202 protein-coding genes, 3 tRNA genes and 1 riboswitch (2 of these 206 cut by a window edge) are annotated in these 229,768 nt (G+C 65.5%); of the genes, 83 read left to right on the top strand and 122 right to left on the bottom strand.

Annotated features, from left to right (window positions below; genetic code table 11):
* A protein-coding gene (locus BLU29_RS03450; protein ID WP_172830198.1) for a PLP-dependent aminotransferase family protein crosses the window boundary here: on the top strand, positions 1-293 show its end. Its footprint begins 1,207 nt before the window's first position; only the last 293 of its 1,500 coding nucleotides appear in the window; its start codon lies beyond the left edge, outside the window; it ends in the stop codon at positions 291-293.
* A 109-nt stretch (positions 294-402) separates the two neighbouring features.
* Here BLU29_RS03450 and BLU29_RS03445 read toward each other — a convergent pair whose 3' ends face one another.
* From BLU29_RS03445 to BLU29_RS03435, 4 genes are all read right to left on the bottom strand, one after another.
* Positions 403-1,143: a thioredoxin family protein gene (locus tag BLU29_RS03445; protein WP_091055178.1), complete on the bottom strand. Its 741-nt coding sequence runs from the start codon at positions 1,141-1,143 to the stop codon at positions 403-405.
* A gap of 322 nt (positions 1,144-1,465) precedes the next feature.
* Positions 1,466-1,642: a hypothetical protein gene (locus BLU29_RS17830; RefSeq protein ID WP_157693592.1), complete on the bottom strand. Its 177-nt coding sequence runs from the start codon at positions 1,640-1,642 to the stop codon at positions 1,466-1,468.
* 327 nt (positions 1,643-1,969) lie between these two features.
* Entirely contained in the window at positions 1,970-4,183 is a 2,214-nt protein-coding gene (locus BLU29_RS03440) for a DNA gyrase/topoisomerase IV subunit A (protein WP_091055177.1), read from the bottom strand.
* 231 nt (positions 4,184-4,414) lie between these two features.
* The gene (locus tag BLU29_RS03435) at positions 4,415-6,256 is read right to left on the bottom strand and encodes a toprim domain-containing protein (protein WP_091055176.1); all 1,842 of its coding nucleotides are present in this window, start codon (positions 6,254-6,256) and stop codon (positions 4,415-4,417) included.
* A 464-nt stretch (positions 6,257-6,720) separates the two neighbouring features.
* On the opposite strand from BLU29_RS03435, the gene BLU29_RS03430 reads away from it, so the two are divergent.
* Positions 6,721-7,461, top strand: a complete 741-nt coding sequence (locus BLU29_RS03430; RefSeq protein ID WP_091055175.1) for a hypothetical protein — start codon at positions 6,721-6,723, stop codon at positions 7,459-7,461.
* Positions 7,462-7,858: 397 nt separating this feature from the next.
* Positions 7,859-8,545 carry a disulfide bond formation protein DsbA gene (locus BLU29_RS03425; protein ID WP_091055174.1) on the top strand — a complete coding sequence of 229 codons (687 nt, stop codon included), beginning with the start codon at positions 7,859-7,861 and terminating at the stop codon, positions 8,543-8,545.
* A 388-nt stretch (positions 8,546-8,933) separates the two neighbouring features.
* Here the strand turns inward: BLU29_RS03425 and BLU29_RS03420 are convergent, their stop codons facing one another.
* The 8 genes from BLU29_RS03420 to BLU29_RS03385 all read right to left on the bottom strand — a co-directional run bounded on the left by BLU29_RS03420 (position 8,934) and on the right by BLU29_RS03385 (position 21,299).
* Positions 8,934-9,455 (bottom strand): hypothetical protein, encoded by a 522-nt coding sequence (locus BLU29_RS03420; protein WP_091055173.1) that lies wholly within the window; start codon positions 9,453-9,455, stop codon positions 8,934-8,936.
* Between the two features lie 669 nt (positions 9,456-10,124).
* On the bottom strand, positions 10,125-13,052 hold the full coding sequence (locus BLU29_RS03415) for a TonB-dependent receptor (protein ID WP_091055172.1): 2,928 nt from the start codon (positions 13,050-13,052) through the stop codon (positions 10,125-10,127).
* Positions 13,053-13,704: 652 nt separating this feature from the next.
* Entirely contained in the window at positions 13,705-14,949 is a 1,245-nt protein-coding gene (locus BLU29_RS03410) for a TCR/Tet family MFS transporter (RefSeq protein WP_157693591.1), read from the bottom strand.
* A 153-nt stretch (positions 14,950-15,102) separates the two neighbouring features.
* Positions 15,103-16,710 (bottom strand): hypothetical protein, encoded by a 1,608-nt coding sequence (locus tag BLU29_RS03405; RefSeq protein WP_091055170.1) that lies wholly within the window; start codon positions 16,708-16,710, stop codon positions 15,103-15,105.
* Positions 16,711-17,565: 855 nt separating this feature from the next.
* The gene (locus tag BLU29_RS03400; RefSeq protein WP_091055169.1) at positions 17,566-18,663 is read right to left on the bottom strand and encodes a glycosyl hydrolase 53 family protein; all 1,098 of its coding nucleotides are present in this window, start codon (positions 18,661-18,663) and stop codon (positions 17,566-17,568) included.
* A gap of 102 nt (positions 18,664-18,765) precedes the next feature.
* Positions 18,766-19,644 (bottom strand): DUF1684 domain-containing protein, encoded by an 879-nt coding sequence (locus tag BLU29_RS03395; RefSeq protein ID WP_091055168.1) that lies wholly within the window; start codon positions 19,642-19,644, stop codon positions 18,766-18,768.
* Between the two features lie 120 nt (positions 19,645-19,764).
* Positions 19,765-20,058 (bottom strand): DUF1059 domain-containing protein, encoded by a 294-nt coding sequence (locus BLU29_RS03390; RefSeq protein WP_091055167.1) that lies wholly within the window; start codon positions 20,056-20,058, stop codon positions 19,765-19,767.
* 245 nt (positions 20,059-20,303) lie between these two features.
* Positions 20,304-21,299, bottom strand: coding sequence for a L,D-transpeptidase (locus BLU29_RS03385; protein WP_091055166.1), 996 nt, complete (start codon positions 21,297-21,299; stop codon positions 20,304-20,306).
* 154 nt (positions 21,300-21,453) lie between these two features.
* Between BLU29_RS03385 and BLU29_RS03380 the strand changes: the two genes are divergently transcribed.
* The gene (locus BLU29_RS03380) at positions 21,454-21,981 is read left to right on the top strand and encodes a YMGG-like glycine zipper-containing protein (RefSeq protein WP_157693590.1); all 528 of its coding nucleotides are present in this window, start codon (positions 21,454-21,456) and stop codon (positions 21,979-21,981) included.
* Between the two features lie 17 nt (positions 21,982-21,998).
* On the opposite strand, the gene BLU29_RS03375 is transcribed toward BLU29_RS03380, so the two are convergent.
* The 3 genes from BLU29_RS03375 to BLU29_RS17825 form a co-directional block, all read right to left on the bottom strand.
* Positions 21,999-22,463, bottom strand: coding sequence for a thioredoxin family protein (locus tag BLU29_RS03375; protein ID WP_091055165.1), 465 nt, complete (start codon positions 22,461-22,463; stop codon positions 21,999-22,001).
* Between the two features lie 132 nt (positions 22,464-22,595).
* Positions 22,596-25,148, bottom strand: a complete 2,553-nt coding sequence (locus BLU29_RS03370; RefSeq protein WP_091055164.1) for a DEAD/DEAH box helicase — start codon at positions 25,146-25,148, stop codon at positions 22,596-22,598.
* A gap of 4 nt (positions 25,149-25,152) precedes the next feature.
* A complete protein-coding gene (locus tag BLU29_RS17825; RefSeq protein WP_157693589.1) occupies positions 25,153-25,317 on the bottom strand; it encodes a hypothetical protein in 165 nt (54 codons plus the stop codon).
* 125 nt (positions 25,318-25,442) lie between these two features.
* Here BLU29_RS17825 and BLU29_RS03365 point away from each other — a divergent pair, with 125 nt between their 5' ends.
* The 4 genes from BLU29_RS03365 to BLU29_RS03355 are packed head-to-tail and all read left to right on the top strand — an operon-like array spanning position 25,443 to position 27,138.
* Positions 25,443-25,898, top strand: a complete 456-nt coding sequence (locus BLU29_RS03365; protein ID WP_091055163.1) for a ferritin-like domain-containing protein — start codon at positions 25,443-25,445, stop codon at positions 25,896-25,898.
* Between the two features lie 21 nt (positions 25,899-25,919).
* A complete protein-coding gene (locus BLU29_RS17820) occupies positions 25,920-26,072 on the top strand; it encodes a hypothetical protein (protein WP_157693588.1) in 153 nt (50 codons plus the stop codon).
* A gap of 55 nt (positions 26,073-26,127) precedes the next feature.
* A complete protein-coding gene (locus BLU29_RS03360; RefSeq protein WP_091055162.1) occupies positions 26,128-26,652 on the top strand; it encodes a YchJ family metal-binding protein in 525 nt (174 codons plus the stop codon).
* Positions 26,653-26,712: 60 nt separating this feature from the next.
* Complete coding sequence (locus BLU29_RS03355) at positions 26,713-27,138, top strand: OsmC family protein (protein ID WP_091055161.1); 426 nt, start codon at positions 26,713-26,715, stop codon at positions 27,136-27,138.
* A gap of 619 nt (positions 27,139-27,757) precedes the next feature.
* Here BLU29_RS03355 and BLU29_RS03350 read toward each other — a convergent pair.
* From BLU29_RS03350 to BLU29_RS03325, 6 genes are all read right to left on the bottom strand, one after another.
* Positions 27,758-28,024, bottom strand: a complete 267-nt coding sequence (locus BLU29_RS03350; RefSeq protein ID WP_091055160.1) for a YkgJ family cysteine cluster protein — start codon at positions 28,022-28,024, stop codon at positions 27,758-27,760.
* A gap of 32 nt (positions 28,025-28,056) precedes the next feature.
* Positions 28,057-28,803: a ribosome biogenesis GTP-binding protein YihA/YsxC gene (yihA, locus tag BLU29_RS03345; RefSeq protein WP_255401288.1), complete on the bottom strand. Its 747-nt coding sequence runs from the start codon at positions 28,801-28,803 to the stop codon at positions 28,057-28,059.
* 50 nt (positions 28,804-28,853) lie between these two features.
* Positions 28,854-29,843, bottom strand: coding sequence for an LLM class flavin-dependent oxidoreductase (locus tag BLU29_RS03340; protein WP_091055158.1), 990 nt, complete (start codon positions 29,841-29,843; stop codon positions 28,854-28,856).
* 55 nt (positions 29,844-29,898) lie between these two features.
* On the bottom strand, positions 29,899-30,480 hold the full coding sequence (locus BLU29_RS03335; protein WP_157693587.1) for a DUF4339 domain-containing protein: 582 nt from the start codon (positions 30,478-30,480) through the stop codon (positions 29,899-29,901).
* Between the two features lie 362 nt (positions 30,481-30,842).
* The gene (locus BLU29_RS03330) at positions 30,843-31,616 is read right to left on the bottom strand and encodes a DUF2182 domain-containing protein (RefSeq protein WP_091055156.1); all 774 of its coding nucleotides are present in this window, start codon (positions 31,614-31,616) and stop codon (positions 30,843-30,845) included.
* A 3-nt stretch (positions 31,617-31,619) separates the two neighbouring features.
* Entirely contained in the window at positions 31,620-32,255 is a 636-nt protein-coding gene (locus BLU29_RS03325; protein ID WP_091055155.1) for a DUF1326 domain-containing protein, read from the bottom strand.
* Positions 32,256-32,439: 184 nt separating this feature from the next.
* Here BLU29_RS03325 and BLU29_RS03320 point away from each other — a divergent pair, with 184 nt between their 5' ends.
* Complete coding sequence (locus tag BLU29_RS03320; RefSeq protein WP_091055154.1) at positions 32,440-33,318, top strand: alpha/beta hydrolase-fold protein; 879 nt, start codon at positions 32,440-32,442, stop codon at positions 33,316-33,318.
* Here BLU29_RS03320 and BLU29_RS03315 read toward each other — a convergent pair.
* The gene (locus BLU29_RS03315; RefSeq protein ID WP_091055153.1) at positions 33,288-33,893 is read right to left on the bottom strand and encodes a DUF4337 domain-containing protein; all 606 of its coding nucleotides are present in this window, start codon (positions 33,891-33,893) and stop codon (positions 33,288-33,290) included. The genes BLU29_RS03320 and BLU29_RS03315 overlap by 31 nt on opposite strands.
* A gap of 93 nt (positions 33,894-33,986) precedes the next feature.
* Positions 33,987-34,919: a GNAT family N-acetyltransferase gene (locus BLU29_RS03310; protein WP_091055152.1), complete on the bottom strand. Its 933-nt coding sequence runs from the start codon at positions 34,917-34,919 to the stop codon at positions 33,987-33,989.
* A gap of 111 nt (positions 34,920-35,030) precedes the next feature.
* Here BLU29_RS03310 and gpt point away from each other — a divergent pair, with 111 nt between their 5' ends.
* Both gpt and BLU29_RS03300 read left to right on the top strand, forming a co-directional pair.
* A complete protein-coding gene (gene gpt / locus BLU29_RS03305) occupies positions 35,031-35,546 on the top strand; it encodes a xanthine phosphoribosyltransferase (protein ID WP_091055151.1) in 516 nt (171 codons plus the stop codon).
* A gap of 45 nt (positions 35,547-35,591) precedes the next feature.
* The gene (locus tag BLU29_RS03300) at positions 35,592-35,930 is read left to right on the top strand and encodes a hypothetical protein (RefSeq protein ID WP_091055150.1); all 339 of its coding nucleotides are present in this window, start codon (positions 35,592-35,594) and stop codon (positions 35,928-35,930) included.
* Positions 35,931-35,943: 13 nt separating this feature from the next.
* Here BLU29_RS03300 and BLU29_RS03295 read toward each other — a convergent pair whose 3' ends face one another.
* Positions 35,944-37,146 (bottom strand): metallophosphoesterase, encoded by a 1,203-nt coding sequence (locus BLU29_RS03295; protein WP_157693586.1) that lies wholly within the window; start codon positions 37,144-37,146, stop codon positions 35,944-35,946.
* Between the two features lie 190 nt (positions 37,147-37,336).
* Positions 37,337-37,858 (bottom strand): hypothetical protein, encoded by a 522-nt coding sequence (locus BLU29_RS03290; protein ID WP_091055148.1) that lies wholly within the window; start codon positions 37,856-37,858, stop codon positions 37,337-37,339.
* A gap of 183 nt (positions 37,859-38,041) precedes the next feature.
* Between BLU29_RS03290 and BLU29_RS03285 the strand changes: the two genes are divergently transcribed.
* Positions 38,042-39,064 (top strand): hypothetical protein, encoded by a 1,023-nt coding sequence (locus tag BLU29_RS03285; protein WP_157693585.1) that lies wholly within the window; start codon positions 38,042-38,044, stop codon positions 39,062-39,064.
* Between the two features lie 11 nt (positions 39,065-39,075).
* Here the strand turns inward: BLU29_RS03285 and BLU29_RS03280 are convergent, their stop codons facing one another.
* From BLU29_RS03280 to BLU29_RS03255, 6 genes are all read right to left on the bottom strand, one after another.
* Entirely contained in the window at positions 39,076-39,951 is an 876-nt protein-coding gene (locus BLU29_RS03280) for a hypothetical protein (RefSeq protein WP_197677756.1), read from the bottom strand.
* A 115-nt stretch (positions 39,952-40,066) separates the two neighbouring features.
* Positions 40,067-40,711 carry a hypothetical protein gene (locus BLU29_RS03275; RefSeq protein WP_091055146.1) on the bottom strand — a complete coding sequence of 215 codons (645 nt, stop codon included), beginning with the start codon at positions 40,709-40,711 and terminating at the stop codon, positions 40,067-40,069.
* A gap of 243 nt (positions 40,712-40,954) precedes the next feature.
* Positions 40,955-41,542 (bottom strand): hypothetical protein, encoded by a 588-nt coding sequence (locus BLU29_RS03270; protein ID WP_091055145.1) that lies wholly within the window; start codon positions 41,540-41,542, stop codon positions 40,955-40,957.
* A 184-nt stretch (positions 41,543-41,726) separates the two neighbouring features.
* Positions 41,727-42,104 (bottom strand): cupin domain-containing protein, encoded by a 378-nt coding sequence (locus BLU29_RS03265; RefSeq protein WP_091055144.1) that lies wholly within the window; start codon positions 42,102-42,104, stop codon positions 41,727-41,729.
* 140 nt (positions 42,105-42,244) lie between these two features.
* Positions 42,245-42,958 (bottom strand): YkgJ family cysteine cluster protein, encoded by a 714-nt coding sequence (locus BLU29_RS03260; RefSeq protein WP_091055143.1) that lies wholly within the window; start codon positions 42,956-42,958, stop codon positions 42,245-42,247.
* Between the two features lie 190 nt (positions 42,959-43,148).
* Positions 43,149-43,613: a nuclear transport factor 2 family protein gene (locus tag BLU29_RS03255; protein WP_091055142.1), complete on the bottom strand. Its 465-nt coding sequence runs from the start codon at positions 43,611-43,613 to the stop codon at positions 43,149-43,151.
* 339 nt (positions 43,614-43,952) lie between these two features.
* Between BLU29_RS03255 and BLU29_RS03250 the strand changes: the two genes are divergently transcribed.
* From BLU29_RS03250 to BLU29_RS03240, 3 genes are all read left to right on the top strand, one after another.
* Positions 43,953-44,744, top strand: coding sequence for a PEP-CTERM sorting domain-containing protein (locus BLU29_RS03250; protein ID WP_091055141.1), 792 nt, complete (start codon positions 43,953-43,955; stop codon positions 44,742-44,744).
* 104 nt (positions 44,745-44,848) lie between these two features.
* Positions 44,849-45,028 carry a CsbD family protein gene (locus tag BLU29_RS03245; RefSeq protein ID WP_091055140.1) on the top strand — a complete coding sequence of 60 codons (180 nt, stop codon included), beginning with the start codon at positions 44,849-44,851 and terminating at the stop codon, positions 45,026-45,028.
* Between the two features lie 77 nt (positions 45,029-45,105).
* Positions 45,106-45,486, top strand: coding sequence for a hypothetical protein (locus BLU29_RS03240; RefSeq protein ID WP_157693584.1), 381 nt, complete (start codon positions 45,106-45,108; stop codon positions 45,484-45,486).
* Between the two features lie 99 nt (positions 45,487-45,585).
* Here the strand turns inward: BLU29_RS03240 and BLU29_RS03235 are convergent, their stop codons facing one another.
* Complete coding sequence (locus tag BLU29_RS03235) at positions 45,586-46,065, bottom strand: hypothetical protein (protein WP_091055138.1); 480 nt, start codon at positions 46,063-46,065, stop codon at positions 45,586-45,588.
* 230 nt (positions 46,066-46,295) lie between these two features.
* Positions 46,296-46,832 (bottom strand): YdeI/OmpD-associated family protein, encoded by a 537-nt coding sequence (locus BLU29_RS03230; protein WP_091055137.1) that lies wholly within the window; start codon positions 46,830-46,832, stop codon positions 46,296-46,298.
* 252 nt (positions 46,833-47,084) lie between these two features.
* Here BLU29_RS03230 and BLU29_RS03225 point away from each other — a divergent pair, with 252 nt between their 5' ends.
* The 3 genes from BLU29_RS03225 (at position 47,085) to BLU29_RS03215 (ending at position 50,435) form a co-directional block, all read left to right on the top strand.
* On the top strand, positions 47,085-47,813 hold the full coding sequence (locus BLU29_RS03225; protein ID WP_091055136.1) for a PilZ domain-containing protein: 729 nt from the start codon (positions 47,085-47,087) through the stop codon (positions 47,811-47,813).
* Between the two features lie 271 nt (positions 47,814-48,084).
* Positions 48,085-49,395 (top strand): alkaline phosphatase family protein, encoded by a 1,311-nt coding sequence (locus BLU29_RS03220; RefSeq protein ID WP_172830197.1) that lies wholly within the window; start codon positions 48,085-48,087, stop codon positions 49,393-49,395.
* Between the two features lie 428 nt (positions 49,396-49,823).
* Positions 49,824-50,435 carry a hypothetical protein gene (locus BLU29_RS03215; RefSeq protein WP_091055134.1) on the top strand — a complete coding sequence of 204 codons (612 nt, stop codon included), beginning with the start codon at positions 49,824-49,826 and terminating at the stop codon, positions 50,433-50,435.
* A gap of 482 nt (positions 50,436-50,917) precedes the next feature.
* On the opposite strand, the gene BLU29_RS03210 is transcribed toward BLU29_RS03215, so the two are convergent.
* The 5 genes from BLU29_RS03210 to BLU29_RS03190 form a co-directional block, all read right to left on the bottom strand.
* Entirely contained in the window at positions 50,918-51,784 is an 867-nt protein-coding gene (locus BLU29_RS03210; protein ID WP_091055133.1) for a DUF262 domain-containing protein, read from the bottom strand.
* A gap of 104 nt (positions 51,785-51,888) precedes the next feature.
* Positions 51,889-52,086 carry a hypothetical protein gene (locus BLU29_RS03205; RefSeq protein WP_091055132.1) on the bottom strand — a complete coding sequence of 66 codons (198 nt, stop codon included), beginning with the start codon at positions 52,084-52,086 and terminating at the stop codon, positions 51,889-51,891.
* 133 nt (positions 52,087-52,219) lie between these two features.
* Positions 52,220-55,606, bottom strand: coding sequence for a ribonucleoside-diphosphate reductase subunit alpha (locus tag BLU29_RS03200; protein WP_091055131.1), 3,387 nt, complete (start codon positions 55,604-55,606; stop codon positions 52,220-52,222).
* Positions 55,607-55,690: 84 nt separating this feature from the next.
* On the bottom strand, positions 55,691-56,776 hold the full coding sequence (locus tag BLU29_RS03195; RefSeq protein WP_091055130.1) for a ribonucleotide-diphosphate reductase subunit beta: 1,086 nt from the start codon (positions 56,774-56,776) through the stop codon (positions 55,691-55,693).
* 768 nt (positions 56,777-57,544) lie between these two features.
* Positions 57,545-60,841, bottom strand: a complete 3,297-nt coding sequence (locus BLU29_RS03190) for a TonB-dependent receptor (RefSeq protein ID WP_091055129.1) — start codon at positions 60,839-60,841, stop codon at positions 57,545-57,547.
* Positions 60,842-61,104: 263 nt separating this feature from the next.
* Here BLU29_RS03190 and BLU29_RS03185 point away from each other — a divergent pair, with 263 nt between their 5' ends.
* From BLU29_RS03185 to BLU29_RS03170, 4 genes are all read left to right on the top strand, one after another.
* The gene (locus BLU29_RS03185; RefSeq protein WP_091055128.1) at positions 61,105-63,246 is read left to right on the top strand and encodes a tetratricopeptide repeat protein; all 2,142 of its coding nucleotides are present in this window, start codon (positions 61,105-61,107) and stop codon (positions 63,244-63,246) included.
* A complete protein-coding gene (locus BLU29_RS03180; protein ID WP_091055127.1) occupies positions 63,246-63,896 on the top strand; it encodes a hemolysin III family protein in 651 nt (216 codons plus the stop codon). Before BLU29_RS03185 ends, BLU29_RS03180 begins: the two co-directional genes overlap by 1 nt.
* 117 nt (positions 63,897-64,013) lie before the next feature.
* Complete coding sequence (locus BLU29_RS03175) at positions 64,014-64,694, top strand: NADPH-dependent F420 reductase (protein WP_255401155.1); 681 nt, start codon at positions 64,014-64,016, stop codon at positions 64,692-64,694.
* Between the two features lie 72 nt (positions 64,695-64,766).
* On the top strand, positions 64,767-65,333 hold the full coding sequence (locus BLU29_RS03170; RefSeq protein WP_091055125.1) for a pseudouridine synthase: 567 nt from the start codon (positions 64,767-64,769) through the stop codon (positions 65,331-65,333).
* A gap of 124 nt (positions 65,334-65,457) precedes the next feature.
* On the opposite strand, the gene BLU29_RS03165 is transcribed toward BLU29_RS03170, so the two are convergent.
* Together BLU29_RS03165 and pepT are read right to left on the bottom strand one after the other, a co-directional pair.
* Positions 65,458-65,886, bottom strand: coding sequence for a hypothetical protein (locus tag BLU29_RS03165; protein ID WP_091055124.1), 429 nt, complete (start codon positions 65,884-65,886; stop codon positions 65,458-65,460).
* Positions 65,883-67,130 (bottom strand): peptidase T, encoded by a 1,248-nt coding sequence (gene pepT, locus BLU29_RS03160; protein ID WP_091055123.1) that lies wholly within the window; start codon positions 67,128-67,130, stop codon positions 65,883-65,885. The genes BLU29_RS03165 and pepT overlap by 4 nt, the downstream gene beginning before the upstream one ends.
* 229 nt (positions 67,131-67,359) lie before the next feature.
* On the opposite strand from pepT, the gene BLU29_RS18665 reads away from it, so the two are divergent.
* Complete coding sequence (locus BLU29_RS18665) at positions 67,360-67,485, top strand: hypothetical protein (protein ID WP_255401154.1); 126 nt, start codon at positions 67,360-67,362, stop codon at positions 67,483-67,485.
* Positions 67,486-67,497: 12 nt separating this feature from the next.
* Here the strand turns inward: BLU29_RS18665 and BLU29_RS03155 are convergent, their stop codons facing one another.
* From BLU29_RS03155 to BLU29_RS03145, 3 genes are all read right to left on the bottom strand, one after another.
* On the bottom strand, positions 67,498-68,253 hold the full coding sequence (locus BLU29_RS03155; RefSeq protein WP_091055122.1) for a hypothetical protein: 756 nt from the start codon (positions 68,251-68,253) through the stop codon (positions 67,498-67,500).
* 174 nt (positions 68,254-68,427) lie between these two features.
* Positions 68,428-68,832 carry a response regulator gene (locus BLU29_RS03150; RefSeq protein ID WP_091055121.1) on the bottom strand — a complete coding sequence of 135 codons (405 nt, stop codon included), beginning with the start codon at positions 68,830-68,832 and terminating at the stop codon, positions 68,428-68,430.
* Positions 68,833-68,918: 86 nt separating this feature from the next.
* Positions 68,919-71,000 (bottom strand): M3 family metallopeptidase, encoded by a 2,082-nt coding sequence (locus BLU29_RS03145; RefSeq protein ID WP_343125155.1) that lies wholly within the window; start codon positions 70,998-71,000, stop codon positions 68,919-68,921.
* Positions 71,001-71,353: 353 nt separating this feature from the next.
* On the opposite strand from BLU29_RS03145, the gene BLU29_RS03140 reads away from it, so the two are divergent.
* Positions 71,354-71,800, top strand: a complete 447-nt coding sequence (locus BLU29_RS03140; protein WP_091055120.1) for a hypothetical protein — start codon at positions 71,354-71,356, stop codon at positions 71,798-71,800.
* Between the two features lie 54 nt (positions 71,801-71,854).
* Here BLU29_RS03140 and BLU29_RS03135 read toward each other — a convergent pair whose 3' ends face one another.
* The 8 genes from BLU29_RS03135 to BLU29_RS03100 all read right to left on the bottom strand — a co-directional run bounded on the left by BLU29_RS03135 (position 71,855) and on the right by BLU29_RS03100 (position 77,265).
* Entirely contained in the window at positions 71,855-72,295 is a 441-nt protein-coding gene (locus BLU29_RS03135) for a response regulator (RefSeq protein ID WP_091055119.1), read from the bottom strand.
* 254 nt (positions 72,296-72,549) lie between these two features.
* Entirely contained in the window at positions 72,550-73,287 is a 738-nt protein-coding gene (locus BLU29_RS03130) for a DUF899 domain-containing protein (protein WP_091055118.1), read from the bottom strand.
* A gap of 92 nt (positions 73,288-73,379) precedes the next feature.
* Complete coding sequence (locus BLU29_RS18365; protein WP_197677755.1) at positions 73,380-74,342, bottom strand: SRPBCC domain-containing protein; 963 nt, start codon at positions 74,340-74,342, stop codon at positions 73,380-73,382.
* Positions 74,343-74,435: 93 nt separating this feature from the next.
* Positions 74,436-75,176, bottom strand: coding sequence for an SDR family oxidoreductase (locus BLU29_RS03120; RefSeq protein ID WP_091055117.1), 741 nt, complete (start codon positions 75,174-75,176; stop codon positions 74,436-74,438).
* 145 nt (positions 75,177-75,321) lie between these two features.
* The gene (locus BLU29_RS03115; protein WP_091055116.1) at positions 75,322-75,870 is read right to left on the bottom strand and encodes an SRPBCC family protein; all 549 of its coding nucleotides are present in this window, start codon (positions 75,868-75,870) and stop codon (positions 75,322-75,324) included.
* Positions 75,871-75,894: 24 nt separating this feature from the next.
* Positions 75,895-76,440: an SRPBCC family protein gene (locus BLU29_RS03110; RefSeq protein WP_091055115.1), complete on the bottom strand. Its 546-nt coding sequence runs from the start codon at positions 76,438-76,440 to the stop codon at positions 75,895-75,897.
* A complete protein-coding gene (locus BLU29_RS03105; RefSeq protein ID WP_091055114.1) occupies positions 76,437-76,769 on the bottom strand; it encodes a metalloregulator ArsR/SmtB family transcription factor in 333 nt (110 codons plus the stop codon). The genes BLU29_RS03110 and BLU29_RS03105 overlap by 4 nt, the downstream gene beginning before the upstream one ends.
* A 43-nt stretch (positions 76,770-76,812) precedes the next feature.
* Complete coding sequence (locus BLU29_RS03100; protein WP_157693583.1) at positions 76,813-77,265, bottom strand: response regulator; 453 nt, start codon at positions 77,263-77,265, stop codon at positions 76,813-76,815.
* A 150-nt stretch (positions 77,266-77,415) separates the two neighbouring features.
* Between BLU29_RS03100 and BLU29_RS03095 the strand changes: the two genes are divergently transcribed.
* The 5 genes from BLU29_RS03095 to BLU29_RS03075 all read left to right on the top strand — a co-directional run bounded on the left by BLU29_RS03095 (position 77,416) and on the right by BLU29_RS03075 (position 81,583).
* A complete protein-coding gene (locus BLU29_RS03095) occupies positions 77,416-77,922 on the top strand; it encodes an FKBP-type peptidyl-prolyl cis-trans isomerase (protein WP_091055112.1) in 507 nt (168 codons plus the stop codon).
* A gap of 2 nt (positions 77,923-77,924) precedes the next feature.
* Positions 77,925-78,593: a DTW domain-containing protein gene (locus BLU29_RS03090; protein WP_091055111.1), complete on the top strand. Its 669-nt coding sequence runs from the start codon at positions 77,925-77,927 to the stop codon at positions 78,591-78,593.
* Between the two features lie 54 nt (positions 78,594-78,647).
* Entirely contained in the window at positions 78,648-79,655 is a 1,008-nt protein-coding gene (locus BLU29_RS03085) for an NAD-dependent epimerase/dehydratase family protein (protein ID WP_157693582.1), read from the top strand.
* A 143-nt stretch (positions 79,656-79,798) separates the two neighbouring features.
* Positions 79,799-81,025 (top strand): endonuclease Q family protein, encoded by a 1,227-nt coding sequence (locus BLU29_RS03080; RefSeq protein WP_091055109.1) that lies wholly within the window; start codon positions 79,799-79,801, stop codon positions 81,023-81,025.
* 84 nt (positions 81,026-81,109) lie between these two features.
* On the top strand, positions 81,110-81,583 hold the full coding sequence (locus BLU29_RS03075; RefSeq protein WP_091055108.1) for an SRPBCC family protein: 474 nt from the start codon (positions 81,110-81,112) through the stop codon (positions 81,581-81,583).
* 154 nt (positions 81,584-81,737) lie between these two features.
* On the opposite strand, the gene BLU29_RS03070 is transcribed toward BLU29_RS03075, so the two are convergent.
* Together BLU29_RS03070 and metH are read right to left on the bottom strand one after the other, a co-directional pair.
* Positions 81,738-82,448 carry a hypothetical protein gene (locus BLU29_RS03070; RefSeq protein WP_091055107.1) on the bottom strand — a complete coding sequence of 237 codons (711 nt, stop codon included), beginning with the start codon at positions 82,446-82,448 and terminating at the stop codon, positions 81,738-81,740.
* A 32-nt stretch (positions 82,449-82,480) separates the two neighbouring features.
* Positions 82,481-86,437 (bottom strand): methionine synthase, encoded by a 3,957-nt coding sequence (metH, locus tag BLU29_RS03065; RefSeq protein WP_091055106.1) that lies wholly within the window; start codon positions 86,435-86,437, stop codon positions 82,481-82,483.
* Between the two features lie 127 nt (positions 86,438-86,564).
* Positions 86,565-86,897: riboswitch (cobalamin riboswitch) on the top strand.
* 155 nt (positions 86,898-87,052) lie between these two features.
* Here metH and BLU29_RS03060 point away from each other — a divergent pair.
* Positions 87,053-88,909, top strand: a complete 1,857-nt coding sequence (locus tag BLU29_RS03060) for a TonB-dependent receptor (protein WP_157693581.1) — start codon at positions 87,053-87,055, stop codon at positions 88,907-88,909.
* 111 nt (positions 88,910-89,020) lie between these two features.
* The gene (locus tag BLU29_RS03055; RefSeq protein ID WP_091055104.1) at positions 89,021-90,808 is read left to right on the top strand and encodes a DUF885 family protein; all 1,788 of its coding nucleotides are present in this window, start codon (positions 89,021-89,023) and stop codon (positions 90,806-90,808) included.
* A 142-nt stretch (positions 90,809-90,950) separates the two neighbouring features.
* Here BLU29_RS03055 and BLU29_RS03050 read toward each other — a convergent pair whose 3' ends face one another.
* On the bottom strand, positions 90,951-91,712 hold the full coding sequence (locus BLU29_RS03050) for a hypothetical protein (protein ID WP_091055103.1): 762 nt from the start codon (positions 91,710-91,712) through the stop codon (positions 90,951-90,953).
* A 57-nt stretch (positions 91,713-91,769) separates the two neighbouring features.
* Here BLU29_RS03050 and BLU29_RS03045 point away from each other — a divergent pair, with 57 nt between their 5' ends.
* Positions 91,770-93,308 (top strand): M20/M25/M40 family metallo-hydrolase, encoded by a 1,539-nt coding sequence (locus tag BLU29_RS03045; RefSeq protein ID WP_197677754.1) that lies wholly within the window; start codon positions 91,770-91,772, stop codon positions 93,306-93,308.
* Between the two features lie 82 nt (positions 93,309-93,390).
* On the opposite strand, the gene recQ is transcribed toward BLU29_RS03045, so the two are convergent.
* The 3 genes from recQ to BLU29_RS03030 all read right to left on the bottom strand — a co-directional run bounded on the left by recQ (position 93,391) and on the right by BLU29_RS03030 (position 97,433).
* A complete protein-coding gene (gene recQ / locus BLU29_RS03040; RefSeq protein ID WP_091060861.1) occupies positions 93,391-95,220 on the bottom strand; it encodes a DNA helicase RecQ in 1,830 nt (609 codons plus the stop codon).
* Between the two features lie 65 nt (positions 95,221-95,285).
* Positions 95,286-96,467, bottom strand: a complete 1,182-nt coding sequence (locus tag BLU29_RS03035; RefSeq protein ID WP_091055102.1) for a crosslink repair DNA glycosylase YcaQ family protein — start codon at positions 96,465-96,467, stop codon at positions 95,286-95,288.
* Between the two features lie 147 nt (positions 96,468-96,614).
* On the bottom strand, positions 96,615-97,433 hold the full coding sequence (locus BLU29_RS03030; protein WP_157693580.1) for a hypothetical protein: 819 nt from the start codon (positions 97,431-97,433) through the stop codon (positions 96,615-96,617).
* Between the two features lie 90 nt (positions 97,434-97,523).
* Between BLU29_RS03030 and BLU29_RS03025 the strand changes: the two genes are divergently transcribed.
* From BLU29_RS03025 to BLU29_RS03010, 4 genes are all read left to right on the top strand, one after another.
* A complete protein-coding gene (locus BLU29_RS03025) occupies positions 97,524-97,829 on the top strand; it encodes a hypothetical protein (protein ID WP_091055100.1) in 306 nt (101 codons plus the stop codon).
* Positions 97,830-97,998: 169 nt separating this feature from the next.
* A complete protein-coding gene (locus tag BLU29_RS03020; protein WP_231962297.1) occupies positions 97,999-99,462 on the top strand; it encodes a PhoH family protein in 1,464 nt (487 codons plus the stop codon).
* A gap of 126 nt (positions 99,463-99,588) precedes the next feature.
* Entirely contained in the window at positions 99,589-100,056 is a 468-nt protein-coding gene (locus BLU29_RS03015; protein WP_091055098.1) for a hypothetical protein, read from the top strand.
* Positions 100,046-102,364, top strand: a complete 2,319-nt coding sequence (locus BLU29_RS03010) for a GAF domain-containing protein (RefSeq protein ID WP_091055097.1) — start codon at positions 100,046-100,048, stop codon at positions 102,362-102,364. Before BLU29_RS03015 ends, BLU29_RS03010 begins: the two co-directional genes overlap by 11 nt.
* 72 nt (positions 102,365-102,436) lie before the next feature.
* On the opposite strand, the gene BLU29_RS03005 is transcribed toward BLU29_RS03010, so the two are convergent.
* The 3 genes from BLU29_RS03005 to def all read right to left on the bottom strand — a co-directional run bounded on the left by BLU29_RS03005 (position 102,437) and on the right by def (position 104,683).
* Entirely contained in the window at positions 102,437-103,066 is a 630-nt protein-coding gene (locus BLU29_RS03005) for a DUF6580 family putative transport protein (protein ID WP_091055096.1), read from the bottom strand.
* Positions 103,067-103,236: 170 nt separating this feature from the next.
* Positions 103,237-103,770: a cob(I)yrinic acid a,c-diamide adenosyltransferase gene (locus BLU29_RS03000; RefSeq protein WP_091055095.1), complete on the bottom strand. Its 534-nt coding sequence runs from the start codon at positions 103,768-103,770 to the stop codon at positions 103,237-103,239.
* Between the two features lie 346 nt (positions 103,771-104,116).
* Positions 104,117-104,683 (bottom strand): peptide deformylase, encoded by a 567-nt coding sequence (gene def / locus BLU29_RS02995; RefSeq protein WP_091055094.1) that lies wholly within the window; start codon positions 104,681-104,683, stop codon positions 104,117-104,119.
* Positions 104,684-104,845: 162 nt separating this feature from the next.
* Between def and BLU29_RS02990 the strand changes: the two genes are divergently transcribed.
* Both BLU29_RS02990 and BLU29_RS02985 read left to right on the top strand, forming a co-directional pair.
* The gene (locus BLU29_RS02990) at positions 104,846-106,432 is read left to right on the top strand and encodes a hypothetical protein (protein WP_091055093.1); all 1,587 of its coding nucleotides are present in this window, start codon (positions 104,846-104,848) and stop codon (positions 106,430-106,432) included.
* 12 nt (positions 106,433-106,444) lie between these two features.
* Positions 106,445-107,833 (top strand): hypothetical protein, encoded by a 1,389-nt coding sequence (locus tag BLU29_RS02985; RefSeq protein ID WP_091055092.1) that lies wholly within the window; start codon positions 106,445-106,447, stop codon positions 107,831-107,833.
* 158 nt (positions 107,834-107,991) lie between these two features.
* Here BLU29_RS02985 and BLU29_RS02980 read toward each other — a convergent pair whose 3' ends face one another.
* Positions 107,992-109,500: a glycosyltransferase family 39 protein gene (locus BLU29_RS02980; RefSeq protein ID WP_091055091.1), complete on the bottom strand. Its 1,509-nt coding sequence runs from the start codon at positions 109,498-109,500 to the stop codon at positions 107,992-107,994.
* Between the two features lie 74 nt (positions 109,501-109,574).
* Between BLU29_RS02980 and BLU29_RS02975 the strand changes: the two genes are divergently transcribed.
* Positions 109,575-110,624 carry a sodium:calcium symporter gene (locus BLU29_RS02975; protein WP_231962296.1) on the top strand — a complete coding sequence of 350 codons (1,050 nt, stop codon included), beginning with the start codon at positions 109,575-109,577 and terminating at the stop codon, positions 110,622-110,624.
* A gap of 94 nt (positions 110,625-110,718) precedes the next feature.
* On the opposite strand, the gene BLU29_RS02970 is transcribed toward BLU29_RS02975, so the two are convergent.
* The 5 genes from BLU29_RS02970 to BLU29_RS02950 form a co-directional block, all read right to left on the bottom strand.
* Positions 110,719-111,135, bottom strand: a complete 417-nt coding sequence (locus tag BLU29_RS02970) for a hypothetical protein (RefSeq protein ID WP_091055090.1) — start codon at positions 111,133-111,135, stop codon at positions 110,719-110,721.
* A gap of 147 nt (positions 111,136-111,282) precedes the next feature.
* Positions 111,283-112,044 carry a DUF1080 domain-containing protein gene (locus tag BLU29_RS02965; protein ID WP_091055089.1) on the bottom strand — a complete coding sequence of 254 codons (762 nt, stop codon included), beginning with the start codon at positions 112,042-112,044 and terminating at the stop codon, positions 111,283-111,285.
* 356 nt (positions 112,045-112,400) lie between these two features.
* The gene (locus BLU29_RS02960; protein ID WP_091055088.1) at positions 112,401-112,886 is read right to left on the bottom strand and encodes an asparaginase domain-containing protein; all 486 of its coding nucleotides are present in this window, start codon (positions 112,884-112,886) and stop codon (positions 112,401-112,403) included.
* Between the two features lie 278 nt (positions 112,887-113,164).
* Complete coding sequence (locus tag BLU29_RS02955) at positions 113,165-113,383, bottom strand: type II toxin-antitoxin system HicA family toxin (RefSeq protein WP_091055087.1); 219 nt, start codon at positions 113,381-113,383, stop codon at positions 113,165-113,167.
* Positions 113,376-113,594, bottom strand: coding sequence for a type II toxin-antitoxin system HicB family antitoxin (locus BLU29_RS02950; protein WP_091055086.1), 219 nt, complete (start codon positions 113,592-113,594; stop codon positions 113,376-113,378). The genes BLU29_RS02955 and BLU29_RS02950 overlap by 8 nt, the downstream gene beginning before the upstream one ends.
* 209 nt (positions 113,595-113,803) lie before the next feature.
* Between BLU29_RS02950 and BLU29_RS02945 the strand changes: the two genes are divergently transcribed.
* Positions 113,804-115,078: a sulfatase-like hydrolase/transferase gene (locus BLU29_RS02945; RefSeq protein WP_091055085.1), complete on the top strand. Its 1,275-nt coding sequence runs from the start codon at positions 113,804-113,806 to the stop codon at positions 115,076-115,078.
* A gap of 129 nt (positions 115,079-115,207) precedes the next feature.
* Here BLU29_RS02945 and BLU29_RS02940 read toward each other — a convergent pair whose 3' ends face one another.
* From BLU29_RS02940 to BLU29_RS02905, 8 genes are all read right to left on the bottom strand, one after another.
* On the bottom strand, positions 115,208-119,149 hold the full coding sequence (locus BLU29_RS02940) for a response regulator (protein WP_091055084.1): 3,942 nt from the start codon (positions 119,147-119,149) through the stop codon (positions 115,208-115,210).
* A gap of 106 nt (positions 119,150-119,255) precedes the next feature.
* Positions 119,256-122,045, bottom strand: a complete 2,790-nt coding sequence (locus BLU29_RS02935; RefSeq protein WP_091055083.1) for an AsmA-like C-terminal region-containing protein — start codon at positions 122,043-122,045, stop codon at positions 119,256-119,258.
* Positions 122,046-122,119: 74 nt separating this feature from the next.
* Positions 122,120-122,599, bottom strand: coding sequence for a transposase (locus BLU29_RS02930; protein ID WP_091055082.1), 480 nt, complete (start codon positions 122,597-122,599; stop codon positions 122,120-122,122).
* Positions 122,600-122,614: 15 nt separating this feature from the next.
* Positions 122,615-124,615 (bottom strand): DUF4340 domain-containing protein, encoded by a 2,001-nt coding sequence (locus BLU29_RS02925; RefSeq protein ID WP_091055081.1) that lies wholly within the window; start codon positions 124,613-124,615, stop codon positions 122,615-122,617.
* A gap of 115 nt (positions 124,616-124,730) precedes the next feature.
* Positions 124,731-126,206, bottom strand: coding sequence for a GldG family protein (locus BLU29_RS02920; RefSeq protein ID WP_091055080.1), 1,476 nt, complete (start codon positions 126,204-126,206; stop codon positions 124,731-124,733).
* 120 nt (positions 126,207-126,326) lie between these two features.
* Complete coding sequence (locus BLU29_RS02915; RefSeq protein ID WP_091055079.1) at positions 126,327-127,088, bottom strand: ABC transporter permease; 762 nt, start codon at positions 127,086-127,088, stop codon at positions 126,327-126,329.
* A gap of 118 nt (positions 127,089-127,206) precedes the next feature.
* The gene (locus BLU29_RS02910; protein ID WP_091055078.1) at positions 127,207-128,229 is read right to left on the bottom strand and encodes an ABC transporter ATP-binding protein; all 1,023 of its coding nucleotides are present in this window, start codon (positions 128,227-128,229) and stop codon (positions 127,207-127,209) included.
* Positions 128,230-128,277: 48 nt separating this feature from the next.
* On the bottom strand, positions 128,278-129,282 hold the full coding sequence (locus tag BLU29_RS02905; protein WP_091055077.1) for a biotin--[acetyl-CoA-carboxylase] ligase: 1,005 nt from the start codon (positions 129,280-129,282) through the stop codon (positions 128,278-128,280).
* A 63-nt stretch (positions 129,283-129,345) separates the two neighbouring features.
* On the opposite strand from BLU29_RS02905, the gene BLU29_RS02900 reads away from it, so the two are divergent.
* On the top strand, positions 129,346-129,639 hold the full coding sequence (locus BLU29_RS02900) for a hypothetical protein (RefSeq protein ID WP_091060857.1): 294 nt from the start codon (positions 129,346-129,348) through the stop codon (positions 129,637-129,639).
* Between the two features lie 57 nt (positions 129,640-129,696).
* On the opposite strand, the gene BLU29_RS02895 is transcribed toward BLU29_RS02900, so the two are convergent.
* From BLU29_RS02895 to BLU29_RS02880, 4 genes are all read right to left on the bottom strand, one after another.
* Positions 129,697-130,278, bottom strand: a complete 582-nt coding sequence (locus tag BLU29_RS02895; RefSeq protein ID WP_091055076.1) for a hypothetical protein — start codon at positions 130,276-130,278, stop codon at positions 129,697-129,699.
* A 49-nt stretch (positions 130,279-130,327) separates the two neighbouring features.
* Positions 130,328-130,891, bottom strand: a complete 564-nt coding sequence (locus BLU29_RS02890; RefSeq protein WP_157693578.1) for a hypothetical protein — start codon at positions 130,889-130,891, stop codon at positions 130,328-130,330.
* Positions 130,892-130,968: 77 nt separating this feature from the next.
* On the bottom strand, positions 130,969-131,967 hold the full coding sequence (locus BLU29_RS02885; RefSeq protein ID WP_091055074.1) for an adenosine kinase: 999 nt from the start codon (positions 131,965-131,967) through the stop codon (positions 130,969-130,971).
* A gap of 107 nt (positions 131,968-132,074) precedes the next feature.
* Positions 132,075-132,455: a hypothetical protein gene (locus tag BLU29_RS02880; RefSeq protein ID WP_091055073.1), complete on the bottom strand. Its 381-nt coding sequence runs from the start codon at positions 132,453-132,455 to the stop codon at positions 132,075-132,077.
* Between the two features lie 122 nt (positions 132,456-132,577).
* On the opposite strand from BLU29_RS02880, the gene BLU29_RS02875 reads away from it, so the two are divergent.
* The 3 genes from BLU29_RS02875 (at position 132,578) to BLU29_RS02865 (ending at position 135,755) form a co-directional block, all read left to right on the top strand.
* Positions 132,578-134,185, top strand: coding sequence for a CTP synthase (locus BLU29_RS02875; RefSeq protein ID WP_091055072.1), 1,608 nt, complete (start codon positions 132,578-132,580; stop codon positions 134,183-134,185).
* 106 nt (positions 134,186-134,291) lie between these two features.
* Positions 134,292-135,086 carry a 3-deoxy-8-phosphooctulonate synthase gene (gene kdsA, locus BLU29_RS02870; RefSeq protein ID WP_091055071.1) on the top strand — a complete coding sequence of 265 codons (795 nt, stop codon included), beginning with the start codon at positions 134,292-134,294 and terminating at the stop codon, positions 135,084-135,086.
* A gap of 159 nt (positions 135,087-135,245) precedes the next feature.
* On the top strand, positions 135,246-135,755 hold the full coding sequence (locus BLU29_RS02865) for a biotin/lipoyl-containing protein (protein ID WP_091055070.1): 510 nt from the start codon (positions 135,246-135,248) through the stop codon (positions 135,753-135,755).
* 80 nt (positions 135,756-135,835) lie between these two features.
* On the opposite strand, the gene BLU29_RS02860 is transcribed toward BLU29_RS02865, so the two are convergent.
* Both BLU29_RS02860 and BLU29_RS02855 read right to left on the bottom strand, forming a co-directional pair.
* Positions 135,836-138,631, bottom strand: coding sequence for a M14 family metallopeptidase (locus BLU29_RS02860; protein WP_091055069.1), 2,796 nt, complete (start codon positions 138,629-138,631; stop codon positions 135,836-135,838).
* 102 nt (positions 138,632-138,733) lie between these two features.
* Positions 138,734-139,489 (bottom strand): RsmE family RNA methyltransferase, encoded by a 756-nt coding sequence (locus tag BLU29_RS02855; protein ID WP_091055068.1) that lies wholly within the window; start codon positions 139,487-139,489, stop codon positions 138,734-138,736.
* Between the two features lie 106 nt (positions 139,490-139,595).
* On the opposite strand from BLU29_RS02855, the gene BLU29_RS02850 reads away from it, so the two are divergent.
* The gene (locus BLU29_RS02850) at positions 139,596-140,915 is read left to right on the top strand and encodes an amidohydrolase family protein (protein ID WP_197677753.1); all 1,320 of its coding nucleotides are present in this window, start codon (positions 139,596-139,598) and stop codon (positions 140,913-140,915) included.
* An 80-nt stretch (positions 140,916-140,995) separates the two neighbouring features.
* On the opposite strand, the gene BLU29_RS02845 is transcribed toward BLU29_RS02850, so the two are convergent.
* Positions 140,996-142,009 (bottom strand): zinc-binding alcohol dehydrogenase family protein, encoded by a 1,014-nt coding sequence (locus BLU29_RS02845; RefSeq protein WP_091055066.1) that lies wholly within the window; start codon positions 142,007-142,009, stop codon positions 140,996-140,998.
* 192 nt (positions 142,010-142,201) lie between these two features.
* On the opposite strand from BLU29_RS02845, the gene BLU29_RS02840 reads away from it, so the two are divergent.
* Positions 142,202-142,289 (top strand) — tRNA-Leu (locus tag BLU29_RS02840).
* Here BLU29_RS02840 and BLU29_RS02835 read toward each other — a convergent pair.
* Positions 142,252-143,595: a family 16 glycosylhydrolase gene (locus BLU29_RS02835; protein ID WP_157693577.1), complete on the bottom strand. Its 1,344-nt coding sequence runs from the start codon at positions 143,593-143,595 to the stop codon at positions 142,252-142,254. The two genes, BLU29_RS02840 and BLU29_RS02835, sit on opposite strands and share 38 nt — an antisense overlap.
* Positions 143,596-143,882: 287 nt before the next feature.
* Here BLU29_RS02835 and BLU29_RS02830 point away from each other — a divergent pair, with 287 nt between their 5' ends.
* From BLU29_RS02830 to BLU29_RS02820, 3 genes are read left to right on the top strand one after another with little or no spacing between them, the layout of a single operon-like run.
* Positions 143,883-145,130 carry a phosphoribosylamine--glycine ligase gene (locus tag BLU29_RS02830; RefSeq protein ID WP_091055064.1) on the top strand — a complete coding sequence of 416 codons (1,248 nt, stop codon included), beginning with the start codon at positions 143,883-143,885 and terminating at the stop codon, positions 145,128-145,130.
* On the top strand, positions 145,123-146,274 hold the full coding sequence (gene alr / locus BLU29_RS02825) for an alanine racemase (protein ID WP_091055063.1): 1,152 nt from the start codon (positions 145,123-145,125) through the stop codon (positions 146,272-146,274). The genes BLU29_RS02830 and alr overlap by 8 nt, the downstream gene beginning before the upstream one ends.
* Positions 146,275-146,315: 41 nt before the next feature.
* Positions 146,316-147,104: a hypothetical protein gene (locus BLU29_RS02820; protein ID WP_157693575.1), complete on the top strand. Its 789-nt coding sequence runs from the start codon at positions 146,316-146,318 to the stop codon at positions 147,102-147,104.
* 109 nt (positions 147,105-147,213) lie between these two features.
* Here the strand turns inward: BLU29_RS02820 and BLU29_RS02815 are convergent.
* The 9 genes from BLU29_RS02815 to queA form a co-directional block, all read right to left on the bottom strand.
* A tRNA-Leu gene (locus tag BLU29_RS02815) sits at positions 147,214-147,301 on the bottom strand.
* A 68-nt stretch (positions 147,302-147,369) separates the two neighbouring features.
* Entirely contained in the window at positions 147,370-148,617 is a 1,248-nt protein-coding gene (locus BLU29_RS02810; protein WP_091055061.1) for a hypothetical protein, read from the bottom strand.
* Positions 148,614-150,389 (bottom strand): HAMP domain-containing sensor histidine kinase, encoded by a 1,776-nt coding sequence (locus BLU29_RS02805; protein WP_091055060.1) that lies wholly within the window; start codon positions 150,387-150,389, stop codon positions 148,614-148,616. The genes BLU29_RS02810 and BLU29_RS02805 overlap by 4 nt, the downstream gene beginning before the upstream one ends.
* The gene (locus tag BLU29_RS02800) at positions 150,386-151,030 is read right to left on the bottom strand and encodes a carboxypeptidase regulatory-like domain-containing protein (RefSeq protein ID WP_091055059.1); all 645 of its coding nucleotides are present in this window, start codon (positions 151,028-151,030) and stop codon (positions 150,386-150,388) included. Before BLU29_RS02800 ends, BLU29_RS02805 begins: the two co-directional genes overlap by 4 nt.
* A gap of 76 nt (positions 151,031-151,106) precedes the next feature.
* A complete protein-coding gene (locus tag BLU29_RS02795; protein ID WP_091055058.1) occupies positions 151,107-151,784 on the bottom strand; it encodes a response regulator transcription factor in 678 nt (225 codons plus the stop codon).
* Between the two features lie 94 nt (positions 151,785-151,878).
* The gene (locus BLU29_RS02790; protein WP_091055057.1) at positions 151,879-152,853 is read right to left on the bottom strand and encodes an acetyl-CoA carboxylase carboxyltransferase subunit alpha; all 975 of its coding nucleotides are present in this window, start codon (positions 152,851-152,853) and stop codon (positions 151,879-151,881) included.
* 181 nt (positions 152,854-153,034) lie between these two features.
* Entirely contained in the window at positions 153,035-153,394 is a 360-nt protein-coding gene (locus BLU29_RS02785) for a tetratricopeptide repeat protein (protein ID WP_091060855.1), read from the bottom strand.
* A 78-nt stretch (positions 153,395-153,472) separates the two neighbouring features.
* Positions 153,473-154,054, bottom strand: coding sequence for a YceI family protein (locus BLU29_RS02780; protein WP_091055056.1), 582 nt, complete (start codon positions 154,052-154,054; stop codon positions 153,473-153,475).
* Between the two features lie 91 nt (positions 154,055-154,145).
* Positions 154,146-155,336, bottom strand: coding sequence for a tRNA preQ1(34) S-adenosylmethionine ribosyltransferase-isomerase QueA (queA, locus tag BLU29_RS02775; protein WP_091055055.1), 1,191 nt, complete (start codon positions 155,334-155,336; stop codon positions 154,146-154,148).
* 124 nt (positions 155,337-155,460) lie between these two features.
* Between queA and BLU29_RS02770 the strand changes: the two genes are divergently transcribed.
* A tRNA-Thr gene (locus BLU29_RS02770) sits at positions 155,461-155,536 on the top strand.
* A gap of 180 nt (positions 155,537-155,716) precedes the next feature.
* Here the strand turns inward: BLU29_RS02770 and BLU29_RS02765 are convergent.
* Positions 155,717-156,397, bottom strand: a complete 681-nt coding sequence (locus BLU29_RS02765; RefSeq protein WP_157693574.1) for an LON peptidase substrate-binding domain-containing protein — start codon at positions 156,395-156,397, stop codon at positions 155,717-155,719.
* Positions 156,398-156,604: 207 nt separating this feature from the next.
* Here BLU29_RS02765 and dnaK point away from each other — a divergent pair, with 207 nt between their 5' ends.
* From dnaK to BLU29_RS02740, 5 genes are all read left to right on the top strand, one after another.
* Positions 156,605-158,545: a molecular chaperone DnaK gene (gene dnaK, locus BLU29_RS02760; protein ID WP_091055053.1), complete on the top strand. Its 1,941-nt coding sequence runs from the start codon at positions 156,605-156,607 to the stop codon at positions 158,543-158,545.
* A gap of 85 nt (positions 158,546-158,630) precedes the next feature.
* A complete protein-coding gene (locus BLU29_RS02755; RefSeq protein WP_091055052.1) occupies positions 158,631-158,927 on the top strand; it encodes a co-chaperone GroES in 297 nt (98 codons plus the stop codon).
* Between the two features lie 52 nt (positions 158,928-158,979).
* Positions 158,980-160,623 carry a chaperonin GroEL gene (gene groL / locus BLU29_RS02750; protein ID WP_091055051.1) on the top strand — a complete coding sequence of 548 codons (1,644 nt, stop codon included), beginning with the start codon at positions 158,980-158,982 and terminating at the stop codon, positions 160,621-160,623.
* A 115-nt stretch (positions 160,624-160,738) separates the two neighbouring features.
* Complete coding sequence (locus BLU29_RS02745; protein WP_157693573.1) at positions 160,739-161,518, top strand: DUF2971 domain-containing protein; 780 nt, start codon at positions 160,739-160,741, stop codon at positions 161,516-161,518.
* 159 nt (positions 161,519-161,677) lie between these two features.
* Complete coding sequence (locus tag BLU29_RS02740; RefSeq protein ID WP_091055049.1) at positions 161,678-161,962, top strand: hypothetical protein; 285 nt, start codon at positions 161,678-161,680, stop codon at positions 161,960-161,962.
* 438 nt (positions 161,963-162,400) lie between these two features.
* On the opposite strand, the gene BLU29_RS02735 is transcribed toward BLU29_RS02740, so the two are convergent.
* On the bottom strand, positions 162,401-165,649 hold the full coding sequence (locus BLU29_RS02735; protein WP_172830196.1) for a TonB-dependent receptor: 3,249 nt from the start codon (positions 165,647-165,649) through the stop codon (positions 162,401-162,403).
* Between the two features lie 268 nt (positions 165,650-165,917).
* Here BLU29_RS02735 and BLU29_RS02730 point away from each other — a divergent pair, with 268 nt between their 5' ends.
* Positions 165,918-166,970 (top strand): Ldh family oxidoreductase, encoded by a 1,053-nt coding sequence (locus BLU29_RS02730; RefSeq protein ID WP_091055047.1) that lies wholly within the window; start codon positions 165,918-165,920, stop codon positions 166,968-166,970.
* Positions 166,971-166,977: 7 nt separating this feature from the next.
* Here BLU29_RS02730 and BLU29_RS02725 read toward each other — a convergent pair whose 3' ends face one another.
* The 3 genes from BLU29_RS02725 to BLU29_RS02715 form a co-directional block, all read right to left on the bottom strand.
* The gene (locus BLU29_RS02725) at positions 166,978-167,922 is read right to left on the bottom strand and encodes a glycosyl hydrolase family 43 (RefSeq protein ID WP_091055046.1); all 945 of its coding nucleotides are present in this window, start codon (positions 167,920-167,922) and stop codon (positions 166,978-166,980) included.
* Complete coding sequence (locus BLU29_RS02720; protein WP_172830195.1) at positions 167,919-169,022, bottom strand: glycosyltransferase; 1,104 nt, start codon at positions 169,020-169,022, stop codon at positions 167,919-167,921. The genes BLU29_RS02725 and BLU29_RS02720 overlap by 4 nt, the downstream gene beginning before the upstream one ends.
* Positions 169,023-169,191: 169 nt before the next feature.
* Positions 169,192-169,848 carry a response regulator transcription factor gene (locus tag BLU29_RS02715; protein WP_091055044.1) on the bottom strand — a complete coding sequence of 219 codons (657 nt, stop codon included), beginning with the start codon at positions 169,846-169,848 and terminating at the stop codon, positions 169,192-169,194.
* A 175-nt stretch (positions 169,849-170,023) separates the two neighbouring features.
* On the opposite strand from BLU29_RS02715, the gene BLU29_RS02710 reads away from it, so the two are divergent.
* The 11 genes from BLU29_RS02710 (at position 170,024) to cysK (ending at position 180,773) form a co-directional block, all read left to right on the top strand.
* Complete coding sequence (locus tag BLU29_RS02710; RefSeq protein WP_157693571.1) at positions 170,024-171,991, top strand: TonB-dependent receptor; 1,968 nt, start codon at positions 170,024-170,026, stop codon at positions 171,989-171,991.
* Positions 171,979-172,575, top strand: a complete 597-nt coding sequence (locus BLU29_RS02705) for a YfiR family protein (RefSeq protein ID WP_091055042.1) — start codon at positions 171,979-171,981, stop codon at positions 172,573-172,575. Before BLU29_RS02710 ends, BLU29_RS02705 begins: the two co-directional genes overlap by 13 nt.
* A gap of 1 nt (position 172,576) precedes the next feature.
* Positions 172,577-174,022: an ATP-binding protein gene (locus BLU29_RS02700; protein ID WP_172830194.1), complete on the top strand. Its 1,446-nt coding sequence runs from the start codon at positions 172,577-172,579 to the stop codon at positions 174,020-174,022.
* Between the two features lie 78 nt (positions 174,023-174,100).
* Positions 174,101-174,880, top strand: coding sequence for an MBL fold metallo-hydrolase (locus BLU29_RS02695; protein ID WP_091055040.1), 780 nt, complete (start codon positions 174,101-174,103; stop codon positions 174,878-174,880).
* Positions 174,881-174,965: 85 nt separating this feature from the next.
* The gene (locus BLU29_RS02690) at positions 174,966-175,547 is read left to right on the top strand and encodes an Rrf2 family transcriptional regulator (RefSeq protein WP_091055039.1); all 582 of its coding nucleotides are present in this window, start codon (positions 174,966-174,968) and stop codon (positions 175,545-175,547) included.
* Positions 175,544-175,732 carry a YezD family protein gene (locus BLU29_RS02685; RefSeq protein ID WP_091055038.1) on the top strand — a complete coding sequence of 63 codons (189 nt, stop codon included), beginning with the start codon at positions 175,544-175,546 and terminating at the stop codon, positions 175,730-175,732. The genes BLU29_RS02690 and BLU29_RS02685 overlap by 4 nt, the downstream gene beginning before the upstream one ends.
* Positions 175,733-175,838: 106 nt before the next feature.
* On the top strand, positions 175,839-177,179 hold the full coding sequence (locus tag BLU29_RS02680) for a porin (protein WP_091055037.1): 1,341 nt from the start codon (positions 175,839-175,841) through the stop codon (positions 177,177-177,179).
* A gap of 7 nt (positions 177,180-177,186) precedes the next feature.
* Positions 177,187-178,146 carry an ABC transporter substrate-binding protein gene (locus BLU29_RS02675; protein WP_091055036.1) on the top strand — a complete coding sequence of 320 codons (960 nt, stop codon included), beginning with the start codon at positions 177,187-177,189 and terminating at the stop codon, positions 178,144-178,146.
* Positions 178,143-178,946, top strand: a complete 804-nt coding sequence (locus BLU29_RS02670; RefSeq protein ID WP_091055035.1) for an ABC transporter ATP-binding protein — start codon at positions 178,143-178,145, stop codon at positions 178,944-178,946. The genes BLU29_RS02675 and BLU29_RS02670 overlap by 4 nt, the downstream gene beginning before the upstream one ends.
* Complete coding sequence (locus BLU29_RS02665; protein WP_091055034.1) at positions 178,946-179,710, top strand: ABC transporter permease; 765 nt, start codon at positions 178,946-178,948, stop codon at positions 179,708-179,710. Before BLU29_RS02670 ends, BLU29_RS02665 begins: the two co-directional genes overlap by 1 nt.
* A 79-nt stretch (positions 179,711-179,789) precedes the next feature.
* Entirely contained in the window at positions 179,790-180,773 is a 984-nt protein-coding gene (gene cysK, locus BLU29_RS02660; protein ID WP_091055033.1) for a cysteine synthase A, read from the top strand.
* Positions 180,774-181,120: 347 nt separating this feature from the next.
* Here cysK and rsmH read toward each other — a convergent pair whose 3' ends face one another.
* From rsmH to BLU29_RS02635, 6 genes are all read right to left on the bottom strand, one after another.
* The gene (gene rsmH, locus BLU29_RS02655) at positions 181,121-182,185 is read right to left on the bottom strand and encodes a 16S rRNA (cytosine(1402)-N(4))-methyltransferase RsmH (RefSeq protein ID WP_091055032.1); all 1,065 of its coding nucleotides are present in this window, start codon (positions 182,183-182,185) and stop codon (positions 181,121-181,123) included.
* Positions 182,186-182,448: 263 nt separating this feature from the next.
* A complete protein-coding gene (locus BLU29_RS02650) occupies positions 182,449-183,351 on the bottom strand; it encodes a cytochrome c oxidase assembly protein (protein ID WP_091055031.1) in 903 nt (300 codons plus the stop codon).
* A gap of 447 nt (positions 183,352-183,798) precedes the next feature.
* Complete coding sequence (locus BLU29_RS02645) at positions 183,799-184,209, bottom strand: hypothetical protein (RefSeq protein ID WP_091055030.1); 411 nt, start codon at positions 184,207-184,209, stop codon at positions 183,799-183,801.
* A gap of 8 nt (positions 184,210-184,217) precedes the next feature.
* Complete coding sequence (locus BLU29_RS17810; RefSeq protein ID WP_157693570.1) at positions 184,218-184,433, bottom strand: hypothetical protein; 216 nt, start codon at positions 184,431-184,433, stop codon at positions 184,218-184,220.
* A gap of 29 nt (positions 184,434-184,462) precedes the next feature.
* Positions 184,463-184,807, bottom strand: coding sequence for a DUF6614 family protein (locus BLU29_RS02640; RefSeq protein ID WP_091055029.1), 345 nt, complete (start codon positions 184,805-184,807; stop codon positions 184,463-184,465).
* Positions 184,808-184,916: 109 nt separating this feature from the next.
* Positions 184,917-185,696: a type II CAAX endopeptidase family protein gene (locus BLU29_RS02635; RefSeq protein WP_157693569.1), complete on the bottom strand. Its 780-nt coding sequence runs from the start codon at positions 185,694-185,696 to the stop codon at positions 184,917-184,919.
* 510 nt (positions 185,697-186,206) lie between these two features.
* On the opposite strand from BLU29_RS02635, the gene BLU29_RS02625 reads away from it, so the two are divergent.
* A complete protein-coding gene (locus BLU29_RS02625; protein ID WP_197677752.1) occupies positions 186,207-187,931 on the top strand; it encodes a restriction endonuclease in 1,725 nt (574 codons plus the stop codon).
* A gap of 216 nt (positions 187,932-188,147) precedes the next feature.
* Here the strand turns inward: BLU29_RS02625 and BLU29_RS02620 are convergent, their stop codons facing one another.
* Positions 188,148-188,387: a helix-turn-helix transcriptional regulator gene (locus BLU29_RS02620; RefSeq protein WP_091055025.1), complete on the bottom strand. Its 240-nt coding sequence runs from the start codon at positions 188,385-188,387 to the stop codon at positions 188,148-188,150.
* Between the two features lie 111 nt (positions 188,388-188,498).
* Here BLU29_RS02620 and BLU29_RS02615 point away from each other — a divergent pair, with 111 nt between their 5' ends.
* The 3 genes from BLU29_RS02615 (at position 188,499) to BLU29_RS02605 (ending at position 193,114) form a co-directional block, all read left to right on the top strand.
* Positions 188,499-188,741 (top strand): hypothetical protein, encoded by a 243-nt coding sequence (locus BLU29_RS02615; protein ID WP_091055024.1) that lies wholly within the window; start codon positions 188,499-188,501, stop codon positions 188,739-188,741.
* Between the two features lie 731 nt (positions 188,742-189,472).
* On the top strand, positions 189,473-189,829 hold the full coding sequence (locus BLU29_RS02610; protein WP_091055023.1) for a hypothetical protein: 357 nt from the start codon (positions 189,473-189,475) through the stop codon (positions 189,827-189,829).
* A gap of 870 nt (positions 189,830-190,699) precedes the next feature.
* Positions 190,700-193,114 carry an ADOP family duplicated permease gene (locus tag BLU29_RS02605; protein WP_091055022.1) on the top strand — a complete coding sequence of 805 codons (2,415 nt, stop codon included), beginning with the start codon at positions 190,700-190,702 and terminating at the stop codon, positions 193,112-193,114.
* A 397-nt stretch (positions 193,115-193,511) separates the two neighbouring features.
* On the opposite strand, the gene BLU29_RS02600 is transcribed toward BLU29_RS02605, so the two are convergent.
* From BLU29_RS02600 to coxB, 4 genes are all read right to left on the bottom strand, one after another.
* Positions 193,512-193,874, bottom strand: a complete 363-nt coding sequence (locus BLU29_RS02600) for a cytochrome C oxidase subunit IV family protein (RefSeq protein WP_091055021.1) — start codon at positions 193,872-193,874, stop codon at positions 193,512-193,514.
* Between the two features lie 114 nt (positions 193,875-193,988).
* Positions 193,989-194,822: a heme-copper oxidase subunit III gene (locus BLU29_RS02595; protein WP_091055020.1), complete on the bottom strand. Its 834-nt coding sequence runs from the start codon at positions 194,820-194,822 to the stop codon at positions 193,989-193,991.
* 54 nt (positions 194,823-194,876) lie between these two features.
* Positions 194,877-196,886: a cytochrome c oxidase subunit I gene (ctaD, locus tag BLU29_RS02590; protein ID WP_091055019.1), complete on the bottom strand. Its 2,010-nt coding sequence runs from the start codon at positions 196,884-196,886 to the stop codon at positions 194,877-194,879.
* A gap of 149 nt (positions 196,887-197,035) precedes the next feature.
* Positions 197,036-198,343 carry a cytochrome c oxidase subunit II gene (gene coxB / locus BLU29_RS02585; RefSeq protein WP_172830193.1) on the bottom strand — a complete coding sequence of 436 codons (1,308 nt, stop codon included), beginning with the start codon at positions 198,341-198,343 and terminating at the stop codon, positions 197,036-197,038.
* 206 nt (positions 198,344-198,549) lie between these two features.
* Between coxB and BLU29_RS02580 the strand changes: the two genes are divergently transcribed.
* The gene (locus BLU29_RS02580) at positions 198,550-199,038 is read left to right on the top strand and encodes a plastocyanin/azurin family copper-binding protein (protein ID WP_091055017.1); all 489 of its coding nucleotides are present in this window, start codon (positions 198,550-198,552) and stop codon (positions 199,036-199,038) included.
* A 119-nt stretch (positions 199,039-199,157) separates the two neighbouring features.
* Here BLU29_RS02580 and BLU29_RS02575 read toward each other — a convergent pair whose 3' ends face one another.
* The 4 genes from BLU29_RS02575 to BLU29_RS02560 form a co-directional block, all read right to left on the bottom strand.
* Positions 199,158-200,087 (bottom strand): tetratricopeptide repeat protein, encoded by a 930-nt coding sequence (locus tag BLU29_RS02575; protein ID WP_091055016.1) that lies wholly within the window; start codon positions 200,085-200,087, stop codon positions 199,158-199,160.
* Between the two features lie 50 nt (positions 200,088-200,137).
* Positions 200,138-200,581, bottom strand: a complete 444-nt coding sequence (locus tag BLU29_RS02570; protein WP_091055015.1) for a DUF420 domain-containing protein — start codon at positions 200,579-200,581, stop codon at positions 200,138-200,140.
* An 86-nt stretch (positions 200,582-200,667) separates the two neighbouring features.
* Complete coding sequence (gene cyoE / locus BLU29_RS02565) at positions 200,668-201,585, bottom strand: heme o synthase (protein WP_091055014.1); 918 nt, start codon at positions 201,583-201,585, stop codon at positions 200,668-200,670.
* Positions 201,582-202,544 carry a COX15/CtaA family protein gene (locus BLU29_RS02560; protein ID WP_091055013.1) on the bottom strand — a complete coding sequence of 321 codons (963 nt, stop codon included), beginning with the start codon at positions 202,542-202,544 and terminating at the stop codon, positions 201,582-201,584. The genes cyoE and BLU29_RS02560 overlap by 4 nt, the downstream gene beginning before the upstream one ends.
* A 182-nt stretch (positions 202,545-202,726) precedes the next feature.
* Between BLU29_RS02560 and BLU29_RS02555 the strand changes: the two genes are divergently transcribed.
* Positions 202,727-203,638: an SCO family protein gene (locus BLU29_RS02555; protein ID WP_172830192.1), complete on the top strand. Its 912-nt coding sequence runs from the start codon at positions 202,727-202,729 to the stop codon at positions 203,636-203,638.
* A gap of 144 nt (positions 203,639-203,782) precedes the next feature.
* Entirely contained in the window at positions 203,783-204,676 is an 894-nt protein-coding gene (locus BLU29_RS02550) for a hypothetical protein (RefSeq protein WP_091055011.1), read from the top strand.
* 77 nt (positions 204,677-204,753) lie between these two features.
* Here the strand turns inward: BLU29_RS02550 and BLU29_RS02545 are convergent, their stop codons facing one another.
* The 6 genes from BLU29_RS02545 to lipB form a co-directional block, all read right to left on the bottom strand.
* Entirely contained in the window at positions 204,754-205,446 is a 693-nt protein-coding gene (locus BLU29_RS02545; RefSeq protein ID WP_091055010.1) for an MBL fold metallo-hydrolase, read from the bottom strand.
* 195 nt (positions 205,447-205,641) lie between these two features.
* On the bottom strand, positions 205,642-206,412 hold the full coding sequence (locus BLU29_RS02540) for an AMP nucleosidase (protein ID WP_091055009.1): 771 nt from the start codon (positions 206,410-206,412) through the stop codon (positions 205,642-205,644).
* Between the two features lie 72 nt (positions 206,413-206,484).
* Positions 206,485-208,500 (bottom strand): TonB-dependent receptor plug domain-containing protein, encoded by a 2,016-nt coding sequence (locus BLU29_RS02535; protein WP_172830191.1) that lies wholly within the window; start codon positions 208,498-208,500, stop codon positions 206,485-206,487.
* A 40-nt stretch (positions 208,501-208,540) separates the two neighbouring features.
* Positions 208,541-208,768, bottom strand: a complete 228-nt coding sequence (locus tag BLU29_RS17805; RefSeq protein WP_157693566.1) for a hypothetical protein — start codon at positions 208,766-208,768, stop codon at positions 208,541-208,543.
* Between the two features lie 63 nt (positions 208,769-208,831).
* On the bottom strand, positions 208,832-209,731 hold the full coding sequence (gene lipA, locus BLU29_RS02530; RefSeq protein ID WP_091055007.1) for a lipoyl synthase: 900 nt from the start codon (positions 209,729-209,731) through the stop codon (positions 208,832-208,834).
* The gene (gene lipB / locus BLU29_RS02525) at positions 209,728-210,399 is read right to left on the bottom strand and encodes a lipoyl(octanoyl) transferase LipB (RefSeq protein WP_091060852.1); all 672 of its coding nucleotides are present in this window, start codon (positions 210,397-210,399) and stop codon (positions 209,728-209,730) included. Before lipB ends, lipA begins: the two co-directional genes overlap by 4 nt.
* A gap of 201 nt (positions 210,400-210,600) precedes the next feature.
* On the opposite strand from lipB, the gene lysS reads away from it, so the two are divergent.
* The 8 genes from lysS to BLU29_RS02485 all read left to right on the top strand — a co-directional run bounded on the left by lysS (position 210,601) and on the right by BLU29_RS02485 (position 224,935).
* Complete coding sequence (gene lysS, locus BLU29_RS02520; RefSeq protein WP_091055006.1) at positions 210,601-212,091, top strand: lysine--tRNA ligase; 1,491 nt, start codon at positions 210,601-210,603, stop codon at positions 212,089-212,091.
* Positions 212,092-212,171: 80 nt separating this feature from the next.
* A complete protein-coding gene (locus BLU29_RS02515) occupies positions 212,172-213,407 on the top strand; it encodes an ABC transporter permease (protein WP_091055005.1) in 1,236 nt (411 codons plus the stop codon).
* 73 nt (positions 213,408-213,480) lie between these two features.
* Entirely contained in the window at positions 213,481-214,173 is a 693-nt protein-coding gene (locus BLU29_RS02510; RefSeq protein WP_091055004.1) for an ABC transporter ATP-binding protein, read from the top strand.
* A gap of 60 nt (positions 214,174-214,233) precedes the next feature.
* Positions 214,234-215,244: an ABC transporter substrate-binding protein gene (locus BLU29_RS02505; protein ID WP_091055003.1), complete on the top strand. Its 1,011-nt coding sequence runs from the start codon at positions 214,234-214,236 to the stop codon at positions 215,242-215,244.
* 70 nt (positions 215,245-215,314) lie between these two features.
* Positions 215,315-216,307 carry a Gfo/Idh/MocA family oxidoreductase gene (locus BLU29_RS02500; protein WP_091055002.1) on the top strand — a complete coding sequence of 331 codons (993 nt, stop codon included), beginning with the start codon at positions 215,315-215,317 and terminating at the stop codon, positions 216,305-216,307.
* Positions 216,308-216,450: 143 nt separating this feature from the next.
* Positions 216,451-217,611 carry a lipid-A-disaccharide synthase gene (locus tag BLU29_RS02495; protein WP_091055001.1) on the top strand — a complete coding sequence of 387 codons (1,161 nt, stop codon included), beginning with the start codon at positions 216,451-216,453 and terminating at the stop codon, positions 217,609-217,611.
* 54 nt (positions 217,612-217,665) lie between these two features.
* A complete protein-coding gene (locus BLU29_RS02490; RefSeq protein ID WP_091055000.1) occupies positions 217,666-222,234 on the top strand; it encodes a PAS domain S-box protein in 4,569 nt (1,522 codons plus the stop codon).
* A gap of 79 nt (positions 222,235-222,313) precedes the next feature.
* Positions 222,314-224,935, top strand: a complete 2,622-nt coding sequence (locus tag BLU29_RS02485) for a CHASE domain-containing protein (RefSeq protein WP_157693565.1) — start codon at positions 222,314-222,316, stop codon at positions 224,933-224,935.
* Positions 224,936-225,038: 103 nt separating this feature from the next.
* Here the strand turns inward: BLU29_RS02485 and hemA are convergent, their stop codons facing one another.
* On the bottom strand, positions 225,039-226,082 hold the full coding sequence (gene hemA / locus BLU29_RS02480) for a glutamyl-tRNA reductase (protein WP_091054998.1): 1,044 nt from the start codon (positions 226,080-226,082) through the stop codon (positions 225,039-225,041).
* A gap of 3 nt (positions 226,083-226,085) precedes the next feature.
* The gene (gene ccsA / locus BLU29_RS02475) at positions 226,086-226,931 is read right to left on the bottom strand and encodes a cytochrome c biogenesis protein CcsA (protein WP_091054997.1); all 846 of its coding nucleotides are present in this window, start codon (positions 226,929-226,931) and stop codon (positions 226,086-226,088) included.
* A 199-nt stretch (positions 226,932-227,130) separates the two neighbouring features.
* On the opposite strand from ccsA, the gene BLU29_RS02470 reads away from it, so the two are divergent.
* On the top strand, positions 227,131-227,730 hold the full coding sequence (locus tag BLU29_RS02470) for a GNAT family protein (protein WP_091054996.1): 600 nt from the start codon (positions 227,131-227,133) through the stop codon (positions 227,728-227,730).
* A gap of 44 nt (positions 227,731-227,774) precedes the next feature.
* Here BLU29_RS02470 and BLU29_RS02465 read toward each other — a convergent pair whose 3' ends face one another.
* From BLU29_RS02465 to BLU29_RS02455, 3 genes are all read right to left on the bottom strand, one after another.
* On the bottom strand, positions 227,775-228,263 hold the full coding sequence (locus tag BLU29_RS02465) for a thioredoxin family protein (protein WP_091054995.1): 489 nt from the start codon (positions 228,261-228,263) through the stop codon (positions 227,775-227,777).
* Between the two features lie 132 nt (positions 228,264-228,395).
* Entirely contained in the window at positions 228,396-229,169 is a 774-nt protein-coding gene (locus BLU29_RS02460; RefSeq protein ID WP_091054994.1) for a class I SAM-dependent methyltransferase, read from the bottom strand.
* A gap of 65 nt (positions 229,170-229,234) precedes the next feature.
* A protein-coding gene (locus BLU29_RS02455; protein ID WP_091054993.1) for an RsmB/NOP family class I SAM-dependent RNA methyltransferase crosses the window boundary here: on the bottom strand, positions 229,235-229,768 show its 3' end. It continues 648 nt past the right edge of the window; 534 of the gene's 1,182 nt are visible here — the last part of the coding sequence; its start codon lies off the right edge, out of view — the gene reads right to left on this strand; its stop codon occupies positions 229,235-229,237.

Raw genomic sequence — 229,768 nt, 5'->3', positions numbered from 1 at the left:
CCCGCCTGACCCAGCCGGATGGCGGCTACGTCCTGTGGGTGCAGTTTCCCGCGGCGGTGGACACGGTGCGGCTCTACCATGAGGCGTTGCAAAAAAAGGTCAGCATTGCACCGGGCATCCTGTTCTCGGCGCAACCGCGCTTCAACCATTGCATCCGACTCAACACCTCCTCCCCGTGGTCGGATCGCATCCAGTCCGCGCTGCGGCTGATCGGCCGGCTCGCCGCGGCCCAGCTGGATGGGGCGGGGGAAAAATCCGCCGCCCCGGATCTTCAGCGTCAGCCGGTCAGCTGAGCCCGGGACCGACGGGGTGTTTCAAGAGCTTTTGAGAGAAGATGATGGACTGAATGGCCCCGCCTTCGCTTCAAGCTGCCGCGCTGCAGCATGGACGGGCTTCGGCCTATCATGGCAGCGTGGAGCGGTATTTGTCGTGATAGTCCACCCATGATTGGGCCATGTCCGGATCCTCGTCGCGGCCCTTGGGCACGAGGTCGAGGTATTGGTAGGCGGTGTTCATCATGTCGATGCCTCGCGCGAAACAGGAATAGGTGTGAAAGATCTCCCCCCGGCTGTTCTTGTAAAAGGCGCTCACGCCCTCGCGGTCGGCGCAAAAGGCCGGCCCCAGGCGGTAATTGTAGAATTGCTTCCCGCTCCGGACTGCGGCCTCCGGGAACGAGACATGGAAATCGTAGTTGAAATCCGATCCGTGCGACGAGACCCACTTGAAGCTCCAGCCCATGCGGGCTTTGAACCGCGCCAGCTTTTTCAGCGGCGCGCGCGACACCGCGAGCATCGTCACGTCGCGTTGGTTGAGATGCCGGATGATGGGATCGAAGCTGTCCGCCCAGAAGGAGCAGTGGGCGCAGCCGGCTTTTTCGCGGGGGCCGAACATGAAGTGATAGATGACCAGCTGGCTTCTCCCCGCGAACAGGTCGGCCAGCGTCTCGCGGCCCTTCGGACCCTCGAACACATACTCCTTGTCGATCTTGACCCAGGGCAGGGCGCGGCGTTCCGCGGCGAGCCGTTCGCGGGCGTGGGTGAATGCCTTTTCCTTCGTCAGCAGGCGGGTGCGTGCGGCGAGCCATTTTTTGCGGGATACGACCGGGTGGCGGTCGAGGGTGGGGGTGGAGGTTTTTTTAGCCATGGGATCCTGCCTTTTTGTTGGGCGGTTAAGGGGTGGGACAATACCAATCGCCTCAAGCGACTACACTCTACACCAAGGTCGCCAAGGCCGCGAAGCAGATCCTGCGATGCGAAATATCTCTGCGTTCTTTGCGGCCTTCGTGTAAGAGCTTTGGGTGTTTGGGATAATATGCAGTTTACACCTCACGGCGGCTTCGCGCAAGGCTTCCGCCGTCGCTGAAGCTCTGGCGCGACAAAGCGGTTCACCGATGGCGAAAAACACTTCCGTCGCCCATTTGTGCCAGCGGTCGCGTCGGGCAAAGAGCGCGATCAGCGGGCCGGCATCAACCAAGTAGCCTGGGGCCAAAGCCTTCACGGCTGGAGAGGTTGGGGGCGCCTTCCATCATGCCAGCCACACGCTTGGCCGCATCGGCAAAGCTGGGCAGACGCGAGACGGAAACACGCCGGCCGTTCCTGGCCTTGGCCCGGGGAGAAACAGTGCGGCGTGACTTGAGTTTCATGCCCGCAAGGAGTCATCGGGCGGCGGCAAAGTCAAGGCGGGGAGTGGAGAGAGTCCGGCCTGCTGCCGGACCCGCTGGATTCGGCGGTGCTGATCCGGAGCTAGCCAAGGCAGGGCCCATCAGGAGATGGGCCCTCCAAGGGAGGCGTCAGGGAAAGCGCGGAGCGGAGTCCGCGCCCTACCTTACTTCAGGGCGAGGTCGTTGATCTTCACTTCCTTCACTGACCACTTGGTGACGGTCAGGCTAGGCAGAGAAACCTGAAACCCGAGACCTGACGGAGCGCCTGGCGCGGAGATGGCGGAGCAAACCTGAGGATGTTCAGATGGATCACTTCAGAGCCAGATCGTTAATCTTTACCTCTTTAACAGCCCACTTTGTTACTGTGAGCCCCTTGGAGGTCCGGGTTGAGACAGGCACCGGGGTGAGATCGAAATCGAACTCGCGCACCCGGGCACCCGAGCGGCCGTCCAAGGAGATGTGCACGCTTTTCGGCATGTCCTTTTCTTTCTCCTGAATGTCCAGCCACACGATCCGCGAGCCTTCGGTCTTGGCCAGGGGGTAGAGCTTGTCGCGGCTGAGGCCGCCGATTTGGAATTTCTTGGCGTAGCTCTTTCCCTCGGGGCCGTCCCGGTAGATCATCGTGTAGAACTTCGTGTCGCCTTCCTTGGGCCACACCGCGACGTGTTTGATATCGCGGCCCATGAAGGTCTTGTCGGCGACCTTCGTGACCTTGAGGCTGGCGTCGCCCATGATCGTGAGGACAGAGTCGAGGATCGTGCACTCGGTGACGAACTCGTGTTGGCGCCAGTTGAGGCCGATGAAGCCGTCCTCGCGGTTGACGTAGAGGCGCTGGTTGGCCGAGACCACCTCCGAGGCGTCGATCTGCTCGATCTCGTCGTAGCTGGTCTTCCGCCTGATACCCTTGCCGTATTTCTCGGCGAGAGACTCGAACCAGGCGACGGCATACTCGGTGAGCTTCTTGAGGTTGGCCTTCGTCTCCTTGATGCCTTCCTCGATCTTCTTCATGGCCTCGTCGGCCTGGAAGCGGTTGTAGGCGGAGATGCGCTTGATGCGGATCTCGGTGAGGCGGACGATGTCGTCGTCGGTCACCTCGCGGCGGAGCTGCTTGAGGAAGGGCTTCAGGCCGCCGCGGATCTCGGCGAGGACGCTCTCCCAGGTCTTGGACTTCTCGATGAGGCGGTAGATGCGCTCCTCGATGAAGATGCGCTCGAGGGAATCCCAGTGCCACTGCTGCTCGAGCTCGCCGAGCCTGATCTCAAGCTCGCGCTTGAGGAGCTCGCGCGTGGCCTCGGCGCTGGCCTTGAGGATGTCGCGGACGCCGAGGAAGTGGGGCTTGTCATCGCCGGTCTTGGGGTCGCGGACGATGACGCAGGCGGCGGGGTTGAGCTGCACCTGGCAGCTGGTGAAGACGTAAAGCTGCTGGATGACCTTGTCGGGCTCGGAGCCCTGCGGGAGGTGGATGAGGATCTCGACCTTGTCGGCGGTGTTGTCGTCGACGTGCTTGACCTTGATCTTGCCCTTGGCGTTGGCGGCGAGGATGGACTCGATGAGGCTCTCGGTGGTGACGCCGTAGGGGAGCTCGGTGACGGCGAGGAGGTATTTGGAGCGCTCCTCGATCTTGGCGCGGACCTTCACCTTGCCGCCGCGCTCGCCGTCGTTGTATTCCGCGAAGTCGGCGGTGCCGCCGGTCGGGAAGTCAGGGAGGATGCGGAAGGTTTTTCCCTGGAGGTGGTTGATGGCCGCGCGGCAGAGGTCGTTGAAGTTGTGCGGGAGAATCTTGGTCGAGAGGCCGACCGCGATGCCGTCGGCGCCCTCGAGGAGGACGATGGGGAACTTGGCGGGGAGGGTGATCGGCTCCTTGTTGCGGCCGTCGTAGCTGAGCTGCCAGGTGGTGGTCTTCGGGTTGAAGAGGACGTCCTTGGCGAAGGCGGTCAGGCGGGCCTCGATGTAGCGGGGGGCGGCGGCATCGTCGCCAGTGAGGGTGTTGCCGTAGTTGCCCTGGGGCTCGATGAGCCAGGCGCGCTGGCCGATGGACACGAGCGCGGCGCCGATGGAGGCGTCGCCGTGCGGGTGGAGCTTCATCGTGGCGCCGACGACGTTGGCGACCTTGTGGAAGCGGCCGTCGTCCATGTCCCAGAGGGTGTGGAGGACGCGGCGCTGGACGGGCTTCAGGCCGTCGTCGATGTGCGGGACGGCGCGGTCGAGAATGACGTAGGACGCGTAATCCAAAAACCAATTGCGATAGCTCTGAGCCAACGGCGCTTGTTCGTCCTGAACTTTTTCGCCCTTCTTCCGCTTGGGGGGCGGAGCCTCCTCAACGGAAGCAGCGGTAAGCGGTAAGCTTGAAGCTTTAAGCTCGGAAGGCTTCGGAACGGAGGTATCTACCGGGGAATCCGGTTGGTTTTCTTCGGAAGGCTTAGCGCTTACTGCTTTACGCTTATCGCTTGGCAACGGCGCGTCTGCGCCGTCGAGCGCGAGCTCGGCTTGGTCGGATTTCTTGGAGGGTTTCTTCTTGGCCATTTCTTGGGAGAGTGAAAGTGAGAGAGAGTGAAGAGAGCGATTTTTTTAACCACTAATCCACACTAAGAAGACACTAATTTCGGAAAGGGTTTGGATTGTCATCCTGAGCGAAGTGAAGGATCCAGCAGCACAACCGTTGGCGCACATCATACTGGATTCTTCGCTTCGCTCAGAATGACAGAGATGAAGAATAGATTAGTGAGGGATTAGTGGAGATTAGGGTGCCAAAACTCACACTTCGACCAAATCTTTTTCGACTCTCAGGTTGTCGATGATGAAGTCCTGGCGCTCGGGGGTGTTCTTGCCCATGAAGAAGCTCAGGAGCTCGTCGGAGCTGTAGAGGTGGTGCAGGTTCACCGGGTCGAGGCGGATGTTCTCGCCGATGAAGTCCTTGAACTCGCCGGCGCTGATCTCGCCGAGGCCCTTGAAGCGCGTGATCTCGTGCGTGGCGCCGCACTCGGCGACGGCGGCCTGCTTCTCCGACTCGGAGTAACAGTAGCGCGTGATCTTCTTGTTGCGGACGCGGAAGAGGGGCGTCTGCAGGATGAAGAGGTGGCCCTGGCGGATGACGTCGGGGAAGAACTGCAGGAAGAACGAGAGCAGCAGCAGGCGGATGTGCATGCCGTCCACGTCGGCGTCGGTGGCGATGACGATGCGGTTGTAGCGCAGGCCGTCCATGCCGTCCTCGATGTTGAGGGCGGCCTGGAGGAGGTGGAACTCCTCGTTCTCGTAGATGACCTTCTTGGTCAGGCCGTAGGTGTTGAGCGGCTTGCCCTTGAGGGCGAAGACGGCCTGGGTCTGGACGTCGCGCGTGGCGGTGAGGGAGCCGGCGGCGGAGTCGCCCTCGACGATGAAGAGGGTGGATTCCTCGGCGCGCTCGTTGCGGTCGCCGAGGTGGAGGCGGCAGTCGCGGAGCTTGCGGTTGTGGAGGGAGGCCTTCTTGGCGCGCTCGCGGGCGATGTTGCGGATGCCGGCGAGCTCCTTGCGCTCGTGCTCGTTCTCCTCGATCTTCGCCTTGATGATCTCGGCCGTCTCGCGGTTCTTGTGGAGATACGTGTCGAGCGACTGCTGCATGAACTTGCCGACGAATTCCTTGATCGAGGGGCCCTTGGGGCCGAGGTCGGCGGAACCGAGCTTGGTCTTGGTCTGCGACTCGAAGACGGGCTCCTGCACGCGGACGACGATGGCGGCGTCGATCGACTGGCGGACGTCGGCGGCGTCGAAGTCCTTCTTGAAGTGGTTGCGGAGGGTCTCGACGAGGGCCTCGCGGAAGGCGGCGAGGTGGGTGCCGCCCATGGTGGTGTGCTGGCCGTTGACGAAGGACCAGTATTCCTCGCCGTAGTGCTTGCCGTGGGTGAGGGCGATCTCGATGTCCTCGCCCTCGAGGTGGATGATCGGGTAGAGCGGCTCGCCGGAGAGCTCCTTGGTGAGGAGGTCCTTCAGGCCGTTCTCCGACTTGAAGGGCTTGCCGTTGAGCGTGAGGGTGAGGCCGCGGTTGAGGAAGGCGTAGTTCCACAGCATGTCCTCGATGAACTCGGTGCGGAACTTGAAGTCGGAGCCGAAGAGTTTCTCGTCGGGCGTGAACTCGATGATGGTGCCGGTGCGCTCCTCGGTCTTGGTGACGCGCGACTGGGTCTTGAGCTTGCCCTTCTCGAACTCGACGACCTTGGTCTCACCGTCGCGGACGGCCTGGGCGCGGTAGGTGAGGGAGAGGGCGTTGACGGCCTTCTGGCCGACGCCGTTGAGGCCGACGGCCTTCTGGAAGGTTTCGGAGTCGTATTTGGCGCCGGTGTTGATGATGGAGACGCAGTCCACGAGCTTGCCCAGCGGGATGCCGCGGCCGTAGTCGCGGACCTTGACGGAGCGGTCGGTGAGCTCGACCTCGATCTTGCGGCCGCCGCCCATCATGAATTCGTCGATGGAGTTATCGATGGTCTCCTTGAGCAGGACGTAGATGCCGTCCTCGGCGTGGGCGCCGTTGCCGAGCCGGCCGATATACATGCCGGGGCGGAGCCGGATGTGCTCGAGGGAGCTGAGGGTCTTGATGCTGGCTTCGGTGTAGGCTTGGGCCATGGGTTTGAATTAAGAAGGAAGAAGGAGGAAGGAAGAGACCTGAAACTTGAAACCTGAGACCTGAAAAGTCGGCGCCGGGTTGAAGTTGAAAGGTGAAAGACCGGGCTCTGGAGAACTTGTCCCCGGCAAGCCGGGGCAAAGGGCTTGTTGGCGGAATAGAGAGGGGCGGCAACGCGGTGTGACAAGTGTAAATACAGGGGCCGGGCGACCGATTGAGAGACTTGAAACCTGAGACCCGAGGATTTTAGCCACGGAACACACAGAACACACGGAAGCAGGACCTGACCTTGCACAGGAGCCAGTGGAGGACGGATTGTTCATTTTTCAATGTTCGTCGTTCGTTGTTCATTGGGTCGGGAAATGAAAATTGAACGCTGAGCGATGAACATTGAACAATTTCTTCACGGACTGGGGCTTGCCGACCGGCGGGGAACCGGGCACTATTCCGTCAATCCAATCCTGCCATGCTCAAAAAAATCCTCCTCATCGGTCTGCTCGCCGCCGTCGGCCTCTATGTCGTCCTGGCTTTTTTCCTGGGCTCCATCGTCAAGGCCGGCGTGAACAACTTCGGACCGCAACTGACCCAGACGAAGGTGGAGCTGGCCGGGGCGAGCATCTCGCCGCTGACCGGCTCGGGCACGCTCAGCGGCCTGGCGGTCGACAACCCCAAGGGCTGGACCGAGGGCCGGGCCTTCTACCTCGGCACGGTCCACGTGGCCGTGCAGCCATGGTCGATCTTCGGCGACCACGTGGTCATCGACGAGATCACCATCGACCAGCCGGAGTTCACCTACGAGACGAAGTTTGTCACCAGCAACATCAAGGACCTGCTGAAGAACATCGACCAGTTCACGGGCGGCGGGGGCAAGGCGCCGGCGACCAAGAGCGGCCAGCCGATCAAGTTTGTCGTGAAGAAATTCCGTGTGACCAACGGCAAGGCCACGCTCGGCGTGGGCGCCGCCGCGCTGCCGGTGCCGCTGCCGCCCATCAGCGTCGACGACCTCGGCGTGGCGGAGGGCGGCATCACGGCCGACCAGCTCGCCAGCGCGCTGATGAAGCACGTGCTGACGAGCATCGTCAGCGGCACGGCCAACGCGCTCAGCAAGGTCGGCGGCACGGCCGGCGCCGCCTCGCTCGAAAAGACCAAGGAGGCCGCGCAGAAAGCCGGCCAGGCGCTGCAGGATCTCTTCAAGAAGAAGCCGTGAGCGGCGGAGACCGCCGCTCAGGAAACCTGAAACCTGAAACCTGAAACCTGAGACCTGAGACCTCGCCGTTGTTGGCTGCTGCCAACCCGGTGTTTGTCCGGGCCAGTCGCCCGGCAAAGAGGGCTGAGGATTCACCACGGAATACACAGAACACACGGAAACAGGACCAACCCTTGCACAGGAGTTAACGGAGATAACAGAGAACACTCAAACCAACCTCGGTTACCTCCGTTTCCTCCTGTAAGAATTCCTTCGGTGTATGGCTTCGCCATCTACGCAAAGCCGCCGTCGGTGTTTTCCGTGGTTTAAACTGTCTTGGCCCGGGTTGCGTGGTGCTGTGTGCGGAGTGCCGCGCTGAGCAATTGACGCACCGCCGGGATGCCGCGAGCCTCGCGGCATGAAAGTCACCTACTATCTCGAGGTCATTTCATCGTGGTGCTACTGGGTCGAGCCGACCTGGGCCGAGCTGCAGCGCCGCTACGCCGGCCGCGTGGACTTCGAGTGGAAGATCGCGCTGATGCGCCGGGAGGACTACCCGGTCTCGCGCGAGCAGTGCGACTGGTTCTACCGCCGCAGCGGCCTGATGATGAAGTCGCCCTTCATGCTGAACTCGGGCTGGCTGGAGCCGTGGCGCGAGGGGCTGTTCCCCGCCGCCAGCTACGTGGCGGAGGCGGGCAAGGATTTCGGGCTCACCGGCGACGAGCTGCGGCTGGCGCTGGCCCACGCGGCGGACCGCGACGGCCTCAAGGTCGCCTCGATGGACGCGGCGATCAAGGTGGCGGTGAAGGCGACCACCCGCCTTCGCCAGGCTTCGGCGCGGCAAGAGCTCGACGGCAAAAAATTGCGCGCCCGGGCCGAGTCGGCCGAGGTGGCCGCGCGGATCCAGGCCAGCACGGCGGAGTTCTTCGCGCACCAGATCGACCAGCGCCCGGCGTTCATCCTCACGAGCGAGATCGGCGACAAGGCGGTGTTCTCCGGCATGGTGAAGATCGAGCCGCTGGCGGCCACGATCGAGTCGATGCTTTCGGATCTGGCGGGTTATGCCGCCCATAAAGCCCATTTTGGCGGCCCGCCGAAGGCCTGAGCCAGGGTGGTTTCAATACAGAGGTCCAGCCTTCGCCGGGCCTATGGCTGGCAGGCGCGGAGAGCGCAGAGTGTTTGCTGTAGACTGTAGGGCCGGTGCTTGTCGCCGGGCCGGGGCTCATGGCGAAATCAGGTCCGACGATCCTCCGTCACCAAGGCTATGAAGGACAGGCCAAGCGCCGACCCTGCACCGGATTCACGGGCCGCCGTTGCCCGCTTCCTGTTGCGCCCTGCTGGGCGCCCGGGATCAGTCGCGCGACCTTCGTCGCGGCTGAGCTACGGGCCCGGTGTGCCCTGTTGATGCCTGCTGGCATCACGGGGTTCGTCCACCGGCCTGCGCCGGGGCGAATGTCCCGAGCACTCCGCGCTACGCCGGATTCACGGGCAAATCAGCGCACGCGCTTCACCGTGATCCAGCGGCCGTCCGACAGATACAGGCGGTGGTAGCCGCTGGAGGCCTTGCGCACCTCGACGATCGCGTCGTCGACCGGCGGGGTGTAATAGACCTCGCTGCCCGTCTGCTGCCAGACCTGCCCGTTGTCCATGGTGAAGAGCGTGCCGCCCGACCAGCCGTTAAAGGAGCCGCGGATGTGGCAGGCGACCCGTTCCTGATTCTCCTCCGCCTGCCTTTGCCGGGCGACATTCACGGCGTGAGCCACCACGACCGGTTCCTGCTTCGCCTTGTAGTCGGCGACGGCGGTGGCGGCGGCCTGCTGCGTGAGCGCGGCGACGTTGCCGGCCTGGTAGTGCGCCACCGCGTCGTTGACGGCGGCCGCCTGGGCGGCGGTGAGCCCGTCCAGTCCCATCTGCTTCTTCTGCTCCGGGCTCAGGCTTTCGAGAAATCCGGCCGACCAGGCCGGGCCGGCGACGGCGGCGAGAAGCAGACCCAGGCAGAAAAGACGCAGGCGCATGGGGAAATCTTCCGCCGCCCAAGCGGCCTGACAAGCGTTTATCACTCCTCCGTCAGGTAGAGGACGCCCCGGGCGACACACCCCGCCCTGGCGGGCACCCCTCTCCAGAGGGGACCCAAACCAACGCCGGCCGATACTCCCTTCTGGAGAGGGGCCTGTCGGCCATGGGCCCGGCGACGGCCGATGGCGCGGAGCGACGGGGTGGGTCAGTTTGATGTAGGTCGGGCTTTAGGCCAATCGCCTCAAGCTACTACACTCTACACCAAGGTCGCCAAGACCGCGAAGCAGATCCTGCGATGGGAAATATCTCTGCGTTCTTTGCGGCCTTCGTGTAAAAGCTTTGGGTGTTTACACCGTTGCTGGCTTCCTGTTGCGCCCTGCTGGGCGCCCGGGATCAGTCGCGCAGCCCTTCGCTGCGGCTAATCTGCCAGCATGGGGCTACACCGTTGTGGCCTGCTGGCCACCCGGTGCATGTCCTGAGTTCTTCGCCAGCCGCCTTGCCGCGCTTCGCGCTGGCGGCGCTGATGGCGAGGGTTACACCGTTGCTGGCTTCTGCCAGCCCGGTGTTTGTCCCGAGAACTCCGTGCTCCGCCGGATTCACGGGCAAAAAAAGCGCCCGCCGGTGAGGGCGGGCGCTGAAGAGCGAAACGGGATTCCGCCTGGGCGGGATCAGAACTTCCGGCTCAGCTGCACGTAGAGGAAGCGTCCCGTGGAGTCGTAGAGGAACCCGGGATAGCCCGAGGCGTTGCTGCCGCTGCCGGACGAGAACGGGGGGTTCTTATCCAGCACGTTGAGTCCGCCGATCGTGAGCTTCGTGTTGTCCATATACTTGGTGAGCATGCCGTCGTGGAAGGTATAGCTGAACTGGAGATCCAGGGTGATCATGGCCTTCACGTTGAACGGATTGCCGTCGGCATCGTAGTCGAGGAAGCCACCGGTGTAATTGAGCACCGCGAAGGTGTCGAAGTTCTTGTAGTTCCAGTCGATGTTGGCCTTGGTCTTCCACTTGATGTAGCCGTCCAGACCCTGACCGCCGCTGGCATCGGTGCCGATCTGCTCCGTCACCGGCTGGCCGAGGATGAAGGACTGCTTGAACGAATAGAAGTAGGTGCCGCCGACACCGTAGTCGAACCGGCCCAGGGAGGCGGTGTTCTGCACATAGCTGGCCTCGAAATCGAAGCCTTGGGCAATCGTCTGGCCCGCATTGATGTAGGGAGCGGTGACACCGAGAATGGTGCCGGCACCGTCCAGGGTGACGGATTCACCCGGCTGCAGTCCGCCCGGCGAGGCGCCAAAGCGGCGATCCAGCACGTTCTGCGGGTTCGAGATGACCGTGCCCACGCGTTCCACGCGCCACCAGTCGACGTTGGCCGTGAAACCCTTCAGACCGTATGCCTTGGGGGACCAGACAATGCCGGCGGTGTAGGTCTTGGTCTCCTCAGACCGGAGGGCGGTGTTGGAACCCTGCTGCGTGGGGGTTTCCGGGAGGCCGGTGCCGGTGCGCGGATCCACCAGCGCCGTGAGGCCGTTGACCGTGCCGCCATACAACTCGAACAGGGAGGGCTGGCGGATACCCTTGCCGAAGCTGGCGCGGAGGGTGAGGGTGTCGTCAATCGGCTGATAACGGAAGGCCACCTCAGGCACCAGCTTGCTCTGTTTGCTGGTGAGGAAGCGCTCATCGCGCGCCGCCGCCTGGACCGACAGGTCATAGGCGCCGGGGATGTGCTGGCTCGGGCTGATCAGCGGCACCTTGATCTCACCGAAGAAGGCGAGGACGCTGCGGCTCTTGTTGACGAAGTTTTCCGCACCACTGCCATCGTCACCGAGCAGGCTGATCGCGTCGGGATTCTGCTCGAGGGTCTCGATGCGGTAGTCGACGCCCAGGGCGGCGCCGATGTCACCGGCCGGGAGCTTGGCGACTTCACCGGAGCTCACGGTGAAGAAGGGATTGCGGAGATAGCTCGTGAACTGGTCCTTCACGTGGACCGTCGCGTAGTTGACGGTGAGGGCGTTCGACGGGATCGGGTTGTCGGGGGAATAGCCGAACGGATTGTAGGGCGTGGTCGTGCCGATGTAGGTCGAGCTGGCCGGGTTGAAGATCGGGTCGTTGGCGTTTACGATCTGGTTGAAGCGCGAGGTCGAAACCAGCTTGAAGTCCTGGTGCACGCCGATGGTGCTGTAACGGGCACCCATGTCCACGTTCCAAGTGTCCAGGATATGGTCCATCTTCACGCCCGCGGTGGCCATGAAGGCGTCGCTGTCGGACTTGAGGATGCGGTTGCCGAACTCAAACAGGCGGAATTTGGTGCCGCCGGTGATGTCGACGTTGAACGGATTGAACGGATTGTAGGCTCCCGGGGCGGCCGCACGGGCGCGACCATCGGGCGTGGGCAACGGGTTGGGGGTGTTGGCCGGAATGACATACTCCACGCTGCCCGGAGTGGTGAACGTGCCGGTCGCCAGGGGAGCGAGCTGCGACTCCGAGAAGTTGTGCTGGTAGGACATGTCGACGTAGGCCTTGACGTTATCCATGCCGAACAGCTTGCGCTCGCCGTTGACGAAGGCGCCGTAGTGCGAGAAGGCGGGATAAGCGCCGGAGGTCTGGTTGAAGTTCCAGACCGACTGGCGGCCGTTCGAGTAGATATACTGGCTGGCGGGGGTGTTACCCTTGTTGGTGCTGCCGGGCACGATATTGCCGTCCGCGGGGACGGAGTTGCCGCCCGAAGCGCCGGGGAACACGCCGGGGTCGGCGTAGAACACGTCCTTGGTCACGCCCGGGGGCCGGGTGCCGGCGGGCAGGCCGAGGGCCTGGTCATAGGCCGCCGTGGTGATCTGGGCGTTGATCGGAATGGCGTTGGTGCTCACATACGGCGGGATCGTCGAGTAGGAGCGGTCATGGTTGAAGATCGCCGCCCGGCTGAAATAATCCAGGCCGGCGGTGAGGCTGCCGGTTTCATTCGAGACGCCCTGGACAAAGCTCGCGACGAGCTCATGGGAGTCCTTGTTGGTCGTATTGCCATACTTGAAGGTAGCCTGGGCGCCATCGAAGTTTTTCCGGAAGATGATGTTCACCACGCCGGCGACGGCATCGGCGCCGTAAATGGCCGAAGCGCCGCTGGTGAGCACCTCGATGCGCTCGACCGCCGAAAGCGGAATGCTGTTGAGGTCGACGAAGGCGGTCTGGCCGCCATTGCCGATCGGATAATCAGCCACGCGGTGGCCGTTGATCAGCACCAGCGTGGCTTCCGGCCCGAGGCCGTGCAGCGAGATGGACGCGGCGGCCGGGGTGAACCCGGTGGCGTTGTTGGAGATCGGGACCGCGCCACCGTTGGAGGCCGTGATCTTCTGCAGCAGATCGGCGGCGGTCGAGTAGCCCGTGGCATCGATCGCCTTGCGGTCGATCGAGACGACCGGGAGCGCATCGGCTTCGCCGGCCGTGAGCGTGGAAGGAATGTTCGATCCCGTGACGACGAACTTTTCCAGTTTCACGGGCGTTTCAGCAGCAGATTGCTGGGCGTAGCCAGCAACCACGTTGAGGGAGGCGCACGCGATTAACGCGCAGGCCTGCCGTAATCCACTTACGGAGCGTTTGCTCATGACTTGATTTGGTTAGGTGTTTAAGTCGCTTCACCGGCGGTCTTTGCCGGTAAGCCAATCGATCTGTTCGGGGCGGAAGCATGGCCCCGCTGGACCGACAATCAAGCAGAGAGCAGGCCTAAATGCTCAATTTTTGAGTCTAAATGCTATATATATGCGATGTTTACGGGGAAAACACCCTAATGTCCCACCAGATAAGTTCACTGCATAATCCCAAGAGACCAGTTTCCGAATGTAGGAGCCTGCTGGCAGGCGATTTGACCCGCGGAGCCAATCCCCAACGCCTGAATCGCCTGCAAGCAGGCTCCTACAATATGAACCGAACTTGTCTGATCCGGACTCATGCAGTTGAACTAAAATCCCCCGAAGAGAGATGGACTGAAAGGTGGAACCCGGCCTCCGGACGGGTTGCTTCGGCGCACGGTATAGAAAACCGGTCCGGAGGCCCGGTTCCACCTGCTCTGACTGCATGAGTCCGGCTGATACCACCCCAGTCCGGGGCGTTTGCGGTAATTTACCAGACAACTGGTCCACGCAGGGAGCCCGCTTCCGGATGGATCAATTCCGCAGGCGGTCGAGGGATCGGGGAAGTGCGCTCAACCGGCGGTGGCGGCGGTTTGGTTGGCCGCGCACGCGGAAATTTTTCGGACCGTCAGGCCGCCGCCTTCGCGGCGGCCGCGGCCACATCCTTGCGGAAGCTGCGCTGCACGAGCACCAGGGCGATGAAGACGAGCAACGACGCCTCGAAGAAGGCGAGGCCGGGCACGTGATACGACCGGTCCGGCGAGATCGCCCAGCCGAAGCTCCAGGTCGCCATGAGCCCGCCGGGGATCATGCCGAGACTCTGCAGGCCGCTCAACACGCCCTGCACCGCGCCCTGTTGGTTCGCGGGCACGTGCCGGCTGATATACGACTGCAACGCCGGCCCGGCGACGCCGGCCATGCAGACGAACACGACGATCACGAAGATCATCCAGCCCTGCGTGGCGGAGCCATAGGCCAGGTAGCCGAGGCAGGAGATGCACAGGCCGGTCAGCACGGCGCGGGTTTCACCCAGCTTGGGCACGATGCGCCGCACGAGCACGGCCTGGAACACGCCGGACATCACGCCGGCGAACATCAGCGAGAAGCCGACCATGCGCGGAGACCAATGATACCGGTAGTCCGTGTAGAGCGCCCAGGTGGAGAAGGTCACGGCCTGCGCCATCATCAGGAGGAAGTAGGACTCGACCAGCCCGAGCACCGCGGGGAAATTCTTGAGCGCGGCCAGTGCGCCGAAGGGGTTGGCGCGGGCCCAGGAAAAGTCGCGGCGGTTCCCGGGCTGGAGGGATTCGGGCAGCACGAAGAACCCCCACAGCCAGTTGGTGGCCGAGCAGCCGGCCGCGACCCAGAAGGGCAGCCGCAGGTCATACTCCGCCAGGAAGCCGCCGAGCAGCGGACCGAGAACGAAACCAATGCCGAACGCGCCGCCCAGCAGACCGAAGGCACCGGCGCGCTTCTCCGGTGGCGTGACGTCCACGATGTAGGCGTTGGCCGTGGCGAAGACGCCGGCCGTGAACCCGGCGATCGTCCGCGCCACGAAGAGCCACCAGAGCGACGGGGCGCAGGCCATGATCACGTAGTCGATGGCCGAGCCGGCCGTGGCGATCAGGATGATGCGGCGGCGGCCGAACCGGTCGGACAACGAACCGAGGATCGGCGAGCCGATGAACTGCATCAGCGCGTAGATGGTGAAGATGATGCCGTAGGTGTGCGAGCCGCTCGTGAGGTCGCCGCCGCGGAACTGCACGATGAGCTTCGGCAGGACCGGGATGAGCAGGCCGAAGCCCATGATGGCAAGCGTCAGCGTGACAAAGATGAACTTGACGGCAGGCGGACGGGGCGCGGTGGTCTCCATGGGCCGCATCATTCAACGGCCCGGCCCGGCTTGGCGAGTCCGCAGATGCCGGCGGCTTTTCCGCGGGATGGGCGGTGGATTTGTAGGAGCTTGTTTACAAGCGATGGCGTATGCCCCGAATCGCCTGCAAGCAGGCTCCTACAGGAAACGACGTCAGTCGTGCCCCAACCGGTCGCGGCGTTGCGCGAGGAACAGGCTGCCCGGCTCGACGCGGGTACCGGTGCTCTCCCACCAGCCGTCCGGCCGCTCGAAGGCGCCCTTGGTGCGCTGGCCCGTGAAACCGATGGCGAAGTTCTGCGCGGTGGGCGGCTGCTGGCAGACCAGTTCGCCCTGCGAGTTCCAGACGACGTAATTGGCGCCGGCCCAGCCATGGCCCGAGCCCATCCACTGCCGGTCCTGGATGGCCAGGTGGGCGTCGACGTTGTCGTAAAGCCCGCCGACGGACCAGCGGTGGTGCGGCTCGCTGGTGGCGTAGTCGTGCTCGGAGCGGCAGTCGAAAAACACGTTCGGGCCGGCCACCCGCGCGCCGAACACAAAGGCGTGCCGCGCCTCCGACGAGAAGCAGCGCTGCACCAGCACCAGCTGGCCGAGCACGCAGTAGGGATAACGCCGGCCGCCCGTGATGACCGACACGGGCGCCAACGCGCGGCAGTCCTGCACGGTGATCCACTTGGCCGTGTCGTTGACGTAGGCCGGGCCGTGGTAGAAATGCAGCGTGGTGAGGTTGCGCGCCCAGGCATTCTTCACGTGGTTGAACTGCACGAGGTAGGTGGCGTGGTCCTCATCGACGAAGACGGTCTCGCCCTGGTATCGGGCGGTCTTCTTCGCGTCGTAGATGGAGATGCCGCGCAGCGACTCGACGCCGCAGTGCTCGATCCGGTCCGGGCCCATGCAACGCCCCAGCGCGCCGCCGCCCCATTGTTGATCGATCGCGCAGGCGATCGGTGCGTCGACCGTGACGCGGTGGCCGTCGATCGCAGTGATGACCCGGTCGAACTTCAGGTCGAAGGGCGTCCATTGCTTGGTGGAATGCGGATCGCTGGCGCGCGGTTGGATGCGGTCCATGCCGATGGTGTGGATCCACGCGGCGTTGCCCCGGCGCGTGACGAACACCGTCTGGCCGACCGCGTAGCCGGCGGCATCGGCGACGTTCAGGTTCGTGGCGCCGACCGGCACGTAGTCGTCCGTGATCTCCACGCGGCTCCTGGCGTCCTCCTTCGGGCTTTCCGCGCCGCCGACGAGCACGAGCGGCCCGGCCTTCCGGAAGGCGGCCGTGAGGACCGTGCCAGCCTCGCCGTCGCCTTCGCCGCGCAGCACGACGCCACTGGCGCGAAGGTGCAGCGGGGCATTGCAGGTGTAGGTGCCGCGCTGGAGCAGCACGGCGCCCCGCAGGCCGTCCGCACCGGGGGGCAGGGCGGCCACGCGGTCGAGCGCGTCCTGGATCCGCGGGCTGTCGTCGCCTTCGCCGGCCTTCGGCGAGAGGGTTTCCCGAACGACCGCGTCGGGAATCGCCCGGTCACCGCCGGCGTAGCCGCAATGGGAGAAATCCGGGAGCGTGTCGCCGCGCGAGGTGTAGGGCTGGTAGCGCAGCCGTCCGTCCGTCCCGACGCCGACCAGCCCGGTGCGGCCCGGGGTTTTGCCGGGCGCGGGTTCGCCCTCCTTCGCCAAGACCTTGGAGGGTGAGCCGGGCTCAGCGGCGCGCAGCACCGGGACAAGGACGGCCAAGGCAAACAGCCAGCGGGGGGTGGGGGTGAGGGGCATGCCGGCAAACTGTCGGCTCCCCGCTGCGCGGCAAGAGGGGTTGATGCTTTATTTGATAACCAGCTTGGTCAGCACGACGCCCGCCCCGGCGCCGTAGAGCCAGCAGCGCGGGGAAGCAGAACAGAAGGCAGCGGAGGGGTTACATGGGGTGAAGGGAAGCGGCCCAACCAGGCGGTAGTGGGTCAGTTTGATGTAGGTCGGGCTTTATACCAAACACCCAAAGCTCTTGCACGAAGGCCGCAAAGAACGCAGAGATATTTCCCCTCGCAGGATCTGCTTCGCGGTCTTGGCGACCTTGGTGTAGAGTGTAATAGGGAGTGTTTTCAAAGCCCGGAAGGGGGGACCACTAAAAGGATTCCGCCAACGGCGGAATCTCCTTTCACTGCTCCGGCTGATCGCCTCCGCCGCCAGGTTCAGGGGGCGGCTGATCGCCGCCCTCTCTGCCCGCGATTAGCGGGCCCCCCGAAACCCACCGCGCAGGCGATCAGCCGGAGCGGTTTCGGTGGATTTCAGCATGGGTGAAATCCTATTATTGAGCATTACCTAAAGATGAGACGCGAGGCCAGGTAGGGCGAATCCTCCGGATGAGCCGTGGCACGGAGCGGCTCGTCGGGACGACTCGCCCTACCCGCTAGCTGATCGATGTAACTTCAATAGGTAATCCTCATTAGTGGTCCTTTTCGGAGGTTTGAAGACACCCCCGAGCTTGAGGCGATTGGTAATAGGCCCGACATGCCACGCAACCTGTCGGGGATAAACCCCGACCTACCACAGCGAAGAAACCAAACCGACCCACTACCAACCGGGCAGAAACGAGGACCGGGGCAAGGTCGGGCGGCCCGGACCGTCAAAATCTCAGGGCGCGGACTTCTTGGGTGGATGGCCGCGGGCGAATCTGTCGAAGACGGAGATCACCGGCAGCGCGTTGCCTTCCGCGTCGAACATGCCGCGGCTGTGGATCGGCGAGAGCGACACGGCCGGCTCCCACCAGAAGACCCCCTTGCCGAGGCCGTGCGGGGTGGCGAGGACGGCGCGGTTCACCTCATCGAGGAAGCCGCGCTGGCCCTCCGGGGTCTCGGGGAACGGGGCGCCGCCCGACTTGTATTCGGCCGGGCGCCAATTGTAGGCGGTCTCCACCACGATGATGTCTTTGCGGTAGGTCTCCGCCATGAAGGCGAGGTTCTCCCGCAGGTCGAGAATCGAGCCGTGCCACCACGGATAATAACTCTGGCCGATGACATCGAAGTCGACCCCCCGCGCGAGGCATTGGTCGAAAAACGCCTGCGTGCCGGCCCGGTCGCCGCCGCGATCGATGTGAATCATGATGCGCGGCCGCGGGGCATCGCCGCGCCCGGCGTCGACACCGGCGATGGCGGATTTCAGGAGCGCGGCGAGGTGGTCCCACTGCGCGGGCAGGCGGCCGTCGGGCCACAGCATGCCGTTGATGATCTCGTTGCCCGGCTGGACCATGTCGGGCATGACGCCCGCCTCGCGGAAGGCCCGGATCGTATCGCGGGTGTAGTCGTGGATCAGGTTCACCAGTTCCGCATGCGACTTGCCCGTCCAGGCGGCGGGCAGGAACTGCTTGGCGGGGTCCGCCCACGTGTCCGAGTAGTGGAAATCGAGCAGGAATTTGAAACCGAGCTGTTTCGCCTCGCGCGCGAGGGCCAGGGTGTAGGCGAGGTCGTTCGGCAGCTCGTCAGGCGTGGGGAAGATCCGCAGCCGGATCCAGTTGTAACCGTGGTCGCGGAAGATTTGCAGACCGGGCCGGGCCGCGCCCTGGTCCTTGAACACTGTGCCGCGGGCCTCGGCCTGACGAAGGAACGACAGGTCGGCGCCGATGGCGTAGGCCAGCACCGGCCGCGGGGCGGGCGGCACGGCGCGGTCCGTTGCGCAGCCGGCCAGGCCGAGCAGGATCGGCAGGACCAGCGCGGCTGCGGGGAAGGATTTCATCAGGGAAGGGGCTTGAGGCCCCCGGCGCGCACGGCCCGCTGGCCGTTGTCCGGCAGGCCGGGGTGCGCGCGCGGGGCACCGTTCCGGCCGGCGATCAGCGTATCAGTGGTTTCCACGGTATTTCTTTTCCCCGGCGGTGACGCGGAACGGCAGGCGGTTTTCCTTCGGCGGGAGCGGGCAGGTGGCGAAGGCGGTGAAGGCGCACGGCGGATTCTGCATCCGGTTGAAATCAAGGACGACCTTCGTCTCGCCGGCCTTTGGCTTGGGCGCGTAGAGGAAACGCGAAGCCTCGTAGGTGTCCTCGCCGGCGGTGAGGTCGGTGAGCACGAAGAACAGGTCGTCGCCGCCCTCGTCGATCGGCAGCAGCTCGACGGTGTGGCCCTGGTGGGTGAACACGGCCCGGCCCGGCACGGGCGCGGGCTCGGTCACGCCGATCAGGTTGGTGATGTTGACCTGCCTGACCGGGTTGAACGGCACCCATGCGGCCTCGATGCGCCACGCCGGATCGATGGGGAAATAATCGAGGCCGGCGAAGTGCGCGCGGCCGGCGGCCGCGCTGTCGCGCACGCGCAGGTAGAGGCCCTCGCCGCGGCGCATGACATAGAAGCTCGCCGTGCCGAACGTGACCTTGGTGGGCTTCTCGCTTTCGACCACCAGTTCGGCCGGGTGGTGCGTGGGCACGCCGTCCACCTCCAGCAACGCGCTCGGGTTGGGTTGGAGGGTGATCTTGCGGTCGGCGGCGAGCGTGACGGTGGCGAGGTAGGGAGGGCCGGACGCGAGCTTGATGGAATTGTCCGGCGCGGTGCCCACGGTGTTCGTCCCCGGGGCGAGCAGATGCCGGCCGATGAGAGTCAGCCAGCCGTCCGGCGTGGTCAGGCGGGCGACGCGCGCGGCGCGCCAATCCTCGATGGACCTGGTGTAATCGTCCGCGAAGGCGCGGACCGTGAGCAGGGCGGCGAGGAGCAGGAAGCGCGGCGACATGGCGGCAACAAGACACAAAAATTCCCAAAAGAAAACCCCCGTTCGCGGGTCGCCGGCCCCGGCCATAAAAAACCCCGCCGGGAGGGCGGGGTTCGCAAAACAAGGGCGGAGGAAGGAGGCTCAGCTCTTTTTGGCTTCCTTCACCTTGATCATGCCTTCGACGTCCTTGTCGGACATGTCCATCTTGTGATGGCTCTTGGCATGCGCCTTGATGGCCGCGATGAGCTCGGCCTTGTCGTGGCTCTTGACGGTGAACTCGCACGGCGACGGGCAGGAAACGGAATACATGGGCTCGGTCGAGGCGGCGGGCTTGTCGTCACTCTTGGCCTTTTCGTCGGCACGACCGGTGAGGGGGGCGGACAGGGCCAGCGCCAGCGTGCACGCCAGCGCGATCAGGGACTGATGCTTTTTCATACTGATCTCCTTTGGGTTGTGGGGAAGCGGCGCAAACGGGCCGCACGGGGTGAACTTCGATTGATACCCCGTGGCGCCGGGCGTGTCAATGGGGTCGCGCCAAGGGTAGTGTCCTGATTTGACATTGTAGGGCGGGATCACCGCATCCCGCCTTCTGCGCTCCACCGGAGGCGGGATGCGGTGATCCCGCCCTACAACAAAACGCAATCCGTATTCCGAATCAGGACACCACCGCGCCGGGCGGTTCAGGGCTCGACCACAACGGGCAGCCCGATGTGCACGAGGGCCAGCAGGGCGACGGCGTCCCAGTTGGCCAGGCGGAAGCAGCCATGCGACTCGGTCCGGCCGACCTTTTCGGGCTCGGGCGTGCCGTGCATGCCGTAACCGGTGCGGTCCAGGCCGATCCAGGCGAGGCCCACGGGATTGTTCGGGCCGGGCGGGATGATGAGCTTGCGGCCCAGTTCCTTCGCCTCGGGCGACTCGCTGAACACCTCGGGATCCCACGTGTAATCGGGGTTGGGCGCCACGACGATCACATGCAGCTCGCCGACGGGGCGCTTGTCGACGTTGCGCGCGATGCTCACCGGGCAGTGCAGAACAATCTGCCCTTCCTCCGTGGTGGCCTCGAGCACATGATCGGCGAGGCGGATATGGATACGTGCCACCTTGAGCGGGCTGGTGAACGGCGCGACCGCCGGCACCTTGACCGTGGCGCCGGGCAGGATGTCATCCCAGTTGAAATCCGGGTTCAGCGCGCGGAGGAACTTCGGGTTGGCGTGGTATTGTTCGCCGATCAATTCCAAGGCCGTGGCGTAGTAGAGCTCCGGGCGCTGCGATTTGCCGAGCCAGGTGTCGGGCACGGGCTCGAGGCGGGCGAGCTCCTCCGCGGTGAAGGTGTGGGTGGTATAGACGGGGGCGGTGAGGAGCAGGAGGGTCAGGGTCGCCTTGTCGAGCTCGCCGGTCTCGCTCAGACCCTCGTTGCGTTGGAAGGCCTTCAGCGCCTCGGCGGTCTGCGCCCCGCGCAGGCCGTCGATCGAGCCGCAGGAGAATCCCCGGCGGTGCAGCTCCACCTGGGCCTCGATCCAGTTGGCGACGGGCGGGCCGGCCGGGGCCGCTTCCGCCGGCGCGGCGGCGGGCTGCGCGGGAGTGTCCTCGGGCCGGACAGGGCCGGCCGGGGTGGTCTGCGCGGCCAGCGTCAGGCCGAGGCAGAAACCGGCGGGGAGCAGCAGACGGCGCATCATGGCCCCCAAGATGCGGCCCTGCGGAGAAATGAAAACGCGGAAATGCGGCCCGGGGCAGGAGGGGGATGGGCGGGGACCCTGCTTTTCCGGAAAAAAGCATTCCAGGGGTGGGGTTGACGGAACCTGAGGCGGTCGGTTAGCGTCATAGCCATTGATGAATACCAAGACACCCATTCTTCTGGCCGCCCTGGCGGCTTCCACCCTGTTCAGCGGTTGCGTCGACACGGGACCGAACACGCAGCGCGGCGCCGTCGGCGGCGCGGCCTTGGGCGCGGTCCTCGGCGCGATCATCGGCAATAATTCCGGGCACGGCAACGGTGCCCAAGGCGCGGCCATCGGTGCGGTGGCGGGCGCCATCGCCGGCGGCACGCTGGGCAATGCCAACGACCACGAGCAGGGCACCATTTACCGCTCCGAGCGGGAGGCCACCACCAACGTCGTGGTCTCGGAACCGCCGCCCCCGCCGCCGCCCCCGACCGTGCGCGAGGAGGTTGTCTATGAGCGGCCGTATGAGGAGGCGGTGTGGATCAGGGGCTACTGGAGCTATGCCGGCGGTGGACGCTATGTCTGGGTCGAGGGCCATTGGGTGCGTCCGCCGGAGCGGGCCCGCACCTACGTCGCCCCGCATTGGCGGCGCGATCGCGGCAGTTACGTCTACGTGGAAGGTTACTGGCGCGGCTGACACGGCGCGCCGGCCGCTCACTTCAGCTGCTCGATCATCCGGTTCACCATGTCGCGGCCCTTGGCGTCGCGACTGGTCGGCCGGCCGTCGGGCCCGATGACCAGCTTGTCCTCGGCGATGAGCGTGCCGTCCGGGCCGTAGACCTTGAAGTGGGGGATGCTATGCAGGCCGAACTCCTGCGCGACCGGTGACTGCCAGTCAATCCGGGTGGCCTCGGGCCGGTTGATGTCCACCTTCACGACCGCGACGTCCTCGCGCTGCCGGTGCAGCTGGGCCAGGGGCTCGTTGTAAGCCTGGCAGGGGCCGCAATACTTGCTGGTGAAGTCGAAGATGGTCGTCTTGCCGGGCACGACATAGTCGGCGAGGTTGACCGTCTGGCCCTGCGAGATGTGGGCGGGCTCGGCCCCCTTGGCGTGGGTGTCGGCGGCGACAGCGGCGGAGGCAAAAGCCAGGGAGCAGAGGGTGGCGAGGAGGGATTTCATGGCGGGGAGAGGTAAGAACCAAACGCAGCCCAGGATATTCCATTAGGCAAATCCCGTTTTTGTAGGAGGGGCTTTATGCCCCGATGGATGGCGGTCCCGTGGCCATCGGGGCATAAAGCCCCTCCTCCAGCTTTATTTCAGCAGGGCGCGGAGGTCGGCGAGGCTGAGCTTCGCGGCGGCCGCGTCGCTGGCGTCGAACACGCCGGCCAGCAGCGCGCGCTTCCCGTCCTGCAGCGCCATGACCTTCTCCTCGACCGTGCCGGCGCAAATGAGCCGGTAGCTGGTGACGACCTTGGTCTGGCCGATGCGGTGCGTGCGGTCGGTGGCCTGCGCCTCGACGGCGGGATTCCACCACGGATCGTAGTGCACGACGGTGTCCGCCCCGGTGAGGTTGAGGCCGGTGCCGCCGGCCTTGAGCGAGATGAGGAAGACCGGGACGGTCTCGTCGTCCTGGAACTTGTCCACCGCGGTCTGGCGGGCCCGGGTGGTCATCGAGCCGTCGAGGTAGCAATAGGCGACGCCCTCGGCCTCGAGTTCCTCGCGCAGCAGCGCCAGCAGCGAGGTGAACTGCGAGAAGACGAGCATGCGGTGGCCCTCGTCGACGGACTCGGCCAGCAATTCCCGGAAGGCCTCGAGCTTGGCGGAATTCCGGTAGGGCGCGGACTCCGTCTTGTCCGTCGTAGCCTTGGCGAAGTCGGATCCGCGCCTCGGCGGGGCAGGGACTCCCCGCCCGACCTGTTCCACCAGCCGCGGGTCGCAGCAGATCTGGCGCAGGCGCAGCAGCTGGGTGAGCGTGGCGAGATGGAGCCGGCCCTCCGAGGCACCCTGGGCGGCGAGGTCGAAGAGTTCGCGCTCGGTGGCCTCCTGCATGTGCTGGTAGAGGGCGGCCTGGGCGGCGGTCGGCTCGCACCAGATGACCTGCTCGATCTTGGGCGGCAGCTCGGGGGCGACGATGGCCTTGGTGCGGCGGAGGATGTAGGGCGCGGTCTGGACGCGCAGCCGCTCGTCGTGGAAGGCGCGCTCCTCGCGCTTCATGCCGGGCGGGAGTTTGGGCAGGAAGCCGGGCATCAGGAACTCGAAGAGCGAACGCAGGTCGTCGAGCGAGTTCTCCAGCGGCGTGCCGGTAAGCAGGAAGCGGCTGCGGCCGTGCAGCACGCGCAGCGCCTGCGCGGCCTGGGTGCGGCGGTTCTTCAGGTGCTGCGCCTCGTCGGCGAGAATGACGTCGAAGGGCACGCCCGCGAAGAGCTCCGTGTCGCGCGCCAGCGTGCCGTAGGAGGTGAGCACGAGGTCGTAACCGGCGAACTCTCCGGCCGCCAGCCGGGCGCCGCCGTGATGGACGAAGACGCGCAGCGCCGGCGCGAAGCGCGCGGCCTCGCGCCGCCAGTTCTCCACGAGCGAGGCCGGCACGACGACGAGGTGCGGGGGGTAGGGCGCGGACTCCGCTCCGCGCTTCGGCGGCGAAGGGACTCGCCGCCCTACCACGGCGGCGAGGAGCGCGAGGGCCTGCGGCGTTTTGCCGAGGCCCATCTCGTCGGCGAGGATGCCGCCGAGTTCCTGGCCGTGCAGGTGCCAGAGCCACGCGACGCCGAGCTGCTGGTAGGGACGCAGCACGGCGGTGAAGCTGGCCGGCACCGGGGCGGGCGGCAGCACGGAAAGATTCTTCAACGCGGCGCTGCGCCGGTGCCAGGTTTCGGGCGCCGAGAAATGCGGCGCGATGCTCTCCAGCAGGTCGGTCACCTCGGCGGCGCGGGCCTTGGCGATGCGGTGCCGGCCCTGGGCACTGGCGGCGGACACCTCGCCGGCGAGCGCGCGCTGCGCGGCCTCCAACCCGGTGAGCTTGGCGGCGTCGATCAGGTAGATGGCGCCGTCGGCCTCGATATAGCCGCGGCCGGTCGCGACGGCCGAACGGATTTGCGCATCGGGGGCGCTGCCGGCCTTGAGGCCGAGCGTGACGTCGTAGCCGTCGGCCTCCTCGCCGATCTGCGCGGCGATCTCGGCGGCCTTGAGATGCGCCGTGTTTTTTTCGAAATTGGCGGTGAATTCGGCGTGCAGGTTGTCGCGCAGCAGCGCGCCGTGCGTGGCGAGGAGGTTGAGAACCTTGTGGCGGTCGCGCAGCCACCACTTGCGGGTGAGCGGGTCGAGGACGAAGCGGTGGGTGCGGAGGAACTCGAGGGCGGCATCGTAGACCATCGACTCGCGCGAGGGCAGGGTGATGGCGAGGAAATGCTCCGAGCCGTCCACGGTGAGCGGCGTGAGATCGTCGTCCTCGGGCTCGGGTTTCTTCTTCGGCTTCGGCTTGGCCACCGGGGCCGGCGGGGGCGCGACCGGTTCGGTCAAGTGCTCGCTCACGCCGGGCAGCGCGAGGCCGTTCCAGGCCAGCGGCAGGGTGGGCCGGTCGGCGCGGAAGAAGACGCGCTCGCCGGTGAGGGCGTGGACGAGCTCGCGCAGCTGGGCGCGCTTGAGCTGGATCAGCGACACCGGCTGCGCGGACACGCCGAGGCGCTGCAGGATGGCGAGGGCGGGGGCGAGGTTTTCAGGCAGCACCGTTCCGGCCGGCGGGCCGGCCGGGGTCTGTCCGGGCCGGTCGCCCGGCCAAGCGGCCGACAGGTCCAGCTCCACGCGCACGGCGATGGCGTCGCGCGGAGCGGCGGTGGCGAGGTTGGGTGGCAGCAGGAGACGGAGCATCGGATCAACGGGAGGTGAGATGCCAGAATCCGCAGAGCGGGCACTGGTAGGCGGTGCGCGAGCCGGCCACGCCGGCGACCAAGGCGGCGTCGAGGGCGTCGCCCTGCGTGCGGTAGCGCCGCTTGCGGGTGCAGCGGTGTTTGCGCTCATCGGCCGTGGGTTTCTTCATGGGGAGGTGTCATTTACCACCGGGCGCGGGCCGGGAGTCAATCACCCGGCCGGTGGAAATGTCGCAACCACCCGGAGCGTTCCGCTGTCAGGCATGGTGGCGCCGATCACGGCCGCCGCCCCCGCATGAAAAAAACCGCCAAAATCACCCGCAAGGAGATGGTCAAGCTGCTCAACGAGGATCTCGCCCGGGAATTCCAGGCGGTCATCGCCTATGTCGTCTACAGCCAGACGATGAAGGGCGCCAAGTTCCAGGCCATCGCCGGCGAGCTCAAGAAACACGCCGGCGAAGAACTGAACCACGCGTTGCTGATCGCCAAGCAGATTGATTATTTCAACGGCACACCCGTCACCGTGCCGAAGCCGGTGAAGATGTCCGCCAAGGCCGGGGCCATGTTGCGCTTCGACCTGCAGAACGAGGCCGATACGATCAAGGCCTACCGCACGCGGGTCCGGCAGGCGGAGGCGATGGGTGAATACGGCCTGAGCGAGGTCCTGCGGCAGATCATCGCGCAGGAGCAGGAGCACCTGACGGACCTGGCGGACGCCCTCGGCATCGACAACCCGAAGATCGGCGAGTAACCGGCGCGCGCCAACCACCCCATGGGCTTCGATCAAAACCAACCGGGGCCGGTCGTCGATGTGCACAAACGTACGACCAAGGTGAACCTCTGGATGGTCGGCGCGGTGCTACTGTTTCTGGTCGCCGGGGTCATCCTGATCTGGGTGGTCAAGACGCAGGCGCCCGGCCCGTAGCCTGAGCCGAGCTTTGCCCTCGCCATCGCGCGCGGCCTCCCTGTAGGTCTGGAGGATGTCTTCCGAGCCGACCAAGGACCACAAACCGCCACGCGGGCAGCCCTGCCCCTGCGGCAGCGGGCAGCCGTTCGAGCTGTGCTGCGAGCCGTTCCATGCCGGCCGGAAGCAACCGGCGACGGCGGAGCAGCTGATGCGGGCGCGTTTCACGGCCCACGTGGCGCACAACTTCAAGTTCCTCCACGACACGCACGGGCCGACCGCGGGCAAGCCGTATGTCGCCGAGGAAGGCGAGCCGGCGGTGACGTGGACGCGGCTCGAGGTGCACGGCCATGAGGTGGCGGCCGACAATCCCGACAAGGCCCATGTGGATTTCTCCGCCTACGGCCTGGAGGACGGCGTCGAGAAGGTCTTGCACGAGAAGGCGGAGTTTTTGCGTCGCAACGGCACGTGGCTCTACACCCGCGAGGCGCGGATCGGGCCGGCGCCCTACAAGTCCGCGGCGCCGAAGGTCGGTCGCAACGAGCCTTGCCCGTGCGGCAGCGGGAAGAAATACAAGCAGTGCTGCCTGCTGAAGGCGTGACGCCGTTTTGACGACGGGGCAGTTGCGTTGCGGATGGGAATGGTTTCCCTGTCTGCACTTATGAAACGCACCGCATCCGCTGTCTGGCAGGGTTCACTCAAGTCCGGCAAGGGCGCGCTCACCGCTCCCGGTGGCGCTTTGAAGAATACGGAATACTCGTTCGGCTCGCGCTTCGAGTCGGGCGCCGGCACCAATCCCGAGGAGCTGATCGCCGCGGCGCACGCGGGCTGCTTCGCGATGGCGCTCTCCGCCATGCTCGGCGAGGCGGGCCTCACGCCCGACCGGCTTGATGTCACCGCCGAGGTCAGCCTGGACAATGTCCCGCCCGCCGGCTGGACCGTCACGGCCTCGCACCTCGTGCTGAAGGCGAAGATCCCCGGGATCGACGCGGGCAAGTTCGAGGAGATCACCGCGAAGGCCAAGGCCGGCTGCCCCATCTCGCGGCTGCTCAACGCGAAGGTCACGCTCACGGCGACGCTGGCCTGAGTCGGCCGGCTAACACTAATCCGTCAGGTTCCGACCCACCCGGCGCTCCGCGCCATCAGCCGTCGCCGGGCCCATGGCCGACAGGCCTCTCTCCGGAGGGGATGATCGCCGGCGTCGGTTTGGGTCCCCTTGGAGAGGGGTGCCCGTCAGGGCGGGGTGTGTCGCTCGCGGCAGCGCACTCCACCTTGCCCTGGGTCGCTGGCGGATGGAGTGAACTTCAACTGCCTGAGTCCTCCTGGGCCATTCCGGTGCGTGGAGAGCTTTTTTGTAAAAAATAATTCGTTAACCCTTATTAATCAACGGCAAGAAATTTACCAATCTGCCGCTTGTCAGACGGCGAAATCGACTCATCCTCTGGGGTGACGGTAGGCGCTGGGTGCCTTCCCGTCGTTCAGTGAAAACGCCCTGACCTGCTGGGTGGGAAAGGGCCCAGACCGCCGCTGCAAGCGGCAAGGAGGACGATAAAGTCATGATGACCGCAATCGCCATCTCGGTCTCCTGGCTGTCGGTCGCGATGATTTACATCATCGCGGGCAACGACCGCCGTGAGCGCCGATTCTAAAGAAAACCATGCCGCCCCGGGAAATTTTCCCGGGGCGGCTTTTCTTTTGGTCGGATTTCAGGCCGCACCGAGGATCTGCCGGCAGAGATTGCTGCCGCGCTGGAAGTCGCGGCAGGTCTGCGGGCGGTCTGCATAGATGGTGCAGAGGCGCGTGGCTGGATCGAGGGCCACGCAGGCGCCGTCGCCATGCTGGTCCATGCAGCGCACGCCGGCATGTTCGACTACAAATTCCTCCGGCACCACATCGCCGGCGCGCAATTCCACCACGAGGTGGCAGCAACGGCCGCAGCCGGCGCACGGCGGGAGGTCTGGGTGGTCGTGCAACGGAGGACGGAGGACGGAAGACAGAGGACCGATTACTCGTCCAAGTCGTCGCCGAGCATGTCGTCACCGACCGGCGTCGAGCGCCGTTGCTGGCTGCTGCCAGCCCGGTGTTTGTCCTGGCCGTCGCCAGGCAAAGGCGCCGCGTGCGGGTGGTTCATCATCGGCGCGACGGCGAACGCCTTGGGGGCGTTGTGCGCCGGCAGGGCCTGCGCGATGAAGGCCAGGATCTCGGCGCGGCCGCTCTTCGTCGTCGACGAACTGGCGAAGACCGGCGGCTGGGCGTCGGTGGACTTCGCCATGGCGGTGCGGAACTGCGCGATGGTGTTGCGGGAGTGCTGGGCGGCCTGCTTGTCGATCTTGGTAAAGATGAGCGCGAAGGGCAGGGCGTGGGTGCCCATCCAGTGGACAAACTTGAGGTCCATCTCCTGCGGCTCGTGGCGCGAGTCGATGAGCACGAAGGTGCGGCGCAGGGTCGGCCGGTGACCGAGGTAGTCGCGCACGGCGGTGTTGAACAGCTGGCGGTCGGTCTTCGCCACGTGGGCGTAGCCGTAGCCGGGCAGGTCGACGAGGCTCCACGTGCCGTTGATCGTGAAGAAATTGATCAGCTTCGTCTTGCCCGGCAGGTCGGAGACCTTCGCGAGGTCCTTTTTCTCCGTCAGCAGGTTGATGAGGGAGGACTTGCCGACGTTGGAGCGGCCGATGAAGGCAAACTCCGGCAGCACGGGATGCGGGCACGTGGCCAGGTCGGGCGAGCTGACGGCAAAGAGGGCGGACTTGATTTTCAGGCAACCAGCAGGGACCCACTTCGCCGCACTAGCGAACCTTAGTTTCAGAGGCTGTCCCGCACCTGCGCGACCAGCTCGAAGGAACGCAGGCGGGCGGTGTGGTCGTGGATCGCCGCCGTCACCATGAGTTCGTCCACTCCCGTCCGTTGCAGGAACGATTCCAGGCCGCGTTTCACCGTGGCGGGAGAGCCGACCACGGCCTCGCGGAAGGCGTGTTCGACGCCAGCCCGCTCCGTTGGCGTCCAGCGGCCGTCCATGCGGTCCACCGGCGGCGGCAGCAGGCCGGGCGTGCCGCGCCGGAGGAGCACGAAGCTCTGCTGCAGCGAGGTGAAAAGGCGCGTCGCGGCGGCGTCTGTGTCGGCTGCGACGACGCCGATCGCGGCCATGGCGTAGGGCTGGGCCAGCGTGGCGGAGGGCTGGAAGCCCTGGCGGTAGAGGGTGAGCGCCTGCTCGAGGTAATCCGGGGCGAAGTGCGACGCGAAGGCGAAGGGCAGACCGAGCACCGCGGCGAGTTGCGCGCCGAACAGGCTGGAGCCGAGCAGCCAGATGGGCACGTCCAGCCCGGCGCCGGGCACGGCCTGCACGACCTGGCCGGGCACCGCCGGCTGAAAGTAGGACTGCAACTCCGTCACGTCGCGCGGGAAACTGTCGGACACGTCGCTGCCGCCGCGGCGCAGGGCGCGGGCCGTGGGCTGGTCGGTGCCGGGCGCGCGGCCGAGGCCGAGATCAATGCGGCCGGGGAAGAGCGCGGCCAGCGTGCCGAATTGCTCCGCGATGACCAGCGGCGCGTGGTTGGGCAGCATGATGCCGCCGGAGCCGACGCGGATGGTGGATGTGCCGGCCGCGACATGCGCGATGACGACGGCGGTCGCCGCGCTGGCGATGCCCGGCATGTTGTGATGCTCCGCCAGCCAGAAGCGGCGGTAGCCGAGCGCCTCGGCGTGCCGGGCCAGCTCGCGCGAGCGGTCGAGAGCGCCGGCGACCGTGCCGCCTTGGACAATGTTGGAGAGATCGAGGACCGAAAACGGAACCATGCGGGCACAGTGGCCAGAACCGCCCGAAAGGCCAGCGGCGCCCGGCGGGCAGGCGTCAGTATTTTCCCATCACGCCATACATCGACCAGATGAGGCCCCAGGTGAAGAGTCCCGAGCCGGCGATGGCGAAGACGAAGCTGATGGTGTTTTGCATGCAGAGGGCCGAGCCGAACAGGATGACATTCCCGCCGATCAGCATGATCCAGAAATCCCGGCTGCGCTTGGAAATCCTGAAACGGTCTTCCTTGACCAGATCCTGGCCGGAATCGCGCTCGGCCTGGCGGATTTCCTGGAGCAGGTCATTCACCTCGATCCGGCCATGGCTATCGGCCGTGTTCACTTTCTCGAATTTCACCTCGCCGAACGAGAACTCTTTGAGGTCGTGGCGGTCCGACTGGCCCGGGCGACCCCAGGCCCGCGGAGTGGTTTTTTCCGACAGCTTGGGGAAAAGCTGGCGGACGAAATCCGTGCGGCGGATCGGCTCCCACTGCTCCGTGCCCTCGGGGCAGACCAGCGTATCGGGGGTGATCTTTCCCAGGTAAACCAACGACTCAAGGCCCTCGAGGGTGTAGGGGCCGGCCACCTCTTCCTCCAGCCAGGCGAAATAACGGATGGTCGTGTCGTTGCTGAGCCTCATGCGTCCGGTGAGAGCTAGGAAAAAATCCGGGCCCGCAAGGCATGTCCAGCAGAATGACATTGGCGCGAACGGACCCGGCGTGCGTCGTGGGGCAGGCGATCCTTCCCGTTACACGGAAGGGATCGTGGTGTCTTGGCCGGAGCTGCACCGAGGAACACTTCGCGCCACCAGCGAACTTTAGGGAGTGTTTTCAAACCCGGTTTGTCATCCTGAGCGGAGCGAAGGATCCACAGCAGCGAAGGCCATATCGCGAGCGAACGCATGGATGAGGATGTCGCTGCGCTCGGAACTTCACTTCGTTCAGAATGACAGGAAACGGGTATATGTTGGGTTTGAAAATACTCCCTGGTTTCGGCCGCGACTCAAAGCAGGAACCAGAGCCCGAGCGCCATGAGCGGCAGGCCGGAGAGGCGGCCGCCCTGCGCGCCGAGCGGCGCCACCTTCTCGAGCAGCACGAAGACGGTGAGCCCGGCGATCCACCAGAGGTTCATCACCCCGCCGACGAACAGCAGCAACATCAGGGCCCAGCAGCAGCCGAGGCAGTAGAGCCCGTGCAGCCACCCGAGGCGGAACCCGCCCGCGACCCCGGGGCGCCAGTGCCGGGTGAGGAACTCCGCGGGCGAACGGCAGTATTGCAGGCAGGCCCGCTTGAACGGCGTGAATTGGAAAAGCCCGGCGACGAGGAGCAGCGCGCCGCCGAGCCGGCGGTCCGACGTCTCCATCATCGGCGAAAGCAGCAGCAGTTTCGCGAGCGCCCGCTGCAGGACCGTGGCGGCGAGGCTGAAGACCGTCCACACCAGCAGGTAGCCGCCGCCGAAGGCGTAGGCGTGGGTCGCCGCCCGCGCGCCGTCGGGGCTTTTGCGCACCACGGCCGCGTAGATGAGCAGCGCCGGGGCGGCCGAGGGCAGCATCATGCCGACCATCATCACCGCCCACATGGCGAAGAGCAGCACCAGGTGGGTGAAGTCCCAGCGGTCGGTCATCATCCACGCGGACGATCCGGACATGCGGCCATACATGTCGACCGCCATGGGCACGATCCACGCCCAGCACAATGCGATCACCACGGCCAGCGCGAGGCCGACGAGCCAGCGGTCGCGCCGCAGGAGGGACTCGAGCGTGGTCGGCTCAGCCACCGGTCAGCGCACGACGCCGTGCGTGCTCCAGTGGATCTTGGCGAGGTGCGCGTGCGTGTTGTCGAAGGCGAGGTCGATGGCCCCGGAGGTCTTCGCCTTGCCCGCGACGAACTCGGCGTCGGTGAACTCGAAGCCGGTCGGCAGCGTGACGCGGGCGCGGTGCGCGGCCCCGGTCACGGGATTGCTGATGGGGCTGGCGCTGCTGTCGATGACCCCCGGCACCTTGAGTTTGGCCGAGCCGGTCTTGAGATCAATCGCGAGGTCGATGGGCTTGTAGAGCGTGGGCAGCAGCTTGGTGACCATGGCCGAGAACACCTGCCAGATGAGCTTGCCCGGCTCGGTTTCCTTGCCGTGGGCGACCTTCTCGAGCGCGGCACGCTGCCTGGCGTCGGCGCGCTCGTCCACGATCGCCTGGAAGGTGCCGTTGCCGAGATGGATGGGGCCGGGCCACAGACCCATGATGCCCCAGCGCAGGCCGTCGAGGGTCACGTCGCCGAAGCGGCCTTTGTCGATCTGGACGAAAGTGTGCGCCCGGCAATGGCCGAGCGTGGGGAGGGCGTTAAACTGGCAGGGGCAGCCCACCGCGCAGTTGCAGTTGCCGAATTCGAGGCCTTGCATCGACCATTCCACGAGTTTCATAAGTTGCCTTTGTTACTGGTGGCCGGCTGAAGTCGGAGGCGGCCCGGGCTGGCCGGGGGACTTCCCGTCGGTCATTTGAATTGGGCGCGATGATGCGGTGGCGGGCAAAAGGGTCAATGCCCAAGCCGGTGGTGCCGCCCCCCCGCGGGCTTGCGTCGCAACGCCGTCCAGCCAGAACCGGGGCATGCGAACGGGGCGTTTCTTCAGGGTGGGGTGGGCGCTGCTGTTATGGCTTGGCGTCAACGACCTCCGCGCCACGGCGGAAGCCCTGCCGGCATTGGATTTCGGCGGCCTGGCACCCCGCGAGGTGCGGATTTACCTGCCACCCGGCGGAGTGAAGCCGGCCACACCGGTGCTCGTCGCCCTGGACGGGCAGAACATGGCCGCGTGGCGGCTGGAGGAGGCGGTCGCCGGGCTGGCGGCGAAGGGCGTGATGTCGCCGCCGCTCGTCGTGGCGATCCCGGCGGGCGCCGACCGCATCGAGGAATACGGCCTGGCCGGCACGCCGGACTACGCCGGCCGCGGCCGGAAGGCGGCCGAATTCCAGCGCGTGGTGCTCGAGGTGGTGCTGCCGGCCGTGCGGGCCCGTTACGGTCTGGCCGCGGACCCGGCGCGCACCGGCATCATGGGTTCTTCGCTCGGCGGACTGGCCGCGTTCGACCTCGCCTGGCATCACCCGGAGGTCTTCGGGTTGGCGGGGATTTTTTCCGGCTCGTTCTGGTGGCGGTCCGACAACACCTCGCCGGCGGCGCAGCAAGCCTCGCGGCTGGTCCACCGGATGGTGCGGGAGACGGCCCGGCCGCCGCGGCTGCGGCTCTGGTTTTCGGCGGGCACCAAGGAGGAGGAAAGCGATCGCGACGGCAACGGCGTCATCGACGCCGTGCAGGACACCACCGAGCTGCTGGACGAGCTGGAGCACCGCGGCTTTCGCCGCGGAACCGACCTTGAATATGTCGAGATCCCGGGCGGCAGGCATAACGAGGCCACGTGGGCGCGGGTGCTGCCCGGCTTCCTCGAGTGGGCGCGGCCGGATCAGCCGGGGAAGAGCACCAAGACCATCTGAACCGTGGCGAGCGCGCCGCACAGGAGCGACGCATACCACAGCCAGCGTTTCTTGACGACGAGCGTGATACCGCCGAGGGCGATGGCGATCTGGAAGACCTGCGTGGCCAGCCCCATTTCCCGGCTCGCCGATCCGGCCAGGGCCGAACCTTCGCGCGCCGCGTCCCGTTTCGCCTCGAGGGCCTTGGCGGCGGTGGTGATGTCCTTCTTCTCCTTCTCGTAGCGGTCGACCCGGGCGGTCAGGGCCGCGAGACCCTTCGCGTCAGCGGCATTGGTGGCGGCGAGCCGCTCGCGCTCGAGCTCGTAGAGGCTCTGCTTGATGCCCTTCGCCTGGTAGTAGGACCATTGGTCGGAGGCTTCGGCCTGGTTGAAGGTCGCCTCGTTGAGCTGCTTCATGACCGCCGAGGAATAGCCCGCGCCCCGTTGGGTCGCCACGGCGGCGAGCACCGCGAGGAAGATCATGGAGAGCGACACGTATTTGGTCCAGGCATCGCGCTTTTCCTTGTCCTTCTGGGCCTGCTGGTCGGCTTTCAGGGCGGCGACCAGGCCTTTGAGTTCGTCTAGATTGTCGTTCATGGATGGGTTGAAACCGCCTTGTGAAATGATTTTCCGGCAATTGTCACGCTGTTTGCGGGAAAACGCCGGCGGGACACCGGGGCCCGGGCGCGCTCACGGCAGCCAGAAGCCGGTAAACCCCCGGGCGACGCGATGGCACCACTGGTCCTTGTAGGCGGTGTTGGCCTTGCCATAGCTGTAAATGAGCTGCCGGCCGCTGGCCTGCGCCTCCGCGCACGCGTCACGGCCGTTGATATAGGAGAGCAGCGAACCGGGGCTGATCCCGTTGAAGGACTTGTCCACGCCGCCGTTGATGTAGTCGATGCAGACGGTGCGGCTGGTCTCGGCGCGATAGTTGATCTGGATCGCGACCGGGCGGTCCTTGAGCCAGAGGACCTTGCCGAAAAGGAACTGCCCCAGGTGATCGAGCGTCGCCTTCATTGTCCCAATGGCGTGCGGTTTGCGCTGCCAGCGAACCAGGTGGAGCGCCTCATACATGGCGATGATCTCTTCGCTGCTGAACTCCCCGATGTCGCGCACCGTGCCGCCGAGCCGCTCGAACCGCCGCTCCTTGATCTGGTATTCCTTTTTGCCGGTCGGCAGCTCGTCGGGGATTCGCTTCAAAATCGCCATCTGCTTGAGGCCGGGGAACACGGCGCCGGCCACCTGCCGCCGCTGCAGGCCCAGCAGAAACCCCGCGCGGAACAGCACCAGGCAATTATACCCGGGCGCGACGGGCAGGTGGAGAACCGGGTAGCCGAAATCAACCTGATCGGTCAGCCGATGGACTTGAAGGGCCTGGCGGTCACCCGCGATGCGGGGACCCCAGGCCGGCACCACGCCGATGCATTGCTCCCCATGGAAGTAGCCGTGGTAGTCGGTCCGGATGCCATGGACGTCCCCAAAGAACTGCAGGACCTCCGGGTGCAGGATGAAGCTCCCGCCCCAGGATTGGTAGTGCCGGGCATACTCCTCGCGCGTGACCGGCGCGGTGTTCCACGACCTGAGGCGGGCGCCGAGCTGGTGAAACCGCGTTCCTGGGTTCATGCTGATTGGGTTGCAGGAGAGGAATGTGATGGCAAGCACCGCGAGAAGCCCCCGAGGGCAGAAAAGCAGAAATAAGTTTGGCGGGCCCGGGGCCAGCGGGCAGCCTGGGGCATGGGCGATCCCTCACGTTACACGGACGAAATTGTGGTGTCCTGGCCGGAGCTGCACCGGGACGCGCGCTTCCTCTCGCAGCAACTCCACCAGCTGGGCACGTGGAAAGGCATCGTCGCCATCACGCGCGGCGGCCTTGTGCCGGCGGCGCTGGTGGCGCGCGAACTGGAGATCCGGCTGATCGACACCGTCTGCGTGGCGAGCTACGCGGCCGGCAGCGGCGGGCCGGCGCAGTCGCAGAGCGGCGTGCAGGTGTTCAAGGGCGTCGCCGGCGACGGCGCGGGCTTTTTGCTGATCGACGACCTCGTCGACACGGGCAGGACGGCGCAGGTGGTGCGGCAGTTGCTGCCCAAGGCGCACTTCGCGACGCTCTACGCCAAGCCGGCCGGCCGGCCGTTCGTCGACACCTGCGTGAAGGAGTTCAAGCAGGACAAGTGGATATTCTTCCCCTGGGACATCGACTACCGGTTCGTGAAGCCGATCAAGGACGGCGGCAACCTCAGCACGAAGGCCTAGGGAAAACCGCCGCCGTGGGCCCGCCAAGGGCAGCCCACCGCCACCTTGAGTCCCCGGAAAACCAACTTCATCAGCCTCGGCCTGCTCCTCCTCGGGCTGGGCGGCGCGGTGGCGATCTACGCCATCGCGGAACCGCCGGACGACGATCCGTTGCTGGCCGATCTGCACTCCAACCGGAAATACAAGCGGGAGCTGGCGGTGTATGGCGGCCGGGCCAACGTGGTGTCGGCCGAGTTCATCGACTGGTTTGGCGGGTTGTGGCACGGCCGGAACCTGGCCGGCACGGTGGCCGTCCTCACGGTGGTCGCGACGCTGGGTTTTCGCTTCGTCGCCTCGCATCCCTCCGGCCGCACGGCCGGGACCGCGCCGCCGGATCGGGCTTGAAGCGGGCCCCGGCTCAGGGTGCGGCAAGGCTGACGGTCCGGGTCTGGCCCCAGGCCAGCGGACCCGCGGCGGCCGACGTGTTCCAGAGGCACTCGCGGGCGGTCAGCTTGCGCTGGGCGGCGTCGAACACCACCACCTGGAATGCCAGCTTGGTCTCGTCCTTGCCGGAAACCTTGCCTTTCATCGGGGAGTCGGAGCGGAAGACGCTGAGGCTGAGATCCCCGTCGGGGCCGGGCCACGTGTAGAACTCGGTCCAGTTGGAGTGGCCGTGGAAGTAGCCGGTGATATTGGGGTGCGCCTTGAGAAACGCGGCGAAGGCGCGCTGCTCGATGGTGGTGGGACCGTCCGGCTTGCCGCCGACGGAAGCGACCACCCCGTCCGCGTAGACGTCGGCGATCACGTTCTCGAATTTGTCGCGGTCGTTGATGTCGTGCGCGCCGTTCGGGTTGGTGAAATGGCGGGCGTCGCCCTCGGGCGGGTCGTGGCAGAAGATGAACACGGGTTCGCCGGCCGGCACGGCCTGGAGGTCGGATTCCATCCACGCGCGGGCCGCACGGTCGGGCCAGATCGAAAGGAAGACGCAGTGGACGCCACCGAAGTCGCGCGAGTATTGGATCCGGTCGGCGGGGTAGGCATAGGTCGCCGTGGTGCGGGGGAGCGCCGGGCGCATCATGCGGTTGTAGATCCCGATGAGCGACGTGGCGTCTCTGGCCGGCACCAGTTTGCTCGGGGAACCGATGGCGTTCGAGACATCGTGGTTGCCCGGCACGAGCAGGAGCGGGGTGGGCCGGCCGGTGGCATCATGCAGCGCCAGGCCGTCGACATAACAGGCCGCGAACTGGCCCCACGAGACGGCGGCGCTCTGGATATGGATCGGGTAGAGTTCCTGCCGGTTGACCAGGTCGCCGGTGATGACGACGAAGTCCACCGGACCCACGGGCCGGCCGGCGTTGAGGCCGCCGTCGGCGGGCAGCACGGCCGCGGGCACGGCGTTGATGGCCTCCAGCATGGCGGCGTTCACCACCCGTGATTCCACATTGGCCGCGCCGCGGAAATTGCCCCGGTTGATGCCGAAATGCACATCCGAGGTGAAGACAAACGTCACCGGCGCCGCCACCGCGGCCGTCCATCCGGTCACCGCGAGGGCGGAAGCCCACAGGGCGGTCCGAACCCGGCGCACGGGCCGCGGCGGAAGCGGCTGGAAGGGGAGGCTCATCCCGCCATTGTTCCGCGCCGGCCGGGGGTGACCAGCCCAAAGCCTGTTACGGTTTGATGGCGGGTGGAGTGAAAGCGGGACCCCGTTGCCGCGTGCTCGCGGCCCGGGGTTTGTCCTTGGTTCTCGCCGGGGCGAAACCAAGGCAAAAAAATGCCGCCGGTGGGACCGGCGGCACGGGGGAGGGTTCGGCTCAGTGGCGCCGGTCCCGGTCGCGGTCATCGCGGCCATGGTCGTCGCGATCGTCATGCCGGTCATCGCGCCGGTTGTCGTGATCGTTCCGGAACTTCACCTTGGCGAAGTAATTCGCCGGGTAGTAGGTCACGACCCGGTCGTGGAAGACATACGGCCGGTCGCTCTCGAGCTTGAGGGAGACGGCGCGGCCGAAGTCCACCCGGATGTAGTCGGGCAGGCGGGGGCCGAAGCGCCAGGTGCCGCCCTCGAGGTAGAACCACACGTGGTCGGACGGGCGGTAATAGACGTCACAGCCGGGGTAATAGTAATAGCCGTAGCTGCGGTGATACCAGTGGCTCCGGGCCCAGGGCGGCGGTTCCGGAGGGCCGACCTGCTCGATCACGACCACCTCGGGCGGCGGCGGCGGCAGGGCGCGGCCGAGACGGATGTCGATGCCGACGTCAAGGTGTTGGGCCCGGGCGGCGGGCGCCAGACTGCCGGCGGCGGCCAGGGCCAGGAACAGGATGGTTTTTGAGTTCATGGGGTATGTGACTGTCCGCGCTGGCCGCAGGTTTCATCCCGAACCGGCCTTTACGGGATTTTTTCGCGGAACTCGGCGAACGGTCCTGCGGCGGATCAGCACCATGGTGTCAACACCCCCTATCACCCAGCCGGCCGCAGGGTATAGTCACATGCGGTCACGTCCGATTCTGGGGCCGCACTCATGACGACACCCACCTGCCTGCAGCCTCTCACCTTGGAAAACAAGACCGCCGGACCTTGGTCGCGCATCGCCGCGTGGACCGGGCAATGGCATCCAACCCGGGGCGGCCTCCTTGCCGTGGGCCTCGTGTTGGCGGCGGCCGGCCGCGGCGTCGCGGCGCCGGTGGAGAACGAAGTTGCCGGCGCCAACGTCGCCTCGCCCAGGAAACTGGGCGACGATGAACTGGTCATCGAGGAGGTCTTCCAGAGCCACCTGCCGACGACGCTGGAGAAGTATGCCCTGCGGCTCTCGGTCAACCCACACCTGGGCGACTGGCAACGGAAGGACTACATGCGCCTGTCCACCACCTTGCGCTACGGCCTGACGGAGAACTGCGAGATCAGCGCGGGCAGCGACCTGTATTTCAGCCACGGCAACGGTGCCATCCGCGCTTTCGACGAATACGGCGCGGCGAATCTCAAGCTCGGCGTGAAGTTCAATCTCGGTCAACCCCTGTTCGCCGGCTGGGAGACCGGCGTCGGCCTCAACGATGAGTTTCCGACCGGCCACCCGTCACCGGAACTGACCGACGGGCTGCGCCATCTGGAACCCTACGCCACCTTCTCGCACCGGCTCGGGTCACACCCGGACCGGCGGATATTTGTGGGCTTCCATCTCGACAATGTGAGCAAAACCTCCCTGGCGGGTGAATTTGCCAAAAACGCCTTTCAGGAGAATTCGCGGGGGATGACCGGCGGCTTCGTGATCGATCGCGACCGCCTGCACTACACTTTCGAGGCGTCCTACGACACGTCCCGGTGGATCAACCACGGTGGCGGGGACATCTACACGGTCCGCCCCGGCGTGCTCTGGGAAATTCCCCATCGCCACGACCACCGGCTGAGGAGCAACTGGCTGGTCGGCTTCGCCCTGAATGACACCTATGGCCCGGGTGGCAACAGCCTGGGGGCGTCGTTCAAGCTCCGCTACAACAGCGATCTCAAGAACCCGTGGCCCCGCCACCCGGCCGCACGGGCGCCCTGAGCGTCCCGCGGTCAACCCGACGGATCCGGCCCGGATGGCTGCTGCCGCACCTCCTTGCGTTTCATCGCCAGGTAGACGGCTTCGTCGAGCTCATGCAGCTGCACGGGGAACTGCTCGGTCGCGGCAAACCAGTCGTGCAGCCGCTTCTCAAGCTGGTCGGCCGCCGGCACGGCGAGCGCGCCGAGGAAGGCTTCAATCGCGAGGTAATACCGCATGGTGTTGCGTTCCACGACGCCGCGCACGCCGTTGACCAGCACGGCGGCACCGCCCGGGGGCGATGCGGTTGCGCTGAAGCCCACCTTGTCACTGCCGATGGTGGCCAGGTAACCCTTCATCGCGAGCCGGGCGGCGAGACCATAGTCATAGGAATAAGCGAGGTGGATGAACGTCCGGCCGGCTTTCAGCGGCACGGCCTCCAGCGCGATCTCATAGTTCCGGCTCCCCATCGGCCCGGTGTCCGCGTGCAGCAGGATGTGCAGGTAGTCGGCCTGCGCGGCGGCCACGCGGTAGCCGAAACTGACAGGGTAGGCCTGGTCGAGCGGCTCGTCGTTTTTCCGGCCGATGCTCACCAGCAGCGTGCGGCCCGCCGGGCGGCTCACGACGCGGCAGCCCTTCACGTTGAGATGCAGGATCAGGATGTCGGCCCAGTGCTCCATCACCTGCAAGGCCTGGCTGACAGTCGCAAAGGGATGATCGATCACCACGAACAGGTCGCCCTTCAATCCATCCTTCGCCTCGGTGGAATCGAGGAACAGGGGCCGCCGATAGGCGTTGTGGCTGAGCTGGTCCTGCAGGGCGACATAGCGCGCCTGCAGCGCGGCGGCCGGTTGCTCCGCCCGGGCGGGGGGAGTCCCCATCCCGGCCAGCAGCAGGCCGGCGGACAGCATTCGGAATATTCGGATCAGGGAGGCCGGGACCGCGGGATGAGGCATGGCCTGTAAGACAGCTTTCGCGGACGGTGGTGATGGTCGGGATGAAACTTTCGCCGTTCCGTCCGCGCGGCTATGGCAGCGGGCCCAAAAACCTGACCAGGTTGGCGATGTGGTCGTCGAGGGACACGCCGAGCTTGTCGCAGCCCAGCTGGATTGTGGCGCGGTCGATCTTGGCCGCGAAGCCGGGGTCCTTGAATTTTTTCCTGATGGAGCCGGGTTTCATCTGACCGTAGGGCACGGAGTTCATCTTCCGGTAGGCGTAGAAGATGCCGCAGAGCTCGTCGGTCGCGACCAGCGCGGCGGCGAGCTTGGTTTGCGGTAGCGTCGTGAAACCATGGTAGCCGTAGGCGTGGGCCTCGACGGCGTGGATCAACTCGGGCGGATAACCCCAATCCTTGAACCATTGCAGCGACGGCGCCGGGTGCGTCCCGGGGTGTTCCTCGTAATCGAGGTCGTGGAGCAGGCCGGTGAGATGCCACAGCAGCGGGTCCTCGGCAACGGAGCGCGGCAGCGCGGAGATGGTCACACCGGCAGGTGTGGCCTGGAGCGAAGCGGAAGGTGACTGAGCCGGGTGCCCTTCGGGCAGGCGAGGGAACAACTGCGCGGCGTAACCTTCCATCGCGGTCGCGACCATCAGCGCGTGGTGCCGCTGGTAATCATCCTTCACGTGTTCGTGCAGCAGGGCGAGGGCGGCGTCCTTGGTCGGGAGGGGCATGTGAAGAAAATATTATACCAATCGCCTCCAGCTACTCCACTCTACACCAAGGTCGCCAAGACCGCGAAGCAGATCCCGCGAGGGGAAATATCTCTGCGTTCTTTGCGGCCTTCGTGTAAAAGCTTTGGGTGTTTGGTATTAACGATATTAACCACGAAGGCACGAAGTGCACAAAGGGATTTTTGGAGAGGCTGTTGCCCTCAACAGCCCGGGCGCTTGGGGGCAAGCGCCCCTACCTTCGACTTATTTCGGGCCGGAGTAATACAGCTTTGTATACTCGGCGCGGAGTTTCTTGATCTCCTCGGGATCGCGGCCGAGGGCGGCTTGCATTTCCAAGGCGGCGGCGAGCTCGTTCATCTGCCGGGCTTTTTCCTTCTCGGCTTCCCTCTCTTTCGCCCGGACCACGGGGTTGAAGCCAAACAGGCGGCCGACGATCTGGTCGAATTTGCTGAGATGATTCCGCACCAGCCGGGCGTCGCGGCCGGCGGGCGACTCGAAAAGCTCGGTGGGCGCGTCGTGGAGCGGCTGGTGCTCCGCGATGCGCGGCAGGGGCTTGGGGAAATCGGTGTTCGGGTGGACCGTCACCGTGGGCAGGGCGAGGGTGTGCTCGCTGGCGGCGGCGGACGTTGTCGGGGTCGGGGTCGCAGGCGTCGGTTCGGAAAGAGCGGCGGGGGCGTTCTTGGGCGCGGCGCGGGCCGCTTTGTCCGCCTGGGCCTTTTCGTAGGCGGCGGGATCGTAGTGCGGCAAGCCGGCTTGGATGGCCTGCTTGGCTTCGGCGGGAACATCAGCCACGGCCAACCGGGCCAGCAGGGCCAGGGCGGTCGCCGACAACAGGGCGGGAAGGTGGGGTCGACCAGCCGGGGCGCGCATGCCAGGGGTCAGACTTGGCCGGAAGGCAGATGTTCAAAGATTGGAGGCCAATTGGCTCACAAACAAGGGGGAGCGCGCTTCAGGACATCCGCTGCGGCAAGACAAGCGTGTTGGGTCAACCCGTTCCACCCGGCGCGGCGGACCGTCAGCTGCCGGTCGGCACGATGGCCTTCGTCTCCACCATGAGGATGACGGTGCGCTGCGGGGCGCGCGGGCGGTGCATCACGCCCTTGGGAATGACGGTGCCCTGCCGCGGCTGGAGCGTGATGGTGCGGCCCTCGAGGTCGATGTGGAACAGGCCCTCGACACAGTAGAAGAACTCGTCGTCGTGGTCGTGCTTGTGCCAGTGATACTCGCCCTCGACCACGCCGACGCGGACGACGGATTCATTCACCTCGCAGAGGGTCTGGTTGAACCACTGGTGCGGACAGGCGGCGGAGAGGGCGCCTTCGTCGATGAGTTCGAGCGGCTGGAACTGGACGTTGAGCCGCGTGACGTAGGGGAAGTCTTTCGGTTCGCTCATGCACCGAGCCAGCCGGGTCCGTCCCGGCCGGGCAACGCCGAACCGGCTGTGCCGGTCGAGGAGATGTTGAAGTATGGGTGTAGGGCCGGTGCTTGTCGCCGGGCCGCGGTCCGCCGGCGAGCGGCGACCCTACAGACCAATCAGGCGACCCCGCTGGCGTCGGCGAGGCAGGAGTCGGGGAACGCGGATTGCCGGCGCATCCATCGGGCGAGGCAGAGGCTGTTCGTCAGCGCCTCGTGCAGCGCCGAACCAAAATCGTAGGAGCGCTCGTCGTAGCCGGCCGCCTCGATCGCCTCGTCGAGGCCCAGCATCACGGCAAACATGCGGGCGCGGAGGGCGGGGAGGTAGACCTTGGTCAGGTTCACGGACGGATCGGCCATGTTGGCTTCGCACACGGCGGCGTTGCTGGTGTGGTGCGAACGGCAGGCCTCGGGACGTCCGGCATAGATCGAGCAGGAGCCGGCGACCAGCAGCGCACAGGGCTGGCGGCTGGTGGCCCGGGCATCCTTGGCGAAGGCGGCGACGCGGCCGCGGTGTGCGGCCAGGCGGGCGATGACCTCATTGAGTCCGGCGGGCGAGGAGTGAACCTGGAGGTGGTCGGCGGCGAAGAAGACCTCGTGGGCCTGCACGTCCACCGGGACGTGGCAGCAGAAGTCACAGCCGTCGCGGCAGGCGACCTTGGCGCGGACGCCGGCGGCGGTCTTGGCGTAGGTCGAGTCGAGTTCGTCCATGCCCCAGCGGAGGGCGGTCATCATCTGCGCGGGCGCGCGGACCATGAGCAGGCGGTCCTGCATCTCCGCCACGGTGTGGTCGAAGATCTGGAAGCGCTGGGCGACGGAGGTGCGGGCGGGCATGCGGGTCCTCAGGCATCACAGGCGCCGGACGAAACGCGATAAGGAAGACGAAACCTGAAACCTGAGACCTGAAACCTGAGGATGACGAACCAAAGAGTCACGGAGAGATAAACTGTAGGAGGGGCTTTACGCCCCGATTGATCGAGGTGCCATGAAATCGGGGCGTAAAGCCCCTCCTACAGTTTCGGCCTTACTTCTTCTCGGCGGGCGGGATCTTGGTGGCCTGCCAGGTGATGACCTGCCAGCGGCCGTCGCGGAAGATCAGCGTGCCGCTGTTGCGGTAGTAGTCGGTGGTGCCGTCGGGATTGCGGGCGACGAGGCGGAAGGTGAGGGCGGCGAATCCGTTGTAGGGGCGGATGTTGATGTCCTCGGCGGAATAGACGGGCCCGGGCTTCGCACCCGCCGCCACGGGCTTGGCCGCGGCTTCATGGACATTCTTCATGATATCGGTCTTGGTGCGCACGACGCCCATGGCGCTGGTGTAGACGATCTCGTCGGCCCAGAATTTCTCGTGGCGGGCGGGGTCGCTGTTGTGCGTCAGGAAGTCGGTCAGGAGCTCCATGATGTAGACATTCGCCACCGGGGCGCCGGCATCGGCGGCGCGGGCCGAGAGGGCGGACAGCAGGACGAGGCAGGCAAGCAGCGGGGATTTCATGGCCCGCAGGCTGGCGCGTGCGCTTACGGTGGACAAGACCCCATGGGACTGGCGTCGGGTCTGGCGTGAAGGCACTTCACAAAAACATGAAATCAAGCAACCAGGACAAAACGGAAGGCACCGTCAGCTCGGGCGGAAACAGAGCCACAGGTCTCACACGAAGTCGCGAAGACGAAAAACCGGGGACACAAAGAAGCTCAGCCGCGGCGCAGGCTGCGCGACTGATCCCGGGCGCTGAGCACAGCGCAACGGGAAAAGAAACCATGGGATCGGCCCGGGGACATTGGGCTCGACCGGCCCGGAGCGCAGCGATAGCATGAGGGACAGAAGATCAAATCAATGAATGCACCTGCCACATGTCTGGGTTGGAAATTTCCCGCCGGGGCCTGGGCCGCGGTTGTCCTTGCCGCAATCAGCCCGGTCGTTCCGGCCTTCGCGCAGACCCTTACCATTTCCCCGGGCCCACCGCTCGCCGGCACGTTTTTCAACGCGCTCTCGAACAATTATGCGTCGGGCGGCACCCAAAACACCTACGTGGTGGACGCCCAGCCGTTTACGACGCCCGATGGCACCAACGTGACGCTGAACAGTTTCAGCGTCTACTACGTGCCCAACCCGGGGTTTCCCAGCACCTATGTCCAGGCAACCGTGATGGAATGGAATAAGGCCAATCCAAGTCCCACGGGCGCGGTCTTGTGGTCCTCCACCTTGGGTTCCACCTTGGTGGCAACGTCAGCCTATGCCGCACCCAATCCCTATGGTTACTGGCTGACCTATACGTTCGACACCACCGGTCTGGTGCTCGACCCGACCAAGACCTACGCGATGGTCACGTTTCAAAATTCCACGGCCGATCCGAACAATTCGGAACCGGGGCTCATTGCGGTTTCTTCAACCACGGGCGGCCCTGATTTCGGGGCAAAAACCTATTCAAGCGCCACCGATCCGGGACTGGGCGTGCTGGAGAGCAGCGCCTGGGGCAGCAGCACCAGCGACCTGGCGTATTCGACCACTTTCTCCCAGGCCGCGATCCCCGAGCCGGCGACTTACGCGCTCATCCTTGGCTTGGGGAGCGTTATGCTGGTGTGGCGTCGCCGCCGGGCGGGCCGGGCGGCTGGAAGAGAGACCTGAAAACAGAACATCCCGCGCGACGGCACGAAGGTCGCGAAGTGGGTTTAACCACGGCGGGCAAGACCCCATGGGATAGGTATGGGATTTCGCGTAAAGTCCTTCCCATGAAATCAAGCAACCAGGACAAAGCCGAGGGCACTGTCAAAAACATCACCGGCGGCATCAAGGAGGCGGTGGGCAAGGCGGTCGGCAATCCCCGCCTGGAAGCCGAGGGCAAGGCGGACAAAATCGAGGGCCAGGTCCAGAAGAAGATCGGCGAGATCAAGCAAGTGCTCGGGAGCTGACGGCTTGCCGCCGTCGAGACCTGAAAGCTGAGACCTGAAACCTGAAAGGGTTCGGGTCCACACCGCGCTGTTACCTCATGAAATCTTATCTGCTACTCGTGATGGCCACGCTGACCCTTGGCCTGGCGGGCTGCAGCTCACCGGTGCGTCCGGCTGGGGATTTCCACCTCGGGGATGCGCCGGAACCCGTCGAGGCGGCCCTGGGCCGGCCCAACCACCGGCAGCAGCGGGTCGGCACCGGCGGACCTGAGACTGTCTGGATCTACACCCACTATCACCTGTCGCCCCCGACGGCGACGGGCTGGAGCGAGGTGCTCGTCGCCGGCGTGCACGATCAGAACGACGCGGAAATCAGGAAGCCCGTCACGCGCGAGGTTTACCACAAGGAAGTGGAGCGGGACATGCTCGTGGTCTTTATCGGCGGCCGGGTCCGTTACGTCGAATATCAGACGCGATAGCCGGGTGGGAAAACACCAAGAAGCCAGCACGGGAGAACACAAAGAAGCCAAGAAACAAAGTTCACCCTTAGCTTCTTTGCTTCTTCGTGTGAGATAGAATCAGGGTTTGGCCAGCTCGGCGAGGCGGGCTTCGGTGTCGGCGAGGTTGTGCTGCAGCTTGGCCAGGACTTCCCTTTCACTGCCGAGACGGCGGGTGACGGACTCGGGCGTGCCGGTGGCGGCGGTCCTGACGGCTTGCTGCTCGTCGTGGTCGATCATCCGGGAGATCTCGGCGATTTCGCGGAGGAAGCGGGCTTTTCTCGCCTGCCAGCCGAGAAGGGTGACGGCGTGGACGGTCTTGCCGTTGGCGACGCGCACCATGTCCTCCTCGCGGGCGGCGGCGGTCGCCACGTCGCGGTTCATGGCGTCGAGCCGCAATTCCTGCGTGGCGGTGTCGAAATCCTTCAGCTGCTCCGGCGTGAAGCGTGTGTCCAGCTCGGCGCGGAACCGCGTGAACTCACCGGGGGAGGCCGCGCTGACGGTGATGTCCGGCAGGTCGGCCGGCTTGGCGCAGCCAATGAAACAAACAACGACACACACTAAGAAACTAAGAAGCAAAGTGCGCATCAGGAATACGGGAATCTTGGCTTCTTTGTGTGGAATTGTCAGCTCAGGTCTTCGGCAGCGGCACAGCTTCCTTTTCAACGCAAAGACGCAAAGACGCCAAGGAGGAATCAAGCAGCTGCGCTAAAATTGTAGGGCGGGATCACCGCATCCCGCCTTCATTCGTGGATGCGATCATGTTCGCGGCGGGATGCGGTGATCCCGCCCTACAGCGGCAGCCAGTTTTCGCCGGCGGTTTTGTGGTCCTTCCTGAGCCAGGTCAGGCCGCCGAAACAACAGACCCGTTTCTTGCCGGCGCCGAGCATGGAGCAGGCTTTCTTGATCCGGATCCGGCGCGTTTCCTCGAGTTTGCCCGAGCTGAGCCAGAGGATCCAATTTTGCCGGGCGTTGGGCGTGTTCGCATCCCACGTCGCCCGGGCTCGCGGGGCGGCGGCCAGGGCCTCGCGCAGATCCGTCGGCACGCGGGTCTCCGCTTCTTCCCCGACCCGCGTAATCTCCACCGTGACCGTGTCGCCCAACCCGGCGCCCGCCGCAGCGAGCATGATGGGGTTCACCTTGAGGCCGTGACCGCCTTTGCCCTCGAGCGCGGCCCGGAAGGGGAAGCCATTGATGGTCGCCTCAACCACCACCGGGCCTCGCGGCAGCTTCGCACTCGCGGCCTTGGGCAGGGGGAGAAGGGGCTCCTCCAACCTGGCACTGAAGCGGATCGTCGGCGGGGGGGCGGGCAGCTTGGCCGGTTTCATGGATTGCTACACTGACAAATGGATCGAGGACGGCAATACGGCTCTACTCCGGGAAGAGGGGAAAACACGAAGAAGCAAAGAAGCTAAGAATACAGGGGCCTCACGCCAAGGACGCCAAGAGCGCGAAGGAAAGACAGGCCGAAAAACACCAAGAAACGAAAAACCAAGCCGAACTTAGCTTCTTTGCTTCTTGGTGTGGAATTTACGCCTTGGTTGCGCTTTGCGGGGGAAGGCTCATAGTGCGGGCTTCCGATGAGTTCGAACGACGCCAAGGCCAAGGAATCCCAACGCAAGCAGACGCGCTATGCCGTGAGCGAAGACTGCCGTTTGCGCGCCTCCATCCGGATCCGCAGCTCCGACGAGGCTTCGGCGAACAAGGACTGGGTGGGAACGCTGGTGGATCTGTCGGCTTCGGGCGCCCACATCCAGATCAGCCTGGCGGCCGTGGCCTACAAGGGCGACAGCTGCGTGCTGAAGCTTGCGTGCGGCACGGTGAAGACGGAGATGCGCTGCACGCTCGCCCATTACCTTTGCTCCGCCCGGTATTCGGTGTGCGGGGTGAAATTTGACTATGCCGCCGCGGACGAGTTGCAGCCGTATCTCAAGGCCATCGTCGCGAGCGCGACGCTGAAAGGCGGGACGACCGACAGCGATCGCCCCGGGTTCTACAAGGAGGAATACCGCGGGCCGGGGCACACGAAGCTGGTGGTATACCGCGACAACAAGCCGGAGCGGACAATCGTGGGCTTCGATTACACGATGGGGCGCTACGCCGCGGCGCTGGCGACGGTGGAAACGGACATGATCAAGAACAAGGCGGAGGTGGGCTTCCGGGCGGCGCCGACGGAGAGAGGCGGCACAGGGGGGTCGCTCTCGTCGGCGCAGGAAGCGGAGGCGCGCTGGGAGTTCTCGCTGGCGGCGTCGAACCTGCCCGCGGCCATTCCGCCCGACATCCGCAAGTTTCTGCGGCTGGTCAGCTGAGCTAAAAACCGAGATCTGAGACCTGAAAGCTGAGACCTGAAAAAGAAAAACCGCGGATCAGACTTCGTCTGGCCTACGGCTGTCCGAATGGCTGGGAGGCAAATGCGCAAAAACTGAAAAGGCTGGGATGGGGTCAATGACAGGAAGGATTTCATCACAACCGCTGCATGCCGAACAGTGGGTGGCGGCGTTCGTGTTTGAGCAGGGTGATGCGAATGGCATTGGCGCTCTCGCGGTAAACGATGAGGTACAGACCCCGACGGGAACGGCGATGAATCACTACAACGTCCTGGCCACCATCGAGGACTTTTACGGCCTGGCCCATATCGGCGGCTCTAGCAACCGGCCCGGGGTCAGCGACGTCTTTGTTCCGCAGCCGCTCCCGCCGCCCGCGCAATCCGGCATCGAGCACATCGTCGTGGTGATGATGGAAAACCGCTCATTCGACCACTTCCTCGGCTGGCTGCCCGGGGCCAACGGCCGGCAGGCGGGACTGTCCTATTTCGATGCCAACAACGCCGAACATGACACCTACGCGCTCGGCGCGGGCGGCGCCCAGGATTATCGGGGCTGCGGCCTGGTGGATCCGAATCATTCCTACAGCGGCGGCCGGGTCGAATACGCCAACGGGGCCTGCAATGGCTGGCTGCTGCCGGGGGCCAACCCGAGCGACACCTTCTCCATCGGCTTTTATCAGCAGCCGGACCTTGGCTTCCTCGGCCAGGCGGCCCCGGCGTGGACGGTGTGCGACAACTATTATGCGGCGATCATGGCCGAGACCTATCCCAACCGCTTCATGCAACATGCCGCCCAGACCGACCGCATCGCCAACTCGATGACCACCTCGGTCCTTCCGACGATCTGGGACCGGCTGGCAGACGCCGGTTGCACGCGGAGTTATTACTATGTGGATGCCCCTTTTCTCGCGCTCTGGGGCGCCAAATATCTCGGCATCAGCAAACCCTATGCGGCTTTTCTCGCCGACTGCCGGACCGGCAGCCTGCCCAATGTCTCCTTCATCGACCCGAAGTTCCTCGATGAAGACACCGGCACCTCCGCCGACGACCATCCCCACGCCGACATCCGCGATGGCGAGCAGTTTCTCAATCAGATCTACGATGCCATCCGGACCAGCCCGAATTGGTCCTCCACGGTTCTCGTCATCAACTTCGACGAATGGGGCGGGTTTTACGACCACGTCCCCCCGCCGGTTCGCCTGCCGGTGCCCGCGATCCAGGCGGCGGCCGGCGACGGCGACGGCCGGCTCGGCTTTCGCGTTCCCTGCCTGGTCATATCGCCACTCGCCCGGCGCGGCTACGTCGCCAAGCGGCACTTCGACCATACGTCGGTGTTGAAAATGATCGAATGGCGGTTCGGGCTGCCCCCCTTGACCGAGCGTGACCTCGGCGCGAACAACCTGGCCACGGTGCTCGATTTCAATCACCCGAACGTCGCCGCCGGCGCCTACACGGTTCCAAGCGGATATGTCAGTCCGCCCTGTCTCCCCTCCGGCACGCCGGCGGAGCCGGCCTTCGATCAATTGCGCGCTGTCGCCACCCAATTGGGGTTCCCGAAATTTTAGCCCGGCCTCCGGGCCTTAGGGTTCATCACGAAGCTCACGCGAAGGATGCAAAGTGAGGACCGGATTTGGAGGGCCCGCGTCCCTGCGGGCCGTTCGGGGCATTCGGTTCGGCGGCAAGTTCGACCTCGCGGACGGAGCAGGAGGATTTTGAACACGAAGAAGCCAAGAAGCGAAGGGATGCCGGTTGCTGGGCGGGCTCAAGAAGGTCTCACCACTAATCTCCACTAATGTGACACTAATTAGTGGGGCCTTAGTGTGGATTAGTGGTGACCATTTGCTCCGTAACGAGCTTCGCCACCGGTTCAAAGTGGTGGCTGGTCTGGCGCTTTGGTCAGCGAGGCCCGGCCCGGCCTTGGTGGATTCAGGCCGGGATTCGCGCGTTGACGGCGGGAGCGTCATCTTGCTCGTTGAGGGCGGTCCTTCGATCCATGGCACCTCCGCGTCGCAAGCACATCTTCCGCATTCCGGCGCCGGCCACGATTTACGTCCGCGCGGGCTTCAACCGCGTGCTGGCCGACGAGTTCGCGGCCTTGAAGGTGAAGCGAGCGGAACTGGTGGTGGACAAGGTCGAGGCGCACAGCCAGGGCGATCTGCGGGAGAATTTCGGGTTCAAGGCCGCCAAGGACGCAATCCGGGCGGTCGACCGCAAGATGGACGAGCTCGACCGGTTCTACCGCCGCAACACATTCATTGAGGTCGACCCGGTGGGGTGGCTCACCAAGCCGACTGACACGCTGCTGTTGGGCCACGTGGCCGTGATCGAGAAGGAAGACGTGGGGACGAACCGTAAGCACCGCTTCACATTTCTTGTGGCGACATATGGCGAGACCGGCAGTGATCCGGCCACGGGCATCGAATGCCTGCCGCACAATTCGCCGCTCGCAACCGTCCTGCTCGGGCTGACGGTGGACAAGCCGACCCGGGTGACGCTGCCCGCGGGCGCGGCGGTCCTCACCGTGCGCTCCATCCGCAACCCGACGCAGCCGGAACTCGATCACCTCCTTGCACCCCTCAAGCCCCCGGAGTTCGCGGAAGAATAGGGCGGCGATCGTGGTTAGCTGCTGCTGACTACAAGATACTCGCACTGACCCTTTTTGACGGCCCGGAAGGATCGAAATTGGCTGAATCGATTTTGCCGCCTTATCTCAGGTATTTTTGGGATATTCGGTTTCGGGGTGGAAAGAGACATGATCGGGCATGGTCTTCACCGGCTTTCCTTCTAAGGTCTGCTTGAAATGAAAGAGCAGAAAGAGCGGACGCAGTTGTTGCATTCCTCAACCTCTCCGGGAGGTCATCGAATTTTAAAATAGGAGTTCTGACCCGTTGAAGTAGCTCCGCCGAACGGGCACGAATAAAGTCTTCCAATACCGCGAACCCGGCCACTGCAGTTCCGTTGCGCAGAAATTTGGCGCGCTCGTTGTGTTGAGTCTCCGCCGGTGCTTTCGCTACTAAAGTCTCCAGCTGGATGACGTCTTTATAGACAGCCATACGGCCAACGAGAGAACTGCGAGCAACTGACATCTTATGTGAAAGACAGAAGCATGCTCCGCATGGTATCTACTCGATGCAGAATTCTGGACGGAGTATTTGTGCCCTGTCTTACTGCGGTTTCGAAGCTTGGGTCTTGGAAGAGGCTCTTCGTTTTCTCAATGATGGCTTTTTTGTGTTTCTTAAGCGCTGGAAGCTTCGCTTGGCCGAGTTCGCTTATGGCTAGCATCTGTGCGTCATACATCCCGGCTAGCATCTGATCCCGCCAACTGCCATTATATGGCCTTAAGAAAGCGACATCACCCCAGATTTCCTCGCAGGCCCTTATTGCGAATTTAAAAGCATGTCGGAATCTTGTGATCTCTGACGACGATATCTTTCTGTTTTCCCGCATGAAGTGATCCATGGAAGTTCTCAAGCTTCCAGAGAATCCATGCCAGTTTTCTCTGAGGGTCAGAAATCGCAGCACGTATTCAACATCTAGCATCTGCCGATATGCTGACGCAGACTTACCTTTAATTTTGAGCTGGGATTTCAGGAAGTCTTCCGTGGAAAGTTCAATGAGGAGGTCGTTGAATGGCCCTCTAAAAACAACATTGCGGATTTCTTGCGCGTTTAGCGGCTCACCGCCGCAGTTAAGACGTCGAAAAACTTCATATTTCAGATCTGCGTCAGTTTGTTTTAGCAACGTAACGACTCGCAAATATGGTCTTACCGTTAAGGCATTTTTCAGCGGCGGCGGCAAATCCTCGAACTTGGCGCGTTCCAGGTGGGCGAACGACTCGAGGTTATGCAACCGCAGTTTGTTACGCATGAACGCATGGATAGCCGTCAGTCTCTGTTTCCCATCAATTACCGAGTAAGTTCCGAAATCATCTTCGGATAAATAAATGGGCGGAATTGGAACGTTTAGTCATGTGTATAGGTAAAACAAAAGGCGGCCGTTTAGGGCCGCCTTGCATGAATCGGTGTGTATCAGATCCTGATATAGACTATTGGCAAGCTTCACAGATCTCGCCGTTCTTCATCGCTTCGATGCTGCAGGCGGTCTTCTCGGCGGCGGTGTAGACCTTGGGAGAGCTGGGAGCTGGGAGTGCCGAACGGAGCGGTGCTGAGCGCTGCGGCGGTCGCGACGTCCTTGGCGTCGCGGGTGGCGGTCTCGGCCTTGGTCTCGCCGGCGGCGCCGCGGACTTCCTTCTTCACGCTGACCGTCGCTTTCTCGATGTTGGAGGCACCGAGCGTTCAGCCTTCGCCGAGGCTACGGCCGACAAGGCGGAGGTAAAAACAAAGGCAGCCGGTTAAGGCTGCCTCGGGGGTTTGAATCTATGGGTGGACGTTATTGGCAGGCCTCGCAAATCTCGCCGTTCTTCATGGCTTCGATGCTGCAGGCGGTCTTCTCGGCGGGGGTGTAGATCTTCTTCGCAGAAGCAGAAACCTGAGAGCTGAGACCTGAAACCTGAGGTTCGGTCGATGCGGAGATCGACCCTCCACCGAACGGGGCGGTGCTGAGGGCGGCGGCGGTGGCGACGTCCTTGGCGTCGCGGGTCGCGGTCTCGGCCTTGGTTTCGCCGGCGGCGCCGCGGACTTCCTTCTTCACGCTGACCGTCGCCTTCTCGATGTTCGAGGCACCCAAGGTCCGCAAATAATACGTGGTCTTGAGGCCGGCGTGCCAGGCGTGGCGATACATGTGGCTGAGCACCTTCAGGTCCGGGCTCTTGAGCCACAGGTTCACCGACTGGGACTGGTCGATCCACTTCTGGCGGCGGGCGGCGGCGTCGATCACCCACTTGAAGTCGACGTCGAAGGCCGTGAGGTAACGGGCCTTCAGGTCGGCGGGGATGGCCTCGATGTCCTTCAGCTCGCCGTCGAAATACTTCAGGGCGTCGATCATCTCCTGGTTCCAGAGGTTGCGGGCCTTGAGGTCCTTCACGAGGAAGGGGTTCAGGACGACGAACTCGCCGGAGAGGTTGGATTTGACGTAGAGGTTCTTGTAGGTGGGCTCGATGCAGGGCGACGTGTTCGTGATGTTGGAGATCGTCGCGGTGGGGGCGATGGCGAGGACGTTGGAGTTCCGCATGCCGTGCTTGGCGATCTTCTGGCGGAGGGGTGTCCAGTCCATCTTGCCGCCGGCCGGGACCTGGATGGGCAGACCGCGCTCCTGGGCGAGGAGCTCGACGGTGTCGGGCGGGAGCAGGCCGCGGTCCCACTTCGAGCCCTTGTAGCTGGAGTAGGTGCCGCGCTCGGCCGCGAGGTCGGAGGAGGACTCGTAGGCGTAGTAGGCGATGGCCTCCATGAACTCGTCGTTGAACTCGACGGCCTCCGACGAGGCGAAGGGAATGCCCTTCATGTAGAGCGAATTGGCCAGGCCCATGACGCCGAGGCCGATGGGACGGTGGCGGAGGTTGGAGGTCTTGGCGGCGACGGTCGGGTAGAAGTTGATGTCGATGACGTTGTCCAGCGCGCGGACGGCGACGTGGATGGTGTCGCGCAGCTTCTCGTGGTCGAGGGAGCCGTCGGGCTTGAGGTGCGAGTCGAGGATGACGGAGCCGAGGTTGCAGACGGCGGTCTCCTCGTTCGAGGTGTTGAGCGTGATCTCCGTGCAGAGGTTGCTGGAGTGGATGACGCCGGCGTGGTCCTGCGGGGAGCGGACGTTGCAGGGATCCTTGAAGGTGATCCACGGGTGGCCGGTCTCGAAGAGCATCGAGAGCATCTTCTTCCAGAGCTCGAGGGCCTCGATCTTGTGGGCCTGGATTTTGCCTTCCTCGCCCATCTTCTCGTATTTGAGGTAGGCCTCCTCGAACTTCCGGCCGTAGAGGTGGTGCAGGTCGGGGGTCTCGTTGGCGCGGAAGAGGGTCCAGGTGCCGCGGGCCTCCATGCGCTTCATGAAGAGGTCGGGGATCCAGTTCGCCGTGTTCATGTCGTGGGTGCGACGGCGGTCGTCACCCGTATTGCGGCGGAGCTCGAGGAACTCGAAGATGTCGTTGTGCCAGGATTCGAGGTAGGCGCAGCCGGAGCCCTTGCGCTTGCCGCCCTGGTTGACGGCGACGAGCTGGTCGTTGTGGAGCTTGAGGAAGGGGATGACGCCCTGCGACTCGCCGTTGGTGCCGGCGATGTGGGCGCCGGTGCCGCGGACGGAGGTCCAGGAGCCGCCGAGGCCGCCGGCCCACTTGGAGAGCTGGGCGTTCTCGGCGATGCCGCGATACATGATGCCCTCGAGGGAGTCGTCCACGTAGTAGAGGTAGCAGGACGACAGCTGGGAGTGGAGGGTGCCGGAGTTGAAAAGGGTCGGCGTGGACGAGCAGAAGCGGCGGGACTTGTAGAGCTCGTAGAGGCGGATGGCCCAGTCCTCGCGGCCCTTCTTCTTCTCGTCGAGGAAGAGGCCCATGGCGACGCGCATCCAGAAGAACTGGGGGGTCTCGAGGCGCTTGGAGCGCTTGCCGGTCTTGTCGATGATGAGGTAGCGGTCGTAAACGGTCTGGACGCCGAGGAAGTCGAACTCGAGGTCGGCGGAGGGGTCGAGGGCGGCGGCGATCTTGGCGAGGTCGTATTCCTTGAGGCGCGGGGTGAGGCGCTTGATGGCGATGCCGTGGTCGATGTATTTGGCGAAGGCCTGCTGGTGGAACTTCTTGAGGGCGGCGATGCCGTCGCGGACGATGTCCCAGCCGAGGACCTCCTCGTAGATGTAGGAGAGCTGGATGCGGCCGGCGAACTTGGCGAAGTCGGCGTCCTTCTCGATCAGGGTCTTGGCGTTGAGGATGATCGTGTTGTTGAGGTCGCCGAGGGCGATGTTGTCGAAGAGGGCGCGGCGGAGCTCGGCCTCGATCTGGTCGGGGGTGAGGCAGAGCTCGAGGCCGATGGAGGCGAACTCGATGCGCTTCTTGAGGTCGAGGCCGTTCCAGAGCTCGGTGGTGCCGTCGGCGCGGGCGACGACGACCATGGAGGGCTGCGAGGGGGCGGCGGTGGGCTCGGGCGCGAGCTCGGGGGCGGCTTCGCGGGCGGCCTGGCGGTGGGCGCGGTAAAGGATGTAGTCCTCGGCGACCTTGTAGTGGCCGGCCTTCATGAGCTCCTCCTGGACCATGTCCTGGACCTCCTCGATGTGGAGGAAGGCCTGCTTCACGGCGGCGGCGCGCTCGGTGACGGCGCGGGTGATGGCCGAGGCGGGGGCGGGGTCCTTCTGGAGGGAGAGGAAGGCCTTGCGGATGGCGATCTCGATCTTGGCGCTGTTCCAGGGCACGACCTGGTGGTTGCGGCGGATGAGGCGGACGGTGACGCCGTGGGTCTCGCGGGCGAGGTTGAGCTTGGAGGCGCGCTTGAGCAGGAGGCTCTTGGCGACGTCGTGGGCGTTGTTGTCGACGAGGGTTTTTTCGATGAGCACGTAAAGATCATGCAACGAAACGCGGAGGGGGCCGCGCTCGAGGGCTTTCTTGGTGAGGTTCTGGGCGACTTCGCGGGTGACGTCGGCGACGAAGCGCTGGTTCTTCTCGTTGAAGATGTCCTTCTCGCCCTTGGCGAGGAGGAGGTTGGAGAGGGAACGGCCGACGGTGTCAGCGACCTCACTCAGGTCGAAACGCTCCTCGCCGTGGGGGCAGAGGACCTGAATCTCGGGGACCGGGAGGTCCTCGCCGCCGAGGATGTCGCGCCAGTTGTAGTTGGGTTTCTGGTCGGGGGGCGTGACGCTAAGTTTCTTGAGGGCAAGGTCCTGGGCAATGGAAGGAGGGTTCATGGGCGGGGAGAGGCTTGAGGCGAGAGGCGTGGGGCTGGAGGCTGAGAAGAGGCGGGATACGGTGATCCCGCCCTACAAAACAACTCAGAGTTCGTCGTCGCTCGCGACGGCGAGCGCGGAGGATTTCTGATACTCGGTGACGCGACCCTCGAAGAAGTTTTGTTCCTTCTTGATGTCCATCATTTCCGCGAGCCACGGCAGGGGATTCTTGATGCCGGGGTTCAGCGGGGTCAGGCCGCAGCCTTCGAGGCGGCGGTCGGCGATGTAGTCGATGTAGGTCAGAAATTCCTCGATGGACAGGCCGACGGCGTTGACCGGCAGGCAGTCGCGGATGAAGTCCTTCTCGAGCTGGATGCCCTCGGCCATCGTCTGCCGGAGCTCTTCCTTGAACTCGGCGGTCCAGATCTGGCGGTTCTCCTCGATGAGGTCCATGAACAGGTTCCGGAAGAGCTCGATGTGGTTCGACTCGTCGCGGAGGGTGTAGCGGAACATCTGGCCGATGCCGGGGAACTTGTTCTGCCGGTAAAGCGACAGGATCATGCCGAAGAGGCCGTAGAACTGGGTGCCCTCCATGCACTGGCCGAAGACAAAGATGTTCTTCGCCAGGAGCTGCATGTTCTCGACCTTCGTCATGTCGAGGTCGCGGCGGAGGTCCTGGGAAACCTTGTTCACGAACTCGTTCTTCCGGGTGATGGACTTCACGTCCTCGAACATCGCCTCGCACTCGTGCGGGTTGATGCCGAGGGAGGAAATCATGTAGAGGAGGGAGTCGGCGTGGATGTTCTCCTCGTGGGCGTGGCGGCCGAGGACGAGCTTGAGCTCGGGGGCGGTGACGATCTCGCGGACGACGTGCTGGATGTTGTCGCCGACGATGCCCTCGGCGGCCGAGAAGTAGCCGATGCCCATGCGGATGATCCAGCGCTCGATGTCGGACACGGCCTTGGTGTCGCGCCACTGCTCGATGTCCTTGCCCATCGGGACGTCCTCCGGCTCCCAGTGATTGGCCTTCATCGTCTTGTAGAGATCGTAGGCCCACTGGAATTTCAGGGGGAGGATGTTGAAGTAGGGAACCTGGCGGCCGTTGATGACCTTCTTGGCGGCGAATGCGGCCTCCGCCTTGTCCTGATCGAGCACGAAGGTTTTGGTGCCGACGGAAAATGATTTTTGCATGGCGAAACGGCTGACGAAATTTAAGAAAAGCGGTGTGTGTCCCGTGGTCTAGAGACGGCTGAAAGCCTCTGGCGACACCAAGTTGCCATTACTTTCTAACACGTTGTCGACCACCACAGGATGTGGATGCCCGGAACCTTGACCACAACTAATGGGAACGGCCCCAAACCCCGTCAAACAGATTAAGGACGGTTTTTGCAAATTTTCCGTCACTTTTTGAGTGGACAACATTGTGACAGCTTCGCGGCGGTGATTCGCGGGGGCAAAAAAAGCCCGGAAAGGCGATTTCCCCTCTGAAAAACGCGAAACGCCTGCGGGGCGCACACGGGACAAATATTTTCTTGACGCGAAAAATTCCCAGTCGAGCGCGGTTTTCAGAGGGGAAATATTTTTCGAGAATAAAAACGAAAACGTGCGCGCAGGCGGCGGGGATTGAGTTCGAACCATCCGAAGGTGGAGGGCCCGCGTCCCTGCGGGCCGGTTCGAATCCCCTCACCCGGGCGCGGCCCGCAGGGACGCGGGCCCTCCAGCAAACCGCGTTGAGACGCGCTCCATCCGGGGGCGGTTTCCCTCAGTGGTGCTGTCACGCGAGTCAGGATCATGGAGGCGGGGTGTCCTCACCCCGCGGATTCAAAATGTAGGGTCGTTGCTCGCGACGACCTTAGCTTGGCGTGGGCGAGGTCGTCGCAAGCGACGACCCTACAGGGCAAGAAAAAGGCGCCCGGTTTGCACCGGGCGCCTTGGGGTCAAGAGGAGGCCAGAACCGGCTTAGAAGAGCAGCTTCGCGACGAGCTGAATGCGCCAGCGCGACTGCAGGTTGTCGATCAGGTTCGGGGTCGGGATGAAAACACCGTTCGGATTGGTGGCAGTGACCGTCCCGCTGAAGAGCGGCTTGATCTGGCCGAGCGCGTTGTAGGACGTGCCGCTGGTGAGGGTGAGGGTGCGGAACGCATCGTTCGACTGATTCGGCGCGACCTCGGTGTAGCCGAAGGTGCTGCGGCTGAGGAAGGCGCCGAAGTTGACGAAGTCCAAACCGAGCTGGAGCTTGGCCGGCCCGCGGATGGGGATGTCCTGCCTGAAGTTCAGGTCGAGGCGGTTGACCCACGGTTCGTAGAACGCGTTCTTCGGCACAAATTTCTGGCCGGCATATTTGGCGAGGCCGCTGCTGTTGATGAGCGCGAAGAAGGCGTCCTGCTGGGCCTGCGTCATGCCCGAGAAGTCGAACTTCGGATCGGTCGGACCGGTCGGGATGACCACGGCGTCGTTGAAGCTCTGGCCGTCGCCGTTGAGGTCGCCGCCGAAGACCCAGCTTTCGGGGTTGCCCGAGCGGCCTTCGTAGTAGAGCGAAACGGTGGTCTTGAGCTTCTTGATGAACTCGAACTGCCGGCTGAGGTTGAACTGGATGCGGTCCTTGATCTCGTAGTCGGCGGTGCTGAGCTCGACCGTGTTCTGGTTGAACACGATGTTGCGGAGGAACTGGCCGCCCGCCGTGGTCTGGCTGTTGGACTGCGCTTCGGTGGAGTGGCCGCGGGTGTAGGCGAGCCGGAAGGACCAGTTGTCCTTCATCGGGCGGCTCCACTCCATGGTGACGTAGTTGGACTGGCCGACCTTGGTGTTACTCACCCGATACATGTTGGTGTAGGCGGGATACAGCGCATTGGCCTGGACGCTGGGGGCACCGGAGAACCGGGCGCGGCCGTCGAGAGCGAGGGCGCCGACGAGGGGCTTGAGGTTCTCGTTGGTCGTGATGAGACCCTCGGCGACCTTCGTGTAGTCATACTCGACCGTCACGGTCGAGTTGAGGAACGGCAGCTTGTGGTCGATGTTCAGGTTACCGCGCCAGACGGCCGGCATTTTCACATTGTTGTCGTTGAAATCAACCTCGCGGCGGAGCGTCGGGTTGTCCGTGCCGGTGCCGATCGGGCTCGCGCCGTTGAATTCGCTGGTGAAGTATTGGGTCAGGCTGCCGGTGAGGGGGTTGACCGTGTCGGTCGAGGAGCGGCTGAAGGTGCCCACGCCGGTATTACCGAAGGAGTTCGAGAAGAACACCCAGGGCGAACGCCCCATGAAGTAGCCGAAGCCGCCGTGGAGCTGCGTGATGCGCTTGTCGTCGAGCGAGTAGTTGAAGCCGAAGCGCGGCGCGAGGGCCGAGACACCGCCCGGAGTGCCGTCGTTGCGGAAGCCGGTGGTGGTGAGGAAGGCCTGGTTCAAGGCCGGGTGGATGCTGGTCTCGGTCTGGTCGAGGCGGAGGCCGAACGTCGCATTCAGGCGATTGCTGTAATTCCACTTGGCCTGGGCATAGATGGAGTTGATGGCGAAGTCGGAGATGTCGGCGACGGGACGGACGGCGGGATCATAGTAATTGCGCGAGATCACGCCGTTCGTGTCGGCCATGAAATCGGCCAGGCTGCGGAAGGCGACGAGACCGTAGGAACCGGAGCGGAACAGGTTGACGAAGTCGGACCACTCGCGCTCGACACCGCCGGTCAAGACGAAGTTGTTCCAGAAGTAGTCGGCCTTGGCGGAAGCCTGGCGGTTGACCACGTTGATGATATTGCCGTGGCGAAACTGCTCCGTGCCGGCGACTTCGGCGCCGGTGCCCGGGGCATTGGTTTGAAGGTTGGTGCCCGAAATGCCGTTGATCACGATCAGCGGGGCCGTCGCAACCGTCGGGGTCAGCTGGTCGTCGGTGTTGCGGGTGAAACGGAGCTCGGTCTTGAAGTCCGGCGTCCAGTCGCTGTTGAACTGGGCGGAGTAGGACTTGCCCACGCGGGTCTGGTTGTAGAAGTTGCTGGTGAGGGCGGCGCCGATCGAGGGACTGGAGACGCCGTTGATGGTGACGCCGCTGCCGAGGTTGCCAAACTGGGGCACCAAGCCGTCCGTCTTGGAGTAACGCACGGTCAGGCGGTGCTTGTCGGAAATCTTCCAGTCCACCTTGGCCAGCATTTTCTTCTCGGTCTGTTCGTTGCTGGTGGCGGAAGTGACCTTGTCGCCCCAGTTGACGGTGCTGGAGTATTGCTTCAGGCGGGCGAGAATCTGGTCCTCGATCCCGGCATCCGGGGAGAAGGTGAGCGTGCGGCCGTTGCTGATGCTGTCGTATTTCTCATAGTTCAGGAAGAAGAAGATGTGGTCCTTCCAGATCGGACCGCCGAAGGTGGCGCCGTAGGTGGTGCGCTTAAGCTTCGGGAGGATCTTGACGCCGGTGGCGGCTTCTTCCTTGGGGTTGTCGCCCTGGAGCTGGACGCCGTAGGCCCGGTCGCCCTTGAAATAGTAGTAGGCGGAGCCATGGAATTCGTTCGAGCCGCTCTTGGTGACGGCGTTGATGGCCGCGCCCGTGAAGAAGGAGAAGTTGGCGGAATAGGGGGAAACCGCGACCGACATCTGATCGAGCGTGTCGGGGGAAATCGGGTTGAAGAAGGCGGCGAGGCCGGTGCCGTTCAGGCCGAACACGTCGTTGATCCGGGCGCCGTCGATCATGAAGGAGTTGAAGCGGTTGTTCTGGCCGAGGGCGACGATGTGGGCCTCTTCGCGGTCGTTGGCGCTCGAGAGGGCCTGCAGGGTGACCTGCGGGGTGGCGCTCACGAGGTCGGCAAAGGAGCGCTCGGTGGTGGGCTTGGCGTCGAGTTGGACCCGATCGAGAATGGTGCCGGAGCCTTGCGCGAAGGCGTCCAGGTCGCCGCGGCGGCCGCCGACGACGAGTTTCTCAAGCTGCACCGTCTCGGACTTGGCGCTGAGGGCAATCTCGACCTCGTTGCCGAGCTCGGTGAAAACGTTGGTGTTCACGGCATCACCGGCGTCCGTCTTGGCGCTAACCGTGTAGGGACCGCCCACGGGCAGGCCGATGAAGGTGAAGCGGCCAGCCGGGCTGGTCACCGCGGTGAATGTGGCGTTGGTGGGCGTATGGACCGCGGTAACGGTCACGCCGGGCAAGGCCTGCCCATCGGCGGCGCGCAACGTGCCGGACATGCCGGAGGTCGTAATCTGCGCGAACGCAGTGGGCGAAAGTGTCAGGGCGAGGGCCGTGACAACTGCGAGAACTAACGATTTAAGGAACGATTTGTGCATGGTGTAAATGCAGTTGGTGTTAGGTTTCAGGTTGGTGGCCTGAACGAGGACTGGCGCAGCGAACGCTTGTCATAAGGTTGAGTCAAGCCTGCAACCCCCGCTCTCTGCTCGCAAAACCGGGAAGTTTCATGCCCGTAACTTTTGACCGATGACCGTCACAGAAAAGCATAAGCATTGCCAATCGGTCGGTTTGATTTTGGCCGGGCAGGGACCGGCGGAAAATACAGTTTCCATCCTGGAAATTAACTCTTCCTATCGCGCCTGTGAACGTCCCGCCGCCGTCCTCCGCCTCCGCCCGCCGGGCGATCTGGCTGGCCGCGAGCGGCCTGGTGCTGGCGGCGCTGGCCGCCTACCACAACAGCTTCGCGGGCCCGTTTGTCTTCGATGACGTGCCCGCCATCGTGGACAATCCATCGATCCGCCCGGGATGGTCGCTCGGCGGGGTGCTGGCGCCCGGGCTCGATGGGGGCCTGACGGTCAGCGGCCGGCCGCTGGTCAACCTCAGCCTGGCGCTCAACCAGTCGCTGGGCGGCGAAGCCGTGCGCGGCTACCACCTGGTCAATCTGCTCATCCATGTGCTGGCGGGACTGGCGCTGTTTGGCATCGTGCGGCGGACGCTGGCGGGATTGCCGGGTAGGAGCCTGCTTGCAGGCGACTCAGGACGTAATGCGATACCGGGCGCCCCGGAATCGCCTGCAAGCAGGCTCCTACAAAGGGACGCGACCTGGCTCGCGCTGGCGGTCGCGCTGCTCTGGACGTTGCATCCGCTGCAGACGGAGTCGGTCACCTACGTGGTGCAACGGGCGGAATCATTGATGGCCCTGTGCTATCTGCTGACGCTTTACGCCTTCATCAGGATGGCAGAGAAACCTGAGACCGGACGGAGCGTCCGACGCGGAGATGGCGAAGCAAACCTGAAACCTGAAAGCAGACTTTGGACCGGTATCTCAATCGTCGCCTGTCTTGCGGGCATGGCGAGCAAGGAGGTCATGGCGTCGGCGCCGCTGATGGTGTTGCTCTATGATCGCACGTTCGTGGCCGGGAGCTTTCGCGAGGCGTGGCGCCGCCGGTGGCGCTATTATAGTGGACTGGCGGCCACGTGGCTGTTGCTGGCCTGGCTGGTGGCCGGCACGACGGGTCGCGGCGGCACCGCGGGCTTTGGCGCGGAGGTCGGCCCGTGGCGCTACCTGCTGACCCAATGCCAGGCGATCATCCACTACCTGTGGCTGGTGGTGTGGCCGGATCCGCTGGTCTTCGACTATGGCACGGCGACGGTCGGCGGGCTGGGGGAGGTCTGGCTGCAGGCCCTGTTGCTCGTGGCGCTGGCGGCCGGCACCGGAGTGGCGCTGGTGCGCCGTCCGGTGTGGGGCTTTGCCGGCGCGTGGTTTTTCCTGATTCTGGCGCCGAGCTCGAGCGTGGTGCCGGTGGCCACCCAAACCGTGGCGGAGCACCGGATGTATCTTCCGCTGGTGGCGATCCTGGGGCCGGCGGTGCTGGGACTTTATGCCTGGCTGGGGCGGCGCGGCCTGGTGGTCTGCGGTGCGCTGGCGGTGGGGTGGGGCGGGCTCACGGTCCGGCGCAACGCCGACTACGGCAGCGAGCCGGGGTTGTGGGCCGACACCGTGGCCAAGCGGCCGGCGAACGGCCGCGCCCACAATAATCTGGGCAAGGCGTTTTTTGCCGCCAACCGCTTCGCCGAGGCGCAGGCGCAATATGAGGAAGCCGTCCGGCTCCAGCCGGGCGTGCCGGAACCGCATTACAACCTCGGGCTGGCCTTGGCGCGGCTGGGCCGCCCGGCCGAGGCCAGCAACCAGTATGAGGAGGCCCTGCGGCTGCAGCCCAACTATGCCGAGGCGCACAACAACCTGGGCAATGCCTTGCTCGCCGGCGGGCGCCTCGAGGAGGCCGCGGTCCATTATGCGGAAGCCGTGCGGCTCAAGCCCGGTTTCGCCGAGGCGCACAGCAACCTGGCCAATGTCCGGTTGGAGCAAGGGCGCGGGGCCGAGGCCCTCCGGGAGGGCGAGGAGGCGGTGCGGCTGGACCCGAATTATGCCGAGGCCCGCTACAATCTGGGCAATGCCCTGGCCCAAGCCCGCCGGCTGCCCGCGGCCCTGGGGCAATACGAGGAGGCCCTGCGGCTGAAACCCGACTATGCGGATGTGGCCAACAACCTGGGCAACGTCCGCGCGGAACTCGGCCGCCTGCCCGAGGCCATCGCGGCCTACGAGCGGGCCCTGGAGCTCGATCCCGGTTATCCCGACGCGCGGCACAATCTCGCCCGGGTGCTGATCCACCTGGGCCGGCTGCCCGAGGCGATCGATCGCTACCGTCAACTCGCCGGGGCCCGGCCCGACGACAGCGCGATCCGGTCCGAGCTCGAGGAATTGCAAAAGCTGGCGCACTGATGGTCATGTCCGCCGCCTACACCGCCCGCGAGGAATTCGCCAACAGCCTGACGCATGCGCTGGGCGCCGTGTTGAGCGTGGCGGGCCTGGTGCTGCTGTTGGTTTTCGCCGGGCGGAACGGCGATGCCTGGCATGTCGTGAGCACGGCCATCTTCGGCACCACGCTGGTGCTGCTCTACACGGCCTCGACGCTCTATCACAGCCTCCGGGGCGAGCGGCTCAAGCAGCGGCTCCAGAAATTCGACCACGCCGCCATCTTCCTGCTCATCGCGGGCACCTACACGCCGTTCGTGCTCGTCACGCTGCGCGGTCCGTGGGGCTGGAGCCTCTTCGGGGTGGTGTGGGGCCTGGCGGTGGCGGGCGTGACGATCAAGTTCTGGCTGGCCGGGCGCTTCCGGCTGGTTTCGACGCTCATCTATCTGGCGATGGGCTGGCTGGTGCTGGTGGCGCTCAAGCCGCTGCTCGCGGCGCTGCCGGCGGGCGGGATGCGACTGCTGCTCGCCGGCGGCCTGTGCTACACGGGCGGTGCGGCCTTCTATCTGTGGAAGCGCCTGCCGTATCACCATGCCATCTGGCACCTGTGCGTGCTCGGCGGCAGTGCGTGCCACTGGGCGGCGGTATTCTGCTACGTGATCCCGGCGGCCGCCTAGGCAGGCGGCAGGCCGGACGGTCTTGCGCCGCGAGGAAAAGCAGTGCGCCGGCGAGCACGGCCAGCCATCCCATTTTTACCAAGGTTTTTGCGCCGGCACACACGGAGTTGTTGCCCAATGCCCGCGAAACGTCAATCTGGCCGCCGTATGAAAATCGCGATTATCGGAGCGGGCAAGCTCGGTGGCTCACTCGGCAAAGCGTGGGCCAAGGCGGGGCATTACATCATCTTCGGCGTGCGCAACCCGGGCCAGGGCAAGACCCAGCCCCCGCTCGCGGAGATCGGGGTCGCCGCCACCGCCGTGACCCTGCCCGATGCGGCGCGCAGCGCGGACATCATCGTGCTCGCCACGCCGTGGCCGGCCGTGTCCGACGCGATCGCGGCGATGGGCGACCTCCGCGGCAAGGTGCTGATCGACTGCACGAATCCCCTGTCGCTGGCCGGCGACGGCAGCCTCAGTCTCTCGCTCGGCTCGACGACCTCCGGCGCGGAGGAGGTCGAGAAACTCGCGACCGGCGCGCAGGTCGTGAAGGCGTTCAACACCTACGGCTGGGAGAATTTCGCCAACCCGGCCTACCCGAACGCCGCCGGACTGAAGCCCGTGATGTTCTACTGCGGCGACCACGACGGCGCGAAGGCGACGACGCACAAGCTCGCCACCGACCTCGGCTTCGACCCCGTGGACACCGGCGGGCTGGGCATGGCGCGCAGCCTCGAGCCGCTGGCGCTGCTCTGGATCCGCCTCAGCATCCGCGAGGGCCGCAACCCGAACTTCACCTGGGCGCGGCTGACGCGCTGAACGTCCGGCAGGGCGCGGACTCCGTCCGCGCCGCGGCGGGCAACGGAGTGCCCGCCCCACCGTTGTTGCTTCATGCTCCTCGTCCTGCACAAACCCTACGGGGTGCTCTCGCAATTCACCCCCGAGCCGGGCTCGGCGTGGCGGACGCTGGCGGACTTTTCGCTGCCGCCGAACACCTATGCGCTCGGCCGGCTCGACGCCGATTCCGAGGGACTGCTGCTCCTGTCCGATGAACCGGGGCTGAACTCGCGCCTGCTCGACCCGGCGGCCGCGCACCCGCGCGAATATTGGGCGCAGGTCGAGCGGATCCCGACCGACGCGGCGCTCGCGCAGCTGGCGCGCGGCGTGAAGATCGGCAACTACACCACGCAGCCCTGCATGGTGCGACGGTTGGAACCCGCGCCGGCCATGCCCCCGCGCGATCCGCCGGTCCGCGCGCGCAAGTCCGTGCCCGATTGCTGGCTGGCGCTCGAGTTGACCGAGGGCAAGAACCGGCAGGTGCGGCGGATGACCGCGGCCATCGGCCACCCGACATTGCGGTTGCGGCGCATGCGCATCGGGCGCTTCGAACTCGGCGACCTGGCGCCGGGAAAATGGCGCGAGCTGACCGCGAGCGAACGCGAAGCGGTGTTTGGCTAGGCAAGGTGGAACCCGGCCTCCGGACGGGTTTGTTGCGTGCTCGTCTTGAACGAACGCAGGATGAGCATCCTGAAAACGCGTCCAGAGGCCGCGTTCCACCTTATTATCTACCGCAAAACTCCGGCTATTTCTCGAGCAGCGCGCCGACGAGGCGGTCGATGGTCACCGCCGGTTTCTCGCGCAGCGGCACGCGGGCGCTGAAGGTGATGCTGGCGTAATATTGTTCCTTCGAGGGGTCGCGGACGCTGATCTTCAGGAAGACGAGGTGCTCGCCGAAGTCCCACGCCCAGTTGTCCGCGAAGGACACGACGGCCTGTGTGTCGTCAGGCATCATGGTCAGCGGGCCCACCTCGGCGGTGCGGCCGTGGGCCTGGAGGGCCGTCGCGATCTGCCGGTCGAGGGCCCGATTGTCGTTGTGATTGCTCAACACGAAGAACCGCTGGACCTTTTTCAGGCTGCGCCCGCTGTCCAGCGTGCTGTCAAACGAGGCGCAGCCGCCGAGCAGCAGGCCGAGGCTGAGAATCAAGGGCAGGCGCGACAGGAGTGATTTCATGCGGAGCGTTCGTCCCAGACTGAGGCCAGATGCACGAGGGTTTCAACCGCTTTCGCCATGTCCTGGAGACTGACCCACTCGCGCGGGCTGTGCACCTCGTGCATGCCGCAGAAGAGGTTGGGGGTGGGCAGGCCCCGCGCGGTGAGGTTGGAGCCGTCGGTGCCGCCGCGGATGGCGGTGGATTTCGGCGCGAGACCGGCGCGGCGGATCGCCTCCCGGGCGAACTCGACCGGCCGCATGTCCTGCTCCAGCCAGTAGCGCATGTTGCGGTATTGCTCCGTGAAGGTGAGGTCGAAGCGCGCGCGCGGCTCGGCGGCGCGGAGTTCCCCGACGATCTTCCCGACCACGGCGCGCTTGGCGGCGAGGCCGTCGAGCTCGAAGTCCCGCAGGATCAGCTTCACGCGGGCGACCTCGGCGAAGGCCGTGCACTCGACCGGGTGGATGAACCCGGCCAGGCCGCTCGTCCGCTCGGGGGACAGGTCGGGCGGCAGCGCGGCGAGAAAACGGCCGGCGAGGCGCGCCGCGTTCACCATCACATCCTTCGCCCAGCCGGGATGCGCGGCCACGCCGTGGATTTCCAGCACGGCCGCGTCGGCGCTGAAGGTCTCGAAGTCGATCTCGCCCGGGCTGGACCCGTCGAGGGTGTAGCCGGCGTCCGCGCCCAGCTGCGCGAGGTTGATCCTGGCCATGCCGCGGGCGATCTCCTCGTCGGGATTGAAACAGAGGCGGAGCCGGCCGTGCGGGATCTCCGGGTGGCGCAGCAGGTGGCGCACGGCGGCCATGATGACCGCGACGCCGGACTTGTCGTCCGAGCCGAGCAGGGTGGTGCCGCTGGCGGTGATGAGATCGTGGCCGAGACAATCGCGCAGGAAGGGCGTCGCCTCGATCGTCAGCTTCTGCGCCGGGTCATCCGGCAAAATGATGGGCCGGCCGTCATAGGCCCGGTGCACGAGGGGCTTGGCCCGGCCCGGCAGGTTGGTCGCGGTGTCCACGTGGGCGCACCAGGCGACAACCGGGGTTTTCTTCGCCGAGGTCGCCGGCACCGTCGCAAGAAGGTAGCCGTGCTCCGTCAGGGTGACGCCCACGAGGCCGAGCGCCTTCAACTCGGTCTCGAGCAGCCGGAGCAGGTCCCACTGGCCGGGCGTGCTCGGGGTCGTCGCCGACTGGTCGTTGCTGCGCGTGTCGATCTGCACATAACGCAGGAAGCGGTCGAGCAGATCGGCGGAATCGGGCGGCGGATTCATCGGCACGCCCGACCAAACGCGGAAGCCCGCCGCGGCTCAAGGGGGATTTTGGCGCCGGGGGGCTGTCGTCGGTCGCGCTCCCGGATGCGGCCGGGCTCGATTCCAACCTGGTGCAGTCCTCGCACGGTGCGCAGGACCACGACAGCGGCCTGTTCATGGAACACGCTACGCGCTCACGCCGCCCCAGCCCACGCTTGACGGCGATCCGCGCTACGGGGCCAGCCGGGTCGTGCACACGACCGAGACGCACGGGTTCCAGACCTCCACGCCGCCGATTTCCGGCCGCGGCCAGGACTGGCTGCTGATCATCGAGGACGCCGCGCAAAACCGGCCGCTGCCGGACGCGGCGAAATAAGCCCGACGAGTCTCAGGGGTGGCGGCCACCCCGTCCGCCAAATCCGCCCGACGGGCCGGCGCGGAAGCACGCGCCGTCACCTTGGAAGGAGCTCCGGAAGGAATCGCCGCGGTAAGAGGCGTCGTAATAGGTGGCGGACGGTGTGTAATAGCGCGGGTCGTAGTAGTCCGGGTAGAAACCGCCGGTCGCGAAGCCGGGATAGTAACCAGGATAGTAGCCCGGGTAACTTCCGTTGACGGTGCTGAGGCCCACCCCGATGCCGAGGTGGCTCTCGGGATCATAGTAATCGAGCCACATCGAGCCGGCGCGCATGCTCCGGCCGCCGGCCCCCCAGCCATACGCGACCGTCACCGAGCCGTGGACCTGGGGCTGGTTTTTCACGAGCACGTCGCTGTCCTTCAGGCGCGGGCGCTCCTTGGGCGTCGGACGGGCCGTGATCGCGGCCGCGACCAGCGCGTTCAGCCTGGCCTGCTGTTCGGGGGTGAGCCGGTCGAGCCCGGCCGACTTGCGCCCGGCCTCGGCCTGGCGGGCAACAAAGGCGCCCTCGAGGGCGGTGAGATTCTCGCGCCGGGCATAGGCCAGGTCATCCGCCACCAGCTGGTCGAGGGCGGTGAGTTCCGCCGCACTCAGCGCAGCGAGCCCCGCGGCGTTTTTCTGCCCGGTCGAAAGGGTGGCGGAAAAACCGCCTTCCGCGGCGCGCAGCGCGCCGACCATCAGCAAACCGGCCAGCAGCAGCCAGCCCGGCCGGGCGAGGGATGACGGTATCATGCGGCTTGTGACCATGGGTGGAACAGGGAGTTCCGCGGGCCGGATCACCTGGCACGATCCTTTGGAGCGGGGGTTTTTATTGGATTCGGGTAGGGCGCGGACTCCGTCTTGTCCGTCGTAGCCTTGGCGAAGTCGGATCCGCGCCTTGGCGGTGAGCGGAGTCGCCGCCCGGCCTCAGAGGGTCGCGAACAAGGCCCGGAGCTCGGAAGGGAAGACCGGCTTCGGCAGGATGAAGTCCACTTTGTAGTGGCGATACATGGCATCGACTTCCTCGCTCAATTCGGAGCTGAAGACGATGATCCGCCCCGTGTAATTCATCGCGCGCAGCTTGGCCACCAGCTCAAGGCCGCTGACCGTGGGCATGTGGTGGTCGGTGATCACCACATCATACGCGGTCGGGTCCGGTCGCAACAGGTCAAGGGCGAGGTTGCCGTCCGGGACGGACTCGACCTTGTGCCCGTCGCGCCCAAGCACCACCTCAAGCAATTGACGCAACTCGCGCATATCGTCGGCGTAAAGCACGCGGAGCGACTTTTTGGGAGCCGCACTCGTGGTTTGCGATGTGACAGGAGTGCTCATGAGGAGTTGCACCTAGGCAATAGCAGATAAGTCATCTGTTGTCTCGTTGGTGTGCTGTGAAAAATTTACGAATTTTAACACCCGGGTCATTTGGCCGTATCGAGACCGCGGCGCACGAGCAGCGGCTTGATGTCGGGATCGCCACCGGTCATGTCGCGGAAGAGTTTCAACGCGTCCTCACTGCCGCCGCGGGAGAGCAGGAGCTTGCGAAAGCGGTCGCCGTTGGCGCGCGTCAGGCCGCCGTGGGTCTTGAACCATTCCACCGTGTCGGCATCGAGCACCTCGCTCCAGAAGTAGGAGTAGTAGCCCGCGGCGTAGCCGCCCATGCTGTGCGAGTAATAGGCGCTGCGGTAGCGCGGGGGCACGGGTGCGAAGTCGAGCCCGGCCTTGTGCAGAGCGGCGGTCTCGAAGGCCACGACATCATCGGCGGCGGGGACCTGGTCGGGCCTGAGCTGGTGCCAGGCTTGGTCGATGACGTTCGCGGCGACGAGCTCCAGGGTGTCATGCCCCTGGTTGAACTTCTTCGTGGCCTCGACCTTGTCGAGCAGCGCCTGCGGGATGGGCGCGCCGGTCTGGTAATGTTTCGCGTAGTTCTTCAGGACCTCGGGCCAGACGGCCCACATCTCGTTCACCTGCGAGGGATACTCCACGAAGTCGCGCGGCACGCTGGTGCCGGAGAAGCGCGGATACTGCACCTGGGAGAACATGCCGTGCAGCGCGTGGCCGAACTCGTGGAAGGCGGTCTTCACCTCGTCGTGCGTGAGCAGCGTGGGCTGGCCCTCGGGCGGCTTGGGGATGTTGAGGTGGTTGGCGACGACGGGCAGGTCGCCGAGCAGGCCGCTCTGCGAGACGTAGGAATTCATCCAGGCGCCGCCATTCTTGTTGGAGCGGGCGTAGTAGTCGCCGATGAAGATCGCGAGCTGCCTGCCATCCGCGTCAAACACGTCGAACACGCGCACGCTGGGCTCATAAACGGGCAGGTCGTGGCGTTCCTTGAAGGAGAGGCCGTATTCCAGGTGCGCGGCGTAGAACACGCCGTCGAGGATGACGTGGTTAAGCTCATAGTAGGGCTTGAGCTGCGTCTCGTCGAAGTCGTATTTCGCCTTGCGGACCTTCTCGGCGTAGAGCTGCCAGTCGCCGGCCGCGAGTTGGAAGCCGCCCTGCTCCGCGTCGATGATGGCCTGCATGTCGGCGGCCTCGCGGCGGGCGTTGGCCACGGCCGGGGGCCCGAGCTGGGCGAGGAGCCGGTTGACCACGGCGACGGAGCCGGCGGTCTGCTCCGCGAGGGAATAGTCGGCGAAGGTCGGGGCGCCGAGGAGGGTGGCGCGCTCGGCGCGCTTCTTCGCGATGCCGGTGACGATGGCGCGGGTGTCGAACTCGCCGCCGCGGCTGCCGCGGGCGAGGGAGGCCGCCATGACCTTCTCGCGCGTGGCGCGGTTGGTCAGGTTGGTGAGCGGCGGCTGCCCGCTGGTGTTCACCAGGCGGATGTCGAACTTGCCCGCATGGCCGTCCTTCGCGGCCAGGGCGGCGGCGGCGGCGATCTCATCGTCCGTCAGTCCGGCCAGCTCCTCCTTGGTGTCGACCGTGACCGCCGAGGCGGCGACCTCCTTGAGGGTGTTCTGGGTGAAGGCGGTCGTGAGCGAGGCCAGCTCGCCGTTGAGGAGCTTGAGCTTTTCCTTGTCGGCCGCCGGCAGCTTGGCGCCGGCGCGGACGAAGTCCCGGTGGTAGCGCCAGAGCAGCCGCGCCGACTCGGCGTCGAGGCCGAGGGTGTCGCGCGCGCCGTAGAGCGCGTCGATGCGGGCAAAGAGCACGGGGTTGAGCGTGATGGCGTCCCGGTGCGCGGCCAGCCTCGGCGCGAGCTCGCGCTGCAGCTTCTGCATCTCGGGGTTCGTGTTGGAGCCGGAGAGGGCGAAGAAGATCGTGGAGACGCGGTCCAGCAGCTGACCGGCCTTTTCCAGCGCGACGATCGTGTTCTCGAAGGTCGGCTTCGCGGGGTTGTTCGCGATGGTCCCGACCTCCTTGAGGTGCTCGGCCATGCCCAGCTCGAAGGCCGGGCCGTAGTGCTCGTTCCTGATCTTGTCGAACTGCGGGTAGTGGAACGGCAGCGGGCTCTCGGTGAGCAGCGGGTTGACGTCCGACTGGGCGTGGAGGGTGAGCGGGGCGGCCAGGCAGAGGGTCGCGAGCAGCGAGGTCAGCACGGGCGTCGGGCGGGAGGAGTTTTTGATCAGCACGGGGATGATTATTTTGATTAGCAGATACGGCCGCCCGGGGCTTGGCAAGACTGGCGCGGCGGAAATAAACCCCGCGCCCCCGGCCTGATCCCGCGGCTTGTTTCGCCGCGGTCCGGGCGGGCGCAGGACCGGAACCGGGGCGGGTGGTTCCGGATTTTCCGCCCGCGGCAAATTTTTCCCGCCACCCGGGAGCGTAGGCGGGGTCTGCTCCTGAGCCGCGGTATTCGCGGCGGGCTGTCAGGGCGAGAGCCGGATGCCTCGCCCGCCCTCATTCCCAACCCAACGATATCATGAAAAAACTCATTCCCTCCCTCCTCCTCGTCCTGCTGGGCGGCGCCGCGCTGGCGTGCACCGGCTGCAGCAAAGAGAAACGCGCCGAGGCCACCGCGGCGGTCAAGGAAGCCGCGCACGACACCCAGGAGGCCATCGTCGATGCCTGGGGCGAGGTCAAAAGCTTCACCTTTGAGAAGCGCGATGATTTCAACGCCAAGGCCAAGTCCCTTTCCGCCCGGTTCGACGTGCAAGTGAGCGAGCTGCGCGCGAATTACTCCGAAGCGCAGGCCACGGCCAGCCGCCGGGCGGCCATGGCTGAGCTGAAGAACTCCGAGGCCGACTACAAGGCCAAGTTGAATGCGCTCGGCACCGCCACCGCGGACACCTGGGCGGCGGCCAAGGACAACGTGGTCCTCGCGTGGGACCGGCTGCAGGCCTCCTACCGCAAGGCGCGCGCCAGCTGACGCCCCGTGGTTTCTATTCAGCCGGCCGGGAATCACCGGCCGGCTTTTTTGTGCTCAAGCCGGTCCCCGGAGCGCCGCCGGCAGAAGGTCCTCCAGCGCCTTGCGGAGGACCGACGGGCGGATGGGCTTGGGCAGGATGACCTGCACGCCGAGCCGATGGTATTCACGGTGCACCTCGGGATCGAGTTCGGAGCTGAAGACCATGATCTTGCCCCGGTAGGGGGTCGTCCGGAGCTGATGCACGAGCTCCAGGCCGTTCAGTTCCGGCATGTGATGGTCGGTGATGAGCAGGTCGAACCCGGCGAGGTTTTCCCGCAGGCAGCGGAGAGCCGCGGCGCCGTCGTTGACCGTTTCAATCTGATAACCTTCGCTCTGCAGGATAAGGCGCATCACCTCCCGCAGGTCGGCCATGTCCTCGGCATAGAGCACGCGGGCGGGCCGGCCATGCGGCGGCCGGGAGGAGGGAGTGGAAGTGTCGCTGGTCTTGGTGGGCACGGGGCTGGATGTAAGACGCGCCAGCCGGCGGACGGTTCTGCAAAAATCCTTTAAAGATGACCACGCCGCCCGCCCCCAGCGCCCCCAGCGCCCCGAGGAGCACCGGGAGCCCGTCCGTTCCGGGGGCCGCCCCGCAGAGCTCCGGGCCGCCGAGGCCGAGCGCGGCGCCCAGGCCGGCGTAGGCGAGCAGGCACAGCGCGCATTTCGGGGCCACGGCGAGCAACGTGGCCGGCACCAGCCAGCGGCCAAACCGCCTAAGCCCTGGCCGGAACATGCTCATAGCGGTCATGATGGCGAAGCCATCCCATGCCGTATTCGTCATTTTCCTCGTCGCGCCCCTTGGGCACGAGGTCGAGCAGATCGTAGGTGGTCATCACCACTTCCACACCGCGGCCAAACCTGGAGTAGGTGTGATACACGTCACCGGCGGCATTGCGGGCAAAGACACTGATGCCGGGCGCCTCGGTCTGCGGGAAATCCATCTTGCCGTAATTGTAGGGCACGCCGCCGCGCTCGATTTCCTCCTCGGTGAACGACACGTGGAAATCCTGGTTGAAACCGGTGCCATGCGCGGAGACCCAGTTGATGTTCCAGCCCATGCGTTCCTTGAAGGGGAGGATTTCCTTCAGCGGGGCGTGGGAGATGGCGGCAAAGGAAACGTCGCGCGCCTTCAGGTGCAGCACGGTCGGGTTGAAGTGATCCAGCATGAAGGAACAGCTCTTGCAGCCTTCCTCCCAGCCGGGTCCGAGCATGAAGTGCTGGATCATGAGCTGGCTGCAGCCCTCGAACAGGTCGGCGAGCGCAACGCGGCCGCGCGGCGAGTCGAAGGTGTAGGGCTTGGTGATCTTCACCCACGGGAGTTCGCGACGGCGCGCGGCGAGGCGATCACCCAGGCGGGTGAATTCTTTTTCTTCACGGAGGAGTTCCTTGCGAGCCGCGAGCCATTGCTCCGGCGAAACGGTCTTAGGGGAGTCGAACGAGCTGGTTTTCATGATGGGTGGGATTCAGTGCGGACGATTGGTTGAGGAGGATTGGGTGGTTCAGGCGGGGCGGTAGCCGCCATCGATGCGGATTTCGGCGCGGTCTATTCCTGGCCGTGTTTGCGCGCCAGTTGTTCATTCTGGTTGGGCTGGCCCTTGCCCTTGGCGATCAGGTCGCGCAGGCTGCCGTTGATGTAGGTGCCCCAGGCATCCGAGCAGACGCCGTAGCATTCATGTTGTGGGCTTAGGCCCACATGGGTGAAGCGCACTTCTGTTTTGTCGCCCACCCGGGCGATTGCAAAGACGATGTCGGTGTCAACCCACTCGGTTTTGTCTTTGACGAAGTTAAAGTAGTTGGCGACGACGTGCCAGGTTACTTTTTTCCCGGGGGAAAGCTCGGTGACCCTGATCGTGCAGCGGTGGATGTCCTTGTAGTGATACTTGAATTCACCGAGCTGGTCGGTCCTGCCTTCGATTTCGTCCGACCACCAGCCGCGGACGTTGTTGATGGCGTCGAAGGCTTCTTTCGGAGTTTGGTCCACCGTAAAGACCGTGGTGTATCCCTTGACGGCCGGCCACGGACTCGGTTGCGGTTTACCGGTGGTGATCAGCTTGCGCAAATTGCCTTCCACCAGGAGGCCCCACGCATTCGAGCAGGAGTCGTAACATTCATAGGGCGGGACCAACCCTACGTGCGTGAAACGCACCTCGGTTTTGTCGCCTTTTTTGGCGATTTCAAAAACAATGTCCGTCCCCTTCCACTCGTCTTTGTCCTGCACGAAGGCGAGGTCGGCGTCCGACACGTGCCACACGACTTTCTTGCCGGGGATGAATTCCGTTATCTTTTGTTTGGAATAGTGCACGCCGGGGACACGGTAGGTGAACTCGGCGCCCAGCCTGTCGGTGGCGCCCTGGATCTCGCCCGACCACCAGCCGCGGACGTTGTTGATGGCGGCGAAGACTGCTTCCGGAGTTTGATCTACCGTAAAGGCCGTGGTGTAGTTTTTTTGATTATTCATGGCGGAGTTGTCGTGGTCAGTGGGACTGGTGGTTGCGGCGGAAAGCATGAGGGTGCAGACGAGCGGGAGGAGTGTGGTCAGGACCCGCAGCGCTGGAGGAGGAATAAGGCGCATTTTGACTGTTGGTGCTGAGGGAGCGGCTCAGGCGAGGCCGATGCCGCCGTCGATACGGACCGTGGCGCCGATCATGTAGCGGGAGTCGGCGGAGAGGAGGAAGCGGGCGAGCTTGGCGATCTCGTCGGCGGTGCCGAAGCGTTTGGCCAGCGACTTCGCGGTCGTCTGTTCGACGAAGCCCTGCACGGCGTCGGCCGGCAGGCCGAGCTTGCCGAAGATGGGCGTCGTGACCGGGCCCGGGTTGATCGTGTTGAGGCGGATGCCGCGCGGGGCGAGCTCGACGGCCAGGTTCCGGCCCAGGGCCACGACGGCGGCCTTGGTCGCCGCATAGACGCTGGCGTTGGCCATCGCGATTTCCGCCGAGAGCGAGGCGTTGAGCACCACCGCGCCCGGGTTCGCGAGGACGGGCAGCAGCGACTGGAGCTGGAAATACAGGCCGCGGACATTGACCTCGAACAAGTCGTCGAAAAACCGCGGCGTCACCGCCTCGATCGGGGCGAACCGGGCGATGCCGGCGTTGAGGAACACGCCGTCGAGTTTCCCGGCATGCTGCCCGATCTGGGCTCCGAGCGCCGAGGCGTCGGCGAGCGAGGCGGAGTCGGAGGCGAGGACGATGGCGGTCGGGCCGAGCGTGGCGCGCGCGACGGCCAAGGTCTCCGGGTTGCGGCCGGTGACGATGACCCGCGCGCCCCCGGCTTGCAGGAGTTGGGCGGTGGCGAGGCCGATGCCGGTGGTGCCGCCGGTGATGAGGATGGTTTGGTCTTTCATGGGAGAATGAATTCGGTTGCGAGGAAGCTTTTAACGATGGGGTGCAGGAGAGGGAGGTGTCTGGGCAAGGCGGTAGCCTTGGGTCGATTTGACGGGGCTTGGTTGGGACAGCTCTTCGAGGCGTCCCAGCTAAAATTGCAGTGGGTTAACCCCGCTGGGCGGCGGCTTGGAGCTTTTCGTATTCGGCCTTCAGCCGCGTGTGGGTGGCCCAGAAGGGCGGGGGCGTGGTGCCGTCGAGCAGGGCGATGAGGAGCAGTAGGTGTGAATGCCAGCCGCTGGCGTAGCCGCTGAGGAACGGGAGGTCTTCGCCGCGGCTGCGGTGGGTTAGGATCAGCAGGACCTTGGCATCCTGGGGGATGAGCTCGAAGGTGACGTCGGAGTTGTCGTCGAAGGTGTAGCTGAGCACGCGGGGCGGCTCGCAGCGGAGGATCGTGCCGGGCATCTTGAAGCCTTCATTGTGCACCGCGGCGTATTTCTCAGGCGGCGTTTCGCCTGGGGCGATGATCTTGTGCTGGAAGAAGAGCTCCACCTTTCCGCCCGCGCGCAGCTCCATCGGGCCGCCGGCGAACCAGCGGCTGCGCTTCTCGGGATCGGTCAGGTAGGTCCAGATGCGTTCGATGGGACCCGGCAGCGTGCGCATGATGCGGATCTCCCCGGGGGCGGGGAACTGGGCGCGGTCGTCGTTGTTCTTCATGATTCTTCTTTTTGCGGGGTGAGTTCAGTTCACGTTCACGGGAAGCTGTTTCTCGTATTCGGTTTTCAAGCGGGCGTGAGTCGCCCAGAAGGGCGGCTGGGGCGTGCCTTCCAGCTGGGCGAGCAGAATGGCGAGATGCGCGTGCCAGCCGGAAGCGAAGCCCATGAGGGATGGCAGGTCGTCCCCGCGGCTGCGGTGCGTGAGGATCATGAGCACTTTCTCGTCCTGGGGGATGAGTTCGAAGGTGACGTCCGAATTCTCCCCGAAGGTGTAGCTGAGCACGCGGGGCGGCTCACAGCGGAGGATCGTACCCGCCATGCTCTTGCCGCCCTCGTGTTTGCAGGCGTGCTCGGCGGGTGGCGTCTCGGTGGGGGAGATGTTCTTGTGCTGAAAGAAGAGTTCCATCTTCCCGCCCGCGCGGAGCTCCATCGGGCCGCCGGCGAACCAGCGGCTGCGCTTCTCGGGGTCGGTCAGGTAGGTCCAGACGCGCTCGATGGGGCCGGGCAGCGTGCGCATGATGCGGATTTCGCCGGGGGCGGGGAACTGGGCGGGTTGGTCGTTCTCTTTCATGATCTTTTCTTTTTGCGGTTGTTGCGTTCATCGTCGGCCTTCAGCTCGCGCTCGAGGTCGTCGAGCCGCTGGCTCCAGAAATTCCGGGTGCGCTCGAGCCAGGCCCCGAGGTCGTCCAGGCCGGCGGGATTGAGCGTTTGGATGCGCGACTGGCCCTCGGCGCGCGTGGTGACGAGCCCGGCCTCGCGCAGCACGTTCAGGTGCTGGGAAATCGCCGGGGCGCTCAAGTCGAATTCCGCCACCAGCTCGCCGGCGGTGCGGTCGCGCTGCGCGAGCAGTTCAACGATGCGGCGGCGGGTCGGGTCGGCGATGGCCAGGAGGCTTTGCATGCCACCTGTATTTAAGAGAAAACTTAATTAAGCAAGAACTAAATTAATAAATCTGCGCCTCCGAGGCCACCGGCTCCGGGTAATGCGAGGCGAACAGCTGGCGCAGCATCAACCGCAAGGTGAGGGGAAAAACGGGCTTGGGCAGGATCAGGTCCACGTTGAGCCGGCGGTATTCCTCGTGCACCAGCGGGCCGAGTTCGGAGCTGAAGACGATGATCCTGCCCGGATAGTCCAGCCCGCGGGCCCGGCGCACGAGTTCCAGGCCGTTCAGCCGGGGCATGTGGTGATCGGTGATGAGCAGGTCGTAGCCGGTGGGGGCGGCGGTCAGCCGGGTCAGGGCCTCCGCCCCGTTCTCGACCGTTTCCACCCCGTGCTGCTCGCGCTTGAGCATCAAGGTCATCAGTTCGCGCAGTTGGCGCACATCATCGGCATAGAGTACGCGCAGCGGCCGGAGAGCGGGCGGAAGTGTGACGGCGGCGGGCAGAGGCGGGTTCACAGGTGGTGTTCCGACGCGGCGGCAGGGGTTTTGTTCTGCGAAAAACATTTGAAAGCACCACGCGGGCGCCGGGTGCAGCCCGGGCCGCGCGGCGGCCGCCCGTTGATTTTTCCGGCTGGTTTTGGCGCGGAACTGTTGCAGGCTGGGCGGATGAATCCCGTCCTGCGCACCTGCGGGCTGCTGGCCGTCCTGTTGCTCGCGGGTTGCGGTCCCAAGGAACCGCCGGCCCCGGCCGGGCCGGAGAAGAGCGAGGCCGAGCTGCGCCGCGAACAATATTTCGGCCAGAAGATCGCAGCGGACAAAGGCATCGCGTGGCGCCCGAGCAACCTCGGCATCAGGATCATCGCGCCCGGCGAGGGCCCCCTCGTGCAGCTGCAGGACCGGGTGCGCGTGCACTACACCGGCCGGCTGGTGGATGGCACGGTGTTCGATGACTCCCGGGCGCGCGGCCAGCCGTCCGACTTTGCCGTCGGCGGGCTCATTCCCGGCTGGTCCGCGGCCATGCTCACGCTCCGGCCCGGCGCCAAGGCGGTGTTCTACATTCCCCCGCACCTCGGTTACGGCGGCCTGCGCGCGGGCAAGGTCCCGCCGTTTTCCGCGCTGATCTTCGACCTCGAGCTGATCGCCGTGAACCCGGAACCGGCGGTCAAGCCCTGACCATGGCCCGGAGCGTCGTCCTTGAAACCACCCCGCGCTGCGAGCGTTGCCGGTGCCCGCCGCGCTGGTGCATCTGCGCGGGCCACCAACCGGTGGCGACCCCGCTGCAGGTGGACGTGCTCATCCACAAGCGGGAATACTGGCGGCCGACGAGCACGGGACGGTTGATCAACCGCATCGTGACGGGTTCGCGCGGCCATGTTTTCTGGCAGGAGAAGCCACCGGGGCGGGCCTCGGTCGTGCAGCCCGGCCGCGAACTCTGGATCCTGCATCCGCGCGGCGAGGAGCTGCCGGCCGGTGCCGTGCCGGCGAACCTCCAGGTATTGCTGCTCGACGGCAGCTGGAGCGAGGCCGGTTCGATGCTGGAGGTGGTGGGGCAATGGGGCCGGCGCATCAGCCTGCCGATGACCGGCCCGAGCCGTTATTGGCTGCGCAACGCGCCGGGGGCGGGAAAATACGCGACGGTGGAGGCGCTGCTGTTCCTGTATGCCGCGCTCGGGCTCACCGCGGCCGAGGCCGCACTCCGCCTGCAGTTCGAGCTGCACGTCTACGCCGGTCTCCGCACCCGCGGGGCCAAGGCGCGGGCCGACGAGTTTCTCGCGACTTCGCCCCTGCGCACCGCGATGCCGGAGCTGCTGGCGCGGCTGGGTGAGCGGCGGCCGCATTGCTGACTGCCCGGGAATTGTTGGTTGGACAGCGGCGGGCCGGGCCAATTTAACCGGGCCATGCGCGTGCTCATCATCGGTGGGACCGGCCTTATCTCGACCGGGATCGTCCAGGCCCTCCGCGAGCGCGGCGCCGACCTCACGGTCTTCAACCGCGGCCGGACCGACGACCGGCTGGGTCCCGGGGTGCGGCGCCTGGTGGGCGACCGGCAGGATTTCCCGGCCTTCGAACAGGCCGTGGTCGCAGCCGGACCGTGGGACGTTGTGATCGACATGATCTGCTTCCGGCCCGACGAGGCCGCCAGCGTGCTGCGGGCCGGCGCCGGCCGCTGCGGTCATTTCATTTTCTGCAGCACGGTGTGCACCTACGGCAACACGCAGACTGTCGTGCCCACCACCGAAGACACCCCGCAGGTGCCGCACTCGGAATACGGGCGCCACAAGTTCGCGTGCGAGCAGCTTTTCCTGCGGGCCCATGCCGAGGGGAAGATGCCGGTCACGATCATCCGACCCTCGCACACCTACGGCCCGGGTGGCGGCATCATCAACAACCTGCACACCGAGCCCTCGTTCCTTGCCCGCCTGCGCGCAGGCCGGCCGGTCATCGTCAGCGGCGACGGCCACGGACTCTGGCAGAGCGCCTATGCCGACGACGTCGGCCGGGGCTTCGCCCATGCCGCGGCCAATCCACGCTGCTTCGGCCAGGCCTATAACGCCGTGGCCGACGAGGTGGTCACGTGGGACCAATACGTTCGGCGCACCGCCGCGACCATCGGCGCGCCAGAGCCCCGGCTTGTGCACCTGCCGACCGATTTCCTGCTGGCGGTCGATGCCAAGCGCTACGTGCTGCTCGACGAGATTTTTCGGTTTCACGGCGTTTATTCGAACACGAAGCTGAAGCGCGACGTGCCGGAGTTCCGCCTCACCACGTCCTACGAGGAGGGCGTCCGCCGCACCGTGGCGTGGATCGACCGGCACAAGCCGGTGCCGCCTTTGCCGGCCGACACCCCGGACGACCGGCTCATCGCGGCGTGGGACAAGTTTGTCGTGACGGCGCCACGGGGTTGAGGAGTTTTTGATCTCAGCCGGGCGCGATCGCCCGCGAGGCCGACAAGGGCGCCATCGCCTGCCGCCGGATCCGGATCAAGCACGTGCCCTGAGCAGCCGCACGGCCGGCATTGAGTTTTGCCGGGGATGCTTATGGTGAAGGCATGCGTTTTGCCGCCGATCTCCACCTGCACTCCCGCCATGCCGGCGGGGTGTCGCCGGCGATGACGCTGGAGAACATCGCGCTCTGGGCGCAGCGCAAGGGGGTGGATTTGCTCGGCACCGGCGACTGCCTGCAACCGCAATGGCTGGCGGAGATCGAGGCGCACACGATGGAGGCCGGGTCCGGCCTGCTCGCCCTGAAACCGGAGATGGAGAAGGCGGTGCACGCACGCCTGCCGGAGGCCCTGCGCCGGTCGCTGCGGTTTGTGCTCAGCACGGAGGTGAATTGCGCCCCGCCCGGGACGGAGGAGATGCAGGGCATCCACCAGCTGGTCTATTTTCCGTCGCCTGCCGTGGCGCGGGAGTTCGCGGCGCGCGTCGCCAAGAAAGGCGATTTGCAGGAAGGCCGGCCCACCCTGGCGCTGTCCTGCCGGGACCTCGTGCGCGGGGCCCGGGATTTCGACCGGGTCCATGTCGCCGCGCCGCACGTGATGAACCCGTGGTTCTCGGTGCTGGGCGTGGTGGGCGGCGGGACTTCCGCCGCGGAAGTCTACGGCGACGAGCTGCCGAATCTCTGGGCCGTGGAAACCGGGCTGACCTCCAATCCGGCCATGTGCCGCCGCGTGCCGGGGCTGGACCGGCACGGGCTCTACTCGTGTTCCGACGCCCATTCGCTGGAAAACATCGGCCGCGAGTGCACCCTGCTGGACATCGAACCCGGCTACGACGCGCTCATGGCCGCGCTGCGCGCTGGCTCGACGGAACACATCCAAGGCACCCTGAAATATCCCATCGAACTCACCCGATATTTCCTGAACTGGTGCAGCGATTGCCAGGAGCCGTTCGGCGCGTGGCCAAACTGCCCGGAGTGCGGCAGGAAACTGACCATGGGCTCGCGGGATCGTTTGGAAAAACTGTCCGCGGTGAGACCGGCGCCGGCATTTCCCGACCGGGCGCCGCCTTTTGAGGCATTGCGCCCCCTGCGCCATATCGTTGCCACGGTTGAAAACAGGAGCCCGGAAGGTGCGGCGGCGTGTCGCGGGGCCGGCGAGATCGTCGACCGGCTCGGTCCGGAGCGGTATGTGCTCGCGGAAGCCGGGGCGGCCGAGCTGCTGAGCGCCACCACTCCGGAGATCGCCCGCGACGTTCTCAACCAGCGCACGGGAACGGTGTCCCGCCGCGCCGGCCCCGGCCCGGTCCAGTTCGGGCAGGCCGGCCTCGGGATCTGACTGGCTGGAAAAAATCGGCCTGTCCTGTCCGGATGCCCTTTACCTGTTCGTTGTATTGATTGAAACCATCAATCCCATCCCATCATGTCCTCCTCATTCCCTGCCGACCGTGAACTCGTCATCCAGCGCGTGCTGCACGCCCCGCGCGAAAAGCTCTGGCGCTGCTGGACCACGCCGGAACTCATCGTGCAATGGTTCACGCCGCCGCCGTTCAAGACCGTCAAGGCCGTGATGGACGTCCGCGCCGGTGGCTCCAGCAACGTCACGATGCGGTCGCCCGAGGGGCTGGAATTTCCCAACCCGGGCATCTACCTGGAGGTCGTGCCGAACGAGAAACTTGTCTTCACCGACGCGTTCACCAGTGCCTGGGAACCGTCGGCCAAGCCCTTCATGACGGGCATCCTCACGTTCGAGGACGCCGGTCCCGGAAAGACCAAATACACGGCGCGCGTCCGCCACTGGACCGTCGCCGACCGCGAAGCCCACGAGAAGATGGGCTTCGAAAAAGGTTGGGGCATCGCCACGAGCCAGCTCGAAGCCCTGGCGCAGAAGCTCTGAGCGTGATCAGGCCTGCGAATTGAGGTGGAACCTGACCTCCGGGCAGGTTTCTGCGCAAACGCTCATCAGCCCGCCCGGAGGTCGGGCTCCACCACACATTGAGCGCAGCCGGCCCGATCGTTAGTAGTCTAATAGACTACCAGCGAATGGCGACTCAGCTGATCAACAGCAACCGGGGCGGATCGCCTGGCAGGGTGGCCGGGGCGCGGTGAATGCAAGGCGGGACCGGACTGCCCGGCCAGGCCACGGCAATACGCCAGAGATGGCCGAGGCCGAAGGACCAGGGCCGGGCGTTTGGAGCGGGCGCGTAATGGAGGTCGTAGCAACTATCGCGCAGGAATTCCCGGAAGCCATCATCGTCCGCTCCACCGTATTCTGCGAGCAGGGCGGCACGGGTGGCAGGGACGTCAATGCGGCGTTGCGTCTCCTCGTTGCGCAAGCCCTCGGAAGCCGGCCCGTGGTAGGTGCAAAGCCAGGTGGAAGTCTCGACCGGCGCACGGTCGGCGTGGAAGGAATAGACATCGACGGGCACGACGGCGGCGTCCTCATCGCGCGGATAGATGTGGATGCAATTGAGCTCGGGCGCCAGGCCCTGGTCACGGAGGAGTCGCAGGTCGGCGAGCAGGATGTCCCGGGCGACGCGGCCGGCTGCGCTCAAGACGAGGGCGTTGAGGCGCCCCTCATCGAGGGACATGATCCCCTCGCCGGCGCCCAGCCCGGCCACGATCTCGCCGAAGTCACCCGCCAGCGGGCGCGGCCAGCAGAGGGCGTTGACGCCGCCGGCGAACGGGGTGGCGACCAGCTCCGCGAAATTCCGCACCACCTTGACGTGCGGGTTGTCGGGAAGTGCGGCGAGAGGAGACATGGGCAGCTTCGTAGGCCACAGCGGCGAAATGCTCAGGGCGTGGGTTCGTAATCGAGGTAGGGAGCAAGCCAGCGCTCCGAGACTTCCAGCCACTGATCTTTGCGGAGGGTGTAGTCCTCGACTTGGTCCTTCGCCAACTTGCCGACGGCAAAGTATTTTGAATCGGGGTGGTTGAAGTAGTGGCCGCTGACGCTGCTGGCGGGGAACATGGCGTTGCTTTCCGTCAGCGTGATGCCGGTGGCCTCGGGTGCGTTGAGCAGGTCGAACAGCGGTGGCTTCTCCGTGTGGTCGGGGCAGGCGGGATAGCCGGGGGCGGGGCGGATGCCGCGGTATTTTTCCCGGATGATGTCCTTCATCTCCAGATTCTCGGTCTTGCCGTAGCCGGAATAGTCGCGGGCCTTCTTGTGCATCAGCTCGGCGAGGGCCTCGGCGAGGCGGTCGCCGAGCGCCTGGGCGAGGATGGCGTTGAAGTCGTCGTGCTTCGCGCGGAACGACGCGGCGAATTCCTCGACGCCATGGCCGGCCGTGACGGCGAAGCCGCCCAGATAGTCGATGCGGCCAGAATCCTTCGGGGCAATGAAGTCGGCCAGGCAGTGGTTGAACTGACCGGCGGCCTTCTCGTTTTGCTGGCGGAGGAAGTGGAAGGTCTTGAGTACCTTTGAACGCGCCTCGTCGGCATAGACCTCGACGCTGTCGCCGACGGCATTGGCCGGCCAGAAGCCGATGACAGCCTTGGCGGTGTAGCGTTTTTCCGCGATGATGCGCTTCAGCATCGCCTGCGCCTCGGCATAGAGCTTGGTGGCCTCCTCGCCGACGACCGGATCCTTCAGGATGTCGGGGAAGCGACCGTGCAACTCCCACGTGGAGAAGAACGGGCCCCAGTCGATGAAATCTGCGATTTCAGCGAGGGTGAGCGGCTGAATCGGCCCAGCTGGAGCTGGGCCCTCCACGGAAGCGGCCGGTGCGGAGACCGGCCCTCCAGAAGAGAAGACCTTTGTGCCGAGGAATTCCGGCTTCGGGATATCCACTGTCGCCCAATCCGTCGGCTGGGCGCGCTTGCGGGCTTCGGGGAGGGAGAGGAGCTTGCGGGCGCCCTTGCGGTCGGCGAACTCGGTGCGCTGGCGCTCCTGCGTGGCCTTCACCTCGGCGACATAAGCGGGCTTGTGGTCGGAGCTGAGCAGCTTGGAGACGACGCCGATGACGCGCGAGGCGTCGAGCACGTGGACGACAGGCTCGGAGTAATGCGGGGCGATCTTCACCGCGTTGTGCGCGGCCGACGTGGTGGCGCCGCCGATGAGCAGCGGGATCTTCAGGCCCTGGCGCTCCATTTCCTTGGCGTTGTGCACCATCTCGTCGAGCGACGGCGTGATGAGGCCGGAGAGGCCGATGATGTCGGCGCCCTTCTCCTTGGCGGCGGCGAGGATCTTTTCGCACGACACCATGACGCCGAGGTCGATGACCTCGTAATTGTTGCAGGCGAGGACGACGCCGACGATGTTCTTGCCGATGTCGTGCACGTCGCCCTTGACCGTGGCCATGACGATGCGGCCCTGGGCCTTGGCAATGCCGCCGGCGGCGACGAGCGCGGCCTTCTCGGCCTCCATGAAGGGTTGGAGATAGGCGACGGCCTTCTTCATGACGCGGGCGGACTTCACGACCTGCGGGAGGAACATCTTGCCGGCGCCGAAGAGATCGCCGACGACGCGCATACCGTCCATCAGCGGGCCCTCGATGATGTTGAGCGGTTTGCCGTATTTCTTCCGGGCTTCCTCCGTGTCCTGGTCGATCCAGGCGTCAATGCCCTTCACGAGAGCGTGCGACAGGCGGGCCTCGACGGTGCCCGTGCGCCAGGCCTCGAGCACGGCGATGTCGGCGGCGGCCCGCAGGGACGCGGGCCCTCCAGCCTGGGCCTTGAGCTTCTCACCGTGTTCGACGAGGCGTTCTGTCGCGTCGGGGCGTCGGTTGAGGAGGACGTCCTCGACGAGGACGAGCAGCTCCTTGTCCACCTCTTCGTAGACCTCGAGCATCGACGGGTTGACGATGCCCATGTCCATGCCGGCCTTGATGGCGTGGTAGAGGAAGGCCGCGTGCATGGCCTCGCGCACGGGATTGTTGCCGCGGAAGCTGAAGGAGACGTTGGAGACGCCGCCGCTGACCTTGGCGTGGGGCAGGTGGGTCTTGATCCAGCGCGTGGCCTCGATGAAATCGACGGCGTAGTTGTTGTGCTCCTCGATGCCGGTGCCGACGGTGAGGATGTTCGGGTCGAAGATGATGTCCTCGGGCGGGAAACCCACGGTGTCGACGAGCAGGCGGTAGGCGCGCTCGCAGATGCGGATCTTCTCGGCGTAGGAGGCGGCCTGACCATTCTCGTCGAAGGCCATGACGACCACGGCGGCGCCGTAGCGGAGGATGATGCGCGCCTGCTCAAGGAACTTGGCCTCGCCCTCCTTGAGGGAGATGGAGTTTACGATGCCCTTGCCTTGAAGACATTTCAGGCCCGCCTCGATGACCTCCCACTTGGAGGAGTCGACCATGACCGGGACCTTGGCGATCTCGGGTTCGCTGCCGATGAGCTGCAGGAAGCGCGTCATGGCCGCGACGCCGTCGATCAGGCCGTCGTCCATGCAGACGTCGATGACGTTGGCGCCGTTGTCGACCTGCTGGCGGGCGACGGAGACGGCCTCCTCATAGTTGCCGGCCTTGACGAGCTTGGCGAACTTCGGCGAGCCGGCGACGTTGGTGCGCTCGCCAACCATCATGAACGACCCGATCTGTTGGGTGAATGGCAGTGAACCCGACAGCTGGAGGGGGCGCGGCGGCTCAGCTGGAGCTGAGCCCTCCACGGCAGAAGCGGCCCGCAGGGACGCGGGCCCTCCAACAACCTCGGGCTTTACGATCGTGACCTTGCGGGCCGGCTGGGGCTTGAGGGACTCGGCAATGGCGGCGATGTGCTCGGGGGTGTTGCCGCAGCAGCCACCCGCGATATTGAGCAGGCCGCTGCCGGCGAACTCGCCCATGAAGCGGGCCATGTCGGCGGGCTTCAGGTCGAAGCCGGTTTCCGTGAGCGGATTCGGCAGGCCCGCATTTGGGTAGCAGGAGATGAAGGTGTCGGACTTCTGGCCCAGCTCCTCGAGGAACGGGCGCATGAGGTCGGGGCCGATCGAGCAATTGAGGCCGACGGCGAGGGGCCGGTGCGTGCGCACGGCATTCCAGAAGGCGCCGACGGTCTGCGCCGAGATCATCGTCTCGCCGCCGCGGCCGACGGCGGCCGAGATCATGAGCGGCAGCTTGATTTTGTCCTCGGCGAAGATCTCTTCGATGGCGACAAGGGCGGCCTTGGCGTTGAGCGAGTCGAAGATGGTCTCGACGAGCAGCAGGTCCACGCCACCGGCGATGAGGGCGCGCACCTGGCGGCGATAGTCGGTCTTCACCTGGTCGAAGGTGACGACGCGGAAGCCGGCGTCGTCGGCGTCGGGGGAATTGGAGAGCGAGACGGTCAGCGGCCCGAGGGCGCCCGCAACGTAGCGGCGCCTGCCCGTGGCGTTGGCGATGCGGTCGGCCCACTCGCGGCATTGGCGCGCGGACTGGAAGTTGATGTCGTGCGCGAGGGTCTCGAGGAATTTGTTCCCGATGACGCTTTGGTAGAACGCCGGGTCCTTGCGGCCGCCCTTCTCGCGCGGGTCCTCGATGAAGAACTCGCTCTGGCCGATGGCGGTCGCGGAAAAGGTATTGGTCTCGATGATGTCGGCCCCGGCCTCGAGGAAGCGCCGGTGGATGTCGCCAATCTCATTCGGGCGGGTGAGGGAGTAGATGTCGCCGTTGTTCTTGAGATCCTTGGGCGCATCCTTGAAGCGATCGCCACGCGCATCCTGCTCGGTGAGGTTGTAGCTGCGGATGGTCGTGCCCATCGCGCCATCAAGGATGGCCACGCGCTCGGCCAGCAGTCGGCGGAGCGCGGTTTCAGCGGCGGTGGGGGGAAGGGCGGACATGACACTCGTAAGTATCGTTACATCAAGATTCGATGATATGAAAAAGCAAGACCGGGTTGAGGCGGGCCGCGCCTATGACGTAAAGACTGACAGGGATTGGGCTTGCGTAAGTGGCCGGGCGGGTGGATTGGTGCCGTTGCCTGCCGTTCTTTATGTCAATTCCAGGGAAACAGGGAAGGCCGTGCAAACCGGCCACAGTTGCGCTGCGGTAACGCATCACAGACCCATACCGGCGGACAGGAGCCGGGCAAAGCCAATCGGGCAACCGGTGAAGGCGAGGGGCGAGGACGCGCCGATGGCGCGCAAAGGCCAAATCCCAAAACGCCAAATCCCAAAAAGGTCCACGGCTTCCAGTCGCTGCCGACCGTTTGGAGTTTGGAATTTTGGACGTTTGGAGTTTTTTGCGCACATCGCGCTGACATGCGGAGTCCGAACATCTGCCCCCGGAAACTCACCACGCGGCCGCCTCGTGCGGGCGGACGCGTTCAACCTTCAACGCACATTGAAGGGTGGGAGTGGATGCTGTGTAAGTGGGAGCGGGTTTGGCCCGCGACTGTCGGGGCCTAAAGCCCCTCCCACCCAAATGCTCTGCTCTTGCCGCAGCATCAGCAGATCATGAATACCACCATCACGGCGTCGCTCCGACGTCTGTTCCTCCTCGCCGGCCTCGCGCCGGCCCTGACCGCGTTCGGGCAAAGCCCCGAACCGGAAAAACTGCCGGACTATGTCCTCACGGCCACGCGGACACCCGTGGCGCTGACGACGACCGGCACCTACGTCGACCAGATCAGCGGCGCCGACTTGGCGCGCATGCAACTCACCGGATTGCGCTCGGCCCTCGGGGCCATCCCGGGCGCGCCGGCCTTTGCGTCGGGCGCGCCGGGCGGCGTGACGTCGCTCTTCCTGCGCGGCGCCAACTCGAACCAGACGCTGTTCCTCGTGGACGGCATTCGCTTCAACGACCCCAATACCGACTACCAGGTGTCGCTCGGCGGCATGTGCGTCAGCGGCTGCGACAACCTCGAGGTCTCCCACGGGCCGCAGAGCACGCTCTATGGCGGCGAGGCGGTCGGGGGCGTCGTGGCCTTGCGCGGCCTGCGCGGCGCGGGCCCGGGCAGCGCGGTCGTGTCGGCGGAAGCCGGTTCGTTCGGCACCGTGCAGGGCGCGCTCAATGCCCAGGCGGGCGACGCCGTGCGCGCCTACACTTTCTCGCTCTCCGGCGGGCACACCGACAACGAACGGGTGAACAACCGGTTCGACAGCGCCACCTATGCGCTGCGGCTCGACCGCCAGGTGAACAAGGATGTCGCCGTCGGCGTGACGTGGCGCGGGTTTGTCGGCCGCTACGGCTCGCCCGGCGCGGATGTCGGGTTTGGCGCCAACGATCCCAACAACAAGGAAAGCGAGAGCAACCAGCTGGCGACGGTGTTCGCCGACCTGACGCACGCCCCGGGCCTGACCAGCCACGTCGTGCTCGGCGGGCAGGACCGGCGGTATGTTTCCGACACCCTCACGAGCGAGACCGTGGTCACGAACCGCCGCGCGGTCCTCGACTGGCAGAGCACCTACGTGCCCGACGAGCGGCACCGCATTACCGCCGGCCTGACGGCCGAGGCGAACCACACCGTGAACACCGGCTTCGGCGACATCGACAAGCGGCAGAGCCTGCTGGCGTTCTTCGCGCAGGACGAGTGGACGCCGGCCGAGCACGTCTACCTGACCGCCGGGCTGCGCAGCGACGACCATGACACGTTCGGCCGGGCCACGACGGGCCGTGCGACCGCCGCGTGGCTGTCGAAGGACTCGCGCTGGAAGCTCCGCGCCACCTACGGCACGGCGTTCCGCTCGCCGGCTTTCCTCGATCTCTACGGGAAAAGCTCGTTCTACGTCGGCAACCCAAACCTCCGGCCCGAAAAAGCGCGCGGCTGGGACGCCGGCGCGGACTACTTCCTCCCCGACAACCGCGGGATGCTGAGCGCAACCTGGTTCGACACGCGTTACCGCGACCTGATCGTATTCGATTTCGGCGTGTTCCCCGGCACCACCGCCAACGTGGAGCAGGCCCGCACGCGGGGTCTCGAGCTGGCGGGCAAGTTCACGCTGCCCGGTGCCGTCCAGGTGCGGCTGGCCTACACCTACCTCGAGGCGGAGAATCTCACGGAGGGCATCCGCCTGCTGCGCCGGCCGCGCAACAGCGGGTCGCTCGATCTGTGGCGCGACTTCGGCCGCGGCTTCAGCGCCGGCACGGGCGTGGCGTTTGCGGCCGACCGGATGGACGTGAATGCGGCGACGTTCGCCACCATCCGGGCCGGGGACTACACCGTCGTGCGGCTCTACGGCGCGTGGCAGGTGAATGCCCGGCTCGTGGTGAAGGCGCGGATCGAGAACCTGCTCGATGAGAAATATGAGGAAGTGAACGGCTACCCGCAGCTCGGGTTCGGCGCCTTTGCGGGAATCGAGTGGAAATTCTGAGGTAGGGGCGGTTGCCCTCAACGGCCCGGGCGCTTGAGGGCAAGCGCCCCCACCAACCTGCGACTCCGCGCTTGCGGCTTTTTCGGGGACGGGGAAACTGGCACATCCCCTATGAAATTCCCGAACGGTCGGATCGTTGCCTCCCTTCTTTTCTGTCACGTGCTGCTGGGCGCGGAGGATTTCCGCCACGGCCAGCCCACGCAGGCGCAGCGCGACGCCGCGCTTTATGTGCCGGATCTCGCCGCGCTGGCCCAGCCGCAATCCAGCGAACTGCGCGAACTCGTCGAGCGCTTCCAGACGGATCGCGACGGCCTCCTCCGGATCTACTCGGTGCCCGGTTCGGCCCTGCAGTTGAAACGGATGCGGGAGTTTTACCGCGCCTGGCAGGCCAGGCTGGAGCAGGTGCCCTACGAGCCGCTGGGCGCCGAGGGGCGCATCGACTGGCACCTCATGCGGCTCAATCTCCGCTACCAACTCGGCCTGCTCGACCGCGAGGAGCAGCGCGGTGCGGAGATGAAGCCCTTCATGGGTTTCGCCGACGCGATCGCGGGCCTGCAGGAGAAGCGGCGGGATTTCGCCCAGGTGGCGCCGCAGGATTCCGCCGCGGTGCTGGCGCAGATCCGCACCGACATCGACGCGGCGAAAAAGGCGCTCGAGGGCGACGGGGCCAAGCCCGGCAAGATCGCGGCCCTGCGCGCGGCGAACCGGATGGACGAACTGGGCAAGACGCTGAAGAATTGGTTTGAATTCTACGACGGCTACGACCCGGAGTTCGGCTGGTGGACGCGAGAGCCCTACAAGAAGGCCGCGGCGGCGCTCGAGGGCTACGCGAAATTTCTGCGCGAGAAGATCGTCGGCGTGAAGGCCGGCGAGGACGAACCGATCATTGGCGACCCGATCGGGGCCGAGGGGCTCAAGCTCGACCTCGAGCGCGAGATGATGCCCTACAACCCGGACGAGCTGATCGCCGTGGCGCAAAAGGAACTCGTCTGGTGCCAGGCCGAATGGAAGAAGGTCGCGCGGGAGATGGGCCTGGGCGACGACTGGAAGGCCGCGCTCGAGAAGACCAAGCAGGACTACCTGCCGCCGGGCCAGCAGCCGGAGTTCATCGCCGGCCTCGCCTACGAGGCCGTGGATTTCCTCACGAAGCGCGACCTGGTCACCATTCCCCCGCACGCGATCGACGACTGGACGATGACCATGATGTCGCCCGAGCGGCAGAAGACCTCGCCGTTCTTCCTCGGCGGCGACCGCATCATCGTGTCATTCCCCACCGACACGATGGACTACGCCGACAAGCTCGACAGCCTGCGGGCGAACAACCGGCACTTCTGCCGCGCGACGGTGTTTCACGAGCTCATCCCCGGCCATCACCTGCAGGGCTGGTATGCGAACCGCTACAACCAGCACCGCGAGCTCTACTACACGCCGTTCTACGTCGAGGGCTGGGCGCTGTGGTGGGAATTCCACCTCTGGGACCTCGGTTACCACCAGACGCCGATGGACAAGGCGGGCGTGCTGTTCTGGCGGACGCACCGCTGCGCCCGGATCATCTTCTCGCTCAACTTTCACCTCGGCAAATGGACGCCGCAGCAATGCATCGACTTCCTCGTGGATACGGTCGGCCACGACCGGCACACGGCGACCGGCGAGGTGCGTCGCTCGTTCAACGGCGACTACTCGCCGCTCTACCAGGTCGGCTACATGATGGGCGCGATCCAGCTGCGCTCGCTCTACGCCGACCTCGTGACGACCGGCCAGATGAAGGAGAAGGATTTCCACGACGGCGTGCTCAAGGGCGGCATCATGCCGATCGAGATGGTGCGGGCGCACCTCACCGGCACGAAGCTCCCGCGCGACTACCGCAGTTCGTGGAAATTCGCCGGCGAGAAGCCGTGATCGGAAATGTAGGGTCGCCGCTCGTCGGCGGACCGGTAGGGGCGCTTGCCCTCAAGCGCCCTTTGAAGGGCCGTTGAGGGCAACGGCCCCTACCAAATTGGGTCCGGCGACAAGCGCCGACCCTACATTGGATCTCAGTCCATCAAGCGCCGCGCGCGCGGTTCAAATCACCGAGGTGCGTCAGCAGGGCCTCATCGTCGAGGTCGGCCGGCCAGTCGTAGGCGGCGGCCACGGCGGCGTTGAGCGTTGCCGCGTCGGCGCCGCGCGCGGCTTTGGCCACGGCGTGGCGGTGCTCCTCCTGCGCGGCGGTGAGCGCGCTCAGCCCGCGGCCGGGTGGCCAGGGGAACGGGTAGGAACTGACGGCCAGCACCGGCGTGCGGCGCGAGTGAAACTGGCGCCACCAGACCGCGAAGGGTCGCGCCGCGAGAATGCCGTGCGCGAAGTCGTCGTCGCGCGCCACGGCGATGAGGGTGTCGTCGGGAACGACGGCGGAATCGAACCAGGTCCACGCCGGCGGCTCGGCGCCGATCGGGGTGGCGAGGAAGCGTTCGCGCCGGGCGAGGGTGGCGCGCAGGCGTTCGTCGGCGTGCGGGTTCACCCACCAGCGATCGCGGGTGGGGCGCATGGCGCGGAACAGGTGGTGGAAGGGGTGCTCGTAGAGCGAGGCCTCGCGTTCGCCCATGTGCGCCGGGAAATCGACCAGCCAGTGGATCGCCGGGCGGCGCGGATCGACCGCGGTGGCGAGCTGGCGCAGGACGTCGGCGTTGGGTTTGCCGTGCGGGTTGCGGGTGCCGAGCATCCGCTCCGCCATTTTCGCGGGAATCGAGGCGGTCAGGGCCACGCGTTCGCCGAGCAGCGCCAGCCCGGTGTTCTCGGGCAAAGGGCGCGGGGTGGGATGCGGCATGGGGAGTTACCCATTGCCTAAACCCCGGGGCAGGCCAAGCGTAGACGCACTTTCCCCATGAAGATCACACAGTTTTTCGTCCGCCTTGTGATGAGTGCCGGTTTTTCCGTGGCGGCCATCGCGAGCCCGGTGCAGGATGCGGTCCGAGCCTACCGCCAGGGTCACGAGCAGGAGCTGATGGCCGAATACCGCGAATTCGTCGCCCTGCCGGACGTCGACGCCGACCAGCCGAATGTCCGGCGCAACGCGGAGTTTCTCGCCGCCATGATGCGGCGCCGCGGGCTCGCCGCCGAGCTGCTGGAGGGGAAAACCTCGGCCACCAACCCCGCGGTCTTTGCCGAGGTCAAGGTGCCCGGTGCGACGCGCACGATCGTGTTTTATGCGCATTACGACGGCCAGCCGGTCAACCCGAAGGAGTGGGCGGAGGGCCTCGACCCGTGGAAGCCGGTTTTCCTCACCGCACCGCTGACCAAGGGCGGAAAGATCGTCACCGGCTGGAATCCCGGCGATGCCATCAACCCCGCCTGGCGTGTCAACGGCCGGGCCAGCGCCGACGACAAGGCTGGCGTCTTTGCCATCCTCAACGGCTATGACGCCTTGGTGAAGTCCGGCGGCCGGCCGACGGTGAACGTGAAATTTCTCTTCGAGGGGGAGGAGGAGGGCGGCTCCCCGCACCTCGGCGAAATCATGGAGCTGAACCGCGCCAAGCTGCAGAGCGACCTGTGGATCATCTGCGACGGATCGCGGCACGTCTCGGGCCGCAAGCTGGTGGTCTTCGGCGTGCGCGGCGACGTGAACCTGAACCTCACCGCCTACGGCGCGAAGCGCCCGCTGCACAGCGGCAACTTCGGCAACTTTGCGCCCAATCCCGCCATGCGACTGGTGTCGCTGCTCGCGAGCATGAAGGACGACCGCGGCAAGGTGCTCATCAAGGGCTTCTACGACGACTATGTGATGTTTTCCGAGTCGGAGCGCATTGCGATGAAGGAAGCGGCCTTCACCGACGCCGCCCTGCTGCAGGAACTCGGCCTCAAGGAACCCGAGGTGCCCGGGCGGTCGCTGCTCGAGGGCTTCGAGCTCCCGACGCTCAACATCAACGGCATCGCCAGCGCCAATGTCGGCCCGACGGCGACCAATGTCATTCCCGCCGTCGCCCGCGCCACGCTCGACCTGCGGCTCGTGCTCGGCATCGATTGGCGGCTCCAGGTGGAGCGCGTCAAGGCGCACATGGCGGTGCAGGGCTGGCACGTGATCGACCACGAGCCCACGGACGCGGAGCGGGCGCAGTTCACCAAGCTCATCCGGGTCGAGACCGCCGGCCAGGGCTACAACGCCCAGCGCACCCAGTTCAGCCTCCCGATCGCGCGGGACGTCATTGCCGCCGTGCAATCCACCACGACCGAGCCGGTCATGAAGCTGCCCACGGCCGGCGGCAGCCTGCCCCTCAGCGTGATCGTGGAGACGCTCGGGGTGAGCGTCATCACCGTGCCGGTGGGCAACTACGACAACAACCAGCACGCCGAGAACGAGAACATGCGCGTGGACTATCTTTGGAACGGCATGGAGACCTTTGCGGCGTTAATGACGATGCCCTAAAGGTGGAGCCCGACCTCCGGGCGGGCTTGGACGGGTTCGCCCCGAAAACCTGCCCGGAGGTCAGGTTCCACCCCAGGCATGCTCAATCGCTGAACGTGATGCGCGGATTGCTCTCGAGGAACGCGGCGATGGCCCCGGCGAAGATCGCGCCGAACTCGGCGCGCTTCTTCTCCCCGACGCCGGTGATGCCCTCCATGGCCTCGAGGCGGTCCGGGTATTCGCGGGCCATCTGGCGCAGGGTGGCGTCGCCGAAGACGACGTAGGCCGGCACCTTGCGTTCGTCAGCGAGCTGCTTGCGCAAGGCGCGCAGGCGCTCGAAGAGGATCTCGTCGCAAGCGATGTCACCCTCGCGGCGGGTGACCCGTTTCGCCTTCGGCAGGTCCATGGGCTTGGTGAGGGTGATGGATGTGCGGGAGCGCAGCACCTCCCGGCCCTCGGGCGTCAGTTCCAACGTGGCGAACTCCCCTTCGGCGACGGCGAGATAGCCGAGCCGCATCAGTTCGCGCCCGACCGCGGCCCAGGCGGGGCGGGGAAGTTCCTTGCCGATGCCATAGGTGCTCAGCCGGTCGTGACCCCAACGGCGGATCTTATCGGTGTCGGCGCCGGTGAGCACCTCGGTCAGGTGGTTCATGCCGACGCTGAAGTTGCCGTTCTGCGCGATGCGGTAGACACAGGAGAGGAACTTCTGCGCGACAACGGTGCCGTCGTAGGTGGCGCGCGGCTCGAGGCAGTTGTCGCAGGCGCCACAGTTGGCGGAGGGGAATTTCTCGCCGAAATATTCCAGCAGTTCGGCGCGCCGGCAGCCGGAGCTCTCGGCGTAATGCACGATTTGCCGCAACTGGGCACGGGCGACGGCCTGCTCGTGCTCGTCGGTGATCTCCTCGAGGAAGTGCGTCTGCTTGGCGATGTCGCCGGCGCTGAAGAGCAGCAGGCAGTCGCCCGGCAGGCCGTCGCGCCCGGCGCGGCCGGTCTCCTGGTAATAGCCCTCGATGTTTTTCGGCAGGTCGTGGTGGATGACCCAGCGGACGTTGGGCTTGTTGATGCCCATGCCGAAGGCGATGGTCGCGCAGATGATGCGGGTCTCGTCGCGGAGAAAGAGTTCCTGGTTGCGGGTGCGCTCGGCGGCGTTGAGGCCGGCGTGATAGGGCCGGGCGGAGAAGCCGCGGCCGGCGAGGGACTCGGCCACGCGCTCGGCGGTGGCGCGGCTGGCGCAGTAGATGATGCCGCTCTCGGTCTCGCGGGCGCGGACGAAATCGATGATCTGTTTCGCCGGCTGGTCCTTGGGGATGACGCGGTAGGAGAGGTTGGGGCGGTTGAAGCTGGCAACGAAGGTCGCTCCGTCGCGCAGCTGCAGCTGCTTGATGATATCGGCGCGAACGCGGTCCGTCGCAGTGGCGGTCAACGCCATGACGGGAACGCCGGGCAGCAGGGCGCGGAGCTTGGCGATCTGGCGGTATTCGGGGCGGAAATCGTGGCCCCACTCGGAGATGCAGTGCGCCTCGTCGATGGCGAGGGCGGTGACGTTCCACGCCTTGAGGTTGGCGGCCCAGTTGTCGAGCATCAGCCGCTCGGGGGCGACGTAGAGCAGGCGCCACTCGCCGCGGTGCAGGCCGCTCAGGCGCGAGCGGGCCTCGTCGGCGTCGAGGGTGGAATTCAGGTAGGTGGCGGCGACGCCGGCGGCCTGGAGCTGGTCCACCTGGTCCTTCATCAGGGCGATGAGCGGCGAGACGACGACGGTGAGGCCGGGTCGCAGCAGGGCCGGCAGCTGGAAACAGAGCGACTTGCCACCGCCGGTGGGCAGCAGGGCGAAGACGTCCTTGTCGGCCAGAGCGGCCTCGATGATCTCGCGCTGCAGCGGCCGGAAGGCGCCGTAGCCGAAGGTGGTCTTGAGGGTGAGCAGCAGGTCGTCCATCGAAAGAGCAGTGTGGATGGGCGAGCGAAGCGCCGCCAGCAAGCCCGCAGCCTGCAAAAAGGTCATTACTTGAGCCCGAGCCAGCGGGCGAGGGCGCGGACGGCGTCGGTCACCTTGTGACCGCGACGCACCGAGCGGGAGACGATCCGGAGTTTTTTCTTCTCCCGATCGGCTTTCGGGTCGACGTGGCCCACGAGTTCAGTGCCGGCCAGAATCGGCAGCGCGTAGTAACCCCGCTTGCGCTTGGCCGGCGGGACATAGACCTCCCACGTGTAATCAAAACCCCAGAGGCCGGACGTGACCCGGCGGTCGTAGATGAGCGGGTCGAGCGGCGCGAGAAGGATAGGAAGGTGGAACCGGGCCTCCGGACCGGTTTTTCCGAGCGCCCGCAAAGCCAACCCGCCCGGCCTGTCGTCCGTAGCCTTGGCGGAGGATGAAGGCCGGGTTCCACCTTCGAGCAAAGGCAGATCGCTGCGCAGGCAATAGAGGGTCGGGCAGCCCTTGATCGCCAGCGGTTGGACGAGGTCGGCGACCAGCGCCAGCTCGGCGCGCTTGAGCGGGGTGAGCCGGCGCTGGCGGAGCTTGAGCAACGCCTCCCAGCGGGCGGTTTCCTTTTTCGACGGTTCGGGGAGGCGCAGGATTTTTGCGGGCAGGACCTTCCCGGGCAGGTCGTAGTAGCGCCGGTTATTTTCCCCGCGGCGGGCGATGAGCAGCTGGCCGTGGAAGAAGAGTTTTTGCAGCGTGGCCTTGGCCAGCGTGGCGCGGCCCCAGACGTGACGGGACCGGCCGGTATCGGCAAAATCCTCCGAGCTGAGGGGGCCGCGGGCGGCAATCTCGGCGAGCAAGCGGACCGTCAGCTCCTTCTGTTTCGGGGAAAGCCGGCCCGACCAGGCGCCCGAGGCATGCGTGCGATGGCGCATCGCCGCCAACAGGAAGGGCCACGCGTCGGGGGTGAGGGCCACGAGCGTGTGCTCGGTGGGCAGGTGGTGCTCGAAGGCGGTGCGGCGCGCGGCGGACAGCAGGGTGCCGTCACCGTGCAGGTGGCGCATCAGGCCGCCTTCCCGGTAATCGCGGACCCGGTTGCGCAGGATGAGGTCATGCATCCGGCCGGTGACATTGATCGGGTCGATCTGGATGTAGCCGTGGTGGGCGAGGGCGGTGGCGATGTCGGGTGCGGGAGCATCGAGCAGCACGGCGCGGCGCATGAACCGGCGGGCGGTTTCGGGGGAGAGGGGCAGCGGCGTCATGCGGAATGAATGTAGGGCGGGATCACCGTATCCCGCCTCGAATGCGAAATGATGTCCATACCGGAAGGCGGGACGCGGTGATCCCGCCCTACAATAATAAGGCCGCACCGGAAGGTGCGGCCTTGGAAAGCCCGGCGACCGTTCGCGTTACTTCTTGGGCGCGGCGGCCTGGATGTCGGCGAGGCGCTTATCGAGGGCGTTCATCTCGGTGACGAGGCGCTCCTCCATCTTCTTCCGGTCGGAGCTGTTCACGATGCTCAGGCTGGCGGCGTCGCGCACGACGTTGGCCGGCAGGGAGAGGAGGCGGGTCAGCAGGCCCTGGTCCTTGAAGCTGCTCAGGTAGAGGGCGGTGATCTCGTGGGAGAGCTTCATCGAGTCCTGGGCGACGGCCTGCGAGGAGAGCAGCTGGCTGTTGAGCTCCTGGTTGCGGGACATCTCAGCCGTGAGCGCGCCGCTGATCTGGTCCGAAATGCGCTGGCTGTAGCCGTTGATGGACTCACGGGTGAGGTTTTGGTCCTTGGACATCTCGGCCAGGATGGGGGAGATCTTCTCGGCGAGGCGGCTGCCGACCTTGTCCACCTGCTCGTTCTGGAGTTTCTCGGCTTCCTCGGGCGTCTTGGGGATGTTCGAGCCGTAGGGCATGACCTTCTTGGCGATGGCCTCGGCGAGCTGGTTGACTTTCTGCTCGTTCAACTTCGACACTTCCTCATCGGTCATGAAGACGTCGGCGGCGCGCTTGGAAATGGCATCCTTGAGCAGCTGGTTGACCGACTCGATGTGACGGCGGGTCTCCTCGGCGTTAGCCTTCATGTCAGCAGCTTGCTGTTCGCGAAGAGCGGCGATCTCGGTCTGCTGCTTGGCTGCCATCTCGGCGGCCATCTTCTGGTTGAACCAGAACGCGACGCCCAAGATCAGCGCAGCGGTGAGGATAATTGCGGGTAATTGGTCTTTAAGCTTTTGCCACATGGGTGTGTTAGGTTGGAGTGTGTGCGTGACAGCCATAGCAGGTGCGTGTTCAATTGCAATGCCGCCTTCGTTGTAAAAAACCGCCCGGAAATGAGCCTAAACCGCTACGAACAAGCCCTCTTTGACTACTGGGACAAACAGCCCGACGAACGTCGGCACTGGCAAGCCAAGGTGGTCGGGACCGCACGCCTTTCCGCCGCGCCCGGCGAGGCGGCGCGGACATTGGAGCGTGAACTTTGGGAGCATTTCACCGAACGCAGCCCGCATGTCCCGGCGTTGCGCGAGCTCAGTGCCGGCGGCTTGCGCCGGGTGAGCCTGCTCAACCTCGCCGAGCACCTGCTGCGACTATGGGGGCCGCCGCCCAAGCCGAAGAAGCCCGCCAGCCCGCCGGGCTGACGTCCGCGCCGTCACGTGGAATTTTCACAATTTTGCAATTACTGCATTTACAAACCGACCAAGAGGATGCATCTGTTATTCACAAGTTATCCACTCGATGGAAAACACCATAAGCTCGGTTCAAAATTCACCGCAGCATTACGTAGAGGTTAGAGTAAAAACCTACGTTTTGGATACGAACGTTCTGCTGCACGACCCCCAGTCGATCTACAAATTCGAGGACAACAACCTGGCGATTCCCGTCGAGGTTCTTGAGGAGCTCGATGCGATCAAGAGCGAGCAGTCCACGGAGCGTGGCCGGAATGCCCGCCGCGTGCACCGCATCCTGCAGGAGCTCCTGCCGGACTCGCGATCGATGCACGAGGGCGTCAAACTGCCCAGCGGGGGCACCCTCTCCGTCATCATCAACCGCTACCTGGTGGAGAACAACTGGTCGTCGCCGGCCATGCAGCGGCTGCGCGCCGTCCTCTCGGACTTCACCAAGAAGGACAACCGCATCATCGCGAGCGCCCTCTTCGTCCAGGAGACCAACCCGCCGCCGACCATCCTCGTCACCAAGGACGTCAATGTGCAGCTCAAGGCCCGCGCCGTCGGCCTCGAGGCCGAGGACTATCTGAACGACAAGGTGCCCGAGGCCACCGCCGACGACGACGGCTATCGGACAGTCTCGCTCGATGTCTACGAGATGCAGCGCTTCTGTTCCGAGGGCGAGTTCGAGCTGGCCGAGGAAGTCGCCGCACCGCTCTACCTCAACGAATACGTGCTGCTCATGACGCCCGAGGGCAAGACGATGCCCGGCCGGTATTATGGGAAAAACGTCGTGCGCCGCCTGCACCTGCCCGATTTCGTCAAGGCCCCCGGCGGCATCCCGATCCGGCCGCGCAATCTCGAACAACAGTTCTTCGTGGACGCGCTGATGGACGACAGCATCTCGCTCGTCACGTGCTTCGGCAAGGCCGGCACCGGCAAGACGCTCCTCTCCACCGCCTGCGCGCTCTTCCAGACCACGGACGAGAGTTCGCGCTACGACGGCCTGTCCATCTCCCGCCCGGTCATCGCGCTCGGCAAGGACATCGGCTTCCTTCCCGGCACGCTCGAGGAGAAAATGAAGCCCTGGCTGCAGCCCTACCATGACGCGCTCGAAGTGCTCATGCCCGCGAAGCCCCAGAAGGAGCCCCAGTTCGCGGCCAAGAAGATCTCCGGCAAGAAAAAGAAGAAGCGCGACGACGCCATGGCCATGATGTCCACGCCCCAGCCTTCCCATGGCGGCCACCACCACAGCGGCGCGCCGCTGGTGAAACCCTACGAACGCCTCATCAGCAGCGGCGTGGTCGAGATCGAGGCCTTGTGCTTCATCCGCGGCCGCTCGATCGCCCGGCGCTTCTTCATCCTCGACGAGGCGCAGCAGCTCACGCCCCACGAGGTGAAGACGGTCATCACCCGCATCTCCGAGAGCTCCAAGCTCGTGCTCATCGGCGACCCGGCGCAGATCGACAATCCCTACGTGGACTCACGCAGCAACGGCCTCGTCTACTGCCACAACCGCATGAAGGGCCTGGCCCTCGCCGCGCACGTGAAGCTGACGAAGGGCGAGCGCTCCAAGCTCGCCGAACTCGCCGCCGACCTGCTCTGAGGCCTTGCCCGGTAGGGCGAATCCTCTGGATGAGCCGCGGCTCGTCGGGGACGACTCGCCCTACCAGGGGATGCTCCGCTCATTCTCGGCTTGCCGCCCGCCCGCCGGGGCGGAAACTGGCCGCCTGTGGAAAAGGCGCTGCTCAACCCGCTGAAGGGCCTCGAGACCGAGGACCAGGCCGCCATGCTGCTCGCGCAGCGTGAGCTCCGGCAGTTGCGCGACACCATCCAGGCGCTGCGCACGGAGCTGGAGCACGTGCAGGCCTCGCGGGCCGACACCGTGCAGGCCGCCGTGACCAACGCCCAGGACGAGGCCCGCCAGCTGCGCACCACCGCGGCTTCCCTGCGCGACGAATTGCAGGCACTGGAAGTAGCCAAGCAGGAAGCCGTCCAAGCCGCCGTCGCCGCCGGCCATGACGAAGCCCGGCAGCTGCACGGCACCATCCAGCTTCTGCGCGACGAACTGGAGCGGCTGCGCCAGGAAAACACCGACCACCTCGAGAAACAGGCGCGGGCCCACCAGGACGAGCTGCGCCAGCTCCGCGGCACCGTCGCCGGACTGCGTGAACAATTGGAGAAGCACCATGACCGTTAAAGCCAAGGCCGCCGCCAAGGCCACCGGGTCGCGCGCGCCCACGGCGCCCCGCGAAAGCATCTCCGCCCTCCGCGGCCGGCTGCGCCGGACGGAAATGCTCATCAAGCTGTCGCAGCGCGTCGCCGTCATCGACAGCCTCGACGACCTGCTCGCCACGCTGGTCGAGATCATCGCCAACGAGACCAACGCCGAGCGCGGCACCCTGTTCCTCAACGACGCCGCCACGAACGAACTCTTCTCGCGCACCGCCCAGGGCACCTTCAACCGCGAGATCCGCCTGCTGAACAACTCCGGCGTCGCCGGCTCCGTCTTCCAGAGCGGCGAGGGGTTGATCATCCACGATCCCTACAAGGACAAGCGCTTCAACGACGAGATCGACCGCAAGACCGGCTTCGTCACCCAGTCCATCCTCTGCGCGCCGATCAAAACCGCCCGCGGCGAGATCATCGGCGTCGTCCAGACCCTGAACAAGCGCGAGGGCCGCTTCACCCCCGAGGATCTCGACCTGCTCGAGGCGATGGCCTCGCAGGCCTCCGTCGCGCTGCAGAGCTCGCAGTTCATCGAGGGGATGAAAAAGACCCGTCAGCAGGAGATGGAGTTTCTCGACCTCGTGGCCGACATCACCAGCTCGCTCGACCTGTCCGTGCTGCTGCGCCGCGTGATGAGCGAGGCCACCCGCATGCTGAAGGCCGACCGTTCCACGCTTTTCCTCAACAACGAGAAGACCGACGAACTCTGGTCCGAGGTGGGCGAGGGCCTCAACGCCGTGCAGATCAAGCTGCCGAACACCGCGGGCATCGCCGGCGCCGTGTTCCAGTCGGGCAAGACCATCAACATCCCGCACGCCTACGCCGACCTGCGCTTCAACCCGGCGTTCGACAAGAAGACCGGCTATTTCACCCGCTCCATCCTCTGCGTGCCGGTGGTGAACAAGAACGGCAAGTGCATCGGCGTCACCCAGGCCCTCAACAAGCGCGGCGGCCCCTTCACCGCGGAGGACGAGGCGCGCCTCAAGGCCTTCACCGCCCAGGTCTCCATCGCCCTCGAGAACGCCAAGCTCTTCGACGACGTGCAGAACATGCGGAACTACAACCAGTCCGTGCTCGAGAGCATGTCGAGCGGCGTCATCACGCTGGGCGAGGACGGCCGCATCCACACCTGCAACGCCGCCGGTTTCCGCATCTTCAAGGTGCGCGAGGCCGACGTGATCGGCAAACCCGCCGCCGAGTTCCTCACCGGCCCCAACGCCTGGGTGCTCGACCGCCTGAAGGCCCTCGACGCCAGCGGCGCGAAGGCCGACACGCTGATGGACGCGGCCATCGAGGTGCGCGGGGAGAAACTCAACGTCAACCTCACGCTCCAGCCGCTCATCAGCCTCAAGGGCAAGCGCCTCGGCTCGATGCTCATGCTCGAGGACATCTCCTCCGAGAAGCGCATGAAGTCCACCATGGCGCGCTACATGGACCCGGGCCTGGCCGACCAGCTGCTCGCCGCGGGCGGCGAGGCGCTCGGCGGGGCGAGCGTCGAGGCCACGATGCTCTTTTCCGACATCCGCGCGTTCACCACGCTCACCGAGGAGCTTGGGGCGCAAGGCACGGTCGCGCTGCTCAACGAATATTTCACGCTGATGGTGCAGTGCATCACCGACGAGGGCGGCATGCTCGACAAGTTCATCGGTGACGCGATGATGGCCGAGTTCGGCATCCCGGTGGCGCATGGGGACGATCCCGACCGGGCGATGCGCGCGGCCATCAAGATGATCACGGAACTGCGCTCGCTGAACCAGCGGCGCCAGGCCCGCGGCCAGAAGCCCATCCAGATGGGCGTCGGCCTCAACACCGACCACGTGATCTCCGGCAACATCGGCTCGCCGAAGCGCATGGATTACACGGTCATCGGCGACGGCGTGAATCTCGCCTCGCGGCTCGAGAGCGCGTGCAAGGAATATTCCGCGCAGATCCTCTGCTCCGAGTTCACCTACCGGAAGCTCAAGGGCACCTACCGCATGCGCGACATCGACCGGGTCATCGTCAAGGGCAAGACCGAGCCCATCGGCGTCTACGAGGTGCTGGATTTCCACACCGAGGAGACGTTCCCGCACATGCCGGAGGTCATCGGCCTGTTCCGTGGCGCGCTCGGCTACTACCGCAAGGGCGAGTTCGACCGGGCGATCAAGCAGTTCCAGGAAGCGCTCGCACTGCACCCCGGCGACAAGCTCAGCGCGACCTACATCGAGCGCTGTGAATACCTCAAAGTGCACCCGCCCGCGGACAAGTGGGAAGGCGTGTGGGTGATGAAGTCGAAGTAGGCGGACCTCCGGTAGGTGGAACCCGACCTCCGGGCGGGTTTTTCAAAGCGCGCCCGGAGGTCGCGCTCCACCTCAATCCTTCGCCTTCACCTCGGCCGGCTCGCCCTCGTCCTCCTTTTCCTTCTCCCCGTCCTCGCCATCGATCAGGTTGGGCTCCTTTGCGGTGTGGGCGATCCACTCCATGACGCCGGAGAAGAGGCCGGTGAACATCAGGTCGCCGAACAGGGTGTTCTTGAAGAAAAAGATCGTCGGCGGGTATTCCGGGTGACCGATCGTCAGCGCCTGCCACCAGCCGGCGAGGGTCTTGGCGTAGAAGGCATCGGTCGACCACGAGAGCGTGTTGGTGATGAGATAGAACAGCACGGCGCCGAGCAGCGAACCGTTCAGCAGCCAGAGCCAGGACTTGCGGCTCGAGACCCACGCGCCCAGGCCGAGGCCGAGAGTGTAGCAGACGATGCGGCCGACATAGCCGGTCCACTCCAGGTGGTAGCCGTATTCCCGGGCATAGAACCAATTGATGTAGAGATCGGTCAGGCAGAGACCGGCAAAGGGCAGGAACCAGAGCCGCTTGTCCCGGAAATAGACGGCGCCGCAGAAAGCGATGGCGGCGAACGGCGGGAAATTCGCCCAGGTCATGTCCAAGGTCGGCAGCAGGCGGTAGCCCAGCGCGAGCAGGATGAGGACGATGGCGGCGGTGCGCATGAGGTTACTTAAGACGGGCGGGGGTGGTGATGACAAGCGCGAGGTATGCTGTATGCGTCGACACACCCCGGCGCTGCGCACCACCTCTCTTCATAGAGGGGATTCAAGTCTATGCGGCCGCAGTCCCCTCCATGAAGAGGGGTGCCCAAGGGGCGGGGTGTGTAGGGGCGTCAACCCTCCGCTTCCCGGCCCATGAGCCAGAGCAGGTCGGACAACCGGTTCAGGTATTGCAGCAGCACCGGCCGCACGCTGCGGCCCTGCTTCGGCAAGCCGATCAACTGCCGCTCGGCGCGGCGGGCCGCGGTGCGGGCCAGGTCGAGCGCGGCGGCGTGCAGGTTGGCGCCGGGCGTGGCCCAGCCGTCGAATTTTGGCGAGCGGGCCTCGATGGCGGCCACGGCGGCGTCGATCCGGGCGAGGGCCGCGGCGTCGATCTTCGCGAATTTCGATTCGTCGTAGCGCGCGGCGTTGGCCTCGGCGCAGGCGACCTCGCCCATGAAGGCGACGAGTTCCTGCTGGATGCGCTCGAGCTCGGCCGGGCTGCCGCCGGCGGGGCGGGTGGCCTTGGCAAAGCCGAGCGCGGCGTTCAGTTCGTCGAGTGCGCCGACCGCCGCGATCTGCGGGTGGTCCTTGGGCACCCGCTGGCCGTAGAGCAGGGAAGTGGTGCCGTCGTCCCCCGTGCGGGTGGCGATGGAGCGGGGCGTCATGAGGGGAAAGTGAAAGTGAGTGTGAGCGGGTGGGAAGCTACGGTAAGGTGAAGGAATTGGTGATTTTGGCCACTCTCACTTTCACCATCGCTCTTCATTCTCTTTGGGTATGATACCCCGGAGCTTCAGCCTGCGCCGAGCCTTCCGCCGTCGCCAAGCCGATGGCGGACAGGACGGCTGACAGGTGCTTCGGCTTGGCTGGGATGTAGGAGCCTGCTTGCAGGCGATTCCGCACTAGATCCATTGTCAGACATCCCGCATCGCCTGCAAGCAGGCTCCTACAAGGGAGGGAGGAAATCGTGGGCATGATGCGTTGGTGTTGGTTGCTCAAAGGCCCCGGGGACCTTCACTTCTTCGCCGCCTCGCGGGTCTGTTTCTTGAGCGCTTTCAATTCCGGGTCGATGACAGCGAGCACGTCTTTGGCCATCCGGTCGATGTAGAGGATCCCGTTGAGGTGGTCGACCTCGTGCTGCACGCAGCGCGAGAGCAGGCCGGTGCAGCGCAGCACGTGGGCCTGGCCGGCGGGGTCCTGGAACTTGACCGTGATCTCGTCCGGCCGCACCACGTCGCCGCGGATCTGGGGAAAGGACAGGCAGCCCTCCTCGTAGACGGTCTCGGGCTTCGGCACGACGGTCACCTCGGGGTTCACCAGGGCCAGCGGCATGAAAATTTCCAGGGGTGGCCGGGCGCCGTCATATTCCCAGGCAAACTCCGCCTCGGCGGGCCGGAGGTCGATGACGCAGAGCTGGATGGCTTGGCCGACCTGCTGGGCCGCGAGCCCGATGCCCTCCGCCGCGTGCATGGTCTCCACCATGTCGGCCGCCAGCTTGGCGAGCGCGGCGTTGAACGCCGTCACTTTCGCGCCTTTTTTGCGCAGGATGGGCTCATTGAAGTGAACTATTTTCAGCACCATGGGTCTTGGGTAGACGTCCACGCTATTTCCCCCGGCAAGGGGGCCGCAAATAAATTTGTTTCCGTCTGCCAAGCTGTTATGCATCGACCCGTGACTCCGCCCGACTCCGCTGCCGGCGCCCGCTCTGCCTTATGGCAACTTTGGTTGGCCTTGGGTGCGGGCTTGCTGGCCCTGGCCTGGCTTCTGCCGGTGAACGTCAAGTCGCTCAACACCGCCCTGCTGCGCGAGGCCGGCCGCGAGACCCAGAGCGTGGCCGGTTTCGGCCGCGAACTGCTCGAACTCGACAAACCGGGTCCCGCGGCCCTGGTGCTCGAGACGGCCCGCAAGGTGGGTGACCCCGGCGCCGGCCCGCTCGGCACCATTTACGAGGACTTTGCGCGGAAACACCGCGAGATGATGCCGTGGGGCGGCTGGGACATCGCCCTCGAACCGCTGCTCGGCAGCCGCAGCGCGGCGGCGTCCGCCGATTCGCAGCCGGTGCTGACCTTCATGGCGACCCAGCAGGCGCGCGAGAATCTCCGCCGCTACCTCGGGGTCTCCCGGCTGCCGGGCGTGCAGACCGTCCTGCAGACGGCCGAGCTGGGCTCCACGCAGCGCTTCGTGCCCGCCAACCGGCCCGGCGGCCAGCCGCTGGAGGCCGTCATCCTGCTCACGGCCTACCTCTGGCAGACCGAGCATCTCTCGTCGGGCCTCCAGCGCGAAGTGCGTGCCTTGGCCGAGACCGCCGTGCGCACCGGCCAGATGGGCGAGCTGGAGGATTTCTACCTTGATGTCCTGACGCTCGGCCGGCGGCTCAACTGGGTGCAACTTTCGGAATTGCTGCGCACCACCGGCAGCCTCGGCACGGTCGGGCAGTTCGCCCATCTCGCGCGCGTCGCCCCGGAGCACCTGCCGGTCATCTACACCGCCGCGCTCATGACGAAGTCGGCCGACCGCGTCGCGCATTACCTCATCACCTTCGGCCAGCCGGGCGTGGAACACCTCCAGCTGGCGCTGGCCAGCGGCGAAGGCGCCGTCGAGCAGCTCGTGCAGCGGCAGGCGCCGGTCTCCCATGCGGCCGGGCCGGAGTTCGAATTCGGCGCGGGCTTCGTGCTGCGGCACCCCGAGCTGGCGCTGGTGGCCAAATATGCGGCCTTCCTCGGCGGCGTCTTCCTCCTGCTGCGGGCGGTGGACACCCGGCTGTTCTTCTCGGTCGAGTCCGCGCTGCGCGGCGCCTTCCCGCGCATGGGCAGCGGCGTGATCGCGGTCGTGCTCACCTTCATCTTCTTTGTCTTCTCGGAGCCCTTCCTGCTCAAGGCCGCGCCCGTTTCGGACTACAAAATAAAACTCACCATTCCCGTCATCGGTGCCCTCGCGGCACCGGCCGCCCCCGCTTCAACCACCCCCGCCACCATGGACATCACCACCATCCTCACCATCGTCATCTTTGCCGCCATCCAGCTCGGCATGTATTTCATCTGCGTGATGAAAATCTCCGACATCGCCCGCCAGTCCATCCCGTCGGCGCTCAAGCTCCGGCTCATGGAAAACGAGGAGAACCTCTTCGACGGCGGCCTCTATCTCGGCATCGCCGGCACCGCCACCGCCCTGGTGCTCCAGGTGCTCCATGTCATCGACGCCAACCTGCTCGCCGCCTACTCCTCCAACCTCTTTGGCATCGTCTGCGTCGCGCTGGTGAAGATCCGCCACGTCCGGCCCTACAAGCGCCAGCTCATCATCGAGAGCCAGACGGCCGCGGTTACCGCCTGAGGCCGCCCCGACATGAACAAGACGCTCCTCCTGATCATGTGCGACTTCATGTTGCTCAATCTCCTGGCGCTCACCCGCTGGGAGAAGGCCGAGCCGTCGCATACCCAGCTCGAGACCGCCGCGCCGCGCTCCGCCGCCAGCGCCCCGTCGATCAACGCCGACATGGTCGAGCTCATGCGTGTCTCCCTCGAGGACGAGAAGGCCGCGCGCGACGCGCTCAACGCGCAGCTGGCCTCCACCTCGGGCTCGCTGGCCGAGCGTGAGAAGAACGTCGCCGCCCTCCAGTCCCAGAAGGGCCAGCTCGAGCGCACCCTCTCCGCCACCCAGACCAGCGTGAAGGAGCTGGAACAGCGCTACACCGCCACTTCGCAGGAGGCCTCGATGTCCAAGGAGCAGCTCGCCAAGCTGCAGCGCGAGCTCGAGGAGCAGAAGGCCGAGGCCGAGCGCCAGCGCGAGGAACTCGCCCGCGCCGAACGCGCGAACGCCGAGGCCCGGCAGCGGATCGAGAACCTCAACGTCGCCGTCAAGGTGGCCGAGCAGGAAAAGGGCCTGCTCACCCAGAACCTCACGGAGGCCAAGCAGCAGGTCGAGGTCGAGCGCGCCGAGCGCGCCAAGGTGCAGGAGCAGACCGCGCAGCTCGGCCAGAATGTCGGCCAGCTGGCGGAAAAGTCCGGCGAGCTCAGCCAGGAGATCCGCACCAACCGCCCGGTGAACCCCAACCTCATCTTCAGCGAGTTCCAGGCCAACCGCGTCACGACGAAGCTGACCGCGCGCAAGCCCGGCCTTTTCAGCCCGACCGTCAAGGACAAGGAGGCGCAGACCGTGCTGGTGAGCGACGGCCAGCACACCTACGCCCTCATGCACCTGAGCGACACGCCGTTCACGCTCGTCGAGGTTCCGTCCGACTACGACCGGGTGACCGGCACGCTGACCCGCGGGTCGTTCAACGCGCCGGTGGGCGAGCTGCAGTTCCTGCGCCTCGACCCGCGCGTCATCGTGGTGCCGGTGGACGACTCGCTGGCCGCCCTCATGGGCGCCAAGATCTACCAGCTCGCCAAGGAGCCCTTCAAGTTCCCCGACGCCGTGCTGGTGCGGGCCGACGACGGCCATTACGGCGAGACGACCCTGCGCATCGACCCCACGAGCAATTCCTACGTGAAGCTCGACAACCGGATTGTCACGCGGCTGTTCGGCGAGATCGCTCCGAAGCGCGGGGACCTTGTCTTCAGCAAAACGGGCGAGCTCATCGGCATCATGGTCAACAGCGAGTATTGCGCCGTGCTGGGCGATTTCACCGCCGCCTTCACCCTGAAGGCCGGGGACAATCCCGAGCCCAAGACGAGCGGCGTCATCGCCGATTTCCAGGCCCGCTGGTCGCGCCTGCCGCCCAGGCTGCAGTAGAGCCGGCGCTCAGCCGGGATCTGCAGTTCGTGGTGGAGCGGGTTGACCGCAACACGCTGGTTTGAGAGTGGCCGCCCGAAAGCGTGTTGAGGTCAACGCGCTCCACCTTTAAGTGCGTTCACTTTCGAGTGAAATACGGTTGACTGCATGAGTCCGGCTCAGGGTTGGAATTGCCAGAGGCTGAAGCTCTCGCCGGCGCCCCGGTCGATGGTCCGCACGAGCCGGGCCGGCGAGCCCGGTGCCGCCAGCCACGGATGCGCCGGATAAAGGCTGCCCTCGTAGAGGAGGAAGCAGGCGACGGGCGTGCCGGCGCTCACGTGGCGCAGGCCGCCGCCGGCGACCGCCAGCTCCGCCGGCTCGTAGACGGTGAAGGGCACCACGCCGATGCGCGGGTCGCCCAGCTCGGCCAGCAGCAGCCCGTAGCAGCCGGGCCGCATGAACCGGTGCGTCAGCACGAGGCAGCGCACCTGATGCTGATCCGCGTAGTCGGCGAGAAAGCGGCGCGTCTCGGCCAAGCCGCGGCCACTCCAGGGGCCGGTGGCATACTGTTTGATTTCGGCCGCAGGAACGGCCGCGGTGCGCGGGTCGGTGCCGATGCCCCACGAGACGGCGCCCCAGCGGACCAGCGCCACCGCGAAGAGGAGCGTTGCGCTGTCCCGCCAGCGTGGGGCGGCCGCCGGGATCGCGCCCCAGGCCAGCCCCAGGCCCAGGATCAGCGGCAAGTGGTCCGGCAGCGCGTAGCGGGCGTAGGTGTTGTTATAGCAGAGGGCGGCGACCAGCAGTGAGACGGCCCACGCGGCGGCGCAGGCCAGCGCCAGCCATTGCCGGCCCCGGGCGGCCAGGACCAGAGCGCCCGCCAGCAGCAGGAGCAGGGGCCAGCCGCCATAGCCCGAATAAAAACCGAGCCAGATCGCCAGCCGCTCCAGCGCGGACTGCAGGAACCCGCCATGGGCGACGGAGGGCAGGGCGTCGTAGCGGCCGAGTTTGGAGCCCAGGCGGGCGAGATCACCGCCGAGCGTCAGCCCCGGGAGCAGTGCCCCCAGGGGAATCAGCCACAGCTGCCGGTCGAACACCGGCCGGGCTTGAAGGCGCTGGTGCGCGACATACACGAGGCCGAGCCAGGGCAGCGCAAGCACGGCGGAAATTTTCAACAGGAGGGCGACGCCGAACAGACCGCCGGCACCGAGCCAGGCCCAGCGGCGCCCAGCGGGCAATCCCGCGACCAGGAGCGCGAGCGAACCGGCCAGCAGGGCGGTGACAAACGGATCCTGCAGGGCCAGGCGCTCGTGCCACACGGCGAACGGCAGCACGGCCCACAGCCACAGGCCGGCCAGCGCGGCACGGTGTCCGCCCAACCGGTGGAGCGTCCAGCCCAGCGCAGCCATGGTCAGCAGGCCGGCACCCGCGCTCATCAGGCGGGCCACGGCCAGCGCCTCGGCGGGGAACCAGCCGGCCGGCCGGAACAGATAAACCAGCCACGGGCGGCCCTGTTCGAGCGGCTCGAAGGCGGTCCGCACCCGCGGGTCCAGCGCGGTCAGGATGTTCGCGCCCTCGTCCGTGAAGGGATCGAGGTCGCCGTGGCCCCGCACGCGCAACCACGCGGCGACCGCCACCGGCAGCGCCGCCCACAGCCAGAAGGGCGCACGGGATTCGGCGGCGGGAGTCATCGTGGTTTCATCCAACCGGGGCGGACCATGAAGTCAGTTATTTTTGCACGCAAAGCGGGATTTACAGCGGCGCCGTGTCCGCCCTTGCTGGCGGCGTGCTTCCCCAACTGCTCGACTCGCTCGCGCTGTCCGACCCGTGGACCTACCTCGCGGTGTTCCTCGGCGTGTCGCTGCTCATGCTGTGGCGGCTGGAGGCGATGCTTGACCAAGGGCTGGAAGGCACGGCCCTGGGCACGCTGCTGACGCCTTACTGCACCGGCCTCGGCAACCTCATCTTTGTCGGCATCATGATCGCGCGGAAGGGCGCGCCCGGCGAGGTGCTGACCAACTGCCTGGTCAACAACGTCACCAACCTCACGCTGGTGCTCGGCGTGCCGGCGCTGTGCTGGGGTCTGGCCGTGCTGCCGGCAAAGGCCAGGGCGGCCGGCACGAAGGGGAAAAAACCGGCCCGGTCCGCGAAAACGGCGAAGGGTGGCGGACTGGAGGGCCAGCTCAACCGCCTGTCGCTCCTGCTTACGCTCACCGCCGTGCTGTTCTTCACCGGCACCACCTGGGCGCTCGGTCGCGACGGGACCCTGGACCGCACCGACGGCCTGGTGCTCATCGGGCTGTTCCTCTTCTGGCAGTGCTTTCAGGTGTTTGACGTCATGAAGCACAACCTGCGGCAGAAGGTTTCCTTCGGTTGGAGGTTTTATGTCGATGCCGTGGTGGTGCTCGCCTGCGCCTACCTCATGTATGAGACCCTCGACTGGCTCGTGACCTGGCTGTCGGCGCAGAAGGAGGGGTTTGTCAGCGCCGCCAATCTCGGCTGGCTGACCGGCTGGCTGATGGTGCTGCCCAACGCCGTGCTGGCCCTCTACTGGGGCTGGAAGCGCCGGGCGGACATCGTCTACACCTCGCAAGTGGGCGACGGGCACATCTGCATTCCGCTTTGCCTCGGGCTGTTTGCCGTGGTGCGGCCGCTGCCGACGGCAGGATTCACGACGACCACGCTGGCGATCCTGGCCGGCTCCGCGGTGCTGCACGGGGTGATGCTGCTCACCAGCGGGGGCCTGCCGCGCTGGGCGGGCGGGGTGTTGGTCGCCGCCTACGGCTGGTTTGTCTACGCGGGGTTGCTGGCCTGAGGTAGGAAAGGATGAAGTAAGAAGGAGAAAGGATGAACAGAGTCCTTCGGCCGTGAAATTTTCTTAATTCTTCCTTCAACCTTCTTCCTTGCCTCTACTTCAGCGGGTCGTCGCGGAACTTGGCGCAGAGCTCGGCGAAGGGCTCCTGCGCGGCGAGCCACCGTTGATCCCGGCGGATATCGTCCATGGTCTTGGTCGTGTGGTTGCAAAAGAGGTAGGCCGCTGGGCCCAGGCGGATGCAGGCGTCGTAGTGCGTGCCGTCGGCGCCGTGGATAAACGCAAAGTCGCCGACGGCCATCTTGCGGGACTCGATCTCGGCTTGGAGCGGGGCGATGTCGTTCTTGAACTTTGCCTGGTAAAGGTCGGCGCGCGGACCGTCGTAGGCGAGGATCGCCCCGGATTCGCGCGCGAGCTTCACCAGCACCCACTCATTGAAGACGGGCTGGTGGTAGAGCGCCTTCATGCGGGCGAAGGCTTGGAGGATGGCCACGTGGGCGTCGGGGAGATTCATGGACGGTATGACCTGTCTTTTTGGGCAAGGGGCGGGCCGAGGCCAGCAGAATGTGGCGGTGCCGGCGGAGTTCGCGGCGATGTGAAGTCGAGGGTGGAACGCGGCCTCCGGACGCGTTGAAAGCGCGCCCGAAGGTCGCGCTCCACCTTATTTTACCTCCGGCAGGCTGATTTCCCGCACCCAGATGTTGCGGAAGGCCGTGGGATTATGGTGGTCCTGCAGCTGGAGCGGCAGCCGGGCGGCGTGGGCCTTGTATTTCGGCTGGCCACGATACTCGGTCGGGCCGGTCAGGATGGCGTCGTGCTGCACGAGCACGTCGTTGTGGAAGACGGTCATGCGCGCCGGGCTGACGAGGGTGTCGTCGGCGGCGAAGCGCGGGGCGATGAACACCACGTCGTAGGTCTGCCACGTGCCGGGCGGACGGCTGGCGTTCACCAGCGGCGGGTGCTGCTTGTAGATCGAGGCGGCCTGGCCGTTGACGTAGGTCGGGTTCTCCCATGAATCGAGGATCTGGAGTTCGTATAGCCCCATGAAGAACACGCCGCTGTTGCCGCGGCCCTGGCCGGTGCCCTCGACCTTGGCCGGGGTGCGAAATTCCAGGTGCAGCTGGATGTCACCGAAGGACCGCTTCGTCCGCTGGTCGCAGGGCTCGCCCGGCGCGGGGGTGGGGACGACGACCATGGCGCCGTCCTCGATCTTCCAGGGATGGCCGTTGGTGCGCGCCGGCTCCCAGGCATCGAGGCTGGTGCCGTTGAACAGCACGATGGCGTCGGACGGCACGCCGACGGCGGGGGCGGTGACAACCGGCGGCACGGGCGTGTAGTATTCGGTCAGTTCCGGCGGGGGCAGTTCCTCGGCGGCGAGGAGGCGGACGGACAGCAGGGCGAGCACGAGGGGTAGTTTTTTCATGGAGTGGTTTACGGCAGGGTTAAATGCACTGTCATCCTGAGCGGCTTGTCCGCCGAAGCCTTGGCGAAGGAGGAAGCGAAGGATCCACGGCAACGAAAGCCATAGCGCGAGCAAAAGCATGGATTTTTCACTTCGTTCAGAATGACAGGAAACGGGTATTGGGTTGGATTTGAAGGCGCTCCCTAATCCACACTAAATTGGCACTAATGGAGGGCTCGCGTCCCTGCGAGCCGCGGCCCAGCTGGAGCTGGGCTCTCCACCAAGGCTCGGCCCGCAGAGACGCGGGCCCTCCAGGAGACTTATCCGTGTTCATCCGCGAAATCCGTGGTCAAAACTCAGGTTTCAGGTTTCTGTTTTCACGCCTTCGGCTCGAAGCGGCTTTGGGCGCGGTTCTTTTTCACCGTGTGGGCGGGCGCGACCACGCCGTTCATCGCGATGTAGATGCCGGGTGACAGCGATTGGAGGGCGCCGACAGCGCAGCCGAGGTTGAAGACGGCGTCGCTGTTGCGGAAACGGGCGGGCTGCATCGAACCGGTGAAGACGATGACCTTGTCCTTCAGGCCCTCGAGCTTGGCGGCCGTGGCCGTCATGGTGTCGGTGCCGTGGGTAATCAGGATGAGATTCTCGGGCGAGGCCTCGACGCGGGTGCGGATGAGGGCGCGGTCATCGTCGGTCATGGCGAGGCTGTCCTTCTGGAGGACGGACTCGACGACGAAGTCAAAGGTGACGTTGGATTCGCGAAAGACGGGCCCGACCTGGGGCTCGCCGACCTCGTAGGCGCTGGCGGCGTCGAAGTAGACCTTGTCGATGGTGCCGCCGGTGGCGATGACACGGATGCGCATGACCGGAAGGTGGCGCCGCGCCCGGGCAAATTCAACCCGGATTCACGGCGGGATTAACCACGATCAGCCTTCGCAAGGCCTATGGCTGACAAGAGGCACGAAGATCACGAGCAACGGACCGCAAGGCAGGTTCGCTTTGTGTCTTTTTGTGCTTTTTATGGCTGAACCTCCTCATGGCCGGGCAACCGAACATCCTCTGGATAGTTACGACGCAATGGAGAGCCATGGCGACGGGGTATGCGGGGGACGCGAATGCGCGGACGCCGTGGCTGGACGGGCTATTTTAAAGCGCTCAGAAACTCATCGGCGGACACACCAGCTTGTTTGAGCACGCCGTTGAGAGTCCAACGGTTGATCTCCCGATGCATCGGCACCACGCAGCCGCGGTCGCCGCGACGCATGATGGCATGGCTGCCTTTCTGGCGGATGAAAACAAAGCCCAATTTTTCCAGTGCCTTGACGGCCTTACGGCCGGAGACTCCCGGCAAATTAGGCATGAGCGGCGACCTCGAAGGTGGTCATCACGGCCCGCCCGGCGGACTTCGCTTTCTCGGGAAATTCGGACAGGTATAGCTCGGTGGCTTCCTTGAGATTGCGCAACGCTTCCTGATGGGTGCGACCCTGGGTGGTCGTCCCGGTCTCCGGATTGTAGGCCACCAGCCACTTGGAGCGGGGCGCCGGATAAATGACTGCAGTCAAGGTGCGCATTTGAGAGGCAATATGCGGGAAGATTTGCTGGTGTCAATTAGCAGGCAGTCTGTTGCCCGTTTTTGTGGCTCTTTGCCTCTTTTTGTGGCTAAAAATATCCATGACGGCTCAACCGAACATTCTTTGGATTATTACCACCCATCCGCCTTCGCCCGAAGGCTACGGCGAGATTATAGCGACCGCGTTTGTTAGGTTTGCAGAGTAATAGCATGTCGCGGCCCAACATACTCTGGATTGTCACTACGCAATGGCGGGCCATGGCGACGGGGTATGCGGGGGACGCGAACGCGCGGACGCCGTGGCTGGACGGGCTGGCGAGCGAGGCGGTCAACTTCACGCAGGCCGTCACGCCGCATCCTCTCGGACCGCAGGCGCGGGCGGCGTTGCTGACGGGGAAGCTGTGTCCGGAGAATGGGGTGAACGATTATTGGGATGCGCTGCCCGTGTATAAAGGCGAGCCGGGCAAGGCACGGGCGTCGTCAAGCAACGCCCCTACAGGTCGGACTATTGCGCATGCGCTGAAGGACCGGGGCTATGCGACGGCGTGGTTTGGCAAATGGCATCTCGGGGAACGCGATCGCACGGCGCCGTTTGTCGGCGAGGCGAACGCGAAGCAGTTCGTGCCGCCGGAGCGGCGCGGGGGTTTCGAGCTGTGGGAAGGATTCGAAAGCGGGTTTCTGCTCAACGATCCGTGGCTGCACGGGACAAGGTTGCCTCAGCCGAAGCGATTCAAAGGTTATCAGAGCGACGTGTTGGTGCAGCGGGCGGCGGAGTGGCTGAAGACACCGCACTCACAGCCGGTGTTCTGCGTGGTGAGCTTGGAGGCGCCGCATCCGCCGTATCATGCGGCCGCGCCTCATGTGACGGAGATGAAACCGACGGAGTTGAAGCTGCGGGCCAATGTGCCGGCGGGCGGCCCGGTGGAGGAAAAGGCGCGGGATGAACTGGCGGGATACTACGCCCACATCGAGGCGACGGACCGCGCCACCGGGAAGCTGATGACCGAGGTGGACCTGGCGGAGACGATCGTCGTGTTCACGTCGGTGCACGGGGACATGCATGGGAGCCACGGTTTATTTCGCAAAGCGTGGCCTTACGAAGAGAGCATACGGGTTCCGTTGCTGGTGCGGTGGCCCGGTGGGAAAGTGACAAGTGGCAAGGGGCAGGTGACAAGAAAAGGACCGAGCAACGATCCGGTAAGCCTGGTGGACCTGCCGCACATGGCGGTGGCTTGGGCGGAGGGGCGGGAGTGGCACAACAAGCGGGACAGCGCGCTCATCTCGATGCCGACGGCGACGGAGATCGCCCAGCAGTGTCCGGTGGCGTGGCGCGGTTTCCGTTCGGCGAAGCACAAGCTGGTGCTCAAGGCGGACGGGACGCCGTGGTTGTATTTCGACTTGGAGAAGGACCCGATGGAAATGAAAAACCTCGCGGGGGATCCGGCGAGGGCGGGAGAGATTCAGGGACTGATTGGATTAATGTAAAGTGGAGGCGGGCCCTCCAAAGAACGCGACTCGTCGGGACGACTCGCCCTACCAAGGGCGGTTGAGGACAACCGCCCCTACCGAAAGGCACGGTCCGCCGGCAAGCGGCGACCCTACATTCAATCCACCTCAGGCCGGCGGACTGAAGTGGCGCGAGATGACCGCCTGGATCTCGTCGATCTTCACGGGCTTGGTGATGTAGTCGTTCATGCCGGCCTCGAGGCAGCGTTCGCGGTCGCCCTGCATGGCGTTGGCGGTGAGGGCGACGATGACGGGCTGGCGTTCCGGCGAAATGATGGCGCGGATCTGGCGCGTGGCCTCGAGGCCGTCCATCTCGGGCATCTGCACGTCCATGAAGAGCAGGTGATAGTTGCGCTCGCGCATGGCATGAACCGCCTCCAGGCCGTTCGCGACGGCATCGGCCCGGTAACCCATGCGCTCGAAGTAGCGCAGGGCGACCTTCTGGTTCACGGGATTGTCCTCCACGAGCAGGATGTCGAGCGGCAGCGTGTCGGCCAGGCGGATGGCCACACCGGTGTTGGACGAGGCGGGGGCGTGCGGGCCGGCGTCGGTGATGACACGCCGGAGGGTGTCGTGCAACGGGTAGGGCTTGATGGGCTTGGCCAGGCGGTAGATGAGCGGGTCGCTGCTCTCGCTGCGTCTGACCGTGGTGGCGGCGGGCGTGAGCAGGATGACCGGCAGGCCGGGATACAGCGCGTGCAACCCGGCGATCAGGTCGAGGCCCGAGCGGCCGGACAGCTGCTCGTCGATGATGGCGGCGGAGAGCGGGGCGATGGCGGCCTGCTGCATGGCGTCGGCCGCGTCGGCCGCGAGCATGGGGATGAGGTTCCAGCTCTTCAGGTAATGGCCCAGCGCGGTGCGGTTCACGGGCAGGTCGTCCACCGCGAGCACGCGGGCGCCGGCGGGCAGGGGGCTGAAGAGCGCGGGCGTGTCGGCGCTCAGGTCGACGGCGTTGGTCTGGATGCAAAAATGGAAGCGCGAACCCTTGCCCGGTGTGCTGGTGACATCGATGCTGCCGCCCATGAGCTGCGCCAGGCGGTCGCAGATGGCGAGACCGAGACCGGTGCCGCCGTATTTGCGCGTGGTCGAGGCGTCCACCTGGCTGAACGGCTTGAAGAGCAGCCCCATCCGGTCGGACGGGATGCCGATGCCGGTGTCCGTGACGTAGAAATCGAGGAGGATCTTCTCGTCGTCGGGGCGGCCCGTCGTGGCGGCGTCGGCGGTGACCTCGAGGGTGATGGCGCCGGCCGGGGTGAACTTCACGGCGTTGTTCACCAGGTTGACGAGCACCTGGCGGAGCCGGGTGATGTCGCCGAGGACGCAGGCCGGGACGAGAGGATCGATGACATAGGCAAGCTCGAGGCCCTTGGCGCCGGCCTGGGCGGAGAAGATGTCGACGGCCTCCTCGACGCACTGCGCGACCTCGAAGGGCTGGCTCTCCAGCGCCATCTTGCCCGACTCGATCTTGGAGAAGTCGAGGATCTCGTTGATGATGGAGAGCAGGGAATCGCCGCTGGTGCGGATGGTGCTGACGTAGTCGCGCTGCTCCGGCGAGAGGTCCGTCTCGAGCAGCAGGCTGGTCATGCCGATGACGCCGTTCATCGGCGTGCGGATCTCGTGCGACATGGAGGCGAGGAACTCGGACTTCGCGCGCGAGGCGGCGTCGGCCTCGGCCTTGGCGCGGCGGAGCTGCTGCTCGGTCTCGACGCGCGCGGTGATGTCGGTCTCGATGGCGATGAAGTTCTCGACCTCGCCGTCGTCGCTGAGCACGGGCTGCACGTCGAGGTGGACGTGGAAGCGGCGGTCGCCGGTGGCGAGCTGGACGGCGTCGGTGGTGATGGATTCGCGGGTGGCAAAGGCCGCGTTGATGCGGCCGACCGCGCCGGCGTCGGCGTCGGGGCTGGCGAGCAGCTCGGTGAGCGGGTGGCCGTGGATCTCGGGGAGCTTGCGGCCGGTGAGGCGGGAGTAGCTGGCGTTGGCCCACTCGATGCGGCCGAGCGGGTCGGTGATGATGACGGCGTTGTCGGTCTTGCTGGCGACGAGCGAGAGCTTGCGGCTCTCGGCCTGGCTGGCGCGGAGGGCCTCGTCGGCGCGCTTGCGGGCGTTGATGTTCTGGATGGTGCCGAGGACGCGGCGCGGGTGCCGGCTGGCCGTGAACGAGGTGCACTTGGCGCGGAGCGCGATCCAGACCCACTCGCCGGAGTGGTGCAGCACGCAATGCTCGATCTCGATGAAGGGGGTCTCGCCGCGGAAGTGGGCGTCGATGACGGCGCGAACCGCGGGCCGGTCCTCGCCGTGGAGCAGGTTGAGCCAGCCCGAGCCGGTGGTGGGCATCTCCTCGGGGTCGTAGCCGATGAGCTTCCAGATGCTGGGCGTGCAATACACCAGGTCGCTCTCGACGTCCCACTCGTAGACGCCGACCTGGGTGGAGTCGAAGGCGAGGTTGAGGCGCTCATCGGCGGTCTTGAGGCCGGCCTCGGCGCGGCGACGTTCCTCGTTCTCCAGGCGCAGCTGCCCGCTGGTGAGCTCGGCGGCGCGCTGGCGGCGGCGGGCGGACTGGGCGAGGTTGACGACGAGGCCGAAGAGCAGGCTGACGCCCAGGCCGGCACAGAGGGCGACCTCGGGCAGGTATTGGCGGTTGGCGGTGAGGAAGACGGGGCGCGGGGTCAGCGTGATGGTCAGGCTCTGGTTGAGAATGTGGTAGGAGGCGGATTGGCGGAGGCGCTCGTCCAGCGCCTCATCCGGGGTCATGGACTCGTAGACCTTCAGGGTGCGGCCCGCGTCGGGCCCGAGCCCGGGGTTGGCGATGGTGACGCTGACCCGGTAGCGACGGGAGAGATTGAGCCGCCGGTCGATCTGGTCGAAGAGCCGGTCGTAATAGAACTCGCCGACAATGAAGCCGCCGGCGGCTCCGGCGCGGGTGACGGGGATGTAAGCGGCGAACGTGGGGGACTGCAGCGGCGGCTCGAGCGGGGCGGCGATGGCGAAGCTGAAGGACGAACGCGCGGTCTCGGCGGCGGCGCGGCGCAGCGGGTGGCCCGCGTGGTCGAAGGACGCCGCGTCCTCGTTGCCCTCGTGCGGCCAGAACCAGCGGGTGCGCAGCCCGGCGTCAACCCACTCGATGGAGCGATAGCCGGGGACGTCACGGAGGTATTCGGCAACCTCGGCCTCCCACTCGGCCTGGGTGAGGCTGGTGGTGCGGGTCCAGCGGCGGGCCTGGCGGGTCAGGCCCTCGATGCCGGTTTCGGATTCGCCGCTGTAGAGGGCGGCGATGTTGTTGATCGTGAGCTGGGTCGTGCTGTTGGTGTAGCTGAGCTCGCGCTGGCGGAGGGCGACCCAGAAGGTGAAGGTGATGGTGAGGCTGCAGGCGACGACCGGAAGCCAGAGCCAGCGCGGGCCGCTGCCGAGCCGGTCGGCGTCATCGCGGGCGGCCAGCCAGATCTGGGCGTTGCCCAGCACGATGAGCAGCAGGGCGGTGGGCGGGCCGAGGCGCGCCCAGGCCTGCCACGGCTCGACGCTGTTAAGGCCGGTGCGGTAGGCCGCGAGGCCGGTCAGGCCGTAGGCGGCGGCGAGCGAGCCGAGCAACGCGAGCAGGATGGGCCGGCGCTTATCCCCGGGCCGGTTGGCCAGCCAGATGAACAACAGCCCGCTGCCCATCAGCACCAGCGCGAGCGCGGCGGGCATGCGGGAGATATCCGGGCCGGCGACGACGGCCGCATGGTTCACCAGCAGGTCGTCGATGCCGAAATCTACGTTGAGCGGGCCCTGGATGAGCGTGGCCCAGGCCACCAACGTCACGAGCGAGCCGAGGGTCAGCCCGGTGCGCGGCCAGCCGAGGCCGACGGCGATCGGCGCCAGGCCGAGCAACACGAAGCATGCACAGGCGTTGGCCGGAAGCGCGGCATCATAGGAGCGCGGCTGCACCAGGCCCAGGTTGCCGGTCTGCCAAGCCCACCAGCCCAGCAGCCCGTAGATTGCCAGGGCGGCAAAGGGCGTCAGGTAGCCGTAGGCAAACAGGCGTTGCCGGAATCGACTCGATGGGGGCGGCATGTGGTGCGCTCAGTTTGCTAGGGCGGCGCCATTCGGCTGGCAATGGTTTTTAGGGGGTTTCACCTAGGTCGCCCGGGATTTCCTCTGTTCACCCAACCGTCGTGTATTAACTCTTTGGGGGAATAGGTTTTGCCGGTTCGGTGATGGGCGGAGATTCGGGCGGGGATTTTGTGGCCGGGGCCGGCGCCTCCGGGTGGGAAGATGAGCCGCCGACGACGATGGACCAGTCGGGTTTGCTGACGGGGCCGGTGAGCTTGAGTTCGAGGATACTGGTGAGCGGGTTCATGACGAGGCCGATCACGCCTGTGATCAGGTTGCGGTTTTCCTCGTAGGGCTTGAGCCGGGCGGTGAAGTCGAGCGCGCTGGTGGCGAAGGTGAAATTCCCGCGCGCATCGATGACGGCGGTGCTGCCGGTGATCTTGAGGTCGGGGAAAAGCAGCCGGCCATTTTCCATCCGAAAGCTCGTGCGGGCCGCGTCCAGCTTCAGCGAGGTGAAATTCAGCGACAGTCCGCTGAGCACCTGCGAAAGCAGGCCGAAGAGATGGATCTCGCCGAGTTCGGCGCCGGCAAGCGAGGCGTTGCCGGTGCCGGTGAAGCTGGGGAGATCGCCGGGCCGGCCCGTGGCCGACAAGCTGACGTCAAGGCGGCCGCCCTCGGCGCGCTTCATGAACTTGCTGTCCGCCACCGCGGCGGGCTTGGTGCCGGTGAGGTTGGCCTGATACTCCTCAACGGCGCGGATGCTGCGGGCCAGGTCCGCGCCGCCGACCGTGACGTCGAAGCCGATCCGGCGGGCATCCGGCGGGCCGGAGACCGTGACCTTGCCCGCGCCCTTGCCGCCGGCCATCGTGAACTCAATCGCGTCGAGCCGCACCTCGGAGCCCGTGACGCCCCCGGTGACGCGGGCCGAGTCGAGGGGAAAGCCGTGGTAATGCAGCCCGCCGGCGGCGGAACCGGTGAAGGTGTATTCGTTGGTCGTGCCGACCGTGCCCAGCGCGTGCACGTGCGGCGGCGAGGTAAAGCGCAGGCTGGCCAGCACGTCGTCCGCCTTGCCGTCGAGCATCCGGCCGATGACGGCGGGGTCCACGGTCGAGTCGAAATCGAAATCGAACCGGCCGAGCCCGGGCGCGTCCGCGGTGCGCTTGAAGGTGCCGGTCACCCGCTGCGCGCCGCCGGCGCGCGTCGCCGCGAGCGCCAGCCCGTGGGTGAAGTGGGGCCGGAGGAAGAGCACCGCGTGGGTTTGCTCGAATTCGCCGCCCCAGACGGTGGCGTCGCGGGCGTCGCTGCTCCCGAAGTAAACCGTGCGGCTCGGGTCCCGCCAGCGGCCCGACAGATCAACCTCCGCGGTCGGCGGGGCGACGGGGAAGGCGAAATGGGCGTTCCAGAAATTCAGCCACCAGTCGCCCTTGAACCAACCGTTGATCTCGGGCGGCCGCAACCGGCCCTCGAGGAGCATGCGGTAGTCGGTGGTGGTGAAATTCATCCAGTAGGAGCCACGGGCAAAATTCTCGCCGAGCTCCACGCGGGCGTCGTGGGCGAGAAAACTCATGCCCTCGATATCGATCCGGCCGCGCGCGGCGGTGATCTTCACCCCGTGGGAGTCGAGCCGGCGGGCGTCGACGCGGCTGGAGAGGCGGGCGAAGCGCCAGCCCGGATCCAGCACGGCCTCCGCGCGGAAGGCCACGGGGTCGCCGAACACGAAATACGACGCGGCGCGCGGCGTGATCTGGTTCAGCACCCGGCTGATGAACTCGGGCGAGCCGCGGCCCTCGGCGCGCACGCGCGCGCTTTGCTCGGCCAGCCGGGCGTCGACCTCCAGGGCCAGGAACTCCCCGCTGAGCTGGGTCGCGAGCGCGGCCGACACGTCGGGCCAGCGGGTCAGGTCGGCGCGGAGCACGGGGCCGAGGGCGGAGGCGCCCGGCGCGGCCAGCTCGCCGACGGCCACGAGCGCCTCGCGCGGGTGCAGGCCGAGATTGTCCGGCGAGAGATCGAGGCTGAGGATGGCGCGCACCATTTCCGCCGAGTAAGTCTCCTGGTAGCGGGCGTGACGGGCCGCGGCATGCAGGCGCAGCACCCGCGGCCCCTTGCCGTCGAGCCGGAGCGTGCCGGTGGCCGCCAGGGGGCCGAGGGTGAGCGGCTGGCCCCACGGCTGGTGCGCCGCGACGGTCGTCAGCAGCAGATGCGCGGTGTTGCCGATCCCCGGCGGGCTCTCGAGCCGGACCGCGAGCACGGGCGAATCGAAGGCCTCGAGGCGATGAAGCTGGCTGGCGAACTGCCGGCTGACCTGCAGGAACTGGCCGGTGAGCTGGTCGGGCGTGAGGGCGGGGGCGCCGGGCGCGAGGGCGGGCAGCGTCACCTCGCCCCGGGCGGTGAGCACCAGCTGGCCGATGCGACCGTTGAACTGGTCCACCAGCCAGCGCTCATCCTCGTGCCGCAGCACCAGGGCCACGTCGTGGATCAGCGGCTCGACGGTGCCGCTCGGCGAAAGCATGGCGGGGAGCTGGAGCGCGGCGCCCTCGAGCCGGATCTCATCGGGGATGGGGCGGCCCGCGAGCACCGACCAGATGTCGCAGCGCAGGTAGAGCGACCGGCAGGTGAGCAGCGGTTCCTCGAACGAACGGGAGTGGAACTGGACGTTCTCGAGCAAGACGATCCCGGTGGGATCCAGGCGGGCACGGCCGAACTTGAGCGTGAGGCCGGCGCGGGTCAGCTCCGCCTCGGCGCGCCGGAGCATGAAGTCGGGCACCGGCAGTTCCCGGGCCGTCGCCACATAGATGAGGGTGGCCAGCGTCGCCCCCAGCACGAGCCACACCGCCCAGCACGCCACGGTGACGAGACAGGAGCCGCAGAACCGCAGCACGGTCAGCGCGGGCTTTTGTTGGGTGGGTTGGGCGGGCATCGAGGCGGGCTGCTGTAGCGGCGGTCTATGACCGCCGTTGACCGACACGGCGGTCACAGACCGCCGCCACAGGGTTAGAAATGCAGTTCATGGATTGAGCCTTGATAGGGCCACGCTTCGGGCGTGGCGGCCAAGCCGGCGCGGACGGGATTGGCGGCAACGTAATTCCATTTCTGATCGTAGGAATCCGCGGAACGCATAACGTGATCAAAAAATCCCTTTTGCCAATGGGGAGCCGTAACCCCGGCCGAGCACCACGATTTCGAAAGGGTGTTCTTCAGGGATTTTGCCCAATCCGAAAGGGATATATCTCCGAGGCTGAAGGTAACAAACAAGTGCAGGTGATCAGGCATGAGAACGTAGCGTCCGACAAAGGCCCCGCGGTCGGCGCCCTTTTCGCAGAATTGAACGAAGGCTTCGTGCGTGGTTGGTCGGAGCAGAATGGGTTTTCGCTCAAATGAGCACAGCGTGACGAAATAGAGTGGGTGTTTGAGATGAATGCGGGCGAGGCGGTGGAGGCGTGGCTGGTGCATGCATCGGGGAACGGCGGTCATAGACCGCCGCTACAGTTAAAGCTTCGTCGGCGGTGGCGCTGTCGTCGGCACCGAGGCCGGGGCGGGCGGGCCGGGATCCTGCTTCTCGACGTAGGTGAGGGCGAAGACCGCATCGAGCATCTCCTGCGTGGCCTCGAAGACGACGCCGTCGAATTCCGGCGTGCCCACGAGCATGGTGGTGCCGCCGAGCCGGTCGGTGAAATAAAGGGTGGAAACGGTGGGCGTCGGCGCGGCCCCGTTGCCCCCGGGGAGCACGAGCGTGGCATCCAGCTGGTATTTCCACGGCTGCGGTCCCCGCGGGGTCTCGGCGTGGTCGGCCGTGAAGGTGCCCGCGGTGAAAGCCTTGGCCCGCAGGGTGCGCAACTGGCCGAGCAGGGTGGCCAGCACGGTCCGCGCCTTGTCGGAGAGCTTCGCCGAGGCCAGCGACTCGGCGGTGAGGGCGGTTTCGTTGCGGGCGGTGAACACCTCGGTGCCGGCGGGCAGCGCGGTGAGCTTGAGCTCGGTGATGCGGGCGGCCTCCGGCAGTTCGCGCAGGATCCGGCGGCGGAAATGCCGGGCCAACGCGGGCGCGTCATCGAGAATGTCGGGCAGGATCTGGTAGACGAAAGGAGCGTTGGTCACGCGGGCGAAGGCCTCGCCGGGTTTGTCGGGCGAGACGCCGACCTGCAGCGTGAGGGTCGAGGCTTCCTTGCCGAGCGGGCCGCCGCCGGTGCTGAGGTTGAGGGTGATCTCCCGCTCAGGGCGGTTGAAGCCCCAGTTTTCGAGGTCGCTGGCGGCGGGGGCGTCGCTGAGGAACTTGGGGGCGCCCGGCCGGGCCTCGCGGGCGGAGAGCAGGGAGATTTTCTGCAGCAACTCCGTCACGACGCCGGGATCGGCGGCGATGGCCGAGGGCGTCGAGCCGGGCACGCGCACAATGGCCTGCCAGCCCTGCTCGCCCTCCAGTTTTTGCAGCGCCAGCTCGGGCTGGCCAGGGGCGACGATGGTGAACGCGGTGACGGTGGCGGGCTCGAAGTCGAGCACCCGCGGGTCGCGCAGCTCTTCCTGGGCCGCGCGGAGCACGTCGAGCAGCGGCTTCGGAACGACGGTGGTGAAGACCACGGTCTTGTCCTCGATCTTCGCGAAATACTCGGTGTCGGGCACGGTGGTGCCCTCGCGCGGCGGGATGACCGCACCGGTGGGATTGCCGAGCAGCAGGGTCTCGCGGCGGGCATTGCCCTCGAGGGTGACGCGCAGGGCCGGGGAGTTGAGGCCGGCGCGATCGAGGTCGGTGTCGCGGGGCTCGAGGAAGGTCCGGGCGGTGAGCGCGTTCACCGAGTTGATGGTCACCTCGACCGCGGCCTTGCTGGCCCGGGCGTTGATGGGCGCCTCGAAGGCCCAGTGGGCGGCGGCGTCGCGGCGGAGGCGGACCTTGAGGTTGGCGGGCGCGGCGGTCTGGACGTTGAGGGAGCGGACCTCAAACACCGGCACGGTGAAGAGGGAGGCGGCGCGCAGGGTGTCGAGGGGGAGGCTGATGGCCTCGGCGAGGCTGCGACTGACAACGTGAATGCGGGTGCCGTCGGCGGAGAGAACGTAGAGGCGGTTGCCCACCTCGGTGGTGTCACCGATCTTGAGGGTGTAGTTCCGGCCGGCCGAGGTGAACCCGAGGGTGAGGGCGGGATCCGCGAGCCCGTAGTCGGCGAGGCTGCGGCCGCTCGCGGCGAGCTCGGCGACGGGGAAGCTGGTCTCGTGCTCGAGCAGCTCGAGGGTGCTGAGCAGGCCGGCGATGGCGTTGCGGTCGGCCGGCCATTCATAGGGGACGGTGAGCCACCAGGAGTCGGTGCGCTTTTCGAGCTTCACCGTTTCGCCGGCGCGGTTGGTGCGCGTGAGCGCCTCGATGGTGGCGGCCTCGGGCCCGAGCACGCGGCGGCGGCTCTCCAGGGTCTGCGCCTCGCGGATGTGCGGCAGGTCGTAGAACCAGATGTAGGCGAACAGGACGACATTGAGGAAGAGCAGGACGACGGTGACTTTGGAGCGCATGGCAGGAACAGCGGTAGGCGATAAGCGCTAAGCTTTAAGCTCGCTCAGTGGGTTGGGGCGGAGGTTCACAGGGAATGGAAAGCTCAGGGCTTATCGCTTATTGCTCAGGGCTAAATCAATTCCGCCTGGTCCAGTAGACGATGAGGCCGAGCAGGGCGACGAGACCGGGCACGATGAGGAAAAGGCCGAGACGAAGGCGGCTGAGCTCCTCCTGGCTGAGGGCGAGCTGGAAGCGCTCGATGGGCCGCGCCGGGACGTTGAGCTGGGTGTCACGGTCGACGGCCCAGCTGACGGTGTTGAGGAAGAGGGGGAAGTTGCCGCCGCTGATGATGCGGTTGTTGGTGACGAGGTCGGCGGTGCCGAACACGGCGAGGCGGCCGCCCGGCACGCTGAGCGGGAGGTTGGCGGGCTTGAGGCGCTCCGAGATCACGAGGATGCCGAGGCCGTTGCGCTTGCGCAGGTCCTGGCCGGGAGTGTATTCGGCATTGTGGAGGCGGTAGCCGCTTTCCCCCCAGGAGTTGGGACTGCTGGCCACGAGGGTCTTCACGCTGAGGCCGTCGTCCGGCGAGCGGCCGATGTCCTCGCTCACGACGCGGGTCGGGCCGACCAGCGGAAACAGGGCGTTGTCGATGATCAGCTGGGTGATGGGGTGGGGCAGGAAATGGCTCAGGATGAGTTCGCCGTTTTCCGACATGTATCTGGGGTCCTTGTCCAGGATGATGTTGTCGTAGACGAGCACGCCCCAGTCGAAGAGCAGGTTCTCCAGGCCAAACTGGCGCGCCGGATCGACCATGAGGATGACGCGGCCGGCGCGGGTGGTCAGGTAATTGCGCAGCAGCTCCTCCTCGAAGGGCTGGAAGCGGCTCAGCGGCGAGGCGATGATGATGAGCGCGGTCTTGTCGTCGATCTTGCGGGTCAGGCTGAGGTTGACCACCTCGAGGTCATAGTTGCGCTGGCGCAGCTGGTCGCGGAGCTGCGAGAGGCCCCGGGCGCCGTCGATGCTGTCGGGCGACATCTCGCCGTGGCCGGCAAGGAAGACGATTTTCTTCTTTTCCGCGCTGGAGACATCGAGGATGGCGGCGGTGATGGCGGCCTCGCCCCGGAAGGCCTCGCGGCTGACCTTCTTCTTGATGACATAGAGCTCGTCGAGCCGCAGCGCGCGGGTGTGGCCGTCGCTCGCCAGCATGATGATGTTGGGCTGGTCGGCAACGCCGAGCGCCTCGGCCTCGCGCCGGCTCTGGTAGACGTCGACGTAGCGGACGGCGAGGTGCGCCTTGCTGTTGCCGCGGGCGAAGTAACTGTATTCACGGAGCAGCGTGCTGATGTCGCGGTAGGCCTGGGTCAGTTCCTCGCTGTCGTTGCTCTCGGTGAAGGTGACGGTGATCGTTACGTCGCGCTCGAGGCGCTCGAGGTAGGACTTGGTCTCAGGGGAAAGGGAGTGCCGGCGGCTGGCGGTGGCGTCGAAGCGCCAGGCGTGGTTGAGGGCGAGGTAGTTGAGTCCGGCGAACAGCGCGAGGAACAGCACGGCCTGCAACAGCAGGTTGATCAACCGGATCCAGCGGGCGGCGCGGAAGCTGTCGGAAAAATGCATCAGAACAGAGAGGCACCACGAAACACACGAAGCACACGAAAGTGGGCCGGGATATCACGGAATACGCTGGGCGACAGGTCGTTCATTTCGTGTTTTTGGGGTGTTTCGTGGTGACCCGGATCAGCCGTTGAGCAGCTTGGCCTCGACGCCGAGGATGCTGAAGAGGAGGGCGAGGGCGGAACCGGTCAGGTAGTAGAACAGCTGCCGGGTATCGATGATCCCGTGCGTGAAATCCTCGACGTGGGTGAAGATCTGCAGCGAATCGAGCGCGCTCTTCACGGGGTTGAGGACGGGTGCGTTGAGCGCGCTGATCTCGCCGAGGTAGCGCGGCCCGAGGATGACGAGGATCAGGAGCACCACGGTGAAAATGCCGGCTACGGGCTGGCTGCGCGTCATCGAGCTGGCGAGGATGCCGATGGCGATGAAGAGCAGGCCGCTGACGGCGATGAACAGGTAGCCGCCGAGGAGCGGGGCGGGGTCGAGGTAGCGGCTGTCCCGGGCGTAGAGCTGCAGGAGGTAGTGGAAGCCGAGGGTCGAGCCCCAGAGGAGCAGGTAGAAGAGGTAGGCGGCGGAGAACTTGCCGAGCACGACCTCGGCGGTGTTGACCGGCGTGGTCAGCAGCGTCTCCAGGGTGCCTTGGCGCCGCTCGTCGGCGATGGTCTTCATGGTGAGGAGCGGCACCATGAACAGCACCGGGAACCAGAATACCTGGAAGAAGACGACCGCGGGCGGCGTCTCCTGCGGCGCCTTGCTGTAGATCTCCAGGATGTTGCTGAAGAAAAAGCCCATGACGCCGAGGAAGAACACGGCGGCGATGTAGGTGCTCGGGCTGTAGAGCAGCGTGCGGACCTCGAGGGAGAAGATGGTGAAGTAGTGGCGCATTCGGGGAAAAGGCTGAAGGGCGGAAGAACTGAATGGCTGAAGGCGGAAAAGGGGGATGGTTGGGATTGGATTGGTGGGGTTTGGTTTCAGCCTTTCACTTCTTCAGTCCTTCAGTCTTTCAAAATTTCGGCAGCGGGGCACGGCTGTCGCCGTTGACCGGCTTGTCGGGCAGACGGGCGTCCCAGCTGCGGCGGGTGGCGGCCAGGAAGACGTCCTCGAGGGAGGGTTGGGTGTGGCCGAGCGACCGCACCCGGTAGCCGAGGGCGGGGAGGGCGGCGAGGAGCTGCTCGCCGAGGTCGGCCGCGGACGCTGTCACGAGCGTGGCCGTGCAGAAGCCGTCGGCGCCGCAATCGCCCAGCGCGGCCACCGTGAGGGCGGGGTCGATGGCCTTGAGCTGGGCGGCGAGGGCGTCGGTCTCGCCCGCGAGCTCGACGCGGTAGCTGGTGGAGCCGAAGATCTCGTGGCGGAGCTCGGCGGGCGAGCCTTGGGCGACAATGCGGCCGCCGTTGATGATGAGCACGCGGTCGCAGGTGGCCTCGATCTCGGGCAGGATGTGGCTGGAGATGATGACGCTCATCCGGCCCCGGAGGCTGGCGATGAGGTCGCGCACGATGATGATCTGGTGCGGGTCGAGGCCGATGGTCGGCTCGTCCATGATGATGACCGCGGGCTCGGCGAGGATGGCCTCGGCGATGCCGACGCGCTGCTTGTTGCCCTTGGAGAGGCGGCCGAGGATGCGGTGGCGGTTGCGCTTGAGGTCGCACAGCTCGAGCACCTCGTCGATGCGCGCGCGGAGCCGGGTGCGGGGCATCTCCTTGAGCCGGCCGCGGAACCAGAGGTATTCGGAGACGCGCATGTCGTCGGGCAGCGGGTTATTCTCCGGCATGTAGCCGACGTGGCGCTTGGTGGCCTCGGGTTCGCTGGCCACCGGGTGGCCGCAGATGCGGACGGAGCCGGAGTTGGCCGGCAGATAGCCCGTCAGGATGCGCATGGTGGTGCTCTTGCCCGCGCCGTTGGGGCCGAGCAGACCGACAATCTCGCCGCGCTGCACGGAGAAGCTCAGGTCGTTGACGGCGGTGAGTGCGCCGTAGGTTTTGACCAGATGGGAGACCTCTATGGTGATGTCGGGGATTTCGGCCATGCCGCGGGGATATTTACACGGGGATTCGGCCCCGCGGGCAAGCCTTGCCTATCGACCAACTGGAGCGGATTCCCGGGATAAGGTGACCTCGCCGGCGCGGAACCGTTCCGTGCGACCGGAGGTGAGCCGGACGATCAGCGAACCCTCGTCGTCGATGCCGGTGGCGGTGCCGGCGACGGTGCGGGTGCCCTGGGTGACGCTCACGGGGCGGCCGCGCAGCACATCGTAGCGTTTCCAGAGCGCGACAAACTTGTCCCGGTAGTCGCCCTCGAGGAACTGGTCGTAGGCGGAGAGAACCCGGCCGATGAGGGCGGCGGCGAAGCGGTTCAGGTCGAGCGGGGCGCCGGTGGCGTCGGCCAGCGAGATGGCGGTGCGCTGAAGGTCGCGCGGCAGATCGGCGGTGCGGCCGTTGAGGTTGAGACCGAGACCGAAGACGAGGTCCCGGATCTGGTCGGCGTCGATGCGCGCCTCGGTGAGCATGCCGCCGGCCTTGCGGCCGTTCACGAGCAGGTCGTTCGGCCACTTGAGGCCGGGTTCGAGCCTGGCGAAATTGGAGACGAGCTCGCAGACGTTCAGCCCCATCCAGAGGGTGAAGTCCTGCAGGCGGGCCGGCTCAAGCTTGGGGCGGAAGACAAAGGTGCTATAGAGATTGCCGGCCGGTGGACTGTGCCAGACGCGCCCGCGCCGGCCCCGGCCCTCGGTTTGGGCGCTGGCGAGGATGACGAGCGGAACGGCGGCGCCGCTGGCGAGGAGGCGTTCGGCTTCGCTGTTGGTGCTGTCGACCGTGTCGAGGCAGACGAGGCGCGGCGGCCGCGGCCGGCCGCTCAGGTGCGCCTGGACCAGGGCGGCATGCAGGGTGGTCGGGGTCCGGACCAGCCGGTAGCCGCGGCTGCGGCGGGCCTCAAAGACAAAGCCCTGCCGGGTGAGCTTCTGCAGCTGCATCCAGACGGCGACGCGCGACACGCCCAGCAGCCGGGCCAGCCGGGCGCCCGACACGGTGCCGGCGTCGGCGGCGAGGAGTTCGCGGAGGATGGTGACTTCGGTGGGGGACAAGGGAAAATTTCGTCGCCGTGGCGGCGCGAAGCGTTACGAAAACAGAGAACGATGGGCGTGCAAATGCCATTTGCAGATTTCCAGAAATCCACGGCCGGGGCCGCGCTCCCGCCGGGGCTCGGCGGGCCGCTGCGGGCCCTGTGGCTCGACGCCGCCGGCCGGTGGGACGAGGCGCACGAGGCGGCGCAGGCCGCGGGCGGGGCCGACGGGGCGTGGGTGCACGCCTATCTGCATCGGAAGGAGGGCGACGAGATGAACGCCGGTTACTGGTATGCCCGGGCCGGACAACCGGCGGCGACGGGCGGGCTGGCGGCGGAGTGGGAGGCGATCGCGCGCGCGCTGCTCGCGAAACTGTAGCGGCGGTCTATGACCGCCGGATCGGGCGACGGCGCTCAATAGGGCGCCGCTACAGGATTACGGCTTGGCGGCGGCCTCGCGGAGGGCCTTGGCGGCGGCGGGATCGGTCTGCTCGGCGGCCTTGGCGATGGTCGACACATCGCTCAGGAACTGCTGCTTCTGCGCGATGTTGTAGTCCTCGCGGGCGCGGTCCGCCGCGGAGGTGCCGAACAGGGGTAGCGTGAACTTGTTGAGGAAATTGCGATCGAACGCCGAGAGGTTTTTCTTCGCCAGCTCGTCGTTAAAGGCCTTGGGGCCGAGGATGGTGCCTTCACCCAGGCGCACGCGCGGCTTCGGCTGCTGTTTGACCGTGATCTTGGGCAGCTCCAGCACCTCGGGGTCGGGCGTGCCCGCCTTCTGGTTGTCCGGCGCGCGCGCGATGGATTGTTCGCGGATATTGGTGGCGGTGGGAACGATGGGCTCGACCGGCTTGGCCGGGGCGGGCGGGACATAGCCCGGCAGCGTCGCGGTCAGTTGCTGCGCGATCTCGGCGGAGAGCGCGGGGGAAGGCGGCGTGGCGGGAGCGGGCGCCGCGGCCGGCTCGGTCGCGGCGACAGAAACAGTCGCAATCAGGGCAAGGGCTACGGCGGACAGTTTCATGGTAGGGGAGTAGACAGGAGATAGGCTCTAAGTTTCCCGGATGCCGATACTATTTTGCGCGACCGGCACCCGCGGGACGGCTCTGCCAGTCGTCGGCCTGCCCCATGTCGGTCACGGCTTTTTTCAACAGGTCCGGGTTTTTTGCATCGAGCAGTTGGTGGATCCCGGCGACATGGGTCATCAGGCTCACCTGGCTGGCAATTTTGTTTTCGTGATAGGCGGCGCGGGCACGAACCGAGGCCGGGGCGCTGAGGATCGGAATAAACCAACTGTTCAGGGCCCATTCCAACGGAGTCATGGTATCCTGGTAGGCCAGCATGGCCTTGCGCTGGATGGCGCGTTCGGTCTGCCACAAATCGGGATCGTGGCCGGGCGGGCGTTTTTCCTTCACGGTGAATTTGGGCAGGGCGAAGAGATCGGGGTCGGTTTCGATTCCGCTGTCATGGGGCTGGTCGAGCACCTTCGGGGGCGGCGGCGTGAAGGGCGGCAGGCTGGCCCGGATTTCTGCCTGCAACCGCAGGGAAGTCTTTACCGGCGCGGCCGGGACCGGTTCCTGGGCGGCGAGCGTCCCGGTCACCACGAAAGCAAGCAGGTGCAGGCCGGCGGTTTTCATCGTGGGGTGCACGGTGGGACACTCGGCCAACCGGTTGTTTCCTGCAAGCCGGCGAAATCCGCGCCCGGGAATTAACCCTACTTTAGCGATTGGGCCAGGGCCCGCAGCCGCGGCCATTGATGATCCGGGATAGCGGGGCCGAGGTGCTGCACGCACTCCGCGCCGAGGGCCGAGCCCAGGGCGCCGGCCCCGGCCAGCGAAAGTCCCCGCAGGTAACCGTAGAGGAAGCCGCCGGCCCAGGCGTCGCCGGCGCCGGTGGTGTCGGTGACGCGCGCGACTTTGGCCGGGTCGATGCGGTGCAGGTCGGAACCTTGGGCGACCCACGCGCCGTCCTTGCCGATCTTCACGCAGGCAATGCCACCGTAACCGGCGAGCTGGCGGGCATAGGCGTCGTAGGAGGCGTCCTTTTGGAAAAGCGCGCGGACCTCGTCCTCGTTGGCGAAGACGACGTGCACGCCCTGCTGCAACTGGCCGAGGATCCAGTCGCGGGCGACGTTGACGACCTCGAAGGAGGAAAGTTCGAGGCTGATGGTGCAGCCGGCGGCGCGGGCGGTGCGCGCGACCTTCTCGGCGAGCGCGGGATTGAAGAGCAGGTAGCCCTCGATGTGCGCGTGCTTCGCGCCGGCGAAATCCGCCGCGGTGATCTCGTCGGGGCTGAGGGTCATGGCGGCGCCGAGGCAGGTGCGCATGGTGCGCTGGCCGTCGGGCGTCACCAGGGACAGGCAGCGGCCGTTGGGCAGGGCGGTGTGCTTGAAGCGGGAGCCGTCGCCGCCGGCGGCGGTGAAGTTGGTGCGGTAGTCCTGCGCGGTGATGTCGCCGCCGATCTTGCCGAGAAAGGTGGTGCGCAGGCCGAGCTTGGTGGCGCCGAGCACGGCGTTGGCGGCCGAGCCGCCGGAGGTCACGGCGTAGTCCGTGCCGAGCCGGGCGACGAGCTGTTCGATGTCCGCGTGGTCGACGAGCACCATGCCGCCCTTCTCGCCGGCCACGTGGGCGGTGAGGAACGACTCGGGGACGTGCGCGAGCAGGTCCATGATGGGATTGCCAATGCCGATGAGTTCAAACGTATGCGAGGACATGAAGAAACGGAGAGGAACCACTAATTGACACTAATGAACACTAATCGAAAACAGGTCGGGGAAATTAGTGCCCCATTAGCGTGGATTAGTGGTTAAAAACCAGATGCTCAACTTACCGTCAGGCTCGTGGCGAGGATCGGGTCGTCGTCGACCTCGATGACGATGGAGTAGTCGCCCGGCTGCTCGAAGCGGAGATTGCGGAGCTCGTTGATCAGGTTGATGCGGTGCAGGGGGCTCTGGGATTCGAACTCGCGGTGGAGGAGCTCGGCGGGATTGGTGGGATCGAGGCCCATGGACATCTTGATCTTGTGCGTGCCGGGCTGGACGTCGGTCAGCGTCAGAAACCACACCATGTAGGGGTGCATGACCGGGAAGGAGCGGGCCTTGATGTTGGAGAACACGCCGAGGATGGTGTGCTTGCCCGACGCGGGGTCGATGTGGACGCCGTCGCAGGTGATCCAGGCCAGAAGGGAAGGTTTCGACTGCACGCCCGGAGGATGGGCGGGGGCGGGGGAGCGGCAAACTATTTTGCGCGTTTTCCGCGGCGGAAAACACCCAGCGGCCACCTTTTTCTTGTGTATGGTTCGGGGGCGGTTTTTGTCCATACGCGATGAAGTATATTTTCGTCACGGGCGGCGTCGTTTCTTCTTTGGGCAAAGGGCTCACGGCGGGGGCGCTCGGCGCCCTCCTCGAGATGCGCGGGCTCAAGGTGCGCATCCAGAAGTTCGACCCCTATCTCAACGTGGACCCGGGCACGATGAGCCCCTTCCAGCACGGCGAGGTCTACGTGCTCGACGACGGCGCGGAGACCGACCTCGACCTCGGCCACTACGAGCGCTTCACCTCCGGCAAACTCTCCCGCCACAACAGCCTTTCCTCCGGCCAGATCTACGAGGCCGTCATCGCGAAGGAGCGCCGCGGCGATTATCTCGGCAAGACCGTGCAGGTGATCCCGCACGTCACGAACGAGATCAAGAAGCGCATCTACGGCGGCGGCAAGGGCGTGGACGTCCTCATCACCGAGATCGGCGGCACGACGGGCGACATCGAGGGCCTGCCGTTCCTCGAGGCCATGCGCCAGTTCGCGCTCGAGGTCGGGCCGGCCAACTGCATTTTTATCCACGTCACGCTGATCCCCTTCCTCAAGGCCGCGGGCGAGCTGAAGACCAAGCCCACGCAGCAGAGCGTGGCCAAGCTCCGCGAGATCGGCATCCAGCCGAACATCCTGTGCTGCCGCTGCGACCACCCGATGACGCCGGAGATGCGGGAAAAACTTTCCATGTTCTGCAACGTGCCGGCGAAGGCCGTCATCGAGGAGATGGATGTCGAGTCCTCCATCTACGAGCTGCCGCTCATGCTGCAGAAGGAAGGCCTCGACCAGCTCGTGGTCCAGCTGCTCGGGCTGAAGGCCCGCCCGAACCCGAAGAACATCTGGGCCGAGGTTGTCCGCCGCATCAAGTCGCCCAAGCACGAGGTGAAGATCGGCGTGGTCGGCAAATACATCGAGCTGCAGGACGCCTACAAGTCGGTCTACGAATCACTTTCCCACGCCGGCATCGCGAACCACGCCCGGGTGAAAATCATCCGCATCGACGCCGAGGGCCTCGAGACGAAGGCCGGCCTCGCCAAGCTGAAGCCGCTCGACGGCATCCTGGTGCCCGGCGGTTTCGGCGACCGCGGCATCGAGGGCAAGATCGCCGCCGCCGGCTACGCGCGCAAGCACCGGATTCCCTACTACGGCCTGTGCCTCGGCCTGCAGGTCGCGATCATCGAGTTCGCCCGCAACGTGCTCCGGCTGAAAGACGCCAACTCCGTCGAGTTCGACGTGAAGACGCCGCACCCGGTCATCGCGCTGATGGACGAGCAGCGCCACGTCGTCCTGAAGGGCGGCACGATGCGCCTTGGCGCCTACGAGTGCAAACTCAAGCCCGGCACGCTCGCGCGCAAGGCCTACGGCCGGGACACCGTTTCGGAGCGCCATCGCCACCGCTTCGAGGTCAACAACGACTACCTGGCCCGCCTCGAGAAGGCCGGCATGATCGTCAGCGGCTGGAACCCGAAGCGCGGCCTGGTCGAGGTGGCCGAGCTGAAGGGCCACCCGTGGTTCCTCGGCGTGCAGTGCCACCCGGAGTTCCAATCCAAGCCGAACAAGGCCCACCCGCTCTTCGCCGCCTTCATCGCCGCCGCGATCAAGAACCAGAAAAAGGGGAAGAAATAGCGAGTTCTGTCATCCTGAGCGCAGCGAAGGATCCAGCACCATGAACGCAGGCGTGACACATTCTGGATTCTTCGCTTCGCTCAGAATGACACGCTGAGTTTGTTTTATGTTATTCGATCCCAAGAAGCTTTTATTGCTCGCCGGCCCTTGCTCGCTGGAAAACGAGAAGGTCTGCCGCGCCGCCGCGGAGACGCTGACCAGGATCGGCAAAAAACACCCGGAGCTGAAGATCGTTTTCAAGGGCTCGTTCGACAAGGCCAACCGCACCTCGCTCAGCGGCGACCGCGGCCCGGGCATGGACGAGGGCCTCGCGCTGCTGGCGCTGATCAAGGAAGACTACGGTTTTCCGGTCGTCACCGATTTCCACGAGCGCCAGCAGGCCGCCATCGTCGCCGAGGTCTGCGATGTGTTGCAGATACCGGCGTTCCTCTGCCGACAGACCGACCTGCTGCTCGCCGCCGCCGCGACGGGCCGCGTGGTCAACGTGAAGAAGGGCCAGTTTCTTTCGCCGCAGGAGATGGAGTTTGTCGTGAGCAAATTGAAACAGGGGAAGGCGAAGGAAATCTGGCAGACCGAGCGCGGCACCACCTTCGGCTACCAGAACCTCGTCGTCGACATGCGCTCGTTCGCGCAAATGAAGGCGCTCGGGCATCCTGCGATCTTCGACGCCACGCACAGCGTGCAGCAGCCCGGCGCCGCGGGCGGCAAGACGGGCGGCCGCCGCGAGTTTGTGCCGCCGCTGGCCAAAGCCGCGCTCGCGGCCGGCGCCGACGGCCTGTTTATCGAGACGCACCCGAATCCCGAGAAGGCGATTTCCGACGGCCCGAACCAGATTCCCACTTCCGAGCTGCCCGCGCTGATTGCGTCGTGTGTCAAGGTGTGGGCGGCGGTCAGGTCTTGAGTCCTTGGAGGCGGGACTATCAGTCCCGCGAGGCTTGGGCACCGCAGCCTGAAATCCGCGGGACTGATAGTCCCGCCTCCACCAAACGAATCAAACGCCCCTCCCGAATTGACCGCGCCGCCCGGCTGGGCATCGTGGTTGGCAACCAAGCATCTATTCATGTCCACCTTCATCATTGACGTGCCGGTGCCCTCCATGGGCGCCACGGTGAGCGAACTCACCGTCATCAACCTCGCCGTCACGCCCGGCACCAAAGTCACCAAGGGCCAGAAGCTCGCCGCGCTCGAAAGCGACAAGTCGGCCTTTGACTTCGAATCGCCCGTCGAGGGCACCGTGCTTGCGATCATGGCGAAGAACGGCGCTGCGATCACCTCGGGCCAGCCTTTCCTGCGGATGGAGACGTCCGACGAGAGCCTGCGGCACCTGGCGGTGCGGATGACGGATGACGGAGGACGGAGGACCGAGAACGGAGAGCAGAAGACGGACCGGACAGGGCCTGGCAGTCCTCCGTCCTCGGTCGTCCGTTCTCTGATCTGGACGCCTCGTGCCACCAAGATGGCGCAGGAAGCCGGGCTCGATCCCGCGACGATCACCGATATCGAGGCCACCGGCCCGGGCGGCCGGGTCTCGGGCGACGACGTCACAAAGTATCTCGCAGGCCGGAAATGAATGTAGGGTCGCCGCTTGCGGCGACCTGTTTTGCGTCGCAAGTCGAGGTCGTCGCAAGCGACGACCCTACAAAAGTCGCCTCAGTTCGCCGGTTTGGCCGTGCTGAGGGTGAGGCCGTTGAAGAGGAGCTTGAACGTGCCGTGCGTGCCGGCGCGGAACGTCACCTCGGGCCCGAGCAGGTAGAGCTTGCCCGCGCCGACCGGCGCCTCGAGCGCGGCAACGCCCTGGTCGAGGTAGGACTGGCCCCAGGCCCAGCCGCTGCGGAGCGGATGATCGTTGGGGAACCACAGCACGGGTTTCACGCCCTTCGCGGCGGCCTCGGGCTTGAGCGAGAAGACCGGGCTGGCGTCGAAGTAGACATCGGCCGTGGTGTCCATGCCCCACGCGAGCGGCGCGGCCGGATCGACATTTGTCGCGAGGATGCTGCCGGGCACATAGAGCTTCTCGCGGGACAGGCGGCGTTCCTTGCCGCCGGGCCCCATTTCGACGAGGGCGTTGCGCACGGGCAGGCCGAGGTGATAGGCGAGGTTGGTGCTGCTGCCGACGGCTACGATCGTGCCGCCGTCGGCGAGGAACTGCTTCAGCGCCGGCACGGATTTCTCCTCGGTGATCTTGCCGGTCCAGCCGCGGTAAGCCGCGGGCAGGTCGTCGCCCGTGGGCACCTTGATCAGGAACTCGTCGAGCCGCGGGTTCAGCGCACCCATGGTCTTCGGCAGCGGGACCGCACCGGTCGGGAAAAGGATCACGTCGTATTTCGCGCGCAGGCCGCCGGCGTCGATTTGCTGCGGGTAGACCACTTCAAAGGGGAACTCGAACTGTTCGAGCAACCAGCGCGTCCAACCCGACGGGATCGACCCGCCGTATTCGTCCCAGAGGGCGATGCGCGCCGGCGCGAGCTTGAGGGCGTCGCCGACGGTCTTAAGCGTGACGGCGGTGGCGTCGAGACCGAGCTCGGCGGCGGCCTTTATCACGATGGGTTTCGCCGCGGCCGAGGCCGAGATATAAAGTGTGCCGGCGCCGGCGTCCGGGTAGCCGGCGGGCGGAGTCTTGAGCCAGTAAACGTCGGCGCCGGCCTTGAGCAGGCGGTTGAGGAGAATGAAGCTGTCGTTGGCCCGGTGGCTCACGAGCCAGCCGCCGGTGCCGTTGCCGACCTTGCCCGCGGGCGGATTCTGCAGCTCGCCATAGGGCAGGCGGGCGAAAGGTCCGTCGAACGCGTCGAGCACGCGGTCGAACTTCACACCCATCTGGTAGGCGACGGTCCAGCCGGCGGAGTCGTAGGGCGCAATCGGGGGGCCGCCCTCGTATTGGAAGTCGTTCGGATGGTCCTGCGGCTCGAAGGCGTCGAGCACGAAGGGCCGGAACGCTTGCGCGGTTTTCACGACGTAGGAGCCGGCCGGGTAGTTTTTCCCGGCGACGGTGAAGTCCGCCGTGGCGCGGTGGATGACGAGGCCGGACTTGATCAGGGTGTTGATGAACTTGACCGCGGTCGGGAAGTCGGCTTGGTCGGCCGGGATGATGTAGCCGCGTGGATCGCGCAGCTCCGGCTTCTTGATCGCCTCGTCGTAGTATTTCGCTGGAATGATGTTGCCGCGCTGGCCGGCGCTACGGCTTTCGTCGGACTCGCCGGTGGCCTTCGTGTCGCCGGCCGCGGCGGCGCGCATGGCCGCGATGCGCTTCGGCGAGAGCGTCCAGTTGTCCCGGCTGCCGCGATCGATGGAGTTGGCGCCCATGTGCCAGATATTGAAGAGCAGCTCGTCGCGGTGGCGGGCGGCGTAGTTGAGCACGGCGTAATTGGCGGTGAGGGAGTATTCGATGGACTGCCGGAAGTGCCACGTCTGCGGCGGCACCGGGAAGGGCAGGTCGCCGGACGGGAGCTGGCGGTCGGGCACGAGCGGGATCTGCATCGGGGTCGGGCTGCCGACGGTCTCCGTGAGCAGGCCGAGCATGTTGTGGAAATAAACGGTGGTGCGGAGGCCGCCGTTCCACCACGTCGAGAACACCGAGCCGCGCTTCATGGTCGAGCCGGGCTTGCCCTCGGCGATCCAGCGGCTGTGCATGGCGGCGCCGATCTCGTCGAGTTGCGCCACGAGCAGCGGGTCATAGACGTAATTGAAGGGATCGCGGTAGGGCGGGCCGGCGACAATCGTGCCGGTCGGGCCGGCCTGGTGGTGGTTGTAGACGATCTGGGGAAACCACTCGAGGTAGAGCTGGCGCGCGATGTTCTGCGACTCCTTCAGGTTCGTCAGCATGAAGTCGCGGTTGTTGTCGTGGCCGGCGTATTTCTGGTAGAGCCTGGGCTCGCGGTCGACGACGCGGGTGGCCGGGTCGGCCCGGCGCATATACCACGAGCTGATGAGTTCCTGGCCGTCGGGGTTGGCGTGGGTGAAGAGGATGATGACGTTGTCGAGGATGCGCAGCGTCTCGGGATCGGTGCGGCTGGCAAAGATCCAGAGCGACTCGATCAGCTGCGCTGCGCCGAGCGTCTCGGTGGCATGCAGGCCGCCGTCGATCCAGACCACGGCCTTGCCCTCGGCGGCAAGGGCCAGCGCCTGTTCCTTGGTCACACCCTCGGCGCGGGCGAGCTTTTGGGCGATGTCACGGTAATGGTCGAGCTTCGCCAGGTTGGCCGGCGAGGTGCAGACCACCATGTACTGGCGGCGATCCTCCTCCGTGGGACCGATGTCGACGAGCTTCAGCCGGTCAGACTCGCTGGCGAGCTTCTTGAAATAAGCCTCGGTCTGCGTGTAGGTGGCGAGCTGGTAGTCGTCACCAATGGTGAAACCGAAGTGTTCCTTTGGGGAAGTGAGCGCGAACGCGAACGGCGCGATGAACAAGGCGGCGGCAACAACCGCCCGGCGGAACAGCGGGGATCTCATAGGGGAGGTGACGGGATTATTTGATGTAGGAGTCTGCTTGCAGGTGATCAGAATTTGCATCGTCGGCGTGCGCCCTGAATCGCCTGCAAGCAGGCTCCTACATTAAGAGTGCTGCAGTTCGTGACTCAGGATGCTCAACGCATAGACGGCCGCCGTGTCGCTGCGCAGCACGAGGGGGCCCAGGGTGATGGGCGCACAGCCGGCGGTGATGGCGGCGGTCATCTCGCCCGGGGAGAAATCCCCCTCGGGACCAACCAGCCAGAGCACCGAACGCGGGGCATGGCCATGCTTCGTTGCGTAGATGGCGAGCGTCTTCTTCAGGGTCGTGGTGCCGGCGTGCAGGCTGGCGATGAGCTTCAGGTCGTAGCCGGAAGCGGCAGTGAGAAAGCTGGGAAAATTTTGAATTGGCGTGATCTCGGGCAGCCACGGGTTGCCGCATTGCTTGGCGGCCTCGATGGCGGCGGTGCGCCATTTCTCGATTTTCTTGTCGGCGCGATCGCTGTCGAGATGGACCTGCGTGCGTTCGCTGAGCAGCGGGATGATGCGGGCGGCGCCGACCTCGGTCGCCTGGCGGACGATGTCATCCATGGTCGAGCCCTTCGGCAGGGCCTGGGCGAGGGTGATCTCAAACGAACGGGCCTTGGCCGGTCTGGTTTCCTTTACGCGCAGCACCGCGCCGCTCTTGCTGGCATCGGCGCACTCGGTCAGCCACTCCCGGCCGTGGCCGTCGAACGCGGTCACCGGATCGCCGCGCCCGCAGCGGTTCACCGTCACGAGATGATGGCTCTCCTCGGGCGTGAGCCGGATTTCCGTTGCCGCGGCGGGGACGGTCGGGGCGTAAGCGCGGAAGTCAGGCATGGCCCGGCCAGCTTTGCCGTCGTGCCGCCCACGTCAACCGCACTTGAAGCGGTTGGCCGCTAATCTCGTTGACGCGGAAATGGCCGGAGCGTGTGCTTTCGCCACCATGCGTGTCGCGTCTCATTTTTCCCGCGGCCTCGCGCCGCTCGTGCTGGCCCTGCTCGGCGTTACGGCTTCGGCCAAGGATGTTGTCATTCATGCCGGGACCTTGGTCGACGGCGTGGCCCCGGCGCCGCGGCACAACGTCAGCATCCTGATCCACAACGACCGCATCACGGCGGTCGAGCCCGGCTTCCAGACCCCGGCGGGGTCGGAGATCATCGACCTTTCCACCCAGACCGTGCTGCCCGGCTTCATCGACTGCCACGTGCACATTGCCGCCAAGCTGCCCAGCCAGGTGAATGCCACGGAGGACTGGCTCACCCATTCCGAGCTGGACCGGGCGTTCGACGGCGCGGTCTTCACCCGGGCGATGCTGCAGCAGGGCTTCACCAGCGCGCGCGATGTGGGCGGCGGCGATGACACCGTCGCCGTGCGCGACGCGATCAACGCGGGCAAGATCGCCGGGCCCCGGCTCTGGGTTTCGCTGGAACCGCTCGGCCCGACGGCGGGACACGGGGATCCGCGCAACGGCCTGGACGCCGGGCTGTCCCATCCCGGCTGGACCAACGGCATCGTCAACACCCCGGAGGAGGCCCGCCTCCGTGTGCGCGAGCACAAGCGCCGCGGCGCGAATGTGATCAAGATCATGCCCTCGGGCGGCATCGCCTCCACCGGCGACGATCCGCGCCAGCAGCTCATGACCGATGAGGAGATGCGCGCCGCCGTCGACACGGCCCATGCCCTGGGCCTGAAGGTCGCCGCACACATCTACCCGGCGGGCGCCATCGAGGCGGCGGTCCGCGCCGGCGTGGATTCCGTCGAGCACGGCTCGTTCGCCACGGCGCAGACCTTTGCGCTGATGAAGACGCATGGCACGTATCTGGTGCCCACCCTGACGGTGTTCGAAGTCTACTATGTGGCCGCCCGGGATCATCCGGAACTGCTTTCGCCCGGCACCGCGCCCAAGGAGCTGGCGAACGACCTGCTGCCGAAGCAGAATTTCCCGCTGGCGGTGAAATCCGGCGTCGCAATCGCCTATGGCACCGACATCGGCGAGGGTGACCACACAATGGAGTTCGGCCTGATGATCGCCGGCGGCCTGTCGCCGATGGACGCGATCTTCACGGCGACGCGCAATGCCGCCGACCTGCTCGGTGTCGCCGACCGCATCGGCACGATCCAGCCGGGCCGTTTGGCCGACATCGTGGCCGTGCCCGGGGACCCGCTGAGTGACAGCGCCCAGCTTCAGCATGTTGCGTTCGTGATGAAGGCCGGCACCGTGTATCGGCAGGGCGGACATGCCACATTGGCCGGCGCGCAGTAAGCTCCTGCTGTAGGGTCGTCGCTTGCGACGATCTCGTGTGTGTTATCCCCAAGGTCGTCGCAAGCGACGACCCTACGGGATCATACCTCGATCATGGCCTTGAGGACGGCGGGATTGCCCGCGATGTCCTTGGGGAAGACCGTCGGCGTGTCGCCGAGCTTGAAGCGGTGGGTGGTCCAAGGCCGGGTGTCGACCTTGCCGGCCTCGACGAGGGCGATGATGTCGCGGAAGGTGCCGGGCAGCGCGTTGCGGCTGGCGCAGACGGTCAGCTCGCGGCGGTGAAAGTTCGGGTCGTTGAAGGTGAGGTCGCCTTGGAATAGCCCGACGAGGACGATGCGACCGCCGTGCGCGGCGAGGTCGAAGGTGCCCGCCATGGACTTCGGGTTGCCGGTGGCATCGATCACGATCGTCGGCAGGTCGCCGTTGCCAACGGCCTTGAGTTGCGCCGCGGCGTCGGGGCCGGCGGCGACGGTGTGCTTCACGCCCAGCTGGCGGCAGAACGCGAGGCGCGGCTCACTGAGGTCCATCACGGCCAGCGTGGCGCCCGTGACGGCGGCAAACTGGATGACGCTGAGCCCGATGGGGCCGGCGCCGATGACGAGGATGTAGTCGGCCTTTTTTGCCTCGGCCCGTTCAACGGCGTGGGCGCCGATGCCGAGTGTCTCGACGAGCGCGAGCTGCTCGTAGTCGAGCTTGGCGGAGTGGTGAAGCTTGCGGGCGGGCAGGGTCAGCAGCGGGCGCATGCCGCCGTCGACATGGACGCCTAGGACCTTGAGTTCGGTGCAGCAGTTGGGCTTGCCGCGGCGGCAGGCGATGCAGCGGCCGCAATTGAGGTAGGGCTCGACAGAGCAGCGGTCGCCGGCCTTCAGGTCGTGCGATTCGGTGCCGGGGTCGATGACCTCGACGCCCAGCTCGTGACCGAGGACGCGCGGGTAGCTGAAGAAGGGCTGTTTGCCGGCGAAGGCATGAAGGTCGGTGCCGCAGACCCCGATGCGGTGGACGCGGACGAGCGCCTCGCCCGGCGCGGGGTGCGGTTCCGGCGCGGCCGTGGTGGCGGAAAACCTGCCGGGTTCATCGAGGGTGATCTGCAGCATGAAAAAGATTTTTAATCACTAATGGCCACTAAGTCCTCACTAATCCCTGTATTGTCATTCTGAGCGAAGCGAAGAATCCAACGAATAGGCAGGGTGGGCGGAGGATGCGCAAGAGACAAGACCACGGCAATCAACCGGACAGAATCGGGTTTACATCGGCCGGACGGGCGGCTTGTTTCGCGGCCTTGACTGGCCCGGGTGGCGGAATTGGCAGACGCAGTGGACTCAAAATCCACCGACCTCTAAAGTCTTGTGGGTTCGACCCCCACCCCGGGCACCAGCCTTCTGCAAGGCTTCGTTTGGCAGACTGAAAATCCGGACTCGCGTGGGTGCCGGGAATAACGGCGGACGAGACTGAGCAGTGAGAGCAGGGCGAGGAACCAGAGCGAGACCGCACCGCCACCGCCGCCGCCTTGCGACGGGGGGTGTGTCGGGGTGGGAGCGGGCATGGGGGGCGGCGTGGTGTCGGTGGCTGGCGCAGTTCCTGAAAACACGGCGGAGAAATCGGAGGTGCCGCCACGGGTTGTCGCCGAGACGCGGTAGTAATAGGTGGCGCCGCCGCCCAGCTGTGAATCGGTGAGCATGGTGGCCATCCCGAGATCGCGTTGCACCAGGTTTTGGGTGAAACCGCTGTCGGTCGCGCGATCGAGGTGATAGCCCGTCAACGCGAAGCCCTTCAGGTCAGGCGCGGTCCACGAAAGGTTGAGCTGGTTGGCCGACATCGCGGGGGTGGCGGTTCCGCCGGTCGGCGCGTCCGAGGGCAGGCCGTAAACGCGCACGTAATCCACCAGGTAGGATGCCTGGAGCGGAGTGGAGGAATCGGGAGCGTCGGCGAAGAAACCGCCCACGGCAAGATCGAGGATGATGAAGGCCGGCGAGTTGTTGAAAACCCAGGCGGTGCCGGCCGGGAGATCGGCGGGAGTGACGGAGTGATAAACCATGCCGTCCACGGACCAGACGATCTTGTTGGGCGACCAGTCCACGGCGAACACGTGGTAGGCGTCGCTGAAGAGCGCTCCGTCCGGCAGCGTGAAGGTATTGCCAATGCCGTTGGCCCCGGAATAGCCCGGGCCGTGGAGGGTGCCGTAGAGCTTGCCCGGAGCCTTGCCGAGAATTTCCATGACGTCGATTTCGCCGCAAGCGGGCCAGCCGACGCTGCCGATATCAGCCCCGAGCAACCAGAACGCGGGCCAGAGGCCGTTGCCGTTGACGACCCGGAGATTGGCTTCGATCCGGCCGTAGCTGGCGTTGAAAAGGCCCTGGGTCTTCAGGCGCGCCGAGGTGTAGCTGCCATTCGCGTTGATAATTCTAATGACGAGCGCCTTGCCGTCGGTCGCGGCGGGGTCGGTCGTGATGTAGGAATTGTCGCGTGAGTCGGTGTAAGTCTCGAGTTCGTCGTTGCCCCAGCCGTTGTCGCCGAGATCGTAAGTCCATTTCGCGGGATCGGGAGCGGAGTTGTCCGGCTGGTTGAAATCATCGCTCCAGATCAGGGTCGGGGTGGCGGCTTCGAGCCGGGCCGCGGCCAGCAGAATGATAAGGCACAGAAGCGCACCGGGGCCTTGCAAGGGTTGGAATCTCGTTTTCACGGGGTAGCCTGACCAAGGTGAAATATAGCGCAGCGGAACGACATTTCCAGAGGCGAAGGCGGAGTTGCATTCATTTACGCAGGTTGCATAGAAGCGGAGCGGTCCGCTCCGCCGTGCGTGTGCCAACCCGGTCTTGGCGTACCAGGCCGGTGCGTCCTACTCATGCAAAGTCGGTGCTCAGAGAATAAAGAAGCGATGACACTGAATGGGATTGATCATTCAGTCCGGGCGGCGAAAAACTCTCGAAAAGCGTGCCTTCCCACCCTGCATCCGCCGGAACACCCGTCATGGCCCTGGGTGTGGGTTCCTTCGCCTACAGCGTCATGCAGATCTTGCAGGAGGCCGGAGCCAACGTCGGCACCTATCTGACCCGGGATTACGGCCATTATCCGCCGAGCATGGCCGGGCCGACCTACACCCGGGATTCCCACCCGAGTCCCGTGCCGCTGATCCGGACAAATGGCGTGCAACTGGTCATCCCTCAATCGATCGACTGGGCCCGGCAACCCTGGGCGGATGATCTGCAGGCCACGGGAGTGGGCATCCTCAGTCCCACCGGGGAAGGCATGCGCATTGAGCGGGAGCGCGATTTCGCGCAGGAGCTTTGCCGTTCCCACGGCATTCCCTTTCCCCGGTCATTTGTGGCGGCCAACCTGGATGAGGCGCGGGCCATTATCAACCGTCACACCCGGCCCTACGTCATCAAGAATCCGCTCTGTTCCCCGGCGAGTCCCGTGCATACGATCGTGTGTGATTCTGCCGTCGCGACCCGGGAATGGCTGAAGCAAGTGGATTTCGCCGAGGGGGTGTTTCTGCAGGAATATGCGGGGAAAGCCGAGGCCGGCCATATCGCCCTGGTGAGTGGAGGCGACGTTTGCTCCTTCGTTACGAACCAGGAATACAAGCGGGCCTTTGCGGGCGACCAAGGGATCGTGGCCGGCGCCCCGTTGGGCGGCTTGGTCGAAAGGGATCCGGGCGACAAATACGGTCTGGCGCGGGAACTTCTCCATCCCCTGCGACCTTGGTTCCGAAAGGTCAACTACCACGGACCGATTCAAGTCACCGCCGCGCGACAGGGGGGGCGGTGGACGGTGCTGGAATACAATATCCGCTTGGGGGTTACTTCCGGGGCCATGTTGCTGCGCCAGTTGGAAAACCCCCTCGAGGTGCTGTTGCAGACCGCGCGCAACCAGCCCCTGACCCCGGTCTTCCGCCGGGATCGCGATTTCGGGTGCTCGGTCACCCTGGCTGGTTATGGCTACCCCTACACTCAGGTCGTGGGGCCGCCCATGCCGGTCGACCTGCTGGGCCCGATCGATATGGCCGGCTGCGACCTGTGGTGGAATGAGGCGGGCCTTTCACCCGACGGGCGCTGGCTGGCCTTGGGCCATCGGATCTGCGACGTCATTGGTTTTGGTGCGTGCGTTGAAGACGCGATCGCCGTGGCCTATCGCAATATCCGCCGCCTGCACAGCCCCGGCAGCTATTTCCGCCCCGATATCGGCCAGTCCCTCTGGCCCCCCGGCCATGAATAGCTCCTCCGTCACCATCGGATCGCGACCGGCTTGGGTGGAGATCGACGTTGCCCGCTGGCGCCGCAATCTGGCGATCATCCGGAGCCAGCTCCCTGCGCCAGTCGGGTGGATTTCAGTCATCAAGGACGATGCCTACGGTCATGGCGCGCTGCTGGCCGCCCGTTTGGCGACCGAGGGTAAGGCGGCCATGCTGGCGGTTTGCAACCTGGGTGAGGCATTGCAGCTGCGCCAAGCCGGCGTTCGCGAACGCATCCTGCTGCTGGGTGAACGGCGCCCGGAGGAATTTCCCGGCTGCCTGGCGAATGACCTCACCTGCTGTCTGGGCGATCTGGAGTTGCTGCCCGACTTGGCGGCCCAGGCACGGAAGACAGGCCGACAGGTCCCGGTGCATCTCAAGGTCAACACCGGCATGAACCGTTATGGCGTTCCTTGGACCGCGGCGGCCGAAGCGGTGACCCGCATCGAGGGCCTCACAGGACGGCCGTTAAGAGTCGAAGGAGTTTTCAGCCATTTCGCGATGTCGGACGAAATGGACAAGACTTTCGCGCAGCTCCAGCTGAAGCGCTTCCATGAGTCGCTGCGCCGCTGGCCCGACAGGGCCGGGCCGGCGCCGCTGCGGCATCTCTGCAACAGTGGCGGCTTTCTTGACTTGCCGGAAGCCCACTTGGATTTGGTGCGGCTGGGCATACTGCCATTGGGCGTCTATCCCTCCGCGGTCTGCCGCCGCCTGCCGGGGATTGAGCCGGTGATGAGCGTGAAAGCAAAGATCACGGCCGTGCGCCAGATCCAGGCCGGCGACCAGGTCGGTTACGGCCTGCGCTACACCGCCCCGACCAGACGGGATATTGCCGTCCTGCCCGTTGGGTATGGGGACGGGTTCCCCCGCGTCCGCAACGCGGGTCATGTCCTGCTGCAGGGCCGGCGCGTCCCCATCATTGGCGGGGTGTCCATGGACGCGCTAATGGTGGATGTGACGGACGTGCCCGGCACCAAGACCGGTGATACCGTCGTGCTCATGGGGCGTGACCACGGGGAGGAAATCTCGGCCCATGAACTGGCCCGGCTGAAGCAATCGGTGAGCTACGAGATCCTCTGCGGTTGGCGGGAGCGCCTGCCCCGGATCCACGTCAACGAACTCCCATGAAACTTCTTTTTTCCGAGGCGCAGCCCGACTACGCCCACTATGTGTTTCCCTACGCCATCTGGGCCTTCCTCGAGGCCGGGGAGACGCCGGCCGATGCCTTCGCCGCCGGTTTCCTGCCCTCAGGCCGGCAACTGGACCGCTTTTATCTCTGCCGGAATCTTCGCGTGGACTTGGCCCGCTATGCCCCCTCTTCCGAAAATCGCCGCGTCCTGCGCAAGGGACCGGGAGTGCAGGCCGCGCTCGTGCCGCGGGCGGAGTTTCTCCTGACGCCCGAGCGCCGGGCTTTGTGTCGCCGGTATATCGACCAAAAATTCGGCCCCAGCGGCATGAGCGACAAGCGGTTAGATTCCCTCTTCGCCTCCCCCGTGACCTCGCACGTGCTGGTCTTCCGCGAGGGAACAGCCGAGATCGGCTATGCCACCCTCTATCTGGAGCGCGAGTGCCTGGCCTTTTACTATTATGCCTTCTACGCGCTGGACCATGTCAACCGCAGTCTGGGCATGCTGATGATGACGACCGCGGTCAACTTGTTCGCCCGGCGCGGCTTTGGCCACCTCTATCTCGGGACTTGTTACGCCGAAAGCGCGCTCTACAAGACCCGGTTCTCGGGGATGGAATTCTTCAACGGATATCTCTGGTCACAGAATCTGGCCGAACTGAAATTTATTCTGCACCGACAGCAGGGGAGTCCCGAACAGCATTTGCTGGAAGATGCCGCTTACCGGGCGGGGGAATGGGCCGCGGAGTTGCCATTCCTGGCGAATGCGAGTCGTTTTCGCAGCATGGCCCCTCCGCTTGATCAAACCGGTGCAACGGGCCTGCCAAAATGACGGACAAATGGGTCCACCTCGCCGGCCTGCAGTCGTGGCGTCAACCTTCGCACAGGTCGCGCCATCCGTCGCCAAGTCTATGGATGGCAGTCTTCGCTTTGACGAAGGCTGGTGCCCGGGATGAGGGTCGAACCCACAAGACTTTGGAGGTCGGTGGATTTTGAGTCCACTGCGTCTGCCAATTCCGCCACCCGGGCGCTAACCGAGGCGCGAAACAACGCCGGCTCCCGCCCAATGTAAACCTTGGTTTCTCGCGGTCCGGGCGTCAGAAGCGGATGACAAACTGCGCCGCGGTCAGGTGGGAATAGTTGCGCGGGCCGATGCCGCCAAACTGGAGACTGTATTGCAGCTTGAGCTCGGTGTGCGGTGTGAAGCGGTAGTTCGGCGCCACGTCGATCCGCCACGTGTCCCGGCCCCAGGGCACCTGGCCGCCGCTGCCATCGGGCAGGTCGCCGTTGAGCTGCTGGTTCCAGCGCACCGCGCCGGAAAACTGCGGGGTGAACTTGTATTTCGCCTCCAGGTAATAGGCCATGGTCTTGGCGTCGCCCACCTCGGGGATCGCGTAGCTCGCCTCGTAGGCCTCGGCCCAGAATTGGAAGTGATGCCAGGCAAAACCGATGTCCTGGGCCCACACCGTTTCGCGATACTCCGAGAGGTCATCGCCCGGTCCCAGGGTCGCTTGCGCCGCCGGGGAAAGATAGGTGCCCGTGCTGGCGGAAAATCCGAAATACCAGCTCTCGTCGGGCCGGTAACCCAGGCGGCCGCTGTAGGTCGGGTGCTGCCACTGGGTCTGCGCCACATCCCAGCCCGCCGGCCGTGAGGAGAGCGAGGCATTCTTCACCTCGAAGGCATAGTCCGCCGGGCCGACGACGCCACTGATGGCGGCCCCGCTGGTATAGCTGGGCCCCCACACGATGGGCACGCGGGACTGCGCGAGGTAATAGTCGTGACCCGGCACCGGCGGTCCCGGGCGCGTCCAGCGGATCAGCGCGGCGGTCGAATTACCCGCCACCTTGTCAAAGAGCCCCAGGAGATTTTCGTAGGGCAGCGGTGCGGTGATGAAAGGGTTGTTCCAGGAGTGGTGTCGCGCCACCCAGTTGCCCACCACGGTCGCGAATTTCCCGATCTGGAGGTTGAAGACGCCGTCGGGCCGCGGCGTGAAGCGGAGGGCGTATTCATCCATCCGGATCCGGGTGGGGCCCACGCCGGGATCGAAGCCCCGGTCCACGCGCGACTGGGCGAAGACATAGAGGGACGAACCCAACTGCGCATCCAGAAACAGCGTGAGGCGGTAATTCAGCAGCGAGTCTGCATCCGTGCGAAAGAGTCCGGAGGTCGGTTGCTGGAGCTGGTAGGCCTCGAGATCCAGCAGGCCGCTGACATGGGCCCGCACCGTGTCGCCCCGGGCGGTCCACGTCAGCGCCGCATCAAGCCGGTCGATGGCCTCGTCGGTTCCGTGCGCCGCCGTGACGGTGGCGGCCAGACCGCACCAGATGGCCAGGGTCGGTTTCATGTCGGGCGGGACGTGGGGGCGGAAGGGGTGGGGGCGAGGCGGAAACGGGCTTCGAATTCCGTCCAGTCTGAGTCGGATCGCGTCAGACGCAAATCGCCGTGGTGGAGTCGGGCGAGTTCCCGCGCGAGGTTGAGGCCCAGGCCGTGTCCCGGCAGGTTTTCCCCCATGGCGCCGCGGTGAAAGCGCTGGAATATATCCGCCTGCGCGGCGGCGGGGATGGTCGGGCCGGTGTTGCCGATGATCAGGACGGCCCAACCGTCCGCGACCCTGACCGTGATGCGGATGCGGCCGCCGGGGCGGTTGTATTTGCGCGCGTTTTCCAGCAGGTTTTGCAAAATCAGGGTCGTGTAGCGTTTCTCCCCTTCGACAAATACGGCCGCCGGAAAGTCGGTCTCCAGGTCAAGGTTGAGCGGGTCGGGCAGCGCGCTGAGGTCGTCCAGCCAGCCCGCGATGAGCTGGATGAGGTCCACCGGCGCGAGGTTGAGCTGCAGCCGGCCGGCATCCATGCGCGAGAGCAGGAGCAGGTCCTCGATCACGCTGGTCAGGCGGAAGGTCTGGTGGACCAGGCTGGACACTTCCTCGCGGACCTCGCCGGTCAGTTTCTCCCCGGCCAGCAGTTCCTCGAGCCCGGCGCGGAGCACGGTCACGGGCGTCTTGAGCTGGTGGGAGGCGTCCGCGGAAAACCGGGCGGACCGCTGCAGCTCCTCGTGGGTCAGCTCGAGCGCGGCCTCCGCCCGCTGCCGCTGCGCCTGGTTTTCCGCCGAGTCCACGGCGAGTTGCTCGACCGGGACCGAGAGCCGGCGGGCAAGAATGTGGCTGGCGATGAAAGCGCCCAACAACAGCAGCCCGCCCGCGGCGGAAAACTGCCAGAACAGCCGCCGCTGCCGGACCAGCGAGTCGGTCAGCGGGTAGAGGCAGACCTCGTAGGCCGGGGGAAAGAGCGAGCCGGGATTCAGCCGCAGGTAGAGCAGCAGGCTGGGCACCCCCGCGAGCTCGAGCTGGAAATGGAGCTTGGTCTGATCCGCCGCCAGCTGCCGCGTGATCTCCGCGCGGTCCGCTTCCGTCACGCCGGGCAGATGGAGCCGGCCTTGGATCCAGAGGCCGCGGCGCATGCCCGGGGCCGCGGGCGTGGCTGGCAGGGCGATTGGCTTGAAGCCGAGCACGAGCGCGGCGACGGGCTGGCCGTTCTCGGTGGAGGTGATCGGCATGGCAATGACCTCGTCGATGGCATCGTCGGCGTCGGCGCCCTGCCGCCAGAGATAGCCGGTCTGCGCCTGGCCGGGCACGGCGCCCAGGGAAAGCAGGGCTTCCTCGGCGGTCGGCAAGGCGCCCACGTCGCGGGAGTCCGGCGGGGGAATGACCACGCCCCGGCCGTCGAGGAACCGGTAGAAGCGGGCATGGAACGCGTGGGTCTCCGTTTCCCAGGCGTCCTGCTGGCCGCCGTCCATCACGTCCAGCAGTTCGTCGCGGGCGCTGGGGTAGAGCAGATCGAGCGCGTTGTCCTCGAGCGCCGCGTGGATCCGCGAGCGGCGGGCGAGGGCGCGGCACCGCTCGGCGAGCGCGGCGTGCCGGATTTCTTGGATCGAGTGCAGGGCCGCCAGGTCGCCCTGGAATTCTCGCTCGAGCTCGCGCTTGAAGTTGGCCGCGGCGCTGCGCTGGGCAAAGAACAGGGCCAGCGCGGTCGCCGCGGTGACCACCAGCATCATCGCCAGCAGAAGCTTGAGGCGAAAACTCGCCAGACCCCGCGAGCCGGCCTGGGGCGGGGCGATCACGGGAAATCCACGTGCAGCACCGTGTCGGTGCGCACTTCTACCGGGTGTTCCAGCGTGGTCCGGCTGTCGAGCCAGGCCTTGAGGACGTAGCGGCCCGCGGGCAGGCCGGTCAGCCGGTAGCGGCCGTCGGCGTCGGTCATCACGAAATGCGGCGTGGCCAGCACCAGGATGAGTCCGCGCATGTGCTCGTGGATGTCGCAGCGCAGCACCACGAGCCCCGGGCGGTCAAAGAGAACCGAAGGGATCGGCCGTTCATCCGGTCGGTAGCGGCCGAGGTCGAAGCGCTTCACCGGCGAGTAGGAAAAGATATTGTGGTAGGTGTCGTCGTAGTTCGGGAACTCCACCCGCGTGCCGGCCTGCACCGGCAGCAGCATGGGCACAAAGGCCATGTCCTTCTGGCTCATCTGCCGCAGCGGCAAGCCGGCGGGCGGCGGGAAGTCGCCCTCGAGATAGACGACCGCCAGCGGCGGGTTGGTCGAGAGGATGCCCGCCCTGCTCACGATCTCGTAACGCTTGTTCATCACCGGCGCGGCATGGATCTGGGGCAGGGTGACCCGGCCCTCGACGACCGTCTCGGCGCGGGCCGCGGGCGTGAACCCGGCCAGGGCCAGGAGCAGCAGGACGGCGGGACGGGGTTTCATGGCGCGAGGCAGGAATCCATGCTGTAACGAAGGGACGGCGGGCAGTTCAAGCTTGTTGGCACGGCCGGGGACCGGCTCAGGCGGGGGCGCGCACGGTGTAACCCACGAGGCGCTGGGTGTGGATGAGGGCCGCGGGGAAGCCGGCGTCCACCTTCTTGCGCAGGCGGGTGATGAAGATTTCCACGGTGCGCGTGTCGTATTCGTGGTCGCGCTGCCAGATCCGCTCGCACAATTCCGTGCGGGAAAAAACCCGGCCGGGCTCCTGCATCAGGACCTGCAGCACGTCGAACTCACGCGGGGAAAGGGCGATCGGCCGGCCTGCCCGCGTGACGCGGCGGTGATACACATCCATGTGCAGGTCGGCGACCGCCAGGAGGTCGGCCGCGTTCGGGCTCGCGCCCCGCCGACCCAGCGCCTCGATGCGGGCGATGAGCTCGTCGAGGGAAAAGGGTTTGGCGAGGTAATCATCCGCCCCGGCCTTCAGTCCCTTCACGCGGTGCTCCACCTCGCCGCGCGCGGTCAGGATGAGGATCCGCGCGGGGCTGTTGGCCTGGCGCAGGCGGGTCAGCACCGTGAGGCCGTCGAGGCGCGGCAGGTTGAGGTCGAGCACGACCAGGTCGCAGGGCTCCTCGAGGGCGGCCGCAAGGCCGGACTCGCCGTCATGTTTCGCCGTCGCCAGGTGGCCCGCGCGCACGAGCGCCCGGGTGATGTGCCGGGCGAGCTGGGTTTCATCTTCAACGACGAGGATGCGCATGGGAGAAGGTTCGGGCCCCGCGGGGGCGGACGGGCCGGGGGACAACCATTACGTCGGCAGGAGCCCGGGAAAGTGGGCGAACGTAACAGGCCTGTTACTTCGCCGCGACTTCGCGGTATTCGCCGAGGGCGCGGTAGCGTTCGTAGCGGGTGTCGAGCAGCTTGTCGGTGTCGAGCTGGGTCAGTTCACCGAGATGGTGGACGAGGGCCTTTTTCAACGCGGCGGCGGCGGCAGCGGGGTCGTTGTGGGCGCCGCCGAAGGGCTCGGCGATGACCTCGTCGACGACGGCGAGCTCCCTGAGGTTGGCGGCGTTGAGCTTGAGGGCCTCGGCGGCCTGGGGCGCGTTGGCGCGGTCCTTCCAGAGGATGGCCGCGCAGCCCTCGGGCGAGATGACGGAGTAGTAGGCGTTCTCGAAGATGAGCACGCGGTCGGTGACGCCGATGCCGAGCGCGCCGCCGGAGCCGCCCTCGCCGACGATGACGGCAACGGAGGGCACCTTGAGCATGGCCATCTCGCGCAGGTTGACGGCGATGGCCTCGGAGACGTGGCGCGCCTCGGACTCGACGCCGGGGAAGGCGCCGGGGGTGTCGATGAAGGTGATGACGGGCAGGCCGAACTTCTCGGCGAGCTTCATCAGGCGGAGGGCCTTGCGGTAGCCCTCCGGCTGGGGCATGCCGAAATTGCGGAGGATGTTCTCCTTGGTGTCGCGGCCCTTTTGCTGGGCGATGATCATCACGGAGCGGCCCTCGAAGAAGGCGGTGCCGCCGATGAGCGCGCGGTCGTCATTGAACTGGCGGTCGCCATGCAGCTCCTGGAAGTCCGTGCACAGCGCGGTGACGTAATCAAGGGCGTAGGGTCGCTTCGGGTGGCGGGCCACCTGCACGCGCTGCCACGGCGTCAAATTGGTGTAGATGTCGCGCTTGGTGACGTCGATCTTGGCCTCGATGGTCGCCAGCTCGGCGGACATATCGATGTTGTTCTCGAGCGACTGCTGGTGGAGGGCTTCGAGCTGTTTTTCGAGCTCGCGGAGGGGTTTCTCGAATTCCAGCAGGTAGGCGGGTCTTTCCATGGAAAAAGGCTACGGGTGAGCGCGGATGGCTGTCAACGAGGGCCGCCCGGTAAATGCGGGCCGATTTGTAGGAGCTTGTTTACAAGCGATGTAGGCGTGTTGCCTGTTAACGTAAGTCCCGAATCGCCTGTAAACAGGCTCCTACAAAGGACGCGAATTTCCGCGGGCGGAATGTATTCTTTCAGAGTCCGTCCTTGGCCGCCTCGGGATTTTTCAACTGGTCCTTCCAGCTGAGGATCTTGGCCTGCGCGCCGTATTTCTCGGCGGTGGCCTTGTCGCCCTTCTCCATCCAGATGCGGGACAGCGTCGTGTTGATGAACAGGTCGTCGGGCCGGAGAGCGAGGGCCCGGTCCGCGGCGATCAGGGCGGCGTCGAAGCGGCGCAGGGAAAAGTTGATCTCGGCGAGGGCATGCCAGGCCTCGAAGGCGGCGGGCGCAGCGGTGGTGGCGCGGGCGAGCTTGGCCAGCGCGGCGTCATGGTCGCCCATCGTGTAATCGAACGTGGCCTCCTCAACGAGCGATTGGATTTGTTCTGAAGTCACCCGCCGACGATAACCCGGGGCCGGCCAAAAAGAAAGGACGGCCTTGCGGGCCGTCCTTGCGGGGAAATGGCGGAGCAATCAGGCCTTCTTCAGGCCGGCCTCGATGGAGATGTCGACGGTCACGTCGTCGCCGAGCACCTTGCCCAGCATGGCGGGGCCGTTCACGCCGAAATCGGACTTTTTGATGACCGTGGTGGCTTCCCAGCCGGAGAGCTGCGTGCCGGGGCGCATGCCGGGGCCGAAGCCGAGCGAGGTGACCTTGAGGACCACTTCCTTGGTGACGCCCTTGATCGTGAGGTCGCCGGTGACATCGAAAGTGCCCTCACCGGTTTTCTTCCACGCCTTGCTCTTGAAGAGCATCGCGGGGAATTGGGCGGCGTCGAAAAAGTCGGGAGTCTGGAGGTGCTTGTCGCGATCCGGGTTGGCCGTGCTGATCGAGGCGATTTCGACGGAGGCCTCGACACTGCTCTTCTCCAGGTTGGCGCGGTCCACGGTGATGGTGCCCGTGGTCTTGGTGAAGCTGCTCGAGAACTTCGAGAGCATGTGGCGGATGCTGAAACCGGCCGAGGAGTGGACCGGGTCGATGGCATAGGTTTCGACGTCAGCGCGGACGGCGGCGGCGAGGCTAACGGCGGCGAACAGGACAAGGAGGCGTTTCATAGGAAGGATGGATGTTTTGTGCGAGCGGGTTCGACTCAAAGGAATAGCCAGAAGCCCGGTTTCGGCAAAGGCGAAATTGTAACGACGACTGTTACAGAATCAGCATGGCGTCGCCGTAGCTGAAGAACCGGTATTCGCGGGCCACCGCCTCGGCGTAGATTTCCTTCAGCCACGCGATGCCGTCGGCCGAGCCGGGGACGAGGAACGCAGACACCAGGCAGAGCAGGGTGGAGCGGGGCTGGTGGAAATTGGTGATGAGGGCATCCACGCCGCGGAAGTCGCGCGGCGGGTAGATGAAGATGTCCGCCTCGGCGAGGTAGGGCTGGTCGGGGTGAAGCGCGTTGACCCCAACGCGCTCAGAGCGTCTTGAGGTCAAGCCGCTCCACCTTGCTGCATCCGGCTGTCGCACCAGAAAATCCTCGATGGTTCGCACTGACGTCGTGCCGACGGCGATCCGTCGGCCTTTCGTTGCGAGCAGCGCTTGCTGGGTGGTCGCGGGGATTTCATACACCTCGCGATGGATGGGGTGCTCCTCGACGCGGGCCGTGGCGATGGGCCGGAAGGTGCCGAGGCCGACGTGCAGCGTGAGGTCGGCGGTCGTGATTCCTTGGGCGGCCAATCGCGTGAGCAATTCCGGCGTGAAGTGCAGGCCCGCGGTGGGCGCGGCGGCGGCGACCTGGTGGGCGCGGTCCGCGTAGACGGTCTGGTAGCGTTCGCGATCAATGGCCCGCGCCGCGTCGTTGTCGTGGCCGGCGATGTAAGGCGGCAGCGGCATCTCGCCGATGCGGTTGGCGACGGCGAGAATGTCTGACTCTCTGGTTGTGAAAGCGACGCGCACCAGTCCGTCGTCGGTTTTTTCGCGGACAGTGGCGGTGAAAAATCCTTCCAGCGCGAATGTCGCGCCGACGGACAGTTTCTTGCCCGGGCGCACCAGGCACCACCACTCTGTGGCGGGTTCCTTTCCTTGGAGGCGCGGCGACCCCGCCGCGCTTGGACCTTCACGGGCGGGGTCGCCCGCGCTCCAAGCCGGCCGAAGCAGCAGGCACTCGACCTGGCCGCCGGTGGGGCGCGTGGCGTGCAGCCGGGCGGGGATGACGGCGGCGTTGTTGCGGAACAGGCAGTCGCCGGTCCGCAGGTATTCGGGTAAATCCCGGAAATGCCGGTGTTCGATCCGGTGTTCCCGCCGGTGCACCACGAGCAGGCGCGAAGCATCTCGCCGGCCGGCCGGTTGCTGGGCGATGAGCCTGTCAGGCAGCGGGTAGTCGAAGAGGTCGGTCAGCACAGGAGGGAAAGGGTAAGCGGCCCCGGGCGGGACGGCAATACCGCTCCGGCGCGGACGGCAGAAGAGCTTCAAAAACGAGCTTGCCTCACCGGGGGCAAATCAGCCGAATGCCGCTTCAATTTTGGCCGCTTTAGCTCAGTTGGTAGAGCGACTCATTCGTAATGAGTAGGTCGTCGGTTCAAATCCGACAAGCGGCTCCATCCTTCGCCGAGCGAAGCGAGCGCGAAGGATGCCCTTCATAGCCTTGGCGTAGGAGGGCATTTCACCTGCGATTTGGCCCGAGGGGCTACGCCTGGCACGGCCAGCTCTCCTGTTTTTACTGTAGCGGCGCTCTGTGAGCGTCGTTGCCTTTTCGGCGGTCATAGACCGCCGCTACAGCCTCAGTTGTCCGCGATATGGTCGTCGGACAGGTGGCCCTGCAGCTTGCGGCGCAGGCGCTGGGCCTCGATCTCGGACTTGAGCGACGCGGCGAAGAGTTGCAGGCGTCGGCGAGTCTCGAGCGTCTCCAAAAGCTGCTGTTTGACGGCGCTGTCCTCGCAGAGGTTGAAAACCGCGATGTCGGCGAAGGTGTCGATGTCGTCGATGCTCTCGAGGAACTGCGTCATGCCCTTGGGGGCCGGCGTGCCGAGGCGGCGCCGGAGATTGAGCAGGCGCATCACCTCGAGCCGCAGCACCTCCAGCTCGGCGTGGTGCGTGCCGGCGGTGGTGGTGAGCGGCTTCACCGCGATGACGCGGTAGGGATCCTCGCGGATGATCTTCTTCACTGTGACGCGGCAGATGCCCTGCAGGAGGAGGTTGGAGGTGTCGTTCTCGCCTTTCTGGCAGGCGCGGATGATGCCGACCGACGCCGTGAGATGCAGCGGCTCGACCAGCTTGGGATCTTCCTGGCGGGTGGCGTCGAGGTGGGCGACGGCGAACATACGGTCGCTGGCGAGCACATCGCGCAGCATCTGTTGGTAGCGTGGCTCAAAAATATGGAGCGGCAACAGCGCTTGCGGAAAGAAAACCGTGTTGGGCAACGTCATCACCGGCACCGTCGCGGGCACATGCAGGGTTTCCATGTCCAGAAGCGTAGGCGTGGGGCGGGCATTTTCAACCAACCGTTCGTGGCACAGTGGGACAGCGACCCTTGGGGAGCTGTGCCACGGTGGCCCGGAAACAGGTTTCTGGTGGTTCGCTGATATGGCTGGGAATAATCTTAAATCATTATGGATCAGATATAAAAGAAACGCTCGTGGCCGGGGCATGGGCATTGCTAGGCAACGCGCATGAGTAAGATTTTAGGCATCGATCTGGGCACGACCAATTCCTGTATGGCGATCATGGAGGGTGGCGAGCCGGTGGTCATTCCGAATGCCGAGGGCGCGCGCACCACGCCGTCCGTCGTAGCGTTTACGAAGACCGGCGAGCGCGTCATCGGCCAGGCCGCGAAGCGCCAGGCCGTGACCAATCCCAAGAACACCATTTTCTCCGCGAAGCGCCTCATCGGCCGCAAATTCACCGAGGTCAGCGAGGAAGCCAAGAACCTCCCCTACAAGGTGGCCGCCGGCAAGAACGGCGACGCCTACGTCGAGGTGCAGGTCGGCGACAAGACCGAGCAGTTCGCCCCGCAGCAGATCGCGGCGTTCGTCCTCGGCAAGCTGAAGGCCGATGCCGAGACCTATCTCGGCGAAAAGATCACGCAGGCTGTCATCACGGTCCCCGCCTATTTCAACGACGCGCAGCGCCAGGCCACCAAGGACGCCGGCAAAATCGCCGGCCTTGAGGTGCTCCGCATCATCAACGAGCCCACCGCGGCCTCGCTCGCCTACGGGCTCGACAAGAAGAAGGACGAGAAGATCGCCGTGTTCGATCTCGGCGGCGGCACGTTCGACGTGTCCATCCTCGAGATCGGCGACGGCGTGTTCGAGGTTAAGGCCACCAACGGCGACACCCACCTCGGCGGCGACAACTGGGACGACGCCATCATCGGCTGGCTGGTCGAGAGCTTCAAAAAGGAAAACGGCATCGATCTCCGCAAGGACCCGATGGCCCTCCAGCGCCTGAAGGAAGAGGCCGAGAAGGCCAAGATCGCCCTCTCCTCCGCCACCACCTACGATATCAACCTGCCGTTCATCACGGCGGACGCCTCGGGTCCGAAGCACCTCAACCTGCAGCTGACCCGCGCGAAGATGGAGCAGATCTGCGACGCTCTCTTCGAGCGTTGCATCCAGCCCTTCAAGAACTGTCTCAAGGACTCCGGCGTCACCTCCGACAAGATTGACGAGCTCGTGCTCGTCGGCGGCATGACCCGCATGCCGAAGGTCGTCGACATCGCGAAGGGCCTCGGCGGCAAGACCCCACACCAGGGCGTGAATCCCGACGAGGTCGTCGCCGTCGGCGCGGCCATCCAGGGCGGCGTTCTCCGGGGCGACGTCAAGGACGTGCTCCTGCTCGACGTGACGCCGCTCACGCTCGGCATCATGACGGCCGGCGACGTCGCCACGCCGATGATCACGCGCAACACCACCATTCCCTCCAAGAAGACGCAGACCTTCTCCACCTACAGCGACAACCAGCCGGGCGTCGAGATCGTGGTCCTGCAGGGCGAGCGCCCGATGGCCCGCGACAACAAGAACCTCGGCACGTTCAAGCTCGACGGCATCCCGCCGGCACCGCGCGGCGCGCCGCAGATCGAGGTCACCTTCGACATCGACGCCAACGGCATCCTGCACGTCTCCGCCAAGGATCTCGGTACCGGCAAGGAGCAGAAGATCACCATCCAGGGCTCGTCCGGCCTCTCCAAGGAAGAGGTCGAAAAGATGACCAAGGAGGCCGAGCTCAACGCCGCCGAGGACGCCAAGCGCAAGGAAGCCGTCGAGACCAAGAACCAGCTCGACACGACCATCTACCAGCTCGAAAAGACCCTCAAGGACGCGGGCGACAAGCTGCCCGCCGACGTGAAGGCCAAGTTCGAGGCCGCCCTTGCCGACGCCAAGAAGGAGCTTGAGTCCAACAATCCGGCCAGGATGAAGGTCGCGCTCGAGAATCTCTCGAAGGTCGGCGCCGAGCTCTACCAGCAGGCGCAGGCGGCCCAGGCTGCCGCGGGTGCCCAGCAGGGCGCCACGACCACCGAGCCCGGCCCGTCCGCCGAGCCCAAGGCCGCCAAAAAGACCGAGGGCAAGGTCGTCGATGCCGACGTCGAAATCGTCGACGACGAGAAGAAATGACTTTAGTGCGAACCCGTTCCCGCCCGCGGGGCGGGTTCGCCCTTTTTAACCCACCATCCTCAACCCCCAACTACACAAAACCATTATGGCTAAAGTGAACATCAAACCCATCGGTGATCGCGTGCTCGTGCAGCACATCGAGGAAAAAGAACAAGTCCGCGGCGGGATCATCATTCCCGACAGCGCCAAAGAAAAACCACAGGAGGCCAAGGTCATCGCCCTGGGCACCGGCAAGAAGGATGAGAACGGCAAGATCACGCCCTTCGAGGTGAAGGTCGGCGACAAGGTCCTCATCTCCAAATACGGCGGCACCGAAGTTAAGATCGACGACCAGAAGTTCACGCTCGTCCGCGAGGACGACATTCTCGGCGTCATCGGCTAAGGCGATTCCGTCCCTCAACTCTCAACTAAACTCTCTCAACTAGTCTTATATTATGGCAGCCAAACAACTCCTCTTCGACGAGGCCGCTCGTCAGAAAATCCTCCGCGGTGTCGAGATCCTCGCCCGCGCCGTCAAGGTCACCCTCGGGCCCAAGGGCCGGAATGTCGTGATCGACAAGAAATTCGGTTCCCCGACCGTCACCAAGGACGGCGTGACCGTCGCCAAGGAAGTCGAGCTTCCGGACCCCTATGAGAACATGGGCGCCCAGATGGTGAAGGAAGTCGCCTCCAAGACCTCCGACGCCGCCGGCGACGGCACCACCACCGCCACCGTGCTGGCCGAGGCCATCTATCGCGAGGGCCTGAAGAACGTCACCGCCGGCTCGAACCCGATCTACCTCAAGCGCGGCATCGACAAGGCCGTCGAGGCCGCCGTCGCCGAGCTGGCCAAGATCTCCAAGAAGGTCTCCGACCGCGAGGAGATCCGCCAGGTCGCCACCGTCTCCGCCAACTGGGACGAGACGATCGGCAACATCATCGCCGACGCCATGGACAAGGTCGGCAAGGACGGCACCATCACGGTGGAAGAGGCCAAGTCCATCGAGACCACCCTCGACGTCGTCGAGGGCATGCAGTTCGACAAGGGCTACCTGTCGCCCTACTTCGCCACCAACGCGGAGGCCCAGGAGGCCATCCTCGAGGACGCCTACGTGCTCATCCATGAGAAGAAGATCTCCAACCTTCAGGAGTTCCTCCCGCTACTCCAGACTGTCGCCAAGAGCGGCAAGCCCCTCCTCGTCATCGCCGAGGAAGTCGAGGGCGAGGCGCTCGCCGCGCTCGTCGTGAACAAGATCCGCGGCACGATCAACGTGTGCGCCGTCAAGGCCCCCGGCTTCGGCGACCGCCGCAAGGCCATGCTCGAGGACATCGCGGTCCTCACCGGCGGCAAGTGCATCACCGAGGACCTCGGCCTCAAGCTCGAGAACCTCACCACTGCCGACCTCGGCCGCGCCAAGCGCATCGTCGTCGACAAGGAGAACACCACCATCGTCGAGGGCGGCGGCAAGTCGTCCGACATCCAGGGCCGCGTGAAGCAGATCCGCCGCCAGATCGACGAGACCACCAGCGATTACGACCGCGAGAAGCTCCAGGAGCGCCTCGCCAAGCTCGCCGGCGGTGTCGCCGTCATCAACGTCGGTGCCTCCACCGAGGTCGAGATGAAGGAGAAGAAGGCCCGCGTCGAAGACGCGTTGCACGCCACCCGGGCGGCCGTGGAAGAGGGCATTGTCGCCGGCGGCGGCGTCGCGCTCCTCCGCACCGTCAAGGTCATTGACAACCTCAAGCTCGAGGGTGACGAGGCCATCGGCGCGCAGATCGTGCGCCGCGCGGTCGAGCACCCGATTCGCATGCTCTGCGCCAACGCTGGCGTCGAGGGTGCGGTGGTGGTCGGCCAGATCCTGGCCAACAAGGGCAACTACGGCTACAACGTCGCCTCCGGCGAATACGAGGACCTGGTCAAGGCCGGTGTCGTCGACCCCACGAAGGTCACGCGCACCGCGCTGCAGAACTCGTCGTCGATCGCCGGCCTGCTCCTGACCACCGAGTGCATGATCACCGACCTGCCCGAGAAGAAGGAATCTTCCGGCGGTGGCGGCGGCGGCCACGGTGGCGGCGGCATGGGCGGCATGGACTACTAAGGCCGATGACGCCGAGACTCTCCAGTCTCAGCTAACACTTCGAGGCGCTCCCCGAAAAGGGAGCGCCTTTTTATTGGGGAAGACCCATTAACGAGAGCGAATAACAGTCAAAAACGTGCCACTCATCGTCAAAGATCTCTCCACCACTGCTGAACTGAACCAGACGGTTTTCAGGTATCTACGGATTGAAAAATTCCTATCACTTCTCGAAAAACGAGCGGCTTGGTTCTGTAATCTTCAAAAACTTCAGGACGAATTCGAAGGCGTTCCTCCGGATCCGATCTTGTCCCGAATGATGGCACAAGATATGGAGATGAAGGAGTGGTTTCCGGATGAAATGCGGCGAGCGCAATTCGATACAATGACCACTAGGCGCATCGCGGACAGCAAAGCTCTGACTGCGGTGAGTTGCTGGCATTTGAGCGAGATTGAATCGGCTCGGATGTGGCGCGAATACGCCGGGAGAGATGGAGTTGCGATGCGCTCAACTATCAAGGCCCTGTCTGAGGCCTTTGACCAGTTTGAGGATGAGCCGTTTCCGCAATTAGGGCTGGTCAAGTATGTCGATTTTTCAACGTTCGATGGATTAGAAATTCACGAACTCCATCGGGACTTCGCTCTCGATTTTCTAAAGGACAATCGATTTAGCCACGAACAGGAAATTCGCATCACCACATTGAATCTTTGGCGACCAATGGCTGGTGGAATTTATTGGCCAACGCGCTTGAACATGATGATGCAGCAAGTCGTCCTTCCTCCTGATGCGGATACGGCATTTCGGCAGAGAATTCAAACGTTGCTCGACGTTCATCGCTTGAGCTCGGCCATTGTGCGTTCGTCGCTTGCGCCTGACATCTTCTCGATTGGAGGCCTGAAAAAGGGGCAGTTCGCGTAAATTGCTGTGACGGGAGCGGCAGAGGTGGCCTGGGCCTCGCGGGCCGGCAGTGGCAGGGCGGTTGGGGCAACCGCCCCTACCCAAGGTTACCATCCGTGGTTGAAGGCTTGGGTCGGCCGTGGCTTGACCTGCGCGGCATAACGGCTTTATTGCGGCGATATGACGACGCTCTCACCGACCAAGGCCCGGGCCAATCTCACCCATTGGCTGAAGAAAGCCTCCGCGGGCGAGGACATTGGCATCCTGTGCGGGGACAAGGTCATCGCCCTGCGCCCGGTGCGGGTGTTCTCCGTGGATTCGGATTATGCGAAGCGCGAATATGGCGTAACCGAGGCGGAGTTGAAGGCTTTCGTGAAACGGGCAAATGCACAGAACGCGCGTGACCGCAGGGCCGGCCGGATGACGCGCTATACGGGAGATTTTGATGCCGCCATTAGAGATTGATTTCTCACCTCAATTCAGACGTCGGGCCCGTCAGTTGTCAGAGGATCAACGAAAGCAGGCAGCCAGTGCCGCCGATTCGCTGCGCGAAGTGTTTGCCGCCCACATCGGCACAGCGGCCTTGGTGTCCGTCGGTTGGGTGGCAACCTCTATGAGTTCCGCGTAGGTCGTGATTTACGGGTGGTGTTCGAACTTCGCGGCAGTCGGGCCGAATTTGTCACGATCGGCAGCCACGACGACGTGCGGAAATATCTTAGGAATCTGTAGTCGCCTGGCTGGCGTGGAGGGCTTCCTCCCGGTCGACCGCGGCCGAGCAGAAGCTGGGCCCTTGTTGCTCCAAGGACAGGGTTAGAGGTCCCGCCCGGCGACTTCGAAGAAGTGAAAGCAAAGCCGGTCGCGCGGGAGCGAGCCGGCTTGAAGGCGACGGGATGACGCGCGGGCCTAGAACGAGCCGGTGATGCCGGCCGTATACTGGGCGCCGAGGCTGTTCGCGATCTGGAAGTCGCTCCACGCCGGGGCGCCTTGCACCACGCGGTAGCGGGTCTTTTGCGCGTTCGTGACGTTGCGCCCCGAGATAAAGAGCTTGGCCCAGCGGGTCACAGCATACTCGAGGTTGAAATCCACGGTCGTGTAGGGCGGATAGTAGCGGTAGCCGATGATGGCGGGGTTGGTCGCCGAGGCGGCAATGCCATCGCTCTGACGGAAGACGCGGCCGTAATAAATGGCGCCGATGTTGGCGCCGAGTTTGCCGCGCTGGTAGCCGGCGTTGGCCTTGAACTGCTTCTCGTAGAAATTCTGGAAGTCCGTGCCGACGTTGCCGGGGCCGCCGTGAAGATAGCCGAATTTCGCCAGGTGGCTGACATTGGCGCTGCCGGTGAAAGTGAGACCGCGGAGGAAGCCCGGCAGCCAGGCGTCGAGCGGCTGGCGCATTTCGGCTTCGAGGCCCGAGATCTCGCCGTCGCCCTGGTTGACCCAGGTGGCGGACTGGAAATTGAGATACGACGGATCCAGATCCAACTCGGCCAGTTTCGCGGGGGTGTCGAGCAGGATGGTCTGCTGGACCTGCACATCCTTGATTTCCTTGAGGTAGCCGCCGATGCTCATGACGCCGCCCTGCGCGCTGTAATATTCGAGGTGCGCCTCGTAGTTGTCCGCGGTCCAGGGCTTCAGATTGGGGTTGGAGCGATTCACCGTGCCGAGGGCGATGCCGGAGAACGGACCGGACGTGACCGGATTGAGGTCGATCGTGGAGGTGCCGGAGGGGATGATCGAGCGCGTGAAGCGGTTGTCGGCCTTGGTCCCCGCGTAGCCGATGCGGAGGATGAGGTTCTCCCGGAGGTTGTAGTTGGCCTCGAAACTGGGGAAATAGCCGTCGTTGGCACCGTGGCCGCTTCCGCCCTTGCGGACATAGCGCGCCATGTTGCCGGCGAGGGTGCCGTCAACCAGGCCGAGGTTGGTGACGTAGCGCGAACCATGATCGAGCGCGAAGAGGCCCGAAGCCGCGGCCTTCTCGTAGCGCACCCCGCCGATGTAGCTGAGGCGGTTGTCGAGCAGCGTGCCGGTGAACTCGATCCACGGGGCCGTCTTTTTCTCCAGGATCTCGTAGGGCTCCTGGTTCGAAAGCTTGTAAGACTCGGCGTCGCGGTAGACGAACCAGTCGGGGTGGGCGACGTAGAGGTTGTAGAGCTGCCGCATGCTGAGGCGCGGCACGGCGGGAAAGTTGTAGTAGGCATCGCGCCGGGGAGCGACGTTGACGGCGGCGATCTGGGCCGCGTTGTCATCCGCCGTGCCGGCGATATGGTCGGCCCCGACGAAGGTCCAAAGTTTCGCGTCGTATTGCTGCACATTGCGATACTGCTCGTCGTAGTCGAAACCGACCCGCACGTTGAAGGGGTTTCGCCCGAGCGTGAAGCTGCGCTTGGCCCAGAAGCGCAGGGCGCCGATGCTCTCGTGGGAAGAGCCGGGGCGCGAAACGGCGCCGCCGATATATGAATTCTTCAGATCCTGCCAGTTGATCGGGGCGCCGACCGCGGTGTCGCCGGTCGTGTAGGTGTAGGCGTTGATCGTCTGGGCGTTGGTGAAATCGCGGTTGAGCAGGTTGACCGTGATTTTTTGGGGATTGGCGGTGCCGGACCCGATGCCGGTGTTGGGCAGGGTGCTGCCGCTGAGGGTGGTGCTCCCGAAGAACCCGTCGGCGGTGTCGCGGAGGACATGTTTGGAGGTCGAATACGAGCCGGCGGCGCTGAGCGTCCAGTCCCCGTGGCGCCACTCGGCGGAGAGGACGTTGGCGAGGGTGTTCTTGATGCCGTTGCGCCAGGCCTCGCGCAGGTCATACACATAGTTGCCGGCGCCGAGGACGCCGTAAACCGAGTGCTGGTCGTTGGTGCCCGGCTGGCCGAGGGGGGTGTTGAGCACGGCGTCGGTGACACTGGACGAAGGGCCGCCCGTGTTCCAGTTGACGCGGACATCGTCGCCGGCGCGCTCCTGGTAGCGGCCGCCGCTGAGGGAGTAGGAAAGCTTGAGTTCGCTCGTCGGGCGCCAGTCAAACTTCACCGAGGCACTGTCGGTGATGTCCTGCTTCGGGTTGTCGTGCAGACCCTCCGTGCGGAACTGCGGGTTGTAGACGCTGGCGGTCGTGAGCGGCAGGCCGGCGGCGACGCGGGCCTGGGCGGCGGCGGCCTGGTCGGCATTGCCGAAGTTCACCGTCGGGAAGGACCAATGCACCTGGGAGAGCGAATCGTTGTGGTTCACTGTGATGGCATAGCCGAAGGTCTTCGAGACCGGGTCGGTCCAGGTGAGCTTGAGGTTGGGCCGCCAACCGACGATCTTTGTATCGCGCGGGCCGTCGCGTTCACTCAGGCCGAACGTTTCAAAGTCGGACGAAAAGAGGGCGTTGTAGGTGAAGACGCTTTTGTTGTATTCAAAGGCGGTGCGGCGGATGAGGTTGATCGAACCGCCCAGGGCGTTGGCACTGTCCTCGGGCGTTCGGAGTTTACGAATTTCGACCCGGGCGATGTCGGCCGAGGAGGAACCCAACATCTCGAAATTGCGGTCGCGCGAGCTGGTGCCCAGCGTGGTGGTGGAGGCGGAGGCCTGCGGCATGCCGTCAAAGCGGATCTCCGTGTTGACCGCATCGAGACCGCGGACACTGACGCCGACGATGTTGTTGGCGAAGTATTCCACGCTGACGCCCGGCAGCCATTTCATGAGCTCGCCGGGGTTGGCGTCGGGGATGGTGCCGAACTGGTCGGCGGAGACCACGCTCTTCTGGCCGAGCGCGATGCGCTGCTCGTTGACCGCGATGGCGGCGGCGTTGGTCTCCTTGGTGGCCTGCACGACGTATTTGTCGAGCTTCATGGTGTCAGCGTCCCGGCCGTAGCGGGCCACGCTGGTGAGCTTGAAATCGGCGGTCTGCGTCCCGCCGGCGGTAACCGTGACCTTGATCTCCTGTTCGTCCAGGCCGGTGAAGAACACCCGCAGGCCGACATCGCCGGCCGGGACGCCGGCGAGGCGATAGTAACCCGCCTCGTCGGTCAGGGCCACCGCGTTGGTGCCCCGCACGGAGACCCGGGCGTTGTTCAGGTTGTCGCCGGTGACAGCATTCTGGACCCGGCCTTCGATCACGCCGGTGCCGGCGGCTTGGGCGGGCAGATGGGGGGCCGCCAGCAGGGTGGCAACGAGGGTGATCAACAGGCGGTAACAAAGCGGACCCGGGAGGGCGCGAGACAGGCGTTTGCTTGAACAGTTAAGCAAACCAACGCACAAGGCTGGCTCAGTCATGTCAGGTGGGTGGGGGGTTTCCGGTTACGATTATAACCGGGTGTGGAAGAAAGCGGATACTTCAGTCTCAGCCCGGGGCGGCCGACACAAACGGACCGTTGCTTTTGCCGTTAAGCCAGCCGGGCAGGAGGTGAAAAGGACTCGGCAACACGCGGGATGATCGCAAGTCTCCCGGCTCATGCCCGACCGCTATCACGCCACGGAACTCGGAGCGTTTGCCTGCGCCTTGCTCGTGCGCGCCGGACTGGACAAGGACAAGGCGACCATAGTCGCGGATATTCTCCTCGAGGGAGACTTGCTGGGACACAACACCCACGGGCTGGCGCTGCTCGCCGGCTACCTTGCCGATCTTGAGAAAGGTGTCATGACCAAGACCGGCGAACCGCGCGTCATCGCGGATTTTCCCGCGGCCGTCACCTGGGACGGCAACCGCCTGCCCGGTCCGTGGCTCGTGACTCGAGCGTTGGATGTCGCGGTTCCCCGGGCCCGGCAGAACGGCACGTGCACCGTGGTCATCCGCCGCAGCCATCATATCGCCTGCCTCGCCGCCTACCTGCAACGCGTGGCCGAACAGGGCCTGATGGTCATCCTGACTTGCTCCGACCCGGCGGCGAAAGGCGTGGCGCCGCATGGCGGGCGCCGTGCCGTGATGACGCCGAACCCGCTCGCCGCCGCGTGGCCGACCGAGGGCGAGCCGGTCATGCTGGATGTCTCGATGGGCATCACGACCAATGCGATGACGCGCCGGGCGGCGAACGAGGGCCGCAAGCTTTCCGGGCAGTGGTTTGTCGATGGCGCGGGCCATCCGACCAACGATCCCGCCGCCGTGTTCGCAACTCCTCCCGGCGCCATCATGCCGATGGGCGGAGCCGACCACGGCCACAAGGGCTACGCCCTCGGCTTGCTCGTCGAGGCGCTGACCGGCGGGCTGGCCGGCTTCGGTCGCGCCGACCGGCCCGAGGGTTGGATGGCGAATGTCTTTCTCCAGGTGATCAATCCGGCCCTGTTCGGCGGCCGGGAGGATTTCGTGCGCCAGACGGAGCACGTAGTGGCCGCGTGCCGGGCCACCCCGCCGCGCCCGGGTTTCGAGCGCGTGCGCCTGCCGGGCGAGTCCGGCTTGCGGCGTCGCGCCGAACAGCTGGCGCAGGGCGTCGAACTTTATCCCACCATCATGCCGGCGCTCGCGCCTTGGGCGCAAAAGCTCGGGGTCCAGTCGCCGGCCGGGGGCTGAGATCGGCTCAACTGTCCTGCCGCGGGCGGCCGACGTAGCCGAGGCCCATTTGCGCCATGTGCCGCTGCAGGTTGATCTTGTGGCGGGCCCAGGTTCGCACGGTGCGCTTGGTGTCGATCAGGGTCAGCTCGCCGCATTGGGCCAGCGTGTGGCAGCCGTCCTGGTGGGTGGGGGAAAAGAGATCGCCGGTGAGCTCGGGGCCCAGCCGCTCGATGGCGATGTGCTCCGGCGTCAGCGTCGTGAACCGGAGCAGGCGCAAGGATCCGCCATAGGTCCGGCCGCAGTCCTGCACCGGCAGGATGACGCCGCCGTCGCGGGTGAAGAAGGGCGTGCCGCCCGGGCGGGCTCCGCGCCGATCCTGGCGCACGGGGTTTTGCGGGTGCAATTGCCAGGGGCCCGTCAGCTTGTCCGCATAGGCGACATGCAATTCGCGCTGATCCCGGGCCTGCGGGCCGACCACGGTGAAGAACATCCACCAGCGGCCCTCGTGGTGCAGCACGGAGGCCTCGGCGCCGGGGATGCCCGCCAGCAGGGCGGTCTCCCGCACCCATTGGCGCGGAAAATCCCGGGCGCGGTAAAGCGCGATCTCGCCCGCCCGCTGGCTCTCGGGGATCATGAAGACCTCGCCGTCATGCTCGATGATGTAGGGATAGGAGAGGTGAAACGGACGACTGAGCACCGTGGCCTTGCCGCGCCAGGCGAGATCCGGGCCGAATTCGTGGTGCTCGATCGCCGCGTGCTTGGTGCGGTAATCGAAGGCCTCGACAAACACATGGGTGGCGCCGTTGCGTTGCAGGCCGAACGGGTCGGCGAGGTAACGCCACGGTCCGGGGTCGGGCAACCAGGTGACTTTTCCGCTGATCCCGGCGGGGGCGGGCGATTGCAGGAACGCAGTGATCGGAGCCTGCACGATTCCGGCCTGCCAGAAATCGCTGGAAGGCGGACGGATCATGCACCCGCCGGAGCGGTGGTCCAGGTCCGGGAGGCGGCCTGCGGTTGCGCTTCGATCACCGTGCGGTAAAAATCCATGACGTTGGCTACGCGCACCGTGGGATCAAAGACGCTGAGATCGTAGGTCTGGCGGGGCAGCGCGCCGGCTTGGAAACGTTCGGCGGCGGCCGACAGTTCCGCGCTCAGCGCGGTGATGGAGCCCGGCTCGACCAGCGCGACCGGTTGGTTGCGGAGGAACTCGGCGGGACCCTCGGCGGCGGTGGCCACAATCGGCACCCCGGCGCCCATGGCTTCGACGATCGCGAGGCCGAATGATTCCTCCCGCGAGGGGGAAACAAAAAGATCGATCTCGCGCAGGCAGTCATGCACCTCGGCACAGTAACCCGGCAGGTGGATCCGGGGGTCACCGGCGCGCAGTGTTTCCAATTCCGCCCGCTGGGGACCCTCGCCGAGAATCACGAGGGCGGCGTGCGCCGGGGCCGCGGCCCGGAAAGCGGAGATGAGCACATCCATGCCTTTGCTGGGATGCAGCCGGCCGACGGCACCGACCAGGAAGGTGCCGGCACTCAGGCCGAGCTTTTCCCGGAAGCCAGGAGCCGACAAGGCGGTGCCGCGCTCCGGCAACCAGTTGGGAATGGTCCGGGCCAGGCCGCGATAGCCGGTCAGGCGGCCGCCTTGCGCGCCGTTGACGCAGATCAGCCCGCCGAGCCGGGAATGCTGGCGAGGCTTGTAGCCCACATGCAGGGTGGCCACCGTATGGAACCGGGCCGGCAGGCGGCCGAGCGCCTTGCACGCGGCGCTCAGATGACCGTGGCAGACTTCGGGCTGGAGGCGCATCACCAACCGGCGCAGGCGCAGGCCCCGGAAGAAGAGGCCGAAACCATGAAAAGTGACACCCGGCGCCAGCGCTGCCGCCAAGGGTGAGCGGCTCATGCCCGCCACATGCACCTCATGACCCAGCGCGGCCTGGCGGTTCGCAAGATCAAGACAGTAACGCTCGGAGCCGGCGATGCGGGACGAAAAAACCACATGCAGGATGCGCCTTTGGGGCTGGGTTTCCGACAACGGATGGGCGGAATCGTAGCGGGGAGGAGGAGGCACTGCGGGAAAGGGAAGAAGGATGATTTGAAGCCCCGCTTTACCATCTGGGTTACAATCGGGGAGCCGCATGGAGAGCGGCTTGCACACTTTACTCCTTTTCCGGGGTAATTGCTGCGGGGTAGCACCCGTTTCCAGTATAGGACGCCGCCCTACTGGAGCAGGCGGCGGATCACTGCCGGCTGGCCGCCCAACGCACGGCCTCGCGCATCAGTTCGCTGGCGTTGGCCAGGCCGAGCTTGTCCTTGATCCGGGCACTGTAGGCCTGCACCGTCTTCATGCTTAAACCCATCTCCGTGGCAATCTTACGGGTGGCCTGACCTTCGCCCAAGCGGCGAAATACCTCCATCTCGCGGTCGCTCAGCTGTTCGACCACGCCGACCGGCTGGTCGGATGTGTGCCCAACCATGCGGGCCGTAAGAAGAGCGAGAGTCTCAGGGCGGGCATAGATCTGGCCAGCCAGCACGGCGCGGATGGCCTCCATGATGCCGCTGGTCGAGTCGCGCTTGGTCACGTAGCCGCGCGCCCCGGCGCGGAAGGCCCGTTCCACGAAATAGATCTCCTCATGCATGGACAGCACCACGACCTGCGTGGTGGGGCTCTGGAGGCGCAGATCCTTGATGAGATCGAGCCCGGAGCCGCTTTTCAACGAAAGGTCCACGATCGCGAGTTCGGCCTTCAGCGCCATGATACCGGAGAGGGCGGTGGCGGCGGAATCGGCCTGGCCGACGATCTCGAATTCCGGCTCCTGCCGGAACAGGGCCAGCAGCCATTCGCGGACCAGAGTGTGGTCATCGACCAGGAAGATGCGTTTCCGGCTTTCGCTCATGTGGTGATATCGGGCAATGCGGCGCGGCCGCACTTTCGGATCAGAAACGCGCAGTTTGCTTCGATGGACCCGGGCTGCAACAGCATTTGCATTTTCCCCCCAATCGCCCGCCAGCCCGCTGCCGCCCGCGGGCTTTAATCTTGCCTCGACGGGGCCCTCGGTTGGCTTAGGGCGGATGTCAGCCCCGCAGATCCCCAGTTCCAGGGTCAGGCCGTGCCAGGCCGGGGCTTGGCGCCGCGCATGGCTGCTGGCGGTCGGATTGTGGGCCTGCGCCGGCCCGCTCAGCGGGCAGCTCAAGCCAACGCTGCCCGCGCCGAGCGAACTCAAGAAGCTGAGCGTCGAGGAGCTCATGGACATCGAGGTGAGTTCGGTTTCCAAGCATCCGGAAAAACTTTTCGAGGCGGCCTCGGCCATCCAGGTCATCACCGCGGATGATGTCCGGCGCGCCGGGGCCCGCAGCCTGCCCGAGGCGCTGCGCCTGGCCTCGAACCTCGAGGTCGCACAGATCGATTCGCGCCAGTGGGCGATCACGGCGCGCGGATTCAACAACGTTTTCGCCGACAAGATGCTCGTGCTGATCGACGGTCGCACCGTCTACACGCCGCTCTACGCCGGCGTCTACTGGGACGTGCAGAGCACGTTGATGGAGGACCTCGACCGCATCGAGGTCATCAGCGGGCCGGGCGCCACCCAGTGGGGTGCCAATGCCGTGAACGGGGTGATCAACATCACGACCAAGAGCGCCAAGGACACCCAGGGCGGTCTGCTCACGACCGGCGCCGGCGATTTCCTGCACGGTGACGGCGCGGTGCGATATGGCGGCAGGCTGGCGCCGAACGTGTATTACCGGGTTTATGGCAAGCTGCTCGAGCAAGGCGATTCGCGCCAGCTCAACGGCCAGCCCGGCAACGACGAGTGGCGCCTGCGGCAGGGCGGCCTCCGCGTGGATTGGGAAAGCGCCGCCGACACCACGTTCACCCTGCAGGGCGATGCCTACGACGGAAGGTTCGGCCGGACGGGACCCGATGACATCGGCGCCTGGGGGCGCAACCTGCTGGGTCGCTGGTCACGCACGCTGGCGGAGAACTCCGACCTGCGCTTCCAAGTTTATTACGACCACACCTCCCGCATCATTCCGGCATCCTTCACCCAGACCCTCGACACCTATGATTTTGATTTCCAACACCGGTTTCCGCTGGGTCGACGCCATGATATCACCTGGGGCGCCGGCTACCGGGTGGTCGAAGACGGCGTCATCAACACCCCCGCCAATGCCTTTCTGCCGCCCCAGGTCACCCGGCAGATGTTCAGCACCTTTGTCCAGGACAGCATCTCGCTGGACGATGACCGCTTGCATCTCACGCTCGGGACGAAGCTCGAGCACAACGATTACACGGGCTTCGAGCTGGAACCGAGCATCCGGGCGGCCTGGACACCCGCGAAGAACCGGACCCTTTGGGCGGCCGTCTCGCGGGCCGTGCGCACCCCCTCGCGAATCGATCGTGATCTCTTCTCCCCCGCTACGCCACCGTATCGCGTCTCCGGCGGCCCCAGCGTCGTCTCGGAAAAGCTCGTGGCGTGGGAACTCGGCTATCGTCAGGCGCTCACCGACCGCCTCGCGCTGGCGCTGGCCACATTCTACAACGACTACAATGACCTGCGCAGCCTCGAGCCGCTGAATCCGCCCGCCGCGTTCCCCATCGCGCGCAACAGCGGCCTGCGCGGCCACTCCTCCGGCGCGGAGCTGACCATGGAGTGGCGCGTGACGGATACCTGGCGATTGCATGCCGGTTACACCGAACTGCGCGTCCACACCGAAAGGCAGCCGGGCAACACCGACCTCACCAGTGATCGGAACATCGCCCGCGATCCGAACCGCCAGCTGACGCTGCGTTCCCAGTTCGATCTGTCCTCCCGGTGGGAGTTCGATTCCACCGCCCGTTACGTCGGGCCCATTAACAACCAGGTCGTGCCCGGCTACACGGAGCTGGACCTGCGCCTCGGCTGGCACCCCACGTCCGACTGGGCGTTCTCCCTTGCCGGCCAGAACCTCCTGCACGCGCAGCACGCGGAGTTCAACGTCCAGGGTGGGCGCCGCGAGATCGCCCGCAGTGTTTACGGCCAGGTCACATGGAGTTTCTGAGGGGCATCATCTCGGTTCTCCTGCGCCGGCGGTTCGTGCGGCCCGGGGCGGTGTGGCTGCTTGGCGCCGTCCTGCTCACGGGCGCCGCCGCGCAGACTCCGCCCCCGCCGCTGACCGCCGAATACCAGGTCAAGGCGGTCTTCCTGTTCAATTTTGCGCAGTTCGTCGACTGGCCCGCCGCGGCCTTCGAGAACGATCAGGCCCCCATTGTCATCGGCGTGTTGGGGGAGGATCCTTTCGGCTCCTACCTCGATGAGGTGGTGCAAAGCGAAAAGATCGGCGACCGGGCGCTGGTCGTCCGGCGCTACCGCCGCGTGGAGGAAGCCCTCGGTTGTCACATCCTCTTTATCGGCCGCTCGAACGCCGCCCAGCTCGACCGGGTGCTGGCCCGCCTGCAGGGCACGAGCGTGCTGACCGTCGGGGATCTGGACAATTTCTGCCTGCGGGGCGGGATGGTGCGATTCGTCACGGAAAAGGGCAAAATCCACCTGCGCATCAATATGGATGTCGCCAAGGCGGGCGGCCTCACGATCAGCTCCAAGCTGCTGCGGTGGGCGACGATCGTCACAACGGGAAAGGACTGACATGCAATTTCAGAACGTCCCGATCCAGCGGAAGCTGATGGTGCTCATGCTCGGCACCAGCATGCTGGTGCTCGTGCTCACCTGCACCGCGTTCCTGGGTTACGATGTCTATGCCTTCCGTCAGACGTCGATGCGCCAGCTCTCGACCCTCGGTGACTTTGTCGCCACGAACAGCACCGCGGTGCTGGCCTTCGACAACGCCGACGACGCGACGGAGATCCTGGGCGCGCTCAAGGCCGAGCGCCACATCACCGCGGCGGCGCTCTATGACAAAAGCGGCCGGCTTTTCGCCCGTTATCCCGCCGACCGGCCGGATGCGGAGTTTCCCGCCACGCCCCAGGCCGACGGCTACCACTTTGCCGGGGGATATCTTACCGGGTTCACGCCGGTGGTGCAGGTCAGGGGTAGCCAGCGCCTCGGCACGCTCTACCTCAAGTCTGGCTTGGAGGAGATGTATGCCCGGTTGCGGCTTTACGGCAGCATCGCCGTCCTGATTGCCGTGGTGCTCTCGCTGCTGGCCTATGGGCTCTCGCGCAAGCTCCAGCAGCAAATCTCCCGTCCCATTCTCGCGCTCGCCGAGACAGCCAAGGCGGTGTCGAACCAGCGCGACTACTCCGTGCGCGCGCTCAAGCTGGGCGAGGACGAACTGGGCCTGCTGACCGAGGCTTTCAACCATATGCTGGAACAGATCCAGCAGCAGAATCTCGCGTTGCAGCGCGCCTATGACGAGTTGGAGGCCCGCGTGCGCGACCGCACGGCCGAGCTGGCCGCCGCCAACAAGGAACTCGAGGCCTTTGCCTCGTCGGTTTCGCATGACTTGCGGACGCCGTTGCGGGCGATCAACGGGCTCGCGGAAATCCTGCTGAAAAACCCTCCCGGCGAGCTGACGGCGGAAGCCCGGCGTTGCATCACGCTGATCCACCGGGGCTCCAGCGAAATGGATCAGTTGATCGACAGTATCATGGCTTTTTCCCGCCTGAGTCACGAGGCGCCGGCGCGCCAGGAGATCGACCTGACGGCCCTGAGCCACGACGTGTTTCGCGATCTGGTGGGGGGGAAGCCGGATCAGCGCGTGGCGTTCCGGGTCCAGCCGCTGGGCACGGTCAGTGCCGATCCGACCTTGCTGCGCCAAGTGCTGGTCAATCTGCTGGCCAACGCGCTCAAGTTCACCCGGAAGGCCAATCGGGCGGTCATTGAGGTGGGCCTGGTGCGGTCCGACGACGACGGCCCCGTTTATTTCGTGAAGGACAACGGAGTCGGCTTCGACATGGAGCAGGCCGACCGCCTTTTTGTGATGTTCCAACGGCTCTCTCATCAGGGGGAGTTCGAGGGCACCGGGGTCGGACTGGCGATGGTGCGGCGCATCATCGAGCGTCACGGCGGGGAGGTCTGGGCCGAGGCGGAGCCGGGGGCGGGGGCCACCTTTTTCTTCACCCTGCCCAGGTAGGCCGCCTGGAGCCGCCCGCGCCCGACGGGACGCGGGTTTGCACTTCACATCGTTGCGCCCCCGGTGTTCCTTGGCCGGATGGAAGTCATCTTCATGGGCACGGGCACGTCGCAGGGTGTCCCGATGATCGCGTGCCACTGCGCGGTCTGCACCTCGAGCGACCCGCGCAACCAGCGCACGCGGGCAAGCATCCACGTCGTGATGGACGGCCTGCACATCCAGGTGGATGCCGCGCCGGAGTTCCGGCTGCAATGCCTGCGGGAGCAGGTCGAGCAACTCGACGTCTTCATCCTCACGCACGGGCACAACGACCACATCACCGGCATGGACGACCTGCGGCGCTTCTGCGACCTGCATGGCGGCACGGCGCTGACGGTCTATTCGACGAACGAAGGCATGAGCCGGGTGTTGGCGATGTTTCCGTATGCCATCGCCGAACGGCCGGTGGCGAAGGGTTACGCGGCGTTCAAGCTCGTCGACATGCCGCCCGTACTGGAATTCCCGCAGGGCACGATTCATTCCACGCTGCTGCCGCACGGCGGCATCAACACCCTCGGGCTGGTCTTCCGGGAAAAATCGTCGGGCAGGAAGTTCGCCTATTACTCCGATTGCAAACGCATCCCGCGCGAGGCGGTGGCGCTGGCCACCGGGGCCGAGGTGGTCGTGCTCGATGGCCTGAGGGTGGAGCCGCACCCGACGCACATGAACATCGAGGAAGCCTGCGCGGCGGCGGCGGAGATCGGCGCCCCGACGACCTATCTCACCCACCTGACCCACGGGGTTGAGCACGAAACTTGGAACCAGAAGCTGCCGGCAGGTATCCAACTGGCCCACGACGGCCTAAGACTGACGCTCTAGGCCTTGTGTCATAGAACATTCTAAAAGAAGCAAATAGCTCTTGCCTTAATCCCCACTAAAATAATGTAGATTGAAGCACTAGCCTATGAAGCTCTCCAAGCGCGGCGAATACGCCCTCCGATCCCTGATCAACCTTGGCATCGCCGCCAAGGTGGGCCGGTCGCTGGTGCGCGTGACGGAGCTCGCCAAAGCCGAGGACCTGCCGATCAAGTTTCTTGAGCAGGTGATGCAGCAGCTGCGCGAGGCCGGTTTTGTCGAGAGTGTGCGCGGCAAGCATGGCGGCTACCGCCTCGCCAAGGCTTCCAGCCAGATTCACATCGGTCAGATCGTGCGCCTGATTGACGGCCCGCTGGCTCCGATTGGCTGCGTCAGCCAGACGGCCTACGCGCCGTGCAACTGCCCGGACGAGGCCCACTGCGGCTTGCGGATGCTGATGCTCGATGTGCGCAACGCCATCGCCGCCATCCTTGACCGCTACACGCTGGCGGACGTCGTCGAGGTCACCACCCGCAAGATGGTGACCAGCGGGCGGCCTTTGCCTTACAGCACGCCGGCGGCGGCGCCGGCCGCCCGGTTAAGGTCCAAGGGCCGTGGCCGCCGGCCGCGCGCCAACACCAGCCCCACCGAGGGCGTCATTCATCAGCTGCTCGGAGACTACGCCATATGAGCGAATCCAGCCTTCACCCCAAATCCGGCGAACAGCCCGAGTGGCTGCGTGTCGTCCAGGAAAAGGTCGAATCGCTCCGCTACGGCGTCGTGCAGCTCGTCGTCCACGACGGCCGCGTCACTCAGATCGAGCGCACCGAAAAGACGCGCCTGGTCGCCGGCAGCCGCGAGGGCGCCGCCCACTGATTTAACCTGCCTACCGCCACCCGCGCAGGCCCCACCACGATCAACCCCAACCATCCACTGACCCGACCACGGGAAGTTCCCATGAAAACCGACCAGACCTGCTCCCATGAGGAACTCCGCCTTCCGCCCTCTCGCGCCCGCGCTCGCCGCGCTGCTGGCGCTTTCACCCGCCCTCAGGGCTGACGAACTCGCGCAACTCCGCGAACAAATCCACGCCCTCGAACACAAACTGCTCGTGCTCGAACGAAAACAGGAAATCCAGGACGAACGCATCGCCGTCACCGACAAGGGCGTCACGCTCGCGTCGGCCGATGCCGCCAACTCGCTCAAGCTGCGCGGGCTGGTCCAGCTCGACCACCGGCTGTTCCTCAACGACGGCGGTATCGTGAACAACGGCTTTGTGCTGCGCCGCGCCCGGCTCATCGCCGAGGCCCAGTTCGCGAAAACCTTCACCTTCCAGATTGTGCCCGAATTCGGCGGCAGCAGCGTCAGCCTTGTCGACGCCAACGTGGGCATCGCCGTCAGCCCGGCGCTCCAGTTCAAGCTCGGCCGTCTCAAGTCCCCCGTGGGCTACGAGCTGCTGCAATCCGACTCGTGGACGTTCTTCAACGAGCGCTCCATCGTCACCAACCTCGTTCCCAACCGCGACCTCGGCATCACCGCCGGTGGCGACGTGCTGGACGGCCGTTTGAGCTATACCGTGGGCGTCTTCAACGGCGTGGCCGACGGCGCCAGCTCGACCAACAGCGACTTCGACAACGAGAAGGACTTCGTCGGACGTGTCTTCGCCTCGCCGTTCAGGAATGCGCTCGGCTCGCCGCTCCAAGGCCTCTCCTTCGGTCTCGCCGGCAGCTACGGCCGCCAGAAGACCGCGGCGGGTCGCACCAGCGGTTACCGCACTGACGGCCAGCAGACCTTCTTCTCCTATCTGACAACCACCGTCGCCGACGGTCCGAGCTGGCGCGTCTCGCCGCAGGCCGACTTTCGCAAGGGTCCGCTGGGCCTCATCGGCGAATACGTGCTCTCTACGGTCAATGTCCGCCCGAGTGCGACCGGCCCCAAGGCCGGGCTGCAGAACCGGGGTTGGCAGATCGCCGGCGGCTACGTGCTGACGGGGGAGGACTCGTCTTACAACGGCGTCGTGCCACGCACCAACTTCGACCCTGCCGCCGGCACCTGGGGAGCCTTCGAAGTCACCGGCCGCTACGCCAACGTGCGGATCGATGACGCGGCCTTCCCGATTTACGCTTCCGCCTCGGCCAGCGCCAGCGAGGCCACCTCGTTCGGCCTCGGCTTGAACTGGTATCTCGGCAAGGCCGTTGTCTTCAAACTCGACTATTACCAGACGAACTTCGGCTTCGCCGCGGGCGCGCCCGCCGTGTCGGCCACGCCGGCTCTCCGGCAGGACGAGAAGTCCATCATCACCCGCTTCCAACTTTCCTTCTGATCCTGTCATGAAACGCTTTTTCTTCCTCTTCCTTTTCGCCGCCAGCATCCCTTTGGTTCGCGCGGAGAAGGTCACGCTGCGCGTCGGCTATTTTCCCAACATCACCCACGCCCAGGGCGTGATCGGCAGCCATTCCACCCGGGAGAAACACGGCTGGTTCGAGCAGCGCCTCGGCCCGGATGTCACCATCCAATGGTATCCCTTCAACGCCGGCCCAAGCGCCATGGAGGCGATCTTCGCCGGCTCCATCGACCTGACTTACGTCGGCCCCAACCCCGCGCTGAACGCCTACATTCGTTCACAGGGCGACGAGATCCGGGTGCTGGCCGGCGCCGCCCTCGGCGGAGCCGCGTTGGTGGTGCCAGGCGACGGTCGCATCACACAGCCAGGCCAGTTCAAGGGCCTGCGCCTCGGCACGCCGCAACTGGGTAACACGCAGGATGTCGCCGCGCGCGCCTGGCTGAAGCAGCAGGGCTACAAGACCACCTTGACCGGCGGCGACGTGCTCGTGCTGCCCACTGCCAATCCCGATCAGCTGGCGCTCTTCCAGCAGGGCAAACTCGACGCCGTCTGGACCGTGGAACCCTGGGTGTCGCGGTTGGAACTGGAGGCCAATGGTCGGATTTTCCTGGAGCAAAAGGACGCCGTTACGACGGTGCTGGTCGGCAGCGTGAAATTCCTGCAGGCGCATCCGGACCTGGTGGCAAAGTTCACGGCGGCGCACCGGGAACTCACCGCCTGGCTGAACGAGCATCCGGACGAGGCGAGGGCGCAGGTGCGCGCCGGCCTGAGCGCCGAAATGAAGCGTGAGATGTCCGCGGCGATCGTGACAAGCGCCTGGGGCCGGCTGAAGTTTTCCGACCAGGTGACACAGAAGCAGTTTGAGGCCTTGGTCACGGAGGCGCAAAGTGTCGGCTTCCTGCGCAACGTCATTTCCCTCGATCGAATGTTTTCCGGCCAGCCATGACCCTTGCCACCGAGCTCTCCGCCGCGCCCTCGGCGCACCTTGCCATCGACAAGGTCACGAAATGGTTCGAGACCTCGCGCGGTCGCGTGCAGGCGCTGGACGAGGTCAGCCTCCAGGTGGCGGAAGGGGAGTTCGTATGTCTGGTCGGGCCCAGCGGCTGCGGCAAATCCACCCTGCTGAACATGATCGCCGGCCTGGAGATGCCGGGGCAGGGCAGCGTCGAGGCCGGCGGCCAGCCCATCAAGGGGCCGAGCCGCGAGCGCATGATGATGTTCCAGGAGTCGGCGCTCTTCCCGTGGCTCAACGCCTACGGCAACGTGATGTTCAGCCTGAAGCGCAAGCCCGGGCTCACCGACCGCGAGCGCCGCGAGGTGGCGGAATACTACCTCAAGCTGGTCGGGCTGGAAAAGTTCATGCACGCCAACATCCACGAGTTGTCCGGCGGCATGAAGCAGCGCGTGGCCCTCGCCCGGGCCCTCGCCCCCAATCCCCGCGTCCTGCTGATGGACGAGCCCTTCGCCGCGCTCGATGCCATGACGCGCGAGCAGCTTTACGGCGATCTCCAGCGCATCTGGACCCAACGGCATGTCACCATCGTGTTCGTCACGCACAATGTGCGCGAGGCCGTGTGCCTCGGCGACCGGGTGGTGCTGTTCTCGCCGCATCCCGGGCGCATCCGCGAGGAGTTCAAGGTCACCCTGGCGCGGCCGCGCGACATCAACAGCGTCGAGGTGGCGGGCTACGCCACGCGCATCACCCGGGCCCTCAAGGACCACCTGGAGCACGGAGCCGGCATCTGATGAAGCGCTTCCTCACCGCCACGGTTTTCTTCCTGTTGCTGATCGCCGCGTGGCACTGGGTCTATGTGCGGCGCTTCTGGTCGCCGGTGCTGGTGCCCTCGCCGGAAAGCGTGGGCCGCTACCTGTGGGAGATCGCCCTCGACGGCTCGCTGTTGGACAGCACGGTCGTCACGATGAAGCGGCTGGTGGCCGGGTATTTCATCGGGTTGCTGGCGGGGTTGCCGCTGGGTTTCCTGACCGCCCGGGTGCAGGCCATGCGCGACACCCTTGGCGTGCTGGCCTTGGGCTTGCAGGGGCTGCCGAGCGTGTGCTGGGTGCCGCTAGCCCTGCTCTGGTTCGGCCAGACGGAGGGCGCGATGCTGTTCGTCGTGGTCATGGGCACGCTGTGGTCGGTCATCCTCGCGACGGAGACCGGCGTGCGGAACGTGAACCCGCTCTATATCCGGGCGGCCCGCACGATGGGTTCGGAGGGCCTGCACACGTGGGTGACGGTGATGCTGCCGGCGTCGCTGCCGTTCATTGTCAGCGGCATGAAGCAGGGCTGGGCTTTTGCCTGGCGGTCGCTCATGGCGGCGGAAATCTATGTGACCATCCTGACCGGGTTCGGCCTCGGGCACCTGCTGCACTACGGTCGCGAGCTGAACGCCATGGAACAGGTCGTTGGCATCATGCTGGTGATCGTGCTGATCGGCCTGCTGGCCGACAAAATCCTCTTTTCCCCCTTTGAGAAATTCCTGCACCGCCGCTGGGGTACCGAGAAGTAAGCATTTATGACAAGCTCGGGGTTGCCTCCCGCGGCGAACGACCTACCTTAACCCAACCTCAACTCAACCCACGACGATCATGGCCAAGATATACAACGACATCACGGAAACCATCGGCAACACCCCCCTCGTGCGGCTCAACCGCACCGCCGCCGCCCACGGCGCCCAGGCGGAAATCCTGCTCAAGCTCGAATTCTTCAACCCCCTGTCGAGCGTCAAGGACCGCATCGGCTTCTCGATGATCGATGACGCCATCAAGTCGGGCAAGATCACCAAGGACAGCGTCATCATCGAGCCGACCAGCGGCAACACGGGCATCGCGCTGGCCTTCGTCGCCGCCGCCAAGGGCCTCAAGCTCATCCTCACCATGCCCGAGACGATGAGCACCGAGCGCCGCAAGCTGCTCAAGATCCTCGGCGCGCGCGTCGTCCTCACCGAGGGGCCCAAGGGCATGAAGGGCGCCATCGCCAAGGCCGAGGAGCTGGCCGCCAAGATCCCGCACAGCATCATCCTCCAGCAGTTCTCCAACCCGGCGAACCCGGCCATCCACCGCAAGACCACCGCCGAGGAGATCTGGCGCGATACCGACGGCAAGGTGGACATCATCGTGTCCGGCATCGGCACCGGCGGCACCATCACCGGCGTCGGCGAGGTGCTGAAGGCGCGCAAGCCCTCGATCAAGATCGTCGCACTCGAGCCCGATGCCTCGCCCATCCTCTCGGGCGGCGCCCCGGGTCCGCACAAGATCCAAGGCATTGGCGCCGGCTTCGTGCCCGCTGTGCTCAACACCAAGATCTACGACGAGGTCATCCGCGTGAAGGAAGCGGACTCCGGTCCGGTCTCGAAGCAGGTCAACCAGCTCGACGGCATCCCGGTCGGCATTTCGTCCGGCGCAGCCGTCTGGGCCGCCATCCAGCTCTCGAAGCGCCCGGAAAACAAGGGCAAGCAGATCGTGGCGATCATCCCGTCCAGCACCGAGCGCTACCTGTCCACCTGGCTCTTCGCCGATGTCAACGTGGAGAGCGATTCGGTGGACGACCTCATCCCGGCCGCGGGCGCCTGAGTCTGATCATCATTAATGTAGGGGCGTCCCTTGTGGACGCCCGCGGGCGCCGACAAGCGGCGCCCCTACAGATTCAAGCCGGGCCTGCGGGTCCGGCTTTTTGTTGTAGGAGCCTGCTTGCAGGCGACCCAGGGCGAGATCCGTTGGCGTGCTTTTCAAATCGCATCCCGGCCACGGGCGTTTGAGTCTGATCATCATTAATGTAGGGGCGTCCCTTGTGGACGCCCACGGGCGCCGACAAGCGGCGCCCCTACAAATTCAAGCTGGGCCCGCGGGTCCGGCTTTTTGTTTGGTAGGGGCGCTTGCCCTCAAGCGCCCGGGCCGTTGAGGGCAACGGCCCCTACCGGTCACGCCCGCACGGCCCAGCGCAGCTTGGCGGAGGAGCTGCGCGGATTCGCCCGGAGTTCCTCCGCCCCGGCGCGAATGACCTCCTCACTCACGGCCGAGTAGATTCCGTCGCGGTGGCCGGCCTTGAAAGCGGCCTTCACGCGGCGATCCTCACCGGAATGGAAGGTCAGGATCGCAACGCGGCCGCCGGGCTTGAGCGTGTAGGGCAGGTTGCGCAGGAAAAGGTCGAGCACGCCGAACTCGTCGTTCACCGCGATCCGCAGCGCCTGGAACACCCGGCGCACCGGCGTATCGTCGGTCTCCTCGCCGCGACCGGGCTCGGGCAGATGGAGGATGTCCCGGATGGCCTCCGCGAGCTGGCGGGTGCGGGTGAAGGGACTGGCCGCCCGGCGAGCCACCAGTTCGCGGGCGAGCAGCCCGGCTTTCGGCTCATCCGAGTTCTCCGTCAGCGCGGCGGCGAGATCGGATTCTTTCACCCGGGCCAGCCATTCGGCCGCGGACGGCGGGCGCGAGGGATTCAGGCGCAAGTCCAGCGGACCGTCGGCCTTGAAGGTGAAGCCGCGCACCGGATCGTCGATCTGCATCGAGGACACTCCGAGGTCGGCGAGGATTACATCCACGCCGGTCAGGCCCAGACCGGTGAGAACCTTGGGCAAGCCGGCGAAATTGCCGCGGATCGGCGCGAAGACATCTTCGCCCCAACCGGCCGCGCGGAGGCGTTCGGTTGTGCGGGGATGTTCGATCGGATCGACATCCAGGCCGATCAGGCGGCCGCCGGGGATGAGCTTGGGCAGGATTTCGCGGGCATGGCCGCCGTAACCAAGGGTGCAGTCCACCGCGATTTCGCCGGGCCGGAGCGCGAGCACGCCCAAAATCTCGGCCACCATGATGGGGCGATGGCTGCCGGCCGGGGTCTTGCCTGAAGCGAGAACCTTGGCGACATCGGCGGCATAGCGCTCCGGATTGTGCTCCTTGTATTTGTCCTCGAAGCGCCGCGGGTTTTTCCCCGCGTAGCGCGGCCGACGCTTGTGCGGAGCGGGATCGGAAGGAGTGGGATCGGGCATCGAAGAAATCCTCTTCCAACCAAGGCGGTTTAACCACTACGGAGTGTTTCAAACCCAACAAATACCCGTTTCCTGTCATTCTGAACGAAGTGAAGTCTAGCCAGCAGGCTGGTTCGACATCCATGCGTTCGCTCGCGATATGGCCTTCGTTGCCGTGGATCCTTCGCTTTGCTCAGGATGACAAACCGGGTTTGAAAACACTCCTTAATGCCCACTAATGGATTACTAATCAGGAGGCTGGGTTTGGTCGGATTAGTGTCCAATCAGTGTGGATTAGTGGTGCCCGCTGCTTTGTTTTTTCCGAGCGCCGGATGCTTCGCCTCGTTGGCCTGATACCAGCGGTAGAAGCTCACCGTGGACGCAATCGCCCCCACGCTCATGCCGATGAGCTTCATCATGGCGCCGGCCAGCAGCTGGTCACCCGCGGCGCCCATGCTGACGCCGAAAAGCTTGATCAGCGGGGCGAATTCGTAGGTCGGGTAGAGGACATCGGGCGCGAACGCGATATAGGCGAAGAGCGGGGTCATGCCGATGACGACCGCGGTCAGGTAAACAATCTGGCTGGCAAAGGAGACCCGCGGGAGCTCGGTCGCCGGGCTCAGCACCGGCCACCAATAGAACAGGCCGGCGCCGAAGAACATGAAATGCTCGGCGATGTGCACGAGGCGGTTCTGCAGCGCCAGGTCGTAGAAGGACGGCAGGTGCCAGATGGAGAGGACGCTGATATAAATGGTGCCGCACACCACCGGGTGCGTGAGCACGCGCAGGGCCGGGCGCAGGCCGGGCCGGCCGGTCAGCGGTCGCACGAGCCAGTCCGGCAGGCCGAGCAGGAAGAGGACGGCGGCGGGGTAGATGATGAGCTGGTGCTGCAGCATGTGCGCGCTGAGCAGGTAGCGCTCGCCCAGCTGGTCGAGGGGCGAGCCGACCGCGAGATAGAAGACGACGAGCGCCGCGTAGAACTTGATTGCGTGACTACGCGGGTAGGGGATCGAAGCTGGGAGCTGGGAGCTGGGAGCTGGGAGTTCGGGGCCCGAAGCTGATGGCTGATAGCTGACGGCTGACAGCTTTCCGCGCAGCGGTCCCGTCAGGATGGCATAGAGCCAACCGAGAAAGATGAGCCCGCCGATCAGGATCGGTTCATTGTGCCAGTGGGTCCAGTCGATCATCGCCGCCTACTTAAAGTCAGGAGGGAGAAAATGGCTACCAAAAGAGCAAGGCAGCCAAAGTAATAAGAGGTGTCGTTCGCGTCAGAAGCTCAGGCGCTTAGGGAGTGTTTTCAAATCCAACAAATACCCATTGCCTGTCATTCTGAGCGAAGTGAAGAATCCATGCTTTCGCTCGCGATATGGCCTTCGATGCCCTGGTTCCTTCGCTCCGCTCAGGATGACAAACCGGGTTTGAAAACACTCTCTAGCGCTACTCCGTCAGGTATATGATGCCCCGGGCGACACACCCCGCCCTGACGGGCACCCCTCTCCAGAGGGGACCCAAACCAACGCCGGCGATAATCCCCACTGGAGAGGGGCCTGTCGGCCATAGGCCCGGCGACGGCTGATGGCGCGTAGCGCCAGGGTGGGTCAGAACCCAACGGAGTGGTGCTCGGGGCGGCCGCGTCAGAAGAATCCACGGAGGAAAGCGGCCGCTTCATCCGAAATGCCGACGATCTTGTTCGTCGCCTGACGATAGTATTTGAAATTGAGTTCGGTTTCGGGCCGGCCGTCATTCCAGTTGGAAAAAGGTTTAAGCTCGCTCCGTCCCAAGCGCTGCTTCGCGAGTGCGGTGCGCCTGATGGTGATGCTCACGCGCGGCGTCTGCCGGGTGATTCCGCGTTGCTTGGCGATCGCCTTGGCCGAGGTGACAACGCCGCTCGCGATGAGGCCCGGCCCGCCCTCGTTCTCGCTCGCGAAGACGAAGATCGTGTCGCCTTTGGCGATGCGCTTGCCGCCATACATAGTCTTTTGGGCGCGGAACACGAACGTCTCTGCCCGTGGATCGCCAACCTCGGCTTTGATCGCGTATATCATGTTCCTCCTCACTTCTTGAGCATATCGTCTTTCCGGGCCTGTTCCGTGGCATCCTGTTGTTGCTGGGGACTGTTTCGGTCGGGATAACGCAGTGACTGCTCTTTGAACCGGGTCTGATCATCCTTGATGACCTCATTGGGATCCCGGGGAGGCGTTGAGGCGCATGAAGCGCAAAACAAGACCGCAGCGATGGCACAACCGACAACGGAAACTTTCTTCTTCATGGCAATATCTGGGTTTAGATATCGCACGCCTAGAGACCAAGTATGCTATCGATCAACGGCTCTTCCATGAGGGAAAAAATCTCAACGTGGAAATCAGTCACGACATCGATCACGTTGCCATGTAACCCTGAGTGTATGCCTCGGGCGGCTTGCTTCTTCATCGCCTCCGCCAGCTGGACCTCATCCACGAATTGAACCAGGGCGTGGTAGCGCGGCAGCTTGGATCGCGGAGGTCCACCCTTGTTCCGGAGAAGCTGAAACTTCGTGGCCTCATCGCTCGCGCAGAGATTCGTCAAGAACCGTCCAACCACAGCCAGTCCATCGGCTTCGCGGACCCCGGGTTTCAAATTAAACCAGACGTGATAGTGGATCATCTTTTGCCGAGACGTTAACGGTGAGTCGTGCGCGGGCGAGCGTGGGGTGGACCTGAAATCAGGGGAAGGGTGGAGCGTAAGTGATCAGCTTGCCAGTCGCGCTTGCCACTCAGGCGGTTTGCACATCCGGAGAAGGACGCTGCGGCAGTCGCGTCGCCAACAGTAGAGAAGCGCTCAATGTGACAGCGACGAGAATTCCTTGCGCAATGCTCCACTGGGTAGCCGTCCACGTCTCCGTGCCGCGGGGGGTAAGAAATGACGTCCCGGCCCCCGCCCCGAAAAGCAAATCGCGGGTCCAATTCCATGCGCTGTGAACGCCAACCGCGGCCGGAAGACTGCGCCAGCGATAGAACACCAACCCGAACAAAACGGACCCAGCCGTCGTGCTGACAAGCGCCACGCCCCACGTCCATCCGCACACCACATGAAAACATGCGGCTACGAGTGCGACGATCGCCTGTGAAGGCCAAAGGCCGACCAAGCGCGTAAGGCTGTCAAACGCATAGCCGCGCCACGCGAGTTCTTCGCAAGCGTTCGTCGCCAAATGGTAAATGGCGGCACCCATGAGACTCATGATCGACACCGACGGGTTGAAAACCCATTCGAAGGGTAGAGCCGCACGCAAACTGACCACGCCAATGCCGAATAACATGAAACCGCTCGCGAACCCGACGAGCAGATCCTTCGCAGAGAGCAGAGAGAACGAGACCCGGTAGTCTGCGATCGACCGACCTTCCCGGCGAAGGAGTGCATTGGTGGAATACCCCAGAATGACCGCGATGGCGGAGGCACGGATAATCGGTGGCAGGGTAACAAACGGCACCGGAAACCCCTGATAAGCGACCACGACGAAGGGGAATGCCAAGAGCAGATAAGCTCCGGTGCGCACGACGCGGATTGATCGGAACTTACTATCTAGTGGAGGAAGTGCGCTCATTGAAGCGTAGGTTCATTTTTGTCTTTGCCATTCAGTTTTGCGAGGATCGCGAGCGCCACAATCAGGGTTAGCTGATACCAGATGAAGAACAGCGTGAAATATTGTTTCCACTGAAATGTCTGTGACTTGGCGTATGGGTATGCCAACTTCCAGTATACTGTGGAATATACTACAAGCGAGACGCTCCAATAGAGCGTGCGTTTGTTTTTTGCAGAATTCATTTTGCTTTTGATAAGCACAGTCAGAGAGTGTTTTCAAATTTTCCGCCGAACTTTAGTGGTGAGTCATGCGCGGGCGAGCGTGGTATGGACCTGAAATCAGGGGAAGAGTGGAGCGAGGGAGGCTCACGCAATCACGGTTGCTTCCCGTGCGTTGGGTCGGGCGGCTGATTCGGCTCACTCTTAGTTCTCCCACTGCAACTCTGTCGCGGCTGGCTCTGTATAAGTTTCCACTTTGTCATGCTTGCTATTCAGTGTTGCCGTTAGCCTTAGTTTGGGTGTTCTTAAAGGCGCGATGGGTTTTCTTTATAACATCGAGATTAAGCACGATGGCTTGGGCAAACATCGCGTAATTACCGGCTCCAACCGAGAGATCGTGCAGAGCAAGGCGCGTGCACAGATGGCTGAGTGGGACGCAAAATATAGCATGGTTCGCTCCAAGGTAGATGCGCGTCGAGGAGTCGAAGATAAGGTTGAACAAGCGGTCAAAGAGACTGAAAAGGCCAGGCAAGCCATCGACGAGTTGCAAACACTTCTCAGCGCTGTGCTAGATATTAAGCATGCAATAGACTGGGAGTCATTGAAGGAGAGACCAGCGTTTTTAAACGAGCCACCAAAGCGGCCTGAATTGCTTGGTTTCCCGCGTGAACCTAAGCCTAGCGACGTTTTGTTCGAGGCCAAGCTAGGGTTGTTAGATATGGTCTTTTCGACACGTGCTGAAAAAAAGAATGCTGAGGCTAAGGCAAAATATGAAATGGCCAGAGTCACTTGGGGGAAAGCAGTGGAGCGGCTTCGACAGGCCAACAAAGAGAGTATGCAGACATATGAGAACGAAGTCGCTGCTTACAACGCAGAGAAGCAGGCGTTCGAAGAAACTATCGCTAGTAAGAATGCGGGTGTCGACGAGCAAAGAAAACGTTATCTCAATAAGGAGATAAGTGCGATACACGACTATTGTGATCTTGTCTTGTCGCGCAGCCAGTATCCGGACTCCTTTCCCAAGGAATGGGCAATTGAATATCAGGCTGAATCGAAAACAATCATCATTGATTACAAGTTACCCAATATTGATCAGTTACCTAGGATCAAGGAGGTAAAATACATCAAAGCACGTGATGAGTTTAAGGAAACGCAGATCGGTCAGGCAGAGTGCAACGCTCTTTATGACGACGTGTTGTATCAGCTATGCCTTCGCTCAGTCTTTGAACTCTTCCGCTCGGATGTAATTGGCGCGGTTGATGCGGCTGGATTCAATGGCATGGTAACAGCCATCGACCGCAGCACGGGGCAAACTGTGACCGCGTGCATTATATCTCTTCATGTGACCAGGGCAGAGTTCGAGAAACTAAACTGGTGGCAAATTGATCCAAAGACGTGCTTCCGCAGTTTGAAGGGCGTGGGAAGCAGTAAACTCCACGTTATAACTCCAGTCGCACCTATCCTTCAGCTAAACCGAAAGGATAGTCGTTTTGTTTCAGCTCACGCCGTCGCCGACTCACTAGATTCCTCTTTCAACCTGGCTGCGATGGATTGGGAGGAGTTCGAACATTTGATTCGTGAAGTCTTTGAGTCCGAATTCAAGTCAACCGGAGGCGAGGTCAAGGTGACACAGGCCAGCCGAGATGGTGGGGTAGATGCCATTGCGTTTGATCCTGACCCGATCCGAGGGGGGAAGATTATTATCCAAGCTAAACGTTACACAAATACGGTTGGCGTATCAGCCGTGCGCGACCTCTATGGCACGCTCATGAATGAAGGAGCGAACAAGGGGATTTTGGTGACGACTTCTGACTTTGGCCCCGATGCGTTCGAATTCGCGAAAGGGAAGCCTCTCACCCTAATGAATGGGGGAAATCTTTTGTTTCTTTTGGAGAAACATGGGCACCGTGCAAAAATCGACATTAAAGAGGCGAAACAGATACTGGCTGAACAACAACCAAAGATGAACGGGACAAGCGCGATGGGATAAAAGTGGCGGAGGCCCGGTTGGTAGTAGCCGCCGATGTCGGCGGGTTTCAACATTCGCCGGGCCTATGGCTGTCAGGTGCCTTGGACGGCGATAAGCTTCTTCACGATCTGCGGCTCGGCGGCCTCGAGTTCAACGGCGATTGGCTGGAAGATGCTCTGAAATTGGAGATTTGAGATGAGGACGTGGCCGTCATTACGGTCGCGCCTCCCATGTTTCTTAATCCTTGTCTGGCATCAAATGGTTCCACGGGCAGCCCAGGATCTTTTTGATTCGGGCGAGGGTGGTGGCGCTGGGGTTGATGTCACCTGCCTCTATTCGTTGGTAGTTGCGATTACTTATCTCCAGGGCTTCGGCCATCTTCTCTTGGCTGAGTTCGCGAGCGTGGCGCTCGATCTGGATGTTGCGGCCCAATCGGATCAGGTAGGAAACGTCCCCTTTTTTCTTCGGTGTGCGCACGACTTATAATGCCGTGTTTCTCGATTGACAGACACGTCATAACATGTCGCCTAGTCACGCATGAGAAACACAGACCATACTCTTCAAGGGTCGAGTGCTGCACTTGCGCCGGTGTTCGCGCTGTTCCTCGATTCGCCGACAGTGAAACGGGAGCCAATCCTCAATCGCCACGGGCAGCTGCGGGTGTTTGGTTCGGAGCGGGAGGCGCAGGAAGCGATCGCGCGGATCGGGCTGCGGAAGCTGCAGGCGTTCTTGGACGGGAAGAAGGATTTCGATGACGCCCTGACTGTCGAGGAATACTACCTCGAGGTGTGGTTGTCCCGAAACGGCTTGGTGGTTGCGGAGGGTGCGTGACAGTTAGTTACACCATCGCCGCGTGGCCTCGCGACCGGGCGAGTAAGACCGGGACACCGCTCCCTGGCAATCCATAGAAGAGCTTGCCGGGGGTCGGACCGGCGGGCGGGGGTGAGGGAGATCTGAAATCTCAGATTCGAATCTCATATGCCGTCACGGCTTCACGGGCTGAATTTGTGTGCCTGAAAATAGGTGCCCGGAAACAGGCGGTTTGGCCTATCCTCCCCGGGGTGGTGGAGCGGTAACATGCCGTGCAGTGATTCGTATGCAGGAAACGTGGTTACAGTGCTCCTTGACTGATACTTTCGGGTGCGAAATGGCCTGGGTATCCCTTTCCGGGCTTTCCGGCCCACAGGCCAACCTTCGGGAGACGCGTGACCCTCGATGGGAGACGCCATACCCAAAGAAGGTAACGCGATACCCAAGGGAGGAGACGCGTTACCCAAGCCGGGTAACGTCATACCCAAAGGGGGAGAGGCGATACCCGAACCGGGTAAGACGATACCCAAAGGAGGAATCGCACGACCCGAAGAGGGTAACGCGATACTCGAGGCGGGTAACGCCAGACCCAAGGGAGGAAGCGCGCGACCCAAAGCGGGAGACGCAATACCCGAAGGGGGGAACGCGATACCCAACAGGGAGAGGGGCTACCCGGTCGTCAGGACATGGGCCAATTTGGTCAACGATCACCAAACCTAACAAACAACAGGCCAAATAAACTAAGAACAAACATGCCAACGAAATACAATCCGGCCGTCGTTCTGATCGACGCCAACAAGATCATCGATACCTGGTCGGCGAACGCCGACTTCAAGCTGGGCACAGTGACGCTCGAGAGCTTCACGGCCGCCCGGGACAAAGTGGCCGCGGCCGACGCTACGGTGGAGTCAAAGAGGACGGAACTCTCCGGCCTCATGAACGATCGGGATGACAGTGCCGCGGTCTTGCACGACCTCGTGACGCGGGCCCGCTCGGGTTTCCGGGCCGCCTATGGTCCGAACTCCTCCCAATACGAGCAGTCCGGCGGCACACGAAACAGCGAACGCAAGGTCGCGAGTCGCAGGGCGAAGCCGGCCGCGGGTTCATGAGATAGTGCGGACTAGGGAGTGCTTTCAAAGCTCGGAAAGGAGACCACTAAAAGGATTCCGCCAACGGCGGAATCTACTTTCTCTGCTCCGGCTAATCGCCTCCGCCGACAGGTTCAGGGGGCGGCTGATCGCCGCCCTCTCTGCCTGCGATTAGCGGGCCCCCGAAACCCACCGCGCAGGCGATCAGCCGGAGCGGTTTCTGTGGATTTCATCATTGGTGAAATCTCATTAGTGGTCCTTTTCAGAGGTTTGAAGACACACCCTAACACTACTCCGTTAAGTATATGATGCCCCGGGCGACACACCCCGCCTTGCCGGGCACCCCTCTCCAGGGGGGACCCAAACCTACGCCGGCGATAATCCCCTTGGAGAGGGGCCTGTCGGCCATAGGCCCGGCGACAGCTGATGGCGCGCAGCGCCGGTGTGTGTTTCTGACGTAACGGAGTCGTGCTAAGTTGAAATGTAGTCGTCGCAATTCCAGGGGTAGGGCGCACAGGCCCGGTGCGCCGAGACCGGGTTGGCACACGCACGGCGGAGCGGGCCGCTCCGCCCTACCTTTTTGCGGCCATGCTATTACTTAAACCGCTGTAGCTGCTCAGAAAAGCCGGTGTTCCGCGCATTGGTAGTGGGTCAGTTTGATGTAGGTCGGGCGTAAAGAGCCCGACATTCCACGCGACCTGTCGGGGATAAACCCCGACCTACAACAGCGAAGAAACCAAACTGACCCATTACCCGCGCATTGACGGGGTTGGATTCGTCCGCTATCAACCAGTGACCGACTTTCTGCGGGGCCACGCGAAGAGGCGGACAAAGGCTTTCGTCCGTGTGACGCCAAGTCACGACCGGGAGAAGCCACTGATAAATTCCTCCATGCCTCAGTCACTCCGCTATGTCGTGCGTTCACTGCTGGGCGCACCCGCCTTCACCGCCATCGCGGTCGTCACCCTGGCGCTGGGCATCGGGGTCAACTCGTCGATGTATTCAGTGATGAATGCCCTGATGTTTTCGACCGTCCCTTTCCCGCGCCCCGATTCCATCGTCTCGCTGTTTGGCCGAAGTCCCGAAGCCCAGGTAAATGGCTTTTCCGCTCCCGAACTGAATGAACTCCGCGCGCACCCCGCCCAGGCGTTTGTCGCCATAGCCCCCCTCCAGCAGACCCGGGAGGCCGTTATTCTATCCGATCAGGTGTCCGAGGAAAAACAGGGTGTGAGAGCGCATGCCGACTTGTTCAAGGTTCTCGAGACTCCGCCCCTGCTCGGTCGCACCTTCAGCACGGAGGAATGCGTGAATGGCCGGGATGCCGTCGTGCTGATCACCGAGGCCCTCTGGCGCAAACAATTTGGCGCCAAACCCGAGGTCCTCGGCCAGACGATGCGCATCAGCGCCCGTGTTTTCACCATTATCGGTGTTTTGCCCAAGGTGTATTCGTCGGCCATTCTGTTTGGCGAATGCGAGTATTTCCGTCCCTTGGTTTATACCCCCGATCAGGAGGCCAGTCGTAATCGGCGGGAATTTGGCTGCCTGGCCCGGCTCGCCCCCGGATTCACCCCGACGCAAGCCATGGCCAATTTGACCGCGCTGACGGATCGTTGGGCCAAGGACACCCCCATCCTCTATCCCAAATACAATATTACCGTTCGCCAGACGGGGCAGGCCGGTCGTTCTGGAAATTTTTCCATCATCGGCCTGCAAATGGGCGTGGCCGCGGCCATTCTGGCCATCGCCTGCGCCAATCTCGCCAATTTGCAGATGGCCCGCGCCGTCACCCGCCTCCGCGACCTCGCCATCCGTTCCGCGCTCGGAGCCAGTCGCTGGATGCTGATCAAACAGCAATTGCTCGAGTCGCTGGTGATAGCGGCGGCCGGCGGAGCCCTCGGCCTGCTGATTGCGAGGTGGTGCAACGAACTGGTCGGCCGCAACATCAAGACCGGGATAAATTCCACCATGGAGCTCTCCATCGACGCCCGGGTGCTCGGCTTCACCGCCGCGCTCTCGATCCTTTCCGGTCTCTGCTTTGGCCTGGTCCCCGCCTGGCTCGCCTCCCGCACGGACGTCAACATGGCCCTCAAGCAGCAAACCCGCAGCGCTTCAGGCAGCAAAACCCAAGGTTTGATTCGCAGCCTGCTCGTCATCGGCCAGGTCGCGCTTTCGCTCGCCATGCTGTCGGTCGCGGGAATGATGATTCACGGACTCGGGCATATCCTTAACTTCCGCCCCGCTTGGGACAGTGAGTCCATCCTCACTTCCAACGTTCAGGTGGAGGAAGCGGCCTATGGCGACCCGGCGAAGGCCCGGGCCCTCTATGAAGCGCTGGGTGTCCGCCTGGCGCGCATCCCCGGCGTGGAGGCTTCCACGATCGCCTCGATGCTACCCGATCAGCGTGGCTGGCTGGAGGATGCTTTCATTGAAGGCCAGGACTTTTCTCTCCCGACCCGGTCCAGGGCCAATATGTTTCTGGTCACGTCGGGTTATTTCAAAACGCTTGGCATTCGCCTGCTCGAAGGGAAAACATTTCCAGAGAATGTTTCCCCCGCTTCGGTCGAACAGGTCGTCATCAGTCAATCTTTGGCCAAACACTTCTGGCCCACCGGCGGTGCGCTCGGCAAACGCCTCGGCACCAAAAATCCTTCGGGCAAGGTCTCCTGGCGGGAAATCATCGGGGTGGTGGCCGATGCGGAACCCACCATCGTTTTCGGGGATCCTTATCCCCAGATGCAATGTTACTCCCATTTCATCTATCAGCCTTGGGCGTGGTTCCAAATCGCGCTTCGTGGGGACAATCCCGGTCGCTTCGAAAACGATCTCCGCCGGGCCGTATCCGAGGTGGCGCCCACGGCGACGCTGCGCACCGTCATGACCATTGCGGAAATGCGCGACAAAACGTTGCATAACCTGGTCGTGATCAATGCGGTCTTGCTCGGCTTCGCCTTGCTTGGTCTCACGCTGGCCAGTGTCGGTCTCTATGGCGTTGTGGCCCACAATGTAAACCAGCGCATGACGGAGTTTGGCATCCGCCTCGCGCTCGGTGCGCGGCAAACGGACCTGTTGCGCATCGTCCTGCGGCAAGGCCTGCGTCTGACTTTGATCGGTCTCGGCCTGGGCGCCATCGGTTCCTATGAACTCTGCCAGCTGCTGCAGCACAATCTCGGCCCGATCATCACCCAGAGCTACGTGATTCTCGGTGGCACCAGTGTGGCCATTTTTGCCGTCTCCCTCCTCGCCACCTGGGTGCCCGCCCGCCGCGCCACCGAGGCCGATCCCATCGTCGCGCTGCGTGCCGAGTAGCGAGTAGTGCGGGAAGCCATGGGGTCGCAGGGCGTCTTAGACTCGACGACGCCCTTCCTCCAGTAAAAATCCCCGGGGCAAGCCCGGGGCATTGGCCCAATCCCATGCGGGCGAGGTCGCCCGCTCTCCAGTTATACCAATCGCCTCAAGCTACTACACTCTACACCAAGGTCGCCAAGACCGCGAAGCAGATCCTGCGAGGGGAAATATCTCTGCGTTCTTTGCGGCCTTCGTGTAAAAGCTTTGGTGTTTGGTATTATTCGTTCTGGAGCCACGGCGACCTCGCCGTGGAATCTCAAGACCAAGCCGGAGCAAGCTGCTCCGGGGTATTGAACCCAAAGGGCATAAAAAAGGCCGCGCTGGTAGGCGCGGCCGGGTGACCAAGAATCGAAGGGGATCAGGCGATGGCGAGGCGGGCGGCCTCGAGCATGGCGGCGCTGAGGGGCTTGCTGGCGTCGGCGCCGAAAATGTGCAGCAGGGCCCACATCGTGCCGCCGGCGAGCACCAGCCCGATGAAGAACAGGATCGTGCAGAACACCTTGTCCCAGCGCAGGTGCATGAAGAAGAAGATGACGAACATGAACTTCACCGCGGAGAGGGTGCACAGCGCGGTAACGACGAACCATTTCACGATGGGCAGGTAGACCAGCACGACCTCCACGCCCGTGATGACGGACAGGATCATCGCGATCTGGATATAGAAATGGAACTTGCTCGGCTCGTGGTGGCCGGCGTCGGCGGTGGTGGCGGGGGCGGACATGGCGGGAAGGCGGAAGGGAGAAGGAAGAAGGCGGAAGGAGAGACCTGAAACTTGAGACCTGAAACCTGAGGATTGGTGGGAAGGACCGAAGGCTGAGAGCTGATTGCTGAACGCTTAAAGGTATTCCAGCAGGTAGACGGCGGTGAAGATGATGATCCAGACGATGTCGACGAAGTGCCAGTAGAGGCCGATGGCTTCGACATCGATGGCGTTCTTCTCGCCGAACTCGACGGCACCGCGGGTGCGGCCCAAAACGATGAGGGAGATAAGCCCCACAATGCCGGCGGCGAAGGGGATGGCGTGGTGGCGCAGGAGCTCGGGGAAGCTGGCGCCGTAGATGACCTCGATCATGCCCGGGACGAACCAGATGAAGGCGACGCCGAAGGTGACGGCGACGGCGAGCAGGTGGAGGAAGTTCAGCATGAGGCCGCCGCCGCGGCCGTCGGCGGGCTTGAAGGTGCGGACATACATCATGCCGAGCAGGAGCACGCCGATGGCGACGTGCGTGCCGTGGGTGCCGGTGAGGGTGAAGAAGGTGGAGCCGAAGATGCTGTTCGAGAGCGTCATCTTCTTCACGTAGACGAAGTGGGTGAACTCGAAGACCTGGCCGCCGAGGAAGATGCAGCCGAAGAACATCGTGCCGAGCAACATGGTGCGCGTGCTGCGCACGTTGCCCCGCTGGATGGCGTTCACGGCGAGCGCCATGAGCAGCGAGGACATGAGCAGGATGAACGTCGAGAAGGACGTGAGCTCGATGTTGAAGACCTGCGTCGGGACCGCGTTGCCCGGGGGCGGGTTGAGGCGGTAGACAAGGTGCGTCGAGATCAACGCGCCGAAGAACATGCAGTCCGAGGCGAGGAAGGCCCACCAAAGGAGCTTCTTGTTCGGGATGCCCGTCGCCGTCGTGGCGTCGTGATGATGGTCGATAGTGGCCGCGTGGCTGCTCATGAGGAAGGGATGTGAAGAGAGACCTGAAACTTGAAACCTGAGACCTGAGGATGATCAGTGGTGGTCGCCGCGGGACTCGGTGACCTTGCCGTCGGGGGCGATGTGGAGGTGGTAGCCGCCGGGGCCCTCGAGGGACCACAGGTAGCAGGCGGTGACCAGGATGCAGAGGCCGGTGATGGCGAGGGGCAGGTGCGAGGAGAGCATCTCCCGGTCGAACATCATGACCGGGTGGTGCATCTGCGCCATGTTGTAGGTGCCGATGAGCAGGCCGAAGGCGGCGATGATCGGATACCAGGACTGGTCGGGCATGTGGATGCCGCCGTGGGATTCCTCGGCCTTGATGTGCTCGGCCTTCTCCTTGGCGATCTCCTCCTGATGGTGCTTCTCATACCACCAGGCGTCGCGCGCGTGGACGGTCGGGATGGCGGCGAAGTTGTGCTCGGGCGGCGGGGAGGGGATGGACCACTCCATCGTGCGGCCGTCCCACGGGTCGTTGCCGGCCACCTTGCCCTTGAAGAAGCTCCAGACGAGGACGGCGAAGTAGGTGAAGATGCCGAGGCCGAGCAGGTAGGCGCCGCAGGAGGCGAAGAGGTTGCCCTCGTTCCAGCCCATGTTGGAGTCGTAGGTCCAGGTGCGGCGGGGCATGCCGTTCAGGCCGAGGAAGTGCATCGGGAAGAACGTGCAGTTGAAGCCGACGAAGATGAGCCAGAAGGAGAGCTTGCCCCAGAACTCCGGCACCATCCGGCCGAAGAACTTCGGGAACCAGTAGTGGATGGCCGCGAGCAGCGCGAAGGTGGCGCCGCCGATGAGCACGTAGTGGAAGTGGGCGATGACGAAGTAGCTGTCCTGCTGCTGGGCGTCGGCCGGCGCGGCGGAGTGCATGATGCCGGAAAAGCCGCCGAGCATGAACATCCAGATGAAGCCGAGGGCGAACATCATGGGCACGCGGGTCTGGATCTGGCCGCCCCAGAGGGTGCCGATCCAGTTGAAGATCTTGACGCCGGTCGGGACGGCGATGGCCATGGTGGCGAGCGCGAAGGCCGCGGTGGCGACGTTGCCCAGGCCGGTGGTGAACATGTGGTGGCTCCACACGCCGAAGCCGATGAAGCCGATCGCCACGCCGGAGAACACGATGATCGGGTAGCCGAAGAGCGGCTTGCGCGAGAAGGTCGGCAGGATCTCCGAGACGTAGCCCATCGGGGGCAGAATGAGGATGTAGACCTCGGGGTGGCCGAACACCCAGAAGAGGTGCTGCCAGAGGATGGGCTGGCCGCCGCCGGAGACCTCGAAGAAGTTCGTGCCGAAGTTGCGGTCGAACATGACCTCGACCAGCGCGATGGCGATGGCGGGGAGGGCGAGGATGAGCAGGAAGCTGGTGACAAGTGCCATCCACGTGAACACCGGCAGGCGCATCATCGTCAGACCCGGGGCCCGCATGTTGATGATCGTGACAATGAAGTTCAGCGAGGCGACGATGGAGGAGAGACCGAGCACCTGCAGGCCGAACACCCAGAGGTCGGTGGAGAGCTGCGGGGTGAAGGTCTTGGAGGTGAGGGGGGCGTAGCCGAACCAGCCGATGGAGGGGGCGCCGCCGAACTTCCACGCCGGGACGAAGTGGGAGAGCCAGCCGACGTTGAGCAGGATGGCGCCGACGACCCAGACCCAGAGCGAGAAGGAGTTGAGGCGGGGGAAGGCGACATCGCGCGCGCCGACCTGGAGCGGGATGAGCAGGTTGAAGAACGCCGCGTTCAACGGCATGACCGCGAGGAAGATCATCGTGGTGCCGTGCATCGTGAACAGCTCGTTGTAGGTCTGCGCCTCGAGGAAATGGTTGTTCGGGACGATGAGCTGGGTGCGGATCAGCAGGGCCTCGAGGCCGCCGATGAGGAAGAACAGGATGGCGAAGCCACCGTAGAGCATGCCGATCTTCTTATGATCGACGGTGGTCAGCCAGCCGATGAGGCCCGTCTTGGCCGTCGGGCGGGCGAACAATTCGAAGGTCGCCTTCTTGGCCGGGGCGTGGGCGCCGCCGGTATAAGCGTGTTTTGCCAGTGCTTCTGCCATGGGAGTGGGAGGAAAGAGTGAGAGGGAGGAGGGAGGACCTACAGGTTTGTCATTCTGGGCGCAGCGAAGAATCCAGTGGGATGAGGGCGAGCGGTTAGGCTGATGGATTCTTCACTTCGTTCAAAATGACAGAAAAATGAATGGGCGGCTCACTTGAGGCTGTGCAGGTAGGCGACGAGGGCGTTGATCTCCGTGTCGTTGAGCGTGAAGTTCTGCTTCCACTTCGCGTTGTCGCCGGAGCCTTCCTGGACCATGTAGCCGCCGAAATACATCTTGTTGCCGGGTTTGAAGTGCACCGGGTCGTGGAGCCACTGGCTGACGCGCTCCTTGGTGTTCTCCAGCACGCCGGCGGCGATGGTCGAGCGGGCGCCGACGCGGGTCAGGTCGGGGCCGGTGATGCCGATGCCCTCGTGGCCGCGGACGGTGTGGCAGGAGACGCAGGTCTTTTCCGAGAACAGCTTGCGGCCCTGGGCGACCAGCGCGGGATTCTCGTCCTGCTCGACGTCCTGCTGCTTGTGCCAGGCGGCGAGCGGGTTGGCGTCAAACTCGGGCGAGCCGGACAGCGCGCGGCCGTCATCGAGCTTCAGGCTGGCGAACTGGACGCGAGGCCGGTCGGCCGCGGCGGCGAGGGACTTGGCCGTGACGCTGCGGGCGGGCTGCTTCTGGTTGGCGAGCCACTTGTCGTAATCGGCCCGGTCGAGCGCGATGACGCGGAAGCGCATGACGGCGTGGGACTCGCCACAATACTCGGCGCACTGGCCGTAGTAGTAGCCGGGGTGGTCCGCCTTGAACCAGAGGAAATTGGCGCGGTTGGGCATCATGTCCACCTTGCCGGCCAGCTTGGGGACCCAGAAGCTGTGGATGACGTCGACCGTGCGCACCTGCACGCGGACGGGCCGGCCGGCGGGGACGACGAGCTCGTTGCCCGTCACGAGGGGTGTCTCGCCGCCGGCGGGGAGCTTCACCATCTCGGTGTCATACCTGAATTGGAACCACCACTGGTAGCCGGTGGCGGTGACATCGAGGGCGTTGCCCTTTTCCTCGTTGGGGACGTCGTTGGTATACCAGATGTCGCGGACGGTCGGGACGGCGATGATGACAAGCAGGAGGACGGAGAAGGCGATCAGGCCGACCTCGATCAACGGATTGCCGTGGCCCTGTGGTGGCGGCACGGACTTGTCGGCGGTGTCGTCCTTGGCCCGGAACTTGATCTGGGCGTAGGCCAGGACAGTTCCAACCACGATGAAGATGAAGGTCGTCACGTAGACCGTGATCATGAACAGGTCCCACTGCCGGGAGGCGACGGGGCCCGCGGTGACCATGGTGGACTGGGGGCCGCTGAGGCTGAAGACCTGGTGCAGCTTGTTGCAGCCGGTGAGCAGGACCAGGCCGAGGCTGGCAAGAAAAGCGGGGGCAAAGCGGAAAACTTTGCGGTAAACGGGACGTGTGCGGGTCATGTGTAACATTGGCGGCATCAGCGGTGTGCGCTGCAGCGAGTGTGCAGGGCCAGCGTTTGGAAAAAGAAATCCATTTCAACTACAAAACCACGCCTAAAAGCGGGCCGCAGCCCGGGTATTAACCCTCGCTGGCTGGAGTATTAGTGACGCACAAACCTGACCTCTGGCATTGCACATCGCGGCCGGCTGTGTGATAGTTGTGGCCCATGAAAAAACACCTCCTCCTCCCCGTGCTGGCGGGCAGCCTGCTTCTGGCGGGCTGCGGCCAGAAAGACCAGGCCGCCGCTTCGGCGACTCCCGCCCAGACGGCTCCGGCGGTCGCAGCCTTCGAATTTACCGCGAACGACACGATGAAGTATAACCTTACCCAGATTGAGGTTAAGGCCGGTCAGGACGTCAAAGTCACCCTGACCAACACCGGCACCATGCCGAAGGCCGCCATGGCCCACAACTGGATCCTCCTGAAGAAGGGCACCGATCCGAAGGCCTTCGTTGACTCCGCCATCACCGCGATGGCCACGGATTACATCCCCGCCGCCGCCGACCAGATCATCGTCCACACCAAGCTCCTCGGCGCCAAGCAGAGCGATGAGATCACCTTCAAGGCCCCGACCGAGCCGGGCGAATACCCGTTCGTCTGCAGCTTCCCGGCACACTTCCAGTCGGGCATGCATGGCGTGATGATCGTCAAGTAAGCGACGACCAGCCGATTTGTCCCAAGCCGGCCTGCGGGCCGGCTTTTCATTTGGAGGGCCCACGTCCCCGTGGGCCGCGGCCCGTCAGGAGACGGGCCCTCCACAGAATATTATCAGCCTCAGCGCTGCAGGACGGCCTGGGTCATCTCGCTCACGATGGGCTTCAACTCGGGCCAGGGCGGCCGGGCGGAGAATTCGCGCGCCGGCACCTTGTCGGTAGAGTTGTTCGCCAGCCGCAACACATGGTGCGATTCGCCGTCGCGGATCAGGTCCAGCTCGGCGATGGGCTCGTTCCGGGCGTTGATGATCCGGCAGAAGTAGACGAGGTTGGGGCTGGCCGGGTCCAGATTCTCATAAACGTAGACCCGGTGCATTTTCAACGGCAGTTGATCCACGCAGAGGCTCGTGGTGTTTAGCGCGGAGGGATCGCGCCGTTCGCGGAGGATGCGCAGGGCGTAGTCGCGTGCGACCGCCGCATCGGCCCACAACCCAAGCGCGTTCAGCGTCTGGACGAGCTTCCGGGCGACCTGGAAATCGTCGGGGGTGAGCTGCTGGGTGTGGCGCCATTGCGCCAAGGCCGCCCCGTAACGCTCCAGGTCGTAATCGGCCTGCCCGGCATTGTAACTGGCGTCCGCGTTTCGAGGGTCGAGGCGCGCGGCCGCTTCGAAATACCGCAAGGACTCCTCCTTCGTGGTTGGGTTGGAGGAGAGCAGCACCCCGAGGTTGTAGTGGGCGGCGGCGAGGGTCGGATCGAGCGCAATCGCGTGCCGGTAGGCGGCCACGGCATCGACTGGTCGCTCCACGCGGGAAAGGACCCAACCGCGGGCGTATTCGAGCGTGGCATCGGACGTGCCGTGGCCGGCCAGCGCCTCGAGCTTCTGGAGCGCGCCCTGCAGTTCACCGGGTTTCTCCTGATTCGCGATGGCCTGCCCGAGAATGCTCCGCGCCTGGTCGCCCGTGCTTTGCGCGGGCAGTGCCGGGGCCAGACTCAACCCAAGAACGAGGACGGCCAGTCCCCGCCACGCGGCCGATTGCAGGATGCGCTTCACGCGCTCCGTCTACGGTCCGGGGCGCACCGTCGCAAGGGCGAACTCGGACGTCAGCCGGCCGGCACCGCGGGCCACCACTGATAGAGGAAGAAATACACCAGCACGCCGGTCACCGACACGTAATACCAGATCGGGAAGGTGAACTTCGCCCACCGCTTGTGCGAGACGTAGTCGCCCTTGAGGGCGAACAGGAGCGTCCGCGGCACCAGGTAGGCGATGGCGATCGCCAGGATGATGTGCGAGGTGAGCATCGTGTAATAGAACGCCCGCAGAAACGCCGTCTCGCCGCCGAACGGCGTGTGCACACCGCGGATGAGGATCTTGTGCGTCACGTAGCCGACGAGGAACAGCGCCGACACGACCGAGGCGCTCATCATGGCGGCGCGGTGCAGGTCGCGCTGGCCGCGCTTGATGAAGACGTAGCCCGCGGTGATGAGCACCGTGGCGGTGGCGTTGAGCGCGGCGTTGAGCGTGGGGATGTCGTGGACGGTCATGAAAACAGAGGGGCTTTACACCAAGAACGCAAAGGGAGCGAAGGTAAGGCGGATCTTGGCGTTCTTTGCGATCTTGGTGTGGAAAATCAGAATCTGAAAATCAAGCGGTCGGCCAGCAGCACACCCAGCAGCAGCGGCAGATAGGCGATCGAGATGAGGAACAGCCGGCGCGCCTCGGTTTCGCGCCGGGCCGGGTTGAGGAAAGTGATCGTTGATTTCAGGATCCACAGGCCGAGCACCGCCGCGAAGGCGAAATAATACCACGAGCAGTAGCCGAGCAGGGTGGGCAGGGCGCTGGCCGCGACCAGCAGCACGCTCCAGATGAAGGCCCGGCGCGACACCCGGCGGCCGCTCGGATCGGTGACCGAGATCATCCGCATGCCGGCGGCGGCGTAGTCCTTGCGGTAGGTCCAGCACAGTGCGAAGAAGTGCGGCATCTGCCAGGTGTAGAGGATGGCGAAGAGCGACCAGCCGAGCGGGTCGTTGGAGCGGCCGGCCGCGGCCCAGCCGATCATCGGGGGCAGCGCGCCGCTGATGGCGCCGATCTCGGTGTTCCAGCGCGACCAGCGCTTGGCCGGCGTATAGATGGCGAGGTAGGCCACGATGGTGGCGAGCGCGAGGAAGGAGGACATGCCGTTGACCTGCCGGAACAGCACGGCGAGGCCGGCGATGCACATCAGCCAGCCGACGATGAAGGCCGAGCCGGGCTGGATGACGCCGGTGGGGATGGGCCGGTCGGCCGTGCGCTTCATCTTCGCGTCGAGTTCGCTCTCCATCCACTGGTTGAGCGCCGCCACGCCACCGGCGCACAGCGCCGTGCCGAGCATGAGATAAAGCGTCCGCGCCCAGTCCCAATATGGCAGCGCCGCCAGGTAGCCGACCATGGCGGTGATGACCGACATGAAGCTCAGCCGCGGCTTGGTCAGCTCGAGGTAATGCCGCCACGTCGCGGGCGAGGCGGGGGCGGCGAGTCCGGTCGGGAGCTGTTCCTCGGTCTGGGTCATGGGTGGGCCTTTTCAATCGAGCCCCGCCCGGTGAAAAACGCCACCACGAACGTCGTGGCGAGCGTCAGCGCGCCGACCAGCACGTGCCCCGTGGTCATGGCGACGCTGCGGCCGGTCCAGATGACCTGCGCGCCGAGGGTGATCTGCAGCGTGACCAGGGCGACCAGCAGCACGCTGCAGCCGCGCAGGAACGGCGTGAGCGTTTTCTCGCGCCAGAGGAAGTGGCCGTAAACCAGCACCATGACGCCGATGAGCGCCGCCATCGCGCGGTGCAGGAAGTGCAGCACGACCTTGTAGTCCCACGCCGCCGGCAGCAGGCCGCCCTCCGGGGTCGAGTAGGGGAAGGTCGGGATCGCGAGGCCGGCGTAGTTGTGCCGCATGGTCGAGGCGACAGTCAGCTGCACGAGCAGGAGCGCCACGCACCACCAGCCCAACCGGCGCACGCGATCGCCGGCGGCGCCGAAGGAATTCTCCACCCACGGCCGCGAGACGCCGGCGGCGATGGCGAAAAGCATACACACATAGACCTGCGCCAGCACGCCGTGCGGGATGCGCAGCATCTGGCCGAGGGACATGTCAAAACCCGGCACGTGCACCGGGTCTAACAGCACGCGCGTGCCGCCGAGGACACCCTGGAAAATGACGATGGCCAGCGCCCACCAGCCGAGCTTCCGCAGCCAGGCGCGCGATTCGGCGCGGTGCAGCCAGACGGCGAGGACGATCGTGATGAGGCCCATCATCGTGCCGCTCAGCCGGTGCGAGTGTTCGGCGAACTTGTCGATCTCGGTCAACCACCCGTGCGGGTTGACCGAGCCGTTGGACAGCGGCCAGTCGGGGAAAGCCATGCCGGCGCCGATGGTGGTGGTGAACGCCCCGAGCGCCACGAGCACGAACACCCACGCGCTGCCAACGGCGGCGAACCAGGCGAGGCCGGCTTTGTAGGTGGGGGTGCGGGTCATCGGTTTAGTGTAGGGGCGTCCCTTGCGGACGCCCGCGGGCGCCGTCGAGCGGCGCCCCTACAAGGACAGAGCGGGGAATGTGGTCGAAGCTCATTATGAGGCCGGAAAGTCGAAGTGATACCCGGCATGCGGGCAGCGCAAACCTTTTGACAATTCGCGTGTCTGGCAAAGGTATGTGTCTGATGAAGCCCAGTTATTCGCCCCCCGTGCGGCTGGCCGCATGTTTGCTAATGGCGGCCGTGGCGTGGATCGCACCGGGCTGCGCCAAGCAGGAGGCGCCGGCCGCGGTGCCCGCCGCCCCCGCCGAGAAGCGCTACCCGCTGACGGGCGAGATCGTGAAGGCCGACGTCGAGCACAGCCAGCTCATCGTCATGCATGATGAGATCAAGGGCTTCATGGGGGCCATGACGATGGAGTTCAAGGTGTCGAAGGGCGACCTGGCGATCGCGAAGCCCGGCGAGCACATCCGCGCCGAGCTGGTGGTGCGCGACAACGGCCTGTATCTGGAGAAAATCTGGCCCGACGACGCCGCCACGCAGCGCGCGCTCGATGCCGCGGCGAAGGCTCTCGCGCAGGACACGGCGATGCGCGGCAGGGAGGCCTACCGCGAGATCGGCGAGAACCTGCCCGAGTTCACCCTGCTGGATCAGGAGGGTCGCGCGGTGGCCGGCAGCCGGTTCCGCGGCAAGCAGATCGTGCTCAACTTCATCTTCACCCGCTGCCCGATCGCCACGATGTGCCCGGCGTCCACCCAGCGGATGGCCGCGCTGCAAAAGGCGGCCAAAGAGGCCGGCGCGAAGGACTTCGAGCTCATCACCATCTCGCTCGACCCGGAATACGACACCCCGGGCGTGCTGAAGGAATACGCGCAGATCCGCGGCCTCGACACGTCGAACTGGTCGTTCCTCACCGGGCCCGACGCCGCCGTGCGCCACCTGCTGGCGCAGCTGGGCATCATTCGCGAATTCGAGGGCAATACCATCAAGCACACCCTCGCCACCGTCCTCATCAACGCGGAGGGCAAGATCAGCTACCGCGTCGACGGCAGCACCTGGCTGGTCGAGGACTTCGTCCGGCGGCTGAAGAAAGGATGAGCGAGCCGGCAAAATGTATTTTGCTGTCATTCTGAGCGTAGCGAAGAATCCATCAACATGACCGTCGGCGTGTATCATGCTGGATTCTTCGCTACGCTCAGAATGACAAATCGTGAGATTTAGGGGCGGCGAAACGTTCCACCCATGACCCCGCGCAACCAGATCATCCTCATCACCGCCGTGGCGCTGGCGCTCTACGTGGGTGTGCGGCTGCTGCCGACGGGCAGCAACCTCAACCACATGGATTTCCGGATGGAGGGGAAGGGTGTGCTCGAATTCTGCGATCCCGCGAACCCGCAGTTCATCCCGGTCGTCGCCGTGCGCTCGCCGGTCGTGGTCACGCTGACGGCCGACCGCGCCCCGGCGGTCGGCTCGCCGGTGAACTTCACGCTGAAGCTGGCCACCGCCAGCGGCAAGCCCGTCGCCCCGGCGGATCTCCTCGTCGCGCACACCCGCAAGCTGCACCTGCTCATCGTCGATCCCACGCTCAGCGACTACCAGCACGTGCACCCCGAGCCCGGCCGCCGGGACGGGGAGTGGAAGTTCACGCTGACGCCGGCCCGCCCCGGCACCTACCGGGTGTTCGCCGATTTCACGCCGGCCGCGACGCAGCGCGGCCTCTACGCCTCGGCCGATTTCACCGTGCCCGGCACCGTGGCCACGGTCACCCGCGAGCCGAACACGACGGCCCAGCTGGGCGGCTTCAACTTCGAGCTCGTGACGCCGCCGGTGTTCCAGGCCGGCAAGGTGGCGGACCTCAAGTTCCGGATCGAGAGCCAGGGCCGGGAGAAAATCCCCGTGCCGCTGCAGCCGGTGATGGGCGCCTTCGCCCATCTGGTGGCCTTCGACGAGGCCCGCAGCGGCTTTGCCCACCTGCATCCGGCCGAGATCGACCTGAGCAAGCCGCCCGACGCGCTGCGGCCCGAGCTGAATTTCAAGGTCACGATCCCGGCACCCGGCCGCTACGTCATCTGGGCGCAGGTCAACCTCGACGGCAGCGAGGCCTTCGTGCCCTTCTGGGTGGACGTGGCGCCGTGATTCGTTGGCAGGGCGAGTCGTCCCGACGAGCCGTTGATTCGCGGCTCATCCGGAGGATTCGCCCTACCGGTTTTGGGTCACACCGGTTCGCCGGAGAGCTCGAACACCTCGCCGCCGTCGGTGGAGAGGAAGCGGCCGAGCTCGGCGCCGGGAAAGCTGCCGAAGGTGCCCGGGTGGCAGCGCAGCAGGCCCTCGCGCGCGAGCTTCACAATGCTGCGCTGGTTGCGCTCGGGGTCGTTGCAGAAGTAGTGGTCGCGCGCCTTGTTCGGCCAGACAAGGCTGCCGCGGAGCACGTCGCCGATGAGCGCCTCGCCGCTGGCGAGCACCACGGAGGCCGAGCCGGGGGTGTGGCCCGGCGTCGGCACCACGCGGCCCCGGAGGCCGTAGGGCTCGAGCGCGATGCCCTGCTGGAAGACCAGGTCGGGCTCGAAGGCCTCGAACTCCTCGTCGACGAACGGGCGGAGGATGCGCCCAAGCGTGTCCTGCACGGCGATCACGCCGTTGCGCCCGGCCCGGACCAGCGCGGCGTCGCCGGCGTGGATCGCGACCTGCGCGCCGCTGCGGCGCTTCAATTCGGCGGCGCAGCCGGCGTGGTCGCTGTGGCCGTGGGTGAGCAGGATGAGCGCGAGCTGTCTCGGCTCGAGCCCGTGCGACTTGAGCGCCGCGAGGATGCGCCGGAGATCGCCCGGCGCGCCGGTATCCACCAGCACGGGTTTTTCGCCGGGCAGCAGGTAGCAGTTGGAAATCGCGCCTTTGATCCTGATCAGCATCGCGGCATTTCTTTAACCACGGATGACACGGATTAACACGGATAAATTCAGATAACCGTTATTCTGGGCGCAGCGAAGAATCTATCAGTGTGTCCGCCGGCGTGCATCGTCCTGGATTCTTCGCTGCGCTCAAAATGACAATCTAGAGTATTCATCCGCGTTCATCTGTGTAATCCGCGGAGAATCCCGCTTCGTTCAGAACTTCAGGTGCTTTACGGTGAGCCCGTTGTTGATGAGCTGCTTCAGGGAATCGATGCCGATGCGCAGGTGCATCGAGACGTGCTTGTCGTCGACGTTCTTGTCGCTCTCGGCGGTCTTGACGCCCTCGGGGGTCATCGGCTCGTCGGAGACGAGCAGGAGCGTGCCGGTGGGAATCTCGTTGGCGAAGCCGGTGGTGAAGATGGTGGCGGTCTCCATGTCCACGGCCATGGCGCGGACCTTCTTCAGGTATTTCTTGAAGTCCAGGTCGTGCTCCCAGACGCGGCGGTTGGTGGTGTAGACGGTGCCGGTCCAGTAGTCCTTCTTGTGATCGCGGATGGTGGTGGAGATCGCCTTTTGCAGCGCGAAGGAGGGCAGGGCGGGCACCTCGGGCGGGAAGTAGTCGTTGCTCGTGCCCTCGCCGCGGATGGCGGCGATGGGGAGGATGAGGCTGCCGATCTTGGCGCGGTGCTTGAGGCCGCCGCACTTGCCGAGGAACAGGACGGCCTCGGGATTGATGGCGCTGAGCAGGTCCATGACGGTGGCGGCGGTGGCGCTGCCCATGCCGAAGTTGATGATGGTGATGCCGTGCGCGGTGGCGCTGGGCATGGGCTTGTTCCGGCCGTGGACCGGCACGCGGTTCCAGTGGGCGAACAGCTCGACGTAGCGGTCGAAGTTGGTCAGCAGGATGTAGCGGCCGAAGTTCTTGAGGGGCACGCCCGTGTAGCGCGGCAGCCAGTTCTCGACGATTCTCTTCTTGGTTTCCATGAATGGGCTTTTGCCGGCAAAAAATTAACCCTGCCGCGGATTTCGGCGAGGCAAATCCTCCGGCGCCCCGGCCTACCAGCGGAGCGCGAGCGCGGCGCCCCAGGTGGCGGGGGCGCCCGGGGTGCCGTGCTTCACCCCGGGGATGATGGCGCTGTAGTAGGCCTTGTCGGTGAGGTTGCGGCCGAAAAGACGGATGTCGCCGCGGGCAAAGGCGTAGCCGGCCTCCGCGTCGACCAAGGAGTAGGAGCGCTGCGCCAGCGACGCCGTCTCCTTTTCGTCGTAGTAGGTGGTGCCGGTCCAGGTGAGCCCGGCGCCGGCGAAGAAACCGGTGGCGGGCCGGTAATCGACGCGCAGCGCGCCGTTGCCGGCCGGGGCGTAGGGCGCCTGGCGGCCCGAGTAAGTGGCGCCGGTGAACGGATCGGTGAAGTCCTCCAGCGTGGCGCGGGAGACGGAGGCCGCGAGGGTCACGCTGATGTCGTGGCCGGCCCGCCACACGGACTCCAGCTCAACGCCCAGCACCCGTGCGCGGCTGGCGTTGACGACGAGGTATTCGTCGGCGGTGGCGCCCGGCACGGCGAAGGAGCGTTCGATCTGGTAACCGCTGACACGGGAGACGTAGGCCCGGGCCGTGCAGCTGAGGTTGGAATCACGCGGCGCGGCGGTCACCGCGGCTTCCAGGCTCCAGGAGCTCTCGGGGCCGAAGCCCGCCAGGTCGGCCCGGCCCGTGTAGGCCGAGTAACCGCCGGGCTTGAAGCCGCGGCCCAGGGTGAGCGTGAAATCGGTCGTCTCGTCGAACCGGCGGCCCACGACGATGCTCGGGAGAAAGGCCGGCCAGGCGTCGTCGCGCCGCATCACGGTCGAGGACGGGATGGTCTCGATGCGTTCGAATTCCTTCGCGGTGCGTTCGACGCGCAGGCCGGGTGTGATCGACCAGCCCGGCGCGGGCGTGAAGGACACGCGGCCGGACAGCGCGAGCAGATCGGCGTCGGTGGTGAAAGCCGACCCCTCGACCGGAAAGCCGTTGAAGATGCGGTCGGCCGCGCCGCGGGTGCGGGAGGTCGAGTAGAACGCGCCGAGCGTCAGATGTTCGCCGGCATAGCGCAGCTCCTCGTTGAAGGTGCGTTGCGACTGGGTCAGCGCCGAGTCGAAGTTGACGCCGCCAAAGACGACCAAGCGGTTGGAGTAGGGGGACAGGTTCCAGTCGGAATAACTCGTGGTGGCCGTGAGCGTGGCGCCGGCCAGCCGCTTGGTGAGGCCGGCGGCGATCGCGGCGAAGTCCGCGTCGGACACGCCTTCCTTGCCGCGACTGACCTCGTAATACGGCCCACCGAGCGGGACGAGGGCCTGCGCGCCGTCGCGGGATTGCTGCCCGAGCAGATGCAGCGAGAGTTCCAGGTCCGGGGCCGGCCGGTAGTGCAGCTGGACGCGCCCGAACACGGCCCGGCGGTCATCCACGGTCTGCTTGAGCAAAGTATTCTCAATGTAACCGTCGCGCCGGCTCGTGCCGAGTTGCGCCGAGACGTCGGACTCCGTGCTGCGCGCCGTCTGGGCCGACACATTGAAAGCGAGCTGACCGTAGGAGCCCACGGTGGCGCCGAGGCGCGCCGTGCCGCTGGCGCCCGGGGCGGTGGAAGTGAACTGGATCACGCCGGCGTCGCCCGCCCGGCCGAAGAGCGTGGCGGCCTGCGGGCCGCGGTAGACGGTCATCCGGCCGAAATCATACAGCTCCGTGGGGAACGTGAAGCCGCTGGCGAGCGGGATGTCGTCGAGATAGACCGGCACCGAGGCGTCGCCGAAGAACGGCGTGTTGCCGAGTCCCCGCAGCGTGACCGTCTGACCGAAGCCGCGGGCGCCGGAATCGTTCACGGCGAGGCCGGCGACTTGCCGGGCGAGCCCGGCGAAAGCACCGTCTGCCAGGCCGTCGGCGACGGGGACGAGGCTGGGATGGTCGGCGGTCTGGTCCAGTCGCTCGTTGACCGAGAGGGTCGGGAGCTTGACGGCCTCAGGGGCGGCGGACTGGGCGAAAAGCGGGTGGGCGAACGCGCAGAGGCAGAGGGTGGTGAGGAAGGCCGGCGGACGGAGGGGCATGGAGGCGGACATTCAACCGCGGGAGGACAACCTGTAGAGCCTAAAATTGCCGGCATCGCACGCGGGTTCCAGTGGACGAACAGCTCGGCGTAGCGTCGAAGTTGGTCAGCAGGATGTAACGATCGAAGTTCTTGAGGGGCACGGCTGTGAAACGCGGCAGCCGGTCCTCGACGATTTCCTTCTGGTTTCTATGCGTGGGCTTTTGCGGCAAGAAATCAGCCCCGCCGAGGCTTTCTGCGAGGGAAATCTTATTGTAGGGCGGGATCACCGTATCCCGCCTGGAATATCGCCCTGATCACGAACCGGCGGGATGCGGTGATCCCGCCCTACATCATGCGTTCGCCAGCGTCGGCGAGATGTTCAGGTGCTCCTCGCCGGTGTATTTCGACGACTGCTCGTCGGCGTGGTAGCTCGAGCGCACGAGCGGGCCGCTCTCCACGACGCCAAAGCCGATGCCGAGGCAAAATTCCTTCCAGTGCTTGAACTCCTCGGGCGTCACCCAGCGGTCGATCTTCCAGTGCTGCGGGGTGGGCTGGAGATATTGGCCGAGCGTGAGGATATCGACCTTCTCGGCGGCGATGTCGCGCAGGCACTTTTCCACCTCGGCCGGCGTCTCGCCCAGGCCGAGCATGATGCCGGTCTTGGTCGTGAAGCCGCGCGCCTTGGCGTGGCGCAGCACGCTGAGGCTGCGCTCGTAGCGGGCCTGCACGCGGACGGGCTTCTGCAGGCGCTCGATCGTCTCGACGTTGTGGTTGAAGATGTCGGGCTTGGCGTCGAGCACGGTGTCGAGGTCGTGCATGCGGCCCTTCCAGTCGGGCGTGAGCACCTCGATCGCGCACTGCGGATTACGGTATTTCGTGGCGCGGATGGTCGCGGCCCAGACGCTGGCGCCGCCGTCCTTCAGGTCGTCGCGGGCGACGGAGGTGATGACGCAGTGCTTGAGGCCCATCTTGGCGACGGCGTCGGCCACGCGGGCGGGCTCGCCCAAGTCGAATTCGGTCGGCCGGCCGGTCTGGATCGCGCAGAAATTACAGGAACGCGTGCAGATGTTGCCCAGGATCATCACCGTCGCCGTGCCGCGCGACCAGCATTCGCCGATGTTGGGGCACTGCGCGCTCTGGCAAACGGTGTGGAGCTTGTTCTCCTCGACCAGCCGGCGCGTGGCCTGGTAGGCCGGGCCGGAGGGCAGCTTGGCGCGGAGCCAGTCGGGTTTGCGGTTGGTGGGCGTCATAGACCGGCGAAGAATCTCGGCAGGAGGGTCGAGAATTCAAGCGCCAATACGCGTTTCACCTCTTCGGCGGAGGGCGCCGACCCGAGCTCGGCGGCCAGGGAGGTGACGGTGCCGTCGGTGATGCCGCAGGGCACGATGCCGGTGAAGGGCGCGAGGTCGGCATCCACGTTGAGGGCGAAACCGTGATAGGTCGTCCACTTCTTTACCGCGACGCCGATGGCGGCGATCTTGCGCGGGCCGAGCCAGATGCCGGTCTTGCCCTCGCGGCGGGCCGCGGCGAGGCCGAAGGTGCCGACGGTGTTGATCAGGATCTGCTCGAGCAGGCGGAGGTAGGCGTGGAGGTCTTTTCGCGAGGCGAGATTGATGATCGGGTAACCGACGATCTGGCCGGGGCCGTGGTAGGTGATGTCGCCACCGCGGTTGGTCTTGCAGACCGCGATGCCGCGGCGGGTCAGCTCGGCCTCGTCCCAGATCAGGTGTTCCTCGGCGCCCTTGCGCACGCCGAGGGTGTAGACCGGGTCGTGCTCCGTGAAGACCAGCGTGTCGCCCGCCTCGCCGGCGTTGCGCCGGGCCACGAGTTCCTCCTGCCGCGACCAGGCATCGGCGTAGCCGGTGCGGCCCCAATCAAGGGTCGCGAGGGCCGGGGCGGCGGGGGCGGAGGTGCTCATGCGGCCGCCACTTTCGGCCAAGGCCGCCCTGAGCGCAACTTTTTCATGGGTGGAACCCGGCCTCCGGACGGGTTTTGGGCGCGCGCACGAATAACCTGCCCGGAGGTCAGGTTCCACCTTTGGAATACGATGACGCAGGGCCCGATCCGCATTAATTTCCAATTGCCCCCGGTGGGCCGGTGACCAAGCCTGCGCCATTCCATGAGCGACATTCCTCCGGACATTTCCCACGACCAGTATGCCGTGCGGCTCAAGAAGCTGCAGGACATGCGCGCGGCGGGCTCGGATCCCTTCCGTGCCAACGCCGTGCAGACCCATTTTTCGGGGGAGGCGCTGAAAGCCTACGTCGACGGCGCGGACTACAGCGTGCCGGTCAAGGTCGCCGGCCGCCTCGTCGTCATCCGCGACATGGGCAAGAGCCAGTTCGTCAAGATCCTCGACCAGCAGGGCCAGATCCAGCTCTACGTGAAGAAGGACCTGGTGGGCGACGACGCCTACGCGGCGTTCAAGAAGCTCGACCTCGGCGACATCATCGGCGCCGAGGGCGCGCTGTTCAAATCCAAGAGCGGCGAGGTCACCGTGCGGGTGGACAAGTATGTCCTCGTGTCCAAGGCGCTGCGTCCGCTGCCCGAGAAGTGGCACGGCCTGACCGACGCCGAGCAGGTTTACCGCCAGCGCTACCTCGACCTCATCGTCAACGAGGAGTCGCGGAAGCGCCTCATGCTGCGCAGCCGCATCGTCGCCAGCATCCGGCAGACGCTCGCCACCCGGAAATTTATCGAGGTGGAGACGCCCGTGCTCGAGGGCGTGGCCGGCGGCGCCGCGGCGCGGCCGTTTGTCACCCACCACAACGCGCTGGGCGTCGATTTCTACCTGCGCATCGCGCTCGAGCTGCGCCTCAAGCGCCTGCTCGTCGGCGGCTACGACCGCGTGTTCGAGATCGGCCGCATCTTCCGCAACGAGGGCGTGTCGCGGAAGCACAACCCCGAGTTCACCATGCTCGAGGTCTACCAGGCCTACTCGGATTTCCGCGGCATGATGGAGCTGCTCAAGGGCATCTTCACCGACATCTGCCGCGACGTCATCGGCGCGACCGAGATCAAGCACGCCGGCAGCGGCCAGTTGATCAACTTTGCCGGCGAGTGGCGCGAGGTGCGCTATTTCGACCTGATCGACGAGGCCGTGGGCTTCAAGCTCAGCGCGCTGCGCACCGCCGCCGACTACAAGGCGAAGGCCACGGAAGCCGCGCAGAAGCTCGGCCTCGAGATCCACCCGGCTTGGGAGACACACGAGATCGTTAACGAGATTTTCGGCAAGAAGATCGAGCCGACCCTCATCCAGCCGACCTTCGTCACGCACCTGCCCAAGGAGCTGTCGCCCCTGGCCAAGCTCAACGCCGAGGATCCGGCGTTGATCGACGTCTTCGAGTGCATCATCGGCGGCATGGAGGTCGCGCCCGCCTACTCCGAGCAGAACGACCCGTTCGTGCAGCGGGAGATGTTCGAGAAGCAGGTGGGCGAGGAGCAGCAGAAGATGGACACCGACTTCCTGCTCGCGCTCGAGCACGGCATGCCGCCCGCCGGCGGCATGGGCGTCGGCATCGACCGCCTGTGCATCCTGCTCACCGGCGCCGAGAGCATCCGCGACGTGATTTTGTTCCCGTCCCTGCGTCCTTCGGACGCAAAGGGCTGAAAACTGAAGGACTGAAAGCTGAACACACGCCGGGAAAATCCAGCCTTTCAGCCCTTCCAGCCTTCAGTCTTTCTTTCCCCATGCCCTGGCCCGTCTACCTCGCGCTGAAGCAGCTTTTCCCGTCGGGCCGCCGGGTGCCGTTTTTCACCCTGATCTCCGTGCTCGGTGTCGCGCTGGGCGTGGCGCTGATGCTGGTCACGATGAGCGTGATGGGCGGCTTCGGCCACCAGATCAAAACGATGATCATCGACACCCAGGGCGAGGTGCAGGTGAAGGCGTCCCTGCTGCTCGACCGGCCCGCGGCGGCGGAAGTGGAAAAAACCCTGGCGGCCACGCCGGGCGTGCAGGCCTTTGCCCCCTACGCGGCCGGCATGGTGATGCTCGAATACCAGAACCGGCCGGCCTTCCCGGCCATCCAGGGTTTCAATTACGCGCAGATGAAAAAGGTCGTGCCGCTCGACCGCTACCTGACCGCCGGCTCGCTCGAGCAACTGGACGACGACTCCATCATCCTGAGCTCGATCCTCGCCAACTCGCTGGGCGCGGGCGTGGGCGACACGGTCAGCATCTACTCGCCGCTGGCCCTGGAGCGCGCCCGGAAGAACGAGCTGCTGCTGCCGCGCGACGTGCGCGTGGCGGGCATCTTCGCGGTCGGCCACCAGCAGCTCGACAGCTCCACGGTGCTGTGCTCGCTGCGGCTGATGCAGGACCTCTACGGCCTCGAGCAACGGGTGCACGGCTACAACGTCCGCCTGCAGCCCGGGGCCGACGAATACGCCGTGGCGGCGGCGCTCAACCGGCAACTCCCCGCCGACACCCGGGCCCAGACCTGGTTCGAGTCCAACGCCGACTTCCAGGCCGTCCTCGCCTTCGAGCGGAACATGATCTTCTTCCTGCTCACGTTCATCATCGTCGTGGCGGCGTTCTCCATCACCAGCTCGCTGCTCGTGACGGTGGTGCGCAAGACCCGCGAGATCGGCCTGCTCGGCGCCATGGGCGGCCGGGCGCGGCACATCGCAGCATGCTTCTGCGTGCAGGGACTGGTCATCGGCCTGGGCGGCACCACGCTGGGCCTCGGCCTCGGCTTTGGTTTGCTGCATTACCGCAACGCCGTGGTGCATCTGATCGCCGGCCTGACAATGGGGCAGGAGGTGTTTGAGAAATTCTACCAGTTCAGCTCGCTGCCGGCCAATACCGAGCCAAGGGACGTGGTGCTGATCATCGGTTTTTCCATCGTCGCTTCGACCATCGCCGGCCTGATCCCCGCCTGGCGCGCGGCCAAGCTGCAACCCGTGGAGGCGCTGCGCTCTGAATAAGGGCTGAATGGCTGAAGAACTGAATAGCTGAAAGCTGGCGAACCCGCCCCCTGCGCCCACCCCTCTAAACACCATGTCAGCCCTTCAGCCATCCAGCCCTTCAGTCCTTCGGACCGCCGGCCTGCGCAAGACCTATCCCAGCGGCGACCGCACGCTCTCGGTGCTGCAGGGTGTGGACCTCGCGGTTGCGGCCGGCGAGACCGTCTCGATCCGCGGCGAATCCGGCTCGGGCAAGAGCACGCTGCTCAACATCCTCGCCGGGCTCGACCGCCCCGACAGCGGCGAAATCTTCTGGGGCGCCGAGGCCGCGCACAGCCTTTCGTTGGGCGAATTGACCGCGCGGCGCGGCCGGTTCCTCGGCATGGTGTTCCAATCCTATTACCTGATTCCCGAGCTCGACGCCTTCGCGAATGTCCTGATGGCGGCGCGTCTGGTCGGCGGGGCGGGGGCCACCGAGCGCGCCCGGGCCACGACCCTGCTCAAGCGTGTCGGCCTGGCGGAACGCTCGACCCATCTGCCCGCGCAACTCTCCGGCGGTGAGCGCCAGCGCGTTGCCGTGGCCCGGGCGCTGATGAACCATCCCGCCGTGATCCTCGCCGACGAGCCGACCGGCAACCTCGACGAGCGCACGGGCGACGAGGTCATCGGCCTCCTGCTCGAGGTCTGCGCCGAGGAGAAGGCCGCGCTGGTGCTCGTGACCCACAATCCCGTCCACGCGAGAAAGACCGCCCGCCAGTTGCTCCTCAAAGACGGTCGGTTTGCCTGATTTCCATTTCAGGGAGCGTTCAGGCGGGGTTAATGTTGCAAGGGCAAGCTGTCCGTCCCCATGAAACTTCCCCGCTTCATCCTGCCCCTCCTTTTCCTGCTTTGCACCGCAGGCCTCCGCGCCGAGTCCGCGAAGCCCGGCCGCATCGTCCTGCTCGTGGACGAGATCAAGCAGATCCGCTCTTTCCCGGTCGTCCTCGCCGAGCGGCTGGGCTATTTTGCGGAGAACGGCGTCGTGGTTACGGTCATGAACATCCGCGACGATGCCAGCACCACCGACATGCTGATGGACGGCCGGGTCGACGCGGTGATGGCCTACTATCACCACACCGTGGTCAATCAGTCCGAAGGGGGCGATTTCGAGGCGATCGTCGCGCTCGGGATGACGCCCGGGGCCAAGGTGCTCGTGGCGAACGCGGCCAAGGGCAAATACCGGACGACGGCCGACCTGAAAGGCAGCCGCTTCATTTCCGGTGGCGCGGGTTCATCCAAGACCACCCTGGCGAACTACCTCGTGCTCGCCGGCGGACTGAAGCTGGGCGACTACTCCCGCGCCGGGACCGACGGCCGCGAGAAGAACGTCGTTGCGCTCCGGGAGGGCCAGGCCGACTTCATCGTGGCACCGACCCCTGACGGCGATTTCTACGAGGCGGCGGGCGTCGCGACCGTCTGGGCCGACCTGACCACCGTCGAAGGCACGCGGAAATATTTCGGGACGCTGTTCCCGTCGGCCGCCATCTACATGCGGACCGCCCAGGCCGGGGCGCACCCCGAGATCGCGCAGCACCTGGCCAATGCCTTTGTCCGCACCCTCCGCTTCATCAACACTCACACGCCAGAGGAAATCGCGGCCGTCATCCCCGACGAGATCGCCGGCAAGGACCGCGCGGCCTACCTGAAGGTGCTGCGGCAGGAGATCCCGATGTTTGCCACCGACGGGCGCATGCCGGCGGACGCCGCCGAGAAGGAATGGCAGGTGCTCGCCGCGGCGCAGCCCAAATACCTCAAGGTGCAGCCGGCCAGGACCTACACCAACGCGTTCGCCGACGAGGCGCTGCGGAAACTGCCCTGAGCGTCCGCCCTCCGGCTCTGCCGGCGTTTCCCGCGTTGCAACCGGGGCGGGAATTCCCTGCCATGCGGCCATGTTCAAGCGTTCCCCCGGCAAGATTCGTTGCGGCGTCGCCGGCGTCGGCTCGCTCGGCCAGCACCACGCCCGCATCTACTCGACCCTGCCGCACGTCGAGTTCGCCGGCATCTTTGAGACCAATGACGCCCGTGCGGCGGAGATCTGTGCGCAGCACCACTGCCGGCGCTTCGCCACCATCGCCGAGCTGGGCGCGGCTTGCGATGCCGTCAGCGTCGTCGTCCCGACCGACCGGCACGCCGAGGTCGCGCTGCCGCTGCTGGCCGCCGGCTGCCACCTGCTGATCGAGAAGCCGCTGTGCGCGAGCCTGGAGGAGGCCGAGCAGGTGCTGGCCGCCGCGCGCAAGGCCAACCGCCTCGTGCAGGTCGGCCACATCGAGCATTTCAACCCGGTGATGAGCTACCTCGAGAAGCATGCCGGCCGCCCGCAATACATCACGACGGAGCGCCTCGCGCCTTACACGCCGCGCGGCACCGAGGTCGGCGTCGTGCTCGACCTGATGATCCACGACATCGGCATCGTGCTCGCGCTGGTGGGGTCGCCGATCAAGCAGATCGATTCCGTCGGCATCAGCGTGCTCTCCAAGACCGAGGACATCGCCAACGCCCGCATCGAGTTCGAGAACGGCTGCGTGGCCAACCTCACCGCCTCGCGCATGAGCCTGAAGAAGAACCGCGAGATCCGCGTTTTCCAGGACAACGCCTACCTCTCGCTCGATTTCATGAACCAGAAGGGCCACCTCGTGAAGAAGAGCGACATCATCGCCTACGGGGTGAAGCTGAAGGTCGGTCTGGCCAAGGCCGGCGACGCCTCGTCCATCCCGGTGCACGAGATTCCCATCGAGAAGGGCGAGCCGCTGGCCATCGAGCTGGCGCATTTCGTCGAGAGCGTGCGCGAGGCGAAGCAGCCCAAGGTCGGCGGCGCCCTCGGCAAGTCGGCGCTCGAGGTGGCCATCGCGATCACGGAGCAGATCCGGAAGGCCGGGAAATAACCACGAAGGACACGAAGTGCACGAAGAGGCGGAAGCAACCAAGGCGTGTCATTCTGAGCGCAGCGAAGAATCCAAAATGATGATCGCTGGCGGACAGGCCGATGGATTCTTCGCTCCGCTCAGAGTGACAAAGGAGGGGAGTCTTGGATAAGCTCACGCATCCCCTTGATCTCCCGCCACCGGCCGGCGGCCAGGTCGACCTGCTCTTTGTCGTCGGCGAGCACTCCGGGGACGAAAACGCCGCGCGCGTGCTGCGCGACCTGCGGGCCCGCCAGCCCGGCCTGCGCGTCTGCGCCCTCGGCGGGCCGCACCTCGCCGCAGCCGGCGCGCAACTGCTGCGGGACCTGACGGCGGAATCGGCCATGGGCTTCGCGGTCGTCACGAAGCTCGCCCACTACCGGAAACTCATCGCCGACATCGTGGACTGGATCGGCCGGCACCGGCCGCGAGCGGTGTGCTTCGTCGATTCGTCCGGGCTGAACCTCCGCATCGCCGCCGGTCTGCACGCGCGCGGTTTCTCCGCCAAGGCGGGCGGGCCGACCAAGGCCCTCTACTACATCAGTCCGCAGATCTGGGCCTCGCGCGCCGGGCGGCGGTTTCAGATGGCGGCGCACCTCGACGGGTTGGCGGCGATTTTTCCGTTCGAGCCGGCGGTCTATGCCGACACGGACCTGCCGGTGGAGTTCGTCGGGCATCCGTTCCTCGCGCCGGACTACGTGCCGCCGGTGGCCTTCGACCCGGCCGGCCCGGTGCTGCTGCTGCCCGGCAGCCGGCGCGGCGTGGTGCAACGGATCTTTCCGCTGTTGCTGGCGGCGTATCGGGCGTCCGGCCCGACACGTCCGGCGGTCGTGCTTTACCCGAGCGAGGATATCCTGGCCGTGCTGCGGGCGGCCAATCCGCCGGCGGGCGTCACGCTGCGACGCACGGGTGCAACGGACGGCCCCGTGCGCGCGGCCGCGGTGCTCACGGCGAGCGGCACCATGTCGATGCACTGTGCCCTGGCCGGCATTCCCGGGGCGCTGACCTATAAGACCGATCTGATCACCTACCTTCTCGGCCGGTTGCTGGTGAAGGTGGAATTCATCGGCATCGCGAACCTGCTGCTGAAGGAAGCCATGTATCCCGAGTTCATCCAGGGCGCGGCAACGCCGGCCGCGCTCGCGGCGCAGTTGCGCGAGTGCCTGCAGGACCCGGCCCGGGCCGCCCGCACCGCGGCACAACGGGCCAGACTGCGGGCGTTGCTGGCGCAACCCGCCAGCGGCACCGCGGCGGACTGGCTGGCGCGGCAGCTCGGGCCTTCTTGATTTCCGGCCGTTAAAGTTATCGCCTCCGGCACGCGTTTTAATTGCACTGACCGCATGCCCGCAACGGAGAGCCACGTCCCCCGTCGCCAGCGCAGCCGGATGCTGCCGTTGGTCGCCTTTGCGGTCGGGTGCTTCATCTCGGTCGCCTCCTGGTGGCTGGTCGGGCGCGCGGTGCACCGGGTCGACCAGAGCCGGTTCGAGCTGCAATCGGCGCGGCTGGCCAGCCTGATCCGCGGACGGTTCGCCACCACGGCGCAGATCCTCTACGGCGCCCGGGCGCATGCCTCCGCCAGCGGGCACGTGACGACGCAGGAGTGGTCGATGTATTTCAATTCCATCCGGGAACGCTTTGACTACGGCGTGGTGGGGTTGGGCTATGCGGAACGGGTGCGCCGGGCCGACCTCGCGGCGTTCGAGGCCCGCATCCGCGCGGAGGGCCAGCCCGACTTCAAGGCCGAGCGCGTCGGGCAGAACGAATGGCTTTATGTCGTCACGAGCATCGAGCCGCGCGAACGCAACCGCGGCGTGCTGGGCCTGGACCTCGGCTCGGGCACGACCCGCCGGACCGCGGCGGAAACGGCGGCTCGGCAGAACGACCTGGTGTTGTCCCGGCACATCAAGTTGCGCTACGACGGCCGGGAGGTGCCGGGCTTCCTGCTCTTTCTGCCGATTTACGAAAACGGCGCACACCTCGACACGGAGGAACAGCGGGCGACGGCGCTCCGCGGGTGGGCCTATGCCCCGATCCGCATCGATGAACTGCTCGCGGACGCGAGCGAGGTCGCCGCGGTGCACCTGGATTTCGAAGTCTACGAGGGCGATGGCACCAGCCCCGACCGGCTGCTTTACGACGAGGACGGCCATGTGTTCGCCCAAAAACCCGGGGCGCAGGAGAAGCGCCGGTTCGGGCAGGCCCAGTCGCTGGACGTTTACGGCCAGCGGTGGACGCTGCAGACGAGCGAGAAACCGGGCTTCCTCGAGGCGGGCAACACCTTGCTGCCGTGGGGCGTGCTCTGCGCCGGCCTGCTGATCAGCCTGATCGCCACCGGGGTGACCTTCCTGTTGGTGAATTCACGGGTGCGGGCGCTCGATCTCGCTGACTTGATGACGGCGAACCTCCGGCAGGCCGAGGCGGAGTCGAGCCGCCTCGCCTTGGTAGCGAGCCGGACGGCCAACGCCGTGGGCCTGTCCGACGCCGGCGGCAGGGTGGTGTGGATCAACGAGGGCTTCACGCGGCTCTTCGGCTACACGCTGGACGAGTGCCGCGGTCGGTTCGGACCCGGCGTGCTGCGCGGACCCAAGACCGGGGTCCGGCTCCTGGCCGACGTGGCGCAGGCGGCCCGCGCCGGCCGGCCTTTCCACGGCGAGATGCTCAGCTACACCAAGGACCAGCGCGAGATCTGGACCGACTTCGAGATGCAACCCCTGCGCGACGAAGCCGGCGCGGTGACCGGCTTCATGTCCATCCAGCTCGATGTCACCGCCCGCAAGATGGCCGAGGCGGAGGCGCGCCGTCTGGCCCTGGTGGCGAGCCGGACGGCCAGCCTGATCGTCCTCGCCGATACCGAATGGCAGATCGAGTGGGTCAACGACAGCTTCACCCGTCTCACCGGCTATGCGCTGGACGAAGTGCGCGGCCGCCGTCCCAGCACCTTTCTCGCGGGTCCGCTGACGAATCGCGACGTGCTGGAGGCGATGGACGAGGCCGACCGCGCAGGCCAGCCGTTCAAGGGCGAGGTGCTCAACTACACCAAGGCCGGCAAGCCCTACTGGGTGGAGATCGAGATCCAGCGCCTGACCGACGCCGAGGGCCAGCATACCGGCTACATGGCGCTCCAGCTCGACATCACCGAGCGCAAGCGCGCCGAGCACGAGCTGGCGCAGCGCGAGGCCCAGTTCCGCTTCATCCTCAATGCGCTGCCGGTGGGCGTGAGCTGGACCTCCTATGACGAGGGCCGCGAGTCCTGGGTCAACGACGCCGTGCTGCGCCTGACCGGCCTGAGCCGCGAGGAGGCGCTGGCCAACGAGTCCTATCGCGCCATCACGCCCCCGGAGGACTGGGCCAGGCAGGTCGCCGAGTATGCCCGCATCCGCGAGGGCGTGAGCGACGGCTTCAGCCTGGAGAAGCGCTACCAGCGGCTGGACGGCACCGAGGTCAACGGCCTGCTGACCGTCCAGGTCTTCCGGGCGCCGGACGGCCGGATCCTGCAGGAAGTCGCCACCATCGCCGACCTGACGGAATTGAAGGACATCTCCCAGCGGCTGGCCGGACAGGAAGCCCGCCTGCGCTTCATCTTTGAAAACGTGCCGCTGGGCATCTCCTGGCGCCTGGTGTCGCCCGACGGCACGATCGAACGGCGGTTCAACGAAGCACATCTGCGGATCGGCGGCCTGACCCGGGCCGAGGCGGAAAGGGATGGCGCCTTCTCCTCGATGACGCATCCCGCGGACCGGCCGCTGCAGGACCGCCTGCAGGCCAGGATGCTGGCCGGGGAGATCAACGAGTATTCCCTCGACAAGCGCTATGTGCGCCACGACGGCTCCGCCGTGTGGGTGACCTTCACCAACCAGCGCCGCCTCCATCCCGACGGCGGCGAGGAGCAACTGTCCACCGTGGTCGACATCACCGCCCTCAAGCGCATTCAGGAGGAACTGGCGGCCAAGGAGGCGCAGTTCCGCTTCATCTTCGACTCGGTGCCGGTCGGTCTTTCCTGGGCGATCGCCGGGCGCGACGAGGAGACCCGCCTGGTCAATGCCGAGCACATGCGACTGAGCGGCGTCACGCCGGAGCAGTCCCACACCACCCCGGATATCTTCCCGCAGCGCACCCACCCCGAGGACCTGGCCCGGCAGCAGGCGTTCGTCGAGCGGATGCACGCCGGGGAGATCGACCACTTCGTGTTGGACAAGCGCTACGTGCATGCGGACGGCGCCACCGTGTGGGTGCGGCTGTTCCGCCGCCTCTACCGGGGCGGCGGGAACCAGCCGGCCCAGGAACTCAACGCGCTGGTCGACATCACCGAGCTCAAGCGCGTGCAGGAGGAGCTGAACGCCGCCAAGGACACGGCGGAAAAGGCCAACCTGGCCAAGAGCCAGTTCCTCGCGATGATGAGCCACGAGATCCGCACGCCGATGAACGGCGTCATCGGCATGACCAGCCTGCTGCTCGATTCGCCGCTCGCCGCCGAGCAGCGCGAATACGCCGAGACCATCCGCGTCAGCGGCGAGGCCCTGCTGACCATCATCAATGACATCCTGGACTTCTCCAAGATCGAGTCCGGCAAGCTCGAGATGGAGCGGATGGAATTTTCCCTGCGCGAATGCGTCGAGGGTGCGCTCGACCTGCTCGCGCCGCGCGCCGCCGAGAAGCGCATCGACCTGCTTTACGAGATCGCCGACGGCGTCCCCACCAACCTGCAGGGCGACCCGTCCCGCCTCCGCCAGGTGCTGGTCAACCTGCTGGGCAACGCCCTGAAGTTCACCGCGCAGGGCGAGGTGCTGCTGACCGTCCGGCCCGGCGCAATGGAGGGGGAGACGGCCGAGCTGGTCTTCAGCGTGAAGGACACCGGCATCGGCATCCCGCCCGAGGGGATCCGCCGGCTCTTCCAGTCCTTCAGCCAGGTGGACGCCTCCACCACGCGCCGCTTTGGCGGCACCGGCCTCGGGCTGGCGATCAGCAAGCGCCTCGCCGAGCTCATGGGCGGCCGCATGTGGGTCGAGAGCGAGCCGGGGCGGGGCTCCACGTTCAGCTTCACCGTCCGCATCGGGGTGGTGCCGAGCAAGCCGCGCATCTACACCGGCGGCACCAAGGCCGCCCTCCAGGGCCGCCGCCTGCTCATCGTGGACGACAACGCGACGAACCGCCGCATCCTTGGCGACCTCGCCCGCAAGTGGGACATGACATCCGTGGCCGTCGAGCATCCCGCCGAGGCGCTCAGCCTGCTCCGCCAGCGCGAGGTCTTCGACGTGGCCATCCTCGACATGCAGATGCCCGAGATGGATGGCGGCACCCTGGCCGGCGAGATTCGCAAATTGCGTCCGCCGGAAGATCTCCCGCTGATTCTCCTTTCCTCCCTCGGCCGGCGCGAGGACACGGCGCACCTCTTCACCGCCAACCTCAGCAAACCCGTGAAGCCCTCGCAGCTTTACGACGTGCTCGCCAAGCTGTTCTGGCGCGGCGGCGATGCCGCGCCGGAGAAGTCCGCACCGACCCCGGCCGCGAAGTCGGGCGATGCCTGCTTCATGGATCGCATCCTGCTGGCCGAGGACAATGTCGTGAACCAGAAGGTCGCGCTCAGCATGCTCCAGAAGCTCGGGTTCCGCGCCGACGTGGCGGCCAACGGCCTCGAGGTGATCGCCGCCGTCGAGCGCCAGCCCTACGATGTCATCATGATGGACGTGCAGATGCCGGAGATGGACGGCCTCGAGGCCTCGCGCCGCCTCGGGGAGCTGCGCCCCGATCCGGCCCAGCGCCCGTGGATCATCGCCCTGACCGCAAACGCCATGCAGGGGGACCGCGAGATGTGCCTCGCCGCCGGCATGGACGACTACATCAGCAAGCCCATCAAGCGGGGGGACCTGCTGGCGGCGATCGAACGCGCGCGTCACCGCAAGCCCATCTGAAAAACCACCCGGTTATAGGTGGTTTTCCTCTGAAAAATAATTCGCCTTGGTCCGGCCCGTCCGGCGGAATCTGCCGCGCATGCCCTCGGCCCCACTCCAGCAAGCCACGCGGCGCCGCATCGGCTGGCTCCCGTGGGCGGTCTTCGCCGTCCTCGCCGCGCTGACGGTGGCGGCTTGGTGGCTGCTCGCGGCGGAGACCGAGCGCACGGCCCGGGCGCGGTTTGACCGGCTGGCCGAGCGCATCAACAACACCATCCGCCTGCGTTTCAACACCGCGGCCCACCTGCTGCACGGCGCGGCCGCGCTGCCCGAGGCCAGCAGCCAGGTGACCGCCACCGAATGGTCCGTTTATCTGCGCCACGCCGCCGCCCAGCTGGACAGCGGCGTCGTCGGCCTGGGTTACGTCGAGTCGGTGGACCGCGCCGACCTGGAGGCCCTGGAGCAACGCGTGCGCGCCGAGGGCCAGCCCGGCTTCACGGTCGAGCGCGCCGGCAACAATCCCTGGCTCTACGTCGTGGTGGCCATCGAGCCGCAGGAGCGCAACACCGGCGTGCTCGGCCTGGACGTCGGTTCGGGCAAGACGCGGAAGGGCGCCGCCGAGGCGGCGGCGCGCCAGAACGAGATGGTGCTCTCGCGCCGCATCGGCCTCGACTATGAGCACCGCAAGGTGCCGGGCTTCCTCCTGTTCCTGCCGGTCTACCAGAAGGGGGCCCCGATCGGCACGCCGGCGGAAAGGCTCGCGGCGGTGGAGGGCTGGGTCTACGCGCCGATCCGCATCGACGAGTTGATGACCGGCATCGCCGACGTCGCCGGCGGGCAGCTTGATTTCGAGGTCTTCGAGGGCGACGGCACCCGCCCGGAAGCGCTGCTCTACGACGAGGACGGCCACCTCAACTCCGGCCTGGCGCGGGAGATCACCGACCGGGATTTCTCCGCCCGGGCGTTCCACGACCTGCAGACGATGATGATCTTCGGCCGGCAGTGGACCCTGCGCTTCAGCACCCGGCCGGCGTTCGAGCGGGCCAATTTCAGCGTGCTGCCCACCGTGGTGCTGGCGGGCGGGCTGGCCATGAGCGCGCTGGTCGCCGTGCTGACGTGGGCGCTCGTGCACTCGCGCCGCCGGGCGCTCCGGCTCGCCGAGGACCAGATCACCGGCTTGCGCCGGGCCGAGGAGGAATCGCGCCGGCTCGCCCTCGTGGCCAGCCGCACCAGCAGCGGCGTGATGCTCACCGACACCGAGTGGCGCGTCCAGTGGATCAACGAGGGCTTCACCCGCCTGTTCGGCTTCACCCTCGACGAGATCCGCGGACGGCAGCCGGTCACCTTCATGATCGGCCCCGAGACCGATCCGCGCGTGCTGGAGGCGATGGGGCAGGCGGGCGCCGCGGGGCGCCCCTACATTGGCGAGATCCTCAATTACGCCAAGGACGGCCGCAAGGTGTGGATCGAGCTGGAGATCCAGCCGGTGCGCAACGAGGCGGGCGCCCTCACCGGCTTCATGGGCCTGCAGCTCGACATCACCGGCCGCAAGCAGCAGGCCGCGCAGCTGCGCGAGGCCAAGGAGGCGGCGGAGCGCGCCAACGTCGCCAAGAGCCAGTTCCTCGCGATGATGAGCCACGAGATCCGCACGCCGATGAACGGCGTCATCGGCATGGCCAGCCTGCTGCTCGACTCGCCGCTGACCCCGGATCAGCGCGAGTCGGCCGAAACCATCCGCCAGAGCGGCCAGGCCCTGCTCGCCATCATCAACGACATCCTGGATTTCTCCAAGATCGAGTCCGGCCGCCTCGAGCTCGATCATACCGAGTTCAGCCTGCGCGACTGCATCGAGGGTGCGGTGGACGTGCTCGGGCCCACCGCGGCCCAGAAGCAGCTGGATCTCCTGTGCGAGATTCCCGGTGACGTCCCGGACATGGTGCGGGGCGATCCGGTGCGCCTGCGCCAGGTGCTGGTCAACCTCATCGGCAACGCGGTCAAGTTCACCGAGCGCGGCGAGGTGCTGGTGAAGGTGCGCGCGCTGGCCCGTTCCGGCCCGGAGGTGGACCTGGTCTTCACCGTGTGGGACACCGGCATCGGCATCCCCGCCGGGCACATGGACCGGCTGTTCCTGCCGTTCAGCCAGGTGGACGCCTCGATGACGCGCCGTTTCGGTGGCACGGGCCTCGGCCTCGCCATCTGCCGCCGGCTGGTCGAGCTGATGGGCGGCGGCATCAGCGTCGAGAGCGAGGTCGGCCGCGGCTCGAGTTTTAGCTTCGTGCTGCGCCTGCAGGAGATCCCATCGGTCGCGGCCGGCGTGCCCACCGAGCTGTGCGGCCGGCGCATTTTGATTGTCGAGGACAACGCCACCAGCCGCCGCATCCTCTCCGGCATGGTCCGGCGCTGGGGCATGGAGGCGGTCGCGGTGGACGCAGCGGCGCGGGCCCTGGAATTGCTCGCCGGGGGCGAGCAATTCGACGCCGCCATCCTCGACCTGCAGATGCCGGAACTCGACGGCCGCGCGTTGGCGCGGAGCATCCGTGAGCTGCCCGGCCGGCCGTCGCTGCCGCTGGTGCTGCTCGCCAATCCGGGCCGCAAGGAGAATCCCGGCGGACACTTCCGCGCCATCCTGACCAAGCCGGTGAAGCCGACCCAGCTCTTCGATGCGCTGCTGGCGATTTTCGCCAAGCGGGACGGCAGCGCCGCGCCGGTGACCCCGGCGTAGGGGAATTTCAAACCCTTTCGATTTCTCTGTAGGAGCCTGCTCGCAGGCGATGGCCTGCCGAATCGCCTGCAAGCAGGCTCCTACCAAGCGGTGCGATCGGAATTCAAACCGGCGGGTTGAGCGAGTGGGCGACTTGCGGCCAGAGGGCCGCGGTGCGCTCGGCGACGATCGCGCGGCCCTTCGCCGCCTCGGCCTCGCGCTGGGCGAGGTTCTCCTCGGCGATGGCGGCCAGGTCGTCGAGGTTGTAGAGGAACACATTGGCCTGCGCGGCGGCGGCCGGGTCGATGTCGCGCGGCAGGGCCAGGTCGATCAGGAACAGCGGGCGCGCCGGCCGGTGCTTCATGGCGGCGGCCACGAGCGCGGCGGTCAGGACGAAGCCGGGGGCGGAGGTCGAGCTGGCGACAATGTCGGCGGTCGCCAGCAGTTCGGGCAGCTCGGCCAGGCTCGCGGCCCAGCCGCCGGCCTGCGCGGCGGCGGCCTCCGCGCTGGACAGCGTGCGGCTGGCCACGGTGATGGCCGCGGCGCCGCGGCTCTGGAACGCCTGCGCGGTCTTCAGCCCGATGTCGCCGGCGCCGACCACCAGCACCCGGCTGGGGCCGAGTTCGCCGAAGATGCGTCCCGCGAGGTCCACCGCCACCGTGGCGATGCTGACCTGCCCCGCGCCGATGGCCGTGTGCGTGCGGATATGCTTCGCGGCCTGGAAGCTCTTTTGGAAAACGCGGTTGAGCACCGGCCCCGTCCAGTGGCGGGCGAGCGCGGCCTCATACGCGGCCTTCATCTGGCCGAGGATCTCCGTCTCGCCGACGACCTGCGAGTCGAGCCCGGCCGCGACGGCGAAGAGGTGCTCCACCACGTTGTGCCCGAGGCGGGCCTGGAGCACGCCGGCCAGTTCCGCCGCCGTGCAGCCCGTGACCGCGCCGACGGTGGCGGCGAGCCGGTCCACGCTGGCGGCGCTCGCCACGCCGTAGACCTCGACGCGGTTGCAGGTGTTGAGCAGGGCGAACTCCCGCACGCCCGGGGTGGCCTGCAGCCGCGTGGCCAGGGCGGCGGCCCGGGCGTCGTCGAGCGCGAGTTTCTCGCGGATGGCGAGCGGCGCGGTGTGGTGGCTGGCACCGAGGAGGAAAAGGACGGGGGCGGTCGGCTCCATCGGTCAGCGTTCGGGGGTGAGCACGATCTCGTGGTGCCGGCTGGAGTTGACGGGGCCGAGCGAAAGCAGGGCGAGGAGGAACATCACGAGGCAGACCCAGGCGAAGCGCACCGACACCAGTCTGGCCCGCCAGCGCAGCAGCCCGACCACCAGGTAGACGAACCACACGCCGAGCGTCACCGTGAGCTTCGGGAGGTCCACCGAGGCGGTGTCGCGGATCCACCAAGCGGCCCCGACGCCCAGCGAGAAGGTCAGCAGCAGCACCCCCAGCGCGAGCAACCGGAAGTTGATGTGGTCGAGCTGGACGACGGAGGGCAGGAACCAGAAGAGGCCGTTCAGGCGCTTGTGCTTGAGGCTCCAGTTCTGCAGCAGGTGCATGACCGAGGTCAGCGCGAGCAGGCCGAACACGCCGTAGCTGAACACGGCGAGCGCGGCGTGCAGCTCGATCCACGGGTTGTTGCCAAAGATCTTTGGGCCGTGCGCGAGGTCCCACGCGGGCATCAGGAGCGACACCAGCGCCAGGGCGGCGGCGTAGCCGGCGGTGAACAGTCCGAGCAGGCTGCCCCGGAAGGTGGTGCCGACGAAGAAATACAGCACCATGGCCGACCACGCGACAAACTGGATGATCTCAAAGGTGTTGCCCAGCGGGCAGCCGCCCACGGCGAGGCCGCGGACATAGAGGCCGGCCATCTGGAAAACCCAGCCGCCGACCAGGAAAGTGTTCAGGATCGTGCGCAGGCCGGCAGGCGCCGACCGCCGGGTCAGCGCCACCAGGCCGGTCAGGAAGCCGGCGAGGTAGAGCAGGGCGCCGAGCCAGAGGAGGGCCCGGTCGGTGAGCAACGAGGACATGAGGGCAACTTGGCATCCGGGGCGGAGTGCGGCAAGCCCCGCGACTGAGGAATTAGGCTGGGACGCAGAGGTCGGGCGCCTGGCTTATCGGAGGGTCTGTAGCGGCGGTCTATGACCGCCGTCAGGCAACGGCGCTCAAAGACCGCCGCTACAGTTGTTTCAGGGTTGGCCGCACGGAATTGAACCACAAGCTGGCGGCGTGCCTCCCGCCTTTGAGCCCAAGCCGATTCTGCTCACCGGCCGCCATGTGCGGCTCGAACCGCTGGAGCGGCGCCATCTGCCGGCGCTGGTCGCCGCGGCGCAGGATCCGGCGACTTTCCAGTATTTCGTGACGCCGCCGCTGGGCGTGGAAAGCGAGATGACCCAATGGATGGACCAGATCCTGAAAGGGCAGGCGGCCGGCACCGACGTGGGCTGGGCCACGGTGCGGATCAGCGACAACCGGGTGGTCGGGGCGACGACCTTCCTCGACATCCGGCGCGTGAACCGCGGCCTGGAAATCGGCAACACCTGGCTTTCGCCCGAGGTGTGGCGGACCGCGGTCAACACGGAGGCGAAGTATCTGCAGCTGCGGCACGCCTTCGAGGACCTCGGCGCGTGGCGCGTGCAGTTGAAGACCGACGAGCGCAACGCCCGGTCCCGGGCCGCGATTGCGCGGCTCGGCTGCACCTTCGAGGGCATCCTGCGCCGCTACCAGCTGCGCCACGACGGCTTCGTCCGGAACACCGCCATGTTCAGCCTCCTTGACGCCGAGTGGCCGGCGGCCAAGGCCGGGCTCGAGGCGAAGCTGAATCGGTAGGGCGCGGACTCCGTCCGCGCCGCGGCGGTGACGGAGTCACCGCCCTACCGCTTCGGCGCCCACTGGCGCAGGAAGGCGGTCACCTTGGCGGGGTCGTGGGCGGACTTGCCGTCCTCGAGCGCGCCGGTCTCCTGCGTGGTCAGTTGCCGGCCGTTTTCGTCGAGCACCACCAACACCGGGAGGCCCTGCGCCATCGGGTTGCCATAGCGGTCGTTCACGGCGTCGTTGCGAGCCTTGCCCTGGCGGTGATTCACGTCCACCAGCACCAGCACGTAGTTCTCGTGCAGCGCCGCCGCGACCGCGGCGTCCGTCTCAAAGGTGTGACTGAGCCGGCGGCACCAGATGCACCAGTTGGCGCCGAGTTTCACGAGGACGTGCTTGTGCTCCGCCCGGGCCTGCGCGACCGCGGCGGCGATCTGCGCGGTGCCGTCCGCCTGCACGTCGTAGATATCGGGTCCCATCTGGGGGTATTCGGGTTCGGCGCGGAGTGCGACGGTGGCGGCGAGAAGGACGAGGGCGGTCAGCAATTTCATGTGGGCAACCTAGTCAGCGGGCGAAATTCGGCTAGCTCTTTCGCGCGACCAAGAACTTCTGGCTTTTGTAGGGTCGGCGCTTGCCGCCGGACCACCCTTGCGCGCCGAATGGTCCGCCGACTAGCGGCGACCCTACAGCTTTTTCGCGACCCAGAACGTGCAGTTGTCCGAAAAATTCCGGACCTTGGGTGTTTCGCTGGCGAGTTCGTTGCGGGTGGCGCTCTCGAGATAGGTCCAGCCCGTGGCCGCCAGCTCCGCCAACACTTCCTTGCGGTCGGGCAGGTGCATGAAGGTGTTGCCGTTGTCGTCCGAGAAATAGCGGTCGCCGAACTCCACCAGCCGCGGGTTCTGTTCGCCCTTGGCCCAGCGCTCGGCCTCCTGCGCCCACTCCTTGACGTCCTTGGGGTCGTCGCGGTCGTGGGTGGTGAAGATGAAGTGCCCGCCCGGCCGGCAGAGGCGGTGCAGGCCGTGCAGCGCCGCCCGGCGATTCTCGCGCCCGGGGATCTGCATCAGGCCGTTGAACATGAAAAGCACGCCGTCGAACGGTTGGTAGTTTAATAGACTACCAGAATTCAACTGCGTCGCGTCGGCCTGCAGGAAGGTGAGGCCGGCAATGCCTTGCTCCTGCGCGAGGTTCCGCGCCTGGTCGACCAGCTCGGAGGCGAAGTCGAAGCCCGTGATGTCCCGATAGCCTTGGTGCCAGAGTCCGACCGCGACGCGGCCGGCGCCGCAGCCGGCCTCGAGCAGGCGCGCCGACGGGTCGGGAAAATACTTCGCGATCAGCGTCAGCTCGGATTTCCACAGGCCGACGAAATGCGCGGCCCGCGTGTAGTGGAGGACCGCGTTGATGGCGTTGAAGTCATCGCGCACGGTCGCGCCGTCAACTTTGGTGATGGGTTCGGACATGGTCTTGGGGTAGGGCGGCGACTCCGCTCGCCGCCGGGGGCGCGGCGCGGAACTGAGTCCGCGCCCTACCTCTTTCTCCAGATTGCGATGAACATCCCGTTCGCGTTCAGGTCGTGTGGCCAGAGGGTGACAGGGGACGGATGACCGAGGACAGAGGACGGCTCGAACCCGGAATGCTCGGAGGTGAATTTCGCCGCCACATCAGCAGTCTCGGCCCGGGTGAGCGTGCATACGGTATAGACCAGCCGGCCGCCGGGCTTGAGCGAGCCGGCAACGTTATTGAGCAGCTTCTGCTGCACGGCGGCGAGTTCGTGAACGTCCTTGGGCAACGTGGTCCAGCGCGAGTGCGGGTTGCGCTGCCAGGTGCCGACGCCGCTGCATGGGGCGTCCACGAGAATGCCGTCGAACTTCGTCTTGGTCGGCAGCTTGGCGTCGCCTTCCCACGGCGCGGCGCGGAAATTGAAGACCTGGGCGCGGGCGGCGCGGTCCTTGAGCTTGGCCAGCCGGCGCACGGAGCGGTCGCTGGCCCAGAGCAGGCCCTTGTTCTGCATCAGGTCGGAAAGATGCATCGTCTTGCCGCCTTCGCCGGCGCAGGCGTC

The organism is Opitutus sp. GAS368 (genome assembly GCF_900104925.1).
Classification (GTDB): domain Bacteria; phylum Verrucomicrobiota; class Verrucomicrobiia; order Opitutales; family Opitutaceae; genus Lacunisphaera.
Note: the sequence above shows the minus strand (reverse complement) of the source record. Positions and strands in the feature narration are given on the sequence as shown.

Coding starts and splice junctions, on each gene's coding strand:
- BLU29_RS03445 (WP_091055178.1), bottom strand. CDS start 1,143: ATGGCTAAAAAAACCTCCACCCCCACCCTCGACCGCCACCCGGTCGTA.
- BLU29_RS17830 (WP_157693592.1), bottom strand. CDS start 1,642: ATGAAACTCAAGTCACGCCGCACTGTTTCTCCCCGGGCCAAGGCCAGG.
- BLU29_RS03440 (WP_091055177.1), bottom strand. CDS start 4,183: ATGGCCAAGAAGAAACCCTCCAAGAAATCCGACCAAGCCGAGCTCGCG.
- BLU29_RS03435 (WP_091055176.1), bottom strand. CDS start 6,256: ATGGCCCAAGCCTACACCGAAGCCAGCATCAAGACCCTCAGCTCCCTC.
- BLU29_RS03430 (WP_091055175.1), top strand. CDS start 6,721: ATGCTCAAAAAAATCCTCCTCATCGGTCTGCTCGCCGCCGTCGGCCTC.
- BLU29_RS03425 (WP_091055174.1), top strand. CDS start 7,859: ATGAAAGTCACCTACTATCTCGAGGTCATTTCATCGTGGTGCTACTGG.
- BLU29_RS03420 (WP_091055173.1), bottom strand. CDS start 9,455: ATGCGCCTGCGTCTTTTCTGCCTGGGTCTGCTTCTCGCCGCCGTCGCC.
- BLU29_RS03415 (WP_091055172.1), bottom strand. CDS start 13,052: ATGAGCAAACGCTCCGTAAGTGGATTACGGCAGGCCTGCGCGTTAATC.
- BLU29_RS03410 (WP_157693591.1), bottom strand. CDS start 14,949: ATGGAGACCACCGCGCCCCGTCCGCCTGCCGTCAAGTTCATCTTTGTC.
- BLU29_RS03405 (WP_091055170.1), bottom strand. CDS start 16,710: ATGCCCCTCACCCCCACCCCCCGCTGGCTGTTTGCCTTGGCCGTCCTT.
- BLU29_RS03400 (WP_091055169.1), bottom strand. CDS start 18,663: ATGAAATCCTTCCCCGCAGCCGCGCTGGTCCTGCCGATCCTGCTCGGC.
- BLU29_RS03395 (WP_091055168.1), bottom strand. CDS start 19,644: ATGTCGCCGCGCTTCCTGCTCCTCGCCGCCCTGCTCACGGTCCGCGCC.
- BLU29_RS03390 (WP_091055167.1), bottom strand. CDS start 20,058: ATGAAAAAGCATCAGTCCCTGATCGCGCTGGCGTGCACGCTGGCGCTG.
- BLU29_RS03385 (WP_091055166.1), bottom strand. CDS start 21,299: ATGATGCGCCGTCTGCTGCTCCCCGCCGGTTTCTGCCTCGGCCTGACG.
- BLU29_RS03380 (WP_157693590.1), top strand. CDS start 21,454: ATGAATACCAAGACACCCATTCTTCTGGCCGCCCTGGCGGCTTCCACC.
- BLU29_RS03375 (WP_091055165.1), bottom strand. CDS start 22,463: ATGAAATCCCTCCTCGCCACCCTCTGCTCCCTGGCTTTTGCCTCCGCC.
- BLU29_RS03370 (WP_091055164.1), bottom strand. CDS start 25,148: ATGCTCCGTCTCCTGCTGCCACCCAACCTCGCCACCGCCGCTCCGCGC.
- BLU29_RS17825 (WP_157693589.1), bottom strand. CDS start 25,317: ATGAAGAAACCCACGGCCGATGAGCGCAAACACCGCTGCACCCGCAAG.
- BLU29_RS03365 (WP_091055163.1), top strand. CDS start 25,443: ATGAAAAAAACCGCCAAAATCACCCGCAAGGAGATGGTCAAGCTGCTC.
- BLU29_RS17820 (WP_157693588.1), top strand. CDS start 25,920: ATGGGCTTCGATCAAAACCAACCGGGGCCGGTCGTCGATGTGCACAAA.
- BLU29_RS03360 (WP_091055162.1), top strand. CDS start 26,128: ATGTCTTCCGAGCCGACCAAGGACCACAAACCGCCACGCGGGCAGCCC.
- BLU29_RS03355 (WP_091055161.1), top strand. CDS start 26,713: ATGAAACGCACCGCATCCGCTGTCTGGCAGGGTTCACTCAAGTCCGGC.
- BLU29_RS03340 (WP_091055158.1), bottom strand. CDS start 29,843: ATGGTTCCGTTTTCGGTCCTCGATCTCTCCAACATTGTCCAAGGCGGC.
- BLU29_RS03335 (WP_157693587.1), bottom strand. CDS start 30,480: ATGAGGCTCAGCAACGACACGACCATCCGTTATTTCGCCTGGCTGGAG.
- BLU29_RS03325 (WP_091055155.1), bottom strand. CDS start 32,255: ATGAAACTCGTGGAATGGTCGATGCAAGGCCTCGAATTCGGCAACTGC.
- BLU29_RS03320 (WP_091055154.1), top strand. CDS start 32,440: ATGCGAACGGGGCGTTTCTTCAGGGTGGGGTGGGCGCTGCTGTTATGG.
- BLU29_RS03315 (WP_091055153.1), bottom strand. CDS start 33,893: ATGAACGACAATCTAGACGAACTCAAAGGCCTGGTCGCCGCCCTGAAA.
- BLU29_RS03310 (WP_091055152.1), bottom strand. CDS start 34,919: ATGAACCCAGGAACGCGGTTTCACCAGCTCGGCGCCCGCCTCAGGTCG.
- gpt (WP_091055151.1), top strand. CDS start 35,031: ATGGGCGATCCCTCACGTTACACGGACGAAATTGTGGTGTCCTGGCCG.
- BLU29_RS03295 (WP_157693586.1), bottom strand. CDS start 37,146: ATGAGCCTCCCCTTCCAGCCGCTTCCGCCGCGGCCCGTGCGCCGGGTT.
- BLU29_RS03290 (WP_091055148.1), bottom strand. CDS start 37,858: ATGAACTCAAAAACCATCCTGTTCCTGGCCCTGGCCGCCGCCGGCAGT.
- BLU29_RS03285 (WP_157693585.1), top strand. CDS start 38,042: ATGACGACACCCACCTGCCTGCAGCCTCTCACCTTGGAAAACAAGACC.
- BLU29_RS03280 (WP_197677756.1), bottom strand. CDS start 39,951: ATGCTGTCCGCCGGCCTGCTGCTGGCCGGGATGGGGACTCCCCCCGCC.
- BLU29_RS03275 (WP_091055146.1), bottom strand. CDS start 40,711: ATGCCCCTCCCGACCAAGGACGCCGCCCTCGCCCTGCTGCACGAACAC.
- BLU29_RS03265 (WP_091055144.1), bottom strand. CDS start 42,104: ATGAGCGAACCGAAAGACTTCCCCTACGTCACGCGGCTCAACGTCCAG.
- BLU29_RS03260 (WP_091055143.1), bottom strand. CDS start 42,958: ATGCCCGCCCGCACCTCCGTCGCCCAGCGCTTCCAGATCTTCGACCAC.
- BLU29_RS03255 (WP_091055142.1), bottom strand. CDS start 43,613: ATGAAATCCCCGCTGCTTGCCTGCCTCGTCCTGCTGTCCGCCCTCTCG.
- BLU29_RS03250 (WP_091055141.1), top strand. CDS start 43,953: ATGAATGCACCTGCCACATGTCTGGGTTGGAAATTTCCCGCCGGGGCC.
- BLU29_RS03245 (WP_091055140.1), top strand. CDS start 44,849: ATGAAATCAAGCAACCAGGACAAAGCCGAGGGCACTGTCAAAAACATC.
- BLU29_RS03240 (WP_157693584.1), top strand. CDS start 45,106: ATGAAATCTTATCTGCTACTCGTGATGGCCACGCTGACCCTTGGCCTG.
- BLU29_RS03230 (WP_091055137.1), bottom strand. CDS start 46,832: ATGAAACCGGCCAAGCTGCCCGCCCCCCCGCCGACGATCCGCTTCAGT.
- BLU29_RS03225 (WP_091055136.1), top strand. CDS start 47,085: ATGAGTTCGAACGACGCCAAGGCCAAGGAATCCCAACGCAAGCAGACG.
- BLU29_RS03220 (WP_172830197.1), top strand. CDS start 48,085: ATGAATCACTACAACGTCCTGGCCACCATCGAGGACTTTTACGGCCTG.
- BLU29_RS03215 (WP_091055134.1), top strand. CDS start 49,824: ATGGCACCTCCGCGTCGCAAGCACATCTTCCGCATTCCGGCGCCGGCC.
- BLU29_RS03200 (WP_091055131.1), bottom strand. CDS start 55,606: ATGAACCCTCCTTCCATTGCCCAGGACCTTGCCCTCAAGAAACTTAGC.
- BLU29_RS03195 (WP_091055130.1), bottom strand. CDS start 56,776: ATGCAAAAATCATTTTCCGTCGGCACCAAAACCTTCGTGCTCGATCAG.
- BLU29_RS03190 (WP_091055129.1), bottom strand. CDS start 60,841: ATGCACAAATCGTTCCTTAAATCGTTAGTTCTCGCAGTTGTCACGGCC.
- BLU29_RS03180 (WP_091055127.1), top strand. CDS start 63,246: ATGGTCATGTCCGCCGCCTACACCGCCCGCGAGGAATTCGCCAACAGC.
- BLU29_RS03175 (WP_255401155.1), top strand. CDS start 64,014: ATGCCCGCGAAACGTCAATCTGGCCGCCGTATGAAAATCGCGATTATC.
- BLU29_RS03170 (WP_091055125.1), top strand. CDS start 64,767: ATGCTCCTCGTCCTGCACAAACCCTACGGGGTGCTCTCGCAATTCACC.
- BLU29_RS03165 (WP_091055124.1), bottom strand. CDS start 65,886: ATGAAATCACTCCTGTCGCGCCTGCCCTTGATTCTCAGCCTCGGCCTG.
- pepT (WP_091055123.1), bottom strand. CDS start 67,130: ATGAATCCGCCGCCCGATTCCGCCGATCTGCTCGACCGCTTCCTGCGT.
- BLU29_RS03155 (WP_091055122.1), bottom strand. CDS start 68,253: ATGATACCGTCATCCCTCGCCCGGCCGGGCTGGCTGCTGCTGGCCGGT.
- BLU29_RS03150 (WP_091055121.1), bottom strand. CDS start 68,832: ATGAGCACTCCTGTCACATCGCAAACCACGAGTGCGGCTCCCAAAAAG.
- BLU29_RS03140 (WP_091055120.1), top strand. CDS start 71,354: ATGAAAAAACTCATTCCCTCCCTCCTCCTCGTCCTGCTGGGCGGCGCC.
- BLU29_RS03130 (WP_091055118.1), bottom strand. CDS start 73,287: ATGAAAACCAGCTCGTTCGACTCCCCTAAGACCGTTTCGCCGGAGCAA.
- BLU29_RS18365 (WP_197677755.1), bottom strand. CDS start 74,342: ATGCTTTCCGCCGCAACCACCAGTCCCACTGACCACGACAACTCCGCC.
- BLU29_RS03120 (WP_091055117.1), bottom strand. CDS start 75,176: ATGAAAGACCAAACCATCCTCATCACCGGCGGCACCACCGGCATCGGC.
- BLU29_RS03115 (WP_091055116.1), bottom strand. CDS start 75,870: ATGAAGAACAACGACGACCGCGCCCAGTTCCCCGCCCCCGGGGAGATC.
- BLU29_RS03110 (WP_091055115.1), bottom strand. CDS start 76,440: ATGAAAGAGAACGACCAACCCGCCCAGTTCCCCGCCCCCGGCGAAATC.
- BLU29_RS03105 (WP_091055114.1), bottom strand. CDS start 76,769: ATGCAAAGCCTCCTGGCCATCGCCGACCCGACCCGCCGCCGCATCGTT.
- BLU29_RS03095 (WP_091055112.1), top strand. CDS start 77,416: ATGAATCCCGTCCTGCGCACCTGCGGGCTGCTGGCCGTCCTGTTGCTC.
- BLU29_RS03090 (WP_091055111.1), top strand. CDS start 77,925: ATGGCCCGGAGCGTCGTCCTTGAAACCACCCCGCGCTGCGAGCGTTGC.
- BLU29_RS03085 (WP_157693582.1), top strand. CDS start 78,648: ATGCGCGTGCTCATCATCGGTGGGACCGGCCTTATCTCGACCGGGATC.
- BLU29_RS03080 (WP_091055109.1), top strand. CDS start 79,799: ATGCGTTTTGCCGCCGATCTCCACCTGCACTCCCGCCATGCCGGCGGG.
- BLU29_RS03075 (WP_091055108.1), top strand. CDS start 81,110: ATGTCCTCCTCATTCCCTGCCGACCGTGAACTCGTCATCCAGCGCGTG.
- BLU29_RS03070 (WP_091055107.1), bottom strand. CDS start 82,448: ATGTCTCCTCTCGCCGCACTTCCCGACAACCCGCACGTCAAGGTGGTG.
- metH (WP_091055106.1), bottom strand. CDS start 86,437: ATGTCCGCCCTTCCCCCCACCGCCGCTGAAACCGCGCTCCGCCGACTG.
- BLU29_RS03060 (WP_157693581.1), top strand. CDS start 87,053: ATGAATACCACCATCACGGCGTCGCTCCGACGTCTGTTCCTCCTCGCC.
- BLU29_RS03055 (WP_091055104.1), top strand. CDS start 89,021: ATGAAATTCCCGAACGGTCGGATCGTTGCCTCCCTTCTTTTCTGTCAC.
- BLU29_RS03050 (WP_091055103.1), bottom strand. CDS start 91,712: ATGCCGCATCCCACCCCGCGCCCTTTGCCCGAGAACACCGGGCTGGCG.
- BLU29_RS03045 (WP_197677754.1), top strand. CDS start 91,770: ATGAAGATCACACAGTTTTTCGTCCGCCTTGTGATGAGTGCCGGTTTT.
- recQ (WP_091060861.1), bottom strand. CDS start 95,220: ATGGACGACCTGCTGCTCACCCTCAAGACCACCTTCGGCTACGGCGCC.
- BLU29_RS03035 (WP_091055102.1), bottom strand. CDS start 96,467: ATGACGCCGCTGCCCCTCTCCCCCGAAACCGCCCGCCGGTTCATGCGC.
- BLU29_RS03030 (WP_157693580.1), bottom strand. CDS start 97,433: ATGTGGCAAAAGCTTAAAGACCAATTACCCGCAATTATCCTCACCGCT.
- BLU29_RS03025 (WP_091055100.1), top strand. CDS start 97,524: ATGAGCCTAAACCGCTACGAACAAGCCCTCTTTGACTACTGGGACAAA.
- BLU29_RS03010 (WP_091055097.1), top strand. CDS start 100,046: ATGACCGTTAAAGCCAAGGCCGCCGCCAAGGCCACCGGGTCGCGCGCG.
- BLU29_RS03005 (WP_091055096.1), bottom strand. CDS start 103,066: ATGCGCACCGCCGCCATCGTCCTCATCCTGCTCGCGCTGGGCTACCGC.
- BLU29_RS03000 (WP_091055095.1), bottom strand. CDS start 103,770: ATGACGCCCCGCTCCATCGCCACCCGCACGGGGGACGACGGCACCACT.
- def (WP_091055094.1), bottom strand. CDS start 104,683: ATGGTGCTGAAAATAGTTCACTTCAATGAGCCCATCCTGCGCAAAAAA.
- BLU29_RS02985 (WP_091055092.1), top strand. CDS start 106,445: ATGAACAAGACGCTCCTCCTGATCATGTGCGACTTCATGTTGCTCAAT.
- BLU29_RS02980 (WP_091055091.1), bottom strand. CDS start 109,500: ATGACTCCCGCCGCCGAATCCCGTGCGCCCTTCTGGCTGTGGGCGGCG.
- BLU29_RS02970 (WP_091055090.1), bottom strand. CDS start 111,135: ATGAATCTCCCCGACGCCCACGTGGCCATCCTCCAAGCCTTCGCCCGC.
- BLU29_RS02965 (WP_091055089.1), bottom strand. CDS start 112,044: ATGAAAAAACTACCCCTCGTGCTCGCCCTGCTGTCCGTCCGCCTCCTC.
- BLU29_RS02960 (WP_091055088.1), bottom strand. CDS start 112,886: ATGCGCATCCGTGTCATCGCCACCGGCGGCACCATCGACAAGGTCTAC.
- BLU29_RS02955 (WP_091055087.1), bottom strand. CDS start 113,383: ATGCCTAATTTGCCGGGAGTCTCCGGCCGTAAGGCCGTCAAGGCACTG.
- BLU29_RS02950 (WP_091055086.1), bottom strand. CDS start 113,594: ATGCGCACCTTGACTGCAGTCATTTATCCGGCGCCCCGCTCCAAGTGG.
- BLU29_RS02945 (WP_091055085.1), top strand. CDS start 113,804: ATGTCGCGGCCCAACATACTCTGGATTGTCACTACGCAATGGCGGGCC.
- BLU29_RS02940 (WP_091055084.1), bottom strand. CDS start 119,149: ATGCCGCCCCCATCGAGTCGATTCCGGCAACGCCTGTTTGCCTACGGC.
- BLU29_RS02935 (WP_091055083.1), bottom strand. CDS start 122,045: ATGCCCGCCCAACCCACCCAACAAAAGCCCGCGCTGACCGTGCTGCGG.
- BLU29_RS02930 (WP_091055082.1), bottom strand. CDS start 122,599: ATGACCGCCGTTCCCCGATGCATGCACCAGCCACGCCTCCACCGCCTC.
- BLU29_RS02925 (WP_091055081.1), bottom strand. CDS start 124,615: ATGCGCTCCAAAGTCACCGTCGTCCTGCTCTTCCTCAATGTCGTCCTG.
- BLU29_RS02920 (WP_091055080.1), bottom strand. CDS start 126,206: ATGCATTTTTCCGACAGCTTCCGCGCCGCCCGCTGGATCCGGTTGATC.
- BLU29_RS02915 (WP_091055079.1), bottom strand. CDS start 127,088: ATGCGCCACTACTTCACCATCTTCTCCCTCGAGGTCCGCACGCTGCTC.
- BLU29_RS02910 (WP_091055078.1), bottom strand. CDS start 128,229: ATGGCCGAAATCCCCGACATCACCATAGAGGTCTCCCATCTGGTCAAA.
- BLU29_RS02900 (WP_091060857.1), top strand. CDS start 129,346: ATGCCATTTGCAGATTTCCAGAAATCCACGGCCGGGGCCGCGCTCCCG.
- BLU29_RS02895 (WP_091055076.1), bottom strand. CDS start 130,278: ATGAAACTGTCCGCCGTAGCCCTTGCCCTGATTGCGACTGTTTCTGTC.
- BLU29_RS02890 (WP_157693578.1), bottom strand. CDS start 130,891: ATGAAAACCGCCGGCCTGCACCTGCTTGCTTTCGTGGTGACCGGGACG.
- BLU29_RS02885 (WP_091055074.1), bottom strand. CDS start 131,967: ATGTCCTCGCATACGTTTGAACTCATCGGCATTGGCAATCCCATCATG.
- BLU29_RS02875 (WP_091055072.1), top strand. CDS start 132,578: ATGAAGTATATTTTCGTCACGGGCGGCGTCGTTTCTTCTTTGGGCAAA.
- kdsA (WP_091055071.1), top strand. CDS start 134,292: ATGTTATTCGATCCCAAGAAGCTTTTATTGCTCGCCGGCCCTTGCTCG.
- BLU29_RS02865 (WP_091055070.1), top strand. CDS start 135,246: ATGTCCACCTTCATCATTGACGTGCCGGTGCCCTCCATGGGCGCCACG.
- BLU29_RS02860 (WP_091055069.1), bottom strand. CDS start 138,631: ATGAGATCCCCGCTGTTCCGCCGGGCGGTTGTTGCCGCCGCCTTGTTC.
- BLU29_RS02855 (WP_091055068.1), bottom strand. CDS start 139,489: ATGCCTGACTTCCGCGCTTACGCCCCGACCGTCCCCGCCGCGGCAACG.
- BLU29_RS02850 (WP_197677753.1), top strand. CDS start 139,596: ATGCGTGTCGCGTCTCATTTTTCCCGCGGCCTCGCGCCGCTCGTGCTG.
- BLU29_RS02845 (WP_091055066.1), bottom strand. CDS start 142,009: ATGCTGCAGATCACCCTCGATGAACCCGGCAGGTTTTCCGCCACCACG.
- BLU29_RS02830 (WP_091055064.1), top strand. CDS start 143,883: ATGGCCCTGGGTGTGGGTTCCTTCGCCTACAGCGTCATGCAGATCTTG.
- alr (WP_091055063.1), top strand. CDS start 145,123: ATGAATAGCTCCTCCGTCACCATCGGATCGCGACCGGCTTGGGTGGAG.
- BLU29_RS02810 (WP_091055061.1), bottom strand. CDS start 148,617: ATGAAACCGACCCTGGCCATCTGGTGCGGTCTGGCCGCCACCGTCACG.
- BLU29_RS02800 (WP_091055059.1), bottom strand. CDS start 151,030: ATGAAACCCCGTCCCGCCGTCCTGCTGCTCCTGGCCCTGGCCGGGTTC.
- BLU29_RS02795 (WP_091055058.1), bottom strand. CDS start 151,784: ATGCGCATCCTCGTCGTTGAAGATGAAACCCAGCTCGCCCGGCACATC.
- BLU29_RS02790 (WP_091055057.1), bottom strand. CDS start 152,853: ATGGAAAGACCCGCCTACCTGCTGGAATTCGAGAAACCCCTCCGCGAG.
- BLU29_RS02780 (WP_091055056.1), bottom strand. CDS start 154,054: ATGAAACGCCTCCTTGTCCTGTTCGCCGCCGTTAGCCTCGCCGCCGCC.
- BLU29_RS02765 (WP_157693574.1), bottom strand. CDS start 156,397: ATGGAAACCCTGCATGTGCCCGCGACGGTGCCGGTGATGACGTTGCCC.
- dnaK (WP_091055053.1), top strand. CDS start 156,605: ATGAGTAAGATTTTAGGCATCGATCTGGGCACGACCAATTCCTGTATG.
- BLU29_RS02755 (WP_091055052.1), top strand. CDS start 158,631: ATGGCTAAAGTGAACATCAAACCCATCGGTGATCGCGTGCTCGTGCAG.
- groL (WP_091055051.1), top strand. CDS start 158,980: ATGGCAGCCAAACAACTCCTCTTCGACGAGGCCGCTCGTCAGAAAATC.
- BLU29_RS02740 (WP_091055049.1), top strand. CDS start 161,678: ATGACGACGCTCTCACCGACCAAGGCCCGGGCCAATCTCACCCATTGG.
- BLU29_RS02730 (WP_091055047.1), top strand. CDS start 165,918: ATGCCCGACCGCTATCACGCCACGGAACTCGGAGCGTTTGCCTGCGCC.
- BLU29_RS02725 (WP_091055046.1), bottom strand. CDS start 167,922: ATGATCCGTCCGCCTTCCAGCGATTTCTGGCAGGCCGGAATCGTGCAG.
- BLU29_RS02715 (WP_091055044.1), bottom strand. CDS start 169,848: ATGAGCGAAAGCCGGAAACGCATCTTCCTGGTCGATGACCACACTCTG.
- BLU29_RS02710 (WP_157693571.1), top strand. CDS start 170,024: ATGTCAGCCCCGCAGATCCCCAGTTCCAGGGTCAGGCCGTGCCAGGCC.
- BLU29_RS02705 (WP_091055042.1), top strand. CDS start 171,979: ATGGAGTTTCTGAGGGGCATCATCTCGGTTCTCCTGCGCCGGCGGTTC.
- BLU29_RS02700 (WP_172830194.1), top strand. CDS start 172,577: ATGCAATTTCAGAACGTCCCGATCCAGCGGAAGCTGATGGTGCTCATG.
- BLU29_RS02695 (WP_091055040.1), top strand. CDS start 174,101: ATGGAAGTCATCTTCATGGGCACGGGCACGTCGCAGGGTGTCCCGATG.
- BLU29_RS02690 (WP_091055039.1), top strand. CDS start 174,966: ATGAAGCTCTCCAAGCGCGGCGAATACGCCCTCCGATCCCTGATCAAC.
- BLU29_RS02685 (WP_091055038.1), top strand. CDS start 175,544: ATGAGCGAATCCAGCCTTCACCCCAAATCCGGCGAACAGCCCGAGTGG.
- BLU29_RS02680 (WP_091055037.1), top strand. CDS start 175,839: ATGAGGAACTCCGCCTTCCGCCCTCTCGCGCCCGCGCTCGCCGCGCTG.
- BLU29_RS02675 (WP_091055036.1), top strand. CDS start 177,187: ATGAAACGCTTTTTCTTCCTCTTCCTTTTCGCCGCCAGCATCCCTTTG.
- BLU29_RS02670 (WP_091055035.1), top strand. CDS start 178,143: ATGACCCTTGCCACCGAGCTCTCCGCCGCGCCCTCGGCGCACCTTGCC.
- BLU29_RS02665 (WP_091055034.1), top strand. CDS start 178,946: ATGAAGCGCTTCCTCACCGCCACGGTTTTCTTCCTGTTGCTGATCGCC.
- cysK (WP_091055033.1), top strand. CDS start 179,790: ATGGCCAAGATATACAACGACATCACGGAAACCATCGGCAACACCCCC.
- rsmH (WP_091055032.1), bottom strand. CDS start 182,185: ATGCCCGATCCCACTCCTTCCGATCCCGCTCCGCACAAGCGTCGGCCG.
- BLU29_RS02650 (WP_091055031.1), bottom strand. CDS start 183,351: ATGATCGACTGGACCCACTGGCACAATGAACCGATCCTGATCGGCGGG.
- BLU29_RS02645 (WP_091055030.1), bottom strand. CDS start 184,209: ATGATATACGCGATCAAAGCCGAGGTTGGCGATCCACGGGCAGAGACG.
- BLU29_RS17810 (WP_157693570.1), bottom strand. CDS start 184,433: ATGAAGAAGAAAGTTTCCGTTGTCGGTTGTGCCATCGCTGCGGTCTTG.
- BLU29_RS02640 (WP_091055029.1), bottom strand. CDS start 184,807: ATGATCCACTATCACGTCTGGTTTAATTTGAAACCCGGGGTCCGCGAA.
- BLU29_RS02610 (WP_091055023.1), top strand. CDS start 189,473: ATGCCAACGAAATACAATCCGGCCGTCGTTCTGATCGACGCCAACAAG.
- BLU29_RS02605 (WP_091055022.1), top strand. CDS start 190,700: ATGCCTCAGTCACTCCGCTATGTCGTGCGTTCACTGCTGGGCGCACCC.
- BLU29_RS02600 (WP_091055021.1), bottom strand. CDS start 193,874: ATGTCCGCCCCCGCCACCACCGCCGACGCCGGCCACCACGAGCCGAGC.
- BLU29_RS02595 (WP_091055020.1), bottom strand. CDS start 194,822: ATGAGCAGCCACGCGGCCACTATCGACCATCATCACGACGCCACGACG.
- ctaD (WP_091055019.1), bottom strand. CDS start 196,886: ATGGCAGAAGCACTGGCAAAACACGCTTATACCGGCGGCGCCCACGCC.
- coxB (WP_172830193.1), bottom strand. CDS start 198,343: ATGACCCGCACACGTCCCGTTTACCGCAAAGTTTTCCGCTTTGCCCCC.
- BLU29_RS02580 (WP_091055017.1), top strand. CDS start 198,550: ATGAAAAAACACCTCCTCCTCCCCGTGCTGGCGGGCAGCCTGCTTCTG.
- BLU29_RS02570 (WP_091055015.1), bottom strand. CDS start 200,581: ATGACCGTCCACGACATCCCCACGCTCAACGCCGCGCTCAACGCCACC.
- cyoE (WP_091055014.1), bottom strand. CDS start 201,585: ATGACCCAGACCGAGGAACAGCTCCCGACCGGACTCGCCGCCCCCGCC.
- BLU29_RS02560 (WP_091055013.1), bottom strand. CDS start 202,544: ATGACCCGCACCCCCACCTACAAAGCCGGCCTCGCCTGGTTCGCCGCC.
- BLU29_RS02555 (WP_172830192.1), top strand. CDS start 202,727: ATGAAGCCCAGTTATTCGCCCCCCGTGCGGCTGGCCGCATGTTTGCTA.
- BLU29_RS02550 (WP_091055011.1), top strand. CDS start 203,783: ATGACCCCGCGCAACCAGATCATCCTCATCACCGCCGTGGCGCTGGCG.
- BLU29_RS02545 (WP_091055010.1), bottom strand. CDS start 205,446: ATGCTGATCAGGATCAAAGGCGCGATTTCCAACTGCTACCTGCTGCCC.
- BLU29_RS02540 (WP_091055009.1), bottom strand. CDS start 206,412: ATGGAAACCAAGAAGAGAATCGTCGAGAACTGGCTGCCGCGCTACACG.
- BLU29_RS02535 (WP_172830191.1), bottom strand. CDS start 208,500: ATGCCCCTCCGTCCGCCGGCCTTCCTCACCACCCTCTGCCTCTGCGCG.
- lipA (WP_091055007.1), bottom strand. CDS start 209,731: ATGACGCCCACCAACCGCAAACCCGACTGGCTCCGCGCCAAGCTGCCC.
- lipB (WP_091060852.1), bottom strand. CDS start 210,399: ATGAGCACCTCCGCCCCCGCCGCCCCGGCCCTCGCGACCCTTGATTGG.
- lysS (WP_091055006.1), top strand. CDS start 210,601: ATGAGCGACATTCCTCCGGACATTTCCCACGACCAGTATGCCGTGCGG.
- BLU29_RS02515 (WP_091055005.1), top strand. CDS start 212,172: ATGCCCTGGCCCGTCTACCTCGCGCTGAAGCAGCTTTTCCCGTCGGGC.
- BLU29_RS02510 (WP_091055004.1), top strand. CDS start 213,481: ATGTCAGCCCTTCAGCCATCCAGCCCTTCAGTCCTTCGGACCGCCGGC.
- BLU29_RS02505 (WP_091055003.1), top strand. CDS start 214,234: ATGAAACTTCCCCGCTTCATCCTGCCCCTCCTTTTCCTGCTTTGCACC.
- BLU29_RS02500 (WP_091055002.1), top strand. CDS start 215,315: ATGTTCAAGCGTTCCCCCGGCAAGATTCGTTGCGGCGTCGCCGGCGTC.
- BLU29_RS02490 (WP_091055000.1), top strand. CDS start 217,666: ATGCCCGCAACGGAGAGCCACGTCCCCCGTCGCCAGCGCAGCCGGATG.
- BLU29_RS02485 (WP_157693565.1), top strand. CDS start 222,314: ATGCCCTCGGCCCCACTCCAGCAAGCCACGCGGCGCCGCATCGGCTGG.
- hemA (WP_091054998.1), bottom strand. CDS start 226,082: ATGGAGCCGACCGCCCCCGTCCTTTTCCTCCTCGGTGCCAGCCACCAC.
- ccsA (WP_091054997.1), bottom strand. CDS start 226,931: ATGTCCTCGTTGCTCACCGACCGGGCCCTCCTCTGGCTCGGCGCCCTG.
- BLU29_RS02465 (WP_091054995.1), bottom strand. CDS start 228,263: ATGAAATTGCTGACCGCCCTCGTCCTTCTCGCCGCCACCGTCGCACTC.
- BLU29_RS02460 (WP_091054994.1), bottom strand. CDS start 229,169: ATGTCCGAACCCATCACCAAAGTTGACGGCGCGACCGTGCGCGATGAC.